Annotated in this window: 228 protein-coding genes, 3 tRNA genes and 8 pseudogenes (2 of these 239 only partly in view); 90 read left to right on the top strand and 149 right to left on the bottom strand. The window is 65.5% G+C overall.

Annotated features, from left to right (window positions below):
- The 6 genes and pseudogenes from ACWPWT_RS06590 to ACWPWT_RS06565 all read right to left on the bottom strand — a co-directional run.
- On the bottom strand, window positions 1-296 hold the start of the coding sequence (locus tag ACWPWT_RS06590; protein WP_454279034.1) for a phage major capsid protein. 700 nt of this gene lie to the left of the window's left edge; the window shows 296 of its 996 coding nt (coding positions 1-296); its start codon is at window positions 294-296; its stop codon lies beyond the left edge, outside the window.
- 1 nt (window position 297) lies between these two features.
- On the bottom strand, window positions 298-678 hold the full coding sequence (locus ACWPWT_RS06585; RefSeq protein WP_454279033.1) for an HK97 family phage prohead protease: 381 nt from the start codon (window positions 676-678) through the stop codon (window positions 298-300).
- Entirely contained in the window at window positions 675-980 is a 306-nt protein-coding gene (locus ACWPWT_RS06580) for a DUF6127 family protein (RefSeq protein ID WP_312489446.1), read from the bottom strand. Before ACWPWT_RS06580 ends, ACWPWT_RS06585 begins: the two co-directional genes overlap by 4 nt.
- Window positions 977-2095 carry a phage portal protein gene (locus ACWPWT_RS06575; protein WP_454279032.1) on the bottom strand — a complete coding sequence of 373 codons (1119 nt, stop codon included), beginning with the start codon at window positions 2093-2095 and terminating at the stop codon, window positions 977-979. The genes ACWPWT_RS06580 and ACWPWT_RS06575 overlap by 4 nt, the downstream gene beginning before the upstream one ends.
- 150 nt (window positions 2096-2245) lie before the next feature.
- Window positions 2246-3555, bottom strand: a pseudogene (locus tag ACWPWT_RS06570) (DNA-packaging protein).
- Entirely contained in the window at window positions 3555-4064 is a 510-nt protein-coding gene (locus ACWPWT_RS06565; protein ID WP_454279030.1) for a hypothetical protein, read from the bottom strand. Before ACWPWT_RS06565 ends, ACWPWT_RS06570 begins: the two are co-directional and overlap by 1 nt.
- Before the next feature lie 167 nt (window positions 4065-4231).
- Here ACWPWT_RS06565 and ACWPWT_RS06560 point away from each other — a divergent pair.
- Both ACWPWT_RS06560 and ACWPWT_RS06555 read left to right on the top strand, forming a co-directional pair.
- A tRNA-Val gene (locus tag ACWPWT_RS06560) sits at window positions 4232-4307 on the top strand.
- Between the two features lie 192 nt (window positions 4308-4499).
- Complete coding sequence (locus ACWPWT_RS06555) at window positions 4500-4769, top strand: CHC2 zinc finger domain-containing protein (protein WP_454279029.1); 270 nt, start codon at window positions 4500-4502, stop codon at window positions 4767-4769.
- 101 nt (window positions 4770-4870) lie between these two features.
- Here the strand turns inward: ACWPWT_RS06555 and ACWPWT_RS06550 are convergent, their stop codons facing one another.
- The 4 genes from ACWPWT_RS06550 to ACWPWT_RS06535 form a co-directional block, all read right to left on the bottom strand.
- Complete coding sequence (locus ACWPWT_RS06550; RefSeq protein WP_454279028.1) at window positions 4871-5650, bottom strand: hypothetical protein; 780 nt, start codon at window positions 5648-5650, stop codon at window positions 4871-4873.
- Window positions 5647-6459, bottom strand: coding sequence for a hypothetical protein (locus tag ACWPWT_RS06545; protein ID WP_454279027.1), 813 nt, complete (start codon window positions 6457-6459; stop codon window positions 5647-5649). The genes ACWPWT_RS06550 and ACWPWT_RS06545 overlap by 4 nt, the downstream gene beginning before the upstream one ends.
- A 181-nt stretch (window positions 6460-6640) precedes the next feature.
- The gene (locus tag ACWPWT_RS06540) at window positions 6641-7522 is read right to left on the bottom strand and encodes a 3'-5' exonuclease (protein WP_454279025.1); all 882 of its coding nucleotides are present in this window, start codon (window positions 7520-7522) and stop codon (window positions 6641-6643) included.
- 49 nt (window positions 7523-7571) lie between these two features.
- Entirely contained in the window at window positions 7572-8303 is a 732-nt protein-coding gene (locus ACWPWT_RS06535; RefSeq protein WP_454279024.1) for a hypothetical protein, read from the bottom strand.
- A 189-nt stretch (window positions 8304-8492) separates the two neighbouring features.
- Here ACWPWT_RS06535 and ACWPWT_RS06530 point away from each other — a divergent pair, with 189 nt between their 5' ends.
- From ACWPWT_RS06530 to ACWPWT_RS06510, 5 genes are all read left to right on the top strand, one after another.
- A complete protein-coding gene (locus tag ACWPWT_RS06530) occupies window positions 8493-8840 on the top strand; it encodes an ArsR/SmtB family transcription factor (protein WP_454279023.1) in 348 nt (115 codons plus the stop codon).
- 602 nt (window positions 8841-9442) lie between these two features.
- The gene (locus ACWPWT_RS06525) at window positions 9443-11089 is read left to right on the top strand and encodes an anti-phage dCTP deaminase (protein ID WP_454279022.1); all 1647 of its coding nucleotides are present in this window, start codon (window positions 9443-9445) and stop codon (window positions 11087-11089) included.
- Window positions 11086-11607 carry a hypothetical protein gene (locus tag ACWPWT_RS06520; protein ID WP_454279021.1) on the top strand — a complete coding sequence of 174 codons (522 nt, stop codon included), beginning with the start codon at window positions 11086-11088 and terminating at the stop codon, window positions 11605-11607. Before ACWPWT_RS06525 ends, ACWPWT_RS06520 begins: the two co-directional genes overlap by 4 nt.
- Window positions 11608-11905: 298 nt before the next feature.
- Complete coding sequence (locus ACWPWT_RS06515) at window positions 11906-13210, top strand: sensor histidine kinase (protein WP_294235259.1); 1305 nt, start codon at window positions 11906-11908, stop codon at window positions 13208-13210.
- Window position 13211: 1 nt separating this feature from the next.
- Window positions 13212-13583, top strand: coding sequence for a response regulator (locus tag ACWPWT_RS06510; RefSeq protein WP_454279020.1), 372 nt, complete (start codon window positions 13212-13214; stop codon window positions 13581-13583).
- Between the two features lie 57 nt (window positions 13584-13640).
- Here ACWPWT_RS06510 and ACWPWT_RS06505 read toward each other — a convergent pair whose 3' ends face one another.
- Window positions 13641-16079, bottom strand: a complete 2439-nt coding sequence (locus ACWPWT_RS06505) for a PAS domain S-box protein (protein WP_454279019.1) — start codon at window positions 16077-16079, stop codon at window positions 13641-13643.
- Window positions 16080-16136: 57 nt separating this feature from the next.
- On the opposite strand from ACWPWT_RS06505, the gene ACWPWT_RS06500 reads away from it, so the two are divergent.
- Window positions 16137-16748 (top strand): hypothetical protein, encoded by a 612-nt coding sequence (locus ACWPWT_RS06500; RefSeq protein ID WP_454279018.1) that lies wholly within the window; start codon window positions 16137-16139, stop codon window positions 16746-16748.
- Window positions 16749-16772: 24 nt separating this feature from the next.
- On the opposite strand, the gene ACWPWT_RS06495 is transcribed toward ACWPWT_RS06500, so the two are convergent.
- Entirely contained in the window at window positions 16773-16937 is a 165-nt protein-coding gene (locus ACWPWT_RS06495; protein ID WP_294235138.1) for a hypothetical protein, read from the bottom strand.
- Between the two features lie 248 nt (window positions 16938-17185).
- Between ACWPWT_RS06495 and ACWPWT_RS06490 the strand changes: the two genes are divergently transcribed.
- Together ACWPWT_RS06490 and ACWPWT_RS06485 are read left to right on the top strand one after the other, a co-directional pair.
- Window positions 17186-17545, top strand: a complete 360-nt coding sequence (locus ACWPWT_RS06490) for a response regulator (protein WP_294235140.1) — start codon at window positions 17186-17188, stop codon at window positions 17543-17545.
- A gap of 100 nt (window positions 17546-17645) precedes the next feature.
- Window positions 17646-20756, top strand: coding sequence for a PAS domain-containing protein (locus tag ACWPWT_RS06485; protein ID WP_454279017.1), 3111 nt, complete (start codon window positions 17646-17648; stop codon window positions 20754-20756).
- A gap of 73 nt (window positions 20757-20829) precedes the next feature.
- Here the strand turns inward: ACWPWT_RS06485 and ACWPWT_RS06480 are convergent, their stop codons facing one another.
- From ACWPWT_RS06480 to ACWPWT_RS06470, 3 genes are all read right to left on the bottom strand, one after another.
- Window positions 20830-22878, bottom strand: a complete 2049-nt coding sequence (locus ACWPWT_RS06480) for a putative bifunctional diguanylate cyclase/phosphodiesterase (protein WP_454279016.1) — start codon at window positions 22876-22878, stop codon at window positions 20830-20832.
- Window positions 22879-23112: 234 nt separating this feature from the next.
- Window positions 23113-23775 (bottom strand): hypothetical protein, encoded by a 663-nt coding sequence (locus ACWPWT_RS06475; protein WP_454279015.1) that lies wholly within the window; start codon window positions 23773-23775, stop codon window positions 23113-23115.
- Window positions 23776-23786: 11 nt separating this feature from the next.
- Window positions 23787-24068 carry a hypothetical protein gene (locus ACWPWT_RS06470; RefSeq protein ID WP_454279014.1) on the bottom strand — a complete coding sequence of 94 codons (282 nt, stop codon included), beginning with the start codon at window positions 24066-24068 and terminating at the stop codon, window positions 23787-23789.
- A gap of 471 nt (window positions 24069-24539) precedes the next feature.
- Here ACWPWT_RS06470 and ACWPWT_RS06465 point away from each other — a divergent pair, with 471 nt between their 5' ends.
- Together ACWPWT_RS06465 and ACWPWT_RS06460 are read left to right on the top strand one after the other, a co-directional pair.
- Window positions 24540-24737, top strand: coding sequence for a diguanylate cyclase domain-containing protein (locus ACWPWT_RS06465; protein WP_454279892.1), 198 nt, complete (start codon window positions 24540-24542; stop codon window positions 24735-24737).
- A 319-nt stretch (window positions 24738-25056) separates the two neighbouring features.
- Entirely contained in the window at window positions 25057-25614 is a 558-nt protein-coding gene (locus tag ACWPWT_RS06460; protein ID WP_454279013.1) for a hypothetical protein, read from the top strand.
- A 450-nt stretch (window positions 25615-26064) separates the two neighbouring features.
- Here the strand turns inward: ACWPWT_RS06460 and ACWPWT_RS06455 are convergent.
- Window positions 26065-26403 (bottom strand): annotated as a pseudogene (locus tag ACWPWT_RS06455) (integrase core domain-containing protein); the annotation flags it as partial.
- Between the two features lie 154 nt (window positions 26404-26557).
- Here ACWPWT_RS06455 and ACWPWT_RS06450 point away from each other — a divergent pair.
- Window positions 26558-27854 (top strand): annotated as a pseudogene (locus ACWPWT_RS06450) (IS110 family transposase).
- Window positions 27855-27987: 133 nt separating this feature from the next.
- On the opposite strand, the pseudogene ACWPWT_RS06445 reads toward ACWPWT_RS06450, so the two are convergent.
- Both ACWPWT_RS06445 and ACWPWT_RS06440 read right to left on the bottom strand, forming a co-directional pair.
- Window positions 27988-28901: pseudogene (locus ACWPWT_RS06445) on the bottom strand (IS3 family transposase).
- A 203-nt stretch (window positions 28902-29104) separates the two neighbouring features.
- Entirely contained in the window at window positions 29105-29800 is a 696-nt protein-coding gene (locus ACWPWT_RS06440; protein ID WP_454279012.1) for an AAA family ATPase, read from the bottom strand.
- 9 nt (window positions 29801-29809) lie between these two features.
- On the opposite strand from ACWPWT_RS06440, the gene ACWPWT_RS06435 reads away from it, so the two are divergent.
- The gene (locus ACWPWT_RS06435) at window positions 29810-30154 is read left to right on the top strand and encodes a hypothetical protein (RefSeq protein ID WP_454279011.1); all 345 of its coding nucleotides are present in this window, start codon (window positions 29810-29812) and stop codon (window positions 30152-30154) included.
- 5 nt (window positions 30155-30159) lie between these two features.
- Here the strand turns inward: ACWPWT_RS06435 and ACWPWT_RS06430 are convergent, their stop codons facing one another.
- Window positions 30160-30537 carry a hypothetical protein gene (locus ACWPWT_RS06430; RefSeq protein WP_454279010.1) on the bottom strand — a complete coding sequence of 126 codons (378 nt, stop codon included), beginning with the start codon at window positions 30535-30537 and terminating at the stop codon, window positions 30160-30162.
- A gap of 274 nt (window positions 30538-30811) precedes the next feature.
- Here ACWPWT_RS06430 and ACWPWT_RS06425 point away from each other — a divergent pair, with 274 nt between their 5' ends.
- Window positions 30812-31726, top strand: coding sequence for a hypothetical protein (locus tag ACWPWT_RS06425; RefSeq protein WP_454279009.1), 915 nt, complete (start codon window positions 30812-30814; stop codon window positions 31724-31726).
- On the opposite strand, the gene ACWPWT_RS06420 is transcribed toward ACWPWT_RS06425, so the two are convergent.
- Entirely contained in the window at window positions 31716-32891 is a 1176-nt protein-coding gene (locus tag ACWPWT_RS06420; protein WP_454279008.1) for a hypothetical protein, read from the bottom strand. The two genes, ACWPWT_RS06425 and ACWPWT_RS06420, sit on opposite strands and share 11 nt — an antisense overlap.
- A gap of 389 nt (window positions 32892-33280) precedes the next feature.
- Here ACWPWT_RS06420 and ACWPWT_RS06415 point away from each other — a divergent pair, with 389 nt between their 5' ends.
- The 5 genes from ACWPWT_RS06415 to ACWPWT_RS06395 all read left to right on the top strand — a co-directional run bounded on the left by ACWPWT_RS06415 (window position 33281) and on the right by ACWPWT_RS06395 (window position 40089).
- Entirely contained in the window at window positions 33281-33577 is a 297-nt protein-coding gene (locus ACWPWT_RS06415; protein WP_454279007.1) for a hypothetical protein, read from the top strand.
- A gap of 371 nt (window positions 33578-33948) precedes the next feature.
- Entirely contained in the window at window positions 33949-34848 is a 900-nt protein-coding gene (locus tag ACWPWT_RS06410; RefSeq protein WP_454279006.1) for a hypothetical protein, read from the top strand.
- Window positions 34849-34858: 10 nt separating this feature from the next.
- On the top strand, window positions 34859-37057 hold the full coding sequence (locus tag ACWPWT_RS06405; protein WP_454279005.1) for a hypothetical protein: 2199 nt from the start codon (window positions 34859-34861) through the stop codon (window positions 37055-37057).
- A 1-nt stretch (window position 37058) separates the two neighbouring features.
- Window positions 37059-38189, top strand: coding sequence for a TniB family NTP-binding protein (locus ACWPWT_RS06400; protein WP_454279004.1), 1131 nt, complete (start codon window positions 37059-37061; stop codon window positions 38187-38189).
- Window positions 38179-40089 (top strand): hypothetical protein, encoded by a 1911-nt coding sequence (locus ACWPWT_RS06395; RefSeq protein WP_454279003.1) that lies wholly within the window; start codon window positions 38179-38181, stop codon window positions 40087-40089. The genes ACWPWT_RS06400 and ACWPWT_RS06395 overlap by 11 nt, the downstream gene beginning before the upstream one ends.
- Before the next feature lie 484 nt (window positions 40090-40573).
- On the opposite strand, the gene ACWPWT_RS06390 is transcribed toward ACWPWT_RS06395, so the two are convergent.
- Together ACWPWT_RS06390 and ACWPWT_RS06385 are read right to left on the bottom strand one after the other, a co-directional pair.
- Window positions 40574-42355 carry a beta-L-arabinofuranosidase domain-containing protein gene (locus ACWPWT_RS06390; RefSeq protein ID WP_454279891.1) on the bottom strand — a complete coding sequence of 594 codons (1782 nt, stop codon included), beginning with the start codon at window positions 42353-42355 and terminating at the stop codon, window positions 40574-40576.
- 362 nt (window positions 42356-42717) lie between these two features.
- Window positions 42718-43764, bottom strand: coding sequence for a substrate-binding domain-containing protein (locus ACWPWT_RS06385; protein WP_261268697.1), 1047 nt, complete (start codon window positions 43762-43764; stop codon window positions 42718-42720).
- 118 nt (window positions 43765-43882) lie between these two features.
- Between ACWPWT_RS06385 and ACWPWT_RS06380 the strand changes: the two genes are divergently transcribed.
- From ACWPWT_RS06380 to ACWPWT_RS06370, 3 genes are all read left to right on the top strand, one after another.
- A complete protein-coding gene (locus tag ACWPWT_RS06380; protein WP_454279002.1) occupies window positions 43883-45940 on the top strand; it encodes a glycoside hydrolase family 31 protein in 2058 nt (685 codons plus the stop codon).
- Between the two features lie 62 nt (window positions 45941-46002).
- Window positions 46003-47397 carry an MFS transporter gene (locus ACWPWT_RS06375; protein ID WP_454279001.1) on the top strand — a complete coding sequence of 465 codons (1395 nt, stop codon included), beginning with the start codon at window positions 46003-46005 and terminating at the stop codon, window positions 47395-47397.
- Window positions 47398-47420: 23 nt separating this feature from the next.
- Window positions 47421-50045 (top strand): cellulosome protein, encoded by a 2625-nt coding sequence (locus ACWPWT_RS06370; RefSeq protein ID WP_454278999.1) that lies wholly within the window; start codon window positions 47421-47423, stop codon window positions 50043-50045.
- A gap of 39 nt (window positions 50046-50084) precedes the next feature.
- On the opposite strand, the gene ACWPWT_RS06365 is transcribed toward ACWPWT_RS06370, so the two are convergent.
- The 14 genes and pseudogenes from ACWPWT_RS06365 to ACWPWT_RS06300 all read right to left on the bottom strand — a co-directional run bounded on the left by ACWPWT_RS06365 (window position 50085) and on the right by ACWPWT_RS06300 (window position 63799).
- Window positions 50085-51821, bottom strand: a complete 1737-nt coding sequence (locus ACWPWT_RS06365; protein WP_454278998.1) for a hypothetical protein — start codon at window positions 51819-51821, stop codon at window positions 50085-50087.
- A gap of 20 nt (window positions 51822-51841) precedes the next feature.
- Complete coding sequence (locus ACWPWT_RS06360) at window positions 51842-52918, bottom strand: protein-glutamate methylesterase/protein-glutamine glutaminase (RefSeq protein ID WP_261268692.1); 1077 nt, start codon at window positions 52916-52918, stop codon at window positions 51842-51844.
- Between the two features lie 5 nt (window positions 52919-52923).
- On the bottom strand, window positions 52924-53775 hold the full coding sequence (locus ACWPWT_RS06355) for a CheR family methyltransferase (RefSeq protein ID WP_454278997.1): 852 nt from the start codon (window positions 53773-53775) through the stop codon (window positions 52924-52926).
- Between the two features lie 61 nt (window positions 53776-53836).
- A complete protein-coding gene (locus ACWPWT_RS06350) occupies window positions 53837-54325 on the bottom strand; it encodes a chemotaxis protein CheW (protein ID WP_454278996.1) in 489 nt (162 codons plus the stop codon).
- Window positions 54322-55395, bottom strand: a pseudogene (locus tag ACWPWT_RS06345) (methyl-accepting chemotaxis protein); the annotation flags it as partial. The pseudogene ACWPWT_RS06345 and the gene ACWPWT_RS06350, both read right to left, overlap by 4 nt.
- Window positions 55396-55488: 93 nt before the next feature.
- Window positions 55489-56019 (bottom strand): annotated as a pseudogene (locus tag ACWPWT_RS06340) (MCP four helix bundle domain-containing protein); the annotation flags it as partial.
- 162 nt (window positions 56020-56181) lie between these two features.
- Window positions 56182-56667, bottom strand: coding sequence for a chemotaxis protein CheW (locus ACWPWT_RS06335; RefSeq protein WP_454278995.1), 486 nt, complete (start codon window positions 56665-56667; stop codon window positions 56182-56184).
- Window positions 56664-58469: a methyl-accepting chemotaxis protein gene (locus ACWPWT_RS06330; RefSeq protein ID WP_454278994.1), complete on the bottom strand. Its 1806-nt coding sequence runs from the start codon at window positions 58467-58469 to the stop codon at window positions 56664-56666. The genes ACWPWT_RS06335 and ACWPWT_RS06330 overlap by 4 nt, the downstream gene beginning before the upstream one ends.
- A 28-nt stretch (window positions 58470-58497) precedes the next feature.
- Entirely contained in the window at window positions 58498-59001 is a 504-nt protein-coding gene (locus tag ACWPWT_RS06325; RefSeq protein WP_454278993.1) for a chemotaxis protein CheW, read from the bottom strand.
- 4 nt (window positions 59002-59005) lie between these two features.
- Complete coding sequence (locus ACWPWT_RS06320; RefSeq protein ID WP_454278992.1) at window positions 59006-60982, bottom strand: chemotaxis protein CheA; 1977 nt, start codon at window positions 60980-60982, stop codon at window positions 59006-59008.
- Entirely contained in the window at window positions 60979-61347 is a 369-nt protein-coding gene (locus ACWPWT_RS06315) for a response regulator (RefSeq protein WP_261268684.1), read from the bottom strand. Before ACWPWT_RS06315 ends, ACWPWT_RS06320 begins: the two co-directional genes overlap by 4 nt.
- Window positions 61344-61658, bottom strand: a complete 315-nt coding sequence (locus tag ACWPWT_RS06310) for an STAS domain-containing protein (protein WP_454278990.1) — start codon at window positions 61656-61658, stop codon at window positions 61344-61346. The genes ACWPWT_RS06315 and ACWPWT_RS06310 overlap by 4 nt, the downstream gene beginning before the upstream one ends.
- 165 nt (window positions 61659-61823) lie before the next feature.
- Window positions 61824-62581 (bottom strand): IS5 family transposase gene (locus tag ACWPWT_RS06305; RefSeq protein WP_454278138.1). Its coding sequence is split into 2 segments (ribosomal slippage): window positions 61824-62248 and window positions 62248-62581, totalling 759 coding nucleotides; the frame shifts between segments, so codons are not numbered across the junction.
- A 399-nt stretch (window positions 62582-62980) separates the two neighbouring features.
- Window positions 62981-63799 carry an arylamine N-acetyltransferase family protein gene (locus ACWPWT_RS06300; protein ID WP_454278989.1) on the bottom strand — a complete coding sequence of 273 codons (819 nt, stop codon included), beginning with the start codon at window positions 63797-63799 and terminating at the stop codon, window positions 62981-62983.
- 96 nt (window positions 63800-63895) lie between these two features.
- Between ACWPWT_RS06300 and ACWPWT_RS06295 the strand changes: the two genes are divergently transcribed.
- A complete protein-coding gene (locus ACWPWT_RS06295; protein ID WP_454278987.1) occupies window positions 63896-64831 on the top strand; it encodes an L-threonylcarbamoyladenylate synthase in 936 nt (311 codons plus the stop codon).
- Between the two features lie 128 nt (window positions 64832-64959).
- On the opposite strand, the gene msrA is transcribed toward ACWPWT_RS06295, so the two are convergent.
- Window positions 64960-65499, bottom strand: coding sequence for a peptide-methionine (S)-S-oxide reductase MsrA (gene msrA / locus ACWPWT_RS06290; RefSeq protein WP_261268680.1), 540 nt, complete (start codon window positions 65497-65499; stop codon window positions 64960-64962).
- Between the two features lie 78 nt (window positions 65500-65577).
- Here msrA and galE point away from each other — a divergent pair, with 78 nt between their 5' ends.
- A complete protein-coding gene (gene galE / locus ACWPWT_RS06285; RefSeq protein WP_454278986.1) occupies window positions 65578-66582 on the top strand; it encodes a UDP-glucose 4-epimerase GalE in 1005 nt (334 codons plus the stop codon).
- A gap of 5 nt (window positions 66583-66587) precedes the next feature.
- A complete protein-coding gene (locus ACWPWT_RS06280) occupies window positions 66588-67427 on the top strand; it encodes an HpcH/HpaI aldolase/citrate lyase family protein (RefSeq protein ID WP_454278984.1) in 840 nt (279 codons plus the stop codon).
- A gap of 4 nt (window positions 67428-67431) precedes the next feature.
- Here ACWPWT_RS06280 and ACWPWT_RS06275 read toward each other — a convergent pair whose 3' ends face one another.
- On the bottom strand, window positions 67432-68106 hold the full coding sequence (locus tag ACWPWT_RS06275; RefSeq protein WP_454278983.1) for a phosphatase PAP2 family protein: 675 nt from the start codon (window positions 68104-68106) through the stop codon (window positions 67432-67434).
- Between the two features lie 260 nt (window positions 68107-68366).
- Between ACWPWT_RS06275 and ACWPWT_RS06270 the strand changes: the two genes are divergently transcribed.
- Complete coding sequence (locus tag ACWPWT_RS06270) at window positions 68367-68492, top strand: hypothetical protein (protein WP_261268676.1); 126 nt, start codon at window positions 68367-68369, stop codon at window positions 68490-68492.
- An 86-nt stretch (window positions 68493-68578) separates the two neighbouring features.
- Here the strand turns inward: ACWPWT_RS06270 and ACWPWT_RS06265 are convergent, their stop codons facing one another.
- Both ACWPWT_RS06265 and ACWPWT_RS06260 read right to left on the bottom strand, forming a co-directional pair.
- Window positions 68579-69661: a glycosyltransferase family 2 protein gene (locus ACWPWT_RS06265; protein WP_454278982.1), complete on the bottom strand. Its 1083-nt coding sequence runs from the start codon at window positions 69659-69661 to the stop codon at window positions 68579-68581.
- On the bottom strand, window positions 69658-72150 hold the full coding sequence (locus ACWPWT_RS06260) for a DegT/DnrJ/EryC1/StrS family aminotransferase (RefSeq protein WP_454278981.1): 2493 nt from the start codon (window positions 72148-72150) through the stop codon (window positions 69658-69660). The genes ACWPWT_RS06265 and ACWPWT_RS06260 overlap by 4 nt, the downstream gene beginning before the upstream one ends.
- A 509-nt stretch (window positions 72151-72659) precedes the next feature.
- On the opposite strand from ACWPWT_RS06260, the gene ACWPWT_RS06255 reads away from it, so the two are divergent.
- Window positions 72660-74504 carry a HAMP domain-containing methyl-accepting chemotaxis protein gene (locus tag ACWPWT_RS06255; RefSeq protein ID WP_454278980.1) on the top strand — a complete coding sequence of 615 codons (1845 nt, stop codon included), beginning with the start codon at window positions 72660-72662 and terminating at the stop codon, window positions 74502-74504.
- Between the two features lie 1217 nt (window positions 74505-75721).
- Here the strand turns inward: ACWPWT_RS06255 and ACWPWT_RS06250 are convergent.
- The 52 genes from ACWPWT_RS06250 to ACWPWT_RS05995 form a co-directional block, all read right to left on the bottom strand.
- Entirely contained in the window at window positions 75722-77542 is a 1821-nt protein-coding gene (locus ACWPWT_RS06250) for a hypothetical protein (RefSeq protein ID WP_454278979.1), read from the bottom strand.
- 3 nt (window positions 77543-77545) lie between these two features.
- Window positions 77546-78043: a hypothetical protein gene (locus ACWPWT_RS06245; protein WP_454278978.1), complete on the bottom strand. Its 498-nt coding sequence runs from the start codon at window positions 78041-78043 to the stop codon at window positions 77546-77548.
- 2 nt (window positions 78044-78045) lie between these two features.
- Window positions 78046-78813 carry a hypothetical protein gene (locus ACWPWT_RS06240; protein ID WP_454278977.1) on the bottom strand — a complete coding sequence of 256 codons (768 nt, stop codon included), beginning with the start codon at window positions 78811-78813 and terminating at the stop codon, window positions 78046-78048.
- Window positions 78810-79190 (bottom strand): hypothetical protein, encoded by a 381-nt coding sequence (locus ACWPWT_RS06235; RefSeq protein ID WP_454278976.1) that lies wholly within the window; start codon window positions 79188-79190, stop codon window positions 78810-78812. The genes ACWPWT_RS06240 and ACWPWT_RS06235 overlap by 4 nt, the downstream gene beginning before the upstream one ends.
- Complete coding sequence (locus ACWPWT_RS06230; RefSeq protein ID WP_454278974.1) at window positions 79187-81835, bottom strand: hypothetical protein; 2649 nt, start codon at window positions 81833-81835, stop codon at window positions 79187-79189. Before ACWPWT_RS06230 ends, ACWPWT_RS06235 begins: the two co-directional genes overlap by 4 nt.
- Window positions 81832-82413 carry a hypothetical protein gene (locus ACWPWT_RS06225; RefSeq protein WP_454278973.1) on the bottom strand — a complete coding sequence of 194 codons (582 nt, stop codon included), beginning with the start codon at window positions 82411-82413 and terminating at the stop codon, window positions 81832-81834. The genes ACWPWT_RS06230 and ACWPWT_RS06225 overlap by 4 nt, the downstream gene beginning before the upstream one ends.
- The gene (locus ACWPWT_RS06220) at window positions 82413-84548 is read right to left on the bottom strand and encodes a hypothetical protein (protein WP_454278972.1); all 2136 of its coding nucleotides are present in this window, start codon (window positions 84546-84548) and stop codon (window positions 82413-82415) included. Before ACWPWT_RS06220 ends, ACWPWT_RS06225 begins: the two co-directional genes overlap by 1 nt.
- Window positions 84549-84694: 146 nt before the next feature.
- Window positions 84695-88681, bottom strand: coding sequence for a TIGR02594 family protein (locus ACWPWT_RS06215; protein WP_454278971.1), 3987 nt, complete (start codon window positions 88679-88681; stop codon window positions 84695-84697).
- A gap of 12 nt (window positions 88682-88693) precedes the next feature.
- Entirely contained in the window at window positions 88694-89023 is a 330-nt protein-coding gene (locus tag ACWPWT_RS06210; RefSeq protein ID WP_454278970.1) for a DUF1799 domain-containing protein, read from the bottom strand.
- Between the two features lie 23 nt (window positions 89024-89046).
- On the bottom strand, window positions 89047-89373 hold the full coding sequence (locus ACWPWT_RS06205; RefSeq protein WP_454278969.1) for a hypothetical protein: 327 nt from the start codon (window positions 89371-89373) through the stop codon (window positions 89047-89049).
- 14 nt (window positions 89374-89387) lie between these two features.
- Window positions 89388-90326, bottom strand: coding sequence for a phage tail tube protein (locus ACWPWT_RS06200; protein WP_454278968.1), 939 nt, complete (start codon window positions 90324-90326; stop codon window positions 89388-89390).
- Window position 90327: 1 nt separating this feature from the next.
- Window positions 90328-90537: a hypothetical protein gene (locus ACWPWT_RS06195; RefSeq protein ID WP_454278967.1), complete on the bottom strand. Its 210-nt coding sequence runs from the start codon at window positions 90535-90537 to the stop codon at window positions 90328-90330.
- Window positions 90534-90983, bottom strand: a complete 450-nt coding sequence (locus ACWPWT_RS06190; RefSeq protein WP_454278966.1) for a phage tail terminator protein — start codon at window positions 90981-90983, stop codon at window positions 90534-90536. The genes ACWPWT_RS06195 and ACWPWT_RS06190 overlap by 4 nt, the downstream gene beginning before the upstream one ends.
- Window positions 90983-91405, bottom strand: coding sequence for a gp436 family protein (locus ACWPWT_RS06185; protein WP_454278965.1), 423 nt, complete (start codon window positions 91403-91405; stop codon window positions 90983-90985). Before ACWPWT_RS06185 ends, ACWPWT_RS06190 begins: the two co-directional genes overlap by 1 nt.
- Window positions 91402-91674 carry a hypothetical protein gene (locus ACWPWT_RS06180; protein ID WP_454278964.1) on the bottom strand — a complete coding sequence of 91 codons (273 nt, stop codon included), beginning with the start codon at window positions 91672-91674 and terminating at the stop codon, window positions 91402-91404. Before ACWPWT_RS06180 ends, ACWPWT_RS06185 begins: the two co-directional genes overlap by 4 nt.
- Window positions 91674-92387 (bottom strand): hypothetical protein, encoded by a 714-nt coding sequence (locus ACWPWT_RS06175; protein WP_454278963.1) that lies wholly within the window; start codon window positions 92385-92387, stop codon window positions 91674-91676. The genes ACWPWT_RS06180 and ACWPWT_RS06175 overlap by 1 nt, the downstream gene beginning before the upstream one ends.
- Window positions 92375-93268, bottom strand: a complete 894-nt coding sequence (locus ACWPWT_RS06170; RefSeq protein ID WP_454278962.1) for a Mu-like prophage major head subunit gpT family protein — start codon at window positions 93266-93268, stop codon at window positions 92375-92377. The genes ACWPWT_RS06175 and ACWPWT_RS06170 overlap by 13 nt, the downstream gene beginning before the upstream one ends.
- 14 nt (window positions 93269-93282) lie before the next feature.
- Window positions 93283-93687: a hypothetical protein gene (locus ACWPWT_RS06165; RefSeq protein WP_454278961.1), complete on the bottom strand. Its 405-nt coding sequence runs from the start codon at window positions 93685-93687 to the stop codon at window positions 93283-93285.
- Window positions 93687-94742: a phage protease gene (locus ACWPWT_RS06160; protein WP_454278960.1), complete on the bottom strand. Its 1056-nt coding sequence runs from the start codon at window positions 94740-94742 to the stop codon at window positions 93687-93689. The genes ACWPWT_RS06165 and ACWPWT_RS06160 overlap by 1 nt, the downstream gene beginning before the upstream one ends.
- A 122-nt stretch (window positions 94743-94864) precedes the next feature.
- Window positions 94865-95356: a phage virion morphogenesis protein gene (locus ACWPWT_RS06155; protein WP_454278959.1), complete on the bottom strand. Its 492-nt coding sequence runs from the start codon at window positions 95354-95356 to the stop codon at window positions 94865-94867.
- A gap of 82 nt (window positions 95357-95438) precedes the next feature.
- Window positions 95439-96698: a PBECR3 domain-containing polyvalent protein gene (locus ACWPWT_RS06150; protein ID WP_454278958.1), complete on the bottom strand. Its 1260-nt coding sequence runs from the start codon at window positions 96696-96698 to the stop codon at window positions 95439-95441.
- Window positions 96691-98247 (bottom strand): DUF935 domain-containing protein, encoded by a 1557-nt coding sequence (locus ACWPWT_RS06145; RefSeq protein ID WP_454278957.1) that lies wholly within the window; start codon window positions 98245-98247, stop codon window positions 96691-96693. The genes ACWPWT_RS06150 and ACWPWT_RS06145 overlap by 8 nt, the downstream gene beginning before the upstream one ends.
- A 105-nt stretch (window positions 98248-98352) precedes the next feature.
- Entirely contained in the window at window positions 98353-99993 is a 1641-nt protein-coding gene (locus ACWPWT_RS06140; RefSeq protein ID WP_454278956.1) for a hypothetical protein, read from the bottom strand.
- Window positions 99990-100565, bottom strand: a complete 576-nt coding sequence (locus tag ACWPWT_RS06135; RefSeq protein ID WP_454278955.1) for a phage protein Gp27 family protein — start codon at window positions 100563-100565, stop codon at window positions 99990-99992. The genes ACWPWT_RS06140 and ACWPWT_RS06135 overlap by 4 nt, the downstream gene beginning before the upstream one ends.
- Window positions 100562-100735 carry a hypothetical protein gene (locus tag ACWPWT_RS06130; protein WP_454278954.1) on the bottom strand — a complete coding sequence of 58 codons (174 nt, stop codon included), beginning with the start codon at window positions 100733-100735 and terminating at the stop codon, window positions 100562-100564. Before ACWPWT_RS06130 ends, ACWPWT_RS06135 begins: the two co-directional genes overlap by 4 nt.
- Complete coding sequence (locus ACWPWT_RS06125) at window positions 100732-100905, bottom strand: conjugal transfer protein TraR (RefSeq protein ID WP_454278953.1); 174 nt, start codon at window positions 100903-100905, stop codon at window positions 100732-100734. Before ACWPWT_RS06125 ends, ACWPWT_RS06130 begins: the two co-directional genes overlap by 4 nt.
- Window positions 100902-101186, bottom strand: a complete 285-nt coding sequence (locus ACWPWT_RS06120) for a hypothetical protein (protein ID WP_454278952.1) — start codon at window positions 101184-101186, stop codon at window positions 100902-100904. Before ACWPWT_RS06120 ends, ACWPWT_RS06125 begins: the two co-directional genes overlap by 4 nt.
- A gap of 3 nt (window positions 101187-101189) precedes the next feature.
- Window positions 101190-101495: a VpaChn25_0724 family phage protein gene (locus ACWPWT_RS06115; protein WP_454278951.1), complete on the bottom strand. Its 306-nt coding sequence runs from the start codon at window positions 101493-101495 to the stop codon at window positions 101190-101192.
- Window positions 101492-101839 (bottom strand): hypothetical protein, encoded by a 348-nt coding sequence (locus ACWPWT_RS06110; RefSeq protein WP_454278950.1) that lies wholly within the window; start codon window positions 101837-101839, stop codon window positions 101492-101494. Before ACWPWT_RS06110 ends, ACWPWT_RS06115 begins: the two co-directional genes overlap by 4 nt.
- Complete coding sequence (locus ACWPWT_RS06105) at window positions 101836-102057, bottom strand: hypothetical protein (RefSeq protein ID WP_454278949.1); 222 nt, start codon at window positions 102055-102057, stop codon at window positions 101836-101838. The genes ACWPWT_RS06110 and ACWPWT_RS06105 overlap by 4 nt, the downstream gene beginning before the upstream one ends.
- Window positions 102054-102425, bottom strand: coding sequence for a hypothetical protein (locus ACWPWT_RS06100; RefSeq protein WP_454278948.1), 372 nt, complete (start codon window positions 102423-102425; stop codon window positions 102054-102056). Before ACWPWT_RS06100 ends, ACWPWT_RS06105 begins: the two co-directional genes overlap by 4 nt.
- Before the next feature lie 7 nt (window positions 102426-102432).
- Window positions 102433-102720 (bottom strand): hypothetical protein, encoded by a 288-nt coding sequence (locus ACWPWT_RS06095; RefSeq protein ID WP_454278947.1) that lies wholly within the window; start codon window positions 102718-102720, stop codon window positions 102433-102435.
- Window positions 102717-103304 carry a glycoside hydrolase family 108 protein gene (locus ACWPWT_RS06090; protein ID WP_454278946.1) on the bottom strand — a complete coding sequence of 196 codons (588 nt, stop codon included), beginning with the start codon at window positions 103302-103304 and terminating at the stop codon, window positions 102717-102719. Before ACWPWT_RS06090 ends, ACWPWT_RS06095 begins: the two co-directional genes overlap by 4 nt.
- Window positions 103305-103369: 65 nt before the next feature.
- A complete protein-coding gene (locus ACWPWT_RS06085; protein WP_454278945.1) occupies window positions 103370-103699 on the bottom strand; it encodes a hypothetical protein in 330 nt (109 codons plus the stop codon).
- A gap of 26 nt (window positions 103700-103725) precedes the next feature.
- Window positions 103726-104001, bottom strand: a complete 276-nt coding sequence (locus ACWPWT_RS06080) for a hypothetical protein (protein ID WP_454278944.1) — start codon at window positions 103999-104001, stop codon at window positions 103726-103728.
- Window positions 103998-104690: a regulatory protein GemA gene (locus ACWPWT_RS06075; RefSeq protein ID WP_454278943.1), complete on the bottom strand. Its 693-nt coding sequence runs from the start codon at window positions 104688-104690 to the stop codon at window positions 103998-104000. Before ACWPWT_RS06075 ends, ACWPWT_RS06080 begins: the two co-directional genes overlap by 4 nt.
- Window positions 104687-104863 carry a hypothetical protein gene (locus tag ACWPWT_RS06070; RefSeq protein WP_454278942.1) on the bottom strand — a complete coding sequence of 59 codons (177 nt, stop codon included), beginning with the start codon at window positions 104861-104863 and terminating at the stop codon, window positions 104687-104689. The genes ACWPWT_RS06075 and ACWPWT_RS06070 overlap by 4 nt, the downstream gene beginning before the upstream one ends.
- A complete protein-coding gene (locus ACWPWT_RS06065) occupies window positions 104860-104991 on the bottom strand; it encodes a hypothetical protein (protein ID WP_454278941.1) in 132 nt (43 codons plus the stop codon). Before ACWPWT_RS06065 ends, ACWPWT_RS06070 begins: the two co-directional genes overlap by 4 nt.
- 4 nt (window positions 104992-104995) lie before the next feature.
- Entirely contained in the window at window positions 104996-105961 is a 966-nt protein-coding gene (locus ACWPWT_RS06060) for an AAA family ATPase (RefSeq protein WP_454278940.1), read from the bottom strand.
- Between the two features lie 83 nt (window positions 105962-106044).
- On the bottom strand, window positions 106045-106329 hold the full coding sequence (locus ACWPWT_RS06055) for a hypothetical protein (RefSeq protein ID WP_454278939.1): 285 nt from the start codon (window positions 106327-106329) through the stop codon (window positions 106045-106047).
- Window positions 106330-106342: 13 nt separating this feature from the next.
- Window positions 106343-106525, bottom strand: a complete 183-nt coding sequence (locus tag ACWPWT_RS06050) for a hypothetical protein (RefSeq protein WP_454278938.1) — start codon at window positions 106523-106525, stop codon at window positions 106343-106345.
- Between the two features lie 38 nt (window positions 106526-106563).
- Window positions 106564-108498 carry a transposase domain-containing protein gene (locus ACWPWT_RS06045; protein WP_454278937.1) on the bottom strand — a complete coding sequence of 645 codons (1935 nt, stop codon included), beginning with the start codon at window positions 108496-108498 and terminating at the stop codon, window positions 106564-106566.
- Window positions 108495-108959 (bottom strand): hypothetical protein, encoded by a 465-nt coding sequence (locus ACWPWT_RS06040; protein ID WP_454278048.1) that lies wholly within the window; start codon window positions 108957-108959, stop codon window positions 108495-108497. Before ACWPWT_RS06040 ends, ACWPWT_RS06045 begins: the two co-directional genes overlap by 4 nt.
- Window positions 108956-109252 carry a hypothetical protein gene (locus ACWPWT_RS06035; RefSeq protein WP_454278936.1) on the bottom strand — a complete coding sequence of 99 codons (297 nt, stop codon included), beginning with the start codon at window positions 109250-109252 and terminating at the stop codon, window positions 108956-108958. Before ACWPWT_RS06035 ends, ACWPWT_RS06040 begins: the two co-directional genes overlap by 4 nt.
- A complete protein-coding gene (locus tag ACWPWT_RS06030) occupies window positions 109245-109427 on the bottom strand; it encodes a hypothetical protein (protein WP_454278935.1) in 183 nt (60 codons plus the stop codon). Before ACWPWT_RS06030 ends, ACWPWT_RS06035 begins: the two co-directional genes overlap by 8 nt.
- Entirely contained in the window at window positions 109424-109696 is a 273-nt protein-coding gene (locus ACWPWT_RS06025) for a hypothetical protein (RefSeq protein WP_454278934.1), read from the bottom strand. Before ACWPWT_RS06025 ends, ACWPWT_RS06030 begins: the two co-directional genes overlap by 4 nt.
- Entirely contained in the window at window positions 109696-110430 is a 735-nt protein-coding gene (locus ACWPWT_RS06020) for a hypothetical protein (protein WP_454278933.1), read from the bottom strand. The genes ACWPWT_RS06025 and ACWPWT_RS06020 overlap by 1 nt, the downstream gene beginning before the upstream one ends.
- Window positions 110431-110441: 11 nt before the next feature.
- A complete protein-coding gene (locus tag ACWPWT_RS06015) occupies window positions 110442-110714 on the bottom strand; it encodes a hypothetical protein (RefSeq protein ID WP_454278053.1) in 273 nt (90 codons plus the stop codon).
- Complete coding sequence (locus ACWPWT_RS06010; protein WP_454278054.1) at window positions 110704-110979, bottom strand: hypothetical protein; 276 nt, start codon at window positions 110977-110979, stop codon at window positions 110704-110706. The genes ACWPWT_RS06015 and ACWPWT_RS06010 overlap by 11 nt, the downstream gene beginning before the upstream one ends.
- Window positions 110976-111479 (bottom strand): MarR family transcriptional regulator, encoded by a 504-nt coding sequence (locus ACWPWT_RS06005; RefSeq protein WP_454278055.1) that lies wholly within the window; start codon window positions 111477-111479, stop codon window positions 110976-110978. Before ACWPWT_RS06005 ends, ACWPWT_RS06010 begins: the two co-directional genes overlap by 4 nt.
- Window positions 111476-112414, bottom strand: coding sequence for a hypothetical protein (locus ACWPWT_RS06000; RefSeq protein WP_454278932.1), 939 nt, complete (start codon window positions 112412-112414; stop codon window positions 111476-111478). Before ACWPWT_RS06000 ends, ACWPWT_RS06005 begins: the two co-directional genes overlap by 4 nt.
- A gap of 2 nt (window positions 112415-112416) precedes the next feature.
- Complete coding sequence (locus tag ACWPWT_RS05995) at window positions 112417-112677, bottom strand: helix-turn-helix domain-containing protein (protein ID WP_197939230.1); 261 nt, start codon at window positions 112675-112677, stop codon at window positions 112417-112419.
- 65 nt (window positions 112678-112742) lie between these two features.
- Between ACWPWT_RS05995 and ACWPWT_RS05990 the strand changes: the two genes are divergently transcribed.
- Window positions 112743-113432: an XRE family transcriptional regulator gene (locus ACWPWT_RS05990; protein WP_454278931.1), complete on the top strand. Its 690-nt coding sequence runs from the start codon at window positions 112743-112745 to the stop codon at window positions 113430-113432.
- A 1003-nt stretch (window positions 113433-114435) separates the two neighbouring features.
- Here ACWPWT_RS05990 and ACWPWT_RS05985 read toward each other — a convergent pair.
- Both ACWPWT_RS05985 and folK read right to left on the bottom strand, forming a co-directional pair.
- Window positions 114436-114511 (bottom strand) — tRNA-Lys (locus tag ACWPWT_RS05985).
- A gap of 20 nt (window positions 114512-114531) precedes the next feature.
- Complete coding sequence (gene folK / locus ACWPWT_RS05980) at window positions 114532-115008, bottom strand: 2-amino-4-hydroxy-6-hydroxymethyldihydropteridine diphosphokinase (RefSeq protein WP_454278930.1); 477 nt, start codon at window positions 115006-115008, stop codon at window positions 114532-114534.
- A 22-nt stretch (window positions 115009-115030) separates the two neighbouring features.
- On the opposite strand from folK, the gene ACWPWT_RS05975 reads away from it, so the two are divergent.
- Window positions 115031-115705, top strand: coding sequence for a uracil-DNA glycosylase (locus ACWPWT_RS05975; protein WP_454278929.1), 675 nt, complete (start codon window positions 115031-115033; stop codon window positions 115703-115705).
- A 12-nt stretch (window positions 115706-115717) separates the two neighbouring features.
- Here the strand turns inward: ACWPWT_RS05975 and ACWPWT_RS05970 are convergent, their stop codons facing one another.
- The 5 genes from ACWPWT_RS05970 to ACWPWT_RS05950 all read right to left on the bottom strand — a co-directional run bounded on the left by ACWPWT_RS05970 (window position 115718) and on the right by ACWPWT_RS05950 (window position 120877).
- A complete protein-coding gene (locus ACWPWT_RS05970; protein WP_454278928.1) occupies window positions 115718-116152 on the bottom strand; it encodes a hypothetical protein in 435 nt (144 codons plus the stop codon).
- On the bottom strand, window positions 116152-117000 hold the full coding sequence (aguB, locus tag ACWPWT_RS05965) for an N-carbamoylputrescine amidase (RefSeq protein WP_454278927.1): 849 nt from the start codon (window positions 116998-117000) through the stop codon (window positions 116152-116154). The genes ACWPWT_RS05970 and aguB overlap by 1 nt, the downstream gene beginning before the upstream one ends.
- Before the next feature lie 19 nt (window positions 117001-117019).
- Window positions 117020-118039, bottom strand: coding sequence for a hypothetical protein (locus tag ACWPWT_RS05960; protein ID WP_454278926.1), 1020 nt, complete (start codon window positions 118037-118039; stop codon window positions 117020-117022).
- Window positions 118040-118241: 202 nt separating this feature from the next.
- Window positions 118242-119243, bottom strand: a complete 1002-nt coding sequence (locus tag ACWPWT_RS05955) for an agmatine deiminase family protein (protein ID WP_454278925.1) — start codon at window positions 119241-119243, stop codon at window positions 118242-118244.
- Window positions 119240-120877 (bottom strand): M28 family metallopeptidase, encoded by a 1638-nt coding sequence (locus tag ACWPWT_RS05950; protein WP_454278924.1) that lies wholly within the window; start codon window positions 120875-120877, stop codon window positions 119240-119242. Before ACWPWT_RS05950 ends, ACWPWT_RS05955 begins: the two co-directional genes overlap by 4 nt.
- 363 nt (window positions 120878-121240) lie before the next feature.
- On the opposite strand from ACWPWT_RS05950, the gene ACWPWT_RS05945 reads away from it, so the two are divergent.
- On the top strand, window positions 121241-121834 hold the full coding sequence (locus ACWPWT_RS05945; RefSeq protein ID WP_454278923.1) for a hypothetical protein: 594 nt from the start codon (window positions 121241-121243) through the stop codon (window positions 121832-121834).
- Between the two features lie 55 nt (window positions 121835-121889).
- Window positions 121890-122291 carry a hypothetical protein gene (locus ACWPWT_RS05940; protein WP_454278922.1) on the top strand — a complete coding sequence of 134 codons (402 nt, stop codon included), beginning with the start codon at window positions 121890-121892 and terminating at the stop codon, window positions 122289-122291.
- A gap of 65 nt (window positions 122292-122356) precedes the next feature.
- Here the strand turns inward: ACWPWT_RS05940 and rpsD are convergent, their stop codons facing one another.
- Both rpsD and ACWPWT_RS05930 read right to left on the bottom strand, forming a co-directional pair.
- On the bottom strand, window positions 122357-122971 hold the full coding sequence (gene rpsD, locus ACWPWT_RS05935) for a 30S ribosomal protein S4 (protein WP_454278921.1): 615 nt from the start codon (window positions 122969-122971) through the stop codon (window positions 122357-122359).
- 158 nt (window positions 122972-123129) lie between these two features.
- A complete protein-coding gene (locus tag ACWPWT_RS05930; protein WP_454278920.1) occupies window positions 123130-123360 on the bottom strand; it encodes a hypothetical protein in 231 nt (76 codons plus the stop codon).
- A 106-nt stretch (window positions 123361-123466) separates the two neighbouring features.
- On the opposite strand from ACWPWT_RS05930, the gene ACWPWT_RS05925 reads away from it, so the two are divergent.
- Window positions 123467-123775 carry a chorismate mutase gene (locus ACWPWT_RS05925; protein ID WP_454278919.1) on the top strand — a complete coding sequence of 103 codons (309 nt, stop codon included), beginning with the start codon at window positions 123467-123469 and terminating at the stop codon, window positions 123773-123775.
- 126 nt (window positions 123776-123901) lie between these two features.
- Here ACWPWT_RS05925 and ACWPWT_RS05920 read toward each other — a convergent pair.
- The 5 genes and pseudogenes from ACWPWT_RS05920 to rpiB all read right to left on the bottom strand — a co-directional run bounded on the left by ACWPWT_RS05920 (window position 123902) and on the right by rpiB (window position 127568).
- A pseudogene (locus ACWPWT_RS05920) lies at window positions 123902-124950 on the bottom strand (TrmH family RNA methyltransferase).
- Between the two features lie 184 nt (window positions 124951-125134).
- Entirely contained in the window at window positions 125135-125602 is a 468-nt protein-coding gene (nrdR, locus tag ACWPWT_RS05915; RefSeq protein ID WP_454278918.1) for a transcriptional regulator NrdR, read from the bottom strand.
- A complete protein-coding gene (locus tag ACWPWT_RS05910; protein ID WP_261271063.1) occupies window positions 125603-125794 on the bottom strand; it encodes a hypothetical protein in 192 nt (63 codons plus the stop codon).
- A gap of 12 nt (window positions 125795-125806) precedes the next feature.
- Window positions 125807-127105: a serine hydroxymethyltransferase gene (glyA, locus tag ACWPWT_RS05905; RefSeq protein ID WP_261271064.1), complete on the bottom strand. Its 1299-nt coding sequence runs from the start codon at window positions 127103-127105 to the stop codon at window positions 125807-125809.
- Between the two features lie 19 nt (window positions 127106-127124).
- On the bottom strand, window positions 127125-127568 hold the full coding sequence (gene rpiB, locus ACWPWT_RS05900; RefSeq protein ID WP_454278917.1) for a ribose 5-phosphate isomerase B: 444 nt from the start codon (window positions 127566-127568) through the stop codon (window positions 127125-127127).
- A gap of 129 nt (window positions 127569-127697) precedes the next feature.
- On the opposite strand from rpiB, the gene ACWPWT_RS05895 reads away from it, so the two are divergent.
- Window positions 127698-128135, top strand: a complete 438-nt coding sequence (locus ACWPWT_RS05895) for a hypothetical protein (protein WP_454278916.1) — start codon at window positions 127698-127700, stop codon at window positions 128133-128135.
- 247 nt (window positions 128136-128382) lie between these two features.
- Here ACWPWT_RS05895 and hemA read toward each other — a convergent pair whose 3' ends face one another.
- Together hemA and murI are read right to left on the bottom strand one after the other, a co-directional pair.
- On the bottom strand, window positions 128383-129624 hold the full coding sequence (gene hemA / locus ACWPWT_RS05890; protein ID WP_454278915.1) for a 5-aminolevulinate synthase: 1242 nt from the start codon (window positions 129622-129624) through the stop codon (window positions 128383-128385).
- 187 nt (window positions 129625-129811) lie between these two features.
- Complete coding sequence (murI, locus tag ACWPWT_RS05885; RefSeq protein WP_454278914.1) at window positions 129812-130609, bottom strand: glutamate racemase; 798 nt, start codon at window positions 130607-130609, stop codon at window positions 129812-129814.
- Window positions 130610-130711: 102 nt separating this feature from the next.
- Here murI and plsY point away from each other — a divergent pair, with 102 nt between their 5' ends.
- The 3 genes from plsY to ACWPWT_RS05870 are packed head-to-tail and all read left to right on the top strand — an operon-like array spanning window position 130712 to window position 132913.
- Window positions 130712-131317: a glycerol-3-phosphate 1-O-acyltransferase PlsY gene (gene plsY, locus ACWPWT_RS05880; RefSeq protein WP_454278913.1), complete on the top strand. Its 606-nt coding sequence runs from the start codon at window positions 130712-130714 to the stop codon at window positions 131315-131317.
- A complete protein-coding gene (gene dprA / locus ACWPWT_RS05875; protein WP_454278912.1) occupies window positions 131310-132389 on the top strand; it encodes a DNA-processing protein DprA in 1080 nt (359 codons plus the stop codon). Before plsY ends, dprA begins: the two co-directional genes overlap by 8 nt.
- Window positions 132386-132913: a GNAT family N-acetyltransferase gene (locus ACWPWT_RS05870; protein ID WP_454278911.1), complete on the top strand. Its 528-nt coding sequence runs from the start codon at window positions 132386-132388 to the stop codon at window positions 132911-132913. The genes dprA and ACWPWT_RS05870 overlap by 4 nt, the downstream gene beginning before the upstream one ends.
- A 6-nt stretch (window positions 132914-132919) precedes the next feature.
- Here ACWPWT_RS05870 and ACWPWT_RS05865 read toward each other — a convergent pair whose 3' ends face one another.
- The gene (locus ACWPWT_RS05865) at window positions 132920-133441 is read right to left on the bottom strand and encodes a hypothetical protein (protein ID WP_454278910.1); all 522 of its coding nucleotides are present in this window, start codon (window positions 133439-133441) and stop codon (window positions 132920-132922) included.
- Window positions 133442-133584: 143 nt separating this feature from the next.
- On the opposite strand from ACWPWT_RS05865, the gene topA reads away from it, so the two are divergent.
- Window positions 133585-136161: a type I DNA topoisomerase gene (gene topA, locus ACWPWT_RS05860; RefSeq protein ID WP_454278909.1), complete on the top strand. Its 2577-nt coding sequence runs from the start codon at window positions 133585-133587 to the stop codon at window positions 136159-136161.
- Window positions 136162-136252: 91 nt separating this feature from the next.
- On the opposite strand, the gene ACWPWT_RS05855 is transcribed toward topA, so the two are convergent.
- The 3 genes from ACWPWT_RS05855 to panC form a co-directional block, all read right to left on the bottom strand.
- The gene (locus ACWPWT_RS05855) at window positions 136253-136513 is read right to left on the bottom strand and encodes a hypothetical protein (protein ID WP_454278908.1); all 261 of its coding nucleotides are present in this window, start codon (window positions 136511-136513) and stop codon (window positions 136253-136255) included.
- A gap of 42 nt (window positions 136514-136555) precedes the next feature.
- Entirely contained in the window at window positions 136556-136861 is a 306-nt protein-coding gene (locus ACWPWT_RS05850; RefSeq protein ID WP_261271074.1) for a hypothetical protein, read from the bottom strand.
- 75 nt (window positions 136862-136936) lie between these two features.
- Window positions 136937-137779, bottom strand: a complete 843-nt coding sequence (panC, locus tag ACWPWT_RS05845) for a pantoate--beta-alanine ligase (protein ID WP_454278907.1) — start codon at window positions 137777-137779, stop codon at window positions 136937-136939.
- A 75-nt stretch (window positions 137780-137854) separates the two neighbouring features.
- Here panC and ACWPWT_RS05840 point away from each other — a divergent pair, with 75 nt between their 5' ends.
- Genes ACWPWT_RS05840 through pgmG form a run of 3 tightly spaced genes read left to right on the top strand, consistent with a single transcriptional unit; the run spans window position 137855 to window position 140352 of the window.
- The gene (locus ACWPWT_RS05840) at window positions 137855-138688 is read left to right on the top strand and encodes a division plane positioning ATPase MipZ (protein WP_261271076.1); all 834 of its coding nucleotides are present in this window, start codon (window positions 137855-137857) and stop codon (window positions 138686-138688) included.
- Between the two features lie 28 nt (window positions 138689-138716).
- Complete coding sequence (locus ACWPWT_RS05835) at window positions 138717-138986, top strand: DnaJ domain-containing protein (RefSeq protein WP_261271077.1); 270 nt, start codon at window positions 138717-138719, stop codon at window positions 138984-138986.
- A complete protein-coding gene (pgmG, locus tag ACWPWT_RS05830) occupies window positions 138979-140352 on the top strand; it encodes a phosphoglucomutase/phosphomannomutase PgmG (RefSeq protein WP_454278906.1) in 1374 nt (457 codons plus the stop codon). The genes ACWPWT_RS05835 and pgmG overlap by 8 nt, the downstream gene beginning before the upstream one ends.
- An 88-nt stretch (window positions 140353-140440) precedes the next feature.
- On the opposite strand, the gene ACWPWT_RS05825 is transcribed toward pgmG, so the two are convergent.
- Together ACWPWT_RS05825 and ACWPWT_RS05820 are read right to left on the bottom strand one after the other, a co-directional pair.
- Window positions 140441-141547: a M14 family metallopeptidase gene (locus ACWPWT_RS05825; RefSeq protein ID WP_454278905.1), complete on the bottom strand. Its 1107-nt coding sequence runs from the start codon at window positions 141545-141547 to the stop codon at window positions 140441-140443.
- 4 nt (window positions 141548-141551) lie between these two features.
- A complete protein-coding gene (locus tag ACWPWT_RS05820) occupies window positions 141552-142172 on the bottom strand; it encodes a DUF4136 domain-containing protein (RefSeq protein WP_454278904.1) in 621 nt (206 codons plus the stop codon).
- Window positions 142173-142380: 208 nt separating this feature from the next.
- Between ACWPWT_RS05820 and ykgO the strand changes: the two genes are divergently transcribed.
- Together ykgO and ACWPWT_RS05810 are read left to right on the top strand one after the other, a co-directional pair.
- A complete protein-coding gene (gene ykgO, locus ACWPWT_RS05815) occupies window positions 142381-142506 on the top strand; it encodes a type B 50S ribosomal protein L36 (protein WP_003046794.1) in 126 nt (41 codons plus the stop codon).
- A gap of 12 nt (window positions 142507-142518) precedes the next feature.
- The gene (locus ACWPWT_RS05810; protein WP_454279890.1) at window positions 142519-143175 is read left to right on the top strand and encodes an HAD family hydrolase; all 657 of its coding nucleotides are present in this window, start codon (window positions 142519-142521) and stop codon (window positions 143173-143175) included.
- A gap of 60 nt (window positions 143176-143235) precedes the next feature.
- On the opposite strand, the gene ACWPWT_RS05805 is transcribed toward ACWPWT_RS05810, so the two are convergent.
- Window positions 143236-143841: a L,D-transpeptidase family protein gene (locus ACWPWT_RS05805; protein ID WP_261271081.1), complete on the bottom strand. Its 606-nt coding sequence runs from the start codon at window positions 143839-143841 to the stop codon at window positions 143236-143238.
- A 198-nt stretch (window positions 143842-144039) separates the two neighbouring features.
- On the opposite strand from ACWPWT_RS05805, the gene ACWPWT_RS05800 reads away from it, so the two are divergent.
- The 12 genes from ACWPWT_RS05800 (at window position 144040) to ACWPWT_RS05745 (ending at window position 153120) form a co-directional block, all read left to right on the top strand.
- Window positions 144040-144759 (top strand): murein L,D-transpeptidase catalytic domain family protein, encoded by a 720-nt coding sequence (locus ACWPWT_RS05800; RefSeq protein WP_454278903.1) that lies wholly within the window; start codon window positions 144040-144042, stop codon window positions 144757-144759.
- 181 nt (window positions 144760-144940) lie between these two features.
- Complete coding sequence (gene hisG, locus ACWPWT_RS05795; RefSeq protein WP_454278902.1) at window positions 144941-145603, top strand: ATP phosphoribosyltransferase; 663 nt, start codon at window positions 144941-144943, stop codon at window positions 145601-145603.
- On the top strand, window positions 145600-146895 hold the full coding sequence (gene hisD, locus ACWPWT_RS05790; RefSeq protein ID WP_454278901.1) for a histidinol dehydrogenase: 1296 nt from the start codon (window positions 145600-145602) through the stop codon (window positions 146893-146895). Before hisG ends, hisD begins: the two co-directional genes overlap by 4 nt.
- Window positions 146892-147308 carry an aminoglycoside 6'-N-acetyltransferase gene (aac(6'), locus tag ACWPWT_RS05785; RefSeq protein WP_454278900.1) on the top strand — a complete coding sequence of 139 codons (417 nt, stop codon included), beginning with the start codon at window positions 146892-146894 and terminating at the stop codon, window positions 147306-147308. Before hisD ends, aac(6') begins: the two co-directional genes overlap by 4 nt.
- A 175-nt stretch (window positions 147309-147483) precedes the next feature.
- The gene (gene nusB / locus ACWPWT_RS05780; RefSeq protein WP_454278899.1) at window positions 147484-147939 is read left to right on the top strand and encodes a transcription antitermination factor NusB; all 456 of its coding nucleotides are present in this window, start codon (window positions 147484-147486) and stop codon (window positions 147937-147939) included.
- A gap of 28 nt (window positions 147940-147967) precedes the next feature.
- Window positions 147968-148873 (top strand): thiamine-phosphate kinase, encoded by a 906-nt coding sequence (thiL, locus tag ACWPWT_RS05775; RefSeq protein ID WP_454278898.1) that lies wholly within the window; start codon window positions 147968-147970, stop codon window positions 148871-148873.
- A 78-nt stretch (window positions 148874-148951) separates the two neighbouring features.
- Window positions 148952-150925, top strand: coding sequence for an alpha/beta hydrolase family protein (locus ACWPWT_RS05770; RefSeq protein WP_261271088.1), 1974 nt, complete (start codon window positions 148952-148954; stop codon window positions 150923-150925).
- Between the two features lie 175 nt (window positions 150926-151100).
- Window positions 151101-151319: a translation initiation factor IF-1 gene (gene infA / locus ACWPWT_RS05765; RefSeq protein WP_007403889.1), complete on the top strand. Its 219-nt coding sequence runs from the start codon at window positions 151101-151103 to the stop codon at window positions 151317-151319.
- A gap of 14 nt (window positions 151320-151333) precedes the next feature.
- Complete coding sequence (locus ACWPWT_RS05760) at window positions 151334-151903, top strand: Maf family protein (RefSeq protein WP_261271119.1); 570 nt, start codon at window positions 151334-151336, stop codon at window positions 151901-151903.
- Entirely contained in the window at window positions 151896-152849 is a 954-nt protein-coding gene (locus ACWPWT_RS05755) for a ribonuclease (RefSeq protein ID WP_454278897.1), read from the top strand. Before ACWPWT_RS05760 ends, ACWPWT_RS05755 begins: the two co-directional genes overlap by 8 nt.
- Window positions 152846-153013 (top strand): DNA gyrase inhibitor YacG, encoded by a 168-nt coding sequence (locus ACWPWT_RS05750; protein ID WP_261271090.1) that lies wholly within the window; start codon window positions 152846-152848, stop codon window positions 153011-153013. Before ACWPWT_RS05755 ends, ACWPWT_RS05750 begins: the two co-directional genes overlap by 4 nt.
- A gap of 31 nt (window positions 153014-153044) precedes the next feature.
- Window positions 153045-153120, top strand: a tRNA-Phe gene (locus ACWPWT_RS05745).
- A gap of 159 nt (window positions 153121-153279) precedes the next feature.
- Here the strand turns inward: ACWPWT_RS05745 and ACWPWT_RS05740 are convergent.
- The 4 genes from ACWPWT_RS05740 to ACWPWT_RS05725 are packed head-to-tail and all read right to left on the bottom strand — an operon-like array spanning window position 153280 to window position 155596.
- Window positions 153280-154179: a pirin family protein gene (locus tag ACWPWT_RS05740; protein WP_261268641.1), complete on the bottom strand. Its 900-nt coding sequence runs from the start codon at window positions 154177-154179 to the stop codon at window positions 153280-153282.
- A complete protein-coding gene (locus ACWPWT_RS05735; protein WP_261268640.1) occupies window positions 154172-154618 on the bottom strand; it encodes an NUDIX hydrolase in 447 nt (148 codons plus the stop codon). Before ACWPWT_RS05735 ends, ACWPWT_RS05740 begins: the two co-directional genes overlap by 8 nt.
- On the bottom strand, window positions 154615-155307 hold the full coding sequence (locus ACWPWT_RS05730; RefSeq protein WP_261268639.1) for a glutathione S-transferase: 693 nt from the start codon (window positions 155305-155307) through the stop codon (window positions 154615-154617). Before ACWPWT_RS05730 ends, ACWPWT_RS05735 begins: the two co-directional genes overlap by 4 nt.
- A gap of 4 nt (window positions 155308-155311) precedes the next feature.
- Window positions 155312-155596: a BolA family protein gene (locus ACWPWT_RS05725; RefSeq protein WP_261268638.1), complete on the bottom strand. Its 285-nt coding sequence runs from the start codon at window positions 155594-155596 to the stop codon at window positions 155312-155314.
- Window positions 155597-155636: 40 nt separating this feature from the next.
- On the opposite strand from ACWPWT_RS05725, the gene ACWPWT_RS05720 reads away from it, so the two are divergent.
- On the top strand, window positions 155637-156266 hold the full coding sequence (locus ACWPWT_RS05720; RefSeq protein ID WP_454278896.1) for a J domain-containing protein: 630 nt from the start codon (window positions 155637-155639) through the stop codon (window positions 156264-156266).
- Window positions 156267-156399: 133 nt separating this feature from the next.
- Here ACWPWT_RS05720 and ACWPWT_RS05715 read toward each other — a convergent pair whose 3' ends face one another.
- Window positions 156400-157164 carry a VOC family protein gene (locus tag ACWPWT_RS05715; protein ID WP_454278895.1) on the bottom strand — a complete coding sequence of 255 codons (765 nt, stop codon included), beginning with the start codon at window positions 157162-157164 and terminating at the stop codon, window positions 156400-156402.
- Between the two features lie 204 nt (window positions 157165-157368).
- Here ACWPWT_RS05715 and cobS point away from each other — a divergent pair, with 204 nt between their 5' ends.
- The 4 genes from cobS (at window position 157369) to ACWPWT_RS05695 (ending at window position 161698) form a co-directional block, all read left to right on the top strand.
- Window positions 157369-158373: a cobaltochelatase subunit CobS gene (gene cobS, locus ACWPWT_RS05710; protein ID WP_454278894.1), complete on the top strand. Its 1005-nt coding sequence runs from the start codon at window positions 157369-157371 to the stop codon at window positions 158371-158373.
- Window positions 158374-158378: 5 nt separating this feature from the next.
- On the top strand, window positions 158379-160202 hold the full coding sequence (cobT, locus tag ACWPWT_RS05705; protein WP_454278893.1) for a cobaltochelatase subunit CobT: 1824 nt from the start codon (window positions 158379-158381) through the stop codon (window positions 160200-160202).
- Window positions 160199-160444: a ribbon-helix-helix domain-containing protein gene (locus ACWPWT_RS05700; RefSeq protein WP_261268633.1), complete on the top strand. Its 246-nt coding sequence runs from the start codon at window positions 160199-160201 to the stop codon at window positions 160442-160444. Before cobT ends, ACWPWT_RS05700 begins: the two co-directional genes overlap by 4 nt.
- Window positions 160445-160621: 177 nt before the next feature.
- On the top strand, window positions 160622-161698 hold the full coding sequence (locus ACWPWT_RS05695) for a PepSY-associated TM helix domain-containing protein (RefSeq protein WP_454278892.1): 1077 nt from the start codon (window positions 160622-160624) through the stop codon (window positions 161696-161698).
- Here the strand turns inward: ACWPWT_RS05695 and ACWPWT_RS05690 are convergent.
- Together ACWPWT_RS05690 and ACWPWT_RS05685 are read right to left on the bottom strand one after the other, a co-directional pair.
- Window positions 161641-161997 (bottom strand): GntR family transcriptional regulator, encoded by a 357-nt coding sequence (locus ACWPWT_RS05690; RefSeq protein ID WP_261268631.1) that lies wholly within the window; start codon window positions 161995-161997, stop codon window positions 161641-161643. The two genes, ACWPWT_RS05695 and ACWPWT_RS05690, sit on opposite strands and share 58 nt — an antisense overlap.
- Before the next feature lie 73 nt (window positions 161998-162070).
- Window positions 162071-162670, bottom strand: a complete 600-nt coding sequence (locus ACWPWT_RS05685; protein ID WP_454278891.1) for a nitroreductase family protein — start codon at window positions 162668-162670, stop codon at window positions 162071-162073.
- A 128-nt stretch (window positions 162671-162798) separates the two neighbouring features.
- On the opposite strand from ACWPWT_RS05685, the gene ACWPWT_RS05680 reads away from it, so the two are divergent.
- Complete coding sequence (locus ACWPWT_RS05680; protein ID WP_454278890.1) at window positions 162799-164385, top strand: peptide MFS transporter; 1587 nt, start codon at window positions 162799-162801, stop codon at window positions 164383-164385.
- 162 nt (window positions 164386-164547) lie between these two features.
- On the opposite strand, the gene ACWPWT_RS05675 is transcribed toward ACWPWT_RS05680, so the two are convergent.
- A complete protein-coding gene (locus ACWPWT_RS05675) occupies window positions 164548-165540 on the bottom strand; it encodes an aldo/keto reductase (protein WP_454278889.1) in 993 nt (330 codons plus the stop codon).
- Window positions 165537-166781, bottom strand: a complete 1245-nt coding sequence (locus ACWPWT_RS05670; RefSeq protein ID WP_454278888.1) for a dicarboxylate/amino acid:cation symporter — start codon at window positions 166779-166781, stop codon at window positions 165537-165539. Before ACWPWT_RS05670 ends, ACWPWT_RS05675 begins: the two co-directional genes overlap by 4 nt.
- Before the next feature lie 95 nt (window positions 166782-166876).
- Here ACWPWT_RS05670 and glmM point away from each other — a divergent pair, with 95 nt between their 5' ends.
- The 5 genes from glmM to ACWPWT_RS05645 all read left to right on the top strand — a co-directional run bounded on the left by glmM (window position 166877) and on the right by ACWPWT_RS05645 (window position 171187).
- A complete protein-coding gene (glmM, locus tag ACWPWT_RS05665; RefSeq protein WP_454278887.1) occupies window positions 166877-168217 on the top strand; it encodes a phosphoglucosamine mutase in 1341 nt (446 codons plus the stop codon).
- Entirely contained in the window at window positions 168217-168441 is a 225-nt protein-coding gene (locus ACWPWT_RS05660; protein WP_261268625.1) for a DUF1272 domain-containing protein, read from the top strand. The genes glmM and ACWPWT_RS05660 overlap by 1 nt, the downstream gene beginning before the upstream one ends.
- A gap of 66 nt (window positions 168442-168507) precedes the next feature.
- The gene (gene gpmA / locus ACWPWT_RS05655) at window positions 168508-169194 is read left to right on the top strand and encodes a 2,3-diphosphoglycerate-dependent phosphoglycerate mutase (RefSeq protein ID WP_261268624.1); all 687 of its coding nucleotides are present in this window, start codon (window positions 168508-168510) and stop codon (window positions 169192-169194) included.
- Between the two features lie 453 nt (window positions 169195-169647).
- Window positions 169648-170127, top strand: a complete 480-nt coding sequence (gene purE, locus ACWPWT_RS05650) for a 5-(carboxyamino)imidazole ribonucleotide mutase (RefSeq protein ID WP_454278886.1) — start codon at window positions 169648-169650, stop codon at window positions 170125-170127.
- A 4-nt stretch (window positions 170128-170131) separates the two neighbouring features.
- The gene (locus ACWPWT_RS05645; RefSeq protein WP_454278885.1) at window positions 170132-171187 is read left to right on the top strand and encodes a 5-(carboxyamino)imidazole ribonucleotide synthase; all 1056 of its coding nucleotides are present in this window, start codon (window positions 170132-170134) and stop codon (window positions 171185-171187) included.
- A gap of 10 nt (window positions 171188-171197) precedes the next feature.
- Here ACWPWT_RS05645 and ACWPWT_RS05640 read toward each other — a convergent pair whose 3' ends face one another.
- The 4 genes from ACWPWT_RS05640 to ACWPWT_RS05625 form a co-directional block, all read right to left on the bottom strand.
- The gene (locus ACWPWT_RS05640; RefSeq protein ID WP_454278884.1) at window positions 171198-172010 is read right to left on the bottom strand and encodes an energy transducer TonB; all 813 of its coding nucleotides are present in this window, start codon (window positions 172008-172010) and stop codon (window positions 171198-171200) included.
- Between the two features lie 46 nt (window positions 172011-172056).
- Complete coding sequence (locus tag ACWPWT_RS05635; protein ID WP_454278883.1) at window positions 172057-173862, bottom strand: DUF885 domain-containing protein; 1806 nt, start codon at window positions 173860-173862, stop codon at window positions 172057-172059.
- A gap of 240 nt (window positions 173863-174102) precedes the next feature.
- The gene (locus ACWPWT_RS05630; protein ID WP_261268619.1) at window positions 174103-174402 is read right to left on the bottom strand and encodes a hypothetical protein; all 300 of its coding nucleotides are present in this window, start codon (window positions 174400-174402) and stop codon (window positions 174103-174105) included.
- 26 nt (window positions 174403-174428) lie between these two features.
- Window positions 174429-177269 (bottom strand): M16 family metallopeptidase, encoded by a 2841-nt coding sequence (locus ACWPWT_RS05625; protein ID WP_454278882.1) that lies wholly within the window; start codon window positions 177267-177269, stop codon window positions 174429-174431.
- Between the two features lie 210 nt (window positions 177270-177479).
- On the opposite strand from ACWPWT_RS05625, the gene clpB reads away from it, so the two are divergent.
- On the top strand, window positions 177480-180059 hold the full coding sequence (gene clpB / locus ACWPWT_RS05620) for an ATP-dependent chaperone ClpB (RefSeq protein ID WP_454278881.1): 2580 nt from the start codon (window positions 177480-177482) through the stop codon (window positions 180057-180059).
- Window positions 180060-180344: 285 nt separating this feature from the next.
- Here clpB and ACWPWT_RS05615 read toward each other — a convergent pair whose 3' ends face one another.
- The 5 genes from ACWPWT_RS05615 to ACWPWT_RS05595 all read right to left on the bottom strand — a co-directional run bounded on the left by ACWPWT_RS05615 (window position 180345) and on the right by ACWPWT_RS05595 (window position 192283).
- Window positions 180345-183617, bottom strand: a complete 3273-nt coding sequence (locus ACWPWT_RS05615) for a carboxypeptidase regulatory-like domain-containing protein (RefSeq protein WP_454278880.1) — start codon at window positions 183615-183617, stop codon at window positions 180345-180347.
- A 415-nt stretch (window positions 183618-184032) separates the two neighbouring features.
- Entirely contained in the window at window positions 184033-187104 is a 3072-nt protein-coding gene (locus ACWPWT_RS05610) for a TonB-dependent receptor domain-containing protein (protein WP_454278879.1), read from the bottom strand.
- 525 nt (window positions 187105-187629) lie between these two features.
- The gene (locus ACWPWT_RS05605) at window positions 187630-188925 is read right to left on the bottom strand and encodes an aspartyl/asparaginyl beta-hydroxylase domain-containing protein (protein WP_454278878.1); all 1296 of its coding nucleotides are present in this window, start codon (window positions 188923-188925) and stop codon (window positions 187630-187632) included.
- Between the two features lie 110 nt (window positions 188926-189035).
- On the bottom strand, window positions 189036-189191 hold the full coding sequence (locus ACWPWT_RS05600) for a hypothetical protein (protein WP_454278877.1): 156 nt from the start codon (window positions 189189-189191) through the stop codon (window positions 189036-189038).
- A 146-nt stretch (window positions 189192-189337) separates the two neighbouring features.
- A complete protein-coding gene (locus tag ACWPWT_RS05595) occupies window positions 189338-192283 on the bottom strand; it encodes a TonB-dependent receptor domain-containing protein (RefSeq protein ID WP_454278876.1) in 2946 nt (981 codons plus the stop codon).
- Between the two features lie 222 nt (window positions 192284-192505).
- Between ACWPWT_RS05595 and ACWPWT_RS05590 the strand changes: the two genes are divergently transcribed.
- Window positions 192506-193018 (top strand): hypothetical protein, encoded by a 513-nt coding sequence (locus ACWPWT_RS05590; protein WP_454278875.1) that lies wholly within the window; start codon window positions 192506-192508, stop codon window positions 193016-193018.
- Window positions 193019-193035: 17 nt separating this feature from the next.
- Here ACWPWT_RS05590 and ACWPWT_RS05585 read toward each other — a convergent pair whose 3' ends face one another.
- From ACWPWT_RS05585 to xseA, 3 genes are read right to left on the bottom strand one after another with little or no spacing between them, the layout of a single operon-like run.
- Window positions 193036-193944, bottom strand: a complete 909-nt coding sequence (locus ACWPWT_RS05585; RefSeq protein ID WP_261268610.1) for a M23 family metallopeptidase — start codon at window positions 193942-193944, stop codon at window positions 193036-193038.
- On the bottom strand, window positions 193941-194141 hold the full coding sequence (locus ACWPWT_RS05580) for a DUF2093 domain-containing protein (RefSeq protein ID WP_261268609.1): 201 nt from the start codon (window positions 194139-194141) through the stop codon (window positions 193941-193943). Before ACWPWT_RS05580 ends, ACWPWT_RS05585 begins: the two co-directional genes overlap by 4 nt.
- 19 nt (window positions 194142-194160) lie before the next feature.
- Complete coding sequence (xseA, locus tag ACWPWT_RS05575; protein WP_454278874.1) at window positions 194161-195609, bottom strand: exodeoxyribonuclease VII large subunit; 1449 nt, start codon at window positions 195607-195609, stop codon at window positions 194161-194163.
- Between xseA and purD the strand changes: the two genes are divergently transcribed.
- From purD to ACWPWT_RS05560, 3 genes are read left to right on the top strand one after another with little or no spacing between them, the layout of a single operon-like run.
- The gene (gene purD, locus ACWPWT_RS05570; RefSeq protein WP_454278873.1) at window positions 195608-196891 is read left to right on the top strand and encodes a phosphoribosylamine--glycine ligase; all 1284 of its coding nucleotides are present in this window, start codon (window positions 195608-195610) and stop codon (window positions 196889-196891) included. The genes xseA and purD overlap by 2 nt on opposite strands.
- A 50-nt stretch (window positions 196892-196941) precedes the next feature.
- A complete protein-coding gene (locus ACWPWT_RS05565) occupies window positions 196942-197643 on the top strand; it encodes a hypothetical protein (protein ID WP_454278872.1) in 702 nt (233 codons plus the stop codon).
- A 35-nt stretch (window positions 197644-197678) separates the two neighbouring features.
- Window positions 197679-198239: a hydrolase gene (locus ACWPWT_RS05560; protein ID WP_454278871.1), complete on the top strand. Its 561-nt coding sequence runs from the start codon at window positions 197679-197681 to the stop codon at window positions 198237-198239.
- A gap of 87 nt (window positions 198240-198326) precedes the next feature.
- Here the strand turns inward: ACWPWT_RS05560 and ACWPWT_RS05555 are convergent, their stop codons facing one another.
- Window positions 198327-199037 (bottom strand): hypothetical protein, encoded by a 711-nt coding sequence (locus ACWPWT_RS05555; RefSeq protein WP_454278870.1) that lies wholly within the window; start codon window positions 199035-199037, stop codon window positions 198327-198329.
- Between the two features lie 520 nt (window positions 199038-199557).
- On the opposite strand from ACWPWT_RS05555, the gene ACWPWT_RS05550 reads away from it, so the two are divergent.
- On the top strand, window positions 199558-199743 hold the full coding sequence (locus ACWPWT_RS05550; protein WP_454278869.1) for a hypothetical protein: 186 nt from the start codon (window positions 199558-199560) through the stop codon (window positions 199741-199743).
- On the opposite strand, the gene ACWPWT_RS05545 is transcribed toward ACWPWT_RS05550, so the two are convergent.
- A complete protein-coding gene (locus ACWPWT_RS05545; RefSeq protein WP_261268602.1) occupies window positions 199730-201031 on the bottom strand; it encodes a hemolysin family protein in 1302 nt (433 codons plus the stop codon). The genes ACWPWT_RS05550 and ACWPWT_RS05545 overlap by 14 nt on opposite strands.
- Window positions 201032-201175: 144 nt before the next feature.
- Here ACWPWT_RS05545 and ACWPWT_RS05540 point away from each other — a divergent pair, with 144 nt between their 5' ends.
- Together ACWPWT_RS05540 and ACWPWT_RS05535 are read left to right on the top strand one after the other, a co-directional pair.
- Window positions 201176-201853, top strand: a complete 678-nt coding sequence (locus ACWPWT_RS05540; RefSeq protein ID WP_261268601.1) for an OmpA family protein — start codon at window positions 201176-201178, stop codon at window positions 201851-201853.
- A gap of 153 nt (window positions 201854-202006) precedes the next feature.
- The gene (locus ACWPWT_RS05535; protein ID WP_454278868.1) at window positions 202007-202219 is read left to right on the top strand and encodes a hypothetical protein; all 213 of its coding nucleotides are present in this window, start codon (window positions 202007-202009) and stop codon (window positions 202217-202219) included.
- A gap of 7 nt (window positions 202220-202226) precedes the next feature.
- On the opposite strand, the gene ACWPWT_RS05530 is transcribed toward ACWPWT_RS05535, so the two are convergent.
- Window positions 202227-202655, bottom strand: a complete 429-nt coding sequence (locus ACWPWT_RS05530; protein ID WP_454279889.1) for a nucleoside deaminase — start codon at window positions 202653-202655, stop codon at window positions 202227-202229.
- An 86-nt stretch (window positions 202656-202741) separates the two neighbouring features.
- Window positions 202742-202954 (bottom strand): hypothetical protein, encoded by a 213-nt coding sequence (locus tag ACWPWT_RS05525; protein ID WP_261268599.1) that lies wholly within the window; start codon window positions 202952-202954, stop codon window positions 202742-202744.
- A gap of 161 nt (window positions 202955-203115) precedes the next feature.
- On the opposite strand from ACWPWT_RS05525, the gene rpmB reads away from it, so the two are divergent.
- The gene (rpmB, locus tag ACWPWT_RS05520) at window positions 203116-203424 is read left to right on the top strand and encodes a 50S ribosomal protein L28 (RefSeq protein ID WP_056432158.1); all 309 of its coding nucleotides are present in this window, start codon (window positions 203116-203118) and stop codon (window positions 203422-203424) included.
- 183 nt (window positions 203425-203607) lie between these two features.
- On the opposite strand, the gene ACWPWT_RS05515 is transcribed toward rpmB, so the two are convergent.
- Window positions 203608-204621 carry an esterase-like activity of phytase family protein gene (locus tag ACWPWT_RS05515; RefSeq protein ID WP_454278867.1) on the bottom strand — a complete coding sequence of 338 codons (1014 nt, stop codon included), beginning with the start codon at window positions 204619-204621 and terminating at the stop codon, window positions 203608-203610.
- Between the two features lie 190 nt (window positions 204622-204811).
- On the opposite strand from ACWPWT_RS05515, the gene ACWPWT_RS05510 reads away from it, so the two are divergent.
- Window positions 204812-205150 carry a glycine zipper 2TM domain-containing protein gene (locus ACWPWT_RS05510; RefSeq protein WP_261268597.1) on the top strand — a complete coding sequence of 113 codons (339 nt, stop codon included), beginning with the start codon at window positions 204812-204814 and terminating at the stop codon, window positions 205148-205150.
- Between the two features lie 112 nt (window positions 205151-205262).
- On the opposite strand, the gene phbB is transcribed toward ACWPWT_RS05510, so the two are convergent.
- The 3 genes from phbB to ACWPWT_RS05495 form a co-directional block, all read right to left on the bottom strand.
- Window positions 205263-205985: an acetoacetyl-CoA reductase gene (gene phbB / locus ACWPWT_RS05505; protein WP_454278866.1), complete on the bottom strand. Its 723-nt coding sequence runs from the start codon at window positions 205983-205985 to the stop codon at window positions 205263-205265.
- 85 nt (window positions 205986-206070) lie between these two features.
- Entirely contained in the window at window positions 206071-207084 is a 1014-nt protein-coding gene (gene hemH, locus ACWPWT_RS05500; RefSeq protein ID WP_454278865.1) for a ferrochelatase, read from the bottom strand.
- Window positions 207084-209297, bottom strand: a complete 2214-nt coding sequence (locus tag ACWPWT_RS05495; protein ID WP_454278864.1) for a molybdopterin cofactor-binding domain-containing protein — start codon at window positions 209295-209297, stop codon at window positions 207084-207086. The genes hemH and ACWPWT_RS05495 overlap by 1 nt, the downstream gene beginning before the upstream one ends.
- Window positions 209298-209758: 461 nt before the next feature.
- Here ACWPWT_RS05495 and lgt point away from each other — a divergent pair, with 461 nt between their 5' ends.
- The 5 genes from lgt (at window position 209759) to ACWPWT_RS05470 (ending at window position 214442) form a co-directional block, all read left to right on the top strand.
- Window positions 209759-210640, top strand: a complete 882-nt coding sequence (gene lgt / locus ACWPWT_RS05490) for a prolipoprotein diacylglyceryl transferase (protein WP_454278863.1) — start codon at window positions 209759-209761, stop codon at window positions 210638-210640.
- Between the two features lie 40 nt (window positions 210641-210680).
- Window positions 210681-211763, top strand: a complete 1083-nt coding sequence (locus ACWPWT_RS05485) for a class I SAM-dependent methyltransferase (protein WP_454278862.1) — start codon at window positions 210681-210683, stop codon at window positions 211761-211763.
- Entirely contained in the window at window positions 211760-212269 is a 510-nt protein-coding gene (locus ACWPWT_RS05480; RefSeq protein ID WP_261268592.1) for a GNAT family N-acetyltransferase, read from the top strand. Before ACWPWT_RS05485 ends, ACWPWT_RS05480 begins: the two co-directional genes overlap by 4 nt.
- A complete protein-coding gene (pgeF, locus tag ACWPWT_RS05475; RefSeq protein ID WP_454278861.1) occupies window positions 212266-213030 on the top strand; it encodes a peptidoglycan editing factor PgeF in 765 nt (254 codons plus the stop codon). The genes ACWPWT_RS05480 and pgeF overlap by 4 nt, the downstream gene beginning before the upstream one ends.
- Window positions 213031-213110: 80 nt before the next feature.
- Window positions 213111-214442 (top strand): cystathionine gamma-synthase family protein, encoded by a 1332-nt coding sequence (locus ACWPWT_RS05470; protein WP_454278860.1) that lies wholly within the window; start codon window positions 213111-213113, stop codon window positions 214440-214442.
- A 34-nt stretch (window positions 214443-214476) separates the two neighbouring features.
- Here the strand turns inward: ACWPWT_RS05470 and ACWPWT_RS05465 are convergent, their stop codons facing one another.
- From ACWPWT_RS05465 to ACWPWT_RS05455, 3 genes and pseudogenes are all read right to left on the bottom strand, one after another.
- On the bottom strand, window positions 214477-214647 hold the full coding sequence (locus ACWPWT_RS05465; protein ID WP_454279935.1) for a hypothetical protein: 171 nt from the start codon (window positions 214645-214647) through the stop codon (window positions 214477-214479).
- 292 nt (window positions 214648-214939) lie between these two features.
- A pseudogene (locus tag ACWPWT_RS05460) lies at window positions 214940-215044 on the bottom strand (TetR/AcrR family transcriptional regulator); the annotation flags it as partial.
- An 11-nt stretch (window positions 215045-215055) separates the two neighbouring features.
- Window positions 215056-215517, bottom strand: a complete 462-nt coding sequence (locus tag ACWPWT_RS05455; protein WP_454278859.1) for a nuclear transport factor 2 family protein — start codon at window positions 215515-215517, stop codon at window positions 215056-215058.
- A gap of 248 nt (window positions 215518-215765) precedes the next feature.
- On the opposite strand from ACWPWT_RS05455, the gene ACWPWT_RS05450 reads away from it, so the two are divergent.
- Together ACWPWT_RS05450 and ACWPWT_RS05445 are read left to right on the top strand one after the other, a co-directional pair.
- Window positions 215766-216188: a globin family protein gene (locus ACWPWT_RS05450; protein ID WP_454278858.1), complete on the top strand. Its 423-nt coding sequence runs from the start codon at window positions 215766-215768 to the stop codon at window positions 216186-216188.
- Window positions 216189-216316: 128 nt separating this feature from the next.
- Window positions 216317-216985 (top strand): methyl-accepting chemotaxis protein, encoded by a 669-nt coding sequence (locus tag ACWPWT_RS05445; RefSeq protein WP_454278857.1) that lies wholly within the window; start codon window positions 216317-216319, stop codon window positions 216983-216985.
- Window positions 216986-217465: 480 nt separating this feature from the next.
- Here ACWPWT_RS05445 and ACWPWT_RS05440 read toward each other — a convergent pair whose 3' ends face one another.
- The gene (locus ACWPWT_RS05440) at window positions 217466-218335 is read right to left on the bottom strand and encodes a cold-shock protein (protein ID WP_454278856.1); all 870 of its coding nucleotides are present in this window, start codon (window positions 218333-218335) and stop codon (window positions 217466-217468) included.
- Window positions 218336-218633: 298 nt separating this feature from the next.
- On the opposite strand from ACWPWT_RS05440, the gene ACWPWT_RS05435 reads away from it, so the two are divergent.
- The 7 genes from ACWPWT_RS05435 (at window position 218634) to ACWPWT_RS05405 (ending at window position 224498) form a co-directional block, all read left to right on the top strand.
- Window positions 218634-219254 carry a ribonuclease D gene (locus ACWPWT_RS05435; RefSeq protein WP_454278855.1) on the top strand — a complete coding sequence of 207 codons (621 nt, stop codon included), beginning with the start codon at window positions 218634-218636 and terminating at the stop codon, window positions 219252-219254.
- A gap of 28 nt (window positions 219255-219282) precedes the next feature.
- Window positions 219283-219909, top strand: coding sequence for an LPS export ABC transporter periplasmic protein LptC (gene lptC / locus ACWPWT_RS05430; protein ID WP_261268584.1), 627 nt, complete (start codon window positions 219283-219285; stop codon window positions 219907-219909).
- An 18-nt stretch (window positions 219910-219927) separates the two neighbouring features.
- Entirely contained in the window at window positions 219928-220470 is a 543-nt protein-coding gene (locus tag ACWPWT_RS05425) for an LptA/OstA family protein (protein WP_261268583.1), read from the top strand.
- A gap of 60 nt (window positions 220471-220530) precedes the next feature.
- Window positions 220531-221331 (top strand): LPS export ABC transporter ATP-binding protein, encoded by an 801-nt coding sequence (lptB, locus tag ACWPWT_RS05420; RefSeq protein ID WP_261268582.1) that lies wholly within the window; start codon window positions 220531-220533, stop codon window positions 221329-221331.
- Window positions 221332-221397: 66 nt separating this feature from the next.
- On the top strand, window positions 221398-222882 hold the full coding sequence (rpoN, locus tag ACWPWT_RS05415; RefSeq protein ID WP_454278854.1) for an RNA polymerase factor sigma-54: 1485 nt from the start codon (window positions 221398-221400) through the stop codon (window positions 222880-222882).
- Between the two features lie 71 nt (window positions 222883-222953).
- Entirely contained in the window at window positions 222954-223319 is a 366-nt protein-coding gene (locus ACWPWT_RS05410; RefSeq protein WP_454278853.1) for a hypothetical protein, read from the top strand.
- Between the two features lie 684 nt (window positions 223320-224003).
- Entirely contained in the window at window positions 224004-224498 is a 495-nt protein-coding gene (locus ACWPWT_RS05405; RefSeq protein ID WP_454278852.1) for a MucR family transcriptional regulator, read from the top strand.
- A gap of 279 nt (window positions 224499-224777) precedes the next feature.
- On the opposite strand, the gene ACWPWT_RS05400 is transcribed toward ACWPWT_RS05405, so the two are convergent.
- Window positions 224778-224780, bottom strand: the end of a protein-coding gene (locus tag ACWPWT_RS05400) for a flagellar motor protein MotB (protein ID WP_454278851.1). 888 nt of this gene lie beyond the right edge of the window; the window shows 3 of its 891 coding nt (coding positions 889-891); the start codon falls outside the window, past its right edge; the stop codon is at window positions 224778-224780.

Here is a 224780-nt window from a genome sequence, read left to right as displayed (position 1 = left end):
GGCCGCGCCGCCGTCTCGCTCGCCCAGCCCGAAGGCGTGCCGCCGGTCGTCACCAGCTTGCGATAGCCCGCCGACCCCACGCTCACGACGTTGGCGATGCCGCGGATCGGCGAGATGCTCTTCAACACCGAGGCGATCGCCGCATCGATCTCACGCGGGACGGCAAAGCCGCCGCTGTCACCGGTGGTGCCGGTAAAGGCCTTCAGCTCGACGGTGGTACCGCTGCGCACATAGCCGTCAAAGGCACCGCCGCTCTTGCGCGCACCATCCAGCACGGGTCGTTCGATCACGTCCATATCAATCCCCCTTGGTCAAAATGTGATTCACGCGGGCGAGCGGCTGCATCGGCACCGTCACCAGGCTGATTTCGAGCAGCTCGGCCGACAGGATCGCGCGGGCGGCCCCCTGATGGACGACGCGCGGCCGGTATCCGACCGACAGCCCCGCCACCGCCCCCGAGCGGACCAGCGCCGCCAGTGCCGGGTCGTCGACCACCCCGTCGACCGACAGGCCGATATCGTCCTCCGCCAGCGCGGCGATGCGCCCCATCGGCTCCCCCCGATGCTGCCAGAGCAGCGGCACAGGCTCCGCGCCCGCAAAGGCGCCCCGCCGCATCACGTCGCCCGCTCTGTCCATCCGGTCCCAGATCGCGGCATAGCCGGTGAAGGTCAGGCTCATTTCAGCCAGTCCTCCATCCCCAACCGCATCGCGATCCCCGCCAGCAGCAGCGCGCCCAGCAGCCGGGTCAGCCAACCGACCGCGCTTTTCCACACCGACGACTTGGCCTCCCGCCACGCCGACAGCAGTTCGCGCAATTCGGCGACATCCTCCGCCGCGTCGGCGTCCGAAAGACCCAACCGGGTCAGCGCCCGCGTCGCGCCCAGTTCGCCCGCTTCCTCGGCGACCGCGCGCAGAGTCACCAGGTCCGCCCCGCTATCCGCCGCCTGCGCCAGCAGCCGCGCCAGAACATCGCCGCTCATGACAGGCCGACCCCGGACAGACCTACCATGGCGCGCTTTTCCACCGGATCGAGGAAGTCCGCGCTCGCCGCCATTTGCCACAGCATCTGGCGCTCCTCGGCCAGCGCGGTGACGCGATTCACATCGACCGACAGGCTCGCCCCCTCGAACCAGCCCGCTAGCCCCTGCGACAACCCGCTCAGGATCGCCCCCGCCAGCGGCAGGATCGCCTGGCGCCACAGCGCACGGTTCGCCTCGCGGTAATTGGTATAGGTGTTGTCGCCGGGCAGCCCGAGCAGCATCGGCGGCACCCCGAAGGCCAAAGCGATCTCGCGCGCCGCCGACGACTTGGCGGCGATGAAGTCCAGCTCCGCCGGGGTCAGGCTCATCGCCTGCCATTTCAGCCCGCCTTCGAGCAGCAGCGGCCGCCCCGCATTGCCGCTGCCCGCAAAGCCCTCCATTTCGGCGCGCAGCCGCTCGAACTGGTCGGGGGTCAGGGTCGACCCGTCGCCCGGATCATAGACCAGTGCCCCCGACGGCCGCGCTGCATTGTCGAGCAACGCGCGATTCCACGCCGCCGCCGCATTGTGGATCGCGATCGCCCCCGCCGCCGCGCCCAGGCAGCCCAGCCCATAATGATCGTCGAGCGGGTGGCAGCTTTTCAGATGCACCACGGACGGACGGACCGGATCGACCGGCAGCGTCGTCACCCGCCCCCCGGCACGGTAGAGATAGGCGGCGGGCCAGCCGCTCGCGTCCAGCTCCATCGTCACCCGCTCGGGGCGCAGTGCGAACAGCTCGGCGACCTCCCCCTCGACGTCGCGCAGCACTTGCACATAGGCATTGCCGTGCAGCAGCATATGGGTCGCCACCGTCTCCAGCAGCGCCTGCCCCTCGCTGCGCGCCGCGACCAAGCCGACCAGTTCGGGATGCGAGGCGGTCAGCGGCGCATCGGCCAGCCCGCCCGCGACCATCCGCACCGCGCGCTGCGCCACCGGATTGCGCAGATAGCCTTCGCGTACCTGCGTTTCATAGGATGGCGCCGCCCCCGTCAGCGGCACCCCCGACCGGGCCAAGCCCAGCCCGAGCAAAGGACGCGCGGCCCCCCGCCCGGTCTTGCAACCGAACATCCTCATCGTCGAATCTCCTTTGGCTCCTCCCCGGCACGGGGAGGTGGCAGCGCACAGCGCTGACGGAGGGGGACTTCCCCACGGGACGCCCCCGAGTGGCGATCCCCCTCCACCAGCTTCGCTGGTCCCCCTCCCCGTACCGGGGAGGATCAAGAGCTATAAATTCCGTATCCCCGGCGCACCCCGCCCCGACAGCATCAGCTCGGTCAGCGCCCAGACCAGCGCATCGGCGCGATCCGGCGAGCGGCCCGGCCCGTCATAGGCCCCCGCCACGCCCAGCCCGCACAACTCGTCCTCCAGCGCGGGGAAACCGCGCGAATGCCAGACCCGCCCCTGCGCATAGAGGAACGACACCGGCTCCGCCCGCGCGGCCTTCCCGATCGAGGCATAGACCAGATGCACCGGCAGGGTCGGATCGGCGAGCCGGAGCACGCTTTCGACCATGTCGCCGCCCTGGTTGCGCTCGGCCACCACCCGGTCCGCGCGGTTCCGCCGGGCGCAGCCCGCGACCCGCGCCGCCCAGCCCTCGGGCGACAGCCCCGCCTCGCTCGCGTCCTCGAGCACATAGCCATGCCCGTCGCGCCCCAGCCCGACCGCGACAATCCCGCAGGCGTCGCCGCTGCTGGTCGCGGGCGGATCGACGCCGACCACCACCCGGTCGAGCGCGGGCACCATCTTCGCCCGCTGCCGGTCGAGCAGCGCGCGGGTCCACAGGGCCCCCTCGCGGTCGTCGACCATCTCGCCGTCCAGTTCCTGCCGCCCCAGCCGCGTGTCGCCATATTGCGCCAGCATCGCGTCCTGGAAGCTGTCGGGCAGATGCGCATTGTCGCTGGTCCGCCCGATCGTCTCCACGCAATCGGGCAGCGCCATGACCTTGCGCATCAACGGCGTCGCGCGCGGCGTGGTCGTAACCAGCACGCGGGGACGTTCCCCCAGCCGGAGCGTCATCATCAGATTGTCCCATCCGGCCTCCCCTTCCACTTGCCCAGTTCGTCGCACCACGCCGCATGATGCTGCGGCCCGCGCAGAGCCTCGGGCGCGGCCGCTGAATAGGCGAAACCGATCGCGCCCGATGCGAAATGCACCTGCCCCAGACTGCCGATCCAGCGCGGCCTCTCACCCTTGCGCGCCACCGCCAACAGGCCGCTTTCGCCCCGCACCATCACCCGCTCGACATCGCGAAGGGTCGCCCCCATCAGCGCGATCCGCGCACCCGGATTGTCGCGGGCGAGCGCACTCACCCACTCCGCCCCCGCCCGCGTCTTGCCGAAGCCGCGCCCCGCCCGGATCAGCCAGACCCGCCAGTCGCCCGGTGGCGCGACTTGTCCGTCATGCGCCCATAATTCCCATCGCTCGACCAGCTCGCGCTTCTGCGCCGGGGTCAGCGCCGCCAGCGCCTGCTCCCGCGCCTCCGGTTCCAGCATCGCCAGCGTGGCGAGCCGCGTCGCCGCATCCTCTCTCGCCATCACGCCATCCCCTTCAACCGCCGCCGCGCCAGCCCGTCGAGCGCGCGTTCCAGCGCCGCATCGGTTTCCGCCGCGCTTGCCCGTGCCGCCTCGCTTGCCCCGTCACCGGCATCGGCCAGCGCATCGCGGCGCGCGAGCAGCTTCAGATAAAGTTGCACCTCGGTCGCCAGGAGCGGCGGCGTGATGGAGAGGCCGGCGGTCCCCACACCGGCCTCTCCACCCCCCTCGCCATCCCCATCCTGGGCCCCGACCGCCAACAGGGCGAGCATCCGGCGCAGCAGCCCTTCCTCGACCAGCGCATGTGCCGCACCGATCGCCGCGTCCCAAGCCTCGCCAAAGGCCCGGTCACGCCGCCGGAGCGAACGTGCCGCCGCGAGCGTCTCTCCCACCGCCCGCGCCGCCACGCCCGCATCGGCACTGACCGCCAACGCCTCCAGGAATTGCCGTCGCCGCGCCTGCGTCCACCGCGCGCCCTCCCCGTTCCGGCCATCCCCGCTCCCCCGTAACACCGAGCGCGAACCCGACCGCTCCCTCGGTCGTATCCGCCCTCGATGTTCTCTTTATGTACCGTTTGCAGCGGGGTTTGTATCCAACAAACGAACCAGATGGGTTGGAGGCATAAAAGCGACTTGCCAGACGCGGAACGCATCGGCATTAGGCGTGGCTTCCCGAGAGGGGGCGATTAGCTCAGTTGGTAGAGCGTCTCGTTTACACCGAGAATGTCGGCGGTTCGAGCCCGTCATCGCCCACCATTCCAAACATCACACTGGCACAACCTGATTCTGGGATTGAGCCACGCTATGATGGGATTGGTCTCGGGGGCCTCTGGCGCTTATTCTGCGTGGGGAGGGGAAATAATCGACGTATTGGGAGCTTGACGGGGGCTGGCGATCGACGATGATTCCGTAATGTCAAATCTTGCAGACCTCAGGGCACGGGCACGAATGCAAAGCCCCCTCGTGAAGTTCGTGGAGGAAACCGTCGAACTGCAGGCGACGCAATCGGCCTGGCGTGGAGCATGCCCCTTCCACCCGGACTCCAGCCGTGGTCTCTACGTCATCGACAAACAATTCTTTTGTTTTTCTTGCGGCGCAGGCGGGGACGTGACCGACTGGTGGATGCGCCTCCATCGAGTCGATGAAGAGACCGCAGCAGCATATCTCACGCGAGGCGCATCCGGTGACGGCGCCGGTCGCGACAACGAGCCTTGCTGATCGGACCAGTTGGCCGCTCAGCAAGGCTTCGAATAATGGAAAATACTCTTGGCGTGTCTACAGTACGTCGACACTTCGTCGCCGCCTGGCACTAACGACGCCTAGGTCTGCGGTGACTTGGACGCTACGACCAGCCCAAGCAGGTGCTGCGTGAACGCATTCCCGCCCCGCCGATAGGCCATGCGCCCCCAGTAGTCCCAATGATCGACCCTGGCCGCGATCCAGGCGAACAGGCCATCCCGCACGATCTGGTCGTCGAACGCCAGGGACCAGGTCACCCGCCTCAACGGCATCCTGGCAGGACTTTCGCTCGCCATCGAGGTCAGGGTGATCGCATACGACTGCCCTACCGTCTCGCGCGCGAAGACGTGACGCCGCAAGCCAACCGCGCGCTCGAAATCCTGCAGCGCCTGCTCCCGGTCCCGATCGGATGGATCGCGGACGGCTGCTACCACTGCCGCCATGACGTCCGCGATGGGGCGATCCTCCCACTCCGGATCGCGGGTCGCCATCAGCATCATGAGCACCGACCGACCCTCGGGACTTAGATCGTCCGTCGACCCTCGCTGCAGTAAACCGACGGTACCGAGCCAGCACATGTAGAAAGTCCAGAGAATCATGTTGCCGCGGAAGAGTTCGAACCGCCGTTCGCTTTCACCGCAGTCCGCCACATCGACTGATAGCAGCACACGGAGCAGGAATTCGAGCTGCTCTCGGACGGTGTGGGTGTCGGGGAGGCCCAGCTCGCCCCGCCAGAAGGCGTCACGTACCGACGTCCACTTGTGCCCATCCTCGTCCTCAAAATAGGCGCCGTTGGCTCGCAGCCACCAGCCCCACGGCAGCTCGCCAGGCCGGTGCCGCTCCCGCGCCGTTGCCATCATCCGGCCCTCGGCTCGAGGCCGATGGGCGGGAGCGACGGCCCGTCGCGAGCCGGAATCGGAAGACCGTCGCGGATCGCGGCGAGCTGCGACGCCAGGTTGCGGATCTCGCGCACGACATAGCCGTCGTCACGATACCTGGCCTCGATCCCGGCGCCGATCAGGCTCTGGCGATCGCTCACCCGGCTCGGCGCGATGTCGAAGATGTGGTTGCAGTCGAAACCGAACCACCACTGGCCACCCGCAGCACGGTGATCGGTCGCATGCTGCAGTGGCACCTCGCCAACGACGACATGGCAGATGCGGCGCAATTCGGTGATCAGGCGCCGCTTCGGGTTCGGACCGTCGTCGCAGATGCGCGAGTAGGTCAGGCCACCATGCACGTCGACCCCGAGGCTCGCCGGCACCGCATCATGGTCCCAGCCGAAAAGCGGATGGGTGGACGGCACCCCGACGAAGCCCCGCAGGAAGCCCTCCGGATGTTCGCGCATCATGATGCAATCGAGGCCCGTCGCCTCGTCGACCCACGCGACCTTGTCTGCTTCGCCGAGCCATGGACCGTGGGAGCGTGGCATGGATCCCTTGGCGTAGAAGATCTCGGCTTCCGGCACCACTTCACCGCTCGTCGCGTAGCCGCGGCCGGTGATGCGGACCACGCCCTCCTGACTAACGAATTCGCCGCCCGCCCCGAGAACTTTCGCCAGTTCGACGCTCGGCCCAACCGCATCCGCCAACGCGCCTTCCCCTACCTTCGCGAGCGGCAGCGGTTTCTGCACCGCGATGGCCGTCGACCTGCTCTTCTTCGTGGCCATGATGTTCACCTTTCCTGCTGTGGTTCGATCGATCAGTTGGTCGAGGGGAAGCGCCGCCTCCCGGCGCCTCCGCCTATCGGGTCGTCCCTGGCCGCCCGCCCACAGCACCTCCGCAGCCTGCGGCTGGTCCTCCGCTGACGGTCGACGTGAAGCGCGCGCCTAGCGGCACCGACGAAGACGCTCACAGGAAACGGTCCGCCGCCGTGACCATCTCGAAGCGGGGCGCCATGGCTCTGGCACCGCGCCCCGCGGCGTAGACGGTCGTCGCCAGCCAGAATTCCTCTGCCATGCGCGCGTCATCCGCGATCTCGGTCCACCACGCCCGGCGGTCCGAATCCCATCGATAGCCCCGCGCCTTCAGCACGTCCTTGGCGTCGAAGCTGGCCCCGTCGGCGTACACCATCCAGCTGGGCGCCCTCATGCGGCCGAGCAGTTCCGCGAGTACGGTCGTGCCGTCGTCCGCGCGGTGACGGAGCAGCTGCACGAGGGCGTCGACGTCCGTGGCGGCCCGATGGGGCCGGAAGAAGTATCCGGCCTGCTGGAGCAGGTAGCCGAGGGCCCGGCCATCGAAGCCTCGCCCGCGCCAGTCGACCTGCTGGAAGGAGCAGGCCCAGTCTAGTCCGCGTACGTCCGGCAGACGACGCTCGACATAGGGGCGGTCGAATGCGGCGTGGTGCGCCACGATGCACGATGCCGAGCGGAGCAGACGCGTCGCCTCAGCCTCGTCGATCCGCTGACCGGCGACGTCCTCATTGGTCAGCCCGGTGATCGCGGTCGTCTCCGGCGTCAGCGGGTGGCCCGGATCCTCCGTCCACGAATAGATTGGGCCGATATCGGTGATGACGCCATCGGCATCGAAGCGAAACGGGCGGATCGCCAGTTCGATGATCGCGCCCAAGTGGACGACGGTGCCCGTCGTCTCGACATCGATCGCGACGCCGATGGCGGTGTCAAGATCGTCCCCGTCGCCGGTGGGACCTTCGCGCACGTCGAGCCTGTGCAGGACGCGCGTCTTCTCGTCGCCACCCGCGTTGACGCGGCCGGCCGATGCCTGCTTTTCCATGTCATTCTCCGGTGATCAGGTCGGGCGGTGCCCGGCGGTTACGCGAACCTCAGGCCTCGAGGCGCTGTTCGGTATCGTACGAAAAAGAGGCGTATCGCGGCTCGTCGCTCGCCAGCTCTACCGAACGCAGCAGTTCGGCGACCGCGCCCGGCACGAGAGCAATGGCTAGCGGCGAATAGGGGTGAAAACCTTCGCGAATCTCCGCCAAGTCGATCACATCCTCGCCGAATCTGGCGCGCAGGCGCTGCACGACCTCGGCCGGGTGGCGCGCCACCGAAGCGTGAAAAGCCTGCAGTACGACGCCGTCTCCCTCCCAGGCGATCGTCGCGCAGTAGAGCGACGGCCTCGCCGCCAGCCTGTGCTTTCCGCTGCGACCGCGCTTCGGCCGTGAGAGATGCGGACTGTCGCCGTCACTATCGGGGGCTACGAGCCGGTCGAGCGCGGCGGGATCGGCGTCCACCCCGAGCGAGAGGCCGTGCAGGACAATCGCGCGGACGAAGTGGTCCCGGTCGAGGCACGCCTCGATCGCTGGAGCCCCGTCGAAGATACGTCGGGGCGCAAGCATCCATCCCACCGGATCGATCGGGTTTGCCTCCCGCTGGAAACGGGCACCGGCCTCAGCGGCAACCGTCACGACGCGGCAGAGGGCTCGACGCGTCGTGACGATGGTCTCGTCGCCGGGCATATCGTCATCCAGCGGATCTTCGAAACTAAACTGCGGAACCGGCACCACGGTGCTCGGCACCTTCGACATTACGGTTGCATGCATGGTCATCTCCATGTCCCCCGAATCCTGATCACGTTCCCGTCGCTGTGTGATCTGTTCGGGAACGCGGTTAAGATTGGTGACACCGATTTATATGTCAATAAGTCTGGACATATTGAGATGATTTTGCTGATGAACGCCGCATTAACTATTTTTAGGACCTCAACCACTTGCGATGCAAAAAATGTCTATTAATCTAGAGATATGGACCAAATTTCTGCCATTCAGCTGATGAGTGCCTTGGCCCAACCTACGAGAATGGCGGTGTTTTTCACATTGGCAAAGCATGGGGTGGAAGGGCTACCGGTCGGCGAACTAGCGCGGCTTATGGATACTCCTCCAAACACGATGTCGACCCATCTTTCGATCCTTGCTCGTGCAGGTGCAGTCGTCGCCAACCGGGACGGGCGGGTGGTAAGCTACAAAGTGCTTCCAGCCGCTGTCCGCGACCTCGCGCTATTCCTTGTGATGGGCAGCTGTGGGGGCGCCGAAAACCTAAGCGACAGTTTCGAGACCGCGCTGGACGAAGCATTTGCTGCAAATAGCCACTAGGTGCCGAGAGCATCGGCGTGATAAGTCGGCACGAGCACTGGCGATCGTTACCCGTGGGTATCCACATGCGCGGGGAATGCAATGTATCGATTATGATCGATCGCAGCCTGTAGGTCTGTGCCGTCAATCGCCGACGTCTCAGTGGGAATGATGGGGGTCAGGGCTCGTTGATCTCAGCCAGAGGATGACGGTGGCAGCGAGAGCAACGACGAAAGAGACCGTGGGCCGCGACGATAGCGGGTGGCAACGCGGGACAAGTTTTTAGGCAGCCGAACATGAAGCGATGCGGCAACGACCCCTTCCGCGGCGCTTGTCGTGCCGGACGCTAGTGGCTTAGTTCTAGTGATTTGTCCCTCATGACACACCTGGAAAGTTTCGTCGGCGCATACGCGACGGTTCCGATCGCTCTTTGTCGCTGCATCGGCCGCGATACCTACAGGCCTATCGCTCACCGCTAAAATGAGGGTTATTCCGGTTCGATCGAGGGAATGTCGTAAAAACAAATGAAAGCTGATTTCCCCGAATTTCCTATCAGGAATTAATTTCCTAATACCATCTCGATTGCTAATCCGTATCGTTTCAAGGGGAGGATACATAAATCGATGGCGACGAACGTTCAGCAACTTCCACGAGGAGCCAACGATTCGGGAACAGAAAACGATGGCCGTGGCATCATCCAGGCCAATCGCTCGAGTGAAATCTTCTTTGCCGTCGTAGGGCCCGTCGGCGCCGGAGCTTCACGCGCCAGAGATTCGCTTGACCGGGCCTGTCGCGAAGCAGGCTATAAAGTGGAGACGGTCAAGGTCAGTTCGCTCATCGCACAATGGGGCGAGGCCAACCAATCCCCAGTTCCGGCGAATCTTTCACCGATCGACAAGGTTCGTCATCTGCAAGATCTAGGCGACCGGATGCGTGCCACAGACCCGACCAGGGTCGCTCGCGCAACGCTGGCCAAGATCGCCAGCCTGCGCGCCGCCCGGATCGGCAAGACGTTCACCCAAGGGGATGTCGTCAAGCCGGGGCCTGAGAAGGTAGCCTACATCATCGACTCGATCCGGCATCCGGCGGAGACGAGCCTGTTTCGTCGAACCTATGCCAACGCCTTCGCCCTGGTCGGGGTCGTCTGTGAGGAAAAGGAGAGAAAGAACCGCATTCTGGACAAACTCTTCACCGGCCCTCAACGGCGTGATGCCGACCTGATCGCCGCAGCAGAAGCCTTCATCAGCCGGGATGCTGAAGACGAAAACGCCTCCCATGGCCAGCACGTACGGGATGCATTCTTCGAGGCCGACTTCTTCGTCGACAATACGCTGCAGGACCAGATCGACGAGAAGCAGTTCCTCGACGACCCGCTGGCCCGTCTCGTCAGTATCATCTCCCATGACAAGATAGAGCGGCCGACGATCGAGGAGACCGCCATGCATCATGCGCATTCAGCGCGGGTCCGAAGCGCCTGCCTATCGCGACAGGTCGGCTCCGCACTCGTGGACCGTGATGGTACCGTCGTCGCAACGGGAACGAATGAAGTTCCCCGTGCGGGGGGTGGGGTCTATGGCGAACGACCGCTGCTAGCCGACGAGCCTGATCATCGCTGCGCCTTTCGCGAGACCGCCTTCTGCAGCAGCAACGTCCAGCAGAACAGGATCATCAACGAGCTGATCGATTCGATCGATGAACTCAAGGCCGTGGCCGACCGATCGGCGTTGGTCAGCAAGCTGCGCGGTACCGCAGTGGGGCAGCTCATCGAGTTCAGCCGGGCGGTTCACGCGGAGATGGATGCACTGCTCTCGGCAGGGCGTGAAGGCATATCGACCGTCGGAACACGTCTTTTCGTGACGACGTTTCCATGCCACTATTGCGCCCGTCACGTCGTCAGCGCGGGTGTTTACGAGGTGCAGTTCATCGAACCCTATCCTAAGAGCCTCGCCCTCGACCTCCACCAGGATGCGATCGCGATCGAGGAGCAGGACTGGCTACCGCCGGAGGAGATCGGGATGGCCGAAGCGAAGAGGCGTAAGACCGTGGCCGATCAGACGGAGCGTGCAGCGCCACGAACCGGTCGCGTGCTGTTCCGCCCCTTCGTGGGCGTTGCGCCCCGCCTCTATCTCAGGGCCTTCGAAAAGACGCGTAGATTGAAGGACAAGAATACGGGAGACATGAATATCCAGCCCCCCGAATGGGGAGACGAATGGTCGCCGTTCACCGCGGCCTACCCCGAACTTGAAGCCGTATTGACCAAATCGTTATGAACGTAAGCTATCTCGAGTTTCCCAACCACGTCTCGGACGTTCAGGCCAACATGGCTCATCACGTCGACCATCTCTCGCGCCACGACGACCCCCAGCTCGAACTCGATCTGGGGGATCGGGCCTGTCGCATCATGAAGATCGCAGCCACCGAATCGCTTCACGGTCAGACCCTGTCGGCTCTGATCGACCAGGTTTCCCCCGAATTCGTGCTCGACCTTCGAGACGTCCTGCGCTTCAATCTTCCCGGGCTATCACGGGACGTGTTCTTCCACATGCTTTCCGCTCGCGGCGTCCACTATGCGCGCGTTCCGATCGGTTGGCATAGCATCTCGCCCAAGGCGGTGACGGCGGGCGCTCCCCTGCCTGCGCGCCTTCAGCACGAGGCCATCGAGCGCTGGGGGGGCAATCTGGTCCTTCTGGTGTCGCGCAACGAACATGCCCTTCATACCCAGGCCATGCTGAACATGGCTCTGTCTTCCCATCGCTCCAGAGGGTGGCGGATCGAGCGGGTGTCCTGACGCCTGCCCTGGGGCAACTCGTATGTGTCGCTCCCCAATACGCTGAATTCGAATCTCGGGCATCGTGCACAGGCTAACCATTCGATAGACTGGGAAAAGTTCGAAACGGCCTCATCCGGCATGGTCCTGATGCGACGTTTCCGATAAGACTCTTTTTAGGGACAGGCCGGGGGGCCAAGGTCCGCTTTCGGATGGCGGAATGATCAGGACACGACCTAGCAGCATCTTCGACAGGATCGTCATCTGGTCTTTCGATCGGCCTTTGTCGGGTCTGACGCGATATACTGTCGCAGCCTTGGTGATAGTTCTGGTCGCGGCGGCACGCATCCTGTTCGTGCCCGACGAACTTCCATGGCTGCTGTTCATTCCTGCGGCGATTGGCGTTGCGCTGGTGCTTGGACAGGGAGCCGGGCTGTTTGCCGCCGCGCTGTCCACGGCTGCCGGTGCCCTTTCGATCGGAAGCGCCTCCAACGACTATTGGTTGCCGGAACCGCAGTGGGTGGCGGCAGGCCTCTTCGTCGTGATCCTGACGGGGATGGTCATGCTTGCCGGCGAACTGCGCGAATCCATGCGTCGGTCGGTCTCCCTAAATGCCGAGCTGGTCGAGCGGGAGCGTTCGTCAGCGGAACGCGAGGCCTTCCTGTCCAGCGTCCTTGCGGCGTCGACTGACTGCATCAAGGTCCTGGATCTGGACGGCAACCTGACCTTCATGAGCGAAGGCGGCATGAAGGTGATGGACATCAGCGACTTCAACGCGGTTCGTGGCTGCCCCTGGCCGGAATTCCTCAAGGACGCCGGCTCGGTCCAGGCGCGCGCGGCACTTGATGCGGCAGCCGAGGGGCGTTCGTCGCATTTCGAGGCGGCGGCGGACACCCATATCGGCATTCCCAAATGGTGGTCGGTGTCGGTGTCGCCGATCCCCGGCCCAGATGGTCACCCCGCCCGCGTCCTGTCGGTGTCGCGCGACCACACCGCGCTGCACGAAGCGCGCGAGCAGCAGCAGTTGCTGAACGGCGAACTGAGCCACCGGCTCAAGAATGTCCTGACCCTAGTCCAGTCCATCGCCAATCAGACGCTGCGCGGAGCGCATAGCGTCGAGGACGCTTCGGCCGCCTTCTCATCGAGACTGGCATCGCTCGGACGGGCTACCGACGTTTTGACCACCACCGCCTGGCAGCAGGCGGAGCTTCACGACGTCGTCGATGCCGGCCTGTCGGCCGTGTCCGGCATGAAGGACAGGATCACGATCGATGGCCCACGCATCCGATTGAACTCGCAGGTCGCTCTGGCGTTGACCCTGGCTCTTCACGAACTGGCGACGAACGCGACCAAGTATGGCGCGCTCAGCAAAGACACGGGATCGGTAGCTCTGCGATGGCAGGTGAATGGCAACAACGGAGCTTCCTGCTTCCATCTGATCTGGCAGGAACGGGATGGGCCGCCGGTCGTACGACCGACGCAGCGCGGCTTTGGCTCACGTATGATTGAGCGCTCGCTCGGGGCCTATTTCAGAGGCAGGACGGTACTGGATTTCCCGGCCGAAGGCGTCGTGTTCCGGATCGATGCGCCACTTGGCGACACCGGCGAACTGATCGACAGCTGACATGGGACAGGCCATTCCCCCACGCAGCATCCTCATCGTCGAGGACGAGCCGTTCATTCGCTACGATCTTGTGGACTTCTTCGAAGACCGTGGCTTCAAGGTGTTCGAAGCCGAGGATGCAGAAGAGGCGATCGAAGTGCTCGCCGCGAACGCTTCCGTTCGGATTGTCCTGACCGACGTGCAGATGCCAGGATCCATGGATGGCGTGAAACTCGCCCACTTCGTCCGTGACCGCTATCCGCCGACGATCCTCATCGTCGTTTCGGGCATGGCTAATCCATCTGCGGCCGACCTGCCCGACCGCGCAGTGATCGTGGGAAAGCCGTTCGACCCACGCCATGTCCTGCGCGTGATCGACCACCTTTCGACTTAATGGGTTGCCCCACCCGGCAACTGCCGACCTTCTAAATGCCACACCATCCCGCGAGCGTCAGCGTGGGCGTTCGCCAGACCGCGCGATACGACGCTGCAACGCGACCGACAGCTGGCCAGCCGAATAGGGCTTGCGGAGCAGATCGATGCCTTCGACACCTTCCTGTGCAAGGACATGGCTATAGCCGCTGGCGAGCACGACAGGCATGCCGGGCAGATCCCGCATAAGCCGCTTGGCCAGCTCGACACCGCCCATGCCGGGCATCACGACGTCCGAGAACACGATATCGAAGCCATCGCCGTTGGACCCGAGCCGTTCGAGGGCCTCCTCGGCGCTGGTTACCCACGCAGTCTGATAGCCCATGTCCTCAAGGAGCTGGGTCGCGAACTGGCCGACGCTGATATTGTCCTCGACCACGAGCACGCAGCGGCCCCCTCCGTCGATGTTCTCCTGCTGATCGGCGGACCTCTCTTCCGTGGCAATCGCCGGATCGGCCTGTGGCAGATAGAGGGTGAAGGTCGCCCCCTCTCCGACCAAGCTCGAGACGTCGACGTCGCCGCCGGACTGCTTGGCGAAGCCGAACACCTGGCTGAGGCCCAGGCCGGTGCCTTTCCCCACATCCTTGGTCGTGAAAAAGGGCTCGAAGATGCGCTCCAGGTCCTCGGGTGAAATGCCCGTCCCGGTATCTGTGAGTGATATGGCGACGAAGTGGCCCGTCCCAGGGCCATGACCGCGTATTGAGGGCATCTGCGCATCGCATCGCAGGCGGATCGTGACTGTGCCCTCGCCATTCATCGCATCGCGGGCGTTGACGGCGAGGTTGACCAAGGCCGTCTCGAACTGGCTGACGTCAGCACGCACGCGGCATATGCCGTCCGGGACCTCGAACCGGACGAGCACGCGGCTGCCGGTGATGCTGTCGAGCATGTCGGTGATGGCATCGAGCCGCTGCCCGACCTCGAACACTTCCGGCTCCAACGTCTGCCGGCGGGCGAAGGCGAGAAGCTGACCGGTCAGCTTGGCAGCTCGGTCGGCGGTGTCGCCGATCGCATCGAGATAGCGCTGGCGCTTCTCCGGTGCGACATTGTCCCGACGCAGCAGGTCGACCGAGCCGCGGATGACCGTCAACAGGTTGTTGAAGTCGTGCGCCACCCCGCCGGTGAGCTGGCCGATCGCTTCCATCTTTTGACTTTGACGCAGACGTTCTTCCGCCTCCATCAGTTCAGCCGTCCGATCGGCGACCCGCTGCTCTAGCGTCTCGGTAAGCGTGCGGAGGGCCGCGGTTGCACGGTCGCGGTCCGCTTCCACCGCGCGGCGTTCCTCGACGTCGATCAGCACGCCAGGGAAGCTCTGTGCATTGCCCTCTGGCCCCATATCGACCCGGCCATTCGCCTCGATCCAGTAATAGCGGCCATCGGTTCGACGCACGCGGTACTGGTGCGCATAGGGGCCGCCGCGGGCAATGACGGCTCCGATCGCTTCCGCGAGGCCAGCCTGGTCGTCCGGATGGACGGTGGCGACGATCTGCTCGAGCGGGATGCCCTCGCGACCCAATGCCGGATCCAGTCCGAAGGTATGGGCGAACGCCTCGTCGATCGTGAAGCGATCACCAGGAACATCCCAGTGCCAGGTCCCGATGATGGCACCGGCAGCCAGCGCCAGCTGCACCCGCTCGACATTCTGGCGAGCGATGGCCTCGCTTTCCTTCAGCTTTTCCTGCGCTTCGCGACGCGCGGTGACATCGTTGAACAGGATGGCGATCTGGCGATCGGCGGGGTCGCCGACGCGAACCGTGCGCACGTCGAACCAGCGTCCGAACGCCTCAGCATAGTTTTCGAAATTGGTCGGCTCGCCCGTCCTCGCAACGTGGCCATAGGTCTCGAACCAGAAACGCTCCAGGTCAGGTGCGAACTCAGTGACCCACTTGCCGCGAAGATCGACACCCGACTGCTCGGCGAATGCAGGGTTCGCCTCGAGGAAGCGATAGTCGATCGGCTTGTCGTCAGCGTCGAACTTGACCTCGACGATGGCAAAGGCCGCGTCGATCGTGTCGATGATCGTCTGGAACCGCTCCTGCGCATGTCGGAGGGCAACGCCGCTCAGATGCTCGTGCGTCCGGTCACGCAGCATTTTGACGAAGCCGAGATGTCGATCATCCGCATCGAACAATGGCAGCATCTCGCCCGACGCCCAGAAGCGCTCGCCGTCCTTACGCAGATGCCATCGCTCGTCGGTGGCACGACCGTTCCGGAGGGCCCCTGACATCTCGTATTCGATACGATCGCTTTCGCGGTCTTCCGGCGTGAAGAACCGTTCTGCATCCTGGCCCACCATTTCGTCGGCAGTCCAGCCGAGCACGGTCTGTGCGCCTGGATTCCAGTCGGTGATGATGCCTGACGGGTCGGTGACGATCATCGCAATGTCGATCGCATTTTCGAAAATCGCGCGCTGCCTGGCCTCGCTGGCAGCGAGCGCGATCTGGCTTTCGCGGAGCATGGCGACCAGTTCCCGAGAATCGTTCAGGTCCGCCAAGGCATCGGCAATGTGAAGTCTATGGGTTTTCGCCGCGGCCTGTTCGCGTTCCTGCGCCGCGATGGTTCGCCCATTGGCCTCGATCGTCTGCCTGCGGCTTACCGTCAGGTCGGTCAGGTGCCGATGTTCCTGTTCTATCTGTCGTTGGCCGAACTGGTCAGCCCGGATCTCAGCTTGCGCCAGCGCCGCGCGCAGATGCGCGACCTCCGCCTCGAGTTCCTCTCTGGTCATCGTATTCAAGGACGGTTCCGCTGCTGGCATCGCATGATTATTATCGCGATCCATATTAGCGGCGACGGCGGCACCGCAATCGAAAAAAATGTTACGGATCGGGGCATTAACCCGTGGTTGCCAGAGCAAATGCAACTGCAATTCGGCTTGTCCCGACACGTTGACCAATTCGCTAATCTGATTGATGGTGATCGTCAGGACGATAAGTCAGTTCTCCACGATGTACTGGTGGCTGGCCGCAATGAACGATGCATTCGATGCGGGACGGCGTGCCGGTGCCCCACCTCTGGGCTCGGCGGCCGATTGCCCGATCACCCATGCCGAACTCATGCTGCGCATGAGCTGGATGAACGGCTCCAGTTGGAGCCGGATCAATGGAATTTCTATGCGAGCGTGAGTTGATCCGACCATCCGGTTGCCTTTTCCTCAGCCGGATGTCTCTACCGTGTCGCGCGCCCGTTCCCCGGTTGCGGCGAAATAGGCGGCCCTATTTAAATGCCGCGCTTTCAGGGTCAGGTCGTCGACCGACTTGGCCAAGGCCAATTCCTCATTGGTGCGTCGTTCAAAGTATGCCGGGCAATCTTCACTCACGCATGTCTCCTTTCGCAAAGTGTTACCCGTTGCGAACGTTGTTCATGGCGGTCTGAAGGGCCATGGAGGGCGGCGTCGCGCATTTAGGCGACATCCCCCGTTTCGTGCCTAAACTGATCGTCTCGACTGCCATTATGTTCCTTCACGAGACAGAATGTTTCGAAACTGTATCAATCACATGGGTGGATTGTCCGGAACAAGATTGACCTCGGCATGCGTTATGAAGTGGTCGGGTCGGGAGCCGGATCATGTGTCATGTGCTGATTATCGAGGATGAACCATTCATCGCCATGAGCATCCAGGTGATGCTCGAGGAGGAAGGTGCGACGTCGTTCGACTTCGCCGTTACCGAGCAGGATGCGGTGGCGGCGGCGATGGCACATCGCCCGGAACTGATAACCTCCGACGTGAAGCTGATCGAGGGTACCGGCCCCATGGCGGTGGCCCAGATCCATGAACGGCTGGGAGCCCTGCCGGTCATCTTCATCAGCGCGACTCCCGGCGAATGTAAACCTTGCGACCCACCCGGAATCGTCCTGAGCAAGCCGCTTCGCGAGGGCGATCTGAAGGACGCCTTCCACAGGATCGGAATGTGCGAAAGCGGATAGGCCAGCGGTCGACGCAGCCGTTCGCAAAGATTGATTGCCCATCATTTCAAGGACCTGTGCCATCTATTGACACGAATGTGACGTACGCGCAGTGCGAGCCATGACCTCCCGACTTTCCTGCAATGTTTCGCTGACCCCTGAGCTGAAGAGCTTCATTGCGGACAGCATCGTCACGGGCGACTATGCCAATGTCAGCGAAGTCGTCCGGGCGGGTCTGCGTGCCCTGCGTGACGGACAGGGCGTCGTGGTCCGGCCGATGATTCAGGACTGGCCCGCCTCTGGTGGGGAATGTGGCGCACTCATTCGCAATCGGGATTGGAGCCGAACTTCACTCGGGACTCCGCAAGGATGGTCGCACGAGATGCGCGCGACCATCTCGAATCTCGTCAATTCACCGGTCGCCAAGGTGCTCATGTGGGGCCCCGACCACGTCATGTTCTACAATGACGCATATCGGGAAATCGCAGGCGACCGGCATCCGCTGGCGCTCGGAATGCCGGTCGCCGAGGCATTTCCGGAGGTCTGGGACTGGAATGGTCCGGTGCTGGCTGCCGTCCTGAAGGGTGAGGCTCAGTCCCATCTCGACCAGCCCATCGTATTCCAGCGGCCCGATGGCCCACAGACGCTGTTCCTCGGCCTATTCTACACGCCCGTCTACGATGCGGATGGCCAGCCGGGCGGCGTATTGTGCACGATCATCGACAACAGCGCGCGCATCGCAGCCGAGCAGAAGGTCGCGGCCAGCGAGGCGGAACTGCGTCGGATTACCGACGCCGTGCCGATGCTCGTTTCCTATGTCGATCGGGACCACGTCTACCGCTTCGCCAATGCCGACTATCAGACTTGGTTCGGCATAGCGCCCGACGCCATGGTCGGCAGGCATGTGCGAGACGTGATCGGCGACGTCGCCTATAGCGACCGCCGTGCAGACCTCGATGCCTCGCTAGCAGGGGCTTCGATCGTGGCGGAGACGGTGCTCCAGCATCGCGAGCTGGGCCCACGTCAGACCGAGATTCGCTATGTGCCGCATATCGGCGATGATGGTACCACGCACGGCGTCTACATACTTGGCATCGACGTCGGAGAACGAGCCGAACGGGAAGCACAGATCAGGGCCAGCAACAGCCGCTTCCGTACCGCCATGGAGGCAGTGCACGGCGTCCTGTGGACCAACAGCGCGGATGGGCGGATGATCGGGGAGCAGCCAGGCTGGGCTGCGCTCACCGGTCAGAGCACCGACGAGTATCAAGGCTTCGGCTGGTCCTCGGCGGTCCACCCCGACGATGCTGCCGGCAGCGTCATCGCATGGAACGAAGCGGTCGCCTCGCGCAGCATGTTCGTCCACGAACATCGCGTTCGTCGCCATGACGGCGAATGGCGGACCTTTGCCATCCGTGCGCTCCCTATACTCAACGACGCGGGCGAAATCACCGAATGGGTGGGCGTTCACACCGACATCTCGCATCAGCGCGCGGCCGAAATGGCGCTGCGTGAACACGCGGATAGCCTCTCACGCCAAGTGCGTCACCGCGAACGTGCCGAGGAACAGTTGCGTCAGCTGAACGAGACGCTGGAAAGTCGCGTCATCGCCGAGATCGGCGAACGGCGTCAGGCGGAGGCCAAGCTGGCGCAGGCGCAGAAGATGGAGACGGTGGGCAAGCTGACGGGCGGCGTTGCGCACGACTTCAACAATCTGCTGCAGGTCGTAGGCGGCAATCTGCAACTGCTGGCTCGGGACGTCGCGGGCAACGAGCGGGCCGAGCGGCGTGTGACGAACGCCATGGCAGGCGTCTCGCGCGGCGCTAAACTGGCCGCCCAGCTTCTCGCCTTCGGGCGCCGTCAGGCGCTCGAGCCGAAGGTCGTGAACGTCACCCGCTTCGTGCAGGGAATGGACGATATCCTGCGCCGCGCGATCGGCGAGGCGATCGAGGTCGAGACGGTCTTCTCCGGCGGTCTGTGGAACACCTTCATCGATCCCAACCAGATCGAGAATGCGCTGCTCAACCTCGCGATCAATGCCCGGGACGCCATGGAGGGCCGCGGCAAGCTGACCATCGAGCTTGCCAACGCCCATCTCGACGACGCCTATGCCCGTGCACACGAGGAGGTCACGCCCGGCCAGTACGTGATGATGGCGGTGACCGACACCGGTTCGGGCATGTCGCCCGAGATTGTCGCCAAGGTGTTCGAGCCCTTCTTCTCGACCAAGGCCGAGGGCAAGGGGTCGGGGCTGGGCCTCTCCATGGTCTACGGCTTCGTCAAGCAGTCGGGCGGCCATGTGAAGATCTACTCCGAGGTCGGCGAGGGCACGACGATTCGGCTGTATCTGCCGCGTGCCACGGAATCGGAAGATGTCGAGGTCCTGGTCGATACGGGACCGATCACGGGCGGAACGGAGACGGTCCTCGTCGTCGAGGACGACGAGGAAGTGCGCACGACCGTAGTCGAGATGCTGACCGATCTGGGCTACCGCGTCCTGAAGGCGCCCGATGCGACCAGCGCACTGGCGGTGGTCGAAAGCGGCGTGGCGATCGACATGCTCTTCACCGACGTGGTCATGCCCGGTACGCTCAAGAGCCCTGAACTGGCCCGCAAGGCCCGCGAGCGGCTGCCTAATATCGCGGTACTTTTCACTAGCGGATATACCGAAAACTCGATCGTTCATGGCGGTCGTCTCGACAAGGGCGTCGAGCTGCTGTCGAAGCCCTATACGCGCGATGCCCTCGCCCGGAAGTTCCGCCATGTGCTGGCCAACGAACAGCAGCGTCGACAGGCGTCCGCACCGGCGCCCGCGGTTCCTGAGACGGATTTCGTGTGCGCCGCTCCGATGGCCCCCAGTGCGACGATCCGACGGACAGCACTGCTCGTCGAGGATGACGACCTGATCCGGATGAACACGGGCGAAATGCTTGAAGAAGCCGGTTTCGTCGTCGTCGAGGCGGCCAGCGCGGAAGAAGCGCTGATGGCGCTTCAGACGACGCCGGTCGACGTGCTGGTCACCGATCTCAATCTTCCCGGTGCCTCGGGGCAGGAACTGGCCGCCAAGGCGCGGGCGCTACGGCCGGATGCATTGGTGGTGTTCGCGACCGGTGACCCAGGTGCGGTGGCGAAGGAGGACAACTGCGTCGTGCTGGCCAAGCCCTATGACGCACGCGCCCTCGCCCGCGCTTTGGATATGAAGGAAAGCCGGTCCGTTTTAACCGACGGTTGACCGGCCTTAGCGGATCAAGACGGAGGGAGGATCACAGTAATTGGTGCCTCCTGCCGCCTGCAAGCAACAAGGGTCACGCCGTCCAGCGCGCGGCGTGACCCTTTGCAGCCGAGACGATGGCCTCGATCTCCGTCGGGAGGACCGGGTAGCCAAAGTGCCATCCTTGCCCTTCGTGGCAGCCCTTCGCGCGCAGCCACCGGGCCTGCACGATCGTCTCGATCCCCTCGGCGATGACTTCCACGCCGAAGGCGCGTCCCAACGTCAGGATGCTGTCCACCACGGCGGATTGATCAGACCCCACAGCGATGTCGGCGACGAAGCTGCGGTCCACCTTGAGCCTGGTGATCGGAAAGTCTCGCAGCACGCTCAGCGAAGCAAAGCCGGTGCCGAAATCATCGAGTGCGATCCCGACGCCCAATGCCCGCAATGCGGTCAGCGTCTCCACCACGGCGCGTGTATTCCTGACCGCAATGTTCTCGGTCAACTCGAGTTCGATCATGTCGGCCGCCACGCCGTGCCGTTGCAACGTCTTCGCCACCTTTTCGGCGAGGGAGGTCGAACGGAACTGCGAGGCAAAGAGATTTATGCCCACGCGTAGCGGTATGCCTGCGGCCGCCCAGGCGGCTGCCTGCGCAACGGCTTCGTCCAGCACCCAGGCTCCAACGGCAGCGGCAAGCGGCATCAGTTCGAGGATGGGCAGGAAACGATCCGGGGTCAGAAGGCCATGTTCGGGATGCCGCCAGCGGAGAAGCGCCTCGACGCCCACCACGGTTTCGTCGGACAGGCGCACCTGTGGCTGATAATGGACTTCGAACTCGCCACGCTCGAAGGCTTCGCGAAGCTGATGCTGGATGTGCTGTCGGTCTTCGACCTGATGACGCAGGTGCGGCTCGTAGAAGGCGATGGAGCCGGCGCCGCGCTCCTTGGCGCGGTAGAGCGCGAGGTCGGCATGACAGATGAGCCGATCGATCTGGTCGCCATGATATGGCGCGATGGCGACCCCGATGCAGGTGTCGACCCGCAACTCCTGCTCATCCACGATAAAGCCCTCGTCGAAGCCTGAACGCAGCCGTTCCGCAATGACCAAGGCGGTGCGCGGGTCTGCGACGTCCGGCGCGATCACGACGAACTCGTCGCCACCCAGGCGCGCCAAGGTCTGCCCGTCCTCGAGCCGCGCCGATAGCCTGTGGCCAATGGCCGACAGCAACGCATCGCCCATCGCATGGCCGAACACGTCGTTGACGTCCTTGAAGCCGTCGAGGTCGAACAGGAGGACGGCCATTGGCCGGTCCGTGCTGAGGATGGCGCTGGCACGTTCGTGAAGGAGCGTCCGATTTGGCAGCCCGGTCAGGGGATCGTAATGGGCAAGGCGCGCGAGTTCGCGCTCCTGGCGCCGCATTTCGATGCGATCGACGACGACCTGACCAAGGCATCCGAGCAGGTGCCGATCGCGCTCGCTGAAGAGGCGAGGCGTCTCGTCGACCACGCAGAGCGTGCCGATCACCTGTCCGGATGCGACTCGAAGCGGTACGCCGGCATAGAAGCGCAGGCGGGGGCCATCGATAACGAGCGGATTGTTCATGAAGGCCGGATCCAGGGCCGCGTCCGCGATCACGAACGGACCCTCCTGATCGAGCGCATGGGCACAGAAAGCCACGTCCGTCGGGGCTGAGCAGACGTCGAGCCCCGTCCGCGCCTTGAAGTGGACCACGTCGCGGGTCACGATCGACACCATGGCGGCGGAAACCTGGAACAGCTCCCTCGTCAACGCGACGATGTGATCGAATTCGGCTTCGGCCTCGGAATCGCCCATGGCATAATCGGCAATAGCCGCTGCCCGCGCATCGTCGATGTGGAGCTTCTCCTGCAAGTCTGCGATCATACCATGCATTTCATCACCGCAGCTGCGGAATGCGCAACGGGAAGGTGCGCATGACACCTCAATCCTTAGTAAAGGATTGATTTGGCGGCATAGCTCATGGCAAATCTGGTGTTGCCGCACCCGATACAGGTTGCGAAGTACCGAATTTGCCGCGCGCTTTGCCGCGACGTCGACAGGTAGGGCAGCGTCGTCGTAAAAGCGGCGGTAGTCACAAGGCCCGCACGCTTCGGCCAAGATCACCAGCTTTCGCGCCCGATCATCCGCTTCGGCCCGACATCCGGCGTGCCACCTCCATCTGACCAGTCATACGATCGCTCGTATGACTGGTGATAGGACCGATAACTTCCTGTACCGCTCATGCTTTCGTCAGCGACGACGAGCACACCACTTCTAGGCACTCGACTGAGGCGGCCCCACGCAACGATCAGTGATATCCCGATGCCGTGCACAAGGGATATCGGTTTACATTCGGCGTCAGAGGGACGGCGTGCCGCCCGTGCCGCGCCTTGACGCTTCCCGCTCGATGAGGGTCATTGCCTTCTCCCCCGTTCCTTCCGGCTGAGACAGGGTGATCTGGCCACCTTGCAATCCTACGTCGGCAGCCAGCCGGAACACCCCTCCTTGTCCCAGACAGGCGGCCCGACCACACCACCTCGCGTGCAGCCCCTCGCCATCGATGCCGTCGCTGTCCCTGGATGGCGTGCCATACTTGCCGACCAGCATTGTCCGCCAAGCTGCGGGGTCAGTTCCCGATGGCGGCAGATATGCGACGCTACGCACACGGGCGCCATCCGGCCAGACGAACGTGCCGATCATCACCTTGCCGCCCTTGCCGTCGTCGAATTCGACACTGTCCAGGACGCTTCCGCCCTTCAACGGTAGCCGCCCACCTCGAAGATTGACCGCCTTGCGGACGCGATCCTCGAACGTGTCGGTCCGCGTCCGCCGCTTCACGATCATCCCGCGTTCCCTCATGACCCTTTCGACGTCCCCCTCGGTCATACCGAGCCGAAGTCCAGCGAGGTCGAAGGTGGCGGGAGCTCCTTTGACTGTCTGCGTCGCGGCGGCGTCCACGCCGATCTGACCAGCCGTCGCCGGCTGCGTCGCCACAAGGACGAGCGCCATCACATGCTTCATGATGCTTCCTTTCAGATGTCGATTTCGCCCGATCGCCGCAGCGAGCGGATACGCAACTGTGCTACACCGCCGATCACGATGTACGCGATCAGGTAGGGCAGGCCGTGCTTCGCCAGCCCGATCTTCATCGCGACGGCCGTCAGCGCGGCGACGATGAACGGCACGGTTCGCATCGAGCACAGTACGGCGAACAGCATCCAGGACGCTGTCGGGCGGATAAGCGCGGCGATGGCGGTCGCCATCACGACGGCGAAGCCAAGCGGATCGGAGTTGGTGAAGAGCGTCACGATCATGCCCGGGGCAATCAGGAAAAAGCCGCCGAGGATGAAGATCGGGACGAACGGAACGGTCTGTATAGGCATGGCTCAGCCCCCGAAGGCCAGCATCGATCCCATTGTCGTGGCCATCCCGGCCAGCATGTCCATGTACTCGGCTTGATTCCCAATCATCGTCGCCTCCCTACTCGAAGGACGCCACCCCAGTCGGCGGCATCCCGTGGAACGGGATGCCGGCCCCCTGAGCCGGGTGTTGGAAACCTGAATTGGAACAGGCGCGGAAACCTTTAACCGGGTGGTCTGGACATACGTCACCGCCACCCGGCCGAAGAGCTCTTCGACCGTCATTGGTCTTTCGACCGACCTCCAATTTCAGGGTTTCCACGCCCCGGCCCGGGAACCGCTTCCCGTGCACCGACAAATATAGGCCGCGATTTTCTGGATGGCGACGAGTTTTTAGGATGGATCAGGCGGTGACCATCCAAGCGCATCAGCGACCTGTTCGGACACGGAACCGGAGATGCCATGCTCAGGGCGTTCGCTAAAGCACTGCAGGCCACCGTGCCTCCCTCAGCCATCATTGCGCGCACTGGTGGCGAGGATTTCGCCATATTGCTCGATCGGACTACTATACGCGGTGCTGCCCTCGTCGCCGAAGCAATACAAAGGTCATCCAGCGGCCTTTGAGATCACCTTCCGAGGGGGCCGTCAGTGGGCGATCGCCGAAATGAAGGCGGAGGACTCGCTGACCTCGCTCCTTGATCGGGCAGACATGCGCGCGTACGACGCCAAGACGAATGTCCGTGATCAGATGTGTCCAAAGCTGGAAGGCCACGTTAGCGGAAATTGAGCTTTTTAGTTCAGGCAATTCGCCTGTGGCGAATGTCTGTCGTCGCGTTCAAGATCAGGGCCAGACTGGATCGCCGTGGGCGATCCTTCTCATGTCTGTCGCCGTAAACCATTATCGTTGACGGGACGTTCACGTCGCGGACCGATCATCCTCGAGATGACGCACTATGTATATATCGCCACAAGTCCCGACCTGCTCGACTGGTCCGGGAGCATTCATGGATGTCCTGCCGTGAAAGTCGGGGAGACATGGAACCCAGCCAATCGAGAAATCTGGCTGTCGGGACGCGATCCAGGAAGCGGATCGCTCGTACGCGCTTGTGCTGGTCACGACGACTGGAAGATCGTCGCTGAAAGGGAAGTCGCCTCCCTCGACGAGGCGCTGGAAATTGAGGCCATCTTCAAGACCGCCTTCCATCCGGCTCGTATCGATAGGGTCGGTGCGGGCGAGACCGACATCGTGCTGCTACCCGAACCGACGCTCTCCGATGAGAGCATCGCGCGCCTTCATCCCCTCATTCGCGATCTGTATAAGGCTGCGCGGTCGCGCATGCATATTCCCGCGCGCGAGCGCGACGTTCCCTACGTAACCGATCACGAGCGGGAGGTGCAGCGCGATATCGACCTTCACGAGTCGGACCGTGACCACGATCGCGGCGAGAACGAGAACAGATCGGAACGCCAGCAGGAAGACGGCTGGTATTATGAGGACTGACGTACCGCGATGATCGTCGTCATCTCATTAGTCGAGGCGTTCGTTCGTGGTTGCGTCTGTCCGCTACGACGCCTGACCATTGCCCATCTCAGTGATGTTAGCGAGACCATTGACGGCGGAAAAACGAAGTCGACTTGCTGACGCCAGAATAGCGTTATGAACCGCAATTGAGGCGGCCTTGCCAAGACCGGCTGTGTCCTTCTTCGGTCAACGTCAGCGTCGCCGAGGTTTCGACGTGCTCTGGCCCCCTGCCAACCTCTTTCCCACTGTTCTTTATCAAAATGTCCATGCCCCCGCCGACCCAATGATGAAAGGTATACGGGAACACCTCGCTGGCGTCGGCGGCGGGACGCAAACTGACGATACTGCCGTCACGCTTTACAGCCCCTCGGTCCTCCTTCATCGCGACCCGCCGCTGAGCAGCCCCCATCGGGTGGTCCGGGTTATTAGTTAGTGCATTGTCGTCTCCGCCGCCATTGCCGGTCGTAGGTGGAGCGAAGCGGAACCGGAGGGCGGCAATGGCGGCGTCGCCGCTTGTGGTGCGGGCGGCCGATAGCCCAGGCTGCTGTGCGGCCGGACGGTGTTGTAGTGACGGCGCCACGCCTCGATCAGTACTCTTGCTTCAGCGAGGCTGTAGAAGATCTCGCCGTTGAGCAGCTCATCGCGCAGCGAGCCGTTGAAGCTCTCGTTGTAGCCATTCTCCCACGGCGAACCCGGCACAATGTACAGCGTCTTCACGCCAACTTGCCCGAGCCATTTCTGAACCGCGGTAGCGATGAACTCGCTGCCGTAGCACATCGGGAAGCGCTGGAATGGGAGCCACTGTGGCCCTGATGAAGACAAGGCCGCGAAGCGGCCGCAGGCTTCATCAGGGCAAGCCATGGTCGGCCAGCAGGTATCTAAGGTGAAGTTGTCGAGACAACACTTTGGAGGCCGACCAACCATGACCAAGCTCACCTCTACGCCTGCCGGCGCCGTGCTGGTAGCCATCGACATGTCCAAGAGCCGGCAGGAGGTCCTTATAGAGCGACCGGAAGGCGGCCGGCGCCGGCGGATGACCGTCATGGCGACCAGGCAGGACTATGACGGCTTTGCCGAGCAACTCGCTGCCATCGGGCGCCCCATCATCGTCGGGTTCGAGGCGACGGGTAATTACCATCGCACGCTGGCACACCGGCTGCTGACGGCGGGGTTCGAGCTGCGCCTCATCTCGTCGGTCGCGCTCGCCCGAACGCGTGAGGCGCTGCACAACGGCTGGGACAAGAACGACCCCAAGGACGCGCAGGTCATCCTGCATATGCTGCGGATCGGCGCGACGCAGCGTTACGTCGACCCGCTGGTGGCCGGGATCAACGACCTGCAGGAGCTGTCGAAAACCCACGAGACGATCTCCAGGATGAAGACACAGACCTGGCACCGGATACTGACCCACTACCTGCCGCTGTACTTCCCTGAGATCGCCCGCTTCGCAGGCAACAGCCGGTCCGACTGGTTCCTCGCGCTCATCGAGCGGTTTCCGACACCGGCCACCATCACGGCGCTGGACCGCGAGGCATTCTCGGCTGCGGCATGGCCGCTCATCGGCCGCAAGGTCTCCAAGGCACGCCTCATCAACGACATCTATGAGACGGCGTCCGCCTCGACGGCGCTGCCGGTCCCGGAGGACTCGGCCGCCATCACCATGTTCCGTATGGTCATCGCGCAGGGCCGCAGCCTAATCCACCAGCGTGACGAGATCGAGCGGCTGGCCCATACGCGGCTCGCCGATGACGTTGATTACCAGCTGCTGCGCAACATTCCGGGCATTGGTCCGATCAATGCGCTGACCATCCTGGCCGAGGCCGGTGATCTGCGGCGTTTCAATCATCATCGTCAGTTCCTGAAGTTCTGCGGTCTCGATCTCGCAACGTGTCAGTCAGGCACGTTCCGTGGCCGCACCAAGCTGTCCAAGTACGGTAACGCGCGCCTACGCCGGACCTTCTGGATGGCTGCCCAGGTCGCCGCGCGTCAGCGCGACAACAGCTTCCGCGACAAGCTCGGACGATATGTCGCCGGGCACGCGGACGATGCCGACCGTCGCCGTAAGGCGATGACGGCGCTCACCGCCAAGATGGCGCGCGTGGCTCATGCCGTCGTCAAGACGGGGACAGAGTACCGGCCGTTTCTCGAACGGTCGGATGCCAGGTGGAAGGACCCCTCTCTGCAAGTGCCGTGAGGGCGCTCGTCGAGCGACCCTGTAGATAATGTTCGGGCCTTCCACCTGGGTGCGTATCTCGTTTTAAGGATGGTGAGGACCACGGCCGCCCCGGCGCCGCTGGATCCTGTGTTTGCTATGGCAGGGAGCGATCCCGTTGACGGTGGGAGCCATCTGGCTCAGAATGCATGCCGTGCCGATGGTTGTCGGCGCATGGATATCTGCTGGCAAAAACCCGCCGCTGCTTCCCGACATAGGACGTTATCCGATCTGATATGCGCGGGCGGACCCCTCGCGATGAACAGGTCGGCAAGCGCTGCCAGCACGTCTTCGTGTCGAAGCTGGCGCGCGACGACCAGTGCCAGGCATTCCCTGCTGGCCTCATCGATGATGGTCAGTATCCGGAACTTGCGCCCGTCATGCGTCCGCGCTTCGACGAAGTCATACGCCCACACATGCCCCGGATACTCCGGTCGCAGCCGGATGCACGAGCCGTCGTTCAACCATAGCCGGCCACGTTTAGGTTGCTTCTGCGGCACCTTGAGGCCTTCGCGCCGCCAGATCCGCTCCACCCGTTTATGGTTCACCGACCAGCCCGCCGCATGCAGCAGTGCGGTTACCCGGCGGTAGCCGTAGCGCCCGTACTGCTTGGCCAGCGCGACGATGTCGTCGGTCAGCACCTCTTCGCCATCTGCCCCGCACGGCACCTTGCGCTGTGTCGACCGGTGCTGCCCCAGCACGCGGCACACGCGCCGCTCGGATACGTACAGCACCTCTCGCACCTGGTCGATGCAGCGTCGGCGTCGCGCGGGGCTCAGAAGTTTCCCCGCGCCGCCTCCTGTAGAATCAACTTGTCCAGTGTCAGGTCGGAGATCGCACGCCGCAGCCGCAAGTTCTCCTTCTCCAGATCTTTCATCCGACGCGCCTGATCCGTCTTCAAGCCGCCGTACTCCTTGCGCCAGCGGTAGTAGGTCTGCTCGCTGACCGCGATCCGCCGGCATGCCTCAGCGGTCGTCCCGCCCTGGCCCAGCATGATCTCGACCTCACGCAGCTTCCCGATGATCTCCTCAGGCTTGTGCTTCTTGGCAGGCATGCGTCGTCCCTTCCTTGATCCAGACTGTCATAGTCGATGGACCACTCAGAAGGGGGCAGCTCATGATGTCGTCACGATCGAGGATATTCCTGAACGATCTTTCCATGGTGCCGCCGAGCCGCTCCACCTGCACGGCGGTGTCGACCTTCGGTCTGGGTCTCCGGTCGGCGTTTCCGGTGATCCGCTTGCCGACCTCCACTTCCCTAGCGAGCGGTATTATCCGATTGGTCGCCATCGCCTTCTAGCGTCACCCCTGTTGGCGGACCGAACCGCTTCTTCCATATCGCGAGTTGCTGTGCGACGATCGCCTTAGGCGTGCCCCCAGACAGGACGATCTTGCGCTTTACGTCCAGCAGAAATTCCTCCGCTTCGGCGTAGCTCCCGCCTTCCAGCACACGCGCCAGCGACGTCGGATCCATACCTAGTGCCTTTCGGTCGGCACCAACGTGATCAAGCCATTTGCGGAATTCGGCGCGTGTGGGCATCGGAAGCTCCAGTCGAAGCTGGAATCGCCGCCATACCGCGCGATCGAGCAACTCTGGGTGGTTCGAGGCGCAGACGATAACCGTGTAGGAGGGTAGATCGTCCATCTGGAGCAGCAGTGACGATACGACGCGCTTGATCTCGCCGGTCTCGTGCACGTCGCCCCGTTCCTTTCCGAGCGCGTCGAACTCGTCGAGGAAAAGTACGCAGGGGGTAGAGCGGGCGAACTCAAAGACGTTCTTCAGCCGCGTGGACGTCTCGCCCAGATAGCTGTCGATCACCGCGTCATAGCGCAGCGTCAGGAACGGAACGCCGAGCGCGAAAGCGATCGCCTCGGCAAGGGTCGTCTTCCCGTTGCCAGGGGGACCCGCGAGCATGACGCGATGCCGCGGTTCCAGGGAGTTGGCGCGGAGCACGTCAGCCCGGTGCTGCTCCTCAATCAGATCACGGACCTGCGTCTCGACCTCGCGCGGCAGCACAAGATCGTCGATGCTGCGACGCGCCGGTCGCTCGATGACGAGATCGCGGACCTTGTCGGGCAGGATCGTTCCTCCGACGGCACGAGGAGCCTGACGCGATGGTGGCGCGACGGCGCCGAGCGCTCGGCTAAGTCGATCGGCGAGCGTATTATGCTGCTTGGCGCGCGCCTCCGCAACCAGAGCCGCGACGGTACGCTCCAGCTTGGCATGGTCGTTCTGCGCGCCGGCCTCGGCCAGCTGGATGACAAGATCCGCTCTGCTCATTGGTTCACCGCCTCGACGGAAGCGTAAGCGCTTCAGCCGCGATCCTGTTCATCGACGATCACGTCGTTGGGATCAAGGCCAAGTACGAGCGAACCGTCCGGCTCGGTCCGGAATTGATGACGTGACTGATCGCGTTCCTTACCAAATCGCACATCGGCGATGGCAATCGTCGGCTCGCAGCTATCCTCTCCATCCGCACCTCGGATGTACGCGGGAAGCGTGACCCGCCTCGCGCGTCCGATCCATGCCAACGTGTACTCCGCCTTCGCCAATCCCCAGTCATCCGACCAGATGTCGTGCGTATCGTCGTAGTCGAGACAGCTCCAGTCCCATCCGCGCGCCTTCATCTCCGCATCGGCGTCGTCGACCCGCGAGATGCTAAAATCGGTATCGATGCGATAGGCGATCATCTTCTGCTCCACCTGCAAAGCTGCCCCAATATCCGGGGACCCTTGCCAGCTGGTGAAGCTGCTGGCGTCCAGCCAATTGACGCCGGATCAGAGTGAGCGCCGCATGCGGCGCAGGTGTCCGGGCGGCGCGACGAACGACGCCGCCGGGACGTCGCTGACGATGCCACCCCGCAGGTCCAATCGACCAGGCTCCAAAACCGGGCCTCGCTACCCAGCCCCATGTGATGCCCATCGGCAGGCGACGGTTCGCGCAGAATCAATCAGGAGGAAAATGATGGACGAGCTCGATCTGAGCGGCGTCGACGCCATGCGTCGGCCTGAAGTCCGACGGCGCGTCAACGTCGTGAGGGATTTCCTGAATATCGTCGCACCAACCGAAGCCGATAAGGTCGCAAGTGCGAAAAGCCTGGACTTAAGCGTAAATCAGTTCATGGCGCTGGTCCGGGCGTGGCTTGCCTACGGTTCCGCTGCAAAGCTGGCGGGGTCCGGCGCGCATCGCGGCGCTACACGTCGGCCAAGCCGGCTATCGGTTCCGGCGGAAGCCAAGCAGCAGGCGCTGGAGGTCATCGAGGAGGTCGGCGCGGATAGCCCCTTCGTCGACGTCCATCGCCTGGTTCGGGCGCGATGTGCCGAACTGAAACTCGCGCCCCCTTCCCGGAGCACGCTGTGGAACATGGTCATGGAATGCCGCAAGGGGCGGCGGGGTGACGACCGAAGCCTTGTCGTCGGCACCTGCTTCGTCCGTTTGCCAACCGTGGCGGGAGAAACAATCGAGCTACCGTCCCTGACCATGGCGGTACGCGCAGGGGACGGCGCCATCGTGGCGGCGGGCCTATCGAGGTCCGGCTGGACGACGTTCCTGATCAGCGTCGCGACGAGCGGAGCGTCACTGCAGGTGGATGAGAATCTTCTCGCAAGCGCCGAGCTGATACCGAGCGAAGTGGTCGTCCCGATTGCGGGAACGGCCGCCCGATCGTCCATGGCCCGCATTCTTGGGAGGGGGATCGACAACCTCCATCTCATATATCAGCCGAGCAGGGCGGTGCCGCCACAGCGACTGCTAAAGACCAAGGACGATCGACCGCTGTCTCTGCAGGACGCCCGCGAGATGGTGGACGCGGCGATAGCCCGCCACAATCACATCCGGGGTGCTGCCGCGGTCCTATGGGTCGACGGCTTCACGTCATAGCGAGGTTGTCGAGTAGTGCCATCAACCTCGCGGGCGGCTTCGTGTACCGCACCGGCCGGACGAAGTCGGTCACGAGAGCGTTGTGCACGTCGATCTCCAAGTTGAAGCGCGCGACATCCTCGCCGTTCGCCTTGGCGTAGGCGACGCCCTTCGTCCGACCGGGCGCGAACCTCACGCGACCGAGACGGTCGCCAAGGTAGCGGCGAACGTAGAGGCCGAACCGGCGCGCCGCCGTCGCGGGCTGAAGCTGCCCGGACAATCCCGCTTTGTTCATCCGCTGCACGTGATCGGACCAGAACGCGACGTCCCGCCCTATCACGATTTCCGAATGACCGAGTTCGGCCGACCAGCGCAGCGCGTTCAACGGTGGCGCGGCAAGCCGCCGCACCGCATCTCGCGCCGCCAAGCCATATCCCTTTCGGCTATGGTCCGGGTCAGCAAGAGCCCCGCCGAGCACCGCTCGCGTCGCCTTGTCGATAATGAGGAACGCCACGAATATATCCTCCGAATGGGGAAGATGGCAGGCGCAGCAATCGAAGCGGACGTCGCTACCGGGTTCGTCCGACCGCATGCGGCTTCGCAGTTCCGCCTCGGCGAATTTGCGGAGGGTATTGTAGCTGGGCCAGTCCGCCTCCGGCGCTCCGGTCTTCCTGCCATAGGCCTCGCCGAGGGCCAGCGCGAGCCTACGGACGCTTCCACCCGGGTCACCATCGACGACCGATGCAACCAGTTCCTTCAGATCGTCGTGATAGGACAATACCCTGGTCCTGGGGACGGCGGCGAACGTGCCCAGCGAAGCGAGCGAGCGGTTCTGTCGCCAGGCCGCGTGCATCTCGTACCACCGGTTCAGACTGACCCCGGCTGCGCTGGCTGCGTCGCTCATCGCGAGCGGCTTGCCGGAACCCTTAGGCCCCATCCCCATGGCACTCGCCCGTTCGGGATCGTCGAGCACGATCATCGCCCTCAAGCGTCGGATCGCGTTCGCGCGCTGATCCAGCGACATGGCCGACCACATCGCCGATTCGGCCGCCGGCATGGGTGAACCGAACGCCGCCTCGAGAATCTGAGTTGAATCCGCCCGGCGAGGGCGTGGCTTTCCCATCGGCTTCGCCGTCGCGACGATTTTTTTTGGCTCATCGATCATCGTTAAGCCGTAGCGCGCCATCGCATCGTAGTCGACGCTTAGCTGTACATTACGATGGTTAACGGACTGCATTTCAAATGCAAGATTAAGGAACCGTTAACCATCGTAGCGCCAATATCCAACTAGCTATCGATTGACGTATAAGAATATCCAACTAAGTTGCGGGCACATCCCAGCCATAGGAGGATATGATCGATGCACGACCACCAGAATCCGAACAGCTTGAAGAAGCCCTTCATCCACACGAAGTCCGACGGTCGTCATCGGCCGCGTTCGCGCACGTCGACGTTCCGCCCGACGTACCGTCCGGGGAAGGGAGTGCTCGCTTGAGCTCCGCGGCCGAGCGACGGTCGAAGAACGGCCGGGGCGAAACGCGTCCGACCACGTCGGCGGACCAGCGGCGATCAAGGTTGGTCCGCACGTTCCATCGTGTCACCGTTCACCGCCGCGGCGAAGGCCCGGTCGAGCGCGGTACGGTCTTGGAGATCTGCGGCGAGCGGATGGAGGTCAGCGTGCGCCTTGAATCCACGGCGGTCGATAGCGGCCGCGACGTCGTGCTGGTCCGCAGCTGCGAACGCCCCGGCAGGATGCGGACCTCATTCGTTCGGGCGCTGCAGGTAAGGCAGCTGTGGCCCGTGACTTCCAGGGTCGCGGCGGAAGAATCGGTATCGCTGGCCGCCGATGTCGGAGGCGACGATGAAGCGTAACTTCAAGCTCGCTCGGGGAGCCATGACCTTCAGGGAGCCGAAGGATAGGTTCTCGCCGCAGCACATCCACTACCGAAATGCGCGTTCGTGCACATCGTCGAAGGCGATCGCGAAGCCGTGGAAGCCACTGGTGGAGCTCTCGGTCTTGCCGGCCCTGTGCATCCCGAGGACCGCACCTTTCATTCCGACACCTTCGCGCGGGTCGTCGAAGGCCTAAGAAAACGACCTGTCCGCCGACCGGAGGCGGCGGACAGGTCGTCGCGAAGACTCAGCAGTATGGCTTTCCCGCTGGCAGTCGCCCCCTGGTGATCGAGGCCATCCGGCGATCGTCGAAATGCGCACACGCGCCCCATTCCAGGAGTAGAGGTTCGATGAATTGCGCCAACTACGAGGCGGAACTGCCGGCGGACGGGGCGGAACCCTGGTCGGTGAGGATCAGGCATCCCCTGGAGTGCCGTCCCTTCCGCCCGGAACAGCGCCCCTGCTGGTCGCCGAAGCGGCGAGATCGTCGCGACGCCGGTCGGCCGATCGCAGCAGATCGCGCCACCTGGACGAAGCCGCGTCTCGTAACGGACAAGCGGCTCGGAGCCGTCCGGGTCAACTTCCGGTACGCGGCGTACCAGTCCATGACAGCGGCTCATAGCGAGAAGGCCGGTCGCGATCAGTACTTCGAAGGGCCGCACGAGACGTACGGCTTCCGGAAGCACGAGATCGGTCCCTTTTATCTCGATCTGCAGTATCAGGGCGGGCGTCTCGAATGGAAGACGGCCTCCGGCAATCAGTTCCACATGACCTTCGACTGGATCGTGGAGACGCAGGATCATGGCGTCGTCGTGGGCGAGGACAAGGCCAGCGACGAGTTCTTCAAGGATCCAGACCTCGAAGAACGCCTCGACTTTGCCGAGGCGTATCTCGAAACCATTGGAGCGACGCTCGAGCGCCGTGTCGCGGGCGGGCTTCCGACCCGCCTCGAGCGACGCATCGTCAAGGACATCTTCGACGCTCGCCGTACCCGTTTCACCGACACCGCCGCCGCCAGCGTACGGGAAATGATCGAGGCGAGCGGCGGTACCGCCACGCTGGCCAGGGTCATCGAGACGATCGGCGGGCACCCCGTGCTCGCCCTCGATATCGCCAGGGCGATGATGCATCGGCGGGTCCTGGAGATGCCGCTTTCCACGCCACCGATGCCGGACACTCCTGTGACCTCCCCGCCCCACAGGAAGAAGAGCGCGCTGCGCGAATTCCTCGCTCAGCACATCCCGGCTTGAGGACCAGAAGATGCACATCCCGTTCTGGCTGCCCGAGGGGCACATCCTGAAATACGGCGAGCGCAAGATGCGCTTCGAAGAGGCCGTCGGTGACGGCATTCTACGCTTCCGCTACATCGATGGTCAGGAAGAGATCGTACTTGTCCCGATCGGCAAGGGCGGGGAACCGGGCATGCCGACGGTCTTCTGGATCATCCAGCAGTTCCGCGCGGGCATCGTCGTCGACGACGACTACAACCTGCACGTAACCGGCCGCAACGAGAAGATCCTCCATCTCGACCGCGCGGCCTGCGAGACCATTGACCCCCTGACCGGCTGGAGGTTCGACTGGGCCGACGCCGCAATCCGCGATAAGATCAAGAAGACCCACCTCGACGCGCGGGAATGGATCGACGCCAACGATCTTGGCGGACGTAAGCCTTCGTCGGGTTCGCTTCTGCGCTGGATGCAGAAGCTCAAGCAGCATGGGGGGCGCGTCGGCGCGCTCGTGAGCACGGCGGGGAGGCAAAAGGGACAGAGCCAGCTGCCGGACGTCGAGGATCGGCTCGTCCACAAGTGGGCCGTCCTGTACTGGCGGCCCAGCACGCTCAACGGGTACCTCGCGCATAAGGAGGATGCTGCTGCGATGGTGGTCCGGGAGTGGGATCGCCTGCGCGAACTCGGCGTGCCGTATCTCAGCAAGGATGCGCCATCGGCCGAGGCGGTACGCCGCCGGATCAACAGCTTGGAATGCTACACGACGCATGCAACCCGCTATGGGCGCCCCTCGGCTGACCGAAAGTACGTGCCCAGCGGCGAGCCCGTACCTGTCGAGAAGCCCTTCGAGCGCATCTTCATGGACGGCGTCGAGTGGGAGCACAGCGTCTATTACTCCGACGAGCTCAGGATTCCGGCCGCCAAGATGAGGTCGGTGATCTGCATGGACGCCTTCTCGAGCTGGATTGCGCCGCATCCCACCTTCGCCGGCGAATATCGACCGCAATGGGGTCTGCGTGCGCTGCGCGGCATCCTCATGCCGCCCGACATGACCGACGATGAGGTCAAGACGGATCCTGAAATGGCCATGTTCTACGGCATCCCCTCGGACGTCATGTACGATCGCGACCGCACGATGATCTCGCCGCGGATGGTGCCCGGTGCGATCAAGGTCTTCTCAACCGTCGAGCTCGCCGAGGCGTATCATCACGACGCCAAGGGCAAGCTCGAGAACTACCACAATTTCGTCAAGGCCAGTCTGAGACATATCCCTGGTCGTATCTTGGGAGCACGTGAGAAACACGACATCGGGTACAATCCTCTCAAGAATACCGAGGTCACACGCGCCCAATACGTGGACATGATCGAGCAATGCCGACGCCGGTGGAACAGCACGGCAAAGGATTCCCTCGGCAAGAGATCCCCCGACGACATCATGCGGGCGTTTATCCGCATGGGAGCAGCGCGTCTTGCAGATCCTGGAGAAGTTAAGCGCACTTTCGCAAGCATTCCCGAAAAGCTGCAGACTCTCACCAACAATGGCCTCATTTACGACAATGTCCACTATCGATTCAATGTCGATGGAACGAAGAAAGCGCTAAGCTCAAACCAGCATAGAATGCCATTCGCAAAGCGGCTGCAGGGAACGGCCAAGATTGAGGTCAGCATTCGAGTCTGGGACGACGACATCGACATGATCGAAGTCTTCGATCGCGAAAACAAAGAGTACGTCCCGATGTGGTCGACCGACCCCGGCTATACCGGCGGGCTGAACCGCTGGGAGCACCATGCCTATCAGAAGGCGCTGCGAAGCCAGAAGACAGGCTCTCGTCGGGGGCGCCTGCGCACTCGCGGAGAATACCTGGAAGCGCGGCAGAAAACGCTGAGCGGGAAGGCGTTCCGCGAGAGGCTCGAGGACGTCGAACTGCTCGAAGCCGAGGAGCGTCGGCTATCCGGCGTACGGGGGAGCAATCCCGCGTGCGCCATGGTTCCCGAGCTTCACGTGGCCACGGTTATCGATGGCGGCGACCGGGAAGATATTCCGTTCCCGCCTCCCCAGGACGACCAACGCAACTCTGACACGGCCGCGAAACCACCCGCTGACGAGGGTGATGAGGACATCCGGTCTGATCCTAAAATCGCGATCCACGACGAGCTGTTCGACGCTGATAAATGGGACTTCAGCGGCCCGCAAACCGAGGATGAAGATCCAGACGAAGGTGAGGAGGACTGAGATGGCGACCTTCAAGAAGCCGCGCCAGGAAACCGGCCGTGCCGTGCCCGATCCCAATGACGCTATTGCGCTGGCGAAGGCCGAGCGCGCACGAGAGGCGCTCCTTGATATCTGGGTGGATACGCCGCGGCAGCGCGTGATCCTCAACAATCTCCGCTCGTACATGCGCGTCTGCAGCAACCGGCGGCCAGGCGCTCCCATCAACGGTCGTCGCCTCAGTCAGTTCAGCCAGGCCGGCAAGAGCGCAATCGTGGAGCGTCTGATCGCGGAGGTGGCTGCGGAGGAAGTCGCTGGAGGCCGCGAGCCCAATCCCTTCCGGATCATCCATCTGACGATCGACAAGCGGATCACGATCAAGATGCTCTACCAGGATATTCTAAACCGCCTCGGTGACGACTTCGAGGACGTCACCGGCCATGTCGGCGTACGCCTGACCCCCGAACAGAAGAAGACTATCAAGGGAAATTCGTCCGAGAACATCGTCGTCAAGCAACAGAGAATTGCCGAATGGGTCCGTAAGTTGGGCGTCGAGCTTATTGTAGTCGATGAAATTCAGCGGCTAGTTACCAAGGCAAAAACTGAGCGGATCGATGACGTCGACCCGGCGGTGTTTCTAACCCCCGATGCCGAAGAAGTTTCCTCGAGGCTACAAACGTTTCTGGATAGGGGGATAGCGCCCATCGCCTTCATTGGGGATGAGACTTCGGAGGCATTCTTCGATCTGAACCGGCAATTCCGTCCACGCCTCGAAAAGCCTCTCGAACTTACCCCGCTCAATCCGAAGCTGAAATCGGATCGAAGGCACTTTAAGGAGTTTTGCATTGGCTACGACTCGCAACTACAAATGCTGGATATCGTACCCATCAGGACATGTCTGTCGGATCATGACGTTCTAGCGGCTCTCATCACCGCGTCGGGCGGTCACATCGGACGGGCAGCCAGGATCATCGAGATGGCGCTTCCGGCCGCGCTCGAGCGTGGTGCCGCTACCTTGGAGCGCTACGACCTCAGCAACGCGGTCCGCGACTTCGCCATCGGCAACGACTGGGTCGATCATGATCCATTCTCCCTTCGGCCGGTCGAGCCGCAGATTCCGCTTGCAGACTTGTCGGACGATAACGATGCAGATTGATCTCCTCAGTGGTCGTCGTCTGCGCTTCGAACTGCAACTGAAGGACGCCGAGAGCATCCCGGGTGCGATTGCGCGGGGCGTCCGGGGGCATGTGCTAGTTCGAACGGCGCCGGTGCTTGACGCCGCAGGCGTGCGAATGAGACATGCGGGATATTCTCAGCTGGCGTCGTTCGAGGAAGTCGAGCGACTGGCCTATGTGATCAGGTGTGATCCCGAGACGCTCGCGATGCACATCGGAGAACGGATCAAACCTCTCGACGGAAGCAGGTCCAGCGAAGTGCGCTTCGGTGATCGGGTCACTCCCCGCATTTTCATTGAACTGCATCGCAGACGGATCGGACCGCAATCTTTGATCGCTGACGACTATCATCGCCTCGATTGGTTGAACGTTGTCCTGCCTTATTGCCCCGAAAGCCTCGAGCGTCTTGTGGATCGCTGCTCTCACTGCGGATCCGCCTTAGGCTGGCATTACTCTTGGGGAATAGGTGTATGCGAATACTGCCGTCGCGACGTCCTGCCGTCCAGCGAGCCGCAACTACCTGCTTCGCTTGCGGAAGATTATCGGCTTTTCGCCAAGATGACTTCTCCGATGTCGTGTAGGAACTTGGAGGCCTATGCACAGCTGCCGCCTTCATTGCAGGACGTTCGGCTGGACGATCTCGTTCGAATGGCGCAGCTATTTGGTGGACTAGTACAGGAATCGCCGGTTGGAGCCGCCAACAGACGTGAATTCGTCGCTCTACCCGCTTCCATTCGCGCCTCAGTCGCGGCGCGCGGAGCTGCCATCCTTCGTTCATGGCCGGAAGGGTTTCAGAAGTGGCTGAGCAGCCGCTGGGACGAGCTTCAGGGTGATCAAGACGGCGTTCAGCGACTTCGTCAGCTCATCATCCGATCAGTCGACAGGAACCAGGAATCGACAGCACTCGTGGATATCGTAGAGCAGGCACTGCCGCATATCAGAAAGCATGCCGCCCATGGTCTCGTCGGAGATCGCAGGTATTACCTCTATGCGGAAGTGCAGAAGAAGCTATTTCTAAATACACGGCATATGGATAAGCTGCGCCACTGGGAAAAAATCAAGTATCGTCGCCTAAACAACTCAGCTCACGTGAAAGGGCAGTTTGACGCTGATCAAATCGAGGAGCTGGAGCCGTTCTTTCAGAGCGCCGTGAAGGCGGCCTCCTGCGCATTCGAACTGAAGCTCCCGCATTACGCTATCGAGCAGCTCGTCTGCTGTGGAGAGCTTGCCATTGAGGATCATCCCGCCTTCGTCTTCGTGAAGGCGGCAGATCGGCTGCGAGGTTGCAGCAAGGTCGAGCTTGTTCAAAGGTTGCGCAAGAAGCGACATGATGGCGACATTCCAGAAGAGGCGGTGTCGCTTTCAGTCGCCAGCAAGAGGATCGGCGGACGGCTGAAACCCTGGGGATCAATTTTCAAGGCGATGACTTCCGGGCATCTCGGATTCTGGATGAAGGGCGATGATCCGACGATGCGTTCGATCTTCGTGCTCCCGCGCGACATGGCGATCTTCGATCGGGTCGTCGATGGGCCCAGGCCCGACTCAGCGGCGACGGCCACCATCAACCAGGCGGACGCTGCTGAAATCTTAAACGTCAAAACAAAGCCGCTTGTCGCCATGGCCGCCGGACTTGGGATCGTATTTGAAAAGGATGGCTTCGCTTTAGCGGCCGTAAGAAGTTCGGTGCTCGAAGCCGCGGCTGGCGTGGCTTTCGACACGGAGATTTCGTGGCACCTCGGGGTCAGGCACGGAATGGTCGAAGGCATTCTGGTCAGCCATGGGCTCGCTCGACGTAAGGATGGGTGGTGCCGAAGCCAGCTTATTGAGGCGGGCTTCCTTCCCCCCATCCCTTTGATGGCGATGCCTGCGGCCAACCCGTGAAACTCGGGAGGCTGCATCCGGTCGCAGCTCATGGGTGATCGAGCGCGGAAGTTATTGGAGACCGGCCGCGGATGGTTGCCTTACAGCAGGTGGCTGATCGGGTAACTTTGGCCGTCGTTCGACTCCACCCTCCCGGTCCGATTGGCGTCAATCCCGTTCTTAGGGTGTGCCAGTGCATCATCGAATAGCCTCACCCCAGCGAAGGCCGGGGTCTAGATGCTATGCGTTCGGCGGAGCGCCGATGCGTCGAAAGAGATTTTGTTCGCGCGGAGGCGCGGAGAACGCGGAGGTGTCTCGCTTGTGGCATCTTCATGCCTCCCTCCGCTTGGTGATGAAGCCGGGCCGCAGCCAATCGGACGACCCCTCTGCGTCCTCCGCGCCTCCGCGCCTCCGCGCGAACAAATTGTCTGGGATGAAGCGCTGTAAAAAGCGAACTGGACCCCGGCCTTCGCCGGGGTGGTTCCAGTCCGCAAAGGGCCCGCGATCAGGCTAGCTTCCAGTAGGTCGCGTAGCGCTCATGCGCGATGCGGTGATAGGGAATCAGCCGCACCGGCTGGCCGTCCGCCGCCGGGATGGTGAACTCCAACGGCTTGCCCGTGGCGCTGATCTTCTTCGCCAATGCATCAGGCTCGCCCGACAGCGTCGGTGCCTGGAAGGGCGTGGCGTTATAATCACCGTATTTGCGTTCGTTGACGATGATGTCCGCGCCCGGTTCCAGTCCCTCGCGGCCCAACGCGCCTGCCAGGACCAGCGGACCATAGATGAAGGCGACGATCTCCGGCGCGGCGGGGGCGCTTTCGACGGCGGGCTCCATGACCAGCCGCCATTCGACCGTGTCGCCGGTCTTCCACGTCCGCGTCAATTCGGCATAACTGCCCGGCTTGTCCGAACGCGACACCTCCGCCCCGTTGACCAGCAGGGTCGCGGTGCGGCTCCATTTCGGGTGGCGCAGCTTCAACGTCAGTTCGGTCGGCTGGCGCAATTTCCAGCGGAACTGGCTATTCGCCGCCTCGGGGAAGCGGGTGGACTGGGTCAGTTCCGCCCCCTTGTCGGCCCAGCGCACCGTCGAGGGAATGAACAGGTTCACGTACAGCGCGCGGTCGTCATGGAAGTAGATCGAGTCGCGATACTTCACATGGTTTTCCATCCCCGTGCCGGTGCAGCACCAGAAGCTGTCCTCCGGGGTATGATAGAGCTTCATGTAACCAGGCCGCGCGCCCTGGAAATAGGTCGCCATGCCCGAATCTGGATCCTGCGAGGCGAGGATGCCATTGTAGAGCGTGCGCTCATAATAATCGGCATATTCGGCGCGCGGGTCGTGCAGGAACAGCGCGCGGGTCAGCTTGAGCATATTGTGCTGGCAACAGGTCTCCGATCCCTTGGCCGAGAAAACATGCTTGTCGAAATCGGCCATGGCGAAGAAATGCTCGCCATCGCCGTGCCCGCCGGTCGCAAAGGCACGGGTATGCGCGACCGTCCGCCAGAAAAAGGCGGCGGCGTCGCGATATTTGCCGTCGCCGGTCGCCTCGAACACACGCTGGAACCCGATGATCTTGGGTATCTGCGTATTGGCATGCATCCCGTCGAGATGATCCTGTCCCTTGACCAGCGGATTCATCACCGCCTTTTGCGAGAAGCGCTGGGACAGCGACCGATAATCCTCGTTACCGGTCATGAAATACAGATCGGCATAGACCTCGTTCATGCCGCCATATTCGGTTTCCAGCATCGTCTCGAACTGCGCGTCGGACAGCGGCTTGGTCGCCACGACACCCCAGTCGGCCAGCCGGATCAGCACGGCCCGCGCCGGCTCGCTACCCGCGAGCAGCGCCGCATCGCGCAGCCCCGCATAGACCTTGTGCAGCGTGTACCAGGGCACGCCGGTAATCGGCTCGCCGCGCAAATGGGCCGCGACCAGCGCAGGCCCCTTGGGGAAGGCGCAGACCAGGCCGGTCCCCGCCGCCTGCTGGCACGCGGCCAGTTCGTTCGCGATATAGTCGATCCGCTGGCGATACCTCTTGTCCTTGGTCGCACGGTACGCCAGCGCGCAGGCGGAGAGATAATGGCCCAGCGTATGGCCGTGGCAGTTGATCTCCTCCCACATCGGCTCCGATTCCCAACCGCCATAGACCGGCGCCTTGGGCTTGAGCCCCGCATTGGTGCGAAAATTGGCGAGCATCCGATCGGGCTGCAGCCGCATCAGATACGCCTCGGTCATCTTCTGCGCATGGAGGAAGGGCCCGTCATCCAGCGAGACGTCGGCCATGTCGAAGGGCTGGACGAGGGTGGCGGGGACGGGACCGCGGCTCTTGGCCTGCGCCCAGGCGGTTGCGGGGATCACTGCCCCCCATCCGGTCGCCAGCGCCCCGATGCTGGCAGTGGACAGAACGTCGCGACGCGACGGGGCATGGCAGCATGGGCGCAACGATCTTCTCCGACTATTTATGTTTTCCCTATGGGTAGACAGGCTGCCCCCGACAGCGCAACCGCTTTTTCCAAACGCCTGGAAGAGGTTTTAATACGAAAGACATATGGCTAATGCCGGAGCCGCAAGACCGCGAACGGCCACGCGGCGACCTGTCAGCGCGCATTGTAGCCGCAAATATTTGTCCGACAGAATAGGACCGGTCAGGCGACTGGCCTGATCACCTCGCCCCGAATGCGGTGGCTCTCCCCCAGCCGAAGCGTCATGGTCCACAGCCGCTGGACCAAGGGGCTGTCCGCGCGTTGATGGCCCGGCAACATCGCGACCAATGCCTGCGCCAGGGCCAGCCCCAGATCGTCGAGCGCGAGCGAGAAAGAGGTCAGGTCAGGCGACAGCGCCCGGCAGGCGGGATTGTCGCGCAGCCCGATCACCGCCACGTCGCGCCCCGGCTCCAGCCCCAGCCGCCGCAGCGCGCGATACGCGCCCACCGGTGCCGTCTCGCCCATCAGCAGCAGCGCGGTCGGGCGGTCGGCCAACGCCATCAGCTCGCGCGCCGTCGTCTCGCCATCGCTCTCGTCGGTTTCGCCATGATGGACCAGCACGGGGTCGAAGGCGATCCCCGCCTGCTCCAGCGCGGCGCGATAACGTTGGACGACGATATGGCTGTTGTTGATCGTCGCCGGCGGCGCAACCAGCCCGATGCGGCGGTGCCCCGCCCCGATCAGCAGCGCCATCGCCTCCGCCACCACGCTTTCGAAATCCAGGTCGATCCATGCATAGTCGCGCGGCGTCTCGGTGCGCCCCAGCGCGACGAAGGGAATCGTCTGGTCGAGCAGGAAGGTGATGCGGGGATCGTCATGCTGCGTCCCGGACAGGACCCAGCCGTCGACGGTGCGCCGCGACACGTGCCGCCGCAAAAAGGTCAGCCCATCCTCCCCCTTGCGGGCCAGCAGCACGACGAGATCGAGGTCATGCTCGCCCAGTCCGTTCTGCAAACCCTCCAGCAAAGCCATGAAGAACGGATCGCCATGAATCGCGCTGTCATGCTCCAGCGTCAGCATGAAGCCGACCGTCCCCGTCCGCCCACTGCGCAGGGTCCGCCCCGACTGGTTGGGGATATAGCCGAAACGCTCGGCTGCCGTGACGACCCTCTGCCGCGTGACCGGACTGACATCCTTGCGGTCGTTCAGCGCGCGCGACACCGTGCCGATCGACAGGCCCAGATGATTGGCGAGCTCGCGTATATCCATTGGACTTTGATCGCGGCGCGGCGCGGTCCGCACAAGGGGCATTGACAGGGTGGCTTGTCGGCATGATGATCCGTAAACGTTTACGGCTGTCGAAGAATGGCGTTGGGAGGATTCGGGTTTGGACACGCTCGTCCTGGAAGCGCACGCCATCGGCTGGGCCTATGACGGCCATTGGTTGCGGATCGAGGCGCATGGCCCGGACGGCCTGCGGCTGCGGGCGTCCTGCTTTCCCGATCGCGGCGCACGGGCCGGGGCGTTGCGCGATGACGCATCGGAGGCAAGGCAGACGGAACCGGTCGTCACTCGCACCGGCGGCACCGCCCGGATCACCCATGGCCGCCTGACCGCCGAGGTCGATCTTCAGGGCCGGGTCCGTTTTCGGAATGCCCAGGGCGAGGTGCTGCTGGAGGAGAAATGGCGGCAGCGCGACACGATCAGCAAATATTGGACGGTCGGCACCGACGAAGTGCGCACGATCAGCGCGCTGGGCCTGTCGGGGCGCGAATTCAAGCCACTGACCGGCGACGTCGCGCGCCTCGCCATACGGTTCGAGGCCAAGCCGGGCGAGCGCCTTTATGGCATGGGCCAGTATCAGCAACCCAATCTAGATCTGGCGGGCTGCACGCTCGAACTGGCCCAGCGCAATTCGCAGGCGAGCGTTCCCTTCCTGGTGTCCAGCCACGGCTATGGCTTCCTCTGGAACATCCCGGCGGTGGGCGAGGTACATTTCGCCGCCAATGGCGCGACCTGGACCGCGTATGCCGCGCGCGAAGTGGATTACTGGATCACCGCGGCCGACAGCCCGGCGGAAATCCTGCGCAACTATGCGACCGTCACCGGCACCGTACCGATGATGCCCGATTATGCGCTGGGCCTGTGGCAGAGCAAGCTGCGCTATCGGACGCAAGAGGAACTGCTGGCGGTCGCGCGCGACTATCATGCGCGTGGCATTCCCTTGGCGGTGATCGTCGCCGACTTCTTCCACTGGCCGGTACAAGGCGACTGGCGCTTCGACCCGCGCGAATGGCCCGACCCCGCCGCGATGACTGCCGAGTTGAAGGCGATGGGCACCGAACTCCTCGTCTCGGTCTGGCCGACCGTCGACCACCGCTCGGAAAACTATGCCGAGATGGCCGAAAAAGGCTATCTGGTCCGCGCCACGCGCGGGCTGGACGTACAGCAGGAATTTCTGGGCAACACCCGCTTCATCGACGTCACCCATCCCGGCGCGCGGGAATTCCTGTGGAAGACGGCCAAGCGCCATTACCGGGACAAGGGGGTCGCGCTGTTCTGGCTGGACGAGGCCGAACCCGAATATAGCGCCTATGATTTCGACAATTACCGCTATCACGCCGGCAGCGTGCTGGAGGTCGGCAACGCCTATCCGCTCCATTATGCCCAGGCCTTTCATGACGGGCTCCGGGCGGCGGGCGAGACCGAGATCGTCAGCCTGGTCCGCTGCGCCTGGGCGGGAAGCCAGCGCTATGGCGCGCTGGTCTGGTCGGGCGACATCCATTCCTCGTTCGAGGCGATGCGCAACCAGCTGAGCGCGGGGCTTAACATGGGCATGGCGGGCATTCCCTGGTGGACCACCGACATTGGCGGATTCCACGGCGGGCATGTCGAGGACCCGGCCTTTCACGAACTGATGATCCGCTGGTTCCAATGGGCGGTGTTCACGCCGATCCTGCGGATGCACGGCCACCGCGACCCGATCACCCCACCCGCCGAGCCGTTTCGCGACGGCGTCGCACAATGCGATACGGGCGCGGGCAACGAACTCTGGAGCTTCGGTGAGCCGGTCTTCGCCATCTTGCGCGACTATGCCGCCTTGCGCGAGCGACTGCGCCCCTATGTCGCGTCGCTGATGCGCGCCGCGCATGAAAGCGGCGATCCGCTGATGCGGCCGATGTTCTACGACTATCCCGACGATCCGCGCTGCTGGAAGCTGGATAGCCAGTACATGTTCGGCCCCGACATTCTGGTTGCGCCGGTGACGGCGGCGGGTGTGACCGATCGCTGCGTCTATCTGCCGGGCGGCATATGGCGCGATGCCTGGACCGGCGAATGGATCGAGGGCGGGGGCGATGTGTGCTGTAACGCCCCGATCGAACGGATTCCCATTTTCGTTCGCGATCACGCGGCGGTGGCCGAGGCTTTCGTTCGACGCGGTTGAGATCGAGACCGATAGACAAGCGGGACCATCAAGAGGCGGACCGCAAGCAGGGAAGAGGCAGGATGGCAGCAACGATGGCCGAGGGGGCCACAGGGACGATCGATCCGCCGCCGACCGATGGTCAGGCGACACACATCCCGTTCGTCGAAAAGCTCTGTTACGGGCTGGGCGATGCGGGCGGGACGATCGTGACCGGCCTGATCGCCAATTTCCTGACCTTCTATTACACCGACGTCTTCGGCCTGGCGCCGGGGATCGTCGGCATCCTGTTCCTGTCGCTGCGGATCTTCGACGCGGTGTCCGACCCGCTGATCGGCATCATGGCCGACCGCACCTCGACCCGCTGGGGCCGGTTCCGCCCCTATCTGCTGTGGACCGCGATTCCCGTGGGGCTGGCCTGTTTCCTGACCTTCCAGTCGCCCGACCTCGGCCATGACGGCAAGGTCGCCTATGCGGCGGTGACCTATTTCCTGCTCGCCTTCTCCTATTCGCTCAACAACGTGCCCTATTGCGCGCTCATCACCCGGATGACCGACAGCGCGCGCGAGGGGGTGTCGTGCCAGTCGGTGCGTTTCGCGCTGGTCGCCATCGCGTCCTTCTGTGTCTCGGTCGGCCTGCCGATCATGGTCCGCCATCTGGGCGGTACCGACATTGCGCGCGGCTACCGCGACGGGGTGGCGATCCTCAGCCTGGCCGCCGTGGTGATGTTTCTGATCTGCTTCCTGTTCGTGCGGGAGCGGGTGGTCGCCGTCGACAGCGCCAAGGTGCCGCTGAAGGTCGCCATCGCCACCACGCTGAAGAACGACCAGTTGCGGCTGACCTTCGTCATGACGCTGCTGCTGATCGGCATCTTCAATACCAAGGGCGGGGCGGCGCTGTATTTCATCACCTATGTGCTGGGCGGCGACACCACCTATCAGGCGCTGTTCTTCGGCACCGCGACGGCGGGCGGGTTCCTGGGATCGGTGATCGTGCCCTTTTTCACCCGGCGGTTCGACGTAAAGACCGTCTATGTCGGGGTGAACCTGATCCTGGTCGGCGGACATTTCGCCGCCTTCTTCGTGCCGGGCGGCTATCCGATGCTGTGGCTGGTGCTGGTCGGGCTGTGCTGCGTCGTGCTGGGCTGCACCCTGCCGCTGCACTTCACCCTGATCCAGCTCGCCGACCAATATGGCGAGTGGAAGCTGGGGATGCGTTCCTCGGGCATGAGCTTCGCCTTCAACCAGTTCTTCGTGAAACTGGCCTGGGCGCTGGCGGGCGTGCTGATCAGCGGCGTTCTGGTGATCGTGTCGTACAATGCGGGCGCGGGCAATCAGACACCGCTGTCGCTGACCGGCATCCGCGCGCTGTCGACCATCATCCCCGGCCTGATGCATCTGGCACTCGCCGCCGCGGCCGCCCGCCTGATCCTCAACCGCGCGACGATCGATCGCATGACCACCGAGCGCTCCGCATGACCGTCCAGCCGAAAGCCCGCCTTATGTCCTCGCCCCTTCGCCTGATCCTCGCCACGCTGCTCGGCTCGACCGCCATCGCCGTCTCCGCGCAGGAAAGGCTGACCGTCGACCTGTCGAGCGATACCGGCGCCTTTCACGGCGGCGCGTCGGGGACGCTTTACGGGCTGTACGACGCGCGCCTGCCGCATCCCAATCTGGTCGAAGGCATCGGGCTTCGCACCGTCTCCACCAAGGCGCAGGACGGGCCGCAGCATCCCGGCGCCGACGCACTGGAGGTCTCGACGCTGCTGACCGATGCGTCGGGCGGCGACACCTATATCTACATGACCGACATCAACCGCGAGTTTCCGTACAATTGGAAGACCGGCGACTGTGCGCAATCGGTCGCCAACTATATCGAAAAGCTGCGGGCACAGGTCCGCCAGGTCAAGGGCATGGAGAAGCGCTATCGCGACCGCATCGTCTTCGTCCCCTATAACGAACCCGACGGGAACATGTTCGCCGAAGGCCCCAAAAGCTGCAACGACGTGCGGTGGCAGAAGGACCCGACCGCCTTCAACGACGCCTGGGACCGTGCGGTGCGGATGATCCGCCAGGAACTGCCAGGTGCACGGATCGCGGGGCCCAATACCAGCATCCTGTTCCCGGAAGTGGAGGGCTTCATGCGCCACGCCATCGCGGCGGACACGGTACCCGATGTCGTGACCTGGCACGAACTTAGCAACCCGGCGGCGGTGCGCACCAGCGTGCGCCGATATCGCGAATGGGAGGACAGGCTGTTCGCCGGAACCAGGTGGCAGGGCCGCCATCTGCCCATCAACATCAACGAATATGCCTATAACTACCATACCTCGGTCCCCGGCCAGATGGTGCAGTGGGTCGCCGCGATCGAGGATTCCAAGGTCGATGCCGACATCGCCTATTGGAATATCGACGGCAATCTGAGCGATTCCGCCGTCCAGGCCAATCGCGGCAACGGGCAATGGTGGTTGCTCAACGCCTATGCCACGATGAGCGGCCACACCCTGGCGGTCACCCCGCCGCATCCCGACCAGAGCTATACGTTGCAGGGACTGGCGACACTCGACCCGGCCCGGCGGCAGGCACGGCTGCTGTTCGGCGGCAAGAGCGGCGAAGCGGTGGTCGCGCTCGACCATATCCCCGCCGATTTCGGCCCCAAGCTGCGGGTTCGCGTCCGCGAGATCGGCTGGACCGGCCAGCTCGGCGACTCCGCCCCGCCCGTCACCATCGGGGAGCGGGTGATGCCCGTGAGGGACGGCCGCATCGCCCTGACCTTCGGCGAGGATGGCTGGCCCGGCTTGCGCGAGGAAGCCGCCTATGAATTGCTGCTGACACCGGCGCAGGACACGCGCGCCGCCGCCGTCACCCTGCCCTGGCGACAGGATTATGAGGCGGAGAAGGCGACGCGGCGCGGACAAGGCCTGGCGGTGCGCGGACCGGAAGGGTCGCCCGATCATGTCGACCGCTTCCACACCTCGGGCGGCTATTCGGTGGAGGGGTTCAGGACCGGGGCCGACGCCGCGCTGGACTTCGCCGTGGAGGTGCCGCGCACCGGCCGCTACGACCTTCGCGTGCTCGCCAGCACGTTCAACAAGGACCCGCTCGTCACGGCCCAGGGGGCGACCAACGTCTATCTGAGGATCGACGGACCGAAGGCGGGCGAAACCGAGCTGTTCCTGCCACTGGGCTATAAGCCGTCGGTGCTGGACCATGTCGATACGGTCGTGAATCTGACGCGCGGCAAGCATGTGCTGACGCTCGCGACACGCAGCCTGGACGGCACGCGGCGGACCGAGGGCCATGCGCTGGTCGACCGGATCACCCTGACCGCCGCCGATCCGGCCTCCACCACCGTCACCTATGACGTGCGCGACGCGATGGTGACGGGACGCGCCGCAACGAAGGGCGACGCTGTCGATCTGGCGACGGGCGCCAGCGCCACCTTCTGGGTGTACGCCGTGCAGGACGAACCGGCGGCACTCTCCGCGGAGGCGAGCGGGCCGGTGCGGATCAGCGTCAACGGCCGGCCGCTGACCGGCGGCAAGGCGTTTCTGCTGGGCGGAATCAACAAGGTGGTGGTGACGGGTGCGACGCGTCTGCGCAGCCTGCGCGTCACCGGCGTGACCGCACCCAGCGCCTCGCGCCGTTACGAAGCCGAGGCCGCGCAGGTCGCCGGCACCGCCCGGACCGGCGCGGCGTCACGGGCGAGCGGCGGGCGCGCGGTGTTCGACATCGGCGGCGCGCCGGGCAATGGCAACACCCTGACCTTCCCCGACGTCATCGCCGACAAGGCGGGCACCTATGCGCTGACCGTCTGCTTCTCCAACGACGAACAGTCCAAGGCGACGCATTACAATCCCGACCCGCTCGCCCGGATCGCGCGCATCTCGGTCAACGGGGCCAAGGCAATCCTGGCGACCTTCCCCAACAGCTTCCACGCCAACAACTGGTGGGAGATGACGGTGCCCGTCACCTTGCGCGCCGGGACCAACACCATCCGCATCGCGGGCGAGGAACAGCCCGACTGGGACGGGCGGACCTATGCGTCCCAGGCGTGGCCGGGTGTCCTGCTGCGATCGCGCTACGCCCCCAATATCGATCGGATCACCGTTACGCCCATGCACTGAACGACCGAATGCGGGCCGCTCGCACGGCCCGCCTCCGGATCAGAAGAGCCCGTCGTCGTCGTCGTCGAACGTCACCGCGATCACCGGCGGCGCGGCGGCGGCCATGCCGGGCAGCAGATAGGCCGCATGGATCGTGCGTTCCGCCGCCATGGTATAGAGCCCCGCCGCCCAGGGAAGCAGTTCGGCGAGCGCGGCATGATCGGCCTCGTTCAGTTCGCTGCCATCCGCCTGTTCGGGTGCGGCCTGAGCGGCGTAGAGCGACAGCCTTTCCGCCGCCACGTTCAGCGTTTCGGCAAAGCCCAGTTCCCGATTCAGGTCCGCCGCACTCGACTCCAGCGAGGATACGACGCGCAGGGCATCGCCACCGCCCTTGGTCATCGCGGCGGCGGAGCCTTCACAGGCACGGCGGACCACCGCCAGCGCCTCGGTCAGCGCGCCGCGCGTATGGTCGGGGCCCTCCTTTCCACCATCCTGCACCAGATCGATCGCCCCCAGCACGGCGATGAGACGTCCGACCGACAGGCTGAGCTGATCGAGACGGCTGGCGCAGGGCGCGACCTCCTTGGCGATCACCGCAACCGCGCGGCCCAGCGTGCCATGGCGGCGGCACAGAAGCTGGGTGTTGGTCGAGATGTCCTGCACATTGACCGCGATATTGCGGATGCGACCCAGCCCCTCGGTCAGGTCGGTCAGCGTGCGGCCGACAAAGCCGGTCAGCTCGGCCAGATGCCCGTCGGCGTCGCAAAGCTGGTCGGTCACATTGCCCAACGACGCGATCCCATGTTCCAGGCGGAACAGCAGCTGCCCGTCATCGCCGCCCTGCGATCCCAGCAATTCGCGCAGGTGATCGGCCAGCGGGCCCAGCCGTTCGAGCGCGGCAACGATGGCCGCCACCTCGCGACCGAAATCATCGGCCATGGCATCCATCTGTGCCGCCACCAGCCGCGCCATATGCGCGGATGCGCCGATGGGCAGCGGAGCCCCCTGCCCTTCGTTCGCATCGGGGACGAGCCGCCGCAGCATGGCGATGCAATGTTCGGCGCGCTGGCGGACGCTGTCGCCGATCTGAATCGCGCCCAGGATGCGGGCGACTTCGCCCTGCACGGTGCGCATGATGCCGCCGACTTCGTCGGTCATGCGCATCACCGCCTCGATATGATCCTGAAGCGCGTTGGCATTGGCGGTCAATTCGGCGGGCACGCCGGCCCCGGCGCGCGAACATTCGGTAGCCAGCAGCCGATCGGCCTGCTGCACGTCGCCGACCACCCGGCCGAACTGTTCGAGTTGCCGTTCGATATGGTGCAGTTCCCGGCGACCGCTGGACAGCTTCTCGTCCATGCCGACCACGAAGTTGAAGAACGCCGCCTCCCCCGACGAAGCGATCTTGATGTTCATCCCATAGATGCCGAGCAGCTTCAGGATGGTACCGACCTCGTTCAGCAGCCCGCGCAGTTCGCGGGTACGCCCGGTCAGCGTCTCCACCTCGATTGCGCGGCGGCGCTGGATCACCGGCAGGGTGATCAGGCGATAGGCGACGTCGCGCAGCTTGGCGACCGCGACGCCCGCGCTGTTGGGCGACAGCGTCTGGCGGATCGCGGCCAGCCCCTCGGCCATGCCGTCGATCGTGCCGATCGCCGTGGCCAGCGTCTCGCCCGTGTCGCGAAACGCGTCCTCCAGCCCGCCCATCCGGGCCTGCAACCGGTCGGCCAGCGCCGCGAAGTGAACGCCGCCCTCATCGTCCAGCGGTTGGGAGGTGCCCGTGTCAATCTTCGTCATCAACATTGCGATTGTCCTTCTCAACGGGCCGTGGCTTGCAGCAGTTCGCGCGCGACGCTGCTGAGCGGGATGATCTTGTCATGCGCGCCGCGCGCAATCGCTTCCTTGGGCATGCCGAACACGACCGAGCTCGCCTCGTCCTGGGCGAAGGTGCGGGCGCCCGCCTGCTTCATCTCCAGCAGGCCGCGCGCGCCGTCATCGCCCATGCCGGTCAGGATGATGCCGACCGCATTGGCCCCGGCATTGCGCGCCGCCGAGCGGAACAGCACGTCGACCGAGGGGCGATGACGCGAGACCAGCGGCCCTTCGCGAACCGACACGACATAGCGTGCGCCCTGGCGCTCCAGCATGGTGTGGCGCAGGCCGCCCGGCGCGATCAGCACCCGGCCGCGCATCACCGTGTCGCCATCCTCGGCTTCCTTGACGTCGACCTGGCACAGCCCGTCGAGCCGCTTGGCGAAGGCGCGGGTGAAGCTTTCGGGCATATGCTGGACGATGACGATGCCCGGCGAATTGGCGGGCAGCGCCTCCAGCACCTCGCGCAGCGCCTCGGTCCCGCCGGTCGAGGCGCCGATGCACACCACCATCTCGGTCGTGCGGCTCATCGCGCGGCCGGTGGGCGGCGGCAGGACCGCGTCGGCGGTCAGCTTCTTGGCGGGCGCGGTGCTTCGCGGCGCAGGACGGCGCGCACCGATCCGCGCATTGGCCGCCCCCTTCACCGTCTCGCGGATCATCGCATGCGCCTCGACCAGATGATCGGCAACGCCGACACGCGGCTTCAGGATGACATCCACCGCTCCAGCCTCCAGCGCCTGGAGCAGCGTCTCCGACCCCTCCTCGACCAGAGAGGAGCACATGACGACCGGAATCGGATGCTGCGACATCAGCTTGCGGAGGAAGGTGATGCCGTCCATCCGCGGCATTTCGACGTCCAGCGTGATGACGTCGGGCACCTCTTCCTGGATGTGACGCGCGGCGGCGAAGGGATCGGCGGCGGCGGCGATCACCTCGATCTGGGGGTCGGCGGACAGGATCGCGGTCATCGCCTGGCGGACGCTGGCACTGTCGTCGATCACCAGGACGCGGGTTTTCTTCATGAGGCTCAGATCCGCTGGAACACGGTGTTGGACACCGTGGTGAGGGGGAGGTCGAAACCGGTGATCGATTCCGAATGGCCCAGGAACAGCAGGCCGCCAGGGGCCAGGCATTCGGTCAGGCGGCGCACGACCTTCTCCTGCGTCGGCTTGTCGAAATAGATCAGCACGTTGCGGCAGAAGATGATGTCCATCGGATCACCCACCGGATAGCGCGCGTCCATCAGGTTCATCTGCGCAAAGCCGATCGCCGAACGCAGCGCGGGCACGATCCGCATTTCGTCGCGCTTGGGATCGCTCGCCTTCATGGCATAACGGCCGCGCAGATTCGCAGGAACCGGGTCGAGCATCGCCGCGGGATAGATGCCGCGTCGGGCGGTGCGCAGCACTTCGCTATCCAGATCGGTGGCGAGAATGCCGAAGTCGGGTCCACCCTGGTCCTGTGCGAAGGCGTCGAGCAGCATGGCCAGGGTATAGGGTTCCGCGCCGGTCGAGCAGGCCGCGCTCCAGACGCGCAGGCGCCGCTTCCCCATGTCGCGCAGGCGCGGCATCACCTTGTCCATCAGATAGTCGAAATGCTTGGGCTCGCGGAAAAAGTCGGTCTTGTTGGTGGTGACCGCATTCAACAGATGCTCACGCTCGCCCTCCAGGTGATCACCCTCGAACAGCCAGCTGCAATAGCCGCTGAGGCTGGACAGGCCAGTCGCGCGCACCCGGCGCCGCAACCGCCCCTCGATCATGGTCAGCTTGGCAGGCGGCAGGCGGATGCCGCACTCCTTGTAGACATAGGTGGAGATGCGATCGAAATCGCGCGGTTGCAGCGCATCGGTGGAAACCGCCGCGCGGGCCAGACTGCTCAAGGGACGGCTCCTGCGAAAACTAGATGGGAGAAGGGCGGCCGCCGCTGCGGGCGGCCGAAATTCACGCGGCGAGGCCGAGGCGGGCCAGCGCCATGGCGTCGCCATCGGCGCCGAACAGGCGCGCGGGATCGAGCAGCGCCACGAAGCCCGATCCCCGCCGGAGGATCGCCTCGATCTGCTCCGACCGCCAGCGCCCGCCCAGATCGGGCGACGCCTCGACCGCATCCGCCGCGAAGGTGCTGACATCGAGCACCCGGTCGACCACCAGCCCCAGTGAAAGCGGCTGCCCTTCCGTGCCAGAGATGTCGACGACCAGGATGCGCGTGGTCAAGGTCGCCTCGACCGGCTCAAGGCCGAGGCGGATGCGCAAGTCCACCATCGGTACCGAGGCACCGCGCACATCGGTCAGCCCCAGGAACCATTCGGGCGCGCCGGGCACCCGGTAAGCGGTCCGATGGTCCAGGATCTCGCGCACCGTGGTCACGGGGAGGGCGAATTCCTCCGCCCCCAGCCCGAAGACCACGACCTGCATGTCGCCGTCCGCGCTCATGCGGCGCGTCCGAATTCGGCATCCTCGCGGTCCGGGCCGCCATTGGTCAGGTCGAGTGCGAAGCCGCGCACGCGGGCCTGCTGGTCCGCAACCGAACCGGCGCGCGACTTGGGGGCGGTGGCACCCTTCGCCTTGTTCCCCACGGGATTCCGGGCGGGCGCCGGGCGGCGCACGGCGGCGCGGACCGGGGCGCCATGCCCCTGATCGGTGATCCTGAAATAGGCAATGCTTTCCTGCAATTCCTCGGCCTGGCTGGCCAGCTCTTCCGAGGTGGACGAAATCTGCTCGGAGGCCGAAGCGTTCTGCTGGGTCACCTTGTCGAGCTGCTGGATCGCCTCGTTGATCTGGACCGCACCAATGTCCTGTTCGCGGCAGGCCGCGCTGATCTCGGCGACCAGCTCGGCGGTGCGACGGATGTCGGGCACCAGCCTGGTCAGCATCTCGCCCGCCTGGGTGGCGGCGGTGACGGTATCGGACGACATGCCGCTGATCTCGGCCGCTGCCGACTGGCTGCGCTCGGCCAGCTTGCGGACCTCGGCGGCGACCACCGCGAAGCCGCGACCATGTTCGCCGGCACGCGCTGCTTCGACCGCCGCGTTGAGCGCCAGCAGATCGGTCTGCCGCGCGATTTCCTGCACGATGCCGATCTTCTCCGCGATGGTGCGCATCGCGACGACCGCCTTATCGACCGCCTGGCCGCTGATCTCGGCATCCTGCGACGACTGACGCGCGATCTTCTCGGTCTGGCTTGCGTTGTCGGCATTCTGTTTGATGTTCGCGGCCATCTGCTCCATCGACGCCGAAGCTTCTTCCGCCGCAGCGGCCTGCTCGGTGGCGCCCTGGCTCACCTGCTCCGACGAAGACGATAGTTGCTGGCTGCCCGCCGCGACATTCTGCGCCGCCTGGGTGGTCTGGCCGATGGTTTCACGAAGGCGCACGGTCATGCGGTTGACGGTGTCGACCAAATCCTTGATCTCGTCGTTGGACGCAACCGTCACCTCGGTGGTCAGGTCGCCATCGGCGACGGCGGACACCGCTTCATCGATCTTGCGCAGCCCCTTGGACACGATCATCGCGATCCACAGCCCGCCGCCGATCGCGATCAGCAGGGCGAAGACGGCCGTGATCGTCAGCGTGGTGCGCGCCGAGGCATAAAGGGCGGCGGAGTCGGCTTTCGCCTTGACCATCTGCCCTTGGGTAATTTCGGCCAGCTTGCCCAGCGTATCACTGAGCCGCATCGCGACCGCGCGTCCCTCGTTCATCGAGATCTCGGCACCCTCGGCGTTGCGATTCTGCATGGCCAGGCCGCGCGCGCGATTGCTCAATTCCTTATAGCTGCGCCATTCCTCCAGCGCCTTGATCCAGACCGGCCGCCCCTGTTCGGTGGCGATCTTCAGGCCGCTGTTCAGGCTGTCCTGAACCTTGGCGTCATATTGAGCGAAGCTGCCATCCAAGATACGCTTTTGCGCCGGGTCCTGGGACATCAGCATGTTCTTTTCGGCGCGGATCGCCCGGCCGACATCGCCATCGGCGATCAGCGAAAGCTTGATGCGCTGCGCCGGTCCGTCGATAATCTGTCCGATCATCACGTTCAGCGAATTGATCTTGGAAACCCCCACCCCGACCACGACGGCCAACAACAACAAGACTATAGCGAACGTACTCGCCAATTTGACCTTGATCGTCGCACGCATCATACACCCCCGCTTGAATTCAATTCTTGGAAATTATGGAATTCGCTCTTCGAATTTCACCGAGAGCATAGTTTGAATTACTGAATTATTGGTTCAGGACGACCGCGAAGCCGCGCGTCCGCGCCTGCCGATCGGCGATTGATCCGGACCGCGCCGGAGGAGTTACGCCGCCGCCGCGATGGACAGGCCGGCGTCTAGGTCACCGGCGGCGAACAGCCGCGCCGGATCGAGCAGCGCGACGAATCCTGCGCCGCGCCGAAGGATCGCGACGATCTGGTCCGACCGCCAGCGCCCGCCAAGATCGGGCGCCCCTTCGACCGCGTCGGCGCCAAAGGTGCTGACATCGAGCACCCGGTCGACCATCAACCCCAGCGAAAGCGGCTGCCCATCGGTACCGGCCATGTCGACCACCAGAACCCGGGTGGTCAGCGTCGCCTCGACCGGCGGGAGGCCCAGCCGGACGCGCAGGTCGACCATCGGGACCGAGCTTCCGCGCACATCGGTCAGCCCCAGGAACCAGTCGGGCGCATGCGGCACCCGGTACGCCGTCCGGTGATCCAGGATCTCGCGCACCGTGGTCACGGGGAGGGCGAATTCCTCCGCCCCCAGTCCGAAGACCACGACCTGCATGTCGCCCCCCGCGCTCACGCGGCGCGTCCGAACTCGGCATCCTCGCCGTCCGGGCCGCCATTCGTCAGGTCGAGTGCGAAACCGCGCACCCGGGCCTGCTGGTCGGCGACCGAACCGGCACCTGGCGCAGCCTTGACCTTGGCCTTGGCAACCGCCGGGCGAGCGGCGGGCTTCCGTGCCACCGCCGAACGTGCCGGAGCCGCATGCCGAGCCTTCTCGACCCGGAAATAGGCGATGCTCTCCTGCAATTCCTCGGCCTGGCTGGCCAGCTCTTCCGAGGTGGACGAGATCTGCTCGGAGGCCGAGGCGTTCTGCTGCGTCACCTTGTCGAGCTGTTGGATCGCCTCGTTGATCTGGACCGCACCAATGTCCTGTTCGCGGCACGCGGCGCTGATCTCGGCGACCAGTTCCGCGGTGCGACGGATGTCGGGCACCAGCTTGGTCAGCATCTCGCCCGCCTGGGTCGCGGCGGTGACGGTATCGGACGACATGCCGCTGATCTCGGCCGCCGCCGACTGGCTGCGCTCGGCCAGCTTGCGGACCTCGGCGGCGACCACCGCAAAGCCGCGACCATGTTCGCCTGCACGCGCTGCTTCGACCGCCGCGTTGAGCGCCAGCAGATCGGTCTGGCGGGCGATCTCCTGCACGATGCCGATCTTCTCGGCGATAGTGCGCATCGCGATGACCGCCTTGTCGACCGCCTGGCCGCTGATCTCGGCGTCCTGCGACGACTGGCGCGCGATCTTCTCGGTCTGAGTCGCGTTGTCGGCGTTCTGCTTGATGTTGGCGGCCATCTGCTCCATCGAGGCAGAGGCTTCCTCGGCGGCGGCGGCCTGTTCGGTCGCGCCCTGGCTCACCTGCTCCGACGAAGACGATAGCTGCTGGCTGCCCGCCGCGACATTCTGCGCCGCCTGGGTGGCATCGCCGACGACGCCGCGCAGACGCTCGACCATGGCGACCAGCGCATGGCCCAGCGTATCCTTGTCCGACAGCGGCGTGTGGTTGACGGTCAGGTCACCGCTGGCGATCGTATCGGCCAACTGCGCGCTTTCCCGCAGTGCCCCGGTCATCCGGTTCACCGTATCGACCAGATCCTTGATCTCGTCGTTCGAGGTGACGGCGACGTCCTGGCTGAGGTCACCAATGGCCACTGCGTCCAGCGCAATGGATACCTTGTTGAGGCCCTGCGAAATCAGCCGCGAAATCCAGAACGCTCCCCCGAGGGCGACGAGCAGCGCCAAGACAGCCGTGCTGATCAGGACGTTGCGTGCCTGGGCATATTCGGCATTCGTCTCGGCATCGGCCTGCTTCATGCCGTCCTGCGCAACGCCGACGAGCTGGTCGAGCTGATCGGACATGGCCCCTGCGATCTCGCGCGACTTGGTGATCGAAATCTGCCCGGCTTCTGCATTCTTGTTGAGCAGGGCGAGACGACGGACCTCGTCGTTGATAGGCACATATTGGTCGAACAGCGCCTGAACCTGCATCCAGCGCGGCTTGCCTTCGGTCGTCGCGATGCTGATTCCCTGCGCGATCAGCGCACGGGTCTCGTTACGGACCTTCAGGTCCTCGCTGTCGAACTTCTGGGTCAGCGCGATGTCTTCGGTCAGCGCCATGTTCTTTTCGACGCGCAGTGTCCTGTTCATCCGCTCATTGACGTTGAGCGCGATTTCCAGACGCTTCGCCGGACCGGCGATGACCTCGCTGATCGCCGTGTTGAGCGCACTGAGCTTGACTACTCCGACGCCGACCACAGCCAGCATCAGCGCGATGATGACGGCATAGCTCACCGCCAATTTTACTTTGATCGTTGCTCGCATGTCTGGGTTCCCCCCGAAAAGTTGAAGATCAGTGGACGCTAACTGCTTCGACTGCGTGCGCGGTGAGCCGCGCGAAAAGTGCTGGCAGGTCGGGCAGCACGACGACGTCGCCTTCCCGCCGCACTAGGCAGCGGACATGGTCCCGCGGCCAGCGCATGCCGATGACGGGTGCCTCCTCGGCATCGCCAGCGTGCAGAACCGTGACCTCGTTGACGCGGTCGGCAGCCAGCCCGATCAGGATCGGGTTGCCGTCTATGTCCAGTTCGATCACGATGATCCGGCTGTCGGCGGTGGTGGCGTGCGCCTCCATCCCGAACGAACCGCGCAGATCGGCCAGCGGTACGATGCGGCCGCGAAAGTTGATGACCGCCGCGGCCAGCGCATCGGCGCCGGGCACCTTGGTCACGGGCATCATGTCCAGGATTTCGCGGACGATGCCTGCTTCCAGCGCGAAGGTTTCGCCGCCCAGGCCGAAGGTCAGGACCTCCAGGCCGTTCTCGGGCGTCCAATGGGGTACTTTGTGATAGGGCATGGGCTTATCCAGCGGCGAGACGCCGCTCCTCCCGGGGCTGGCTCAGCGCGATGAGCTGGGCGATGTCGAGGATCAGGGCGACCGAACCGTCGCCGAGGATGGTCGCGCCAGCAAAGGCGGCGACGTTGCGGTGAAGCGGCGACATCGCCTTGATCACCGTCTGGTGGTTGCCGATGATCTGGTCGACGACCAGACCGACCCGCTCCGCCCCGGTGCCGACCACGACGATCTTCTGATAGGTGTCGGGCCTGGTCCCGGTGTCGAACAGGTCGCGCAGCCGCAGGAAGGGCACGAGGCGTTCGCGCAGCGTGATGATGCTGCGCCCGCGGGAGCGCAGATCCTCCTCCAGCGACAGCTCCAGGCATTCCTCGACCGCCGCGAGCGGGATGACGTAGCGCCCCTCGCCCACCCGGACGAGCAGCCCCTCGATGATTGCCAGCGTCAGCGGGATGCGCAACGTGATCGTCGAACCCTGGCCGGGCACGCTCTTCACGTCGATCGAACCGCGCAGGCTTTCGATCGTGCGCTTGACCACGTCCATGCCGACGCCGCGCCCGGACAGGTTGGTCACCTGCGCCGCCGTCGAGAAGCCGGGATGGAAGATCAGGCCGAGCAGTTCGTCCTCGCTGACCACCTGCCCCGGCTGGATCAGGCCATTGGCCTCCGCCTTGACGCGGACCCGATCGCGGTCGATGCCGCGCCCGTCGTCTGTGATGGTGATGAGGACCTCGCCGCCCGCCTGATGCGCGCTGAGGCGGATGAGGCCGCTGGCCGGTTTGCCCGCCGCGACACGGTCCTCGGCCTTTTCCAGGCCATGATCGCAACTGTTGCGGATGATGTGGACCAGCGGATCGAACAGCCGCTCGATGACGGTCTTGTCGACTTCGGTCGCCTCGCCCTCGGTAACCAGCTCGATCGCCTTGCCGGTCTCGTTCGCCAGATCGTGGATCAGGCGACGGAAACGACCGAACAGCGTCGAGACCGGCACCATGCGCAGGATCATCATCGTGTCGCGCATCTCGCCCGCCAGCCGTTCGATCTCTTCCGAGACCGAGCGCAGGCTGAGGTCCTGGCCATGCCCGGCAAGCTGCGACAACCGGCTCTGCGCGATGACGAGTTCGCCGACCCGGTCCATCAGCTCGTCCAGCCGTTCGGCGGGGACGCGGACATGTTCGCCCTGCCCGCGGTTCGCGGCGGAGGTCCGGGCCGGGGCGTCATTGGCGGCGACGGGCGGCGTCGGAACGGCGCTTTCCGCAACGGGTGCGACCTCTACGATCGCCTCCGGCTCGGGCTGTTCGACCGCGAGCGGGGTGATGGTGATCTCCATATCGTCCATGACGAACAGGAAGACGTCCTCGATCGCCTCGCGCGAAATGTCGCCGATCAGCGTGCAGTCCCAACCGATGACGCAATGCGCCGGGTCGAGGTCGTCGAGCGCGGGAATGTCGTCGATCCGCGCGACGATCTCTGCCTCGCCCAGATCGCGCAGCTCGTCCAGCAGCGCCAGTGGATTGGTGCCATTGGCCATTGCATCGGGCGGCAGGCGGAAGGACAGGGTCCAGCCCTGTTTCGCCGGGGCCGCCGCGACCGGGGCAGGTGCTCCGCCTCCCGCCGCCGCATCGACCGCCGCCGACAGCCGGGCCAGGATCGCCTGCCCCTCGTCTTCGGGCGCATCGCCCTCGACCAGCGCGCGCATATGATCGCCCGCCGACAGGATGACCGAGACCAAGTCCTGCGTTGCACGGACATCGCCCTTGCGCACCCGGTCGAACGCGGTTTCGCAATGATGGGTGAAGGCCGCCAGCTTGTCGAAGCCGAACATCGCGCCCGAACCCTTCAGGGTGTGGAGCCCCCGGAACACGGCGTTGACCAGACCCATATCGTCCAGCCGATGCCCCAGATCGAGCAGACCCTGTTCGACCTGCTCTAGAAGCTCGCCCGCCTCGATCCGGAAGGCGGCCGTCGGATCCTCGCCGCTCACCGGGCCAGGACCTTCTGCGCGACGCGGATCAGTTGTTCGGGCTGGAACGGCTTGACCAGCCAGCCGGTCGCGCCCGCCGCCTTGGCCTGTGCCTTCATCGCGTCATCCGACTCGGTGGTCAGGAAGATGATCGGCACGCCCGCCTGCGATGGCTGCTGGCGCAGCGCGCGGATCATCTCCAGTCCGTCCATATTGGGCATGTTGAGATCGGTGACGATCAGGTCGAAGCGGGTGGCGCTCGCCTTGGCCAGCCCCTCGGCGCCGTCGGCGGCCTCGGTCACGGCATAGCCCGCGCCGGTCAGGGCGATGCGGATCGCCATGCGCAGGCTGGCGCTGTCGTCGACGGTAAGGATGGAAGCGCTCATTGAACGGTGTCTCCGTGGAACCAGAAAGGAAGGTGATCGGGGGTGGTGCCGGGCAGGAATCCCGCCCGCTCGAGAAGCGCGCGGAAGGTCTCGCCCACCGGGGCGGCCAGCGCGAAGTCGCAATCCGCCCGCGCGGCGCTGACCTGCGCGGCCTGCACCAGCTGGATCACGCTCAGATCGGGGGCGGTAACGGCGGACAGGTCCAGTCGGACCGTCGCAGCCGGCGCGATCGCAGTGCGCAGCTCTTCGGCAAGCGTGCCAATATTCGGCAGGCACAAATTCTCGCTTGCCATCACCACAGTGATCGACATGATGTTTTTTCCTCGCAAAAGGTCTGGCACCGCAGGACATGCCTGTGGCGGGGATCAGATACTTAAAAAGACAGGGTGTTACCCGATGGAGATCTTGTCGCCCCGCAGCTTAGCATCGGCACCGCGCCGTAATCCGCCGCTTGATCTAGGGTCAGGACTCGTTGATCACAGCCAGAAGATGACGGTGGCAGCGAGGGTGACGGCGGCAAAGAAGGCAGTGGGGCAGCGATCGTAGCGGGTAGCGACCCGACGCCAGTCTTTGAGGCGGCCGAACATGATCTCGATGCGGCTGCGGCGCCGGTAGCGGCGCTTGTCGTATTTGACCGGCTCGTTGCGTGATCGCCGGCCCGGGATGCAGGGCTGGATGCCTTTGGCCTGGAGGGCGTCCCTGAACCAGTCGGCGTCGTAGCCGCGGTCGCCGAGCAGCCACTGCGCCTTCGGCATGTCATCCAGCAGCGCTGCCGCGCCGGTGTAGTCGCTGACCTGGCCCGCGGTCATGAAAAAGCTTAAGGGGCGCCCGTTTGCATCGGCGACGGCATGTAGCTTGGTATTCATACCGCCTTTGGTGCGGCCGATCAGGCGGCCAAGATCCCCTTTTTTACCCGCAGGCTTGATGCCGTGCGGTGCGCCTTCAGATAGGTTGCGTCGATCATGACCGTCTGCGGCTCGGCGCCAGCTGCAGCCAGACCTTCCATCATTCGCGTGAACACGCCGGCCTCGCCCCAACGCTTCCACCGATTGTACAGCGTCTTGTGGGGGCCATACTCGCTAGGCGCATCTCGCCAGCGAAGCCCGTTGCGATTGACGAATACGATGCCGCTCAGCACCCGCCGGTCGTCCACCCTCGGCTTGCCATGGCTCTTGGGAAAGAAGGGCCGCAGCCGCTCCATCTGCTCGTCCGTCAGCCAAAACAGGTCACTCATCTCGGTCTCCTTGCGGAGCCTGAATCAGATCGCGACGCTCACATCAATGGGTCCTGACCCTAAAATTCCCCAAGCCCATTCAGGGGTATAGGGGCGGAAGGTAAATTCCGGCTTAAATGTAACCGTTTTGGTGGCGAAAATGGACAGACGGCCCATTCGACAGGGCACCACCCGGACATATTCTTGATATTTGAAAGGCTTACGCCGATTCTAGACAGGGTCGCCGCAACTCGGCTCCGGCGATTTCGCCGCAGAACCATGGCAATAGGATACAACCGGTCGATAAATCATCGCAGATTGTGCAAAGGATTTAATGCCGCTCGGAGGTTTCGAGCGCCGATCCGACTCGCCGTCATTTGGAAATAGCGAGTCGGGCCGGGGCATCACCAGCCGATTCAATCAGTTGGCGAACAGGCTCGCCGTCTCGTCGGCGGTGAGGTCGATCCCGAACATCAGGCTCATCCGCATCCGATAGACGCGCGGATCGCTCAGCGTCGCGCTCGTCTCGTCCTGGCCGACGCGGCGGCGATAATGGCGGTCGGTCAGCGAGGCGAAGCCGTGCGGCAGGATGATGCTGACGATATTGGCCTGCCGAAACCGGCTGTCCTCGGCAGTCGAGGTCCAGTGATTGCCCATCGATAGGTCGGCATCCCAGACATGATCGGTGGTGAAGCTATATTGCGGCTCCCACCCCTCACCCGTCGAACGGCCATCGGTGTGCCCCGGATGGCCGGCGCGCAGCAGCATCCAGCCATGCTGGGGATCGCCGACCAAGCGAAAGCGCGCGCCGTCCGGGGCGGTGGCCTCGGCCCCTTCGATCAGGGGCATGGGCGGCGAATAGCTGCCCCCGAAACCCGCATCGGCGATCCAGTCCTGTCCGTCGATATGCACCAGGCTGAATGTATGGGTGGTCGGCGGCACGTCGCTCGCGCGCAGCCAGACGCGCGCGAGCAGCGGTCGCGCGGCAAAGCCATGCGCGGCCAGCGCGTCGAGGAACAATCGGTTCTGCTCGAAGCAATATCCGCCACGCTTGGCCGTCACCAGCTTGGCGAAGACGCTGTCGCTGTCGATCGCGATCGCGCGGCCCAGACGCACATCGAGATTCTCGAACGGAATGGCCAGACGGTGCGCCCATTGCAACCGGGCCAGCCCCTCGGCATCGGCGGTGACACGCGACGGAAGGGCGATACGGGCGAGATAGGAATCGAGATCGAACATGATCCGCCAGATAGGATGCCGGATGCCGATTGTCGAAGGGGGAGGCTCCGTACCCCTTATCGTGTAGCCTTCGAACGGGTATAGCGCCGCGCGACCATGCACTTTCCCGACCACGACCCGACCCTGGCCTTCTCTCCTCCCGCGATCCGCGCCGCCGCCGATGCGATCGCGGCAGGGGGCATCGTCGCGGTTCCGACCGAGACGGTCTATGGCCTGGCCGCCGACGCCACCGATGCGGCGGCGGTCGCGCGCATCTATGCGGCGAAGGGGCGGCCCTCGTTCAATCCCCTGATCGTCCATGTGCCCGATCTGGCGGCGGCGCGGGCGCTGGCCGAATTCGATGCCGATGCGCTGGCGCTGGCCGAGGCATTCTGGCCCGGTCCGCTGACGCTGGTGCGCCCGCTGCGAAAAGACGCGGGCATCGCCTCGCTGGTGACGGCGGGGCTGGATACGGTGGCGATCCGCGTGCCGCGCCACCGCGCGATGCAGGCCCTGCTGGCGGCCAGCGGCCGACCGCTTGCCGCGCCCTCCGCCAATGCCAGCGGCGGGATCAGCCCGACCCGTGCCGCACATATCCGCGCCAGCCTGGGCCCCGCCGTTCCGATCCTCGACGATGGCGCGACCGAAGCCGGGCTGGAATCGACCATCGTGGCGGGTCGTACCATCCTGCGCCCCGGCCCCGTCACGGCGGCGATGCTGACCCAGGTGCTGGGCGATGTCGAGCAGGGCCCGGAGGCTCCCGCCATCCTAACCGCGCCGGGACAACTCGCCAGCCATTATGCTCCCCGCAAACCCCTAAGGCTGAATGCGACGCAGGCGGCGGCGGACGAATGGCTGATCGGATTTGGCGCGGTGGAGGGTCAGGATAGCCTGTCCGCCAGCGGCGATCCGGTGGAGGCGGCAGCGCGGCTGTTCGACGCGCTCCACCGCGCCGATGCCAGCGACCGGCCCAGGCTCGCCATCGCGCCGATCCCAATCGAGGGGATCGGGCACGCGATCAACGATCGTCTGCGGCGCGCGGCGACGCGGTAGGGGCTTTGGCTCGGCTATTCCCTTGGCCTTCGACTTCGCTCAGACCGAACGGAGGCCGGCTCTAGGCCAAAGCTCCGTTCGGCCTAAGCGAAGTCGAAGCGCACGCTCCGACCTTGACCCAGGCGCGATCAGGCGGTCACCGCCTTGGACCGCGCGGCGAAGCTCTTGCGCAGCTTTTGCAGCTTGGGCGGGATCACCGCCATGCAATAGGGGTTCGACCGCCCCGAGGTTTCCCAATAATCCTGATGGTAATCCTCCGCGGGATACCACTCAGCCATCGGCTCCAGGGTGGTGACGATCGGCTTGTCCGAGCCCGCCTGAGCCCGCTCCAGAGCGGCCTTCATCGCCGTCTCCTGTGCCTCGTCCGCCGGGAACATGGCCGAGCGATATTGCGTGCCGACATCGTTGCCCTGGCGATTGAGCTGCGTCGGATCATGCGTCGCGAAGAAGATGTCCAGCAGATCGCCGAGGTCGAGCCGTTCTGGATCGTAACCGATACGGATCGCCTCGGCATGGCCGGTATCGCCGCCGCATACCTGCTTATAGGTCGGGTTGGGGACCGTACCGCCGATATAGCCGCTTTCGACCGATTCGACGCCGATCACATCCTTGAACACCGCCTCGGTGCACCAGAAGCAACCGCCCGCCAGTGTCACATATTCCGTCACACGAAATCTCCTCGTCGTCTTGTATGCTTAGATAGGAAGGCGCTAGGCCACGGCAATCCAAGGGTTGAGGACAAAGTGATGGCGGCGATCGACGGCAAGGTGATGGTGACGGGCGGGGCGGGCTATATCGGCAGCCATGCCGTGCTCGCGTTGCTCGACGCAGGATATGACGTCGTCGTGCTCGACAATCTGGTCACCGGGTTCGACTGGGCGGTCGATCCGCGCGCGTCGCTGGTCGTGGCGAACGTCGCCGATGACGACAAGGTGCGCGCCGCCATCCGCGACCACCGCGTCCGCGCGATCATGCATTTCGCCGGATCGGTGGTGGTGCCCGAGTCGGTCAGCGATCCGCTCAAATATTATCGCAACAACACCGCCGCCAGCCGATCGCTGGTCGAGAGCGCGGTGGCGGAGGGGGTGCCCCATTTCATCTTCTCCTCGACCGCCGCAACCTATGGCACGCCCGAAAAGGTGCCGGTGGCGGAGGGCGATCCCAAGGCGCCGATCAACCCCTATGGCATGTCCAAGCTGATGACCGAGATCATGCTGAAGGACGTGGCCGCCGCGCATCCGATCAACTATTGCGCGCTGCGTTACTTCAACGTCGCGGGGGCGGACCCGCAGGGCCGCTCGGGCCAGTCGACGGTGGGGGCGACGCACCTCATCAAGATCGCGGTCGAAGCGGCGATCGGCAAGCGCGAGGCGGTGGGCGTCTATGGCACCGACTTTCCGACGCGCGACGGAACCGGCGTGCGCGATTACATCCATGTCTCCGATCTGGCCGCCGCGCATGTCGCCGCGCTGGAACTGCTGATCGCGCAGCCGGGCGAAAGCCACACGCTCAATTGCGGCTATGGCCGGGGCTTCTCGGTCCTCGAAGTGCTCGACGCCGTCGATCGCGTCACCAACCACAGCATCGAGCGCCGCCTGGAAGGTCGCCGTGCGGGCGATCCGGCGGAGCTGATCGCGGACAATAGCGCGATCCTGTCCACCCTGCCCTGGCGTCCCGAGCGCGACGATCTGGACGGCATCGTCCGCGATGCACTGGCCTGGGAGCGCAAGCTGGCCGAGATGGGGCGCTAACGCCCATGCGGCTGCGCTCGCTGCTGTTCGTGCCCGGCGATCGGCCGGACAGGATGGCGAAGGCGATGGGGCTGGGCGCGGATGCGCTGATCCTCGACCTGGAGGATGCGGTCGCACCCGACGCCAAGCCCCGAGCGCGTGAGGCAATCGCGGCATTCCTGGCGCAACCCCGCGAGGAGGGCGTCCGGCTATTCGTGCGGATCAACCCGATCGACGGGCCGCTGGCGGCGGACGATCTGGCGGCGATCCTGCCCGCCCGCCCCGACGGCCTCGTCCTGCCCAAGGCCGAAGGACTCATCAGCCTTCAAGCGCTGGCGGCGCGGGGGGTGGAGCATATCCCCATCCTGCCGATCGCGACCGAAACCCCGACCGCCCTGTTCCGGCTTAACGAATATGCCGGATCGAGCCTGCCGCTGGCGGGGCTGACCTGGGGCGCGGAGGATCTTCCCGCCGCGATCGGTGCCTCGACCGCGCGCGAGGCCGATGGCGGCTATACCGCACCCTACCAATTGGCGCGCTCGCTGACCCTGTTCGGGGCGCATGCCGCCGGGGTCGCCGCGATCGAGACGGTCTATCCCGATTTTCGCGATTCGGAAGGGCTGGCCGCCTATGCCGCGCGGGGACGGCGGGACGGCTTTACCGGCATGATGGCGATCCACCCCGCCCAGGTTCCGGTCATCAACGCCGCCTTCACCCCCTCGCCCGAGGAACTCGCGCGCGCCCAGGCAATCGTCGACCTGTTCGCGGCCAACTCCGGCGCAGGGGCGCTGCAGCTCGACGGGCGGATGGTCGATGCGCCGCATCTGAAGGCCGCACAGGCGCTGTTGGCGCGCGCGCAAAGCTGAGTCGCTACTCGCGCATTTGGGGCCATGAGGCGCGGATCGCCGCCGTCGCCCACCACCAGCCCAGCGCCCAGAGCGTTCCGAAACACCAGCCCGCCGCCACGTCGGACGGCCAATGGACACCCAGATAGACGCGGCTGACCCCGATCGCTCCGACCAGCAGCACCGCCATCGCCACGATCGCATGCCGCACCCGGCGATGCCGCGTCACCTGCGTCGCCAGCGCGGCCAGCGTCAGATAGACCATCGCACTGCCCGCCGCATGACCGCTGGGAAAGCTGGCATTGGACACATCGACCCAGTGCGGCACCAGATCGGGTCGGGCGCGCGCCACGCTCTGTTTGACCAGCGTGACGATCATACCCCCGGTGATTCCCGATGCCACCGTCACGCCCGCCATCAGCCACCATCCTCGCGCCGCCAGCAGGATGGCGGCCACGGCGACCATCAGCACCAGGACGGGCACGCTGCCCAGGGCGGTGATGTCCACCGCCGCCCGCATCAGCGCATGCGACTGCCCATGCGCCCGAAGCCCCATGAGAATCGCCCGGTCCCAATCGAACGGCCAATGATCGATCAGAAGCCCCGCGAGCAGCAGAATCGCCAGGGCCGCAGCCCCCGCCGCCGCGCCGCGTAAAGCCATGGGCATGGCGGAAAGGCGATCGGGGGGCCGATGGGTCAAAAAAATGTCATCCGTCTTGCGTGCGCCTTATCGACGATCCCGCACGGATCATCGTCGTCCCAAGCTTCTGGCAAAGCACAAGGATTTGGGCAACCGGTAGCCGCAAACCATGGCCGAACAGGCCCATTCGCACGGCAAATATCGCTCTGGCGAACATTATCGATCACCGTTATTCGAAAAACGGGTTTGCGTCTCGACGCATTTTATCGCAGATTTGCCCCATACCGGCACACAGACCGGTTGGAGAGGACTGCACGACCATGGACCAACACGTCATTTCGCCGCTTGATCGTATGCTCATCCTGACCTTCGGGGCGATGGCGAGCTGGGTCGCCGTGGGCGGTGTGGCTGTGGGCGCTTCCAAGCTGCTCCAGCATCTTCTCTGACATGCAAGCGGTGGCCTGTGGTGACGCAGGCCGATCGCCCAGGCGGGCCGACGGATCGGGCCGCCCGTAAGATCGTCGTTCGAAGATTAGGTTTGGTCCGACGGACGGCTCTCCGCCCCATGCCGCTTGCGACTAAGTTGTCGCGCCAGCCCGATCGCTCTCCATCCCAGCAGGTCTTCGACCCCGGCATAGCCCAGTCCCATATGCGGGGGCCGCGATGCCAGGACATCGCCCAGCGTCACGCAGCCGGATCGAAGCGCTGCCCGCGCCAGTTGCCGCCATCGACGCGCGGTTTCCCAGCGGATCAGCCTCAGGCTTTCGGTGTCGGGTTCCACCTTCGCTAGATACCCACCCTGCAAGGTCGCGATCGCCTGTCCCAGACGCCGAAGCGTGGCACCGTCGGGAACCGGCACGCCTCCCATATTATGCCGGACCAGAAGGCCCGCGATCTCGCCCGCGCCCTCGCCCAATAGCGGTGCATGCGCCTCCGTCAGCACGCGCGTCGCGCTGGCTCGCATCCGGTCGATGAATCGTTTGGACGCGCCGCCAGCATGTTGGCGATAGATCAGCAGCGGCTCGTCCAGCCGGGCAATCCGGCCAAAGGCGATGATGCGGTGATAAAGGTCGAAATCCTCCGCATAGAGAATTTCGGGCCGCGTGAACGGTTCGAGCCGTCTCGCCACATCGGCGCGCACCATCACGGTCGACCATGCCAGCGGATTCTCGATCCAGCTCAGCCAGTGGATCAGATGGGGCGTGCTGTGCGGCGCATAGTCCATGCGCAGCACCTTCCCCTCGACCAGTTGCTCGGTCTGCGTGCCCGCCAGGACGATCGCAGGATTCGCCTCCAGATAGGCGACCTGTCGGGCCAACCGTTCGGGCTGACACAGATCATCCTGGTCGAGCCCCGCCAGATAGCGCCCGCGCGCCGCCGCAACGCCGCGATTGCGCGTCGTCACCGGGCCGCCATTGACGGCATTCTCGATCAGGCGGACGCGCGGATCGGGCCAGCTTCGCACCAGTTCGCGGGTATGATCGGACGAACAATCGTCGACGACCAGCGCCTCCCAATCGGTCAGCGTCTGCGCCCCCAGGCTGGCCAATGTCTCGCCGATCAGCGTGGCGCCGTTATAAGCCGGAATGACGATGCTGACGACGGGATCGCTCATGCGGCGGCATGGTCCCGTTCGGGCAGAGCCCCTTCCAGCACCTGATCGACGATCATCTGGCCGACATGATTCTGCCAGAGCCACAAGCCATTGGCCTGTCCGCGAAAGCTCTTTTCCCCGCCCAACGGCCCCCAGGGCACGAAACCGGCGGACAGGCCGATGCCATAGGCGCCCGGCACCGGGCGATCCTGGGCATCGAGGATGCGGCAATGGCGGTCGACCATGGGCCGCCCCGCCATATGCGCCAGCGCGATCGGCGCTCCCTCCGCATCGAACAACGGCAAGGAGCGGGGGCGATAGCCGAGCGCGCCCACCACCAGATCGGCCGTGCCGATGATCGCCCGCGCCTGCGGATCGTCATCGCCCGCGATCCGATAAATCGTCAGGCGCGGATCGGGCGTACGCCCCCCCAGCGACAGCATCCGCATCACCAGTTCGCGCGACTCGAGTCGCAGCCCCGCCAGCCGCAGGACGAACCCGCTGACCGGGCAGACATCATCGGCCGTGAAGTCGGTGAACCCCTCTTGCTCCGCAGCGGCGATGGTCGGGAAGAACGGCTTTGGTGGGGTGCGGACCATCAGCGTCAGGGCCCCCGCCCCGAGCGGCAGGTCATGGCATTTGAGCAATCGCACCGCCGCTGCCAAGGCGCTGGTCGACGCACCGACAATGACGATACGCGGCGCCCGCACGGTGGCCAGCCGCTCGACGACCAAGCGCGCGCCCCCATGGCGGAGCAGGACATCGGACCGGATCAACCGATCCCCCGCCATGGCGCCCAGCGGTGCGCCCGCCACCGGTTCGGCCGCGATCTGCTCATCGCTCTGATAGCCGCCCGTTGCGACGACGATGCTGCGCGAGGTCAGGACGCGCTGCCCCTCGGCACCGGTCAGCGTCGTGTGCCAATAACCATCCGCGCTGCGCCGGGCCTGCACCGCTTCGGCCCCGGTCAGGACATGGCCGCCATGATCGGTAACGATGGTGCGCAGCCGCTGGGCGGTCGCCGCGAGCAACGGGGCGGTATCATGCAATGGCGCGCCCAGCGCCCCGCAATGCCGCGCCATCTGCCTCCCCGCGGGATGCGACTCCAACGCGGCGAGTTCGGGATGCGGATTGTCCTTCACCGCCGACAAAAACGTCTCGGCCGTGGTATCGGAGCGGATGGCATAGTCACCCAGCGCCCCCGGGCCGATCGAGGCCGATCGCTCCACCAGGGTCAAGCCTCCCTGCGCCAGAGGGACTAACGACCCGTTCTTGCTGGCGGCGGTCAGCACGGCGGTGCCGGCGGGCCCTCCCCCGATCACGACGCAGTTCGCCGGGCCGGCGGCTGGCGGCTTTCCCGGCACCGGATGCACCGGCACGGACACTCGTTCGATGGCCCGCCTCAACCGCGCGGCGACGATCGCGGCATCGCCCGGCTTCATCGCGTCGGTGATCGGCAGGCTGAGCATGCGCGCCGAAACGCGATCGGCAATCGGAGTCGGCTCGACCAGGGCGGTTTCGCGGAACAGCGGCTGCTCGCCCAGATGCGGGCTGAAATACTGGCCGGCCCCCACGCCGTCATCGGCCAGCGCCGCGATGATCTCGCCGCGGCGGGACGCCAATGGAGTCGGGAGCAGGAGCGGCATGAACTGGGTGGCCTGCCGCATCGTCGCTTCCCGCTGAAACGACCATTCGGGCAGGGCGTCGCGATATTCGCGGTCGAGTGCGGCCCGCGCATCGCAGATCGTGTCGATCTCCGCCAATTTGCATCGCGCCATCAGCGCCAGCACCTCGGGCATCTTGGCATTGATGCCGGGGAGTGTCGCGCTCCGCCCGCTCTCGAAGCCGAAATTCACCATCGCACGCAACTGATCGATGCGGTCACGGTCGCCGCTATAGATCAGCCCGCCCTCCCCCACCGAGAAGGTCTTGGTCGCGTGCATCGAATAGACCAGAACGAACGGCGCCCCCGTGCCGAACCCGTGCCCCGATCTGTCCAGCGTCCCCAGTGAAGCGGCCGCATCCACGACGATCCCCACCCCGTAACGCTCGGCCAGCCAGGCATAGCGTTCCAGATCGATGGCCGTGCCGAAGGTCGCATAGGGCACGATCACCCTGATCCGATCGCCATGCCGCGCGAGCATCCGCTCTTCCTGGTCCGGGTCGGCGGTCCAACTCTCCGGATCGACATCGACGATCAGCGGGGTCAGCCCGGCCCAGAGCGCCGCCTGCCCCGTCGCCGCAAAGGTCATGGCGGGCATCATCGCCAGATCGCCCAGCCGGGGGTTCAGTCCCGCCGCCTGCCGAATCGCGATCATCAGGCCCAGCGTGGCATTGCCGACCGCCAGCGCCGCCCCGCTGCCCCCGAAGAGTCGCGCGACCATCTCGTCCTCCAGCGCGCGCACCTCGGGCCCGCCATTGCTGAACTGGCCGGATTGCTCGATCCGCCTCAGCCCTTCGATCTGTTCGGAAAGCCTGGGCGGTCGGGGCGCGATGAGCGGAAAATCCATGGCGCGCTTTCCTTGGGACACATCCGTGGCTGTCCCATATTCCTCCCTAACAAGGGGTTAGCGCAAGGGGTGCGGCGTGGATGGACCGGGAAAACAGGCACTGCTCATGATCGCCAACAGGCGCGCGCCCTGAAACAACCCCATGGTGGGGCCGCCGCCTGCCATGATGAGGCGAAAAAAGACGGGTTCTCGTTCACCTTCTTCCCCTGGTGTCAGGCCCCTTTGATAGGAACGTCGTGACCTGATTCAGGCTGCATCAGAAGACCGGAACAAGCTCGCCTTGTCCCCCGGATCCAAGGATCGGTGTGGGCATGGTCGCTATTCCGTTCCACCCGGCAAGACAGGCTGGGAAATCCGCATTTGGGGGCGGACCCTTCGTCCTACGGCACCGCGATCGCCAAAAAACTCCCCCTGCAAAGCATTTCATTAATCCATATCAGATAAGGGCTTCGTCTTTGTACGGGCGTTGAGCCCGCCCGCGATCAGGCACGAAGCGTCAGGAGAATAATGTGAGAAACCTGCGGATCAGTTCGAAGCTGATAGCATGCTTTGCGATCTTGCTGATGGCCCTGCTGATTGTCGGCGGGCTTTCCATTCGCAATCAGAATGCACTGAGCGCGAACACCTCAGACATCGCTTCGCGCTTGGCCCGCTTGCAGAAGCTGACCCACAGCATCGATACCCAGACCTCGAACGCCCGCGCCGAGGAGATGACCCATATCGTCAGCACGTCGCCAGAGACCATGGCGGCGCACTACAGGGCGCTGGAGGCGGCCTTGGCCTCGATCAACCAGTCGCTTTCCAAAGTCAAAGCGATGGAGCAGGATCCCGTCGCCAAGGCCGCGATGGACGAATTCGAGCCGATCTGGCAGCGCTTTACCGACCATTTGCCGCAGACCATCGCCCTGTCGAACCGCAACGAGACCGATGCGGCGCAGGCGAGCGCCTTGCAGGAGGTCAAGGACTATGACGCCCAGAATGCGGCGCTGGGCCGGGCGGAGGAGGCCTATACGGCCGCCATGGACAAAGCCCGCGCGGAGGCCAAGGAAACGGCCGCTACGGGACGCCTGATCACCATAGGGATGATCCTGGCGGCGATCGCGCTGACCATCGCGCTTTTGACGCTGCTGATCCGCCAGATTGCCAAGCCCCTGAACATCATGACCGGCGCGATGGGCGAACTGGCCGCCGGCAATATGGATGTTCGCGTGCCCGAAGCCGATCGCCGCGACGAAGTCGGAGATCTGGCCAACGCCATGACCCAGTTCCGCGATCAGCTCGCCGCGGCCGAACGGGCGAAGGCGGAACAGACCACCATGATCGTCGACAGCGTCGGACAAGCTCTCTCAAATCTCGCGACGGGCGATCTGCTGACCCGCATCGACACCGAGCTTACCGGCCCGTTTGCCAAGCTCAAAACCGATTTCAACAAGGCGGCCGAAGCATTGCAGGATGCGCTGTCGCAGGTATCGACGGCGGTCGCCGGCATCAACGGCGGCGCGGGCGAAATCCGCACCGCCTCCGACGATCTTTCGATGCGCACCGAGCAGCAGGCGGCCAGCCTTGAGGAAACCGCCTCCGCGATGGAGGAGATCACCTCCACCATGCGCTCCGCCGCACAACGGACCGCGAGCGCCAACGAGGCAGCGCGAGACGCGCGCGCTTTGGCCGAACAGTCGGGCGACATCGTCCAGAAGGCCGTCGTAGCAATGGACGGTATCGAGCGCCGGTCGAACGAAATATCCGACATCATCGCCGTCATCGACGGCATCGCGTTCCAGACCAACCTGCTCGCTCTGAACGCCGGGGTAGAGGCCGCCCGCGCCGGCGATGCTGGCAAGGGCTTTGCCGTCGTCGCCTCCGAAGTCCGTGCGCTGGCGTTGCGTTCGGCGGATGCCGCCAAGGACGTCAAGAACCTGGTCACCGCGTCGTCCGAACAAGTGGCCGAAGGTGTGCGCCTCGTCGGTGAAACGGGACAGGCCCTGAACGGCATTATCGGGCGAATCGTCGAAGTCAGCGGACTGGTCGACGAGATTTCCAATGCGGCCCAGCAACAGGCTACCGGGCTGCAGGAAGTCAACACGGCCGTAGGCGAAATGGACGTGGTCACCCAACAAAATGCCGCGATGGTCGAGGAAGCGACGGCTGCGGCTCGCGGGCTCGCCACCGAAGCCGATAGCCTTGCGCGTCAGCTTTCGCGTTTCCAGATCGGGCAACCAGCCAGTGCGATGTCGACGAACGTCCACAAGCTCGAAACCCGCCCTGCCAAAGCCGCTCCGCGCCCGCGCGCCAAGCCGATTCCCATGACGCAGGGCAACGCCGTACCCGCCGAAGACGATTGGTCGTCATTCTAACCTGAGGGAAATGGCCTGTTCGGGGTGTCGGCAAATGCTTTGTCGACACCCCGAACAGGGCCAGCCTGCAATCGGCCTCCCGTTCGACCTGTCACCCATTCGGCGCGACCATATGCCAGTCGCTCCGTTGGAGCAGCGACACCGCAGCCTCCGACTCGCCAAGCAGGCAGGGCCATCGCTGCATCGAATCAACCGCACGGTCGAAAGCAGACCCCCACCGCCCAGCTGACTGCCGTCCTCGACCCTGCGTTCACCGCGAGCGTGATCTCGCAACGGCTGCCGCCCCGATCGAATAGGAAGTAATCGGGGCCGTCTTGCCCATGCCCGGCTGTCTACCGAACACCACGACCATGTTCGTAAGGCGCAGCACCTCAATGATTCAGGAGCGAACACCGACGATCGGCTTGCCGAGCGGTCGATGACGCCCTGCGCATAGGTCCCGACCGGCGCCCGGCGGGTCGTCGTGTCATCCACCATCGATCCGCCCGCCTCGTCGGCATTGACGACCAGTTCCTCGTGCGGGACACAGAGGTCGCGGGCGGACACCACAACGTCCTGCAACCCTGTCACGCTTGATATTGCGGACGAAACTACCCGGCGATCACTCGTCGCTCCCCGCCATCGAAATCGGCGGCGTGGTCGACGAACGGCGTATCGCTCGTGCCATGATCCCCGCGGCGGATGACTTGGCCGATTATCGCCCCGACGACAGCCGAACTGGCGAACCACGCCACACCAAGTGCGATAAAAACCCCCATCAACCCCTCCGCTTATTGTTGGGATATAATTATCGCGACACTCAATATCGCGCAAATAAAATTGATGCCGCTGGTGGAGGTGTTTTTTCGTTCACGGACCGATGTTCGCTCGATCACCGGCCCCGCATCTCGTGCGGGCCCTATATTCAGGGCGTGGCGCGATGGTGAACCCCTGCGAACGAGGCTGCGCGACCTGCCGCTGGTGACAGCGCATGGATGGTGGTCACGAACAGGTAGAGCCCGACCGAATCGGCGAACCTGTGATCCTGCTTCGCCCCTTGCCTTTTCGGCACGGCGTATCGGTCGGCGGCACGATGCCCCACTTTAAATTTCGGTGCCCCCACAGGGCATGACATACGGGGGCACGAGGTGAAAGACCTCGCGACTGAAGCGGGACAAGAGCTTCTGGAGTCTTTGACAAGACAACCTAGAGCATTCCAGTTTCAAAACGCCCTGCCGTCACGCCGCCAGAATAGCCTTTTGCGATTGCGGGATGGCGGCGACGATCGCGGCCACTGCCGAAGCATACGGATGCACGCCCTCGGGCGATACCTGCGGGCGCATCACGGTCCCAGCCGGAACCACGACGGTGCTCGAAGCGGTCGTCACGGTATATGGGCCGGTTCCGGTAACGGCCTGCACCTGCAAGGATGCGCCGCCACCGACCAAAACGTCACCGACGCGCGGTGCGGTCGTCGTCTGGAATGACGTGTAGGCGGTCGTTCCGTCCGTGCCCGCCTGTGCAGCCAGCGTGTAAGTTTCGGCCACGACAGGCCAGGTGCCGGGATAGGCGGCATCGTACCAGTAGGGCTTCGTGCTGATATACCCCGCCAAGCGACCGCCGCCGCCCGCCTCCTTGAAGGCTTCCAACTGCCATTTGAAGCCGTTGCCCCAACCGTTCGTAGTCGATGCCCACTCGTTATAAGCGGATGTGGTTTGACCGTCGCGAGTGGTCCACCCGTTGGTCGAGGTCGTGCGGGGAAGCACGCCAGTTGCGACCATCTTGATACCCGCATAGCGCTGCTTGAACCGATCAACAAAGCCCGTCCAATTGCCCTGCATCGTGGTGTAGGACGAGTTGCTATCATTCTGCCCGAGCTGGTTGAGTACGATCGTAAAGGGAAGCGCAGAGCTCGCGTTGAACGCTGCCGCCTGGTCGAGGATTTGCCAGCGAAGCGTGGCATTGGTGCCCAACTCGCGTGCCGACCCGGCCCCCGGCATACCCATCATCATGAAGGGCATCCGGCGGTACGTCTGATCGTCCCTATCGAGCCAGCGCCGCAGCCACCCGAGATTGCCGCGCGCATCAGCTTCAGCGGCATATTCCTGTCGGGCCTCGCCAATGCTGTCCACGACTCCCAACACCACCGCCCGGCCGTCCCAGCCCCGAGCAACGGTCATATCCGGCCCGTAATAGGAAGGCATGGCCTGACCAAAGCCCGTGTCGAGTGATGCGGTCGAAGCCGTTGCCGGCGCATTCAGCATCGGCGTCAGGGTGGCGGCATCCGTCGCGCCCCATACCCTTTCGCCGCGAGCGGACTGAATGCGATAAACCGGGATCTGCTTCTCGCCTGCCGCCGTATGGTACAGCGTGTAAATCGCCACGCTCGCTTCGCGCGGGATGGTGATCGTCGGCTCATCGGTCCAAGCGCCGATATTGCCGCTCGCGATCGAGACGCCTGCCTGCCCCCCGAACGTCAGCGCTACCGGGGCAGCCCCGTTGACGCTGATCCACACGCCATCAATGACCATGGCATTGCCCGGCAGCACGGTTTCCTGAGGACTGTTGCCGCCTTCGGTCGAGGCGAAGCCCGAAAAGTGGAAGCGCGGATTGGTGACGGCGTGGACCGTCGACGCCAGCACGATCCGGGTCATGACATACGGTGTTGCCGTCGCTGCCGTGACGAGCGCGCCCGACGGGAAGCGCGACCGGGTCGCCCAGAACATGAAACGCTGTGCATCGGTCACAGGCGATTCCAGCGGGTCGGCCACAGCGCTGAAGGTCAGCGGTTCCTCAACCGCCCGCTGGCCCTTCGTCGCCCGAATGACGATGGTGTATGCCTGCCCGACGGCCGGGGTGCCCATTCCGGCCACGATGCGCCCATCTGACGCCAGCGCCAATTGCGCAGGCGCACTGCCGACGACGGCATAGGTCGAGCCCGTGCCGAACGGGTCGGACAGCGAGGCAATCACCGCGCCTTGTGAGATGGTGGTGTAATAGCTGGTCTTGCTGGCCGACAGACCCGGCCCGCCGCCGCCGATGTTGAACTTGAAGCCCATTCGTCAGCCCTCCCGCGCATAGACGGGGGTCGAGGCGGCAGAGCAGATGATCGAAATCGCGCCGCTCGTGACGTGCGTGCTGCTTTCAAACAGCTGACCGCCGCCGGGCAGTAGCAGGCTGTTCTGGTCGGCCGTTGCTGCCGACAAGCCGCTGATGTAGCAGGTTGCACTGTTCTGGACCTGCACCTGGATGAAGCGGCGCGTCGGATTTGCAGGCATCAGTTGGGTGGCCGTCGTACCAAAAATGCCGCTGCGACTGATCGCAGTAACCTGCGGCAAAATAACCGTGACAGGCAGCGGATTGGTGGCGTCGATAGCCGTCCCTGTCTTGTCGATCTGAACGAATACGCCGGGCGTAATGTAGGTGCCGTTTGGCAGCGTCACGGGTAGCACGGCGGGCGAGTTGACCACTTCTCCAGCACGCTTCACTTGGGCGGCAGCGGGCCCCATCACGACGGCCGCAGCGATCCCCGCGACTGCCCAATTCTTCCACATACCCATGTTCACACCCATTGCTCGATTGAGATATCCCAGCGCGTCTGGGCACGGTTGCGGCGCTCGAACGGCTTCCATTTGCCGAACAAGCCGTAATGCATTCGGGCGATCAGCCCGGCGGATGGGGTCGCATCCTCGATCAGAAGGCCAGGCCGCACCGTCCCCAGGGCGGCGGCGATCCCCTCCAGTTGGAGCGTCTCGGCCTCTGAAAGGTCGCTGAAGGTACAGGTGAAGGCGCTCTTAATGACGCCTTCCACCGTGGCGAACCCACCGTCCGGGAGGGGCGTCGCATTGCCGGTGTCGATCGGCTGACGACCGCTTCCCCAGTCCTGGCCCAGCTCGGGGCTGAATGCCTTGCCGATGACCAGGAGGCCTGCACTCAGGCGGGTCGGACCGGGATGCGCCAGCGCGATTGCCAGATACCGCACTGTGCGGGCGGCACCCATCCAAAGCGCGTGCGTCACGGGAGCTAAGCGGCCGGGCACATCGGGCACCCGCAAGGCAGTCGCTGCCTGGATCACGGCCTGGTCGGCCGACACCAGGCCGCCAGTGATCGACCAGTTCGTTGCCGCGACGCTGCCCCGCACATACCCCAGCATGATGGTATCGATCTCGACGGCTGCGCCCAGGTCGATCGTGATGGTCACGGTGTTGCCGGTGGCGCTGTCCATCCAGACCTCTTTGGGACTGGGTGATCGCAGGTTTTCCGCGCCTGTCCCACGCGAGCCGGCGACGGCCGCGATCAGACGCGGTTCGACGATCACTAAGCGGCTCATGAGACACCTTTCAGAGGCCGCAGGACGGTGACGGCACTGATCCCCGTCGAGGCGTCGCTTTCGACGCCCAGGACAAAGACATCGACGCCGCCCTCATAGCCCAGTTCGTCATTGGAGATGGTTACGACCAGTCCGATCGACTCCAGCCAATCGGTGGACGCAAATTCATGAACATCGAGGGCGAACGGGCCGCGCCCCAGGAACGCCAACTGGCGCTCGGCCTCGGCCTGGGCGGCGGCTTTGGTGGCGATCGCCGTCGTCCTCGTCGACGTGACGGCAGTCGATGCCCAGCGCGCCAGGCTGGCCGCGTCCGTCACCACGACATGATCCGCTTGGCTCTGGAGCCATTGCGCAAAGAGCGGGTCGACAGCACTCATGCGGCCGCCGTCACAAAGGCTAGCACGGTGCGCAGCTCGGTCTCGCCGGGCGGCAATACGGTGGTGCGGATGTCGAGCGGCTGAGCGACGTTGCTGGCCCGGTTGCCTAGAATGCGCCCGCTCGTCGGCCGGTCGATGAACACCCCGACCGGGCAATCCTGAACGTCGTTGTCATTGACGGCGACGCGGCTGCGATACTGGAACCGGACAACTCGCCCTTCGAGCGTGAAGGTGCTGTTCCCATTCCCCGAGAAGGTCACGGCGCGATTGCAGCCGACGATGACGTTCCCGTAAATCGCCAGGTCGTAACAGTCGAAGTCCGATCCGACGCCGATTCCCCATGAGTACTTATAGAGGTTGGCTTCATAGCAATAATTCCACCGGACGATGGCGAAGGTCAGGGGGTTGAGCGAGATGCAGAAGTTATGCCCTCGGATGTGGTTGCCTTCGATCAGGCACGACTCTGAAAGGACGACGATTGCACCCTTGCCGCCGCCTGTGAACGCCGCAACGCGGTTATTCCGCACGATCGCGTGAGCCGGGTTCGCAACGTAGAAGCGATTGTTTCGGCCGATCTGAATGCAGTCGGCGGCCACGCCGCGCGGCGGCGGGATGAGATTGCCGATGACGAGGCATAAGCCGCCGACGCCTTCGATATACAGTGCGTCGCCTGCGGCTTTGCCGATATTGTCGTGGATATGGCAGCGCTCGATAAGCACGTCTTCGGCCAGCGCATTACCGGGTAGGGCGATTTCGCTGAACGGCTTCGCCCTGACCTTTACCTCATCGCCGACCGCGCCCGTGCCGGATAGGTTGAGCACGATACCGCCGCCGGAGAAGCGGGTGCCGCCCGTCAGGACACGGATCACCGTCCCATCGGTCTGCGCGATGGTGATTAGCGACCCGTCGGGGCGGAACACCTGCCACTGCATCCCCGCGCCCGTGCCCGCCTTGATGCACCGCGCGACGAATGTGCCGGTCAGGGCTGCCTCACTGGTCGAATATTCGGTCACGTTGACCGCCGCAGGCTTGGCCAGCAACTCCGACTCGGCGCGGCGCGTGTTGCCCCGGATCGCAATGCCAATGGCATTGTCATCGGTCAGCGAGCCGTTGCCGGATATCTCGCAATCCACGATCATGACGCCGCTCGCACCGTAGCAATTGACGCCCCGCGATTTTGCCCCGGTTATATGGATTTGCTGGAGGCGGAAGTCGTTGGCCGCGTTCTCGTCCAGCGCATAGGTCTGGCCCACCCCGATCTTGGGAAGCGCCCCGCTACCATAGGGCCGATAGGTGGCGCGGTTGGCCGTCAGAAGCGTTTCGGTCCAAGTGCCGCCGCGTTCCAAAAAGATATGGGTGCCGGGCCAGAATTGCGTGATGTCTGCCGCTTTCGCCAGCGTCTTCCATGCGGTGGCCGGGGTTCGCCCGTCCGCGCTGTCGTTTCCGTTCGGACTGACATAGCGGCGCGTCTCGGGCAGGAAGGCGTCGTTATCGTTCGCGACCAGCGTTTCCAGGTCATCGTCGCCGATCTCTCCGATGATCTCTATCGAGCGTATCCACCCCGACATCGGCAACGTGCCGTCCAGCCGCGCGCCAACCGATAGCCGGTCGAGCCGCTCGGGCGGGGGCAGGAACGGCGCATGGGCGCAAAGCCCGGCCGCCGCGATCGTCTGGCCCCGCGCGCCGATCCGATGCGCCATGCGGATCTTGCCCGGCCCATAAAGGCGAGGCACGCAAGGCCGCTTGTAGCTTTTCCAAAGCGTGCCGGTCAGCGCGTGGTCGGTGGTGCGCGCGACCGTCATGACCTCGCCGTTCGCATTGCCGAGCTGGATCATCGTGCGCTCGATATTGTTCTGCTGCGCGATTTCCGCCTCAAGGATGAGCGTGTGGGGCCGATCGAACAGGTTGCGGCCCCGCACCTCGAACAGGTCGCCGCCGCGCGCGACAGGCTGACCATAGGTGACGATCGGGCTCGTGATGCGCGCCGCTTCAGCCTGGGCGAGAATGACCAGCACCTCGGACTGCGGGCGAACGACGAGGCGGCCTTGCTGCCCGGCGGTGTGAAGGCGGCCGACGCGCTGCCAAGCCGCCCCGGTGAATATTGGCGTCTGGCCGCCGCCGCCCGTGACCGTGATGTATCCGCCGCCAGTCGGGCACCGGACATAGGCGCTGATCGCATAAGCACCGCCACCTGCGCCGAAAAACGGCACGGCAAATTCGGTGTCACTGCTCGGGTTGTAGAGCCGAACGACCTTGCCGTTCATCAGGCCCGCCGACAGCAGGTTGTCGAAGATGCCAGCCGCGCGCAGCGCCTGCATGTCATCAACCAGCGTGATGGTCGCGCCTTCAGGGCGGGCGGTGAGCAGCGCCCATCCTTCCGTCGAGGTCGGTGCAGCGTTGCGCATGAACAGCAGGTTCTTCGACGCGGGTTCGCGCAGGAACCCGACGCCTGGCACGATACGCGGCTGCCCGGCGGGGCTGACATACAGCTTGCCGTCCGGCCCCGCAGACACGCCGCCGGGGCCTGCGATTTCGATTTCCTTCATCGACATGATGGACGTGAAGGAGGCGTTGTTCGCCTGATAGTCGCCCGTCAGGAAGTTGGCGCGCAGCGGCACGCGCGGCTTTCGATTCTGAAGGATCATTCGTAATTCCCCTTCAGATAGACGACCAAGCCGCGCGCGCCGGAGCCCTCGGCCTCGACATCGATGCTGACCAGCGCGTCGTCGGGGATGCGCGGCGTCGAAATCGTCGGTTGCGGCGTGCCGTCCGCCTTGCTCGAAAGCTGGCCGGGCAGGATGCGGAGCGGCGCGGACAGGATCGAGGTGCCCGCCACCCGGACGTTGATCCTGATGCCATAGGTCTGCGCCGACGACATATCGGCCACAATGACCGAAGCCCGTATTTCGGACAGGATCAACACGCGCGGCGCGCGCAGCGGCGACAGGCCGGTGGCGACCCGGACCATCTCGCGCGGGCTGTAGCAATCGAACAGCCAGTCAAAGGGCTGCCCGGTCGGCACGAGCGTCGCAAGCTTGGCCGGGCACATGACCAGCACCACCTGACCACCCCGATTGGTCAGCGGGTAGCGACCGTCGCCGTTCGGCCCGCCGGTCGCGGTGCCCATCATCCACGCGTTGAACTGGTCGACAGAATTGCCCCACGCCTGCCAGACGGCAACGAAGTCGGCCACCTGCGCCGGGGTAAGTGCCTGGTCAGCCATCAGAGAAGCGGCCTTTTGATTTCGAGGACTTCCATGGCCGATCCCATTTTGACGATCAGCGCGATGTTATCGACTTCCTGATTGACCACCTTGAACACGAAGGTGTGGTCGCCCGCCGGAAGGTCGGTGATGTATACAAAGGGCGTAATGGTCGACTCCGCCTTGCTCTGCGTGCTGTCGAATACGTTGTTGATGCGCCCGGCCGGATAGGTTGTGGTTCCGTCGACCTCGACCGTACACGTCATCTGAATGTCGTCGTCAGACTGGAACATGCCGAAGAACATCACCTTCATGACGCTATCCGGCTCCTGCTTGGTCATGGACACGCTCACGACGTTTGCGCTGGCATTCCGAGCGATGGGAATATTACCGCTGACCGGAGCCAGTCGCGTCTGGCTGATCGAGGACGAAATGATATGCCGGGTGACGATCGTGTCGGCCTTGATCCGGGTCGCTTCGATCGAACCTAGCCGCCACACCTTGTCGGTGGTGTCGTAAGACAGGGCGACGATCGCGTTGCCGCCGCCATTGTCCACGAACAGGAAGCGTTCCGCGACGAAGCTAAGCTGGTTGATCCCGCCCCCGGCGAGTGCCTCCATGCCGACGATATGGCCGTCAGCGTTGGCGACGTTCACGAACTTGGCCGTGCCGGTGCTGCTATCCACCTCCTGCAATTTCGTGATGAACAGGGTGTGGCCTTCGTTCGTCACACCCAACTGTTCGACAACCTTCCGAACAGGCTTGCCATCCACGAAAATGATATCGTCGGTGCTCGCCCGCCAAGTGCCGTTCACGATCATCTCGTTGGCGACGTTGATGATGTTCTGATCTAGGTCGGCGATCACATCGACCGCCTTGCGGCCGGTCCATTTCTCATAGGCCTCGGGATTATCGGCGGTTTTATCTGCGCCAGGCTGGGCAGGCTTCAACGCCTCGACGGGCGTGCCGTCCTGATAAGCGACATCCTTGGCCAGCAAGATCGCCGCGAGGTCCCCTCGCGCCATAGGCGACCAGTTGCGGCGATATCCCAGCTTGCGGGTGCCGACCGGCTTGACGGTCGAACGCCTGGTGACGCGGTGACTACGTTCGACGCGGGTCGAGGCGGTCCATTCCCAGCGTCGGAAGCGCAGCTCTCCCCCAATCAGCAGCCAGGAGAGAGACACGTCGCCCAGCAACTCGCTGATCGCGTCGGCCGCCGTGGTCGTGTCATTGTCGATCCGCCAGCCGGTCGGCGCGGGGCGCCAGGCGACTGCGTCGGCAAGCGCACCGGCTGCGATCGGGACGGTGGAGCGGATCGCGACCAAGCGGGCGACGATCTCGGGCACCGTCTCGACATAGCCGCCCGCCGTCTCGCCCTCGATGTCGGCCTTCAGGTCGCCGGCGGCCTCGGACCACCACTTCACGCAAGCGATCGACGGACAGACCACACACCCGCCCTGGGGTGCGGCTGCCCCCTTCAGCGCTGCGAAGGTCGCCTCGGGCGTACCCTGCCACGCGAGCAACAGCACCGCCGTCGCCGCCACGCCCCGGTCGCGCACTTGGACGAACTTCTGCCAGGCGCGGCGCGGGTCGCCGAAACACCAGATGTTGTTCGCGCGGTCGATCAGCTGCCCCGGCACGTTGAAGCATCGGCCCCAGCTGCGCGACTTGATGATGTTCTCCAGCTCGACCGGGCCTTCGATCCCGCCGGTCCCTGCGAAGCGATCGGTCAGAAGCGGCTTCTTCAGCTCGGCCGCCGCGTCGGACAGCGCGATGCGCAGACTGCCGCCTTCCACCGCGCCGTCGAGGACAAGGCCGGACGCCGCGATCGGCGGCAGCGCTTCGCCCTCCGGGCCGATCCGCACCGTGATGGGGGCATCTGCCCAGTATAGCGCGGCAACCTCAGCCAGTGCCGCGCGGGTCGCGGGCGACCAACCAAGCTCCATGGCTTGGGGCACACCACCGCCGCCCAACTGCTCGCCGTCGAAATCAAGCGATGCGATGGTGCGCGGCAATCCGGCGATGCCGGCCTTCCAGTGCGCGTTGTCGTAGAAGTAAGGATAGACCCCGCCGCCTCCCGCCAGGCGAACAACGACGGCGGCCCCGTCACCGGCGCTACGCGGTCGCGCCTCCACCAATACGACGTTGGCGGCCATCAGACGGAAAGGGGCGGGTGATTGGACACCTCATGCGAGTGCCCCAGTGCCCGATCAAAAAATATGCCCGCCTAGGCGGGCATGAGGTCGTTGGCGAAGTGGCCGCCGGGAGACGGCTTAGCCGATCGCGCGTAACAGCGCCAGTATTAGACGACGGCCAGCTGCTTCAGGTTGCCATAATAAGGGCCGCCGCTGCCGCTGGCCAGCGACGCCAGCAACTCGTTGCTTCGCTCCAGTGCCGCGATCATGCGGGCATTCTGGTCGTTGTTTTCGTCAAGCGCCGAATTGGTCGCGGCGATCGCGGCGTTGGTGGTCTTGAGCGCCGGGTCGCTCGTGGTGTCGCCCGACGCCGCCACGATCCGCGCATTGGCCTTGGCGATCGCAGTCCGCGCCTCATCGAGCGTGGCGGCGCGATCGGCGGCATAGCCCGAGGTGGTGCCGTAGGCCTCCTTGGAAAGCGCCAGGCGCTGCTGGTAGAGCGAGGCGAGCGTGTCGCCCGCCCCCTCGACGCCCGCGTCTAGGTCGGCCTTGGCCTTCGCGATCGAGGTGTTGACCGCCGCGATCTTGTCCATCGCCGTACCTTCGGCCAGCGACCCGGTCGTCATTTCCTCGATCAGCTTTTGCAGGCTGCCGACCTGTTGCTTGGTCAACTGCTCGGCCAGCTTGGCCCGGTCCTCGGCGTTCTTCTTCTCGATCGCCACCACGTCGAAGCCGTAGGTCTGCGCGATCCGGACACGGTCCTTGGCCTGGCGCTCGAAGTCGGCAAACGCCTTGTCGATCTGGGCGGTGATGCCGCCCATCGTCAGTTCGAGGTCCTGGACCTTCACCGCCTCGGCCAACGCCTTGTCGATGTCCGGCGTCGATTGGATGGCACGCTGCACCCTTGGCGACAGCCCCGTCACCGCGCCGTCCGCAATCGCATTGGCGATCGCGATGGTGATGGCCTCCGCCTCATCCTTGCCGTTGTACAGAAGCCCCGAGCCCGGATGCTTGTCCGATACCCGCGTCGATCCGTTGCCATCGACGCGGTAGTAATCCTCGCGCTTGCCGATCGAGACGTTGAACGCGCCCACCCCGCCGCCCAGCTGGTCGGCGATCTTCTGGATGCCCGACTGGATCGACTTGGCGCTGCCCGACAGCGCGGCGGTGATCTCCTTGTTGCCCCCCAGTGTCGCGCCGGTATCTACCGAGGTGATGACCGCGCTGCCCGATTTCGGCTTGTTGAACAGGTTGCCGACGATCCCGCCCAGGATACCGCCGACGACCGAGCCGATCGGCCCGGCAAAGCCGCCCAGGTTGCCCAGCAAGGCACTGACCGCCTTGCCGCCGAGCGCACCGCCCAGTGCACCACCGATACCGTTGCCGCCGGTGACGCTGGCAGCGGTATAGCCATAGCCCGCGTTTTGCAGCAGCTGGGCCTTGCTCGTCTTGTCACCGAACAGCTTGTCGAGCCGGTCACCGACAGACTTGCCCGTCGTCTTGCCGATCTGGTCGGCGACCAGCTGGCCGGCAACGCCGGTGACACCGGACGCGGCGGGCGCGGTCGTGCCCTTGCCGCCAGCGCCGGGGGCCTTCAGCAGCGCCGCCAGCGGCCCGGTGCCGAACACGGTCGCCTCGATCGCGGCCGACGCGATGGTCTGCGCTAGGCGGTCGATCACGTCACCGGCCTTCTCGCCCCCGACGACGATTGCGTCGAAGGCGTCCAGCGCCAGGTCCTGGAACTGACGCTGGGCCTGCGCGGCCGCTCGCGTCGCCTCCTCGATCTCCTTATACGCCTCGACCTGGGCATAGCCGGCGCGCAGCTCGGCTTCCTTCTTGACCCGCGCTTCCCCGGACAGCTTGTTCAATTCGTCCTGGTGCTTGGCCATCGCCTTGGTGACCGGATCGAGCGCCTTGCGGGCGGTCAGTTCCTCGCCGAGCGATGAGATGACGCCGTCAATCGCCTTCTTGGCGTCCTCGGCGGCCTTCTGCTCGGGCGTGGTGTTGATCTCCTTCAGCCGCTTTTCATGCGAGGTCGCCAGCGCCTTTCGCGCCGCCTCGGCATCTTCGGCCGACAAACCACTATCGGCCTTCTTGGGATCGTAGGACTTGGCCAGCTTGTCGATCCGCGCCAGTTCGTCGGCGTACTTCTTCGCCTCGGCGGTCGCGGGTAGATACTGGGCGGTGACCTGTTCCAGGTCCTTCTGGAACTCCTTCAGCGCATCCTGCGCGCTCTTTTCGGCATCCTTGTACGCCTCGGCCGCCGTGGGCGCACGGCGGAAGCCCAGCACGTCCTTGCGCGCGATCGCCGAGGTGCCGACCTTGTCGCTGGTGTTGCCGCCCAGGACCAGGATGTTCCCCTTGGCGTCCGTGCCCTGGTAGAAGCCGACATGGCCCTGCGCTTCGTTCCTGCCGCGCCGGGAAACGACGATGTCGCCCTTGTTGGGATCGTCGGTGGACTGGCCGTAATTGAGGAACGACCGCGCCGACAAGTCGGCCGCGCCCTTGGCGGTCACCGTGCCCTGCAAGCCGTTGGCCGCCAGCACGCTGTTGACGAACGCCGCGCACCACGCCGTGATCTTGGGATCGATCGCGACATTGGCCTGCTTGAACAGGTCGTTCAGGACGTTGCGGTCACCGGCATTGTTCTCACTGCGCCCGGTATAGCGCTGCGCGTAGGCCAGCAGATTGGCCGACTGTTCGCGCTGGATCTGGTCGCCGAGCGAGACCTTCTCGGGTTTGCGGTTCGCCTCCCGCTGCCGTTCCCGCTCCTCTTCCAAATCGCGCTGACGCTTTTGCTCGTTGAGCTTCAGCGTTGACTGAAGACTATCCGTCAGCTTGTCGTTCCCGGCGGCGGCGGCACGAGCGGTTTGGGCGATCAGGTCATATTGACGATTGATCTTGGCAAGCGGATCAGCCGCCGCCTTGGCCTCGGCGCTGGCGAAGTCACCGATCAGATTGCGCCGCAACTGGCGTAAATCCTCAAGCGCCTTGTCCTGCGCCTTTGCATCGGCCTGAAGGCCAGCGAGATCGAGGTTGTTGAGGAACGTCGTGCCGACGCCAGGGGCGGAACCGCTAATGGCACGATTGGGATCACGACTGTCGGCGAGACGATCGGCGATCTTCGCTGCCGTTGCCTGACGCTTGGATTCGGCCTCTTTAATGTTGGCCGCCGCCTGATCGATCGTCGCCTGGGTCGTCAGCTGCTGCTGCTTGCGCGACTTTTCCTGCTGCTCGTTATAGGCCTTGATCGCCTCACGCGCGGCGTCGGTGGCGTATTTCTGCTTGTCGAGCGCATCGACCAGTTCCATCCCGCCCTTGGCGGCCTTCTCGGCGGCATCGTCCGCCTCGAACAGCTTGCCGACCAGCGGCGTCAGCACCGATACCGCCACCAGGATCCCGGCACCCCATGGCCCCGCCAGGAAGCCCGCGACCGCGCCGAACTTGGTGCCGGTGTTTTCGACCTTGTCGGCGACATCGACCACCGACTGCCCGAGGTCGGCGGCATCCTTGCCCGCATCCTCGCTGGCCTTGCCGACTTCGCCCAGGCTGGCCGCAGCGCCGCCACCGGCCTGCGACATCGCGCCCAACGCCGAGAAGATCTGACCGCCCTGCTGCGCGAAGATGCGCATCAGGCCTTCAGGCCCGGACACGGTGGACAGCTGCGCACCCACGTCCTGAATCTGGAACGACAGGTTCTGCATCGCGGCCTTGTGCGCGGCCGCGCCGTTCGCCGCCTCGACATGGCCCTTCTTCGAGCCGGCCAGCCGCTCTTCCAGCGTACCGATCCGCTCGCCCATCTGCGCCATAGACTGCGCGGCCGCCTCATTGGCGGTGATAAGCCGGGTGATCTCTTCCTGCTGATCGCGCAGCTGGCGGCTCAGCTCGTCCTGGGCGGTGGCCTGCGCCTGGGCAGCGGTGGTCGCGGCGCGCGTCGAGCCGGTCGAAGCGCCCACCGCCGATGCCGCACTGCCAGCCGCCTGGGCGACGCCGCGCGCGCTAGTCGCTGCCTGGCGCTGGGCAGCGTCGAGTTGCTGGATCGGTGCGGACGCGGCGCGAGCGGCGTTGCCCGCCTCGTCAACGCCGCCCTTCAGTTCCTCGACGGCCTGGACCGCGCCCTTGCTGTCACCGCCGATGACAATGCTGGTTTTCATCGTCACGTCAGGTCAGCCTCGTCGCCCATTTTGGATCGCTGCGGCGACCCGTTCCATCAATCGTAGTTTCGACCAGTCCTCGGGCGACAGGTCGATCGCCGCGCCGCTAAGCCCGGCCTGCACATCGGTGTAGCGCAGGCCGTGGTAGAGGACTTGGCCGGTCGGCAGCGCGGTGGTGTTCCACTGGGTGCAGACCACCAGCCAGGCATCGGCGACGCCCATGTTCTCGGGCCATATGCCGAAGTCCTCGGGCTCCTCGGCCGCCAGTTCGGCGGCCATGTCTGACAGACCCCATTCGTCGGCGTCGCGCGCCGCTTCCTCCAGGTCGGGCGCGCCACCCATTGCCCAGTAGCGCGCCGCCGCCTTCAGTTTCCCAACGCGGCCCCGACGATCGCGGTGAAGTAGGTGCGCAGCAGCGGCCCGCGCGTCCAGTCCTGCTGGATCAGCCAATCACGCGACTGTTCGCTATAGGGCACCGGCTTGTCGGCGGCGTCGGTCACCTCGCTGAAGCCGATGAAGACCTTTTGCAGGAATGCTGTCGTTCCATCCACCGTCGCCATGTCGAACGCCTTGCGCTCCTCGCTGCTCATCGCGACGAAGCGGGCCTTGAAGGTGAATTCGTCCGCCTCGTCGCCGGGCATCGCGCCCTTGATCGTGGCATCGAATTCCGGGTTCTGGATCATCTTGAACATTGTCGTGGCCCCCTTCAGGTCAGCTTGATCTTGAACTGGTCGTTGCCGGCGTTCGGCAACGGATTGAAGGCGAGCGGCCATTCCACGACGCCCTGCTGGTTCTGGACGCCCGAGGGCCGGCGCAGCGTCGAGGTGGGCGTGGTGATCGTGACGATCTTGCCCGCCGTCTTGCCGTGCTGGATCACGATCTCCTGGCGCAGGCCCTTGTTCGCCACGTCGTACGGGTTGAACTCGGCATAGGGCACCGCCTCGACCGTCGTGGTCAGCGATTCCGCGCGATCGACGATCAGGATGGACTCGTCGTTCGCCAGCATGCGCGGCTGCACATCGACGCCCAGGTTCAGTTCGTAGCTGCGCAGCTTGAACGTCTTGCCCCCGATCGTGAACACAGGCGTGTTGGCCTTGGTCACGACATCGGGACGCTGCCAGTCGGTCAGCGTCGGATTTGGCCGCACCGTGTCGGACGGCATCGTGAACAGCCCGGTCATGGTCATGCGACACACCGGGATGCCCTGCGCATTCATGGTGATCACGCCTGTGCTGCGCGAGCCCAGCAAGACATGGCGCGACGGCCCCAGGTGGAAGTAGGCTGCAAAGCTCTCATGGCCCTCGCTGATCGGCACATATTCGACCGAGGTGTCGGCGGTGACGATCTGGGCGACACCGCACGACCGCAGCAGCGGACCCCAGGCGGGGGCCTTGCCAGGGGTTCCCGAGCCCTGAAGCTCGAACGATCCCGTCAGGATACCGCGAAGGCCGACCGGCACCTGCTCCTGACCGCCCATATAGGGCTGCTCCAGATTGCGGCTGACATCCTCGCCTTCCATCGGCTGGAACTGCACGTCGGTCAGCAGCACCGCGTTGAGCGCCCCGGTCGGGTTCGGGTCCACGGCATAAGCCCCTTCGGGCTTCACGAGGATGGTCTTGGACTTCCAATAGATCGGACCGGGCATATCAGCCTTCCTTGGTCAGGGTGCCGTCCGCCTGGCGGACATAGGTGCCGCCGGTGGCGGGCCACTCGATGGCGGGATCGAACGCGGGGGCGGCGGGCTCGTCGACAGCATCGGCCGGCGTCGCCTGGACAGCCGCATCCTCGCCGGCCGGGGTGACGGTGCTGGCCTCGGGCGAGGTGTCCTGCGGCTGGTCAGCGGGGTCTTTCTTCATCGCGCAATCCTCAATTGGTCATCGATCGCAAAATCGAGTTGGTAGGTCAGGCACCCGGCCTGGAGGGAAAACAGCTCACCCTTCACCAGCCGCCAGACGCCTGGGCTGTCGGGCGGGTCGAGCCCGGCGATCGCCTCGATCGTCGCGTGGATCAGGGGGCGAAGCTGCTGAAGGCCGGCGGCCCCGGTCGCGTCGCCGGCGGAGCGCACGACCAGCACGACCCCTTCCAGCCAGACGACGGACTGGCGGTAGAGCCCGCTCGCCGCGTCCGGCTCACCGCCCATGACGCCGAGCCCCAACGTGTAGGCGGCAGGCGTCACCTGGGCGAGGCCACCGGTCCGCGCCATCTCCTCCAGCTTGGCCGCACCGTAGATGCGGCCCTGCAAGGCCGCGATCGTCTTCAGCGGCGCGACCAGCGGGCTAAGCGGCTCCGGGGCGGACGCCATCAGATAAAGCCCCGCATGGTCTCGGGCGTCAGCGGCCGCACCCGATCGGTGGCGATCACGCCGCCCGAGCCCGAGCCCTGCGGCTCGATGCCGGCGACATCGAGCTTGCGCGCGCCGCTGGCGATCCGGTCCAGGTCCTTCAGCGCCTGGTCGTGATCGTCCTTCACTTTCTGGTCCGGCGCAAAGACGTGCAGCTTATAGAGCGCGATCGACACGGCGATCTCGCTGACGATGGTCGGCACCACCGCCAGCGGCAGTCGGTAGCGAACCGCCAGTGCCGCATCGATCGTCGCATCCGCGCCCGCCAGGGCCCGCTCGACCGCCGCCATATCGATCGAACCGAAGCCCGAACGATCGGTGGCGCTGATCAGGTTGGCCTCGCCAAAAGCCCCCTTGAGCATGTCGAGCGTGGCATAGGTCATGCCGCGCGCGCCCGCCGGTGACGCCGACGCGTACGCCTCGACACGTACAGCCGGTTGGCGCGCATGCTACGCCGGTGGGGCGCGTTGCGGCTGCGACGGTAACGCGCGGGCGTGCTGGCCAGCGCGCGCCTGGCGCGACGGATGCTGCGCGCCGCCCGGCTGCTCGTGTCGGGGGCGATCGCGTGATGGATCGCGGACGATGCGGGGAGGCTCATCACCACCCCCATCATCATCGCGCCCGCCAGCCCCAGGTTGCGGATCATCCGCATCAGAGCATGCCCCAGCGGATCGCGCGGACCTCGTCCGATTCCTCGTTGAGCTCGCGCACGCCGACCGCCAGCATCGGATCGCCCTCGATCGCTTCAGCCTGTTCGGGCGTCAGCTGGGTCGAGAGGAAGTGGCGCGGCTCCGGCCCGAAGGCGAAGCCCGCCCGGCGGCGGCCTTGGACAGGGCCGACGACGGTCACGACCGTGACCTTGGCACTGGGGAACGCCGGGTCGCGATCGATGGCGGCGGCGGGCGGTGCCGCAGGTGGCGTGGCACCAGAGAGGGTAGCGGCGGCCGCGCTGTCGAGGAGCGACTGGCGCTGCGCTTCGTCAGCGCCGGCGTCGATCGCGATCATCGGCTGCGCCGCGACCGCTGGCTTCTCCTGCTCGACCGCGCCCGGCTCCAGCACCGATACTCCGGCTTCCGCGCCCTTCAGCACGTCCAGCACGGTCGCCTCGGCCGCGATCGGCGGCGAGGCGGTCACGACGGGCTGCGGCGTGCCCGGCTCCGCGACGATCGTAGGGTCCGGGAGCGCCGCGGCCTCGGTCGCGATCGTCGTGCCTCCCGTCGCCACTGGCAGAACGTCGCTGGGCGGCGGCGTGTCGCCCAGGGGCGCGGTGGCGGTCGCCGGGATTGCAGCGACCGTGTCACGGGCCACGGCCGCCTCGGGGCGGGGGCGGCGAATGCCGCGCGGGGTATCGTTTACGCCAGCCACGGGATCACCTCCACGGTTGCAGTGCCCTGGAACTCGTTGTCCTCGCCGTTCGGACCCTTCTCGTTCTTCAGGATCTTGTTGGCGGCGCGTTCCAGGCGCGGCGGCACCAGAAGCGTGTCCGGGCGGATGCCGAGCGGGCGGCCATAGTCGCCCTTCATCTCCATGAGGGCGACACGCGCCTTCTCATAGTTGTCGGGCGTCAGCGGCTGACGCGAACCCCAGGCGAACTGCCAGAAGCCGTAGCCGGCGTTCGCGCGGGCATCGGCACCGTACAGATACTCGTTGAGCCCGAAGACGTTGTCGTCGGTCTCGGCATCCTTCGAGACGAACTTGAAGTCCTTGCGCTGCTGGAGGATCACCGGCTTGATCGTGCGGCTGTTGTCGATCAGGAACCAGGCCGGGCCGTTACCGCCATCGGTGTTGGCGATCGACAGGACCGTGCCATCGGCGGCCAGCACGGGATGGTCGGTGTCGAAAAAGAACTGCCCGTCGTAGCACAGCAGCTCGAAGCCGAGCTTGTACATCGAGAAGACCAGTTCATCCCACTTCGCCCCGGTGGACTGGCCCATTTCCTCGAACATCGGCGAGTAGACGCCAATATTGTCGGTCTCGATGTCGTCGCGATCGACACCGATGGTCAGCTCCCACTTCTTTTCCTTGATCGCATAGTCCGACTGGCTGAGGTTCTGGACGACGCGCGCGCCGATCCACTCGCGCACGCTCGGGATTTTGCCGAGCCAGCCGTACTTCTGCTCCTTGGTGGTCGCGGGGACCACGGTGGCGAACTTCTTGTACTGCGACGACGTCTGCCCCAGCCCCTTCTTGAACAGGGTGCTGAAGCCGGTGCGCAGCGCGGCCAGGTTGGCGCCATTGATGATCATGGTTCTCGGTGCCCTTAAATGCGGACCCAGACGCCCTGGGCGTCCACGTCGCGAATGATCCCGGCCGCACTGCGCGTGCCGGCGTTGTCGGTCTTGGCCAGCGTCTGGTCATCGACGGCGTAGGCCGACTTGCCGATATCGGCCCGCGTGATGGCATCGCCGCCAGCGCTGTTGGCGAAGCGGAAGACGCCGCGCCGGGTGGTGACGATGGCATCGCCGTTGACCACGGCCCTAGCGGGTGCATCGGCCCGGCCGGCGACGGTCAGTCCTGCGACAGCGGCACCCGGCACGGCCCAGCCGGCGGCATCGAGCATCACCAGCGCGCCGGCGAAGATGTTGGCACCGCCCTTGACGGGGTGACCTTCGACATCGGGATTCTCACGCCGGGGCGTGTTGCGGTCTGCGGTCAGCGCAACCATCAGAAGCTCTCCTTGCTACCGGAGCTTGCCGCCAATTCCTTGGCGTACTCCGCGCGATCGATGCCCATCAGGGCGATGACGGCGGCATCGGCGTCGCCGATCCCGTCCTTGGCGGTGGCGGCCGGCTCGCCGGTGATGGTGGTGCCGGCCTTCAGGATCGGGAGTGCGCCGACCATCTTCTGCGCCCGTGCAGCATCTTCCATGTGCATGGAGATGTACTCGTCACGCAGCGGCTTGACGCCGACCCGGCCCGCCGCGATCGCGCCGTCCACGAACGTCTCGGCCGCTTTGCGCGACGCGGCCTCGACCGTGCTGTTGAGGAGCGTGGTGACGGTCGTCAGCTCCGACTGAAGCGCGGTGATGCGATCATCACCGCCCGAACGCAGCTGCTGGACGCCCGCCAGCACGGCGGCCGCGTCGGCGGTCGCCGCCAGGCCGGCCGCCTGGGCGATCGGGCCCAGCGCCGACTGGAGCGCGGTCTTCACCGCCGCGTCGTCAGGCTTGGCGTTCAACTTGTCCTTGATCGCCGCCGTGATCGCATCATCGGTGGCGTCGGCTGCGAGACCCAGGGCCTCGATCAGCCAGGCACGAAAATCCATGCTCTTTTCCTCACTGTGAAGGGACGTGAGTCCCTGGAAATTGGGGGTGTTGGTCAGGCTGGCGCGCGCGATCGCCAGGACGGTGCCGTCCTTGCGGTGCACGATGGCGGGCGAGATGCCGCGATAGCCAAGAACTAGGGACCGCCCCTCGGGCGTCCAGTCGACCTTGCCCCATACGCCGTCCGCGCGTGCCTGAAGCTCGACGATCCAGCCGCGCGCCGGTGCGGACTCACCGCGCGGGGCGGCAAGATCGGTCGCATGGCATTCGTCCAGGACCAGCTTGCCGCCCGCCATCGAGGCGGAGACAATCGAGGGGATGTCGTTGACACGGTAGGGACCGCGACCATCGGCGGTGCGTACGGGACCGGCGGGCAGCAGATGCACCCATTCGGGCACCTTGCCTTCGGTCGCGTCGATGTTGAGTGCCGCGCAGAGCGCGATGGCCGTCCCCGTCATGACCGGCGTTATGCGGATGGGGAGAGGGCAAAAACATGCCCGCGAAGGCGGGCATGAGAGGTGTCTGACAAGCGCCTCGGCGTCCTCTCACCTAAGCGATGGGGACGCGGATCGGCAAGGGGCTATTCGCCGATCGCCTCGGCCAGGTGTTCGTCCACGAGGTCGAGGATCGATCGCTCTTCGGTGTCGGAGATGCCGATGAAGACCCGCGCCGGGATATCGCCGAACGGAATGGGAAGGTTCGTCCTGGTATTCCCGAACGCACCCTTCTTCGCACCGCCCTGCATCACAGCCGAATATTCCAGCGCCGAGCCGATCTCGACCTGATCACGAGTGACCACCTGGTTGATTTCCTTCCCCAGACGACCCGTAGGTCCAATAAGCGGGCGGGTCTTATTGCCGTGTCGCTTGGCCTTGTAGTTGGCGATCGTAGCCGGCGTCTTCGGCCGCCATTTCGTCCCGTCAGGTGCAGTCCCACTGACAAACCGGGCCTTGGTCTGGCGAGTCATGTAGTCGCCGATGTCCTTATACACCGGTGTCATGTCGCCGAGCTTTGTCGCGGCAAGGCCCAGCCGCTGGGTCAACTCCTCGATATTGAACATGATGCGGATCATGCGTATCTCCTGTTCTCGCGCGCATCGCGGTCGCCGGGCCCATAACCCGGAGCCGTTCGGGACGTTCAGCTGCGGGGCGCGCCTACCCTTTGCGAATGTAGAACGTCTTCAGGCCCAGCGTCTTGCGACCGCGCCGGATCGCGAACACCGCCAGATACACCCTCCCGTCGATCGCCTTGATGAAGCGGACCAGCGGTTCGCCGGCATCGGACGTGCCGGCCTCCTCGACCGTATCGGGCGCACTGACGATGTCGGGCAGATACCGATAGTCGTCGAGCGTTACCGCGATCTGGCCGCGCGCCGCCTCGGTTGCTGTATCGCCGTGTGCGTTCTGGACGTGGAGGATATCCGACCGCGCGATCGAGAAATCCATGGCCCCCAACTTGGCATCGAGCCCCGGCAGAGCGTCCTCGATCGCGCGTACCTGGTCGCTGGTGACGCCGCCCAGCGTCCACACCGGCTGGATGACGGCGTCGCCGCCTTGGCCCAGGACACGCCTGGCATAGCGCCGGGCATCGTCGGCAACCGATGGGAGACGACGATAGGCGGCGGCCAGTGCGTCGCGGCTTGCCTGGGGAAGCTCCCCCATGAAGGCCTTGGCCACCTGATAGTCCCATTGGCGCACCTTGCCCGCGAACGCCTGGACCGTATCGGTGACACTCGCTCCCGGTGCATAGTCCCATCCCTTGCCGATGCCGATGGGCGCGCCGGTGCGCGGGTCGATCGTGTTCCAGTTGTCGGGGAGCTTTTTGTCCGGATCGCCGCCCAGGCGACGAATGCCGGCGGCCGTCCGCGCACCGATGACGTAGCAGCTGCACCCCCAGTCGGACGGCGGATAATGCGTCTCCCAAAACGGGTGATCCGGCGGCAGCGCGATCCCGTTCCATGCCAGATGCTCGGGCCGAGGGTCCTCCGACCCGCCGTGGAAGTAGACCCAATATTTGTAATTGCCGTCCTTCAATTGCGCCAGACGACCCGCTGCATAGCTGACCGCCGCGTTGGTCTTGTAGATCGTACGCACACGCCAGGCGCGCCCGGCCTTGGTGTCTTCGCCCGTCCAGCCGTGCCAGTCGTGGCGCTCGACGGCTGCATCGAAGTCTTTGCGGAACGCGTCCAGGCTCTTGCCTTCGGTGATCGCGCGATCGACGGCGGCCGCCAGGTCGGCCAGCAGGTCCGCCTTTTGCGCACCCGCCACCATGAAGGCGGTATCGTGCGCCTCGCGCTCCAGATCGTCCCAGCGCTGGGTCGGCACAAGATCGCCGAGCTTGCCCCGAAAATAGGCGACCTGTTCGGCAAACGGACGGCGCAGCACGCCCTCCACGACACTGGGTTGATCAGGCACTTTTTTGTCTGGCATCGCTCATCCCCGCTGCCCGCACCGCCAGCAGGCCACCCGACAGCTTATCGATCAGCCCTTCGGCGTCCAGCGCGGGATAAGCCGACAGGACCATCTCGCGCAGTTCGCCCATGCTGGAGGCGCGCTCCATCATCAGCGACAGCGTCGCGAGCATATCGCGCATGTCGTCTTCCGTCTCGGCCGCCAGTCGGTCGGTCGTGAGGCTCGCCGGGGTGGCGGCGGGCATCTGGCGCGATTGCAGCGACGGGGCGGTGATGCGCTCCGGAGCGCTCGGCGTCTGCGCGGGCGGCATCAGCACCTCGGCCCCGGCGGGCGGATCGGCGAAACCCATCTTGTCGCGCACGGCCGACTGTTCGACGCGCAAACCCAGCGGCACCAGGCGTTCCAGAGCCTCGGACATCTGCGACAGATCCTCGGGCTTGCGCTCCTGGATGACGGCGCGCGGATAGGCTTTCTGGGGGCCGCGCTCCAGATCGACCCAGGGCCGCACGATGTCGCGGTTGAAGGTGGCGGCAAGCGAGCGGCTGTCGGAATTCTTGATGTCCTCGGCGATCTCGCCGTGGACCTTGTTGCCGCCATCGCCCAGGCCGCCTTGCTTGCCGTCCGTGGTGCCGGTCTGGCCCGTCACCGCCTTCGACACCTGGCGATCGAGCCAGTCCGCCCGGTTTTCGAACAGGTCGGCACCGGCCCCGACATTCTTGGACTCGATGAACTCGATGTTCATCCCTTCGGGCACGATCGCGGCGCAGTCGCCGGCGATGTTGGCGACCGCGCGCCATAGTGTGGCCCGGTCGTCGGCGCTGGCGCTGCTGTTGTAGCGGCCCAGGCGGACAGGCTGGCCATAGGTCTGGACGAAGATCGCCCAGTCGCGCTGGGTGAACGCCTTGAACATCCATGCCCAAGTTACCGCACGCGCGATCCCCGACCGGACCGGCAACCCCGACTTGGCCTTCACCTTGTGGTAGATGAACTTGAACGGCGGCAGCGGCTCGTCCACGCCGTTGCCGCCCTCGCCACCGCGCAACAGCGGCGTGCGGCCGTCGCGGTCGAAGGTGAAGAACCGGGGGTCGCACCATTCGAGGCGCGCCGGACGATACTGGCCCTCGCTGATGTCCCACACGATTTCGGTGAAGCTGATACCCTTGCCGATCGCGTCCAGGATATCGAAGGTCTCGTCCGCCAGTTCGTCGCGAGCGATCCATTCCCGCACCATGTCGGCCATCGCCACGTCTTCGGCCGCATCGCTGGCGGCCTCCACCGTCACCTCGATCTGGGCGACCTTGCGCTTGCGGGTGCCCAGCACGCCCAGATAGTGTAGGTCGCGTTCCTCGATCTGTTCGGCCAGCTCGAAATAGGCCAGCGGATCGCCCTGGTCGGCCGCGCGCAACACGTTGGCCAGGCGGATCGGATTCATGCCATCGGCCGGGTAGCCCGCGATCGGCGAGCGAACCCCGGTCAGGGTCGGCGCGGCGATCTCACGCGTCAGCACCTCCCGGCGCATCGGCATCCCGCGATGATCGAGTATGACGCTCATGTACAAATCCACGGATAAGAGGTTTTAAGAGGGTCTAAGAGGCCTGTTTGGCCCGTCCGGGGCATCACCATGGCTCCCAAGGCCTCCACGGGGCTTGTCGGGCCGTTAAAATCCGGACCGTAGGCGCGCACCCGCCGGCGGTCGCCACCATGGCCGATCCAAGCCGCCATCGAGCCCGAAACCATCGGCGGTGCGGCCGACCGGCGTGTAGTCATATTCCGCCGCGTTCTGGCGCGAGGCATACCACCCCAGCATCCCTGCGATCGCCACGTCGCCGTGCCTCGTCTGGCCGTCCTCGCCCTTGTACCGCATATCGTCGGGCACCTTGATGACCCCGCCGACATAGGAGAGCGCCTGGTGATCGCGCGTCACGTCCTTGTCGGCCGCGATCAGGATGGTGCGATCGCCGAACGCCTCGACATAAGGCGCGCCGTTTATCCGGTACCATTCGACCGACAGCTTGATCTCGCTGATCCGCTCGCCCCAGCGCTGGCGACAGACCTCACCTAGGTACGCGCCGTTGCCGGTGGCGTCGAACGCGCCGTGCCCGAACCGGGGCAGGCGATCGCCGATGTAGAACGCGATATCGCGCTGCATCTCGAACGGCACGTTGCGCAGCTCGATCACCGCGCGCTGGCGACGGATGAGGTCACGGCCCAATTCGGTGATGACACACGCCGAGCCGTCGCCCGATCGCGCGAAGTCCCAGCCCAGGTCATGCCGCCGATCGACATCGAGCGCGTCGAGGACGGGCTTGAGCGTCTGTTCGCAGAATTGCTCGACGACCTTCAGGCGGGTCGCCGGGGGCGCGGACTTCACTTCGTCGGGCAGTGTCCAGCGCACGACGGGCACGCCCTGGACCGCGCAGGCCTCGATCGCGACGCTGGACAGCGCCGCGCCTTCGGCGTCGGCCGGGATCGCGTCCAGCTCCTGGCGCATCTGCGCGGTGCGAACGCCATACGCGCCGCGTATCTTGGCTTCCCACTCGTCCTGGGCTTCCTGGCTCCATTCCTTGCCGCGCAGCAGGCATACCCGCTTGTACAGTCCGTTCTCGACCGCCTTGCTGAAGGGGATGAAGTGCAGGCTGTAGGGGACCTTGCCCGCCTTGGCTTCGCGGATCAGCTCGTTGAACGGATTGAGGACGCCGTTGTGCGTCGAGATGATCCTGATCTTGCCGCCCCAGATCAGCAGCGCGTTGACCGCGTCCAGGACGGCGCGCACGTCCTTGTGGAACGCCGCCTCGTCGATGACGACGATACCCTGCAGACCACGAATGTTCTCCGGGCGGCTCGACAGGGCCTCGACCCGGAAGCCCGACGCGAAGCGGACCCGGTACGCCGATATCTGCGCCGAGCTGCCGTCCTCGCGCTGATCCTCGAACAGGAACTCCTCGATATGACCGAGTTGCTCGCCGATCTGTCGCGCGAAGTGGGCGACATAGCCGATGAACTCCCGGCCCTTGTCCTTGGTGTCGCCGATGTAGAAGACGTTGTCGCCGCCGGCATCGCGCGACGATGCGGCGATCAGGGTATCGTCCAGCGCCTCGGCATAGGTGACACCGGTCCGGCGTCCCTTTTCCGCCAGCTTCAGGTCCGACTTGTCTTCCAGCCATTCGGCCTGGTGACGCATCAGGATGCCGTCCGCTAGCGGATCACCCTCGGGCAACAGGTCCGAGCCGTTGGGCAGGACGGCTGGCAACTGATCCGGATCGCGCGGCATGATCGGAGCAAGTGGCTCACGGGTCACTTTGCGCGCACTCCCAAAACGTCATTGCGCAGCTGCGCCACCCGGTCGGCGCTTAGCCCGGCCTGGCGACCGGCGTCGGCCGCGCGATCGGCGGCCTGCTCGACCTGCGCCGTGACCTTCTCCTCCAGCTTGCGGCGATGCTCGGCCGATGTCTTCTGCGCGGCGACCGCCGAATTGAGCGCGCGGCTCAACGCCATGATCCCTTTGGGGTCGAGCGTGCCTTCCAGCGATTCGTAGATCGCAACCTTCAGCATCTCGGCGATCGTCACCGTCACGTCGTCGGCACCGTCCGCGCCCAGGCCGCTGACCACGTCCGTGGTGATCGCGCGGACCTCGTCCAGCCGGCGCAGCTGGATCGCCTTGCGGATCGACCAGCGGCTGAAGGCCGACTTCGATATCTTGGCGATGCCGCGATCGGCAAGGCGACCGTTGAACTCGTCCAGGATCGCGTTGGCGGGCATCTCCCGCTTGCGCAGCTCTTCGAGCGCCCAGACGATATCGGGCTCGGCATCCTCGGGAAGCTGATCGATCGACGACAGGCGCCCACGCCCCTGGCGCTGGATGACGGTCATTCGACTTTCACCTTGTTGAGCCGGACGGAATATATGACGCCGTCGATTGCGAAGTTCGCCTTGGCGACGGCGTTGGAGGGGACAAGATCAAGCTGATCGACCATGCGTTGAAGAAACTTGCCAAGCACGACCGCGCCTTCATCATCCGTCAGATTGCCATGGCTTCTCACAGCGTCCTCCCGTCGCGGCACGGTGCGCACCGGCCGCCCACCAGCCGCTTGGAATAGCGGCCGCAATCGTCACATTCGCCCTCGACACCCTCCGGCATCGGCCTGGTGGCGATCGGGCGCGTCATGGCGCGCTCCATGATCTCGCCTGCGAGGTCCGCCGGATCACTCACGATGCCACCTGCTGATCGGGCTTGCGTCCACCGCGCACCTGCATGCGGAGCGACTGGCTCATGCTGTAGGAGCCATCGGCGCGCAGGTTGACCACGCACGACCAGCCGTCCGGATAGTGCGCATGAATACGCCGCCAACGTCCGGTGTCGTCATGGCTGGCCGACACCCGGCACGGGTCCGCCGCTGCCCCGACAAAGCCCAGCTCTCGCAAGATCGGCCCGATCTGGGCGGGATCGGGCCGGATGGTCCGCCAGCGAGGGCGGCGTGCCTGGCGTGCCACGGCTCAATCGACCTCGGACGGGTGGGCGATCCCGTCGACGAACGCCCGACGTTCGACATGATGCCGCCCCGCCTGGCGCAACTGCGCCACCATGACCGTGCCGATCTCGGTCACCCGGATCACCTCCAGTTCGGCCATGCGGGTCAGCTGGGTCCTGATCCATTCGCGGGTGCGCGAAATGGCGAAGGCGTCCAGAACGTGCTGGATCGATACCTCGTTCAATCGACCGTCCGACTGCTGGCACAATTCCTTGAGGATGATCAGCCGCGCATCGGCCTTGACCCGGTCCTCATAGCTCACCCCGCTCACGCCTTTTCCTCCCGCATGTGATCCTCGATCCGCCGCATCGTCCGCGTCGCGGCCGCCACCTCGGTCTCCACGACCCGCATCTGCCCGATCATGGCGGTGATGCTGTTCTTTACGTCGTGAAGGTCATCCTTGGTCGGCACGTGGCGCATCTCGGACTCGATCAGCGCCACTCGGCGCGCCACCGCTTCACCTTCAGTGTCCAGGGACTGGCACCGCTTCAAAAGCTCTTCGATCGCCTTTTCACTCGGCTGGCGCATCTGGGCGAGCCACATCCAGATGAGGTTGGCGATGCCCAGTAGCGCGGACGCGATCGCGACCAGCTGCCACACGATAGTGATGTTCATTGTTCCCCCTGAAGCCCGGCCGCCTGGGCGAGCTTTTCCCGGCGACGCGCGCGGTCCGCATCGTTCTGCGCGCGCATCGCCACCAGCCGGTCGAGCAATTCCGACTGGCCGCCGGCCGCGAGCGTCTCGGCGATCGCTTCCCCTAAGTCCTGGACGATCTCGAAGGCGTCGGTCGCGCGCTCCATGGCCGCGAACAGTTCGTCGATATCGACCTTCATGGCCGCACCCCGACCAGGCTGCGCATCTCGGCGATCAGCGGCTTGGCACGGGCGATCGCGTCCGCCATCGAGGCGGCATTGAACGTGTCATAGGCAGCGCGCGCCCGCGCGACCCACATACCGGCCGCCGCGTCCAGGCGCTCGGCCCGCGCCGCCCGCTCGCCGACCAGGTCACCACGGTCCACCGCGCGCTCGATCGCGCGTCCGGCGACACGCCAGGACGCCTCGATCGCGATCGCGGCGCGTTCGTCCAGGACGGTCCGGTCGGCTACAAGGGCGGGACCAGGTACCGCGTGCAGAGCGGGCATGGGCGCGCAACCGGCCAGCAGCGTCAGCGCGCAGATGATGATGGGAAACAGCGTATGCATCGGCGTGCTATCCTCTCGGGGGAATGCGATCGACAGCGGCGTTGAGCCCCGACAGCAGCGCGCCCATCTGCTCGCGATCCTTCGCCGGATCGCGCAGGCCCACGGCAAAGCCGATATAGCCGGTGACGACGATCGCGGTCGAAATCGACTTGAAGAACTCGTCGCGCCGCAGCTCGGGGAACGCCGCGATCATGCCCAGGATCACGAGGGTCAGGGTGAACAGACCCACCGCGTACCAGCCGCGGGCGCTGGGGTAGCCGGGACCCAGGCGATGGAGGAATTCCCAGAAGGTCATCGCGCGATCACCTTCTTGGCCATCTCGACCATGCGGCCGAACCAGCCATAGGTGAACGCCTCGTTGGCGGGGCGCGCTTCGCTGATCTCGATATAGCGCGCGCCCTTCAGCGAGCGGATCGCAACCAGCAGCCGTTCGCCGCCTTCCTCGCCGCGCCGCTGACGGAACGCATCGAGCGCCAGCAGCGTAACCGGCCCCAGCCGGGCGTCCACGGTCAGGTCGGCATAATGCGCGCCGTTCTGGTTGAAGACGTTGAGGCAGCGCTGGAGGAAGGTGCACGCGACCGACACGCCTTGATTGACGGCGATGTCGAACAACTCGACGCCGACCGCCGGGTAGCGCGTCGCAACCTTGGCGATGCCGGGATCGAGCCAATAGGCATTCCGATAAGTGTCGATGGCGTTGCCGCGCGGATAGGCGCGCATGTCGCCGGTATAGCCATAGGCGCGGGCAACCTGTTCGGTCACGCCCCAGCGCGTTGCACCACCCTTGTCGGCGGGGTGGTTGCTATACCCGCCCTCGCGACCGATCAAATCGTCGATCATCGCCAGAACGGAGTCGGTGGTGTTGAGAATCGTCCCCATGGGGGAAGCCATGCCCGCTGATGCGGGCACGACCCATGCCTTCCCGAGAAGGCATCATGGTTAGTTTAGCGGAACATATCCAGCTGGGGGCTGCTCTTGGCATCGTCGGGGACGCGACGGAAGAGCTTTTCGACGCCGCCCTCTGTAATTTGCAGGGCCCTGGCAACGCGCGCGTTGCTCCAGCCACGGGCGCGATAGTGCTTCGCGCGGATTTCGCGCGCAAGCGGAACCTTGATCACGTCGGGAGCCAGGCGCTCGACCAGCAGGATCGCGGCGTCCTTGCCGACCGCCTGGACGATCTCATGATCGGGGTCCAGCTTGGTCGGGATATACAGGCGCGTGCCGCCGAAGGCTTCGGCGAGGCGGACGAACGCCGCCTCGCCGATCAGCTCCACCAGGTCGGGGGCATGGCGCGTGCGCATCAGCGGCGATGCCGGAGCGCGCGGGCGTTGTCGGCCGGGTGGGCGGTCGGCAGCACCGTCGTCACCACGCCGTCGCGCACGACATAGGTCAGACCGTCGATGACGATCAGCGCTTCGCCACCGCCCATCCTGGCGATCGCGCCGTGGGCGGTGGCGAGTTGCGCCGACAGCGAAGCGCGGACCGCCTCCACGTCCATCCCGGCCCGCTGGAGGAAGCGCAGCAGCGCGTGATCGCTGACGCGCGGGCCGATCGACAGGGTTTCGCGCGGCTTCACTTGCGCCCCGCCAGGACGGCACCCAGTGACCGGGCGACCAGGTCCAGCGTCTCGGCCGATGCGAAGATCAGCTGCACCTCGACACCGGCCAGCGAGAATGCAGCCGTGTCCACGTCCCAATGCTGGGGGATCAAGTCCGCCGCCTTGAGCTTGGCGAGGATCGCGATGCACAAACGGCGCTTCAGGTTGATCGCCACCGCATTGGACGGCAGGCCCGCGACCGACTGGTCCCAGCCGTGGCGCTCGGCGATCGCCTTGAGCCCCTCGACCAGCCGGTAGACCAGCGACTGGTTCGCCCATTGCAGTTTGTCACACCCCAGTTGGCGGCGCGCGAACGCCTCCAGTGCTCGTTCGCTCGGGTCCTCGATCGCCTTCAGGAGGTAGAGCGATATCCACATCGCGCGCGCCTTGCGGGCGGCGGGATGATCCGCCACCGCCGGGTTGCCGCGACGGCCGGACGCGCGGGCGGTCGCCTTGAAGCCCTTGGCCTCGAACGCGCGCACCAGCTTTTCGAGTTGCGCCTGGCTGCATTTGGCGGCGCTGTCGCATTTCACGATATCGATCAGGATGGCGACATAGTCGTCATCGCTCAGACGCAATTGCTTCTTGGCGATATGGACCTTGGCCAGCAGGGACCGGCGATGCTGGTCGCTGGCGTCGAAAGTCGCCTTGCGTGCGGTAGCGGTCATATAACGCGATCCTCCATGATGGCGCGGATTTCCGGGCGCGGGCGGCGGCAGCGATGGGCGATGATCGCGATCGAGTCGCCGTCCGCCTTCCACGCCGCGATCGAGATCATCACGGCGATCGTCGCGGGCGAACCGCGACGATCAAATTGCAGGTTGGGGTACATGCGCTTCACGACACGATGCCCCGGATCAGATCGAGGATGTCCGGCAGCGCCAGGCCGAGAGTCCCGCAGGCGCTCAACTCGACCAGGCGGTAGAACATCGGATTGGCGCGGCGCTCCGCCGCATAGGCCCGCCACATTGGATCAGGCCGCCAGCTGACGGGTGGAAAGCTGGCTCCACGCGTCCTGCATATGCGCCAGCTCGATCGCGGGGGCCCGGTCGGCGGACATCAACATGCCAGCCGTCTCCAGCATCATCGTGCACGTCCGCAGGCCGCCCGGCTGGCGCGCGATCTGGACGATGAAGGCGCGCATCGCCTCGTCCCCGATCCCCCAGGCATCCGCGAGCGCCAGCGCGTCGGACTCGCGCGGCCCGTCGAAGATCATGCGCTGGGCGATCCGGCTGGCAAGCCGCGCAAAGGCATGGGTGCGGTTGCCGAGCGTCAGGCGGGTCAGCACGTCGGTGTTGCCGACCAGCGCGATCCCGGCCCCCGTGCTGTCGTGCCAGCCCCGGATTTCCTCCAGCGCCTTCTCGCCCAGGTGCTGCGCTTCGTCCAGGATCAGCAGGCCGCTACGGTTCGCCATCAGCGCCTCGATCCGGCTGGTCAGCGCGATCGGCGTGCCTTTGCGCTTTTCCTCCTCGACGCCCAGCGCCTCCAGCACCTTGTACTGCATCGTGCTGATCCCGCCCGACGACGGCTTCATGGTGGCGATCCAGACGTTCGAGACAGCGGCCTGGTAGTTGCGGCAGGTCGAGGTCTTCGACGTGCCGGGGCCACCGGCGATCACGACCATGCGGCCCCGGTGCCCGATCGACAGGATCGTCTCCATCTGGCGGGTGGTGTCGGTGCGGAAGAACGATGGCGGCTCGGGCATCTCGACGGCGATCGCCGCCTGCGAGGTCAGCATCTGGCGATAGCGGAAGACGGCCTCGGCGATCTTCTTCAGGTCGCCCTTGTAGCCGCCGCTGGGGAACTGGCTGATCGTGCCGTACTTCACGCCGATCTTGGGCGCGAGTTCGGTCCAGCTCTGGCCGGTGGCCGTCTTATGCTCGATCAGCCACTTCTGCTGTTCCTCGATATCGATCGGTAGGTTCTGGGGGTCGTTCATGATAGTCGGCGCTTTCGCTTTGTGTGGGGTTCTTCGTGCAGAGCGGGTCGCGCGGGGGTGGCAGCCCCCGCGCGGCCATTCGGTCAGAGGTCGATGAACTGGAGCGGGACTTCGCGGATCAGGTCGATGTCGATGATCACCGGACGGAAATCCTCGTCGTTCGGCAGCGAACTGAGCGTGACAGGCTCGCCATCGAAATCGTCGAGACCCAAGGTCTCCTCATCGATCAGACCGAACGTCGGCCAGCCCTTCAACACGGCCTTTCCTTCAGGCGCGGTGATGACCGCCGCCCGGAGCTTGCCGTGCTTATCGACGTAAGTGGCGAGCCAGCGCTCGGCGTTCGTCGGCGGGGTGGTGGTATGCGTCATCATGTTCTCCTGGTCAGATCAGGTCGTGGTAGAGGCCGTTTTCGCAACAGGCGGTCGGATGGGTGTTGTGGTGATCCGGCGAGTGGATGACGCTGCACTTGATCGTGATGGCATCGCCGTTCGCGTCGAAGCCCCGGATGCGGATGTTCGCGCCCGACCGGGTCGCGCTCCAGTTCCTGATGGTCCTTTTCGTCATCGTCTTTTCTCCAGGCCCGGTAAGCGCCGGGCGTCGCGTCAGCCGACCAGTCGCAGGTGCGACAGGCGGTCGAGGACGGGGTTGAGAGGCGCTTGAACGGCCTCTGAAACGGGCTTGAGCGCCGCGGCCGTCTGGCCCCGGTGGCGGACCGGCCGCACCACCGACGGGGACGGCGCGTCCGCTTCGTCGGGATGCTCGGGCATCATCGCGGCCAGCTTGGCCGCCTCGATCAGGCCGGTCGCCTTCTCCACGTCGCGTACCTGGCGGCGCAGATCGGCTTCCTGGGCGCGGCGCTTGCCGGCGCTGGCCTTGTCGAAGAACCCGGTCTTCTCGATTGCGGGCGCGGTGCAGATGAACGCGCCCGAGCGCTCATAGACATGGACCTCGCCGTGCAGATTGTCCGGGTCGAAGCGGACGGTGACACGCTTGGCGCTATGGTCCGCCAGTTCGGGTGCCCAGTAGCGATTGCCCTCCAGCGTCAACTCGCCCGTCTTGCGATCGGTGAACCGGTCCTCGGCGGTCAGCAGCGCCAGGCGCTGTTGCTCGGGCGTAGCCTTGCCGATCGGGGCGACCGCATAGGACGCCATGAAGACATCGTCGAAGCTATGCCGCCCTTGCGCGGTTTCGGTCCGCCGATTTGGCTTGGCGTTGTGCGCGGCGATCCCGGCGTCCACCAGCGCGCGGAATTCCTCGATCGGGATCGCCCGCGACCCGTAATTCTCGGGCTTCGCATCAGGCTTGTTGCCAGTGTACGCGCCCGCCAGCGCCGGATGCTTGGCGATGGTATCGCAGAGATCGCGGAACGCGCGCTCGATCGGCTTGGACTGGCCGCGATAGGGGGTTGCCCAGTGGATTGCGATCCCCAGCGCCGTCAGGACGCCGGTCGGCTCCTCATCCTTGATCTTGAACCGGAACCGGGTCTTGGCGCCGCCCGTGATCGTCTTCGACGCGAACGCCCGGCCGTTGTCCATCAGACAGGCCTTGGGGATGCCCCAGGTAGTGAAAAGGTCGGCAAAGACCAGCCGGGTCGAAAGCGCGGACTCGCTCTCGTCCACGCGCCAGGCAAGGATCTTGCGGCTGTAGATGTCCTGGATCGTCACCATCATCGGGCGACCGATCCGACCGTCCGGCCAGCGGCAGAAAACGTCGAACTTGTGACCGTCGATATTGACGGCCTCCAGGGCGTGCAGCTCCATGACGGACCTTTCTTGGGAGGGAAGTGTCTGGCGCAGGGCCTCGCTGCCCTGGCGCTTGAGCGTGACCAGGCGTTGGTCGATCTCGCGATCGAACTTGCGCCGCAGGGTCCGCTCGGTCGGGAAGATGTGCCCCGGAAACGCCCGTGTCATGCGCCCGTAGCAGGCGCTGAAGGTCGGCTGTTCGAGACGCATGAAGTCCGAGATCAGGAACTGCCAGGCATCGAGCGGCACCGTCGCCTCGACACCACCGCCCTGGCGGCGCGGGGCCAGATGCGCGAGGCGATCGGCCAGCGCCACGCCATCGACCAGGCCCAGCCAGCTCCAGAGCGTCGATATGCCCACGCCCTGATCCTTGGCCGCCGCTGGCACCGCCGCCGACCGCGTCATGCCCGCCGCCACCAGCGTATCGACCAGCTGCACCACCGCCAGCCGGCGATGCGCCTCGCTCTGGACGCGCTCGCCCGCGCCCTCATACCAGCGCCACAGCTGCGAGGCCTGGACGGGCGGCTCATCAGACACGTTCGCGACCACCGCCACGCCCATGGCGGCCAGCGCGCTGCGCGTCGCTGGCGGCAGCAGCGTCAGGTGATATTCCAGGCCACCGCCGCGCGCCTGGCGCGGCCGGGCCAGCGGCATGCCCTTGGCATCGACCGCGATCGCCCAGCGTTCTTCCGCCGCACGCTCGTTGATCTTCCGCTTCGTGGTCGGCAGGCCGGCCAATGCCAGCTCGGCCAGTTCGGCCGCCGTGAACCACTCTTTTCCCCCGTGCAGTTTCACATCGCCTCCCGCGCGATCGGCTGCACCCTGGGGCGCAGCGCCTTGATTTCCTCATCCAGCCGGGCGCGCTGCGCCTTCAGGCTGCCCAGCCGCGCCGCCAAAATTTCCTCGCCGACCAGCAGCGCGCCGCCAATGCGTCGTACCAGGCTGTCCAGCAGGTCGTAGCGTTCGGTCACCGCGATCAGCGCCAGGAGGCGCGCCGCCGAGATGTTGTGTTCGGCCCGCGCCTCCGACGCATAGGCATCGAGCATGTCCTTGCTGACGCGCTCATCCAGCAGCGCCGACATCGCGCCCGCGATCTCATGGCGCGAGCGGTCATCGCCCTTCAGCATGATCGACACGCACCCCGACACCACCCGGTCGAGCCCCGCCAGATCGGCCTCGGCGCGCGCAGGCGCGGGCGGATCGAACGAAAAGCCCAGCTGGATCGTCTCGGAGGTGCGTATCTTGCGCTTGGTCACGCGACCGCCCCCTCCAGGCGAGCAACCGCCTTGGCCCACATCTCGTCGGCAACCCGGCCGTGCCGTGACATGGACAGCCGCGAACGGTCCTTGCCCGGCAGTGCGGCCCAATGGGCATCGCACACGCGCTGACCGACCCGCATCGCGACGTTGCAGTCTTTCACTTGGCAGAGGCGGTCCGTTACGGGTGCCGACTTCGTGCTTTCGAGTACGAAATCACCGCCAAGCCGGGCGGCGTCTTCGCGCGGCAGCAGCGCGGCCACCGCCGCATCGACGACGAAGCGATCAGCCATGATGCACCTCGACGATCGGTGCGAGCGGCAGCGCGGTCGCACACCGGGCGCATTCAGCGGATTGGCGACCGATATGCCAGCTGGTCGAGCCGCAAGCCGGGCAGACGCTGCCCGCCTGATACAGCGGTCGATACCCACGCAGCGCCGGGGCGGCGGGAAGAGCGGCCGCGATCACTGCACCATCCCCGAAGGCGCGCCGGACTCGAGTCGATGCAAGACCGCGATCCCCTTGGTGATGTCATCGATCAGCATCTGCGCCTGCCGCGCATCGAGCGCGCAGAGGAAAGCCCCCTTGGGGCAGACCGTCGTGACGGTAATGCGGTCGCCAAGCACCGATACCGGCTGCACATTGACCGCGATGCCCATATTGGGCTGCTTTTCAGAAGACACCGCGACCGACGCGACGATGACGGGCCCGCTGAAAACATTGGCAGCGCCTGCCATCACGACGCACTCCCGCCGATCGCAGCATGCACCATCGCCAGCCGTGCCTCCGCAGCCTCTCCGCGCGCCGTCATCGCAACCAGTTCCGCCGTCGATGCCGGCTGCGCCAGGCGCGCGCCGATTTCCTCCAGCAGGTCCGTGACGGGCAGTGCGGACAGGTCGAGGAGCGTCTGTTCGGCGCGGTCGCACAGGGCGTCCTCGATCAGGCTGGCGGCGGCCTTGTTGAGCGACAGATCGCGCTCATCGGCGCGCGCCATGATCGCCTTCAGCAGCGGTCCCCGTGCCAATATGGAGACATTGCGGAAATCGTCGGACGGTTTGGGGTTGGGCAACGCTTCCTCCTCTTGTGGAATGACGCTCGGCAGCGGCGTCGGGGCAGGCACCGCGACCGGTTCGGGGTCGCGGGCGATCGGTGATGGAGTCGGGGCGCGGCCACGGAAGGTCGGGCGGCGGCCATCGCGGCAGAAGCCGCACAGCCCGCCAACCAGACGCTCGAATTCGTCGCCGCAATTGTCGCACTCGCCCGCGACGCCCTTTGCCAGCGTCGGGTCGATCCGCGACAGGCTTGCCGCCAGATGCTGGTCCTGATTGGTGCTGGCGTCGTCGGCGATATCGGTCATGGAACGCCCCTTGGGCAGGCTGTTGAACAGGGTCGCGAGCTGGTCGGCCCCGCAGGGCAGCGTCGCATCGCGCAGGTTGGCGGGGGCCGGGCGGCGCGCCGGGAACGGGACCACCTCGGCACCCATCACGCATAGGCTCCGCCGGAAGCGGCAAGCGCCGCGCGGTACCGCGCATCGCTCGCCCGCGTCCGCCGGTCGAAGTCGTTCAGCATGCCCGTGGTGATGGTGTAGCGGCGCTCCATCGTCAGGACCGTGGACAAGCCGGTGCCGAAGCGCAGAGCGACCGACTCGGCACGCTCGCCCGCGTCCAGCGCATCCATGATCTGCTCTTCCTTGGCGGACAGGCCGAAATTCTCGCCGTCCGCACGACGCTGTTTCGTGGCGCGATCAACGGACACCGGCGACCTCCACCATGGCCGCGTACGCGGAGTAGGCGTCGGGGCAGGCGTCCGCCGCATCCACCATCTCGCGGGTCGCGATGGCGGGGACCAGCACGTAGCCACCCTCATCACCCGTACGGCTATCGAGAGCGGCGACAATATCGCGAGCTTCGATAATCCGGGCCTTGTCTGGACCCTTTGCAAAGTGGGGGTCTCGGCGCGCGTGCAAGCGGACAAAGCCGATCGCCCGTGCGACCGCGTCCCGCGTCTGTTCCTTCGTCATGCTTTCCTCCACCTTCCAGAATCGATCAGGTCGCGCGCCTCGGTCACCGCGCGCTCGAACGCGACGTTGTCCCGGCGGGCATTGCTGCGCGTGATCCGCTCCCGCAGCGCCGGGGGCAGCGCGAACCAGTGCTGGCGACACATCAGGTGCCCGCGCTCGACCGGCGTCGCGCAGCAATCCGCTGCGCAGGTGACGACCCGCCCCAGCGCGCGTGGCGCGTTCCGGTCCAGGCTCGCCAGCGTCACGCCGCGCCGCGCCAGCTCGGCGGTCAATTCGCCGGTCGCCACGCCGCGCAGGTCGATGGCATCGGGCAGGCGCAGGCCATGACCCGACTTTTCCTTGGCCAGAAGCCCGGCGTCGATCAGCGCCTTCACCGCATAGGTGGCAGTGCCGTAGGGCGTGCCGGTCAGCTTCGCGACATCCGCAATGGTTGGCGACAGACCGCCGACCGCGATCGCCTCGCGCACGTTGTCGAGGACACGGGCGTGAAGTGGGGTCATGCCGCGTCCTTCATCGGCCCGCGCCGCATCGGAGCCAGCAGGCGCTGGGCTTCTACGGGGATCGCATCATGGAATTGCGGGCTCTGGAACAGAGCCAGCCGTTCCGCCGCGCTCATCCGCGCCAGCGTGTCCAGGACGGTGTTGAACCGCTTTTGATCGGGGCGGGTCGCTTCGCGCGCGGGACTCGTTCGCTTGATCGCGTCCGCTACCGTCTTGCACGGTTCCTCGCCCGCGTCCCCGACCAGTGCGTTGAGCGTCTTGGCCTGTTCCGATGCCTCCATCTTGGCCAGCGTGCGCAGCTGCGTCGCGTTCTTCAGGATCGGATGCCGGGCTTCGCGTAGCCGGTCCACGACGGACGGGGCCAGGCGGCGATACAGCATTAGGTCGTTTTCGACCGTGCGCGAGGACAGCCCCAATTCCGAAGCCACCGCGTCTGTGAAGCCATATACAACCGCAATCGTTGCGGTTGTATCAAGTGCTTCATCTTTAATGGCTTTTTGCCAACGCGCGGTGATCGAGCCTATTCGACCATCCGCCGTGGGATCGATGCCAGCCCGTCGTTTATGGATCGCAACCGCTTCAGCGATGAAGGCAGCGCGATCTACCGGCGTCAGGTCAGACCGCCAAAGGTTTTCGCGCACCTCACGCAGTCGCCGGTCGTCACGGTCGGCGCTAACAACTTCCGCTTTCAGATATTCGATCGCGGCGGTCTTCGCGCCTTCCAGCCGGTGGGCACCAGCTACGAGGGTCCAGCGATTCTTACCTGGCAAGCGGCAGACTTGGATTGGAGTATCTTGGCCATCGCGAGCCATGACCTGCCCGAGGGCCTCGGCCCATATGGCGTCAACCGGCCGCAGGCGATCGACTGCGTCAATTTCGTCGGTGCGGATCAGAATAAAGCTGGCCAGCGCCTCTTCGTGTAGCGGGGCGCTCATGTTCAATTCACCGCCCCATTTTGACGGTGCAGAGTAACGTTCGTCGCGCTATCGACCGGAATTATGGATTCGGACGCAATCACCTGCTCGCGCAACACGCGCTCCACCGCCTTGGTGGTGCGGGCGCTTGGTCGCCCGCGCAGAATTTCCGAGACGGAGCCGACGCTAAGCCTTTCGGCCCGTTCAAATGCCGCCAACGACCCAAACCGCTTACGGATGGCCGCTTTCACGTCTTCAGGATGGCGGTTTCCCAATATTGCCATAACCAGATATCCGATAATTAATGCCCTGAAATCCGGTTATAACCGTAAATCTGGTCCATACAAGTATGGATGACCAGATTATTGATAATCTTATGGGCTTGGGTGCGCGCTTACGGCGGGCGAGGCAGGATGCCGGCCTCAACCAGAAGGACTTTGGCGCGATTGGCGGCGTCGGTCTCACCACCCAGCAGCAGTATGAGAGCGGGAAGACGCCCCCCAATGCCGAGTACTTTTACCGCCTGCACCAGTATGGGATTGATGTTGCAGAGCTGCTGATTGGGGGGACGCTCCACCCAACCCGCGGAGCTGATCGGCCGAATGCCGTTGACGTTCGCCAGCAGGAACTTGATGGGTTGGTGTCAGTAGAGGAAATCGACCTCGCCTACGGCATGGGCGCGGCATTCACTCATGACGCTGTTTCGGTACGGTCGCATCTATTTCCACTCGCGTTGCTGGAAACAATCACCAGCACGCCGCCATCTAAACTAACTATCGCACGCGGGATGGGCGACTCCATGATGCCGACATTGCACGATGGCGACATGGTCATCATTGATAGGTCACAGCGGACTGTACGCGATCAGGACGCAATCTGGGCGCTAACTGTAGGCGATATCGCTATGATTAAACGGCTGCGCGTAAAGTCTGACCGCGTGTTATTGCTATCTGATAACGAGCGAGTCCCGCCCGACGAAGCTACACATGACGAAATTAACATTGTAGGTAGAGTAATATTTATCGGACGACGTATCTAACAGGGGTATTGCATGCAAATTCGCCTCCCGCTTGCTGTAGTCTTGTCTGCATCGGTGCTATGCAGCTGCAATTCGGAAGTCCGACAAGCCGAGCAAGAGCTAGAAACGGTGCGCGATAGCCAACACAACTCGTCTGACTTCGCCGCGAATAACGACGAGATGTGCCGTGCATACCAGAAACTCGCCGATGCCTACCGCAAGGCGGGGGACAGCGAAAGGCTAAGGGGCACCCGTGTATTCGTCACTGGCTTCTGTAGGTGAAAGGATGAGGCGGTACAGCAACAGATCGCCGATCGAACGGATAGCGCGGGCGCTATGCACGGTGGATGGTCATCCACCCGACATACTGTTTGAGGGGCGGCCGATGTGGCAAAGCTATTTGTCCGCAGCGAACGTCACACTTGCCGCGATCGGCGAACCAAGCGCCGCCATGATCGACGCAGCGGGAAGCGTCGGCTTCGATCGGGACGCGGCCCGACGTTGCTGGTCGGCGATGCACTTGGCCGCAAAAATGGGTCCCACTTAAACGACGAACGAAATGCTGCATTGACGCGGGAGCAGATCAGAAAACCGCGTTAAATCAATGATTACCCACTTTAGGCGGCTTTGCGGGTAAGTGGGACCTATCGGGTCCCACTTCTTTGTGGACGCATTGGCGCCGACCATAACCTATTCACCGTCTAAGAGGGCTCTGAAAGCCCGCTTTTCCGCCAGTCAGAGGTTTCTAAGAGGTGCACACCGCCTCCGCGCCCGACTCCAGCCGCTCCTGTCAAAGACGTGTCAATTTGCCGATCGACTCTTGACAACCCACCGCCCGCCTCTCGCCGTCGATAATCGACGCAAAACCCCGGAAAACTGCCGTTGGGCCGCGAAATACCGGGTAATTCCGCATAGCCCCGTCAACTCCAGCCTGTCCTGTCACCTCACAGCGACGCTTTCGCACCTGAAGTTCCGTGGTTTAGCAAGGGCGTGAGACACGCTGTGACGCCCTGAAACAACCCCGTGGTGGGTCCGCCGGGACTCGAACCCGGGACCTCTCGATTAAAAGTCGCTTGCTCTACCAACTGAGCTACGGACCCTCCATCGGGGTGGAAGCGACCTAGGGGCGTGGACGCCTGCGGTCAACACCATGTCGCACATGACGCACGCGCCGACCATCGCGCGGGTCCCGCCAGTCTCCCGCGATTGCGGCCAATGGGTGCAGGACGAAGGTGCGGATCGCATAGGCGCCGTGCGGTACGGTCAATCCCGCCGAGCGCCACTGCCCACCCGACCACAGGATGATGTCGAGATCGATCACCCGCGCGCCCCAGCGCTGGCCTCGCCGTCGCCCAAAAGCTCGTTCGATCCTCTTCAGCGACGCCAGCATCTCGGGCGGGGTCAGCGCGCTGCGCACCAGTGCGGCGGCATTGGCGAAGGCGCGGATCGACGGACCGACCGGCGCGGTGGTGACGATCGGCGACACCGCATAGACACCGTCGAGCGCCGCCAGCGCCGCACGAATCTCGGCGCGCGGGCCTCCGTGCCGCCCGGGACGGTTGGAACCCAGCGCAATCGCATAGCTTGTCGTCGTCATGCCCCCCGACTACCGCAGCGCGATGCCCGATGCATCCTTTCCCACCATTCCCACGCCGTTGATCCCGGTCCAGCCGCCGCGCGACTGCCCGCTCTGCCCACGCCTCGCCGCGGTTCGCGCCGCGGTCGCCGCCGAATATCCCGGCTGGTGGAATGCGCCGGTCCCACCCTTCGGCGATGCCGATCCCTGGCTGGCGGTGATCGGCCTCGCCCCCGGCAAGCATGGCGCGCACCGGACGGGTCGTCCCTTTACCGGCGATGGCGCGGGGCCGCTTCTCTATGGCACGCTCGCCAAATTCGGGCTCGCCGAGGGGAATTTCGAGGCGCGGGTCGATGACGGCCTGACACTGACGGGTGCGGTCATCCTGAACGCGGTCAAATGCCTGCCGCCGGAGAACAAGCCGACGCCCGACGAAATCCGGACCTGCCGTTCGTTTCTGGAACAAGAGCTGGCGGCGCTGCCCCGGTTGAAGGTGGTCGTCGCGCTGGGCCAGATCGCGCACCAGTCGGTGGTCAAGGCGCTGGGCGGCCGCCTGCCCAAGGCACGGTTCGCGCATCTGGCCGAACACCGGATGCCGGGCGGCGGGCCGGTGGTGCTCGATAGCTATCACTGCTCGCGCTACAATCAGAATACCGGAAGACTGACACCCGATATGTTCGAGGCTGTCTTCGCCCACGCGGTGGCGTTGCGGGGCTGAACTGGTCGAGGGTCAGGCGGCCGATCTGCCACGCGGCAAAAGCTTATTCCAACTGGGCTTCAGCCGGCCGATCAGCGCCTGCTCCTCGATCGCACAGCGCGACACGCGTTGACCGAACACTTCTTCTTCAGGGGAGTGGCGGACCCAAACCCGCATTTCACCGTCCACCAGACATGGCCTGATCAACGTGGCCAGGGCGCCGCCCCGCCCCTGGCCCGTGAAGCCGCCACGATGCTGCCCCGCCCGCGCGGCCAGCGTACCGCCCGCCTTCCCGACATAGCAAATTTCCGTCGCCCGATCATCACGATCGGTCCACACCCAAGCATAGACGAAGCCTTCGCGGCGATCCGCCGGTCGAGCCTTGTAGGAGAAGCGCAGGCGATCCTGCTTCAACTCGATCTTGGCCCATGGCGCGAAACCGAGCGCTTCGAGTTCAGTTTCGATCATCAAATATCCTGCACCAGCCGCCCGTACAACTCGGGCCGCCGGTCGCGGAAGAAGCCGAAGGCGGCCCGGTGGCGCTTCACCCGGTCGAGGTCGAGGGTGGCGACGATCACGCCCTCTTCCTCGCGGCCCAGCTCGGCCAGTATGTCGCCGCGCTCGTCGCAGATGAAGCTGGTGCCGTAGAAGGTCTGGCCATGCTCGCAACCGATCCGGTTGGCGGCGACGATCGGTACGACGTTGGACACCGCATGACCAACCATCGCGCGCCGCCACAGCCGCGCGGTGTCGAGGCTGTCGTCATGCGGCTCGCTGCCGATCGCGGTCGGGTAGAACAGGACCTGCGCGCCCATCAGCATCATCGCGCGCGCCGTCTCGGGATACCATTGGTCCCAGCAGATGCCGACACCCAGCGTCGTCGCGGGACCGTCCCACACCTTGAACCCGGTATTGCCCGGGCGGAAATAGAATTTCTCCTCATATCCCGGACCGTCCGGGATATGGCTCTTGCGATAGACGCCCGCGACCTTGCCGTCCGGATTGATCATCGCCAGCGAGTTGTAATGATGCGGCCCATCCGCCTCGAAGAAGCTGGTGGGGATATGAACCTTCAACTCGGCCGCCAGTTCCTGCATCGCCAGCACCGCCTTGTGCTCGGCGGTCGGCTTGGCGTTTGCAAACAGCCCTTCATCCTCGACGCGGCAGAAATATTCGCCCTCGAACAATTCGGGCGGCAGGATCACCTGCGCACCCTGTGATGCCGCCTCCCGAACGAGGCGCGACACCTCGGCGATGTTGCGGTCGATATCGGCAGTGAAGGCCAGTTGCAGCGCGGCGACGGTGATCTGGGTCATGGCCACGCCCTTTAATGGCTCAAATTTCCTCCGTCACGCACCGAGTGGCCAGACGCGCATGCAATTCGTCGAGGAAGGGGCCTGGCTCATCGAGCCGTAGCGCCACGGCCCGCATCGGATCGCGCCGCCAGCACGACCGGGGCGGCAAAGGCGGGTGCAGCCGGAGGAGCAGATTGGGCCAGGCCAGCAGCGCGATGTTCCAACTGTCCGGCGCCCGCACCGTCGCGCCGTCGGGGTTCGCCTGTACGGCGGTGATGGCAGCATAGGGGATCATATGGTCGACCAGGATACCGGCGCGTATCCGCACCCCAGTATCGGTCAACAAAATGGGGGCCAGCCGCAGCGACTTGATGAGCCCGATCAGATAGAGAAGCGATACGTCGCTGACCACGAACAGGATCAGCGCCAGCGTCCGGTTCCGATGCGCGATCAGCAAATGGGTGACGCCGATCTCGACACAGGACAGCAGCAGCAGCGCGATCATCATCGGTTGAAGCTGCCGGTGATAACCAAAGCCGATCGCGCCCGGCGGAATGTCGGGCGCGGCCTTCCAGCGGAACAGCGCCAGATGGAGCAATCCCGCCTCCGCGACCGCGAGGCGGGCAAGCGGACGCGGCAGCATTTCGGCGAGCAGGTCGATCCAGCGATCCGCATCGCTGCGTCGCCAGTGCCGGACCCGCTCGGCGGCGCGCCACATTCCCCATCCGCCATGCAGGGCGATCGCCACGACCGGCACCGCCAACGCCCAGGGCATGGCGATCAGCGCCGCCCGAATCGGCGCGGGCGACAGGCTGAGCACCGCCATTCCCGCCGCCGCCATCGCCGCAATCCCTGCCCGCCAGCCGGGGCGACGGTCTCGCGCGATCAGGCCCAGCATCATCGCATCCGACGCGATCCACAGGAACAGCAATGCCGCCACATGCGGATGCGCCGAAGCGAGGGGCAAGCGGAGCAGCGCCGCCGCCCCGGCGATGACGATGGGCGGCACCAACCCGGAAAGCGTAAATCCACCTGTGTCGGTCGACCGGGCGATCATCATGGCGCGTCCCCCTGTAGATGCGGGGCGATCCTATCCCACCCTATGGGCGGCGTCACGCGGTTCGGCGCGCCCCCTCCTCCATTCCACCTGAACGCAGGGCAAGTTACGGGAAAGCCTGATCCCGTCCCTACCGACCATCACGAAAAGGGCCCACGCTTCCTATGGAAGCGCAGGCCCTTCGTCTTCCGACAGGCTCGGCGCGTCAGAGCGCCGGTATCTGCTGCGAAATGCAGTGGAAGCTGCCGCCGCCGGTCAGGATCGCATCGGCGCGCAGGCCCACAACTTCGCGGTCGGGGAAGATCGCCTGGATCGCCGCAACGCCCGCCGCGTCGTTCTCGCTGCCATAGAGCGGCACGACGACCGCCGCATTGCCGATATAGAAGTTCATATAGCTGGCGGGCACGATCTCCTCGTCGCGCAGCACCCGACCCGGCGAGGGGATGGTCACGACCTCCAGCCCCGCCGCCTCGGCGGTGCGCTTGGCGGCGGCATAGACCTGCCAATTGGGATCATTCTCCGCTGCTTCCGGCAAGGCGATCCGGTTCGGCCCGACGAAGCGCGCCAGATTGTCGACATGGCCATCGGTGTGATCGTTGAGCAGTCCGTCGCCCAGCCACACCACGCGGGTCAGCCCCAGATCCTGCGCCAGCCGTTCGGTGATCGCTTCCTCGGTCAGTTCGGGGTTGCGATTGGGGTTCAGCAGGCACTGGCGCGTGGTGACGACCAGGCCGGTGCCGTCGCCGTCGATCGCACCACCCTCCAGCACCCAGTCGCAGGGCGTGGCCGCGATACCGCGATCCTCGGCTAGCCGCGCGCCGACCGTGTCGTCGCCCGGCAGGTCATATTTCCCGCCCCAGCCATTGAACCGGAACAGGCGGGCCGAACCGTCGCCCGTGACGATCGGTCCGGTATCGCGCAACCAGATGTCGCCGAAAGGCTGCACCACCACATCGGCGAGATCACCCGCCATGTCGCGGGCGGCATCGGCGGCCTCGCCATCGGCGGCGACCAGGATCACCCGTTCGCCCCGGCCCTCGGCATGGACGGCGCGGGCAAAGGCCAGAACCTCCTCGCGCGCGGGTTCCAGATCGTCTTCCCACAGCTCGGGATGGCTGGGAAAGCCGATCCATACGGCCTCATGCCGGGCCCATTCGGGTGGCGGAGGCGTCGTCGCGGATGGCGTGGTCACCGATGACGTGGTCACTGGGCGTTCTTCCTGCTTTGATCGCGGATGCTGCGAAATTCGGCGGTGGGATACCAGTTGGGCCACAGGCCCGGCCGGTCCGCCAGCGTCCTGCCCAATTGATAATAGACCGTCAAATCCTCGACCGCGCCCGACCAATCCCAGTTGGGATCATATTCGTCGGCGGGCTTGTGATAGCGGTGGGCGACATAGTCCTCCGCCGCCGCCTTGCCCGCCGCGACGCCGCCCATCACCTTGTCCTGTCCCGACCCGCCATCGAGCATCGGCACGCCCAGCTTGGCGAAGGAGAAATGGTCGGACCGGTAATAGCTGCCCCGTTCCGGATTGGCTTCCTCGCCGATATAGCGGCCCTGCGCGCCGACCAGCCCCTTGGCGATGTCCTCGATCTCGGACTTGCCCTTGCCGATCAGCACGAAATCCTTGGACCGGCCGGTGACGTTCAGCCCGTCCATATTGACCCCGCCCACCGTGCGGGCGAGCGGAAAGACCGGGTGCTGCGCATAATAGCCCGAGCCGAGCAGCCCGCTTTCCTCCGCCGTCACCGCCAGGAACGCGATCGACCGCTTGGCCGGTCCCGCCTTGGCCTGCGCCTCTGCCAGCGCGACCAGTCCCGCCACGCCGCTCGCATTGTCGAGCGCGCCGTTGCAGATATCGTCGCCATCCACCGCGTCGCACCGTCCCAGATGGTCCCAATGCGCGGAATACAGGACATAATCCCCCGGCTCGGTGGTACCGGGCAGCAGGCCGACGACATTCTTCGACGCCTGGCGCCGGATCGTGTTGGTGAACCCGCCCGACAAAGTCAGGCCGAGCGGCACCGCCTTGAACCCCTTGGTCTGCGCCGCCTTGGTCAGGGTGGCGAGGTCCTTGCCCGCCGCCTTCAGGATGCGCTCCGCCACCGGCTGTTGCAGCCAGCCGATCACCTGGCTCTGGTCCATGTGATCGCCCGCCTCGTCCAGTTCGAGCTGCGGCCCGGTCCAGGAGGATTGCACCACCGCCCAAGGATAGGCGGCGGGTTCGGTCTGATGCACGATCAGCGCGGCTGCGGCCCCGTGCTTGGCGGCATTCTCGAACTTATAGGGCCAGCGACCATACCAAGTCATCGCCCGCCCCTCGAACGGCCCCTCGCGCCCCATGGTCTGCCAGTCGGCGTCGTTGACTAGGATGATCACCGTCTTGCCGCGCACATCGACCCCGGCATAATCGTCCCAGCCCTTTTCGGGCGCGGTGATGCCATAGCCGACGAAGACCATCTCGCTATTCGCCACATCGATCTTCGGTGTGACGCGATAGGTGCCGACCACCATATCGGTCCGATAGGCCAGTGAGATGGGTTGCCCCTTGCCCCTGACCGTAAAGGGCTGGACGTCGGTCGCGGTGATCTCGACCATGGGCACGTCCTGGGTCCAGCTTCCCTTGTTGCCGGGCTTCAGCCCCGCCTTCTGAAAGCGGTCGATGACGTAGGCGACCGTCTTGTCCTCGGCGGGCGTGGTGGGCGCGCGTCCTTCATATTCGTCGGACGACAGCGTCTGCGTGACGGTCTTCAGCGTATCGACCGAAATGGCGGGCCGCTCCTGCGCAAGGGCGGTACCGGACATGAGGGCGATCAGTGACAGGGCAAGACGACGCGACATAACAACCTCCCGAATGCGATGCGTGCATGTCTGACATGCACCCCCCACGACGCGCAAGCGAACAGCCCACAAGCGAAAATGTCGCCATATCCGATCTTCTTGCGATTGAGTTCATGCGATGCGGAGCGTCAGCATCGATGCGCCACTTCCAATTCCGGCCTGTCTGCGTCTCGTTCCGTTCTCGTCGAAAGGCATGATGATGACGATGCGCATTGTCGCAATGGCCCTCCTGCTATTGGCAGCAACAAGTTGTGGATCGGCCTCGACTGATCGCGACATTACAACGGAGTCGGCCTCGGTACCACCTCCCCCTCCTCTCCTCCGCCGCCTCCGCCTCCGCCGCCTGCCGAGGAGCCGATGGTAATGATACGGATGCCAAATTTCCCTTGGCCGCCGCCCGCCCCTTCCGCGCGCGCTACCATTTCGGCGGCGAGGTTCGGACGCGTCCAAACCCTGGGCGAAGCGGCGGATCGACTAAGCAGCGCTTTGGAAAGGTCAGGCTATACGGAGATCGGCTATTATGCCGCACCCGGCGGCTTCGCACTTGTCACGCGTATCGAACGCATGCGCGATGATGGTCGTCCATGGTCTCAGGTCGGGCGGTTCGACATCGAGTCACAAGCGTCGTTGCCGGACCCGTTCACGCTCTCGGACTATCTTACGGCATTACTACGTGCGCCACCCGGTCGATATCGATTGATCGCCTTCATCGTCAGCGATCATATCACCCCCAGCAACGGGCCATCGATAGGTTTCAACGATGTCGACCGCATTCTCGAAAATGGGAGCGACAGGCTCGACAACCAAACGAAAAGCCAGGCCTTCACGCCCAATCATAAGGTCATCGCCCTGATATACGAGTTCGTCCGGCGGCGCGGTGAGGCCGCGACACAGGCCAAACCCAGTCGACTGGAAGCCAGCCAACACCTCCGCGGCGCTCAACTTCTACAGTATTGATGAGACAATCGAAGGCAACAGGAGCGATCCGATGCAAAGTTATCGCACTATACTGATGACGACATGGCTGATCGGCGGCGGTATAATCATTTTGCTCTTCATCGTTCAGACCCAATTGGGTGCATTCAGTGGCGATGAAGCCAAGGCCTGGGAATGGCTTTCGCCGAACCTGTTTCCGACTTTGACACTCGTTTTGGGAGTTACCCAATTGACGAAACCGGGGTCGGCACACGTATCGAAACGACGCCCCCCGCTATTCCTGCCGTCATTGCTGACAAGCATCTTGTTTTTGGCTTCCCTTATCCTGTCTATTCTTCTTCAGCCATTTACGAACAAGAAACCGATTGAAGCTTTGTACCAAGCCAATGTCTGGCTTGGACCGCTGCAAGGGTTCGTCAGTTCGACGCTCGGCGTCTTCTTCGCGCGCGAAATTCCCAAAGGGGCCAGCAACTCCTGATACCCGAAACGAAAAAAAGGCGGCCCCGAAGGACCGCCTCTTCGTATTCGGTAAGACCCGAAAACTTAGCGCGAATAGAATTCGACGACCAGGTTCGGTTCCATCTTCACCGGATAGGGCACCTCGTCCAGCGTCGGCACGCGGGTCAGGGCGACCCTGGTGTTGCCGTCGGCGGTGACGTAATCGGGCACTTCACGCTCGGCGAGCTGCTGTGCCTCGAGGACCAGCGCCATTTCGGTCGCCTTCGAGCCCAGCGAGATCTCGTCGCCGACGAAGCAGCGGCGCGACGCGATGTTGCACTTCACGCCGTTGACGCGGATGTGGCCGTGGCTGACCAGCTGGCGCGCGGCGAAGATCGTCGGCGCGAACTTGGCGCGGTACACGATCATGTCCAGACGCTGCTCGAGCAGGCCGATCAGGTTCTGCGAGGTATCGCCCTTCATGCGGGCGGCTTCCTGGTAGCAGGCCTTGAACTGCTTCTCGGTCACGTCGCCATAATAGCCCTTCAGCTTCTGCTTGGCGCGCAGCTGCAGACCGAAGTCCGACATCTTGCCCTTGCGACGCTGACCGTGCTGGCCGGGGCCGTATTCACGCTTGTTGACCGGGCTCTTGGGACGACCCCAGATGTTCTCGCCCATACGGCGGTCGAGCTTGTACTTCGCGCTCTGACGCTTCGACATGTATATTCCTTAGCAACTACGAACGACGTTGTTCCCGGTATCGCACCATGCCAGTCTTTGTGGGACGAGCGCAGGCCCACCGCTTCACCGGGATGCGGGGGCAATTGCGAAGGGGCGCGCCTAACGGACGGGCGCGCCGGAGTCAAGCGAGGCGGCGCTCAGCTGCCCTGCACGGTGCCCAGCCGGCTCGCGGCGTCGTCCACATCCTTTCGCGCATCGGCGGCGATCATGTCCCATTCCTCACGCGTGTGGCAGACCTTGCGCCCACCCAGGCGCGATCCGGTGGGGGCCTCCGAACGACAGATCCTCTTCTCCTTCGGCTTGGGGGCCGGCGGTGTCGACTCGGCCTGTTGTCCGGCCAGGGTCAGCAGCAGCAAGGTGGTCAGCATCGTCCTCTTCTCCCATCGGAACAGCCGGGCGGGATGCTAACGCCATCCCTTCCCCCACCGCAAGCCGGGCTGGACAGCGCGCGCGCCGCCCGGCAGAGCCATGGCCATGACCCAGATACTCGCCGGCCCCGATTGCACGACCATGGCGGAGGTCCGCGCAGGCGTCGACCAGCTCGACCGCGAACTCGTGGCGCTGCTCGCGCGCCGCTTCGGCTATATGGACGCCGCCGCGCGGATCAAGCCGAGCCGCGACCACGTGCGTGACGAGGGTCGCAAGGCCCAGGTGATCGACCAGGCGCGCGTCGAGGCAAAGCGGCTGGGTGTGCCCGAGATGGTCGTGGCGGAGATGTGGGAAACGCTGGTCGAGGGGTCGATCGCCTATGAATTGGCGACCTTCGATCGGACGCGGGGGTAAGGCGCCCCCACCTCCGTTCAGGCTGAGCGTAGTCGAAGCCCACGCCGCAGGCTGCGCCACAAGCGCTGTTGGGCACAGCCAATCTCTTGGCCTTCGACTACGCTCAGCCTGAACGGAGGTAGTGCGTTACCGCTCGCGCGGGCGGGCCAGCGTCGACAGCACGCCGCGCAGGGTGCGGATTTCCTGGCTCGACCAGCCGGGCTTGGTCAGCAGGGTGCGCAGCGTCCGCTTGGTCGCGGGCGTCCGGTCGGGCGGGAAGAAATAGCCCGCACCATCAAGCATCTCCTCCAACTGGCCGATCATCCCGTCCAGCTCGAATTGCGGCGCGACCTCGGGCAGTTCGACCTCGGGCGGCTGGGCCAGCTCGACGCCCTTCGACCATTCATAGGCGATCAGGATCACCGCCTGGGCCAGGTTCAGGCTGCCAAATTCGGGATTGATAGGCACGGTGACGATCTTGCGCGCGATCGCCACGTCGTCGGTCTCCAGCCCCGATCGCTCGGGCCCGAAAAGGAAGGCCGCCCGGCCCACCGTGTCGGCATGGATTTCGCGCGCCGCCTCTTCCGGGGTCACCACCGGCTTGGTGACGCCGCGCTTGCGCACGGTGGTGGCATAGACCTGTGCACAGTCGGCGACCGCCTCGGCGACGCTCTCAAAGACCTTGGCCTGTTCCAGTACCGTGTCCGCGCCCGAGGCGGCAGGCCCCGCCTGCGGATTGGGCCAGCCGTCGCGCGGGGTGACGAGGCGCATCTCCACCAGCCCGAAATTGAGCATAGCACGCGCGGCCTTGCCGATATTCTCGCCCAGCTGCGGGCGGACCAAGACGATGACGGGGGGCTGGGATTTGTTCACGTTCACTCTTCCGTTCGCCCTGAGCGAAGTCGAAGGGCACGTTCCGCGCGCGGTATCGCGGCTTCTTTCAGGCGCGTCCAGTCCGATACGACCAAGGCGGTCTTCTTGGTGCGGGACCAGCCTTTGATCTGGCGTTCGGCGGTGAGGGCCTCGTGGCGGGTGGGGAAGTCCTGCGACCATGCCAGTTCGACCGGGCGGCGGCTGTGGGTGTAGCAGGGGATTTCGCCGGTCTGATGCTGGGCGATGCGATGTTCGAGATTGTCGGTGTGGCCGGTGTAATAGCTGCCGTCCGAGCAGCGGAGGATGTAGCAGTAGAAGGCCATTCACTTTCCCCGAAAGCGAGCACCGCAAGGCTATCGCTTTCGGGATTTGGGGCAAGGCAAATCCCTTGGGCTTCGACTTCGCTCAGCCTGAACGGCTGCCTTGTTAAAGCCAGATAACTCCTATCCTCCGTTCAGGCTGAGCGAAGTCGAAGCCCACGCCCCAACGCTCGCCGAAAGCCCGAACTCACTCCCCCTTCGGCGCCACTTCCTCCACCGTCCCGGCAAACGCCTCGAAATCCTTGGCCTCGCCGAACTCGCGATACACGCTGGCGAATCGGATATAGGCCACCGAATCCAGGCCCTTCAGCCCTTCCATCACCATCTCGCCGATCCGCTTGGACGACACCTCGCCCTCGCCGCTGGTCTCCAACTGACGCTGGATGCCGGACACGAGCTTTTCCACCCGCACCGGGTCGATCGGTCGCTTGCGCGTAGCGATGGCGATGGAGCGGAGCAACTTTTCGCGCTCGAACGGCTCGCGCCGGTCCTCGCTCTTCAGCACGAACAGCTCGCGCAACTGGATGCGCTCGAACGTGGTGAAGCGCGCACCGCAGCCTTCGCATTGGCGGCGGCGGCGGATGGCCGCCCCGTCTTCGGTGGGGCGGCTGTCCTTTACCTGACTGTCTTCATGGCCACAAAAGGGGCAGCGCATTCAGGCCTTCTTCTTTGCCTTGAAATAGGCGTAACCGGCCCCCGCCGCCGCGCCCAGGACCGGACCAACGAACGGCACCGGGATCGCGACCACGGCGCCGAGCGCGCCCCATTTCGCCATGCTCTTGCCGAGGCCGGGGGTCGACTTGATGTCGTTCTGCACCTCGGAAAATTTCTGGTCGAACTTGGCCATGCGTTTATGTCCTTATCCCTGATAGATCGGAAAGCGTGCGCAAAGCTCACGCACACGGGCACGAACGTTCGCCTCGACCTCGGGGTCCCCATGCTCGCCCTTGGCCTTCAGACCGTCGAGCACATCGGCGACCATATGGCCGATCTGCTCGAACTCCGCCGGGCCGAAACCGCGCGTGGTGCCCGCGGGCGAGCCGACGCGGATGCCGCTGGTCTTCATCGGGGGCAGCGGATCGTTGGGAATGCCGTTCTTGTTGCAGGTGATGCCCGCGCGCTCCAGCGCCTCGTCGGCGTCGCGGCCGGTGATGCCCAGCGGCGTCAGGTCGACCAGCGCCAGATGCGTGTCGGTGCCGCCCGCGACCAGGTTCGCGCCGCGCGCCTTCAGCGTCGCCGCCAGCGTGCGGGCATTCTCCACGACCGCCGCGATATAGGTCTTGAACTCGGGCTGCAGCGCCTCGCCGAACGCGACCGCCTTGGCGGCGATGACGTGCATCAGCGGGCCGCCCTGAAGGCCGGGGAAGACCGCCGAGTTGATCTTCTTCGCGATCGCCTCGTCATTCGTCATGATCATGCCGCCACGCGGACCGCGCAATGTCTTGTGCGTGGTGGTGGTCACGACATGCGCATGGCCGAACGGGGTCGGGTGCAGACCGCCCGCAACGATGCCCGCAAAATGCGCCATGTCGACCATGAAATACGCGCCGACCTCGTCCGCGATGGCGCGGAACTTGGCGAAGTCGATGACGCGGGGATAGGCCGATCCGCCCGCGATGATGATCTTGGGCTGGCACTCGCGCGCGATGCGGGCGACCTCGTCATAGTCGATCAGATGCGTCTCGGGGTCGACGCCATATTGGACCGCATTGAACCACTTGCCCGACAGCGCCGCCTTGGCGCCGTGGGTCAGATGGCCACCGGCGTCCAGCGACAGGCCCATGATCGTGTCGCCGGGCTTGGCCAGCGCCAGCATCACCGCGCCGTTCGCCTGCGCGCCCGAATGCGGCTGCACGTTGACGAAATCGCAGCCGAAGATCTGCTTGGCGCGGTCGATCGCCAGCTGCTCGACCTCGTCCGATGGCGCGCAGCCCTGATAGTAGCGCTTGCCCGGATAGCCCTCGGCGTACTTGTTCGTGAAGACCGAGCCTTGCGCTTCCATCACCGCCTTGGAGACGATGTTCTCGCTGGCGATCAACTCGATCTGGGTCTGCTCGCGTTCCAGCTCGTGCGACACACCGGCGAAGACGGCGGGGTCGGCATCGGCCAGGGTGCGGGTGAAGAAGCCGGCGGGCTGGACGTCGTTAAGCGTGCTCATTGCGGATATCCTTGGGCGTTCAATTCTGGGCGGGGGCAGCGGACAGCATGTCGACGCGGCGCTGATGACGTCCGCCCTCGAACGGGGTGGACAGGAAGGCGGTCAGGCAGGCCTTGGCCATTTCCTCGCCGATGACGCGTGCGCCCATGGCGATGGCGTTGGCGTCGTTATGCTGGCGGGCGAGCGCGGCGGACAGCGGCTCGGAGACAAGCGCGCAGCGGCAGGCGGGATGGCGGTTGGCGGCGATCGAGATGCCGATGCCGGAGCCGCACAGCGCCACGCCGCGCTCGGCACGACCATCGGCCAGGGCCTCGGCCACCGCATGGCCGAAATCGGGATAATCGACGCTGGCCGTGCCGTCGGTGCCCAGGTCGAGCACCTCATGCCCCTCGCCACGCAGCCAGTCCGCCAGCACGGTCTTCAACGAGACGGCGGCATGATCGGATGCGATCGCGATGCGCATGGGACGGGCGCTCCTGACGGGGTGGGAATGGAATGGGTGCGCCTTTACGCGCGCGCGGGGCGGATGGCTACCCCTTGGAGAGGGAACATGTGTCCGTCCCGGCCGGTTTTGCGCGGGATGAAGCCAATCATGATCCTCGCCGCCCTTCTGCCCCTTGCCGCCTGCTCGCGCGAAACGCCTGAGGTGGTGAACAACAGCGCCGCCGCCTCGATCGGTGGGCCGAGTGCCCCGGCCACGGCAGGCCCGGCCGGCGATGGCGCCACCTTCACCGGCATGCCCAAGGCCAAGGCCCCGGACTATGTCGGCCGTTGGATCGGGGTGGAGGGCATGGTCCTGAACGTGAAGCATGCCGCGACGCCCGGCCGCTACCGGCTGGAGATGCAATGGGACCTCGACAACAAGGGCGAGTTCAAGGGCGATGCGGTGGGCGACACGATCGTGTTCGAGCGCAACGGCGTGCGCGAGACGCTACGCCCGACAAATGGCGATGCGACCGGGCTGAAATATCTGGCGGGAAAGACGGAGTGCCTGACGGTGAAGACGGGCGAGGGTTACTGCCGGAAATAAGGCGCCGCCGGGCCGTCGATCACGGACCGACCTCCCCGCGAAATTGCGACGTCCGAAAGCCCTATCGCCCCCTGTTCCCCGGCGAAGGCCGGGGCCCAGTTGCCACGACCTTGAAGCGGACTGGTCAAGCGTAAGAGGCCAAAGCGATGCCTTGGCGCATGCCTCCCACGCACCGCTCTGCGTTCCATTGCCTTTGCCGCAACTGGGCCCCGGCCTTCGCCGGGGAACATGGAGTTACGGAGAGGCCTTACGCCGCCATCTTGAGGTCGAGCCGCTCCCAGATTTCAACCAGCGCCGAGACAAGTTCCGCCATCATCGCCTCGTCATGCGCGGGGCCGGGGGTGAAGCGCAGCCGTTCGGTGCCGCGCGGGACGGTCGGGTAATTGATCGGCTGGACGTAGACGCCATACTCGGCGAGCAGGATGTCGCTGATCTTCTTCGCCTTGACCGGGTCGCCGACCATGACGGGCACGATATGCGTCTCGCCCAGCATCACGGGCAGTCCTGCGTCACGCATCATCGCCTTCAGCCGGGCGGCAGCAGCCTGCTGGCCTTCACGCTCGACCGAGCTTTGCTTCAGGTGGCGCACGCTTGCCAGCACGCCCGCGACCAGCACCGGCGATAGCGAGGTGGTGAAGATGAAGCCGGGGGCATAGGAGCGGATCACGTCGACGATCATCCGATCGGCCGTGATATAACCGCCCATCACGCCGAACGCCTTGCCCAGCGTCCCCTCGATCACCGTCAGCCGATGGGCGACGCCATCCCGCTCCGAAATACCGCCGCCGCGTGCGCCGTACATGCCGACCGCATGGACCTCGTCGAGATAGGTCAGCGCATTATACTTGTCCGCCAGGTCGCAGATCGCCGCGATCGGGGCGACATCGCCCTCCATCGAATAGACGCTTTCGAAGGCGATCAGCTTGGGCAGGCTCGGGTCCGCTGCTGCCAGCAGTTCCTCGAGATGCGCGAGGTCGTTGTGGCGGAAGACCTGCTTCTCGCATCCCGAATTGCGAATCCCCGCGATCATCGAGGCATGGTTGAGTTCGTCCGAGAAGATCACGCAGCCGGGCAGGATCTTCGCCAGCGTCGCCAGCGTCGCCTCGTTGGAGACATAGCCACTGGTGAAGAGGAGCGCCGCTTCCTTGCCATGCAGGTCGGCCAGTTCGCCTTCCAGATCGACATGATAATGCGTGTTGCCGCCGATATTGCGCGTACCGCCCGAGCCCGCACCGACGTCATGGAGCGCTTCCTCCATCGCGGCGATGACCTTCGGATGCTGTCCCATCGCCAGATAGTCATTGGAGCACCAGACCGTGATCGGCTTGGGTCCGTTATGCCCGGCGAAGCAGCGCGCATTGGGGAACATGCCCTTGTTGCGCAAAATGTCGATGAAGACGCGGTAACGTCCCTCGGCGTGCAGGCGGTCGATCGCCTGGGTGAAGACGCGGGAATAATCCACGCGCGCGTCCGTACCGTCGATGCTCATGGGTTGGGAACGTACGACGATATGGCGGATGAATCGAGTCGATAACCGCGCTTACTGTGATCGATCATGGTGGACATATTGTCCCAACGCCGGAAGTGTTCCTGATGCGGGTGTTTCGCAAGGCCCGCGCGCCACTCCGCCCCTGCCCCATCGCCCCTGCCCCATCATCATTCCGGTCGAGCGAAGGTCAGAGCGCCTCGATCGTCGTGAAACCGCGCGCCGCCAGGCCCGGGGCCAGCGCGCGTTCGCGGTCGCCCAGACGGGTGAACACCGCGACGCCCTCCCCCGGATCGGCGGGCCAGTCCTGCCCATCCGTCAGATACGCGATCCGCCGCGCGATCCCCGGTCCGCCATCGACGAAACGCACCGCGTGAGGCGCGGCCGCCGCCAGCTCCGCCTCGACCAGCGGGAAATGGGTGCAGGCATTGACGATCACGTCGATCGCCTCGCCGCCTTCCTGCCCGAACAGACCGGCCAGCACCGCCGCGAAGGAATCGGAGGCCAGCGCCTCGCCGCGCAGCTTCGCCTCGGCCAGTTCGACCAGTTCGGCCGAGCCATGCCGGATCACCCGGCAATCCCCCGCGAACCGCGCCGCCAGATCGTCCACATAGGCCTGACGCACCGTCGCACGGGTGCCGAGCACGCCGATGGTGCGGGTCTGGCTCATCGTGGCGGCGGGCTTGATCGCAGGCACCGTGCCGACGACCGGCAGGTCCAGCGCCGCGCGCACGGCGGGCAGCGCGATGGTCGAGGCGGTGTTGCACGCGATCACGATCAGGCGTGGCCGATACCGCTCCGCCAGCCGCCCCAGCAGGGCGGGTACGCGGCCCGCAATCTCGGCCTCGGTCTTTTCGCCATAAGGGTAGCCGGCACTGTCCGCGACATAGACGAAAGGCGCGGTCGGCAAGGCGGCGCGCGCGGGCCCCGCGATCGACAACCCGCCGACGCCGGAATCAAAGAACAGGATCGGGCGCAAATCGCTCATTCCTGCCTCTTAAGGGGTTTGCGGATGCGAAACCAGCATGCCCCGGATTGGACAGGCCGGACCCGATGTTCTATGTCTGTCCCGGAGCACAGGGGAAGACTATTGCCGACCGAAATCATCTGGGGGCCGCCCACTCTGGCCTTGCTGATCGGCTATCTGCTGGGGTCGATTCCATTCGGCATCATCCTGACGCGCCTGGCCGGTGCGGGTGATCTGCGGAGCATCGGGTCGGGCAATATCGGCGCGACCAACGTCCTGCGTACGGGGCGCAAGGGGCTGGCCGCCGCGACTCTGATTCTCGACCTGCTGAAGGGGGTAGCTGCCGTCCTGCTGGTCCGCGACTGGATGCCCGGCGAAGAGGCGCTGGCGGCGGCGGCCGCATTTGTCGGCCACTGCTATCCTATCTGGTTGAAGTTTCGCGGCGGAAAGGGTGTCGCCACGCTGATGGGCGTGGTCGTCGCGCTCCATTGGCCGCTCGGCCTGGTCTATGCGGTCGTGTGGCTGGGGCTGCTCGCCACCATCCGCATTTCGGCGGTGGCGGGGATGGCGGCAGCGATCAGCGCCCCGCTGGCCGCCGCCATCATGGGGCGGTTCGACCTCGTCCTGCTGCTGATCGCGCTGGCGCTGATCGTGGTGTGGAAACACGGCTCCAACATCGAACGGCTGCTGGCGGGGACCGAGCCCCGCATCGGCAAGAAGCGTGACTGACGCCCGGTTCGCACAGCTTCGGCTGCTGCGGACGCATGGCATCGGCCCGGTCACCTGGCGACAGTTGATGGCGCGGTTCGGCGAGGCGGGGGCCGCGCTGGAGGCGGTGCCGATGCTGGCCCGGCGCGGCGGCGGCGATGCCCCGTGCGCCGCCGATCCCGCCCTGATCGCGCGCGAGATGGAGGCGGTGGCCCGGCTGGGCGCGCGCCACGTGATGCTGGGCGAGGCGGACTATCCACCGCTGCTGGCCGAATGCGACACCGCGCCACCCGCGCTGATCGTGCGCGGAGACATCAGGCTAGCGCATCGCGGCGGCGTGGCGCTGGTCGGTGCGCGCAATGCCTCGGCCGCGTCGTGCCGCTTCGCACGCGGGCTGGCGCAGGATCTGGCGAGCCATCGGGTGCCGGTCACCTCAGGACTGGCGCGCGGGATCGACACGGCGGCGCATATCGGTGCGCTCGACGGCGGCACGATCGGCGTCATCGCCTGCGGGATCGACATCGCGTTCCCGCCCGAAAATGCCCGGTTGCAGGAAGAGGTGGCGACACGCGGCCTGCTGATCGCCGAGCAGCCGCCGGGGACCCAGCCATTGGCGCGCCACTTCCCCTCGCGCAACCGGATCATCGCCGGGCTGGCACAGGGAACCGTGGTGGTGGAAGCCGCGCCACGTTCCGGCTCGCTCATCACCGCGCGACTGGCGGGGGAAGCGGGACGCGAGGTGATGGCGGTGCCCGGCCACCCCGCCGACCCCCGAGCGCAAGGCTGCAACATGCTGATTCGCGAAGGCGCGACGCTGATCCAGTCGGCGGGCGACATATTGGAGCAGATCCGGCCGATCGATCCGCGTATGGTCCGCGCGCCCGACCACCCCTATGCGCCACCGCCCCCACAAGAGGCGAACAGCGCCGACCGCGCCCGCGTCACCGACCTGCTCGGCCCGGTGGCGGTCAGCGTGGACGAAATCATCCGCCAAAGCGGCCGCCCGCCCGCCATCGTGCAGACGATCCTCTTGGAACTGGAACTGGCCGGGCGGCTGGAACGGCACGCCGGGGGGCGGGTGGCTTTGGCATGACGGATCCGCGCCTGCTCCACACCGAGCGTTTGATCCTGCGGCCCTATGAGGTTGCGGATTTCGACTCCTATGCCGCGATGGTGGCCGATCCCGTCGTGGTTCGTCATGCCGGTCAACCCATGACGGGCGAGGAAGCCTGGATGCGGCTACTGCGCTATATCGGCCATTGGTCGGCATTCGGGTATGGGCTGTTCGCGGTACTGGACCGGTCGAGCGGCCGCTATCTGGGCGAAACGGGCTTCATGGAATATCGCCGAGAGGTGACGCCCAGGCTGGCGGTGCCGCTGCCCGAGGCGGCCTGGGTCTTCACCAGCGCCGCGCATGGCAAGGGCTATGCATTCGAGGCTGCCGCCGCCGCGCACCGGTGGATGGGGGAAACACACGCCCCCACCGCGACCCAGTGCATCATTTCGCCCGCCAATCGGGAATCGATCCGATTGGCGAACCGGCTGGGCTATCGCCCGCACGACGAGCCGGAATATCGGGACCATAGGGTTTCCCGTCTGGTCCGCACCTGTCCCTGACGTCGATCAGCCCGCGCTACAAACCGCCCGGCTGTCCCCGGTGGCGCACAGCGTCGCCCCGGCGACCAGCGCCTCGACCCGGCCGATCGCCTGCGGCGTCGCGGGTCCCCGAATTGCGGCCTGGATGTTGTGAAGCTGTTCGCTCCCGGTGACGTAACGGCCGACGACCAGTTCGGCCAGGCCGGTCTGCGGGTTGCGCGGGCAGTCGATGCGTAACGTCACCGACTCATGCCCGGCCAGCGGCGTATCGCGCACTTCGCCGACCGTCGCACCGGGACAGGCGCGCTGCATCGACTGGGCCCAGACCATGGCATAGCGGCGTGGACCCATGCCTGGCTTCCAGCCGAGTTGAAGGATCGTCACCATCCGGGTCCAGCGTTGGACGGTCTCACCGCGCGGCACATATTCGCGGATCGGTGCGCCCCCCTGCCCGGCAAAGCCGAGGACGAAACCCGGCTCGGCGGGCGGCGCGATATGTTCGGCCACGGGGACGGCATCGGCCAGACCCATCAACAGCGCAAGAATCATAATCCCCCCCCTCCTTGTCATCCGCTGATCGCGAGTGCGCTTCGATCGTTACGCCGACAAGACAGCACAAGCCATGCGGCTTGACGACCCCCCGCCCCCTCCCCATCCTCGCGTACACACGTAAGGGACGTTCTTTACCACTCATGCAGCTTGTCATCGTCGAATCGCCCGCCAAGGCGAAGACCATCGAGAAATATCTGGGTTCGGACTATCGCGTCCTGGCGAGCTATGGCCACGTCCGCGACCTGCCGCCCAAGGACGGCTCGGTCGATCCCGACCAGAATTTCACGATGGAGTGGGAGAATTACGCGGACAAGGCGCGCCAGCTCAAGGCGATCGCCGACGAGGCCAAGAAGGCCGACCGCCTGATCCTCGCCACCGACCCTGATCGCGAGGGCGAGGCGATTTCCTGGCACGTGCAAGAGGTGCTGAAGAACCGCAAGGCGCTGCCCGACAAGGTCGAGCGGGTGACGTTCAACGCGATCACCAAGCCCGCCATCCTGCACGCGATGCAGAACCCGCGCGAGCTGGATACCGACCTGATCGACGCGTATCGCGCGCGCCGGGCGCTCGACTATCTGGTCGGCTTCACTTTGTCGCCGGTGCTGTGGCGCAAGCTGCCCGGCGCCAAGTCGGCGGGGCGCGTCCAGTCGGTGGCGCTGCGCCTGATCGTCGGGCGGGAGCGCGAGATCGAGGCGTTCAAGCCCCAGGAATATTGGTCGGTGACGGCCGATATGGAGCAGGACGGCACGCCCTTCGTCGCGCGGCTGGTCCAGTGGGAGGGCAAGAAGCTCGACCGCCTGTCGATCGGCAATGAGGGCGATGCCACCCGCGCCAAGGCGGATGTCGAGGCGGGCCGTTTCCAGGTCCAGTCGGTCGAGACCAAGCCCGCGACGCGCAATCCGCCGCCGCCCTTCACCACCTCCACGCTGCAACAGGAGGCCGCGCGCAAGCTGGGCTTCTCGGCCGATCACACCATGCGGATCGCGCAGCAGCTTTATGAGGACGGCGCGATCACGTACATGCGTACTGACGGCGTCCAGATGGACGGTTCGGCCATCTCGGCGGCGCGCAAGGCGGTGGCCGATCGCTATGACGCCTCCTATGTCCCCGACAAGCCGCGCATGTATCAGTCCAAGGCGAAGAACGCCCAGGAAGCGCACGAGGCGATCCGCCCGACCGACTTCTCGCGCGATCGTGCGGGTTCGGGCGATCATGGCCGCCTCTACGACCTGATCTGGAAGCGCGCGCTGGCGAGCCAGATGGCCTCGGCGCGGATGGAGCGCACAACCATCGACATGGCCGACGGCACCGGCCGCCATGTCCTGCGCGCGACCGGCCAGGTCGTGCTCTTCCCCGGCTATCTGGCGCTCTATGAGGAAGGCCAGGACGACAGCCAGGACGAGGAAGCCCGCCGCCTCCCCCGCCTGCGCGAGGGCGATGCGCCCGCGAAGAAGGAGGTCAAGGCCGAGCAGCACTTCACCCAGCCGCCGCCGCGCTTCTCCGAGGCGTCGCTGGTCAAGCGGATGGAAGAACTCGGCATCGGGCGTCCGTCCACCTATGCCTCGATCATCAAGACGCTGAAGGACCGCGCCTATGTCCGCGTCGAGAAGAATCGTTTCTTCGCCGAGGAGAGCGGGCGTCTGGTGACGGCGTTCCTCGAACGCTTCTTCGAAAAATATGTCGGCTATGACTATACCGCCGAGCTGGAAGAGGAACTGGACGACGTGTCCGGCGGCCGCGCCCAGTGGCAGGCGGTGCTCGACGCCTTCTGGCGCGACTTCAAGCCGCGCACGTCCGAAGTCATGGAGCAGCAGCCCTCGGCGATCACCGCCGAGCTCGACCAGTTCCTGGCGCCCTATCTCTTCCCCGAAAAGGCGGATGGATCGGACCCGCGCCTGTGCCCGAATTGCGGCGAAGGCAAGCTGGCGCTGCGCGGCGGCCGGTTCGGCGCGTTCATCGCCTGCTCCAATTATCCGGAGTGCAAATATACCCGCCGCTTCGCTCAAGGGGGCGAGGGTGCAGGCGAGGATACAGGGCCGGAAACGCTGGGCCAGGATCCCGAGACCGGGCTGCCGGTCGAGCGCAAGTCGGGGCGTTTCGGCCCCTATATCCAGCTGGGCGAGGGCAAGGACGCCAAGCGCGCCTCGATCCCCAAGGATGTCGATCTCGACCTGGAATGGGCGCTCAAGCTGCTCAGCCTGCCGCGCACCATCGGCAACCATCCCGAGACGGGCGAACCGATCACCGCGTCGATCGGGCGCTATGGGCCCTATCTGGCGCATAGCGGCAAATATGCGCGCCTGACCTCGACCGCCGAAGTGTTCGAGACGGGCATGAACGCCGCCGTGGTCAAGCTGGCCGAAGCGGCGGCGGGCGGCGGGCGCGCCGCGCGCGGCACGGCGTCGCGCGAACCGCTGAAGGTGCTGGGCAAGCATCCGCGCACCGAGGCGGAGATCAAGCTGATGGAGGGGCGCTATGGCGCTTACGTCACGGACGGGGAGACCAACGCGACCATCCCCAAGACGGTCGACAAGGACCAGCTGACGCTGGAAGAAGCCGCGCAGTTGATCGATGCGCGGGCGGCGGCGGCTCCGGCCCGCAAGAAACCCGCGAAGAAGGCCGCGGCCAAAACGGGGGCCAAGAAGGCGCCCGCCAAGGCATCGGCCGCGAAGAAGGCGCCTGCCAAAAAGGCGGCGACCAAAAAGACCGACGCCTGAATCCCACTCGCGTTGCGACGGCCATGAGCGCTCGGCGGGGTATCAGCCTGCCGAGCGGCTTACTGCGGCCGTGGCTTCAACAACGCGGCATTTATCGCTCGATCTTCAGCGGCAGCATGAAATCGAGCATTCGCCGGACCATCAGACCGACCGAGAGCGCGATGATCCAGACAAAGGATCGTCCTCTCGAATCTTTGACGATCATCCAATGGTCGAGATGAACATATCTCTTCACCATGTTCTCAACGGACATGGCGACGGCGATCGCGACCGCCAAGTGGATCACCAGTCGCCCAAAGCTGATAATCGTCGGGCCGTCATTTTCTTGTACCATCGCATTCTCTTGGTACATGACGGTATGGGCAAGTGACCAGCGCCCGGTCGTCGGGAAAGCTCAAGCCGCGCGCATCTGCTGCATTCCGCCCTGGAGGAAGGTCCGCGCCTGACGCTGCGCCTCGGCGATTTCGCGGGCGGTCATGTCTTCGGCGACTTCGGCCCGCGCGATCTGCCCGGGCAAAAAGCCTGCGACCGCCGCCAGGTTGAACCACTTATGCGCCTCGATCAGGTCGATGCGCGTGCCGCCCGACCCCGTCGAATAGGCGACCCCCAGATCGTACAAGGTCGCGCCATCATCGGTTGCGACCTGATCGGCATACCGGCTCTCCATCAGGAAAAGCGCGGACTTGCTGCTATTGGCCATGTCCTACCCCGTTTCCGGACATCCTGTGTCCGAGGATAGATCTATGACCAAAACGGTCACAAATTCGTTAACTCGTTAACCATCCGATATAGCGATATTGTCGATCAGTCTGGCCGACCCTATGCGCGCCGCGGCCAGCAGGCGACGGGGGCGATCGGCGGCGGGATCGGGGTCCAGCGTCTCGGCATCCGCCAATGCGACATAGTCCACCTCGAACCCGGCGGCGGTCAGCGTGGCCCGTGCGTCGGCAAGGACCGTCGCGACATCCTCACCCCGCCCGATCGCCCGCGCGGCGACACCCAGGGCGCGGGGCAGCGCCACCGCCTTGGCCCGCTGTTCCTCGTCCAGATAGATATTGCGCGACGACAGGGCGAGGCCGTCATCGTCGCGCTGGGTCGGCACGCCCACCACCTCGATCGGGAAATCGAGATCGAGGACCATCCGGCGGATCACCGCCAGTTGCTGAAAATCCTTTTCGCCGAAATAGGCCGCGTCGGGGCCCACCTGGTTGAACAGCTTGGCGACGACGGTGGCGACGCCGTCGAAGTGACCGGGGCGCGACTCGCCGTCAAATCCTTCGCTGACGCCCGCGACACTGATATTGGTCGCATGCCCCTCCGGATACATGGCCTCGACACCCGGCATCCACACCAGATCGCATCCCGCCTCGGTCAGCATCCGCAGGTCGGAGGCTTCGCGCCGGGGATAGCGGCCCAGATCCTCGCCCGCGCCAAACTGCTTGGGATTTACGAAGATGGACGCGACGACCTTGGTACCGGGGCGTTTCGCTGCCTCGATCAAGGCGATATGGCCGGCATGAAGCGCCCCCATAGTGGGCACCAGCGCCACGCGCGCCCCCTCGCCCCGCATCGTGGCAAGCGCCGCAGCCAAGGCTTCGCGATCCCGAATAACTTGCACTGATTTTACCCCTCGTTCCCCACGCCCGGGGCTTCTATGAAGGGTGGCAACGGGGATCAATAAGGAAGCGATGAGTTGCCGGAACGGCTATCTTCAACCCATGTGATCGTATTTGCCAATGAAAAGGGCGGAACGGGCAAATCGACGACGGCCGTCCATGTCGCCATTGCGCTGGCGGCAAAGGGCGCGCGCGTCGCGTGTCTTGATCTGGATCATAGGCAGCGTACCGTGGGGCGGTATCTCGACAATCGGGCGGAGACGATTCGTCGCACCGGCCATGCCCTGCCCATGCCCGTCCACGCCACCCATAGCAGCCAGACCGAGGACGGGTTCGAAGAACTCTGGTTTCGTCTGTCGCAGGATGCCGACTTCCTGATCGTCGACACGCCCGGCCGCGACGATCACTTCGCGCGTACCGCGGCGGCGCTGTCCAACACGCTGGTCACGCCGATGAACGACAGCTTCGTCGACTTCGACCTGATCGGCCAGGTCGATCCCGAAAGCTTCCAGGTCACCCGCCCCAGCTTCTATTCCGAACTGATCTGGGATGCGCGCAAACAGCGGGCGCGCGCGGACGGCACCACCATCGACTGGGTCGTGCTGCGCAACCGGCTTCAGCATATCGAGGCGCGCAACATGCGCCGCGTGTCGGATGCCCTGACCGACCTGTCGCGCCGGGTGGGCTTCCGGGTCATTCCGGGGCTGGGCGAACGCGTCATCTATCGCGAGATGTTCCCCAACGGCCTGACCATGATCGACGCCAAGGAATTCGGTGCGATGGGGCTGGGCCATGTCGCCGCGCGACAGGAACTGCGCGAGATGATGGCCGCGCTGCAACTGCCCGAGGCCTGGGCGGAGGACGCCGCCAAGCCGGGCGGCGACGGCAAGAAGACCCCGACCGCCGCATGAGCCCATCCGCGCCGGGAGCCCGTTTTACGTGAAATGGCTGATCGCCCTGGCGGTGATCTGGCTGGTGTGGCGCTATATGCCCCGCCCGACCAGGCCCGCCCCAAAGCCCCGCCTGCCCCGTGACGAGGCGGAGGCGCTGGCGATCCTGGACCTGCCGCCGCACGCCGATGCGGAGGCGATCCGGCAGGCGCATCGGCGGCTGGTGGCACAGGTTCATCCCGATCGCGGCGGCTCGGCGGATCTGACGCGGCGGGTGAATGCCGCGCGCGACCTGTTGCTGGAGCGCCGCCATGGCTGAGCGCCCCGCCGCCATCCACCCCGGCGCGTGCCGCGAATATGATGTGCGCGGCACGGTTCCCGAAACGCTCGACGAAGCGGCCGCCTATGCTGTCGGGCGGGGCTTCGCCACGCGGGTGCGGCGGGCGGGTGGCACGCGGGTCGCGGTCGGCCGCGACGGGCGGCTGAGTTCCCCCGCGCTGGAGGCGGCGCTGGTCGAGGGGCTGACCGACAGCGGCGTCGACGTCGTCCGCCTGGGCCTGGGCCCCACGCCGATGGTCTATTTCGCCGAGGCGACCCTGGAAGTGGACGGTGCCGTACAGGTAACCGGCAGCCATAATCCCCGTGACGACAATGGCTTCAAGATGGTGCTGCACCACCGCCCCTTTTTCGGCGAGGATGTGCAGGATCTGGCGCGGATGGCCGCCGCGCGCGACTGGACGCAAGGGGCGGGCCGGGTCGAATCCCACCACATTCTGGATGCCTATGTCGACCGGCTGATGGCGGGCTATGCCGGGGGTAGCTACCGCATCGGCTGGGACTGCGGCAGCGGCGCGGCGGGCCCCGTGATCGAAAAGCTGGTCCAGCGCCTGCCGGGTGAGCATCATACGCTGTTCACCGATGTGGACGGTCATTTCCCGCATCATCACCCCGATCCGACAGTCGAGAGTAATCTGGACGCGCTCAAGCAACTGGTCGCGGACAGGAAGCTTGATTTCGGATTCGCTTTCGATGGCGATGGCGACCGGATCGGCGCGGTCGATGGACAGGGGCGGGTGATCTGGGGCGACCAGATATTGATGCTGCTGGCGGCCCCTATGCTCGCCGAATATCCCGGTGCGCCGATCGTCGCGGATGTGAAGGCCAGCCAGGCGCTGTTCGATCATGTCGAGCGGCTGGGCGGGCAGGCGGTGATGTGGAAGACCGGCCACAGCCTGATGAAGACCAAGATGGTCGAAACCGGCGCGCCGCTGGGCGGCGAGATGTCGGGCCATATGTTCTTCGCGGGCGAATGGTACGGGTTCGACGATGCCCATTACGCCGCGATCCGCCTGATCCGCGCGGTGCATCTGGCGGGTCGCTCGATGACCGAGTTGCGCGGGGCGATGCCCGCCATGGTCGACATTCCCGAAACCCGAATCGTCGTGCCCGAATCGGACAAATTCGCCATCGTCGACCGGGTGGAGGCGGCGCTGCGGCGTGAAGGAGCCACGGTCGACGACACCGATGGCGTCCGGGTGCGAACAGCGGATGGCTGGTGGCTGCTCCGCGCCTCCAACACGCAGGCCGCGCTGACGGTGCGCGCCGAGTCGGGCGATGCGGCGGGGCTGGAGCGGGTGCTGGCCGAGCTGGACCGCTATCTGACGGCGGAGGGCGTGCGGCGATAGTGTCGGGCGTGCCCTTCGACTTCGATCAGGCTGAGCATAGTCGAAGGCCAAGGGAAGCCCTATCCCAGGGCCTCCCCCCACAGCCGGATCAGATTTCCCCGATCATCTCCGAAAGAACCTCCAGGCACGACACGCCCAGCTTCGCGGACCGTTCGCCCGACCAGCCATGCACTGCATCCGGGTTGGGATCATGGTCCTTGAACGGCATTTCCAGCGTCACCGACACCGCGCCGAAGCGCTCGGCGACCTGATTGGTCGACATGGCGAGATTGGCATTGCCCGCGCTCGCCTTTTCATAGCCCATCTGGGTCTGGAAGTCGGGCGTGTGCCCGGCCAGGCGACGGCCATATTCGTAGAATTTGGCGCCATGCTCTTCGGTCCAGCTCGGAATGCCCTCGAAGCCGGCGATGAAGTTGGCCGGAATCGCCTCGTCGCCATGCACGTCAATCGCGAAATCGACGCCCGTCTGGTCCATCCGGTTGCGTACGCACAGCACTTCGGGGCTGCGTTCGGGGGTGGGCGCGTGCCATTCGCGGTTGAGGTTCACGCCCACCGCATTGGTGCGCAAATGCCCGCGACGCGTGCCGTCCGGATTCATGTTGGGGACGACATGGACGGTCGCCTTGGCCAACAGCGGCTCGGCGGCCGGGCTGGTCAGCCAGTCGAGCGCGCCCTCCATCCACCATTCGGCCATCGACTCGCCCGGATGCTGCCGGGCATAGAGCCAGACCCGCCTCGGCCCCGAACCGATCCGGAAATAGTCGATCGCCTGACCGTCGAGCGTCTGACCCAGCTCTTCGTGATGCACGCCCCTGGCCGCGATCCGCGCGACCAGATCATGGTGACGCTCCATCGTATAGGGCTCGAAATAGGCGAACCAGACCAGGTCGCTGTCACCGCGCCATTGCCACTCGATCACACCATCGGCGTAGGCGGTCGGCGTCATCCGCCAATCCTGTCGATCGGTCGAGGCGCGGACGTGATAGCCGGGCCAGCCTTGTGGAAAAGCGGAACCCGCGCCGTTCAGGATGCGAAAGGTCAGATCGCGCCCCTTCGCCCCGCCGACGCGGAAATAGAACCACTGATAGAAGTCCGAGTCGGTGTCAGCCACGATCTCCAGATCGACCCGATCGCCCTCGACACGCACGACGCGGATATTGCCGCCGTCGAACGCCGCATTGATGGTCAGCGTCATGCCCTTACTTCACCTCGACCGTGCGGCCCGACTCGCCGGGGAATTTGGTGAACAGCGCATCGGCCAGCTTGGCGGCCTGAACCTGCGCATCGACGCGGGCCAGCGCCTCGACCGGCGCGATGTTGCGCGCGCTGCCTTCCCAGATCGGCGACTGGTCGACGCGACGCTTTATCTGGACCGAGAGTTCGGTGCCGATAATCTCTTGCGGGCGGCTCTTGTCGATGGGGAAGCTCAGGCCCCCGCCCAGGCCGACGCCGCCACCGCCGCGACCGCCCGAAAAGCCGCCCCCACCCAGGCCGATCGAGAAGGGCGACGGGCGCGGCGGGCCCAGTCGGTTGGCGCGAGTAAAGGCGACGGTGGCGATGAAGTCGGGCTGCGCATCGCCCTGCGGCAACGAATAGCCGTTGCGCAACAGCGCGGTTTCCACCGCCGCAGCATAGGTCTTGAACTCGATGCTGGCGGGCCCGGTGCTGGACAGCGGTTCGACCCGGACGGTTCCGCGCGCGATCGGCTCACCCAGATGATAGCGAATCACCTCGGTCGGGGGCAGCCGCCCGCCCGTGGTGGAACAGGCGGCCAGCGTTCCGGCGGCGGCCGCGAGGATCAGGAGCGAACGGGCTTTCATGGACAACAGCACCTTGGAGGATGTTACGGATGGGCAACGCATGACATATGGGGGTTGATCCTGCGGCGGAAGAGCCCGCGTGGATCGTGATGCCGAAGAACAGATGGATGTCATCCGCCGACCCGGCCAACCTTGACTTGCGCAGCCTTTGCCACTAGGCGGCGACGCTTTCCAGATCACCCTCCAGTTCAAAAGAAGCGAATCGATCATGAAGATCCGCAATTCCCTGAAGTCGCTCAAGGATCGTCACCGGGACAACCGCGTGATCCGCCGTCGCGGCCGCACCTATGTCATCAACAAGACCAACCGTCGTTTCAAGGCGCGCCAGGGCTAATCGCTCTTGGGGCTGATCGAACAGGACGAGGTCGGCGGCGTGTCCGTGGCCCGTTCCGATCGGCCGACTGCCGTCATCTTCGATGTCGGCCGTGTCCTGTACGACTGGGATCCCCGGATCCTGTATCGGCGCCTGATCGCGGACGATCGGGCGCTCGATGCGTTTGTGCGCGACGTCGTCACCACCGAATGGCATTTCCAGCATGATGCGGGCCGCGACTTCGCCGACACGTCGGCGGAGCTGATCGCGCTGCACCCGCAGCATCGCGACCTGATCGCCGCCTGGGGCCCGCGCTTCAACGACAGCATCGGCGATCCGATTCCGGGAATGCACGAACTGGTCGCCGAGCTCGATTCGGCGGGCGTGCCGCTCTTTGCGATCACCAATTTCAGCCACGAATTCTGGCCGCCCTTCCGCGCGCGGGAAGCGGCGCTGTTCGACCGGTTCCGCGACGTGGTGGTGTCGGGGACCGAGAAGCTGGTGAAGCCCGATCCCGCCATCTACCGCCTCGCGCTCGCCCGGTTCGGGCTGGAGCCTGCGCAGGCGGTATTCATCGACGACAATCTGGCCAATATCGACGCAGCGGCCGCCCTGGGCATCCATGCGCTGCACTTCACCGATGTGGCGGGCCTGCGGCCGCGATTGCGGGACTTGGGCTTGGTCGCTTAACGCACGAGCCAATCGCTCGGGACAATCCCAACGGCAAACACCGACGTCGAAGACTCCGCCTTACCGATCCAGCGACGCCAATTGCGTCTGGTTCGCCTGCGAAGTCTCGGTCGCCAGCAGCGCCGGATCGAAATGATCCCCGACCATTTCATCCGTTACGATCACCGTCGTGCCGACCGAGGTGATCGAAAACAGCTTTTTGGCAAAGGCGGTGGGTAGGCGGATGCAACCATGCGAGTCCGGAAAGCCCGGATTATTGCCCGCATGAAGCGCGACGCCATCCCAGGTCAGCCGTTGCATGAACGGCATCGGCGCGTCGTTGTACAGGTTGCTGCGATGCATCTCGCGCTTCTGCAGGATCGGAAAGATGCCGGTCGGCGTGTCCTTCCCGTCCTTGCCGGTCGACACGGAGGCGGCCGCGATCATCGCGTCGCCGCGATAGACATAGGCACGCTGCATCGGCAGGCTGATCACCACCGTCACCGGCTGTGCGACCGGATCGACCGCGGTCATCTGCGGGTCGGCCCAGACGAAGCGGTTGGGGGCCAGCGCGGCGGCGGCCTGCGCCACCGTGGCCGTTGCCGGACCGTCATCGGCCGCGATGGCGGGCGCCGCGAAACCCAGCGTCGTGGCACCCAACAGGGCGGCAAAAGCAAAAGCCTTCATATCCCTTTTCCTTGGCGAGTTCACAATTTGTTAAACCCGTCAATAGACAATTTGTGCCGATCAATATTTTTTGCAGTGGGACGGAACTTTCCGCCGAGTCGATGGAACCAAGCGATCAACCGAGCCGGGACGGGCAGAAAAATCGCCCCTTGTCTGCTACATCGGAGTCGCGGGATTTCTGGGGTTTGAAGGATCACGATGCTCGATAATCTGGACGCTGCGCCGGGTCGGCGCGCGCTGTTGAAGAACGCTCTGGTTCTGGCTGGAGCGCTCGCGGTACCGGGGGCGGCCAATGCCCGGGAACGTCTGACCGCCGGCGATTTGCGGCCGATGCGTCAGCCACCGCTTCCCCATCATCCGACGCTGCCCTCGCCGATCCCGGCACAGCCGATCCTCGCCTCGTCGCGGGTCGTCCGCCCCGCCTTGCTGCGGGCGGCGATGGCCTCGCTGCAACAGCATGGGTCGCGGGTCCGCCAGCGCGACCGGATGGCGATCGTCGACTTCGCGGTCGGCTCGTCCGAGCCCCGTCTGCATCTGGTCGATCTGGTCAGCGGCAAGAGCCAGTCGCTCCTCGTCTCGCATGGCAGCGGCTCGGACCCGTCGCATAGCGGATATCTCCAGCGCTTCTCCAACGCGTTCAACTCGAACGCCAGCAGCGAGGGCGCCTTCCTGACCGACGATTATTATGTCGGCAAGCATGGCCGGTCGCAGCGTCTGGTCGGGCTCGACCCGACCAACGACAATGCGCTGGGTCGCGCGATCGTGGTGCACTCGGCCTGGTACGCCAATCGCGACATGATCAAGACGCACGGCATGCTGGGGCGTAGCCAAGGCTGCTTCGCGGTCGGCGAAAACGACCTCGATCGGGTGTTCGCGAACCTGGGCCCCGGCCGGATGATCTACGCGGCGAAGGTGTAAATCCCAAATCCTCCCCGGCGCGGGGAGGTGGCAGGGCGAAGCCCTGACGGAGGGGGATTGCCACGCAGTACGTCCCTTGCGGCATGCCCCCTCCACCACCGCTGCGCGGTGGTCCCCCTCCCCTTTCTGGGGAGGATAAGAATTGCGATCCCCGGTGGCGGGGGTTAAGCCCCCGATCCTCATGGTCCAGCCGCTCATCATCGCCGTCCCCAAGGGACGTATCCTGGCCGAGGCGCTGCCGCTGCTCGCCGCCGCCGGCATCCAGCCCGAACCGGCCTTCACCGACAAGGACAGCCGCGCGCTGCGCTTCGCGACCGATGTCCCCGGCATCGAGCTGATCCGCGTCCGCGCCTTCGACGTCGCCACCTTCGTCGCGCATGGCGCGGCACAGCTGGGTATCGTCGGATCGGACGTGCTGTCCGAGTTCGGCTATTCCGAGCTGTATGCGCCCGTCGACCTGAAGATCGGCCATTGCCGCATCTCGGTCGCCGAGCCCGTCGCGATGGCGGAGGGCGACGATCCGCGCGGATGGAGCCATGTCCGCGTCGCGACCAAATATCCGCATATCACCAGCCGCCACTTCGCCGCGAGGGGCGTGCAGGCCGAGTGCGTCAAGCTGAACGGCGCGATGGAGCTGGCCCCGACGCTGGGCCTGGCGCCGCGCATAGTCGACCTGGTGTCGTCGGGCCGCACGCTGAAGGAAAACGGGCTGGTCGAGGTGGAGGTGATCGAGGAGGTCACCTCGCGGCTGGTCGTCAACCGCGCCGCGATGAAGACGCGCAGCGCCGTGGTGCCGCTGGTCGAGGCGTTCCGCCGCGCGGTGGCCGAGAGGGAAGCGGCATGATCCGGCTGAACACGCAAGAATCGGGCTTTGCCGCCGCGTTCGACGAACTGGTCGATGCCCGGCGCGAGAGCGATGCCGATGTCGCGCGCGACGTGCAGGTGATCCTGCGTGCGGTCCGTGACGATGGCGAGGCGGCGGTGGCGGCCTTCACCAAGCAGTTCGACGGGCACGATCTGGCCGAAACCGGCTGGCGGATCGAACCGGCCGACTGTCGCGCCGCCTATGACGCGCTGGAGCCCGAATTGCGGGCCGCGCTCGACCTCGCCGCCGCGCGCATCCGGGCCTATCACGAAAGGCAGAAGCCGACCGACACCGACTATGTCGATGCGCAGGGCGTGCGGCTGGGCGCCCGCTGGACGGCGGTGGACGCGGCCGGGATCTATGTCCCCGGCGGCCGCGCGGCCTATCCCTCCTCGCTGCTGATGAACGCGATCCCCGCCAAGGTGGCCGGGGTCGAGCGGCTGGTGATGGTCACGCCGACACCCAAGGGCGAGATCAACCATCTCGTCCTCGCCGCCGCGCATCTGGCTGGCGTGGACGAGGTATGGCGGGTCGGCGGCGCGCAGGCCGTAGGCGCGCTGGCTTATGGTGCGGGCCGCATCCAGAAGGTCGATGTCGTCACCGGCCCCGGCAATGCCTGGGTCGCGGAGGCCAAGCGCCAGGTGTACGGCATGGTCGGCATCGACATGGTCGCGGGCCCCTCCGAGATCGTCGTGGTGGCCGACGGCAAGAACGACCCCGACTGGATCGCCGCCGACCTGTTGAGCCAGGCCGAGCACGACACCGTCACCCAGTCGATCCTGTTCACCCACGATGCCGACTTTGCGACCCGCGTGGCCGAAGCCGTCGACCGGCAGATCCCCGAACTGGCGACCGCCAGCGTCGCGCGCACCGCTTGGGATGCGAATGGCGCGATCATCGTCGTCGATTCGCTGGAGGCAGCGATGCCGCTGGTCGACCGGCTCGCGCCCGAGCATCTGGAACTGGCGGTGGACGATCCACAGGCCCTGTTCGACCGGCTGCGCCATGCGGGCTCGGTGTTCCTGGGCCGCCATACCCCGGAAGCGATCGGCGATTATGTCGCCGGGCCGAACCATGTCCTGCCCACGGGGCGCCGCGCGCGCTTCGCCAGCGGGCTGTCGGTGCTCGACTTCATGAAGCGGACCAGCTTCCTGGGCCTGACCGAGACGGCACTGGCCGAGCTCGGCCCCGCGACGGTGGCGCTGGCCCATGCCGAGGGGCTTCCGGCCCACGCCAAGTCGGTGGCGCTGCGGTTGCGGCTCAACCGATGATCGTCGCGCCCGCCACGCCGGAGCATCGGGAAGGATGGCTGGCGTTGCGGGCGGCGCTTTGGGGCGAGGACGCGGGCGATCCGGCGGATTTGCCCGTGGGTGACGGGAATTTCGTTGCGCTGGCGGACGGCCGGGTGATCGGCTTGGCCGAGGCGGCGGTGCGGCGCGATTACGTCAATGGATGCGACGGCTCGCCGGTACTGTTTCTCGAAGGGCTCTATGTCGATCCGGGCCATCGCCGCCAAGGGGTGGCCGGGGCGCTGGTCGCGGCGGTGGCGGATTGGGGCCGGGCGCAGGGCTGTGCCGAGTTCGCTTCGGATGCCGAACTGGCCAATACCGACTCGCATGCGATGCACCGCGCGCTGGGGTTCGTCGAGACCGAGCGGGTGGTGTATTTCCGTCGGGATTTGTGAGGGTTTCGGCCCTTGGCCTTCGACTTCGCTCAGGCTGAACGGAGAGTGGGAAACGGGGCTGGATTCCAAACCCCGTTCAGCCTGAGCGAAGTCGAAGGCCACGCCCCGCACCACGTCCCACCCAGCCTCTCCCAAAATACGTGACGAATTGGCGACAGCCCGGTAAAGGCCCGCCATGACTCGTCCTCCTGCCCGTACCCAGGCGCGCGCCGCCGCGCGCCTTGCCGCCGTTCAGGCGCTTTACCAGCATGACATGGAACAGACGCCGCTCGCCGCGCTGCTGCACGAATTCCACAATCACCGGATCGGCGCGACGATCGAAGACGTCGAATATGCCGATGCCGATACCGATTTCTTCGACGACATCGTCAGGGGCGTCCATGCCCGTCTGGGCGAGATCGACCGGATGATCGAGGACAAGCTGGCCAAGGGCTGGACGCTGAACCGGCTGGACAAGCCGATGAAGGCGATCCTGCGCGCCGGCACTTACGAACTGCTCGCCCGTCACGACGTGCCGGTCGGCGCGGTGATCAGCGAATATGTCGATGTCGCCCACGCTTTCTACGAGAAGCGCGAATCGGGCTTCGTCAACGGCCTGCTCGACGCGATCGCCAAGGTCGCGCGGGCCTGATCTCCGGAGCCGCCACGGGCATCCCGCGATGAACGAGGCGGACTTCATTGCCGCGCTACGCCGGATGCCGTTGCACCCCGGCGCGCGCGGGCTGGTGGATGACGGTGCCGTGCTCGATGCCGCGCCGCTGGTCGTCACCACCGACACGCTGGTCGAAGGCGTGCATTTCCTGCCCCATGACCCGCCCGCCGATGTCGCGTGGAAACTGGTCGCGACCAACCTGTCCGATCTGGCGGCCAAGGGGGCATTGGTCGAGGGGGTGATGCTCAACTATCCGTTGGGCGACGCCGCGTGGGACCGGGCGTTTCTCGACGGGCTGGGCGCGGTCATGAACCGATTTCATGTCCGGCTGATCGGCGGCGATACGGTGTCGCTGCGTGGATGCCGGGTCCTGACCCTGACCGCGTTCGGACGGGACGCCCCCGCCCCGGCGCGCGACGGAGCAAGGCCCGGCGATGCCCTGTGGGTCACCGGCACGATCGGCGATGCCGGGCTGGGCCTGGCGATAGCGCGGGGCGGCTATGGCCCGATCGCGCTCCGCGACGCCTATCGCCGCCCGCTGCCCCGCCTGACCGAGGGGCGCGCGCTGGGACCGCTGGTCCATGCGATGATGGACGTGTCCGACGGGCTGCTGATCGATGCCGCGCGGATGGCGCTGGCGAGCGGATTGGCGGTGTCGATCGACCTGGATGCCGTGCCGCTGTCGTCGGAGGCGCGCGTCCATGGCGGCGAGGATCGCGCGGCGCGACTGGCTGCGGCGACGGCCGGCGACGATTATGAATTGCTGTTCGCGCTGCCCGCCGATGCGACCCCGCCGGTCGCCGCGACGCGGATCGGCGTCTTTGCCCCGGGCCAGGGTCTGTCGCTTTACGACGCAGGGGGCCCCGTCGCCCTGCCCCCACGCCTGGGCTTCGAGCACAGGCCCGATCGCTGAACCCCCTTCCGCCCACGCGTGGCCGTGATATTCTGGGCCGACCGGATCCTGGGGAGACGATCCGGCCAAGGGGGAATGATGAAGATTGGTGTGACGAGGATGCTGGGTGCGTCGGTGGCGGCGTTTGCCCTGATGGCGCTGACGGGCGTGACGCAGGAACCGGCGAAGCCCGCAGCGACCTCCGCGCCCGCTGCTCCGGTCAAGTCGGGCCCGCTACCGGTGGAGGCCTTTGCCGCGCTGCCCGAAATGGAAAAGCCCTCGCTGTCGCCCGACGGCACCCGGATCGCGGGCAAGCGCGCGCTGAACGGCCAGCAATATCTGATGGTCGTCCCCCTGGTCAAAGGACAGAGCAAGCCTGCGATCGTCCCGATCAACGAGAAGGTCGATGTCAACTGGTGGCGCTGGGTCAATGACGAGTGGCTGCTCGTCGGGCTCGGTGCGAAGCAGGTGATCGAGGGAGAGGAATATTATATCACCCGAATGCTCGGCATCCGCGCCGACATGACCAAGACCAATCGGATCGACTGGGAACGATCGGGCTTTCGCGCCGACGAGGTACTATGGGCCGCCAGGGACGGCAGCCCGCGCATCCTGTTCGCCAAGCAGACCGGCATCTATTCGATGGACGATGTCTATCCCTCGGTCTTCGAAGCCGATGTCTCGACCGGCAAGGTCAAGCGGATCGCCGCCGGGCAAACGGATGTGTGGGACTGGTATGCCGATGGCCAGGGCCAGTTGCGCATGGGCGTCCGCTATTCCGATTCGACGCGACAGAAGAGCCTTCTCTATCGTCAGTCCAACGCCGAATCCTTCCGCACGATCGCGCGCGCCGATGGCCGCAAGGACGAATCGGTACTGGTGCCCAGCATCTTCCGCGCGGACGGCACCGCCCTCGCGATCGATGACAGCGATGGCTATGATGCGCTGTACGAAGTCTCGCTGCCCGACCTGAAGCTGGGCCGCAAGCTCAGCACCGTTTCGGGTTACGACATAGACGGGATCATCGGGAACGAGACGGGCGACGATCTTTCGGCGATCCGCTACACCGACCAATATTATCACGATGCCTGGACCGACCCGCGCGTCAAGGAATTGCAGGCGCAGCTCGACAAGGCGGTGGCGCCGCGCCGGGCGGAGATCGTGTCGTGGAACCGCGCCCGGACCCGCTTCCTGATCGATGTCAGCGGACCGACGACGCCGGGCGCACTATATTATTGGGACACGGATTACGGGAACATGCAGTTCCTGGCCTGGAACAACCCGCAGTTGAAGGGCCAGCGGCTGTCCGCAGTGCGCACGTTGCGCTATCCCGCGCGCGACGGCACGCAGATCGAGGCGATCCTGACCCTGCCACGAGGTCGGGGGGACAAGAATCTGCCGCTGATCGTGCTTCCGCATGGCGGACCGTTCGCGCGCGATTCGGAAAGCTGGGACTGGTGGAGCCAGTATCTTGCCGAGCTCGGCTATGCGGTGATCCAACCCAATTATCGCGGCTCCTCCGGCTATGGCACCGCCTTCGCGCTGAAGGGCCAGGGCGAATGGGGCCTGAAGATGCAGGACGACCTGAACGACGCGGTGACCTGGCTCGCCAAGCAGGGGATCGCGGACCCCAAGCGAGTGTGCATGGTCGGCGCCTCCTATGGCGGGTATGCGGCGATGCGCGCGGCGCAGCGCGACGGGGCGCTGTACCGGTGCGCGGTATCCTATGCGGGCGTGTCCGATCTCCAGGCAATGAAGCGCTACGACTCGCGTTTCCTGTTCAGCAAGACGCGCGCCGACTGGCTGCACAAACAGGCCCCCGATTACCGTGCCGTCTCGCCCCGCTTCGGCGCGGCCGACATGACCATCCCGTTGCTGATCGTGCACGGCAAGGAGGACAAGCGCGTGCCGGTCAACCAGTCGCGGATGATGGTCTCGGCGCTGAAGGCCGCGGGCAAGCCGGTCAATTATATCGAGCAGCCGCTGGCGGACCACCATTTCACCCGCTCGGAGGATCGGCTGGAATTCCTCAAGGCGATGGCGGCGTTCCTGGCCGAGCATAACCCGGCGTAGAAGCCCCTCATTCCTCCCCTGAAAGGGGGAGGAATGGCAGGGCCAGTCATCTTGTCCAAACCCCGTTCCGACCCCATATCCGGAGTCGAACGACCGCGCCTTTCCTTTTCGAGCCTTTGCGGCTATGGCGGCGCCTCTTCGACATACCCTATAACACGACGAACCGAGGTATTTTTTGGCCAAGGAAGAACTGCTCGAGATGCGCGGCCGCGTGGTGGAACTGCTCCCCAATGCGATGTTCCGCGTCCAGCTCGAGAATGATCACGAGATCCTGGGGCACACGGCGGGCAAGATGCGCAAGAACCGCATCCGCGTGCTGGTCGGCGACGAAGTGCTCGTCGAGCTGACGCCGTATGACCTGACCAAGGGCCGGATCACCTACCGCTTCAAGTGAGCGACCGGCCTCTTATGCCGCTCGTCCTTGCATCCTCCTCGCCGCGCCGCCGCGATCTGCTGGCGCGACTGGGAGTCGTGCCCGAGCGCACCGCCTCGCCCGATATCGACGAAGCGCCCCGCGCCGCCGAGCTTCCCCGCGTCTATGCACTGCGCCTGGCGGTGGAAAAGGCCCAGGCGGTCACCCGTGCCGAAGGCGAGATCGTCGTCGCGGGCGACACCACCATCGCGGTCGGCCGCCGCATCCTGCCCCCCGCCGATACGCCAGACGTGCAGCGCAAGCTGCTGCGCCTGCTGTCCGGGCGACGCCATCATGCGCTATCGGCGGTGTGCGTGATCGACGCGGGCGGAAAGGTCCGTACCCGGCTGGCCGACACCATCGTCGCATTCAAGCCGCTCTCCGAGGACGAGATCGACGCCTATATCGCGTGCGGCGAAGGACTGGGCAAAGCCGGGGGCTATGCCATCCAGGGCCGTGCCGAGGCGTTCGTGCGCTTTCTGCAGGGCAGCCATTCGGGGGTGATCGGCCTGCCGCTGTTCGAAACTCGCGCCCTGTTGAAAGCCGCCGGACTGCCGCTTGTCTGAATGGCTCTATGAGGCCGGGATCGGCGAAGCGCGCGCCGCGCTGGTCGAGGATGGCCGGATCGTCCAGGCCGCGATCGAGCTGACCGGCACGCTGACCGTCGGCACGGTGGCGCAAGGACGGCTGGTGGAACTGCTTCCCGGTCGTCAGGGGCGGGTGACGCTGGCGCAGGGTGGCGATGTCTTGCTCGCGCCGGTGCCGAAGGGGATGACGCAGGGCGCCAGCCTGACCGTCTTGGTCACCCGCGAGGCGATCCCCGAACGTGGCCGCTCGAAGCTGCCCAAGGCAGTGATCGCTCCCGAAGACGCGACACCAGCGCCGGGCCCCGACCTCCACACGCGGATTTTGGCATCGGGCGTGCCGGTCCGCGAACTTCGTGCGCATCAGCCGGATGATCTGGAGGCGGCGGGCTGGTCCGAACTGCTTGACGAAGCGGTGACGGGGGAGATCGGCTTCGGCCCCGGCGTACTACGGATGACGCCGACCCCGGCGATGACGCTGTTCGACGTCGATGGCTGTCCGCCGCACGAACCATTGTCGATTGCGGCGGCGCGGGCGGTGGCGGAGGCGATCCTGCGCCACGGCATCGGCGGGTCGATCGGCATCGACTTCCCGACGCTGGAGGGCAAGGCCCCGCGTCAGGCGGTGGCGGAGGCGCTGGACGACGCCCTGCCCCTTCCCTTCGAACGCACGGCGGTCAACGGTTTCGGCTTTCTCCAGATCGTGCGGCCCCGCCCGCGTGCCTCGATTCCCGAGCGGCTAGGCATCGATCCGATCGGCGCGCGCGCCCGTGCGCTGCTGCGGCAATGGGAGCGCGAGCCGCCGGGCCCGGTTCCCGTGCACCGGCTCTCCGGCTCCCTATATGATCGATTGATGGCGAATCCCGACTGGCGCGACGACATCGCGCGCCGCACCGGTCGCCCGCTGAAACTGGAACGAGCGTCATGACCACCTGCCCCATCTGCGACAAACCCAGCGCCGCCGACCATGCTCCTTTTTGCTCGCGCGGGTGCAAGGATCGCGACCTGTTACAATGGCTGGGCGAAGGTTATCGCATTCCCGTCAAGGAAAGTGACGAAGAAGGGCTGGACATGGGCGAAAACCACCCCTAAAGGCACGCCTCCAATCGCAATCGCGGTGTGGGCCCAAGTAGCTCAGTTGGTAGAGCATGCGACTGAAAATCGCAGTGTCGGTGGTTCGATCCCGCCCTTGGGCACCATTTTCCTGACATGGATGGTGTATCGGTTCGCTAATTTGGCGAAGCGGTTTTCCGTGGCCTTCGACTTCACTCAGGCCGAACGGATGTTGGTATTTGAGGCTTGATCCCCCGCTCCGTTCAGCGCGAGCGAAGTCGAAGGCCAAGCCCCACCATCACCCATCACGGATAGCTGACGGTCTTCGGAATTTCCGGAATCTCGATCCGCTCCAGATCATCCCCCGGCACGGTCGGAAACTCGCGCGCCTTCCATGCCCGCTTGGCCTCCTCGATCCGTTCGCGGCGGGAGGAGACGAAATTCCACCAGACATGGCGGGGCGTCGTAAAGGCATCGCCGCCGCACAGCATCACCCGGCCGCCGCTCTCCGAGCACAGGGTCGCCGCGATCCCCGGCTTCAGGATATAGAGACGCTGCGGCTCCAGCGTCATCCCCTCCAGGCTCGCCTCGCCCAGCGCGCAATAGACGGCGCGTTCCTCGGCCGCCGCGTCGATGGGGATGCTGCCGCCCGGCTCCAGCGCGATGTCGGCATAGATGGTGCCCGCATAGGTCGTGGTCGGCGCACGCTGTCCCCACAGATCGCCCATGATGACACGCGCGGTCGCCCCCTGCCCCTGAATCTCGGGCAGCGCCTCGGCGGGGACATGTTCGAAGGCCGGGTCCATCTCTTCCTGCGCCTCGGGGAGCGCCAGCCAGGTCTGGATGCCCGACAGGACCGGTCCCTGCGGCCGCGCCTCGCTGGGCGAACGTTCCGAATGGACGATGCCATGCCCCGCGGTCATCAGGTTCACCGCACCCGGCTCGATCACCAGATCGCTGCCCAGCGAATCGCGGTGCCCGATCGCCCCGTCGAACAGATAGGTGACCGTCGCCAGGTTGATGTGCGGATGCGGCCGCACGTCGACCCCCGATCCGGGCAGCAATTGTGCCGGACCCATCTGGTCGAAGAACAGGAAGGGGCCGACCATCGTCCGCTCCTTGTTGGGGAGCGTGCGGTGGACCTTGAACCCGCCCAGATCATGGGTGGAGGGCTGCAACGTGCGCAGCAGGAAATCGTCAAACATGGGTGGGCTCCGTGGCGTCGAGCAGCTCGATCAGGTCGGTCGGAAAATAGGGTTCGGTGTGCGCGGCCAGTTCCTCGCGGGTGAACCAGCGCCAGCTTTGCATGACCCGCTGTTCGAGGACGGTATGGCCCGCGCCATTCACCTCATGCGCATCGACATCGACGCGGAAATAGCGTTCATCCGCCTCGACCTCGACACCCTCGATGGTGCGGAACTCGACCTGCCGCCGCGCGACCTGCGGCCCGCAATCGCGGTCTAGCCCGGTTTCCTCCCATAGCTCACGGCGCGCGGCATCCTCGTAGCTCTCGCCCGGATCGACCGCGCCGCCGGGGGTGCACCAGAAGGGCGGGCGGTCGTCGGGGGTGAAGCGGAACATCAGCGTCCGTCCACCCCCATCGACCAGCAGGATGCGCGCGGCGGGACGGGGTATGCGGATCATGCGGCATCAAGCTCCGGATAATGGCGGAAAATTCCGTCTTCATTGAACGCCTGTCGCCGCTCGCTGTCCAGATAGGCGGCGATGCCCGGCAGGCTTCTCACGCGGTCGTGAAGCGCGAGCAGGGCCGGATAATCGCGCTCGACCACCGCCATGCGCCGAGGAAACATGTAGCGCAGCCCCGCGACCAGTTGGAACAGCGAGGTGTCGACGGGCGACCAACGGTCCCCCGCCATCCAGTCGCGATCGCCCAGCGCCTGATCGAAATAGTCCAGGAATTTGGGAATACGTTCGTCGCGGAACTGCGCGGCGGCACGGGCGGCTTCAGGTTTCTGCTCGTGATAATAGGCCATCATCGCGACCGGGTGATGTACGTTATGCACTTCCGCCACCATGTCGCTGATCGTCAGTTGCAACTGGTGGAGCCACACGCGATCGGCCTCGGGCGCGAGATCGTGCCGCTCGGTCAGCCAGTGGAGGATGTTGGCGACCTGCGCGATCGCCTGTCCCCCCACGCGCAGATGAGGCGGAGCGAAGGGCCGGCGATCGCCCTTCTCCATATCGGCGAGCAGCGCCTCGGCGCCCTCCTCCACGCCCCGATCGCGATAGGGCAGACCTGCGGCCTCCAGCGTCAGCCGGACGAACTCGCCGCGTCCCGGCAGGCCGGGCCAGTACCACAGGTCATAGGACATAGGCTTATTCTCCGGGGGTTTTCGCGCTTATCGCCAGCGCATGGATGCGCTCCGACAACAGATCGGCGAGCGCGCGGTTCACCATGCGCTGGCGCGCGACGCGCGACTGGCCCGCGAAAAGCGGCGATTCGACGATCACCCGGAAATGGCTTTCGCCCGTGCCGTCATCGCCCAGATGGCCCCGATGCATCGCGCTTTCGTTGATGACGTCGAGATGGGTCGGCTGGAGCGCCTCGGTCAGACGGGCGTTGATCTGATCGGCGACAGGGGCGGTGGTGATATCGGTCATGGCCCCTATATAGACGGTTTTTCGGGACAAGCGGATAGAAGTGGCGCGTCGGTCGAGCAACGATACCTCCAGGGACAAACCCCCAAAGGACAAGCCGGGCGCCCGGTTTCACGGCCGGGTCGAGAATACCGGCCGCGTCTGCGACCATGCCGGTTGCGAACAGGCGGGCGAGTTCCGCGCGCCGCCGGCGGAAGGGACGCGCAGCGGCGACGGGCCGGGGCAGTTCCGCTGGTTCTGCCTGGAACATGTCCGCGCGTTCAACAGCCGCTATAATTTCTTCGACGGGATGAGCGCCGACGAGATTCACCGGGCGCAGCGCCCCTATTCCGGCTGGGAGCGCGAGACGCGTGCCTTTGCGCAGGGCGGCACCGATCCGGGGCCGCGCTGGGCCGATTTCTCCGATCCGCTGGACGCCATCGCCGCCCGCTATCGCCGCGAGACCGCACCGGAACGCAGCGACGGCAAGCCGCTGTCCGGGCAGGATCGCGAAAGCCTGAAAGTGCTGGGGCTGGAAGCGGATGCGGACCGGAGCGCGCTGCGGCGGCGCTATAGCGAGCTTGTCCGCCGCTATCATCCCGACCGCAATGGTGGCGACCGGACCCATGAAGGGCAGTTGCAAAAGGTGATCGCGGCCTATCAGCAATTGCGACAGGCACCAGCATTCGCGTGACCGATCCTCCCCGCTCGCGGGGAGGTGGCAGCGCATAGCGCTGACGGAGGGGGCGTGCCTCATGGTACGTCCTGTGTGGAGAACCCCCTCCACCATGCTTTGCATGGTCCCCCTCCCCGTGCCGGGGAGGATTCTACTTTCGTGGCCCGACCAGCCCGAAGCGTGCGCCCTGTGGATCGCGGGCGGAGAGCGAAAATTCCCCGCCGGGGATTTCCATCGGCCCCTGCTCGACCTGCCCGCCATGGTCGCGAATCCGCGTCGCCGCCGCGTCAATGTCGTCCACCGCAAAATAGAAGCGCCATCCCGGCTCCTCCCCCGGCGGCGTGGCCATCAGCGCGCCCAGGCACACCGGGCCATCGAACAGAAAGCGATATTCGCCCAATTCGCCCATCGGCATCCCGCCCTGCTGGACCCAGCCGAAATGCCGGCCGAAAAAGCCGAGCGCCCGTTCGGGATCGCTGGCGATCCGCTCGTTCCAGACGACATGACCGATCACCGCGCCGCTGCCATGCTCGACAAAGGCGCGGGACGGCCGCTCCTCCTCCGCCGCCATGATATAGAAGGGCGCGCCCAGTGGATCGGCCACCAGCGCCATGCGACCCACGCCCGCCATGGTCCATGCGGGCATCAGCACCGATCCGCCATCCTCCTGGATCGTACCCAGCGACTCGTCGACATCGACCACCGGCAGATAGCCGAACCAGACGGGCCTGCCCGGCGCGCCGTCCGGCCGCCGCATCAGTCCGGCGACCGCCTCGCCCTCCGGCGTCGCAAAAATTCGATAATCGAGATCGACGATACCGCTGTCGCCGACCTGCCAGCCGATCACCGCGCCGTAAAAAGCCTGGGCCGCGTCGACATCGTCGGTCAGCAGTTCGTACCAGGTAAAATTCGCCATATTGCCTGCCCCTCAGCAAGTTTTACGCGACCTATCAACATCTTGGACAGCAACCTTTGCCCGATTCGCAGACGCAAGGATGATCCCGAAGCCCGGTTCGCGCAATCGCCTTCCCCGCGTCCGACGGCCATCTTCGTGCGATGCTTGCCATTGAGTAGGGAGCCGCCATTGGCCTAAGGCGTTGAGCGACGAGACGAGGGCCTGATGACCAACATCCCGAATACGCTTCCCGACAGCCGCGATACGACGATTCTCGATGCACCCGACAAGATGGTGTCGGTGCGCGACCTGTTCGGCATCGACACCGACATGGAGGTGCCCGCCTTTTCGCAGGCCGATGAGCGCGTCCCCGATCTCGATCCCGCCTATGTGTTCGATCCCGACACGACGCTGGCGATCCTGGCGGGCTTTTCGCACAATCGCCGCGTGATGGTGCAGGGCTATCACGGCACCGGCAAGTCGAGCCATATCGAGCAGGTGGCGGCGCGCCTGAACTGGCCGTGCATCCGCATCAACCTGGACGCGCATATCAGCCGTATCGACCTGATCGGCCGCGACGCCATCGTCCTGAAGGACGGGCAGCAGGTGACCGAGTTCCGCGAAGGCCTGCTCCCCTGGGCGCTCCAGACGCCGACCGCGCTCGTCTTCGACGAATATGATGCGGGCCGTCCCGACGTGATGTTCGTGATCCAGCGCGTGCTGGAGACCGAGGGCAAGCTGACCCTGCTCGACCAGAATCGCGTCATCCGCCCCAACAAGTGGTTCCGCCTGTTCGCCACCGCCAACACGGTCGGCCTGGGCGACACCAGCGGGCTCTATCATGGCACGCAGCAGATCAACCAGGGCCAGATGGACCGCTGGAACATCGTGGTCACGCTCAACTATCTGCCCGCCGCGACCGAGGCGCAGATCGTGCTGGCCAAGTCGGGCGAATATGACAAGCCCGACGGCAAGCAGCTGGTCGAGAACATGGTCCGCGTCGCCGACATGACCCGCAAGGGCTTCATTAACGGCGACATCTCGACCGTGATGAGCCCGCGCACGGTCATCACCTGGGCGCAGAACACGCTGATCTTCAGCGATCCGGGCTTTGCCTTCCGCCTGTCCTTCCTCAACAAGTGCGACGAGAATGAGCGCGCGCTGGTCGCGGAATATTATCAGCGCGTGTTCGGCAAGGACCTGCCCGAAAGCGTCGTCGGCCGGGCCTGATTCGCGTGGCGAACGACACACCTCTCGACCGGTTCAAGGCGGTTCTCGGCGGCACAGCGCGCACCATCGCGCAGGAGCCGGAGGTGGAACTCGCCTTCACCGCCGATGCGCCGACGTCCTCGGGCAAGCATATCCGCGTGCCCATGCCCGGTCGTGCGCTGCCCGCCGATCAGGTGGCGGAGGCGCGCGGTTTCGCCGACGCCTTCGCACTCCGGCTGAAGCTGCACGACACCGCGCTCCATGCGAAGGCGGCACCGGTCGAAGCGGTGGCGCGTGCCGTGTACGACGCGGTCGAGACGGCGCGGATCGAGGCGCTGGGCGCGCGCGGCTATGCCGGGATCGGCGACAATCTCGCCCATGCGCTGGACGTCCGGTTGCGCTCCGACCCGATGACGCGGGCGCGCAACCGGGACGAGGTGCCGCTGTCGACGGCGCTGGGCCTCCTCCTGCGCGAGCGGATGACGGGACGTCCCTCGCCGGCCGAAACCGCGCCGGCGCTGGCGCTGGTGCGCGACTGGCTGGAGGGGGCGACTGATCTCGACGCGCTGGCGGGCGCGATGGACGACCAGAAGGCGTTCCAATCGCTGACCGCCCGGATGCTCGCCGACCTCGAACTCGCCGAGCCCCCCGCCGAACCCGAAGAGGCCGATGAAGGCGGCAATGAGGAAGAAGGCGAGGACGAGCAGCAGCAGGACGAGAGCGACGAGGATAACGACGAGCAGGGCCAGGGCGAAGGCGAGGTCGAGGCGCGCGCCGAAAAGCGCGACTCGGACAGCGAGGACGGCGAATCGCAGGAGCAGAGCCAGGACTCGCTCGACGATCTCGACGGTGAACCCGGCGAGGATGGCGACGAAGGCAGCCAGCCGACCCGCCCCAACCGCCCGCTGATCGATCCGTCGGCGCAGTTCGACTACAAGCCCTGGACCACCCAGTTCGACGAGGTGATCGCGGCCGGCGAGTTGTGCGACGCCGACGAACTGGCGAGGCTTCGCGGCTATCTCGACCAGCAACTCGCGCATCTGCAATCGGCCGTATCGAAGCTCGCCAACCGGCTGCAACGCCGGTTGATGGCGCAACAGTCGCGATCCTGGGATTTCGACCAGGAAGAGGGCATTCTGGACGCGGCGCGGCTGGCGCGCGTTGTGGTCAATCCCGGCCAGTCGCTGTCCTACAAGATCGAGCGGGACACCGATTTCCGCGATACCGTCGTCACTTTGCTGATCGACAATTCAGGATCGATGCGCGGGCGGCCGATCGGCATCGCCGCCATCTCCGCCGACATTCTCGCGCGGACGCTGGAGCGGTGCGGGGTGAAGACCGAGATCCTCGGCTTCACCACCCGCGCGTGGAAGGGCGGCCAAGCCCGCGAAACCTGGCTCGCCGCCGGACGCCCGCCGCAGCCGGGGCGGCTGAACGACATTCGCCATATCGTCTACAAACAGGCCGACGAGCCGTGGCGGCGTGCGCGCAACAATCTCGGCCTGATGATGCGCGAGGGGCTGCTCAAGGAAAATATCGACGGCGAGGCGCTGCTCTGGGCGCATAGCCGGCTGGTCGCGCGGCCCGAGGAGCGGCGCATCCTGATGGTCATCTCCGACGGCGCGCCGGTGGACGATTCGACCCTGTCGGTCAATTCGGGTAGCTATCTGGAGCGGCATCTGCGCCAGGTGATCGGCTGGATCGAGACCAAGAGCCCGGTCGAACTGGTCGCCATCGGCATCGGCCATGACGTGACCCGCTATTATGCGCGCGCGGTGACGATCATGGATGCCGAGCAGCTGGGCGGCACGATCATCGAGCAGCTGGCCAGCCTGTTCGACACCGAATGAGCCGGATCGCGGCCCCAGCGGAAGGGTTTGTCGGGCCGGTCAAACGTTCGATCACCATCGCCGGGCACCAGACCTCGATCAGCCTGGAGCCGGTCTTCTGGACGGCGCTGGAGGACGCGGCGGTAGCGCACGCTTTGCCGCTGTCGGCGCTGGTGGCGGAAATCGACGCGTTGCGGATCACGGCGGACGACCCGCCCAATCTGGCGAGCGCGATCCGGTCGTGGTTGTTCCTGCGACGTTGAAGCTGGCCCGCCGCAGCGCACATCCCATACACCCCCGCTCAGCCTGAACGGAGCAAGGGGAAGGGATGGGGCCAGGGGCACGGAGCGGTGGCCATGGTTTCGGCCATGGCGGATACTCCAGCCGATTGACGTCATCCGCCCGCTACGGCAGGTCGCGCCGACTGTTTCGGGGTAATCGTGGCCGGACTTTCGCTTTCTCGCATCGGATTGCGCCTCTACCGCTGGCTGGGTCTGGTGGCGGGGCTGATCGGCATGGCGATCGCGCTGTCCGGGGCGGTGCTGGTCTGGACGCCGGCGCTCGACCGGATCGCTGCGCCCGCTCGGTACCGGACGAGCGGCGAGACGCGTCTGGCGGCGCAGGCCTATGTCGCCGCTACGCAATCCGCGCTCAAGCCCGGCCAGCGGATCGCCGGTCTGTCGTTGGAGCGGGGGTCCTCGCCGGTTCTGGTCCGGCTCGACACTCCGCGCCACGATGCGCGCTACATGCTGTTCCTCGATCCCCCCACCGCGAGGATCCTCGCCAGCGGGGTGCGCGACGATGGGGCGAGCGGCTGGCTTCGCCGTCTGCATGACCGTCTGTTCCTGGGCGATGCGGGACGCCCGGTCGTCGGCGTCATGGGCGTGGCGCTGCTGCTGATCTGCCTGACCGGGCTGGCCCCCCGAGCCGCCGGACGATCGGTCAAGGCCGGGGGGCGGACGATAAGCTGGCACCGTCGGATCGGCTGGTGGTCGATCCTGCCGATCTCCGTCCTGACGCTGACCGGCACCGCGCTCGCCTTTCCGGACGCGTTCGCCGCGCTGACCGGAGACTCGGTGGCGTGGCATTCCGAGACCGGCGCACCGCCCGTCTCGCGCACCACCCTGTCGGTCGAGCGCGTCGTCGCCAGCGCACGGCGATGGTCGCGTAGTTCGCTGATCGCGATCGACTGGCCGACCGAGCGCTCGCCCGACTGGACGGTGCACCTCGCCGGACGTCCGCCAAAGGTCATCAAGGTCGCGGACGATAGCCGGTCCGCCGTCTCCAGCCCCGCCCGCGCGACACCGCTCGGCCGGTCATGGGTCCAGCGGCTTCACACCGGGCGGGAAATGCCCTGGATCTGGCGCGCCATCGCCTCGGCCGCCGGACTGGCGGCGGCGTTTCTGGCGGGGTCGGGGCTGATCGGCTGGGCGAGGACTAGCCGGGCCGGGCCCCGTCGTCAGACCCGCTCGACCCGCAACAGGTCGGTGGCGTCGAGGCCCAAAAGCTCGATGTGATCGCGGATGCGCGGCCATTGCACCGTCAGGAAACTCTGCCGCTCGGCCGCGCGCAGACGGTCGGCAGCACCGGGCATCACGAACATGCCCACCCCGCGCCGAACCTCGACATAGCCGTCGTCCTGAAAGCTCTGATACGCCTTGGCCACCGTCAGGGGATTGGCCCCCTGCTCCGCCGCCAGCGCCCGAACCGAAGGAAGCTGGTCCCCCGTCCGATAGGTGCCGTTCAGGATACCCGCCGCGATCGTCCCGCGCAGGCGGATATATACCGGGCTGTCGTCACCGCTAAGAGCTGTCATGCCGGATTAATACAGCATGGGCAGGACAAAGTCGAGAGGGCTATAGGATAACGTTTGCAGCGGCCTGCCCCCGTCATGCGGCCGGACCATGCCAGGTTGAGACGATCCGCGCCATGTCGGGACGCGGACGCTCGTCGAGCGGACGGCCGGGCGTGCCGATAAAGACGAATCCGACGATGCGTTCCGGCGCCGCCCCGAACGCGTCGCGCACCGCATCCGAAAAGGCGGGCCAACCGGTCAGCCACCCTGCGGCATAGCCCATGGCATGGGCGGCATGAAGCAGGTTCATGCACGCCGCGCCCGCGGACAATTCCTGTTCCCACATCGGAATATGGCTGTCGGTCCGCGGGCTGGATAGCATGACGACCAGCGAGGGCGCCTGATGCGGGAACTGCTCCAGCGCGGCGATCTCGGTCCCGCTCGCCTGTGGCCGCTCGGCACGATAGGCGGCGGTGATGACCTCGGCCAGTGCCGCCCGCGCGGCGCTGGGCACGATCACGAACCGCCATGGGGCCAGTTTGCCATGATCCGGGGTGCGCGCGGCAATGGCGAGCATGTCGGACAGTTCGGCCTCGTCCGGGCCGGGGGCGATCAGGTCGCGCGGCTTGCCCGAGCGGCGGGTGGCGAGCAGGGTCAGCGGGGTCGAACGGTCGTTGAAGGTCCTATCGGTCATGGGATCGATCCTTACGCCGTCGCGCATGATATTTACAGTCGCGGCTTTGGCGTTAGGTTACCGAACCATTACGCCCCCTCGCGTGCCCACGGTGCGCAGGGGGCGATCCCGATGGAGTAAACGCCGGCATGGCGACTGCGTATGAGGCCGCCGCGCGCGGCAAAACGGTTTTGGGGCATCCCCGAGGCCTGTTCCTGTTGTTCTTTACCGAGATGTGGGAGCGTTTTTCCTTCTACGGAATGCGCGCCATCCTGGTCTTCTACCTGACCAAGCACTTCCTGTTCACCGACGAACCGGCCTTCGGCATCTATGCCGCCTATATGTCGCTGGTCTATTTCACGCCGGTGATCGGCGGCTATCTGGCCGACCGCTATTTGGGGGCCAGGCGCGCCGTGCTGGCGGGCGGCGTCTTCATCGCCTTCGGCCATTTGCTGATCGCCGCGCTGGAAGGGCCACAGGGGGCGCAGGGCGTCTATCTGGAGGGCTTCTACCTGGCGCTGGCGGCAATCGTGATCGGCACCGGTTTCCTCAAGGCCAATATCTCGGTGCTGGTGGGACAGCTTTATGCGCGCGACGACATGCGGCGCGATCCCGCCTTCTCGATCTTCTACATGGGGATCAACGGCGGCGGCGCGCTGGGGCCGATCGTGTGCGGCGTGCTGGGCGAGACCGTGGGCTGGGCCTATGGCTTCGGCGCGGCGGGCATCGGCATGTTGCTGGGCTTGGTCGCCTTTATCGGGCTGAAGCGCGAACTCCACGGCGCGGGTGAAGCACCCTCACTGCCCGCGTTGCGCGCGCCGGTCGTGGCCGGTCTGTCGCGCGAATGGCTGATCTATCTGGGCGGGATCGCCGCGACGCTGGTGACGTGGCAGTTGATCCGGCATCAGGATGCGGTCGGTACGCTGCTGATCGTGTTCAGCGTGGGCACCGTGGGCTTCATTCTGTGGCGGGCGGTATTCACCCTGGCCAAGGTCGATCGCGACCGTATCCTCGCCGCGCTGTTCCTGATCGCGCTGTGCCCGCTCTTCTGGGCTTTGTTCGAACAGGCGGGCTCCTCGCTCAACGTCTATACCGACCGCTCGGTCGACCGTAGCCTGCTCGGCTGGACGATCCCGGCCTCGGCCTTCCAGTCGGTCAACTCGATCTTCATCATCCTGCTGGCGCCCGTCTTCGCCGCGCTCTGGACCCTGCTCGCCAAGCGCGGGTGGGAGCCGAGCGCGCCGTTCAAGTTCGGCATCGGCCTGGTCGGCGTCGGCGCGGGCTTTCTGGTCCTGGTGGCGGGTGCCGCGCTCTATGCCGGGGCGCCGACGCCGGTGATCTTCGTAATTCTCGTCTATCTGATCCACACCATGGCCGAACTCTGCTTCTCGCCGGTAGGGCTGTCGGCGATGACGCGACTGTCGCTGCCCAGCATGACCGGGCTGATGATGGGCACCTGGTTCCTGGCGACGGCGGCAGGCAATTTCATCGCCGGGCTGATCGCGCAGGCGACCGGCGGCGAGGGCGCCGGGCCGGACAAGGTGCTCGACGTCTATACGCGGATCGGCTGGTTCTCGATCGGGATCGGCGTCGTCGTGCTGATCATCTCGCCCTTCGTCGCCAGGCTGATGCATCTCGACCTGCTCAAGGCCGAGGGAGCGCTGGCGGGGGACAAGGAACTGGCCGAGCCGGCGGCGGCCGGGATCGATACCCGGCTGGAGCAAAAGCCGCTTTGATTACGTGCGGGGCGGTCGGGAAGATTCCCGATCGCCCCTAATGCCCAACCTCCGTTCAGGCTGAGCGAAGTCGAAGCCCACGCGCCCGCCTATTCGCGAGCGGAGTCCCGTGCATTTCGATTCGCTACGTGCGAACGGAAGTGAGGACTAGGGACGCACGGCTTACAGTCGCGTCATCGCCATCGCCCGCTCGCCATAGCGGGGCCCGGCGGTGCCGCCGCGCGGCGAGGCTTCGTCGAGCTTCGCCAGATCCTCGGCCGACAAGTTGATGTCCGCCGCCTTCATCGAATCCTCCAGCGTGGCACGCCGCTTGGAGCCTGGGATCGGCACGATCTCATCCCCTTGCGCCAGCAGCCAGGCGAGCGCCACCTGCGCCGCACTGGCGTCATGCGCGGCGGCGATCTGCTTCACCACCTCGACGACCTTCAGGTTCCGATCGAAATTCTCCGCCGAATAACGCGGGTCGTTGCGACGATAATCACCCTCCGGCAAATCCTCGCGTGTGGTGATCTGCCCGGTCAGGAAACCGCGCCCCAATGGGCTGTACGGTACGAAGCCGATCCCCAGTTCGCGCACGACCGGCAGGATGTCCGCCTCGACATCGCGTTCCCATAGCGAATATTCGGACTGGACCGCCGCGATCGGGTGGACGGCGGCGGCGCGGCGGATCGTCTCGGCCCCCGCCTCCGACAGGCCCAGCCGGCGCACCTTCCCCTGCTCGACCAACCGCCCCATCGCGCCGACCGTATCCTCGATGGGAACATGGGGATCGACCCGGTGCTGGTAGAAGAGATCGATCGTCTCGACGCCGAGCCGCCTGAGCGAGCCTTCGCAAGCGCGCTGGACATTGGTCGGCGTGGAATCCGCGCCGGTGATTCCGTTCTCGTCATAGCGAAAACCGAATTTGGTCGCGATCACCACCGCGTCGCGCTTGCCGCGAATGGCACGGCCGACCAGTTCCTCATTGACCAGCGGGCCATAGACCTCTGCGGTGTCGAACAGGGTCACGCCAAGTTCGATCGCACGGTGGATGGTGGCGATACTCTCCGCCTCGTCCGCCCGGCCATACATATTGGCCCCGATGCCCGCCATCGGCATGCAGCCCAGGCCCAGTGCGGAAACCTCGAATTCGGGGCCGAGCGTGCGGTATTTCATCGTGCGTCCTCATCGATGGTGCGACTCATCCGGGCAACGGTTGCGGTCGCGGCAAGGTCCATGCTGACATTGCCAAGCGTCCGGAAAATATCAGGAATCGTCTCGACTGCGATCAACAGCCCCAGGGGCGCGGCGGGCACCCCCAGCGCGACGCAGACCGGCGCGATCGAGGCGAAGAAGGTGATCTGCGCGGGCAGGCTGGCCGATCCCAGCGAACACAGGATCGCGACCACCCCCGCCGCGACGACCGCGGCCATGTTCGGCACGATCCCGAACCAGTCGGCGATATAGAGCGCGACCGCGACGTTCATCGCGGGCTGGGTCGCGCGGAACATCGCGACCGCCATGGGCAGCACCAGTCCGGCGGTGGCGGGGGCGATCCGCATCGCCTTCGCCCCCTCGATCATCGCCGGCAGGCTGGCGAGCGAGCTTTGGGTGGAGATGGCGACCGCCTGCGCCGGGGCCAGCCCGTGAACGAAGCGCCCCACGGGCACCCGCGCCGCCAGAGCCGCGACGCCATAGGCCATCAGGATGACGATGACGCCGATGCTCGCGATGATCGTGATGTAATGCGCCAGCGCGCGGAACGCCCCGCCCCCCGCCGTCGCCCCCACGACGAAGGCCAGCGCGAACACCCCCAGCGGCGCCAGCCATAGCACCCAGCCGATCAGCACCAGCATTGCGTCGCGGATCGCGGTGAACACGCGCAACAGCGTCTCGCGCCCCTCTCCCTCGATCCGGGTGATGGCGAAGGCGAAGGCCAGGGTGAACAGGATCAGCGAGAGCAGCGCATTGTTGGTCGCCGCCGCAAAGATGTTGGTCGGCACGATTCCGGTCACGAATTCGGCCATGGGCGGCGGCGCGGTGACCGGCTCGGCATGGCCCAGTGCCCCGCGCAGCGCCTCCGCCGCACCGCGCGGAATGGGCAGCAGGTGGAGAAGCAAAGGCGTCACCAACGCCGCCATGGTCGCGGTCAGCGTGACCAGCGTCAGGAAGGTCAGGATCGCCCGCGCCGCGATCCGCCCGGCCTGCGCCGCCTGCGCGGTGGCGGTGACTCCGGTGATCAGCAGCGTGACGACCAACGGGATGACCGTCATCTGCAACCCATTCAGCCACAAGGTCCCGACCGGTCGCGCGATCGTCACCGCGCCATCGGCCACACCCGGCGACCAGGCGCCCGCTCCCACCCCGACGAGCAGGCCTGCGGCAAGACACAGAAGGATCAGGGTGGCGCGCGACATGAGGCCTCTCGGTAGCTTTGAGCTTTTGGAAAGGTCACGCTAAACGGGTCGCAACCTCATAACGTTTCCTCTTTATTCGGCAGGGACCCGGCCGCATGACAAGAAAATATTTCGGCACCGATGGCATTCGCGGCGCGACCAATGGCGCGGTGATGACCGCCGAGATGGCGATGAAGGTCGGCATGGCCGCCGGCGCCTATTTCCAGCGCGGCGATCACCGCCACCGCGTGGTGATCGGCAAGGACACCCGCCTGTCGGGCTATATGCTCGAATCCGCCCTGGTCGCCGGGTTCACCAGCGTGGGCATGGACGTGGTGATGGTCGGCCCGCTGCCGACGCCCGCCGTGGCGATGCTGACCCATTCGATGCGCGCCGATATCGGCGTGATGATCTCGGCCAGCCACAATCCGTTCGCCGACAATGGCATCAAGCTGTTCGGTCCCGATGGCTATAAGCTGTCGGACGAGGCGGAAGAGGCGATCGAGACGCTGATCGAGGAGAAGGTGCCGCTGGCCCCCTCGGGGAAGATCGGTCGCGCCCGCCGGGTCGAGGACGCCGCCGGCCGCTATATCCACTTCGCCAAGTCGACCTTCCCGCAATCGCTGCGCCTCGACGGCCTGCGCGTGGTGATCGATTGCGCGAACGGCGCGGCGTACAAGGTCGCCCCCGCCGCCCTGTGGGAACTGGGTGCGGACGTGGTCGCGATCGGCGTGACGCCCAACGGCATCAACATCAATGACGGCGTCGGCTCGACCGCGCCGCAGACGCTGGCCGAGACGGTGGTGGCGAGCGGTGCGGACATCGGCATCGCGCTGGACGGCGATGCCGACCGCCTGATCATCGTCGACGAGACCGGCACCGTGATCGACGGCGACCAGCTGATGGCGACGATCGCCACCAGCTATGCCCGCGAAGGGCGGCTGGCGGGCGGCGGGCTGGTCGCCACGGTCATGTCCAATCTGGGGCTGGAGCGGCATCTGGCGGCGCAGGGGCTGGGGCTGGTCCGCACCAAGGTCGGCGACCGCCATGTCCTGGAGGCGATGCGCGCGCGCGGCTATAATGTCGGCGGCGAGCAGTCGGGCCATATCATCCTGTCCGACTATGCGACGACCGGCGACGGGCTGGTCGCGGCGCTTCAGGTGCTGGCCGAACTCAAGCGTGCCGGCGCCCCTGCCAGCGAGGTGCTGCACCGTTTCGATCCGCTGCCCCAGCTTCTCAAGAATGTCCGCTTCGGGGGCGGCAAGCCGCTCGAGCATGAAAAGGTGCAGGGCGTCATCGCCGCAGCCGAGGCCGAACTGACGGGGCGTGGTCGGCTGGTCATCCGCCCGTCCGGCACCGAACCGGTCATCCGCGTGATGGCCGAGGGAGAGGACAGGCGGCAGGTGGAAACGCTGGTCGATCGCATCTGCGACGTGGTGCGCGAGGTGGCCGCCTGATGCTGGAAATGCGCCCCGATTGCGAGCGCTGCGGCGCGGACCTGCCCCCGTCGCAGGGCGGCGCCTTCATCTGCTCGCTGGAATCGACCTTTTGCGCCGAATGCGCCGACGAACTGGACGAGGTCTGCCCCGATTGCGGCGGCGAACTGCTCGACCGGCCGACGCGGATGGGCCGCGTGCTGAAGGCCAATCCGGCCTCCACCCAGCGCCGCTCCGCCCATTGATCCCACCGGGGTTGGACCCGGCCACCCACCCGTTCTATGCGGGACCATCATCTTCAAGGAGTTTCCATGCCCCAGCTCGTCCTGATCCGCCACGGCCAGTCCGCCTGGAATCTGGAGAACCGCTTCACCGGCTGGTGGGACGTCGACGTCACCGCCCAGGGTGCCGCCGAAGCCCGCGCGGCGGGTGCGCTGATGGCCGAGAAGGGTCTCGACTTCGACCTGACCTTCACCAGCCTCCAGACCCGCGCGATCAAGACGCTGAACCTGGCGCTGGAGGTGATGGGTCGCCTGTGGCTGCCGACCGAAAAGCATTGGCGCCTGAACGAGCGGCATTATGGCGGGCTGACCGGGCTCGACAAGGCCGAGACGGCGGCCAAGCATGGCGACGAACAGGTGAAGATCTGGCGTCGCAGCTTCGACGTGCCCCCGCCCCCGGCCGATGCCGGCGGCGAATATGACGTGTCGGCCGACCGCCGCTATGCGGGCATCGACGTCCCCGAGACCGAGAGCCTGAAGGACACGATCGCGCGCGTCCTGCCCTATTGGGACGAACGCATCGCGCCCGCGCTGCGCGACGGCAATCGCGTGCTGATCTCGGCGCACGGCAACTCGCTGCGCGCCCTGGTCAAGCATCTGTCGAACATCCCGGACGACGAGATCACCGGTCTCGAAATCCCGACCGCGCAGCCGATCGTCTATGAACTGGCCGACGACCTGACCCCGACCGATCGTTACTATCTGTCGGAACGCTAAGCGATCGGGAGACGAGGGGCGGTCTGACGTGCGACCGCCTCGCGCGCCGACCTCTTCGCGGCTTCGCGTGACCATCTGATTTCACGCGAAGCCGCGAAGACACGAAGATTTTTGTTCGCGCGGAGGCGCGGAGGCGCGGAGGCGCGGAGACGCGGAGATTTAGTCCGCGCGGCAGGTCTATTGTTCCCATCGGAGCCTGCCATCGTCTTCCGTTCGACAGGGAGGGCTACGCGGCAGCCCAGACCGACACCTCCGCGCCTCCGCGTCTCCGCGCGAACCCGACTCCATCCTCCGTTCAGGCTGAGCGAAGGCGAAGCCCACGCCCCCCGCTCCGGCAAAAACGCCCGCCACCATGCCCGAACGCATACGGAAACTTGCCCCCCTCGCCTCGCCCCGCTAGGCAGCCCGCTTCCCCGGCAACGGGGCCAAAGGGGCTAAGGCGGAACAGCGGATATGACGTCGGTCGGGATCATCATGGGGTCCACTTCGGACTGGGAAACCATGCGGCATGCCGCCGAGACGCTGGAGGCGCTGGGCATCGCGCACGAGACCCGCGTCGTCTCCGCGCACCGCACACCGCAGCGTCTGTACGATTATGCCACTACCGCCGCCGATCGCGGGATCAAGGTCATCATCGCGGGGGCTGGCGGCGCGGCGCATTTGCCGGGCATGGCGGCGTCGATGACGCATCTGCCGGTGCTGGGCGTCCCGGTCGAATCCAAGGCGCTGAAGGGCATGGATAGCCTGCTCTCGATCGTCCAGATGCCGGGCGGCATTCCCGTCGGCACGCTGGCGATCGGCAAGGCGGGGGCGATCAATGCGGGTCTGCTCGCCGCCTCGATCCTGTCGCTGTCCGACGAAGTGCTGACCGAGCGATTGCAGGCCTGGCGCGAGCGCCAGACCGACAGCGTCGCCAACGATCCGCAAGGGTAAGCCAATGTTGAAGCCGGGCGCGACGATCGGAATCTTGGGTGGCGGCCAACTGGGCCGGATGCTGGCGGTGGCGGCCGCGCAACTGGGCTATCGCACCCATGTGCTCGCCCCCGATGAGGAAAGCGTCGCGGCGCAGACCGCCTCCTCGCTGACCCGCGCGGATTATCACAACAAGGTCGTGCTGGCCGATTTCGTCGCCGCCTGTGACGTCGTCACCTATGAATTCGAGAATGTCGACGTGACGCCGGTCGAATGGCTGGCCGAGCGGTTGCCCGTCCACCCCTCACCTGCCGCGCTTCGCGTCGCGCAGGACCGGATCGCCGAGAAGAGCTTCGTCGAGAAGGTCGGTGGCCGCCCCGCCCCCTGGGCAGAGGTGAATGGCGCCGCCGACCTGACCGCCGTGCTGGAGCGGATCGGCTGCCCCGCCATTCTGAAGACGACCCGCTTCGGCTATGACGGCAAGGGGCAGGTGCTGATCCGCGACCTGTCCGAGGCCGCCGCCGCATGGGAAGCGATCGGCGGCCCGGCGGTGCTGGAAGGGTTCATCCGCTTCACCCATGAATTCTCGATCCTGATCGCGCGTGGGGAAGACGGGAAGACGGTCCGTTACGATCCGCCGCACAATGTCCATCGCGACGCGATCCTGCGCACCTCGACCCTGCCCGCGCCGCCCGAAATCACCGCCCAGGCCGAGGAGGCGACCGCGCTCGCCATCCGTATCGCCGAAGAGCTGGGCTATGTCGGCGTACTGGCCTGCGAGTTCTTTGCGACCGAGAACGGCCCCGTCTTCAACGAGATGGCGCCGCGCGTGCACAATTCGGGGCACTGGACGATCGAGGGTGCCGAAACCTCGCAGTTCGAGAATCATATCCGCGCGATTTGCGGCCTACCCCTGGGCGATACGGCGCTGACCGGCACGCGGGTACAGATGGACAACCTGATCGGCGACGATGCGTGGGAAACCGCACTGACCGAAAAGGGTGCGCATTTGCACCTCTATGGCAAGGGCGAGGCGCGGCCGGGGCGCAAGATGGGGCATATCACGCGCGTCACGCGGTGAAGGCGACCCGCTATCGTCGGGCGTCGAAGGTCACCGGCACCAGCACCTTGGGCTGAATGACCTGATCCCCCTTCATGACCGGGCGGAGGCGGAATTGCGGATAGAGGCTGAGTGCCGCCGTCCCGAATCCGCGCCCCTTGGGTTTCTCGGCCGCGACCGAGCAGCTTTTGGGCCGACCGGGCGCCGGCACGACGCAGAGCAGAACCGCCACGCCGCTGATGCCGCCGCTTCGCGCCATCTTCGGAAAGGCCGCATCGATCACGGCCTGTGGCGGCTTTTCGATCCATTCGGCCAGCGCAAAGCGTAACCGTCCGTCGCCCGGTCCATCGCCGTCGCCACGCCCATTGCCGGTGCCTCGCCCTTCCCCACCGGTGCCCTGGCCGCTGGCAATGCCCGCCCCGCGTCCCTCCGACAATGCCGTCCCGATACGCAGCGACGGTTCGGCGCTAACCCCCGCGGCCGGGGCGGGCAGGTCGACCATATCGAAGTGCGCCGTCGCGACCGCGGCGGGGGCGGCTTGCGGCGCGGCGGGGGCAGGCGCAGGGCGAGGCGATCCGCCGCCGGCCGTCGGGCGCACCGCCGGGCTTTCGCGCTTGACCGGCGCGGGCTCGATCGGTGGCGGTGGCACGGATAGGGGTGGCGGCTCGGGCAAAGGCGGCACATCGAACAAGGCCAGCGACGACCACCGGGAATCGTCGATCCGCCGAATTCGCGATTGCCCCAGGATCAACAGCGCCACGATCGCGGCATGGACCGCCACCGTGGCGACGACAGCCGCCAGCCGCCGCCACTTGTCCTGCCGGATCCGAACGCCGCCCTGCATCGCGATAATCTCCCGGATGGGAGGATCACCATGATGCCGGCGCCGGTCAAGCCTTGGCCCACGCCTCCCCGATCCGGCGCAGCACGTCGAGCGGCACGCGGCCATGGCGCAGCACGGCGGTGTGGAACGCCTTCAGATCGAACGCCGCGCCCTTCTGCTTCTTCGCCAGGTCGCGAATGTCGACGAAGACCGAATGGCCAAGCTTGTAGCTCGCCGCCTGCCCGGGATTGACGCAATAGCGTTCCACCTCGCGCGTGGCGAAGCCCTCCGCCTCGCCCTCGGCCTCGACGAAATGGCGGATCGCCTGTTCGCGGGTCCAGCGCAGATGGTGAAGCCCGGTATCGACCACGCAGCGATTGGCGCGGAACAGCATGAACTTCAGATAGCCGAGCTGTCCCAGCGGATCGTCGTCGTACATGCCGATCTCGTCCGCCAATTGCTCGGCATAGAGCGCCCAGCCCTCGCCATAGCCCGAAAAGCCGTTGATCTTGCGGATCAGCGGCAGGCGCGTGTTGGACAGGGCAAGCCCGCCCTCCATCTGATGCCCCGGCAGCCCTTCGTGATAGACGGTCGTCGCCAGACAGAATTTGGGCCAGTCGGCGCTGTCCTTCAGGTTGAAATAGACCAGCCCCGGCCGCGAACCGTCGATCGCGGGGGATTGCGCGAAGGCCGCCGCCGCGCCCGCCTCGGTCTGTACGGGAACGCGACGCACCTCGAAGCCATATTGCGGCAGCCGTTCGAACACCTGCGGCAGGCGGGTGCGGATCGCGTCCAGCCGTTCGTTGCAATAGGCGATGGCGGCGCGCTTGCCCTCGTCGGTATTGGGATAAAGCTGGTCGGGATTCTTGTAGAGCGCGGCCATGCGCTGGCCGACCGTCCCCTTGGTAAAGCCCTGTTTCCGGAGCAGCGCGTCCAGCCGGGCGGACAGCATCGCCGCCTGGTCGCGGCCGAAGCGGTGGACCTCGTCAGGCGAATAGCTGGTCGTCGTGTTGGCTTTCAGCGCGACCGGATAATAGGCGGCCCCCTCGCGCAGCTTCCACACGCCCGCGTCATGGGTGGCCTTGGCGCGCAGGGACTTGGCATAGGCGATCTGCCGGTCGAGCGCGGGGAGGATTTCGGCCTCATGGATTTTCGCGGCGGCCTGCGCATAGCGGTCCCCCAACCCCTTCTCGGCGGCACGGCGGGCGAGCGACTGGACGACCAGCGCCTGGTCGGCGGGCTGGCGGGTCTTGCCCATCTGTTCGAGCGCGAGGTCCAGGATGAAGTCGGGCGGCACCACGCCCTGTCCCGCATCGTGGCGCATCCGATCGGTCTGCGCATCTATCTGGGTCGCGAAAGCCCGAAGCCGCATCAGATAGGCGTCGGCATCGCCCGCCGTCGCGATCTTGTGCTTGGTATCGAGGAAGTCGGGGACCGACTGATAGGCGCCCGACAGTTGCGACACGACATAGGGGCTGGGGCCATAGGAATAACCGCCAAAGTCGAACGCCTGCACCGCCTCCGCCGAGCGGCGGGTGTACAGGATCGATTCCAGATCGATCCGCTCCTCGGGCGACAGCGTCGCGGGATCGATCGCCTGAAGGCGGGTCAAATCGGCCTTGGTCGCCGCCTTGGCCGCCGCGATCCCGGCGGGCGACTGGTCGGACAGCTTGCTGCGCAGATCGGCATTGGCGCCGGTGTCGAGGCCGAGATTGGTGGCCCCCTCCGGACTGCGGCGAAGCTGTTCCTGGACCAGCGTGTCGAATAGCGCATTCAACCGGGTCGGCTCTGTCGTCTGGGCAAAAACTGCCTCGCTGTTCGCCGCCACGGCCAGCGCCGCCGTGCCTCCCAGGAAATATCGCCGGTCGATCATGCTTGTCCCCTTTTTGGTTATCGGGACAGCGTAACGGGATTTGCCGGGAATTGAACCGGTTATGTAGTGGGGTTCCGCCCTTGGGCTTCGACTTCGCTCAGCCTGAACGGCTGGTGGGAATGGGGTTGGATACCTCACCCCGGTCAGGCTGGGCGAAGTCGAGGTCCATGCCCCACCCAGCGAAAAGGGCGGCGCGTCCATCCCGACGCACCGCCCTTCCCCAAATCATGACGGCCAGGCTCAGCCCGCGCGGGTCCCCGACAGCGGGAAGCTGCCGAACGCGCCCGCGCCCACGGATCCGGTCAGTGTGTCGCCATCGGCGGTCGCTTCGCAATCCAGCGTCATCGGCATCGGGGAGCTGATCGACATCTTCCAGCTGATCGTGTTGCCAGACACATCACCCTCGATGTCCATCGCCCCCATCTGGCCGCCGCCCGAGCCAGTGAAACGATCGCCCTCGGTCCGGACGGTCAGGGTCATTTCCTGATCGCCCAGCGGCGACTTAACGGTGCAGTTCCAGGTGCCGTCGATCTCGGCCATTCCTACTCTCCCTTATGATCCGGCACTTATTGCCCGACGAGCGCGGACGCCTCGACCACCTCGACGGGCAGGCCCAGCGTATCGAGCTGGGGCTTCACCGCCTTGGCATCGCCTACCACGACCCAGACAAAGTCCTTGGGGTTCAACGCCGCCTGGATCGACTTGTTCAGCTCGGGCAGGGTCATCGCCTGATAGCGCTGCGTGATCGTGGCGTAATAGTCGTCGGGGCGACGATACAGGTCGTTGGCCTGCATCGCCGACAGCACCGCGTCGGACGTCTCGAAATTGCCCGACAGCGAGCGGATCGCGCCGGTGATGGCGCGGTCGGATTCCACCTGGTCCATCGGTTTGGTGGTCAGGAATTCGGTCACGTCGGTGCGCAGCGCGTCGATCGACGGGCCGGTCTTGTCCGCCTGAACCGGGGCCGACATGATATAGGGCGCCGCGAATTCCGAGGTCTGGAAGCCGCCCCGCACGCCATAGGACCAGTGCTTGTTCTCGCGGATGTCGGTGTTGATCCGGCTGAGGAAGCTGCCGCCCAGCGCGTCGTTGGCAGTATTCTGGATCAACAGATTGTCGATCCCCTTCAACGGCGTCGGCGCGCCCGCCAGGATCATCGACTGCGGGCTGTCGGGCCGGTTGATCAGCACGATCTTGGGTGCCGAAGGCTGTCCGGCGGTGAAGTTCTTCACGCCAGCCGTGCCGGTGCCGCGCCAGTCGCCGAACGCCCGGTCGAGCGCAGCCTTCACCTCGGCCAGCGGGCGGTCGGACGTGACGAAGATCTTCGCCTTGTCGGGACGCAGCCAGGCCTGCTGGAACGCGATCAGGTCGGCGCGGGTCATCGCCGCCACCGCACGCGGATCGCCCGCCCCCTGCGCCTTGGCATAGGGGCTGGTCGGTCCATAGACGAGCGGCGGCAGGACGCGGCTCGCCAGCCCCTGCGGGCTGGTCAGTTCCTGTTTGATCCCCGCCAGCGTCTGCGCCTTGACCCGCGCCAGTTCGGCATCGGGGAAGGCCGGGTTGCGGATGATGTCGGCATAGAGATCGAGCGCGGGCACCAGATTGGCACTCGGCACGTCCAGCCCCACGGTGGTGCGATCGTTCGACGCGCTCGACCCAATCGACGCGCCCAGCCGTTCCTGCGCCTCCGCGATGGCGATGGTGTTCAGGTGCGTCGTGCCCTCGTCGAGCATCGACTGCACCATCCGCTGCGTCCCCAGCTTGCCCGGCACGTCGGCCGCGATCCCGGCGTCGAACGACATGGCGATCTGGGTCACCGGTACGGCGGTGCGCTGCGCATAGATCAGCTCGATCCCGTTCGCCAGGCGGCTGCGTTCGACGGTCGGAAAGCTCAGCGGCTTGACCTGACCGACATCGGGCAGAGCCCCGCGCGTGCCCTTGACGGGCTGGTCCGGGGCGGCGGGCACGTCGGCGCGCGGCGGCACCTTGGCCTCTTCATAGGCGTCGCGTGCGCCCGGCACGACGGTCAGCGTATAGGCCGGACGTGACAGCCATTTGTCCGCCGCCGCCTTCACGGTCGCCGGGGTCTGCGCCGCGATCGCCATCAACTGCTTCTTATACTTGCCCGGATCGTTCGAGTAGAGCGCGCCCTCGGCCAGCGCCACCGCCTTGCCGCCGAAGCCGCCGACCGATTCCAGCCCCTGGACACGCCCCGAAACATAGCGGGTCACCGCACGCTGAACCTCGTCGGCGGTCGGGCCGTTCTTCAGGAAATCGTCGAGGATCTCGCCCATCCGCTTGTTGACCAGCGCCGGGTCGACACTGGGACGGACGATCGCCATCATGTTGAACATGCCGACCTGCGAGAAGACGCGGTCGCTGGCCGAGACCTGAACCGCCAGCTTCTCCTGCTTGACCAGGATATTGTCGAGCCGCGACGAGGCGAGCCCGCCCAGAATCGAAGCGGCGACGACCAGCGGCGCGCTTTCGGGATCGTTCAGCCCCGGCACCGCCCAGTTGCGGCTGATCATGACGGCGGCGACGCGGTCCTTCATCTCCTCGTTGACGGGCGCGGGCAGCGTCGGAATGGCGACGGTGGGCAGGACGCTCTTGGGGCCCGGCTTGATCGCGCCGAAATACTTCTCGACCAAAGGCTTGGCGGTCGCGACATCGATGTCGCCCGCCAGTACCAGCACCGCATTGTTCGGGCCGTAATGCTGCCGGAACCAGTCCTTGACCGTGTCGAGCGACGCGGCATCCAGATCCGCCATCGAACCGATGGTGCTGTGGGCATAGGGATGCCCGGCAGGGAACAGCCCCTCCAGCACCTTATATTGGGTCAGGCCATAAGGCTGGTTGTCGCCCTGGCGCTTCTCGTTCTGGACGACGCCGCGCTGCTCGTCGAGCACGCCTTGCGTCACCGCGCCGAGCAGATAGCCCATGCGATCCGATTCCAGGAACAGCGCGCGGTCGAGCGCGGCGGTCGGCACCGTCTCGAAATAATTGGTCCGGTCGAAATAGGTGGTGCCGTTGTAATCGGTCGCGCCCACCGACTTGAGCGGGGCGAAGAAATCGCCCGGCGCGTTTTCCGATCCGTTGAACATCAGATGCTCGAAGAGATGCGCGAATCCGGTCTTGCCCTTGGGCTCATGCTTCGATCCGACATCGTACCAGACGCTGACCGCGACCACGGGCGCCTTGCGATCGGTATGCACCACGACGCGCAAGCCGTTTTGCAGGGTGAAGCTCTGATAGGGGATGTCGACCGCCTTCACGAGCGTCGAAACGGGTGCGGCCTTTGCCGTGGCGGCCGATTTGGCGGGTGCCGCCTGGGCCAGCACGGCCTGGGTCGGCATGACGAACGCAAGGGTGGCGGCGCCGGTCAGCGCCACAAACTTGATACGCATTTCTCTTGAGTCTCCCCACTCATCTGTGAAGCGAACATAGCGGGCGGGCTGTGGACCGCAATCCCGGTAAGGCGAACCGATCAGGTCGAAATTTCGTCGACCCTTTCGCAATCGAAACGGCCATCCCATGTAGCGCAAGACAAATACCGCCAACCCCTTGTGTTGCCAAATTGCAACACCATCTGACCTGGAAAGCGACAGGAACCCCAGATGAACCTCGAAAAATTCACCGACCGCGCAAAAGGCTTTCTGCAAGCCGCGCAGACCGTGGCGATCCGCAACAACCATCAGCGGATCGCCCCCGAACACCTCCTCAAGGCGCTGATCGAGGACGATCAGGGCATGGCGTCCGGCCTGATTCAGGCGGCGGGCGGCGATCCCAAGCGCGTCGAGCGTGAGACCGATGCCGCGCTGGCAAAGATTCCCGCCGTCTCCGGCTCGGGTGCGCAAAGTTCGCCCGGCCTGGACAACGACTTGGTCCGCGTCCTCGATCAGGCCGAACAGGTTGCCCAGAAAGCAGGCGACAGTTTCGTCACCGTCGAGCGGATGCTGCTCGCGCTGGCCCTCGCCTCCACCACGGCGGCGGGCAAGGCCTTGGCGGCGGGCGGCGTGAACCCCCAAAGCCTGAACGGCGCGATCGAGCAATTGCGCCAGGGCCGCACCGCCGACACGGCGGGGGCGGAGGACCGGTACGACGCGCTCAAGAAATTCGCCCGCGACCTGACCCAGGTGGCGCGCGACGGCAAGCTCGACCCCGTGATCGGCCGCGACGAGGAAATCCGCCGCACCATCCAAATCCTGGCACGCCGGACCAAGAACAACCCCGCCCTGATCGGCGAACCCGGCGTCGGCAAGACCGCGATCGCCGAGGGCTTGGCGCTGCGCATCGCGAACGGCGACGTGCCCGACACGCTGAAGGACCGCAAGCTGATGGCACTCGACATGGGTGCCCTCATCGCTGGTGCCAAATATCGCGGCGAGTTCGAGGAGCGGCTGAAAGGCGTGCTCGACGAGGTGAAGGCTGCCGAGGGCGACATCATCCTGTTCATCGACGAGATGCACACGCTGATCGGCGCAGGGAAAGGCGACGGGGCGATGGACGCTTCCAACCTGCTCAAGCCCGCGCTTGCGCGCGGCGAGCTGCACTGCGTCGGCGCGACCACACTCGACGAATATCGCAAATATGTTGAGAAGGACCCCGCGCTCCAGCGGCGGTTCCAGCCCGTCTTCGTCGGCGAGCCCACGGTCGAGGACACCATCTCGATCCTGCGCGGCCTGAAGGAGAAATACGAACTCCATCACGGCGTCCGCATCACCGACGGCGCGCTGGTGGCGGCGGCGACCTTGTCCAACCGCTACATCACCGACCGCTTCCTGCCCGACAAGGCGATCGACCTGATGGACGAGGCCGCCAGCCGCATCCGCATGGAGGTGGAGTCCAAGCCCGAGGAGATCGAGACGCTCGACCGCCGCATCCTGCGCCTGAAGATCGAGCGCGAGGGGCTGCGCCGCGAAAGCGACGCCGCCAGCATCGACCGGCTCGGCCATCTGGAGGAGGAACTCGCCAATCTGGAGGAACAGTCGCACGCGCTGACCCAGCGCTGGCAAGCGGAGAAGGACAAGATCGCGGGCGAGGCGAAGCTGAAGGAACAGCTCGACCAGGCGCGGATCGAGCTCGAGCAGGCGCAACGGGCGGGCGACCTCGCGAAAGCCGGTGAACTCTCCTATGGCCGCATCCCGCAGCTGGAGAAGCAGCTTGCCGAGGCGCAGTCCGCGACCGAGGGCGCGATGCTGCGCGAGGAAGTCACCGCCGACGATATTGCGGGCGTGGTCAGCCGCTGGACCGGGGTGCCGGTCGACCGGATGATGCAGGGCGAACGCGAAAAGCTGCTCCGCATGGAGGAGGTGATCGGTGCGCGCGTGATCGGCCAGGAGGATGCGGTCCGCGCCGTCTCCACCGCCGTCCGCCGGGCACGCGCCGGGCTACAGGACCCCAACCGACCGCTGGGCAGCTTCCTGTTCCTGGGCCCGACGGGCGTCGGCAAGACCGAGCTGACCAAGGCGCTGGCCGAATTCCTGTTCGACGATCCCTCCGCGATGGTGCGCCTCGACATGAGCGAGTTTATGGAGAAGCACAGCGTCGCGCGGCTGATCGGCGCCCCTCCCGGCTATGTCGGCTATGAGGAAGGCGGCGTGCTGACCGAGGCGGTGCGGCGGCGGCCCTATCAGGTCGTGCTGTTCGACGAGGTGGAGAAGGCGCATGGCGACGTGTTCAACGTGCTGCTCCAGGTGCTGGACGACGGTCGCCTGACCGATGGCCAGGGGCGGACGGTCGATTTCTCGAACACGCTGATCATCCTGACCTCCAACCTGGGCAGCCAATATCTGGCCAATGTCGAGGACGGGCAGAGCGTCGAGAGCGTCGAGCCGCAGGTGATGGAGATCGTGCGCGGCCATTTCCGCCCCGAATTCCTCAACCGGCTGGACGAGATCATCCTGTTCCACCGGCTGGGCCAGAGCCATATGGGCCCGATCGTCGACATCCAGGTCGGCCGCGTCGCCAAGCTGCTGGCGGATCGCAAGATCAGCCTGCACCTGACCGATGCGGCGCGCGAATGGCTGGGCCGGGTGGGCTATGACCCGGTATACGGCGCGCGTCCCCTGCGCCGTGCGGTGCAACGGCACCTCCAGGACCCGCTGGCCGAAGAAATCCTGCGTGGGAATGTGAAGGACGGCGCAACCGTCACCGTCGACGAGGGCGACGGGAAACTGGCGCTGTCGGTCGGGTGATCAGATAAACAATAGGGTCGGAACCTGGCGTTCCGACCCTATTGTCCCTTCTAAACTCGCGCTGGAACCGCTCCCTTTCGCAACCAGCCGGTAATCGCCTAACGACGATAGGCCAAGCGCGCGTGACATCTGACACGGGGTACATGTGTGGTACCCAGGCATCCGCCGCCACCTTGCGGGAATATAGCAGCAATAAGCCGCGCGACCGCAATTCGGCATCGGCCATGAAAAAGGGGCGGCTCCCAAGGAAGCCGCCCCAGGCAGGGTTCGTAATGATCCCCAGGGTTAGAAGTTCACGCCGAACTGGATACGCGCCGAACGGCCGTCATTGTACGAAGTCGGCAGCGAATAGACAGGCTGCGGTGCCCCCGCCGAGGTCGTGCCCGTTTCCTGCACACGCAGCACAGGCCTCGAGTTAAAGACGTTGAACACCGACAACCGGATAAAGCCGTTGAAGGCGTCGGTCGGCACTGCGATCGTCGCATCCAAATTGAGCAGCGCGAGCCAGTCCGACTTCAGCTGCGACCCACGGTTCACGACCTGCAACGTGCTGGGTCGGACACCACCCACCCGATTGAACGGATCGTTGATCACGGTGAAGCCGCTGGGATTACGAACGACCGAACCGTTGGCGACGTTACAATAGGCACCACTGGTCGTGTAGTAGAGGCCGGTGATACCGCCCGGCGCCGTCGCGTCAAAGTCGGCGCTCGCCGGCGGACGACCGTAGCAGCCGAACTTGCGCGGCGCACTGACCGAGCCGTTGAAGCTGAGCGTCAGCCAATCCGCGAACTTGTAAGAGCCCCATGCCTTGAAATTGTGGCGGCGATCGTTGGGCAGATACCCGAAAGTGCCGTTGACCAGCACCGGAAGGTCGAAGGCCGTCGTCAGACCGGCGTCGGACTGCGCATTGTCCGATCGGACGCCGCCTTCGATGTTACCATAATTCTTGGAGTAGGTGTAGTTTGCGTTCAGCGACCACTTGCCGTCCCATTCCCGCTCGAACGTGAAGTTCACACCACGATAGGTACGCTGTGCCTGCGGATATTGCAGCGAGGCCGCCGACAACGTCACGGTACGAGGGGTCGTTTCGCCCGGCAGCGGATCGCTCAGGGTTACCGCGACGTCGCGGCCCGGATTGATCAGCGCGAACTGATGGACGCCGTTCCAGATTGAACGGCAGTCCGCCGCCGCCTTGCCCTGCGAGACGCAATAGGGAACGATCGCCTGATCGAGCGCGGCATCCTCCAGCGAGTTGTTCAGCTTCGTCTGGATGAAGTTGAAGCCCACCTTGATCCGGTTGCCGAGCCGGCGTTCCACACCAAAGACGATCTCGTCGACCGATTGCGGCTTCAGGTTGGACGCAACCACCGAAGCCGTACTCGGCACGGTTCCGTCATTGCGCAGGGTGCACGCCGTCCCCGCAGGCGAATTGTTCGGGCAGGTGGTAAAGCCAGCCCCGGTCGTAATCGGCGCACCGAGGATCGGCGTATTGTCCGCCATCAACCCGCCGAACTGGTAGTAGGCGTCATAGTCGAGTTCGCCGCCGGCCAGTCGGACATTGGTGTTCACCGCGACGGGGATGAAATAGCGGCTATAGGATCCGAAGAACTTGGTGCGGCCATCGCCCAGCGGATCGATGCTGGCACCCAGGCGTGGCGCCCACTGATTCTTGGCGAGGAAGAAGGTCTGCCCGTCGCCATTCTTGTTCTCGAATCGGTCGTTGCGAATGCCGAGGTTCAGATTCAGGCGATCATTGAGCAGGTGCCAGTCATCTTGAGCATAGAATGCCGTGTTACGAGTCGAGAACTGACCACCCGTGCGGAACACACGCCCCTTGATATAGCTCGTGCCGCCCGGCAGTCCGATGACCGGATCGATCGTCGTTGCCGCGCCCGAAGCCGTCAATAGCGTGTACTGCGCGCCACCATTGGCGACGCTGATCGAATTTTCGTCCAGATCTTCGCGGTCGTAGCCGCCACGAATGTGATGCGATCCCAGAAGTTCGAACCGGACATCGGCATCCGCGCGATAGAAGGTACGCTTGTCGAAATTGAGCGTCGCGTTGCTCAGCGTGTTGCCGATGCCGCTATTGGCCCCGTTCCGCTGGTCGGTCACCGACGGCAGATTGGGCAGGCTGGATTCGGTGGTATCCCGGTTCTTGTTGACCCCGTAAGCTGCCGACAGGGTCAGCCACTGGGTGAAGCTGCCCGTATAGCGGAAGACGTAGTTTTCACCGCCCGATTGGTAGACGTTGGTGGCGATGTAACCACCCGGATTGTTGGTATTCAGATTGTAGCGCAGCCCGCTCGCCAGCGTGTAGCGGCTGGTGCCGTAGACATTCTCGATCCGACGACCGGTGGTGTTCCAATAGGTCGCCTCAAGCCGCTGGCCGTCGACGATGACGGCGTCGATCTTGCCACCCCAGAACGGGCTGGTGTTGCGATTCTGGCTATAGGAGGTGCCGACGATCTGCTGGTTGAAGGTATTCAAATCACCGAAATTGGCACACAGCGCCGGGTTGCTGGCGCAACCATTGGCACCCGTGCCGGTCGCCGATGCGACTCCGGTATAGCCTTGGCCGTAGCGAATATCGCGAGCGTTGTAGAGACCGTAGAAGAACAGATGATCCTTGATGATCGGACCCGAGAGCTGTGCAATGAACTCGTGGCGATCCGAATAATATGAGTCATTGTCCGCCGCGTAGGTGTTGCGCGTATTCGACCTGAGGCTGTTCGGCTGCCAGTTGAACAGCACGCCGCCATGCCACTCGTTCGAGCCGGACTTGGTGGTGGCATTGATCATGCCGCCGGTGAAGCGACCGAACTCTGCCGGGATACCGCCGATCTTGGTCTGGACCGTCTGATAGAATTCGAACGGGACACCCGCCGCACCGAGCCCGTTGCGGAACTGCGTGACGTTCAGACCATTGATATAATACACATTTTCCGAGATCGACGCACCGTTGATCGATGGGAGCGCGGCGAAACGATTGTCGCCACCGACGGCGCCCGGCGCCAGCAGGACGACCGACGTCAGATCGCGGCTCACCGGAACGCGGGTCGCCAGGTCCGCCACGTCGACGGTCTGGCCGATGGTGTTGCTGCTGAAGTCGACGACCTGCACGCGGCCTGCGGTCACGACGATGTCACCGCCGGTCTCCGCGTTCACTGGCTGAAGATTGAACTGGTTCGCAGCACGGCCTTGGATCAGGCGCACGGCCGGATCGGTAAAGCTGTCAAAGCCGTCCGCAGTGATCGTGAAGCTATAGGTGCCCTGAGGCAGTGCGGAAATCACATAGGAACCATCAGGCTGGGTCGTCGCGCTGCGAGTGAAGCCCTGCGCCGCCGACGTCACCGTGACGGTCGCGCCGCCAATTGCCTTACCGTCGGTGCCGATCACGCGGCCCGTAGCGTTCACCTGCGTATAGTCCTGCGCAACGGCCGGCGCAGCGAGGGACACCATGGCCGCCCCGGCACCCAGCAGGGCGACGGCTTGGAGAGCCGCGCCATGACGCAGAAAAGTCTTCGAAAATAGCCCTTGCTTGGTCACTCTCATTCCCCCTCGAAAGACGCCTGAACGACGGCTTTTCGCCACCCTGAACGGGCGATGACCAACATATGTCAGGAAAATGACGCAACCACACAAAGGGTTTTCGACACTTTATACGTTTTTACGCCGAGAACGTGTGCAATTTGCAACACCTGGGACCAAAGGCAAGACGTTTTGAAACAAAATTGAGCAGATTTCCGTAGTCATGCCAAATGTTTGAACAATCGCGTATTGTAGTATTAGAGATATACTACAGCAGTACACTGTGTAACAATTGGTATTTGGCTTCCCTCTACGGACAGTTTCTTTGCGTTCGGCGTCTACCGAATCATGTCGGTCCTGATCCCTCGCTACCCATGAAAAAGGGGGCAACTCGTTGCCGAGTCGCCCCCTTCAGTTGGGTCCGCGAGCGGACCTGGGGTTAGAAGTTGAACTTGGCGCCCGCGCGGAACTGGCGGCCGAAGATGCCGTCGCCGCCCTGCACCGCGTTGTACAGATACGCGCCATACGTGACCGGATCGATCGGAGGCAGGCGGTTGAAGACGTTCAGCACGTTCACGTAGAAAGTGAACTTGTCGTTGACCTTGAACGACGCGTTCGCATCCGCGGTGATGTAGCTCTTCACACGGCAACCGTAATAGGCCGGGGCCTGACCGCAATCCTTGTACGCGTCGCCCTGGTCCATGGCCGACAGGTCATAGCCCGAGGTGTAGTTGACCGTACCCGACAGTGCGAAGTTGCCGAAGTCGAACGTATTGACCCAGTTGCCCTTCCATTCGAACGTGCCCGAACCGGCCGTCAGGTTGAAGTTGCCCAGCGTGTCGACATAGGTCTGGCGAACGCCGTCCACCGTCGTGCTCAGCTCTAGGATGAGGCTGGCGTTCAGGTTGGTGGTCCAACGGAACGACCCGAAGTCGTAGAAGCCGTTGACGCCGAAATCGATGCCTTCCGACTTGATCGTCTGGGCATTGATCAGCTGCGACCGGACGAAGGCGATCTTCGGAGTGGCGGTCGGGTTGTTGACGTCGACCGCATCCGGGATGACCTCGAACCCGGGCAGCGCCGCGCCGCCCGCATAATAGTTGGCGATCGCGGGCGACAGATCGGGGGTGGTGATCGCCCCGGTCTTGCGGATGTTGAAGTAATCGACGGTCAGCGACAGGCCGCGCACCGGATCGACCTTGATGCCGGCGGTGAAGCTGCGCGACTTTTCAGGTTCGAGATTCTGTGACGCCAGCGTGGTCTGCCCGATCGAATAGCTGGTGATGTAGGACGAGCAATATTGCGGGGTTGCCGCCGAGCAGATCTGATTGGCACCCGGATTGATGCTGTACTGGCGCAGGAACGCCGCCGGGATGCTGCTCAGCTGCTGGGTCACGTAACCCGTGGTGGGCAGCGCATTCGCCTCGCCGAACGAGGGGATACGGAAACCACGCGAGTAGGTGCCGCGCAACGACACCTGGCGGATCGGCTTGAAGATCGCGCCGAACTTGGGCGAGAAGGCGCTCTGACCGCTCGAATAATGGTCATAGCGACCCGAGGCGTTGAGCGTCAGCTGATCGACGACCGGTGCGTTGACTTCGTAGAAGGCCGACGAAACGGTACGGTTGCCCTTGGTGCCGAAGGCGTTCAGGCGGAAGTAACGCTGGGTCGGGCCGTTCTCGTCCGAATTGGCGCTGGGCGCGTCGATCGCTTCGTAGAAGATCGAGCCGCCGACCGCCAGGCGCAGGTCGCCGCCCGGCAGCGTCATGATCGCCTTGCCCAAAGTGAACTGGGCCTGCAGCAGATCCGAGCTGTCGTTGGTGATGTTGGTCGGCGTCAGATAGTCCATCGTCGCCTGGCTGTTCAGGCCCGGATTGACGAAGTTGTAGCTGCCGTCCTTGATCACATCGAGCAGGTGCTGGATGTAGACATAGCCGTTCTGCTCCAGGCGCAGATCGGTATGCATCGCCGTCGCGTCGAAGCGGTAATCGACATCGTCGAAGATCGTGCCGTTGATCCCGAAGGCAGCGCGATAGACGCGGCTGCGGGTCCGGGTCGATTCGAAGCTGTTCGGCAGCGTGCCGACCAGACGCGCAACCTGGCCTGCGGCGGCGAACGGATTGTTCGGGTTCAACGTGCCGTTGGTCGCATTGCAGGCGCCGACGGTCGAACGCGGGCAGACATAGACCGGCAGCGCGAGGATCGCCGAATTGGGATCGATCGCGGGCGTGGCGTTCTGCGACGTCGAATATTGCGGGAACAGGATACCGGCCGGGGCATTGGCGCGGATATAGCTGGGCACGCCGGTATAGCCGGTCGTCGCCTGCTGGAAGTTCACCTGCAGATACGCTTCCGACGTGTCACCGATCTTGGCGGTGAAGCGCGCCGATCCACCGACACGCTCGATGTCCGGCGTGATGTTGCCGTACAGACGCTGGGTGTCGACCTGGCAGACGGTGCCGGGGGCGGTGGCGTTGGCGGGCAGCGCCAGCTCGGCGGCCGTCGGGTTGTACGGATTGCCGGTCAGACAGCCCGCCGCCGGGTTCAGCAGCTGATAGCGGCCGAGCGCGGTGGTGTTGGTCGCATCCGCCGGACGAACGTAGAAGTTCGGCGTGTTGATCGCGAAGCCGTTGGTATACTGGCCATTCTGGTCCAGCCCGTTGGCGATGTTGTTCGGACCGCAGACCGTGGAGCCGGTGCGGTTGGAGCAGATGCCGCGCTCGTCGCTGCTGTTGAACGGTCCGGGGAGCTGACGCGCCCTCACGCCCTCGGAGCGATAGTAGAAGCCGCTGATATAGGCATTATAGCCCTGCTCATCGAGGTCGCCGGTGCCGGCGGTCAGCGACAGGCGCTGATTGGCATTATAGCCGCGCTCGGAGATACCGGCTTCGGCGCGGCCCATAATGCCCTTCACCGAACGCTTGGTGATGATGTTCACCACGCCCGCGATCGCGTCGGCGCCATAGCTCGACGATGCGCCGTCGCGCAGAACCTCGACACGGTCGACAATGTCGTCGGGGATGGTGTTCAGGTCGACGAAGTTGCGCGTGCCGTCGTCCGACAACGGATAATAGGCGGCGCGCAGGCCGTCGAACAGGACCAGGGTCGAGTTGGTCGACAGGCCGCGCAGCGACACCGACGACGCACCCGTCGCGAACGCGCCATTGGCGGTGAACGAGTTGGTCAGGGCCGGGCCGTTGTTCGACGCCAGCGCCTGGATACCCGCCTGCACGGTGTTGATACCGCGCGCGTCCAGATTTTCGGTGGTGATGGTCGACACGGGCGACGGGCCGACATCCGCACCACGGATGATCGAGCCGGTAACGACGATATCGCCGGTCGAACCGGCATTGGCCTGTTCGGCACCCTGCGCGACCTGCGCGTTGTTCTCGGCATTCTGGTTGGCGTCGGGCACGCTCTGCGCCCAAGCCGGCGAAACGAGCGCCATGGACAGCGGCGCGACCGTCGCAAGCAGGCCAAGCCTGCGCTGACCGATCCACGAATTGGTCATGTTCATTACCCCTTTTCTCACTTCCCTCCGACCTTTTGGCCGGGAGGGGCTCCGTCGGCGTGAAACAAAAATCTTGTTCGCTAACGGAATGTTGCTTGATTGAGACGAAGCATGGCTTCTGTAAAGCCCGGAAAAAGGGGGAAATCGTCACAACGCTGCGCCTGTCGCATAAATGACACAAGTGCTGACCGATCTGAAATAGTCGTCACGAGCCTGTCAGGATGACAGAATGATGACGCGGATATGTCATGCAATCGATGGCAGCATTACTGACATATGTTATGCAATCGAATGAGACAGTCTATGGTCGCCACCGGCCACAGCGTGACGCACGCCGAAGGCAATTCGCCTCCGCAGACGGACTTACATTGCGCTCATTGCGAAAATGGGCGGCCGGCCCATACGGCCCGACCCGGCAGTCCGCGTCATAACGCGGCGAAGCATGCCCGCTCGTATGACGGGGCGGTGACGTCCGCTACATCAACGGTCGCCAGACAGAATATGCAGGAAAGCCGCGCGTTCGACCTATTCGGCCAGGGCGGCAAGCGCCTTCGCGCCCTCGATCTTTCCAAGTGCGACGAACAGATTTTGCAGCATCGCCCGCTCTTCGTCGGTCAAATGCGGATTCCAGGCGTCGAGAATCAGGACCGCACGCAGTTCCGCACTGTCATTCCACGCTTCATGCTCGATCGTGTCGTCGAAGGCGAAAGCCTGCCCTTCGACCCAGGAGCGCGTCTCGCCACCGACTCGAAAGCCGCATCCATCGGGTACGATCAGCGGCAGATGGACGATCGCGCGAACGTTGCTGACCCCGGTATGCGCGGGCAGGCGCGTGCCGGGTTTCAGCACCGAGAAGAAGGCGGTCGGCCCCTTGCCGGGAATATGCGCCAGCGGCAGTCGATCGAGCAGTGCCATGGTCTTGGGACAGGCCGCCACCATCGCCTCGTCACGCACGCCGTAACGCCACAGATAGCGCGCGCTCCACGCTTCCGAATGATCGAGCGCGGTCCATTTATTCTCCGGCGTTCCGGCCTCCATCGCGACATAGGGCGTAAAACCGCTGTCGGGTAGCGCGAGAAGCGCCTCAAGCTCGGCACGGATCGCCGGCGTGGCGGCCTCCAGATCGGCGAACCAGGGGAAGCGATCGCGTTCGAAGAATTCGTCGGCGGGCAGGAAGGGAAAATGCACGCCGTGACAAGCATTGTGATAAATGGCGCGGCGTCCCAGCAGCGCATCGACGCAGCGATCGAAGCGTCGGCGTCGATCGGTGGGAATATCGCCCCATTGTGGCGTCAGGACCGCGTCGAGCCGATCCCCCAGCGCCTGCGCCCGCGCCGTGACACGTGCCTGCGCATGGGCCAGCAATTGCTCCAACCCCGGCGAACGCTCGGGTAGCGATTGCAGCACCGTCGCGACGCCATGCCAGCGGAACTGGGCTTGCGATTCCTCGCCCGCCCGGTCGTGCCATTCGGCCATGCGCACATTGGCCATGACGTGCCGCTGATCCCGGTGAAGCACTTGCATGAGGGCGTCGCGTTCGCCCGCCACATCGCCCTGATCGCGCCGCGCGGTGGCCAGGTTCATCCAAAGCGGCGGTGCATCGGCATCGCCCGCGATGGCACGCTCGAACCACGTCGCGGCTTTGGCGGGATCGCTCGCCAACAGGCTCATGCCCATCGCGTTGCAGAGAATGGGATGGTCGGCGTCCTGCGCCAGCGCCTGATCCAGCAACCGGCGCGAACCCAGCACATTCCCCGCTGCCTGAGCGGCTTGGGCCTGTTGAAGCAACGACATGGCGGGCGCGGAAAGCGGCTGGGTCATGTCACGCGTTATGCGGTCGGAACCGGCGCGGTTACAAGCATCGTCCGCCCGGACCGGCAATTTCGCCAACGCGCTGGCGAATCGTCCCCACGCGCTAGAACAGTCGAGATCTAGCGACCTGCCATGGCGCACAATCCAAAAACCAGCATCGTCACCGTATAGACAAAGGCGGTGCGGCGTAGGCTGACCGAATAGCCTGGCGCCAGAAACGCCCAAACTCCCAATAGCGGAATGGTCAGCATGACGAGGAGCAGCCAAACCGGCATACGTCTCGGCTGTCGCGGTGGTTCACAAGCCGGCAGCCCAAAAGCCACCTCGCCAGGCTGCGTCATCATCACACGACCTCAATAAAAATGGGCGGCCCTTGCGGACCGCCCTTTCCCATAAGCGACATCAGTCGCCAACATCCGACTTAGAAGTGGATGCGGCCGCCGATGCGGAAGCCACGACCCACCGCGTCATAGGTCGACGGATAGGTGTTGCCGCTGTTGTACGAGGTCGAACCGGCATTCGAACCGACGATCGGCGGCTGCTTGTCCAGCAGGTTGGTCACCAGGATCGTGAATTCGAAATTCTCGGCCGCGCGGATACGCGTGCCCAGGTCGAGATAGTTATAGGCCTTGATCCGGTTGAAGTTCCAGTTCTGGCCCGCGATCGACGTGTTGCCGGTGATGACGCCCGAGAAGAGCGGGGTCAGGCCCGGCTCGTAACGGACCGTATCAATATGACGCCACAGCAGCGACAGGTCGACATCACCAAAGGTCAGCGTGGTGCGCTGGTTCCAGGCGAACTTCGGCTGGATGGTCAGGCAGTTGGCGCTGTAATAGCCGACGCATTCACGCGCGACCGAGTTCGGCGAGGCCTGGAAGGTGTTGCTGTTCGTCCAGGTGCCCTGGAAGTTCAGGTTCAACTTCGCAAAGCCCAGGTCGCGGCGATAGTCGACGCCCAGATCGATACCGTCGGTCGCGATACGGCCCAGGTTGGTCAAAGGCTGCGGCAGACCCGCCACCGTCGCCGACGAACCGCTCAGGCGGCCCGTGGTGGTGCTGCGACGGATGCTGGTGCAGGCCGTCGAAGTCGCCGAAGCGGCGGTGATGTTGCCGAAGCAAGCGGCCAGAATGTCCGCCGGGGTCGCTTCGGTGATCGCCTGGTTGATCTTGATGTTGAAGTAATCGACGCTGATGGTCAGCCCTTCGACCAGCGTACGCGGGGTCAGGATCGCGCCGACGGTGAAGGTGTCGGCAACTTCCGGACGAATGTTCGGGTTACCGCCGCCGGTCGCGTTGGGCTGGCCCGAAGCCGGGTTCTGGATCGAGCCGATCACCGCCGCCGGAGCGCCCTGCGCCAAGCAGATCGCCGCCAGATTGGCGTTGCTGGACGGAGCCGTACCGGCGCACGGATCGACGGTCAGGTTGACCAGATAGGTCGAGACCGGCGCGAACAGTTCGCTGATGTTGGGCGCACGAACCGCACGCTGATAGTTGCCGCGCAGCTTGAAGTCGGCAATCGGTTCCCAGCTGCCACCGGCCTTCCAGGTGGTGGCATTGAAGCTGGGGTTACCGGTGGCGTCGATCTTGTAGCGCGACTGGCGGATACCGCCTTCGACGGTCAGGCTGCGGAAGAACGGCTTGTCCTCGACCAGCGGGGCGATGACCTCACCGAAGAACTCGGTGACGTTGAAGCCGCCATTGACCGGCAGGACCGGGCCGCCCGCACCGCCCAGTTCGCCGGGAACCAGGGCATAAGCGTCTGGAATGCGCTGAGCGCCGTAATCGCGATATTCCGCACCGGCCGCGAAGCTGATTGGGGTGGAGGCTGCGGGCGACGCGAAGCCGAAGTCGCCGTTCAGCAGCGCATGGACCTGCGACAGCTGGGTCTTGGTGGTGATCGTGCTCTGACCGTTCAGGAACGCGGCCTGTTCCGGCGAGATGCTGCCCGCCTGACCGAAGAGGTTCAACGGCACGCAGCCATTGGTGGTGACGGTGCAGGTCGTGGTGTTCGTCGCGTTCAGCGCCTGCTGCACGCGTGACTTCAGCACGTAACCCGACTGGGTCTGGGTGTTCTGGCTTTCGCCATAGGACCCGTACACGTCGAGGCTCATCGACTTGGTCAGGTTCAGGCGGACACCGGCGGTATAGTCGAACAGCGTCGTTTCATACTCGCTGATTCGCGGCCCGAGCTCGACGGTGCGGCGATACACTTCCGGCAACGGAATGGCGGTGCTGCTGTTGCAGGTGGCGCCCAGTGCGATCCCGGCGGCCGAGCAGAGCTGGTCGCGAATGCCGGCGGGCAGATACGGGTTGTTGCCCGGAATGGTCAGCGCTTCGCCGAAGATGCCCGACGGTGCGATGATGGTCGACACCCGGTTCTTCGAGAACAGGCCGCGCGTATAGACGGTGACGGTATCCGACACGTCGTAATGCGCCGAGCCGTACATGTTGTAACGCTTAAACGGCGTGAAGAAGATGTTGTACGGGCTGAAATTGAAGTCCTGATACGGCGTGACCAGCAGGTTGCTGCCGGGATTGACCTGCAACAGGCCCGACTGACCCGCGATGGCGAGCGAGGTCGGAACCGAAGTCGGCGAACCGCCGGCGGCGCGGCCGGTGGTCGAGCTGATCGTGCTCGACGAATAGGGGCGATCGCCCTGATAGATGGGGTCCGCTTCCTGATAGCCGACGCTGAAGACAGCGTTGCCGCGACCGTCGTCGAAATTCGCACCGATGGTCAGGTCAGCACGGAAATAATTGCCGTCGCCGCGCTGCGAAATCTGCTGGCTGGCCGAGGCATCGACGCCCGAAAAGTCCGAACGGGTCACGAAGTTGACGACACCCGACACCGCGTCCGCACCGTAGGAGGTCGACGCGCCGCCGGTCAGCACATCCATACGCTCGAGCAGGGCGAGCGGGATGTTGTTGAGGTCGGTCTGACCGCCCAGACCCGCAGTCGCGATACGCTTGCCGTCGATCAGTACGAGGTTGCGGTTCGAACCCAGGTTGCGCAGGTTGACGAACGACGCACCGCCATTGCCGTTGTTCACGGCGGTGCCGATGCTGGGCACCGCGCCGGGCAGCTGACGCAGCACTTCCTCGGCGGTGTTGGTCTGACGCAGGGTCAGTTCCTCGCGACCAACCACGGCGACCGGGCTGGACGATACGAGGTTCGGGTTGCGGATCAGAGTGCCGGTGATGACGATGTCGCCCTGGCTGGACTCGGCGGTAACGGGCGTGCCGTCGCTGTTCGTCTGTTCGACGGCCTGATCCTGCGCAATGACCTGCGCCTGACCGGGCGCGGCGACGAAGCCTGCACCCATCAGCAACGTGGACGCCAGCAGGCGCACGCGAGCATTTGTTTTCATATGCTTAACCCCTTTTGTCGGCCTTATGACCTGACGTTTTCGACCCGAATATATCCGAGTGCTGCCATTTTATTACAAAGGTGTCGGCGATGGTTGCAAACGCAAACCCATCTATTTCATGACGTTGAATTCAGGTTTGTCGCCGCTGTGACATTACCGTCACATAACGCGCATCATAATTTCATCGCGGCCGTCGAAATTGAATGAAGGATACCAAGGCATATGAAATGGCTTCTTTTTCTAGCGTCTTGCATACCTGCGGTCGCGGCGGCGCAGCAAATCGGTGATCGCGGCAAGGCGGTCGACGAGTTGACCGCATGTCGCGACGTTCGCGGCGACGCAGCGCGACTACGCTGTTACGATCGGGCCGCGGAGGCCCTGGCGGGGGCGCGGGCATCGGGCGACTTACTGGTGCTCGATCGAAAGACCGTTGTAGCGCGCAAGCAACAGCGATTCGGACTGGCGACCCCAACCGGCGAGATGTTCGGCGGCGGCGAGGCCGACAAGGCGACCGAAGTCCGCCAGCTCGACAGCCAGATCGTCGCGATCGCGCCCGCCAAGGCCTATGGCCGCTTCGACTTGCAATTGGCCAATGGATCGGTCTGGCAGACCCTGGAGGCTTTTTCCTTTCCGCCCAAGACGGGAGCCAAGGTAACGGTGAAGGAAGCCTCGTTCGGCGGGTATCGCCTATCGGTGTCGGGCGAGCGGTCCGTCCTTGCCAAGCGTATCCGGTAACCGCGCGGCGCGCATTCTCACGGCATCGGCCCTGTTACCAGCAACGGGTCGAGCTTTCGTCCCTTCCATTGCAGGCTCCAGTGCAGATGTGGTCCGGTGGCGCGCCCGGTGGCGCCCACCGCGCCGATGACCTGCCCCTGCCGCACATGATCGCCGATGCCGACGTCGATGCGCGACAGATGCAGGAACGCGCTGTTGAGACCCTGGCCGTGGTCGAGCATCAGCAAATGCCCCTCCAGCGTGAAGGGCTGCCGGGCGGCCAGGATCACCACGCCATCGGCGGGGGCACGGACGATCGTACCGGTCGGCACGGCGATGTCGGTGCCGGAATGATAGCTGCCCGGTTCGCCGCGATAGATTCGCTGCGCGCCGAACAGGCCGGAAATCCGCCCGGTCACCGGCCATTGCAGCGTCTGGCGCCAGCCCTCCGCGTTGGTCGTCTGCGCACGGGCGGCGCGGATCTGTTCGAGCTCGGCGGGGCGCAGCCGCTGGAATTCGGGATCGGGCACGGGATATTTGGGCAGCCTGTCCAGCCGCTCGATCCGCCAGGCGCGCGGCGCGATGGTCAGCGTCTGGTGCAGGTCCGCGCCAGTGATCCGCGACGTGATGCACAGGTCGGCGGTCGGCTTCGCATCGCGGTCGAAGCCGATCAGGAACGTACCATCCGCATCCGGCACGATCGGTTCGCCGTCCAGCGCGACCGTCGACGACGTGTCGGCAAGCCGTGCGCGGACGAGGCCGCCCTGGCTGAGTTGCCCCGTCCAGCGAATCGGCGTCAACGGCGTGGGCGAAGGGGATACAACCTGTCGAGCCGGCGGCGGCGCGTCCTGGCGCAACGGGGTCTGCGGCGGCGCGGCGTCGGACGGCGTGATGCAGGCAGACAACACCAGCAGGCCGAGCGCCAGCCCCCCGCCCCGTGCCGTCATTCCGGGCTCAGCACCTTGGCGGTCGCCTCCGCATCGGCATAGGCTTCCTGCCGCGCCGCGCTCCAATATTTCAGGTCTTCCAGCGGGATGCGCCGACCCGTGACCGCGCAGACGACATGGTCGCCGGGCGACAGGACGCGAAAGCCATTGGCCATATAGTGAAGCCGTGCGGGACGATCGGTGTTGGACATCAGCATTGGGGCACTTTCAAGAGCGTCAGAGGAGCGTCGGCTGATCCGGCTTGGCCTGTTTGGGCTGGGACTGGTCGGCCTTGGGCTCCCGCTTGGGCTTGTCATAGTTTTTGGGCGCGGGCCGCTCAACCCCGGCCCGCTCGCCCGCCTGATCCACCGCGACATCGACCGTCCCGTCGCGGAAACGCAGCGTCAGCGTGTCCGCCGCCCGTGCCGCCTCGGCCGAGGACAGCGTCTCGCCGCCGGGCCGCGCGGTGATCCGGGCATAGCCCCGCTCCAGGATCCGGTCGGGATTAAGCGACTGGACCAGCCGCCAGGTCGAGGCCAGCCGGTCGCGACCACGCTCGACCTGACGCTCCAGGATCGCCGGGCGGAGCGCCGCCCCCGCGCGGTCGAGCCCGCCACGCGCCAGCGTAACCCGCCGCTCCAGCCCGCGATCGAGCCGTGCGCCCGCTTCGTCGGCGCGTTGGCGCTGGGGGCCCAGCAACTGGTCGCGCTTGGGCAATAGCCGCGCCATGGCGTCCAGCCGCTCGCGCCCGCGCTCGACATAGCGGCGCGCACAGCGTTCGGTGCGCTGGCGGTGGCTGGCGATGGTCAGGCGCAGATCGGCGAGCACCGGTACCGCGATCTCCGCCGCCGCAGTGGGGGTCGGCGCGCGCAGGTCGGCGGCATAGTCGCAGAGCGTCGTATCGGTCTCATGCCCCACTGCCGAGATGATCGGAATCGCGCAGTCGGCGACCGCGCGGACGACGATCTCCTCGTTGAACGACCACAGATCCTCGATCGAGCCGCCGCCGCGCGCGACGATCACCAGGTCGGGACGCGGCACCGGTCCGCCGGGTGCGATCGCATCGAAGCCCCGGATGGCAGCGGCAACCTCCTCCGCAGAGCCCGCGCCCTGCACCTTGACCGGCCAGACGATGACATGGGTAGGACAGCGATCCTCCAGCCGGTGGAGAATGTCGCGGATCACCGCGCCGGTCGGCGAGGTGACGACGCCGATCACCGGCGGCATGAAGGGCAGCGGCTTTTTCCGCTCGCGCGCGAACAGCCCCTCGCCCGCCAGCTTGGCCTTAAGCTTTTCGAGCAGCGCCATCAGCGCACCCGCGCCCGCCAATTCCATCCGCTCGACGACGATCTGATATTTGGACCGGCCGGGGAAGGTGGTCAGGCGGCCGGTGGCGATCACTTCCACCCCGTCCTGCGGCTGGAAGGGCAGCGTGTTGGCCGCACCCTTCCACATCACTGCGTCGATGACCGCATTCTCGTCCTTCAGGCTCATATAGACATGGCCCGAGGTGGCGCGCTTATACCCCGAAATCTCGCCGCGCAGGCGGACATGGCCGAACTCGCCCTCCACCATCCGCTTCAGCTTGAGGCTGAGTTCGCCGACGGATAGCGCGAGCGCGTTGTCGCCGGCGATCTCCTCGGCTACCAGCCTCGAACTTTCGTCATAGGGATAAGGATCGGGCATGAACGTCCTGTTGCTGGGATCGGGTGGCCGCGAACACGCGCTGGCGTGGAAGCTGGCACAGTCGAACGGGTTAGATACGCTCTACGCCGCGCCCGGCAACCCCGGTATTGCCGCCCATGCGACCTGCGTCGCGCTGAACGCGACCGATCACGGTGCCTTGGTCGATTTCGCGCGCGCCAACGCCATCGGCCTGGTCGTGGTCGGGCCCGAAGCGCCGCTGGTCGACGGGCTGACCGATTCGCTGCGCGCTGCGGGTATTCCCGTCTTCGGCCCCAGCAAGGCCGCCGCGCAACTGGAAGGGTCCAAGGGCTTTACCAAGGATCTGTGCCGCCGCGCCGACATCCCGACGGCCGGTTATGTCCGCGTCGCGACGCTGGCCGAGGCACAGGCCGCGCTCGCCAGCACCTTCGGCCTGCCGGTGGTCATCAAGGCGGACGGGCTGGCCGCGGGCAAGGGCGTGACCGTCGCCTTCACCCGGGCTGAGGCGGATGCCGCGGTCACCGACCTGTTCTCGGTCCCGGGCGCGGAAGTGGTGATCGAGGAATTCCTCGATGGCGAGGAGGCCAGCCTCTTCGTCCTGACCGATGGCGAGGCCTTGCTCCCCTTCGGCTCGGCGCAGGATCACAAGCGGGTCGGCGACGGCGATACCGGCCCCAATACCGGCGGCATGGGCGCCTATAGCCCCGCGCGCGTCCTGACGCCCGAACTGGAGCAACAGGCGATCGACCGGATCGTCCGCCCGACCGTCGATACGCTGCGCGCCGAAGGGACGCCCTTTTCGGGTGTGCTCTATGCCGGGCTGATGCTGACCGAGCAGGGGCCCAAGCTGATCGAATATAATGCGCGGTTCGGCGACCCCGAATGCCAGGTGCTGATGCTGCGCTTCCAGGGCGATCTGCTGGCGGTGATGCTGGCGGTGGCCGAGGGGCGGCTGGCGGAAATCCCTGCGCCGAGCTTCTCGCCCGACCCGGCGCTGACCGTGGTGATGGCTGCGGCCGGCTATCCCGGCACGCCCAAGGCGGGTGGCAGCATCGCGGCGATCGACGCCGCCGAGGCGACCGGCGCGGTCGTGTTCCAGGCGGGAACCCGGATGGACGGCGAGACGCTGGTCGCCAGCGGCGGTCGCGTGCTGGCCGTCACCGCCAGCGCACGCTCCGTGGGCGAGGCGCAGGCCGCCGCATACCGCGCGGTCGATGCGATCCGCTTCCCCGATGGCTTTTGCCGCCGCGACATCGGCTGGCGCGAGGTCGCGCGCGAAGCGGATGCTGGAACCGGGGACTGACTCCGTCGATTGGGCTCGCGATTGCGGCTGTGGGACAATAGGGTAAGGCGATGAACGATACGACGGCAGCAACCGGGGCCGCACCGGCCGAGAGCCTGATCCCCGATGGCGTGGCGACCATCACCACCATCCATTTCGCCCTGATCGCGCTCGTCGCGCTGGCGGCGATCGCGGTGATCATCATCGGCATGCGTTTGAAGCGCCGCCGAACTCATGCCGCACGCCAGGTGCAGGAAAATGCCCAGGATGCGGGCATGATCGTCCGCGCCCCCGATACCGCGCCGTTGAGCGAAGCCTCGCTGACCCAGCCCAAGCCGGTGCCGACGCCTGCGCCGAACCCGGCTCCCACCCCCGCACCCGTCCCGCCGCCGGCCATGCCCGCCCCGACGGCGCCGGAAGAGCCGGTGGCCGCCCCGGAGCCGCTGAGCGACGAACCGGTCGCCGCCGCCGCGCCGCTGTCCGCCAGCCCGGCGGCGGAGGCGGCCCCCACCGCCGCCCCGCTCGACCGCCCCGAGGATCAGCCGATCACGCTGCTCAAGGGGCTGGGTCCCAAGCTGACCCAGAAGCTGGCCGAGCATGGCATCGCCACGGTCGGCGACATGGCTTCGCTCAGCGAGGCGCAGGCGCAGGCGCTGGATGCGCAACTGGGGCCGTTTTCGGGCCGTATGGGACGTGATCGCTGGCTGGAGCAGGCGCGCTTGCTGGCGGCAGGCGACCGGGCGGGGTTCGAGGCGGTGTTCGGCAGGCTCTGACGGAACGGCGAAGCGCCTTTGACGGTTCAGCGGCGATGACCACCCTGTCCCCCGCATCGACCGCCTTGATCCTGATCGACTTGCAGGATGGTATTCTTCCCTATGCCAAGGGACCGCGATCGGGCGACGAGGTGGTGCAGACCGCCAAGACGCTCGCCGACCGGTTCCGCGCGGCGGGCGCGCCGGTGGTGCTGGTCCATGTCGGCTTCACCCCCGACACCTTGCCCAGCCAGAATGTCGACCGCCCCGGCTTGCCCTCCGAAGGATCTCCCCCGGAATTCAGCAAACTGGTCGCCGGTCTGCGCCAGCCAAGCGACATTGTCGTGCTCAAACATCATTGGGGGGCATTCACCGGCACCGATCTGGACCTTCATCTCCGTCGGCGAGGCATCCGGACGGTGGTGATCGCGGGCATTTCCACCAATATGGGCGTCGAGTCGACGGCGCGTTCGGCCTGGGAATTGTCCTATGACGTGGTCATCGTCGAGGACGCCTGTGCGTCGCGCTCGGCGGAAATGCACGAATTTGCGGTCGCGAACATCCTGCCCATGATTTCGCGGGTGGTGGCGTCGGAGGCAATCGAACTGCAACGCTGACCCTGAGGCGGTCGATCCGACTATGCCTATGGCTTTGCGCGGGCCATGGCGATCATCCGATATGCCTGGGCCCATCGAGCGAGATGGTCAGGGTGTCGATGTCTTCGCCTCGGTAGCGGCCGCCTCGTCATAGGACTGGCGTTGTTGCTCCTGCTCCGCCAGCGGAGGCACGCGCAGCGCCCGCCGCATGGCGTCGGACGCCAGAGTCCGGTCATAGGGTTCCTGCGTCGCCTTGCCGCCACGCGGGACCCGATACTGCGTTCCTAACACCTGCGACTGGCCGATCGACTGGAGATACCGGTCGAGCGTGGCGGAGGCGATCCACACCGCCTGCGGCTTGCCCCGCGCCACGGCGATCATGGCGAGCAGATGCGCCTTCAGATGGTCGTTCGGCCCATCGCCATGCTGGAAGAGAAAGGCGGCGTGATAGAAATCATCCCCGCTCTGCAACGCCCCCGAATCGAGCAGTTGCTGCGTCCTCGCCCTGCGCTTCTTGTCGGCGGCACTCACCACGGTCCAGTCGATCGAGGGGGACATGCGATCCTTCTGATCCGCTTCAAAGATCGCAGTCATCTCGGCATTGGTCGGGCGCGAGGTGACGATCGGATAGGGGCGAGCGGCGTCCCACCGCCCCAATGTCGACCTATTGCCCGACGCCCGCGCCAGATGCAGTGGATCGGTTTGGAACAGAGCATAGGAGGCGGTCAGCGTCCCGTCCGTCTCGCAATGGACGCGAAACACATCCGGCTCGCTATTTGGTTCGGGATCGTCGAAGGTCAGTTCCAAATCTTCGCCCATCGGTCGGACCGATCGCGCGATGCGCCGGACCATGGGCCCGCGCACTTTGGTAATGTGTTCCCCATCCGATTCGAAATGTCGCGGCCGCTCCCAGCTCGCCCCCAGTCCTTTTGCCGAGGAATGGATACCGAACTGGAACAGTGTCGTTCCGCCCGACTGAAACATCCAGTCTCCATCGGCACAGGGCACGGCAGCAGCCGAAGCAGCGGCGAGCAATAATGGCAGCAGAATCGGCATGGCGCATCGTGACACCATTGCCGATAACCGACAACTGGTAAGACAATTATCGGCGCTCCCGCTTTTTAGCGATATTGCAGGCAGCCATGAACATCGATAGCCTGCCATGATGAGGTTACGGTCGATCACTATCGCTATGTCGGCCCTTGTGTTCGCCGGAACAGGCATGGCGACCGAACAAGAACCCAAAGATCTCGCTATCACTACGACTTACATACCACCTGACACTTGCCTCGTGCATTTTGAGGGAGAGTCCTTCATCCTGCCGAGGGACAGCGCGACCATGACGGCGAAGCTGCAAGATCTGCGCAAAAGCTGGGCGACGGCCTCGATCGTCGGTGGTCCCGCCCTTCCCTATCGCTGCATCGGGGGAGTCATCTATTTCGCCCAGAGGGCGGGGTTCGAGCGGATCGGCTTTACCGGAGAGTCGCACCGGGCTGGGAGTGGAGCCGCCCCTAAGCCTCGCTGACCAGCAATTTGTCGATCCGCCGCCCGTCGAGATCGACCACCTCGAAGCGCCAGCCCTGCTCGACGAAACTCTCGCCCTCGCCGGGAAGATGGCGGAATACGGCGAGCGCCAAACCGGCCACGGTCGCGTAATCGCGGTCGTCGGGCAGGTCGATGCCCAACCGGTCGGCCAGCGCATCCGCCGCCATCGTCCCCGCGACCAGCAGCGATCCGTCGTCACGCTCGACCACCGAGGGCGCGTCGCCCGGATCGGCGTCGGAGGCGAATTCGCCCGCGATCGCCGCCAGCAGATCGGACGGGGTCACGATCCCTTCGAAATGGCCATACTCGTCATGGATCAGCGCCATCGGCACCTCGGCCTGGCGCAGCGCCAGCAGCACGTCCATCGCGTCGATCCGGTCGATGACGACGGGCGCCTTGCGCATCAACTGCTTCAGGTCGAGCCGCTCGCCCCGGAACAGCGCCATGGCGATGTCGCGTGCCTGGACCACGCCGACCACCGCGTCGATCGACCCTTCGCCCACCGGCAGGCGGGTGCGCGGGCTTTCCAGCAGCTTGGCGCGGATCGCCTCGTCATCCAGGGTGCAGTCGAGCCAGTCGATCTCGGTACGCGGCGTCATCACTTCGCGCACCGGCCGGTCGGCCAGCCGCACCACGCCCGAGATGATCGAGCGCTCATGCTCCTCGATGACGCCGGACTTGGACGCCTCGGCAACGATCAGGTGCAGTTCCTCGGCCGTCACCTGATCCTCATTGTCGCGATTCAGGCCGAGCAGCTTGAAGATCACCCCGCTGGTCGAATCGAGCACCCAGACGATCGGCGCGGTGACGATCGCCAGCCAGCGCATCGGCACCGCGACGAAGGCGGCGATCGGCTCGGGCTTGCGCAGCGCGAATTGCTTGGGGACCAGTTCGCCCAGGATCAGCGAGGCATAGGTGGTTAGCCCGATGACCAGCGCGAAGCCCAGCGTCGCGGCGGTGGCGGCGGGCACGCCCCAGGCCTGCAGCCGCGCCGCCGTGGGCGTGCCCAGGCTCGCCCCGGAATAGGCGCCTGCGATGATCCCGGTCAGGGTGATCCCGATCTGAACGGTCGACAGGAACTTGCCCGGATCGGCGGCCAGGGTGAGCGCGGCCTGCGCACCCTTGCGCCCGCTTCGCGCCATCGCCTCCAGCCGGGCACGCCGGGCGGATACGATCGCCAGTTCGCTCATCGCGAACGCCCCGTTCAACGCGACAAGCGCGAGGATGATGAGGACGTCGATCCACGGAAAGGGGGGCAGCGTTGCCATCGTTGTAAGGTGCTCATAGCGGGCCGGACAGGGCTTCGACAACTCCTCTCGTCATGTTCCGTTCAGTTCACCTGCGGAACAAGGCGGTCCGACGCGGCGTTCCGGGGGTCGAGACGCCGTCCAAAACTAACAAGGATCATGTTTATGCGACTGCCCGCCAAGTTTCTGACTGCCGCTGCGCTGTCCGCCCTCGTCGCCACCTCGGCCTGCACCACCGATCCCGAAACCGGTCAACAGCGTCTCTCCAAGGCCGCGATCGGTGGCATCGGCGGCGCGGTGGGCGGTTATCTGCTGGGCGATCTGGTCGGCGGTCGGCGCGACCGGACCGAGAAGATCCTGGGCGCCGGCATTGGCGGCCTCGCCGGGGCGGGAATCGGCGCGTATATGGACAAGCAGGAACGCGACCTGCGCGCCCGCACCGCGGGCACCGATGTGCAGGTGGTTCGCCAGGGCGACGACCTGCTGCTGAACCTGCCCTCGGGCATTACCTTCGCCTATAACTCGTCGACGGTGCAGCCGCAGTTCCGCCAGACGCTGGACCAGGTCGCCGACATCCTGTCGCAATATAAGCAGACGTATATCGACGTGTACGGTCACACCGATTCGACCGGCAGCGATGCCTATAACCAGCGGCTGTCCGAACAGCGCGCGGTGTCGGTGGCGGACTATCTCGCCTCGCGCGGGGTGCAGCCCGCCCGAATCGGCACGCGCGGCTTCGGCAAGTCGCAGCCGATCGCCTCGAACGACACCGAGGAAGGCCGCGCCGCCAACCGCCGCGTCGAGATCAAGATCGTTCCGATCCGCGAGGGCGACCTGCGCTGATGATGAGGCGCTTGGACGCCGCGTGAAGAGGGGCCCGGACGGAATGCCGTCCGGGCCCTTTCCATTGGGCGGCCGCATGTCATGCCCTCGTCATGCCGATGTCACTCGCGATCTGGTTTGTCGGTCATGATCGGAAAGAGAGGGCGAACCGGTATGGCGGCGCGCGAAAAGGTCGGAGGATGGCTTGCCGCCCGCTGGGCTCCGGCGTTGTTGACCGGGGTTTTCGTGTTTGTGGCGCTGACGATCCTGGATCGCTGGAATATCGCACCTCATTCGCTCTGGCGCGCGGCGGTGGTCGGCGGAGCCTGTGGTTTCCTTGCGACGAGCCTTATCCACCGGTTCGCCGCCCACCCACCCCAGAAGTGATGTTCCCCTACCGTCGCGCCGCGAAGAAATCGCGCAACAGAGCCGCCGCCTCCCCTTCCCCGATGCCGGTATAGATTTCGGGCCGGTGATGGCATGTCGGTTGGGCGAAGAAACGGGGGCCATGCTCAACGGCCCCGCCCTTGGGGTCGCTGGCACCGTAATAGAGGCGGGCGATTCGCGCATGGGCGATCGCCCCCGCGCACATGGCGCAAGGCTCCAGCGTGACCCAGAGGTCGCAATCCTCCAGCCGGTCGCGCCCGAGCGACGCGGCGGCGGCGCGGATCGCCTGGATTTCGGCATGGGCGGTGGGGTCGTGCAGTCGGCGCGGCGCGTTGGCGGCGACCGCCACGATCTCGCCGTTCCGGACCACCACCGCGCCCACCGGCACTTCGCCCGCCGCCGCCGCCCGGACAGCGGCATCGAGCGCGGCGCGCATCGGGGCGGGAAGCGGGAACATCGTTTCTCCCTGCCCCACGCTGCCGAGCGGGACAAGGGGGCAGACGATATGCGACTCGCGGCTTCTTACTGGGCGTTGTCGGCGGGCTTCTCGACCGAGACGGTCGGCACCTCTACCGTCTTCTGGGTCGTACCGACCGACACCTTGGGCCCTTCGGCGCGGAAGGCCGGGGCCTGGACGACGGCGGGGCGGGTCTGGTCGATGCTGATCCAGCCCATGGCCATGGCACCTGCGGCCAGCAATAGGACGATGCCGATAAGGACGAGAAAGGCGCGCATGGCTCTGGCTCCAACAGGTTCGTGGCCGTAACAACGCGCCTGCCGACAGGGCGGTTGCACGACGATGTGATGGGCCGCGATGGGGAATCGGTTGACGTGCCTGTCGGGACGGGGTATCGGCGCGGCCTTTCCGGGCACTGCCTGAAACCAGGATAACGATCATGTCGCGCATTTGCGAGCTGACCGGCAAGGGCCGGCAGGTGGGCAACAATGTTTCCCACGCCAACAACAAGACCAAGCGGACGTTCCTGCCGAACCTGCAGAACGTGACGCTGATTTCCGATTCGCTGGAGAAGAGCGTGCGTCTGCGCGTCTCGACCCACGGCCTGCGTTCGGTTGAGCATAATGGCGGCCTGGACAACTGGCTGGTCAAGACCTCGGACGATCAGCTGTCGCTGCGCGTGCGTCGTCTGAAGCGCGACGTCGTCAAGAAGCTGGCCGCCGCCAAGACCGAAGCCGCCGCCGCGTAATTCGCGACAGGCCGGTTGACGGGTTGAAGCCCGCCGCTCCTGGGAGCGGCGGGTTTTCGTCGTTGGGGTCAAGATGTGGGTCGGGCATAATCTTTGGCTTCGGCACCGGGCATCGAATTTTATCCTGAGCGACTGGCTTGTCGTCCACTGGACGGCCCAGGCGAAACCCCAAGCCCCAACGAATCACCGCTCTGCGGGCCGCCGATCCAGTCGGAATTTCAATAGATAGGTGCGCTCCAACGGAAACTGGTTGTCATCCGACACCAGCCACAGGATCGTTGCCCCGGCTTCATGGGTCACCGCCACCCCCTCGAAATTGTCGTGGATCAGCGGCGCGTCGAGTTCCGCAAGCAGGCGCCCCCGCGCCACCCGCCCCGGCGCGACCTCGGCGGCGGGTACGTACATGATGCGATTCGAAAAGCGGAATGGCAGGCGGAATTGCCGCTCGACCACGATCAGCGCGCCATCGGGCAGCGCGGCCACGTCCGCGACATCGTGATTCGGCGAGACCATATAGGCGAAACGCCGGGGCCGGTGGCGCAGCGGATCGCCCGCGAAGATCAACCCTTGGCGACTCCACCGGCGCGCCTCCGCGCTGCCCCGCCAGCGCGGGCGGTCGATCCTCGCTTCTTCCGAGATGGTGACGAATCGCCCATCGGGCATCCGCGCAAGCGATTCGGGACCGCCATTGCCGGGCCAGTCCGCCATGGCGGGTGGCGCGACATAGCCCTCCGCACGGGCGAAGTCGGGGGCGTAGCGCCAGATCTGGTTGAAATTCTCGAACCCCACCCACAGCGTGCCCGTGGTCGGATCGACCGCCAGCGACTCGCTGTCCCGATCGGATTTGAGCCATCCGTTCGCAGGCCCCGAGGGAAGATTGTCGAAACGCAGGCCATGCGGCTTCCAGTCGGCCCCCATGGTGAAACGCGCGACATTGCCCCCATCGCTGAGCAGCATGAAATGCTCGCCAGAGACGGTCAGCGACGAGAACCCGCCAAAGGCCGGGGAGCGCCCGGTCAGTTCGACCCCGCCCAGATAGGTCAGCGCACCCAGCCGACGCCGCGACGAATCATGCGGGTCCAGCGCGACACGATGCGCATCCATCTGCGGTGCGCCTTCATAAAGGGACAGGCGATCACGCCCCGCCCATCCCGGCACCAAGGCCAGAATCAACAGGCAGGACAGGAGGATGCGCATGACGCCTCATACGCGCTGCGGCGCAGCACGACAGCCTTATTCGTTTTCGACGCGGCCCCGTCACCCGACGGGCGGATAGCTGAACGGCGGATAACCGCGGCATTCAGGAAGCGCTCAATCCGAATCGATCATTACGGCTTCAACGACGACGGACGGGACCGTCGATCGATGACGTTTCGGGAGTGAGACCATGATGAAGACCCTGACCCTGGCCGCGACCACGCTGGCGATGATCGGCGGCGCCGTCCTGCCCGCCACCGCGGCGGATGCGCACCGCTATCGTCGGGCCTATCATGCCGATCGCTATGATCGCGGCTATCGCGACGGCGCGGCGGCGGAATATCGCAGCCAGAAGTGCCGCCGTTCGGGCACGACGGGCACCATCGTGGGCGCCGTCGCGGGCGGCCTGCTGGGCCGGACCATCGACACGCAGGGCGACCGTACGCTGGGCACGCTGATCGGCGGCGGCGCGGGGGCGCTGGCGGGCCGGGCGATCGAGCGGTCGGGCCGTCCGGGCTATTGCGGTTAAACGAATAGGGCGGGCGGGCCCATTGGCCCACCCGCCCTTGCTCTCCTCGCGTAGCGTATCGAGGACGGAACGCCGATCTCCCTGACCGGGGAGGTCGGCGTTCTTGCATTCCTCAATACATATGCTGACCGCCATTGATGGACAGGGTCGAGCCGGTGACGAAGCCCGCCTCGTCCGAGCACAGGAAGGCCACGCCGCGCGCGATCTCATGCGCCTGGCCCAGGCGGCCGACCGGAATCTTGGCGACGATCTTTTCCAGCACGTCGGCAGGAACGGCGGCGACCATGTCGGTGTCGATATAGCCCGGCGCGATCGCGTTGACGGTGACGCCGAACCGCGCCCCTTCCTGCGCCAGTGCCTTGGTGAAGCCATGGATGCCCGACTTGGCGGCGGCATAGTTGACCTGACCATATTGGCCTGCCTGGCCGTTGATTGAACCGATATTGACGATACGGCCCCATTTGCGCTCGCGCATGCCGGGGAAGACCGCCTTGGCCATGTTGAAGCAGCCACCCAAATTGGTGTCCATGACCTCCTTCCACATCTGGTAGGTCATCTTGAGCAGCGTGCCGTCGCGGGTGATGCCCGCATTGTTGACCACGATGTCGACCGGGCCCAGTTCCTCGGCCACCTGCGCGACGCCGGCCTGCACCGCGTCATGGTCCGCGACGTCCCATTTATAGGCCTTGATGCCGGTCCGTTCGGAGAATTCGCGGGCGCGTTCGTCATTGCCCGCATAATTGGCGGCGACGGTGACCCCCGCCTCCTTCAAGACCAGGCTGATCGCCTCGCCAATACCGCGCGTACCACCCGTCACAATCGCGACCCGTGCCATCAAACCTCTCCCAATTGTCGATTGTGGCTTAAAAGGGGCACACGCCATCCGCAATGGCAAAGCCGGGACGAAACCTAATATAACGCTACGGCAACCAGCCTTGCAGTTCGCGTTCGATCAATCCGCGCAGCATCGTCACGCCGATCTCGCTATCGTTGAGGCACGGCAGATAGGCGAAGTGGGTGCCGCCCGCGCCCTCGAAACTTTCGCGCCCGCGAATCGCCAGCTCCTCCAGCGTCTCGATGCAATCCGCCGAAAAGCCCGGAGCCAGAATCGCCACCTTGCGAATCCCGCGCCCGGGCAAGGCCTCCAGCGTCACATCGGTCGCGGGTTCGAGCCATTTGGCGCGGCCAAAGCGCGACTGGAAGGCGACCAGCAACTCTCGGCCGTCCAGCGTGTCCTTCATCGCCTCGGCCAGCAGGCGCGCGGTCTTGCGGCAATGGCAATGATAGGGGTCGCCCAGTTCCAGCGTCCGTTGCGGCATGCCGTGGAAGCTGGCGACGATCGCCTCGGGCTCGAAATCCAGAACGGCAAGCTGCGCCTCCAACTGGGTCTTCAGCGCATTGATATAGAGAGGATCGTCATAATAAGGCGGCAGAGTGCGAATCGCCGGTTGCCAGCGCATCGTCGCCAGATGCGCGAACGCCTTGTCATTGGCGGTCGCCGTCGTCGCCGCGCAATATTGCGGGTAAAGCGGGGCGAGCAATATACGCTCGCACCCGGCATCCTTCATCGCCTGGACCCGCTCGGCGATGGCGGGGCGGCCATAGCGCATCGCCCAGTCGACCAGCACGCCGGGCCCGAACATATCCTTCACCGCCTCAGCCTGCGCCCGCGTGATCGCGGCCAGGGGCGAGCCGTCGTCGCGCCACACCAGAGAATAGGCATGGGCCGATTTCTTCGGTCGTGTGTTCAGGATGATGCCGCGCAGGATCGGCTGCCATAGCAGAGCCGGAATCTCGATCACCCGGCGATCCGACAGGAACTCGCCCAGATACCGCTTCACCGCCCGAGGCTCCGGCGCGTCGGGCGTGCCGAGGTTCATCAGGAGCACGCCGATCTTGGCGCGCGGGACGGGGGGATGGTCGGGGGGCAGCATCAGGCGGACAACTCCATGGGCAGGCTTCGTATCCTTGGGCTTCCGGGCAGGGTAGCCAGCGCATTGGCGATGGCGGGGGCAACCGGGGGCACGGCCAGTTCGCCGACACCGCCGGACGCGTCGTCGGAGGCGATCAGTTCGACCGTGATGTCGGGCGTGTCGGCCAGACGCGGCAGCCGCAGCGCCCCCAGCCGCGCGGGCTCGGCCAAGCCCCTGACAAATCCCATATCCGCACCGAACAGATTGGCGAGGCCGAAGATCAGCCCGCCCTCCACCTGCTGGCGCACGATGTCGGGGTTGACCACCCGCCCGCAATCGAGCGCGGCGACCAGCCGGTCGACCACCGGCCGGCCGTCCTCACCCCGATGCGCCTCGGCCAGCACCGCGATATAGCTGCCGCGAAAGGCGTGTACCGCCACCCCCTGCCCGCTGCCCGCCCCGCCGCCTTCCCAGCCCCCCAGCGAAGCGGCAGTGGACAGGCCCCGGGCGAGCCGGGGTTCGTCGCCCAGCATCCTGATCCGCCACGCCAGCGGATCGACCCCGGCATGTCCCGCCAGTTCGTCGATGAACGATTCGCTGGCAAACACATTGGCGACATGCGCCCCGCCCCGCACATGGCCGGTCGGAATCGGCAGGTCCGCGTCGTGATGATGCACCGCCAGCGCGGGAATTGCATAAGGCGGCACCGCGCCGCCCATGGCATAGGCATCCCCCCTGCCCTGCCCCCGCATCCCCCAGCGCGCCGGTCCGCCTGGCATGACCCGGTGCGCCAGTTCCGGCCCGGTCGACGGCGTCGCGATCCGGCTTCGCCAGCCGACAATCCGCCCTTTGGCGACCCGCGCGGTCAGCCTGGCCAGAGCGGGCGCGCGAAACGCGTCACGACGCAGGTCATCGGCGCGCGACCATTGCAGATTGACCGGACGCTTCAGCTTCGCGGCGATCGTCGCCGCCTGTATCGCCGCATCCGATTCCAGCGCGACACCGAACGAGCCGCCGATCGGCATGGGGTGGACGATCACCCGATCCGGGTTCAGCCCCACCGCGTCCGCCGCCAGCGCACGGACCTGTGCCGGAACCTGGGTGGGCACCCACAGCTCCAGCGCGTCGTCGCGCCATGCCGCCACCGCCGCGCGCGGCTCGATCGCGGCATGGACGCCGACACCGATCCGATAGCGTGCCTCGACCAGTCCTTCGCCTTCCAGGGCATCGGCGACATCGCCGCGCGTCATGACCGTTCGCCCATCCGCGCCCAACGCCTTGTCGAGTGCCTGCGCAATCCCCGCGCTGCTCGGCACCGGCCCGTCGGTCACCGCCCGCGGGGCCGCCGCGTCCAATCCCCGTTGGGCGATCCACCAGCTCGCGGCCGCGACCGCCACCCAGTCGCCGCCCTCGATCACATCGACCACGCCGGTGACCTTCATCGCGGCATCGCGATTCAGCCGGATGGCGCGGGTCCGCCCCAGCGGCGCATGGCGGATCGCAACATGCACCATGTCGGGCAAGCGGATGTCGGCGGTGAAATTGGCGGCCCCGTCGATCTTGGCGGGTGAATCGAGCCGGGGAAGGTCGCTCCCCGCCAGTCGCCCCGCGCCACCGCTCCCCAGCGGCAAGGGCGCGGGCACCGTCTCCCCCGCCGCCGCCTCGGCCAGTTCGGAGAAGCGCAGCCGCTTGCCGTCATGGATGATGAAGCCGTCCTTGGCCTCGCACGCGGTCCAGTCCACGCCCCAACGGCGCGCGGCGGCCTGCGCCATCAGCGCGCGGGCGGTCGCGGCGGCGGCGCGGGCGGGAGCCTCGAACATGCGGATCGAACTCGAGCCACCGGTCAGCATCACCATGTCGCGCCGCAGCCATTCGGCGCGCATCGCCCCGGACAGTCGATCGAAGGCGCCCTCGAACAGCGAATCGACGCCGACCGGATTGGCGTAGAGCGGATTGATCGGGGCGGGTTCCACCGCGACCGTCCGCCAGTCCGCACCCAATTCGTCGGCGACGATCTGGGCCAGCGTGGTCGTGATGCCCTGCCCATGTTCGGCCTGCGGCACCGCGACGGTGACGATGCCGTCACGCCCGATCTTCAGCCAGGCGCCAAAGGCCTGCTCGCCCGGATTGACGGTCAGATTGGGTGCATAGGCGCGCGGCCACAGGCTCCAGGCGACGAGCAACCCGACGCCTGCGCCGCCGCCGATGAGTATGTTGCGCCTGTTCACATCCATCGGGTCGAGCCTTAACGCGCAAGGGCAGTCAGGCAAGCCGGGGGTTTCGCTGTCTGATAGCGAGGGGATCGATCGTTCGCGCGAAAGCCCGAAGGTTTTTGCGCGCGGAGGCCCGGAGGACGCAGAGATGGATCGGCCACACCGCCATCCCGCCACCTAGATCGGCAGACCGGCCTTGCGGCCGGATCAAACACCTCCGCGCCCTCCGCGTCTCCGCGCGAACCAAAAATCTTCGCGACTTCGCGTGAATCTCATTTTGGCGACCGTCACGGCGTGGCCTTCGACTTCGCTCAGGCTGAACGGAGGTTGGGATGAAGGTTACCTACGTTCGCGCTGAGCGAAGTCGAAGCGCACGCCCCAATTCTGCCCATACGCCCCACTCGCACGGCACCCCCACCCATGGTCTTGGTGTTGTCGCGCGACCCTTCTATGGAAGCGGGTCAGAGATAAGGGAAACGCGCTTGATCCTGCCCATGCTCGCGGCCGCCACCGGCCATATCCGGTTCGAGGATCTGGGGTTGCACCCGGATGTCTTCTCGATCGGCTTCTTCACGCTGCGCTGGTACAGCCTGGCCTATATCACCGGCATCCTGTTCGGCTGGTGGTATCTGGGCAAAATGCTCGACCGGCCGGGCGCGCCCATGTCGCGCGCGCATGCCGACGACCTCGTCTTTTACGCCACGCTGGGCATCATCCTGGGCGGGCGGTTCGGCTATGTGATCTTCTATGCGCCGGAGATGTTCCTGCACCCCTTGCGCATCGTTCGGCTGTGGGATGGGGGCATGAGTTTCCATGGCGGCGCGGTGGGTACCGGGGTCGGCGTCATCCTGTTCGCGCGCAAGCACAAGCTCAACTGGCTGCGCATCCTCGACTATCTGGTCTGCGCCGCGCCGGTCGGACTGTTCCTGGGGCGCCTCGCCAATTTCGTGAACGGCGAATTATGGGGCAAGCCGTCGGACGTGCCCTGGGCGATCATCTTCCCGCGCACCGTGCCCTTCGGCCTGCCCGACCCGGCGCGCCACCCGAGCCAGCTTTACGAAGCGGGGCTGGAGGGACTGGTGCTGTTCGCGGTGATGAGCTTCGCCTTCTGGCGGACCCAGTCGCGCTACGATCCGGGCAAGCTGTCGGGCCTGTTCCTGCTGGGTTACGGCATCGCGCGCTTCATCGTGGAGTTCTTCCGCGAACCCGACCAGCAGCTCCGCGCCTTTGCGCAGGTGACCGGGCTGCACATGGGCCAGTGGCTATGCGTGCCGATGATCCTGGGCGGCCTGTATCTGATGAACAGCGCCAAGGGCCGCCGTGTCCGGGTCGAGCCGATCGCGGGGGCCGACAGCGTCGCCTGACGGTCTTGCGGTCCCCGGGTTCGGGGGGCAGAGCGGGGGCATGACGAACCCGTTGATCCCCCCCGCCGGTCACCAGCCCGCGCCAGAGGATGCATTGCCCGAACGGCTCGCCCGCGCCATTGCGCTGGCCGGGCCGATCCCGGTGGCGCAGTTCATGGCCGCCGCCAATGCGCATTATTACGGCACCCGCGATCCCCTGGGCGCGGGTGGCGACTTCACCACCAGCCCCGAGATCAGCCAGATGTTCGGCGAACTGATCGGTCTGTGGTGCGCCGATCTGTGGGACCGGGCGGGACGGCCCGCGATTCACTGGGTCGAACTGGGGCCGGGGCGCGGCACGCTGGCAGCGGATGCCCGGCGGGCCATGGCGAAGGCGGGGCTGACGCCGCCCATCCATTTCGTCGAGACCAGCGCCACCTTGCGCGCGGCGCAGGGCCAGCGGGTGGAGGACGCCCGGTGGCACGACAGCGTCGAGACGCTGCCCACCGATCGCCCGCTCATCGTCGTCGCCAATGAGTTCTTCGATGCGCTGCCGATCCGGCAACTGGTACGGCGCGGCGATGGCTGGCACGAGCGGCTGGTCGCGGCGCAGGACCTGCTGTTCCTGCCGATCGCGGGGCCACCCGTGCCTGCCGAGGTCATTCCCGAACCGTTGCGCGAGGCGGAGGCCGGTTCGGTCATCGAGGTCTCCCCCGCCAGCGTCGCGGTGATGCGGACCCTTGCCGCCCGGATCGCCGCGCAGGGCGGCGCCGCGCTGATCGTCGATTATGGCTATGAAGGCCCCGCCATCGCCGACACGTTGCAGGCGGTCCGGGGCCATGCCTATGCCAACCCCTTCGACCGGCCCGGCGAGCAGGATCTGAGCGCGCATGTAGACTTCACGACGCTCGCCGCCGCCGCGCAGTCCGTCGGTCTCTCCGCGTTCGGCCCGGTGACGCAGCGCGATCTGCTCGGCGCGCTCGGCATCGACCAGCGGGCTGCCAGCCTGGCTCGTGCGCATCCGGACCGTGCCGATGCGTTGCTCGCCGATCGCAACAGGCTGATGCAGGACATGGGTACGCTGTTCCGCGCGCTGGCGGTGACGCGCCCCGACTGGCCCGTCCCGGCGGGGTATGGCGAATGATCGTCTATCGCGACGCCGCGCCCGGCGATGGCGAGACGCTGGCCGCGATGGCGCGCGCCGCCTTCACCGACACCTTCGGGCATCTCTACCCGCCCGCCGATCTGAACGCCTTTCTCGACGAGGCTTTCGGGCCGGAGGGTTTGCCGAGCCAGATCGGCGACCCCGATTTCACCATCCGGCTGGCGGTCGAGGGGGATGCGATCATCGGCTTTGCCAAGATCGGCCCCGTGGGCTTTCCCGGCGAATGGCCGGCCGATGCGGTCGAACTCTATCAGTTGTACGTCGCGTCGAGCCATTTGGGGGCGGGCGTCGGCCCTGCGCTGATGGACTGGACGATCGCGACCGCACGGCAATGCGGGGCGAGCGCGCTGATCCTGTCGGTCTATGTCGACAACCACCGGGCCAAGGCCTTTTATGCACGCTACGGCTTTGTCGATATCGGCCGCTATGATTTCCCGGTGGGCGACACCATCGATGAGGACCGGATCATGAGATTGTCGCTATGAGCGTCGAAGCGCTGAACACCCCGCTGCTAGACGCGGTGCCGCACGCATTTCTCGGGCGGCGCGGCGGTGTGTCAGGGGGCATCCATAGCGGTCTGAACGTCGGTCTGGGATCCGAGGACGACGCGGACGCCGTAGCGGAAAACCGCCGCCGCGCGCGCGATGCGGTGCTTCCCGGTGGCCGCCTCATCACCTGCTATCAGATTCATTCGGCGGAAGCGGTGACGGTGCTGACCGCACCGGAGGACGATATCCGCCCGCATGGCGATGCGCTGGTGACCGATCGTCCGGGGCTGCTGCTCGGCATTCTGACCGCCGACTGTGCGCCGGTGCTGTTCGCCGACGCCCAGGCCGGGGTGATCGGCGCGGCGCATGCCGGATGGAAGGGGGCGTTTGGCGGCATCACCGATGCCACCCTGATCGCGATGGAAGCGCTCGGGGCGCAGCGCGACCGTATCGCGGCCGCCATCGGGCCGTGCATCGCGCGCGCCAGCTATGAGGTCGATACCGCCTTCCTGCGCCGCTTCGTCGAACAGGCGCCCGAGAATGAACGCTTCTTCGCCGATGGCACGCGGGCGGATCATTACCAGTTCGACCTCGAAGCCTATGTCGCCCACCGCCTCGCCGCCGCCGGGGTCGCACGCGTCGCCGCGCTGGGCGAGGACACCTATGCGCAGGAGGACCGATTCTTCAGCTTCCGCCGCGCCACCCATCGCGGCGAGCCCTCTTATGGTCGCCAGATTTCGCTGATCGGGCTGGCTTGAGCCTCGCCAAAGCCGTTTGCCACGCTATCCTTGGGGCATAGCCGCCGACAGAGCGGCCCTCTTGTCCCAAGGAGACCATCATGCCGACCGAATCCGATCTGACCGGCGTTCCGCCCCAGGGTCAGGCCCCGGCCGACCGCGCGAGCGATGCGACCAGCATCGGCGATCGCAAGCTGAAGCCATCGACGCTGATGATGGGTCATGGCTATGACCCGGTTCTGTCCGAAGGGTCGCTCAAGCCGCCGATCTTCCTGACCTCGACCTTCGTCTTCCCCAATGCGGCGGCGGGGAAGCGCCATTTCGAGGGCGTGACCGGCAAGCGTCCCGGCGGTGCCGATGGCCTGGTCTATTCGCGCTTCAACGGTCCGAACCAGGAGATTCTGGAGGATCGCCTCGCCATCTGGGACGAGGCGGAGGATGCGCTGACCTTCTCCAGCGGCATGGCGGCGATCGCGACCCTGTTCCTGTCGATGGTCCAGCCGGGCGACGTGATCGTCCATTCGGGCCCACTCTATGCCGCGACCGAGACGCTGATCGGCCGCATCCTGGGCCGGTTCGGGGTCAAGTGGCTCGACTTTCCCGCCGGGGCCACCCGCGAGGAAATCGACGGCGTGCTGGAAAAGGCCGCCTCGATCGGCCGGGTCGCGCTGATCTATCTGGAAAGCCCCGCCAATCCGACCAATGCGCTGGTCGATATCGAAGCAGTCTCGGCCGCGCGCGACGCGGCCTTCGCCGATGCCCCCGAAAAGCCCCCCATCGCGATCGACAACACGTTTCTCGGCCCGCTCTGGCAGCGTCCGCTCAAGCACGGGGCCGATCTCGTCGTCTATTCGCTGACCAAATATGCCGGCGGCCATTCCGATCTGGTCGCGGGCGGCGTGCTGGGGTCCAAGGCGCACATCGCCACCATCCGTTCGATGCGCAACACCATCGGCACCATCTGCGACCCCAATACCGCTTGGATGCTGCTCCGCTCGCTGGAGACGCTGGAATTGCGGATGAGCCGCGCGGGCGAGAATGCGGCCAAGGTCTGCGCTTACTTGCGCGATCACCCCAAGGTCGAGCGGGTCGGCTATCTGGGCTTTCTGGAGGGAACGCCGGGCCTGGAGCGGCAGGCGGATATCTATCGCCGCCACTGCACCGGCGGCGGATCGACCTTCTCGCTCTATCTCAAGGGCGGCGAGGCCGAGTCCTTCCGCTTCCTGGACGCGCTTCGCATCGCCAAGCTGGCGGTCAGCCTGGGCGGGACCGAAACGCTGGCCAGCCACCCGGCGGCGATGACGCATCTATCCGTGCCCGACGAGCGCAAGGCGGCGTTGGGGATCACCGACAATCTAGTCCGCATCTCGATCGGGGTCGAGGATGCCGATGACCTGATCGCCGATTGCGAACAGGCGCTGGCTGCGATCTGACCGATGCGAGGGGGGTGCGCTTCGGCCCGCCCCCTTATTCGGCTGCGGCGAGCGCGGTATAGAGCCGCGCGGTCAACCGCCCCAGCGTCGCGCGGAACAGCCCGGTGTCGCCCAGCGCGCGCGATAGCAGGATTGCACCCTGGATGCCGCTGACCACATCCTGCGCCAGCACCGTGGCATGCCCCTCCGCCACGCCGCCGCGCACCAGCCCCCCCCTGCAACGCGGCGATCCAGCGTTGGAAATAGCCCGTAATCGGCGCAGCAAAAGGCTCACGCGTCGCACCCAGTCCCCAGGCCCCGATCAGGCAGGCGCGCTGCCCCGATTCGAAATAGCGATCCACCGCGACCATCATCGCATCGATTCCCGCGCGCGGCTCCGCCGCCTGCGCGAGCGGGGTAAAGATCGACTCCTCGAACCAGCGCGCGATATCGTCCAGCACGGCGGCGGCCATCTCGCGCTTTCCACCGGGGAAGAAGTGATACAGGCTGCCCCGCCCCAGCCCCGTCGCGGTCCCGATCAGCGACAGGCTGGCCCCGGCATAGCCATATTCGCGAAATACCTCTGCCAGCCCCGGCAGCGCGTCCGCGCGCTCGGCGATCATCCGGGCCATGGCTACAGCCCCAGCTCGGTCAGCGACGGGTGTCCCTCAGGACGGGCCCCCAGCGGCCAGCGGAACAGGCGATCGGCCTCGCCGATGGGCAGGTCGTTGATCGAGGCGATCCGGCGCCGCATCCGGCCGTCCTCGGCAAAGTCCCAATTCTCATTGCCATAGGATCGAAACCACTGCCCATCCTCATCATGCCATTCATAGGCGAAGCGGACCGCGATCCGCGCCCCCTCCTGCGCCCATAATTCCTTGATGAGGCGATATTCCTGCTCCCGCGTCCATTTGTGGCGAAGAAAGGCGACGATCGCATCATGTCCGGTGATGAATTCGGCGCGGTTCCGCCACTGGCAGTCGGGCGTATAGGCCTGCACCACGCGCGCGGGGTCACGACTGTTCCAGGCATCTTCGGCCGCGCGGACCTTTTGCACGGCGGTGTCGGGCGTGAATGGTGGCAGCGGGGGACGCATATCCCTGACCCCTTTCGACATTGGCGACTGTGTATCGATCGGTACAGTGAGGATGGATCACGGGCAATGGGCATCTGTGCACGATGCCGGGAAAATATGGACGGCGATCGCCGCTGTCGGTCGCCGCGCGCTTCAAGGCCATGACATTGAAATCAATGGAACAGTGCAAATCGTTCCGCTTACTGTCACCGCTGACGATACATTAAATCATTAAGGTTTCTTTGGTACCCTTTCCTTAACCGCGCGCCATGCTTACCGCTCACCAGATCGACCTGATTCAGGACAGCTTCGCCGAAGTCCTTCCCATCACCGACGCGGCAGCCTCCGAATTCTATCGACGGCTTTTCCAACTCGCCCCCGAAACCCGGCCGCTGTTCCGCAAAGACATGGCGGAGCAGGGGCGCAAGCTGTTCCTGACCCTCGCCACGGTGGTGGACGCGTTGGACCGCCTGGATAGCATCATACCTGTGGCGCAGGAGCTCGCGCTCCGACATGTCGGCTATGGCGCCAAGCCGCACCATTATCAGGCGGTCGGATCGGCCTTGATCGAGACGTTGCGGGGCGGTCTTGGCCCCGCATTCGACCATGAGACCGAAGCCGCCTGGGCCGCCGCCTATACCATCCTGGCCGATACCATGCTGGCGGCGACGCGCTCGAACCAGGCGGGATGACGACCCCATCGCCGCCCGCCCGCGCGCCGAGCCTGGATTCGCATCTGAAAGGCATTGCGGGCCGACTGATCGATATTGCGGGCTGCGTCGCGTCGGAGGCGGAGGCGGCCACGGCGAGCGTCCGGGGCATGAGCAGCCAGGCCGCCCGCGTGGCGGCGCTGGCCGCCGATCTCGATTCGGCGGCGGGCTTGATGGCGGACGCGGTCCGGCAGCAAGGCGAGGCGCTGGCCATGGCCCGCAAGGCGTTGATCGCCAACAAGCCGATCGTCGGGGCGCTGGAACAGTCGGTCGACCGCGTCGCTTCGATCAGCGCCGCCATCGCAACGATCGCGCAGGAGAGCCGTATCCTGAGCCTGAACGCACGAATCGAGGCCGCCCGCGCCGGATCCGAGGGCAGCGCCTATGCCGTGGTGGCCGCCGAAATGTCGGTGCTGGCGACGCGCACGAAAGCGGCCACCGACGATATCGGCGCAAGCGCCCTGGCCATCGCCGATGACGTCGGTGCCACGGGGAAGGTCGTCGCCGCGTACGAAATGCTGGTGAGCGAGCAGGACGAACTGCTCGCCCGCTCGCTCAATCATGCGTCCGGTCAACGCAGCACCGCCCGCCAACTCGCGGCGATCACGGCGGAAGCGGCCGCCGCAACGGATCACGCCGCCTCCGCGATCGGCCGGGTGGGTGCCCATGCCGTGGCCGTCAAAGTGCTGGCGCGCCAGCTCGCCAAATTGGGCAGGAATGACGATCCCGCACGCGATACGCAGTCGGCCCAGGCTGCGGACAAGGCAATCGTGGTTTAGACCGAGTCGACATCCACGCAGAACGCTATCCCCCCGCCCCATGTAAACGGAAGCTACTCGTTTGGCAGATGGTTGGAGGTGTGCCCGGTGCTCCCTCTCTCCATCAAGCCTTCGGTCCGCCAGCGTCCCTATGAGGAGAAGGCATGGCGTGGAAGTCGATCGGCATGGAGCGTTTTGCGTCGCCGTGACCGCCTCGCGGACGTGGGTTCGCACGGCGCGGCGCTTTCGATCCCCGGCTACTTCGCGCGGCGGCCGCGATGCCCGGGCGTCGCTCTTCCTCGCACGTCGCCCCGAATCGCAATCACCCCTGCCGATGATTCAGACCTAGCGGGACACGCTCCAGACGCGGCGGCGCTCGGATGGTTCGGCGCGCCATCCCATGTGGTGCCCGACGCCTGACATACGAAAAGGCCCGGCGTCGCATTGCTGCAACGCCGGGCCCGGTCGCCCGAAAAGGGATGGCTTACTCAGACGAAGGGATCAGCCTTCGTTCTGCAGGTTTACGGCAGCGTACTTGCCGCGACGATCGACTTCGATCTCGAACTGCAGGCGGTCGCCTTCGTTCAGCGAACCCATGCCGGCACGCTCGACGGCCGAGATGTGGACGAACGCGTCAGGCTGGCCATCGTCGCGCTGAATGAAGCCGAAGCCCTTCATCGCGTTGAAGAACTTGACCGTGCCGGTCGCCTTCTCGCCGGTCAGCTGACGCTGGGGCGCGCCGCCGAAACCGCCGGCGCCTGCGCCGCCACGCGGACCACGATCGCGGTCGCCGCCAAAGCCGCCTTCACGCGGTTCGCGAGGCGCACGTTCCTGAACCGGGAGCGGCTCGCCCTCGATCTTCAGTTCGGTGGCCGAGATGCGACCGCCGCGATCGACCAGGGTGAAGCCGAGCGGCTGACCCTCGGCCAGACCGGTCAGGCCCGCCTGCTCGACGGCCGAGATGTGAACGAACACGTCTTCGCCGCCATCATCACGCACGACGAAGCCGAAACCCTTCTGCGCGTTGAAGAACTTGACGACACCGGTGCCTTCGCCAACGACCTGGGGGGGCATGCCGCCGCCGCCACGGCCGCCGCCGAAGCCGCCGCCACCGCCGCCACGGTAACCGCCGCCACCGCCGCCGCCGAAGCCGCCGCGGTCACCACCGCCGAAGCCACCACGGTCGCCGCCGAAGCCGCCGCCACCGAAACGGTCGCCGCCGCCGAAGCCGCCGCCACCGAAGCGGTCACCGCCACCGAAGCCGCCGCCACCGAAGCCGCCGCCACCGAAATCGTCGCTACCGCCGAAATTGTCCCGCTTGTCGCGACCACGCGTGCCGCGGTTGCCTCGGCTACCTCTATCGAAACCCATAAGCCCTGTTCGTCTTCCCGGTTCGCCCGCAAATGCTATCCTCAAGAACCGTGCGCCGGACGAAGAGCGCGGGTCTTTCGGCGCCAAACCTTTTGCGCCTAGTTGCCAGTCATAACGCAGATGCCGACACATCGCGAACGAAATCGTGCGAGCCCGTCTCGGTTTGGCGCGAACGAGGCAGATTGCGTCGGAATTGTGGCCGAAACTCCACAACATCGGTGAAACCCGGATGCACGACAGCCCCCAAGTCCGTCGATCGCGGTTGAGGCTTGGGGGATCGCCCGCTAGGGCAGAGCATATGACCGTTCATCTGCACGAAGAAGACATTCCCGCCGACCTGTTCGCGCCCGGAGCCTCGATCGCCGTCGATACCGAGACGATGGGCCTGATCACCCCGCGCGATCGGCTGTGCGTCGTCCAGTTGTCCGATGGCGGACCGGACGAGCATCTCGTCCGCTTCGGGCCCGACAGCGACTATGCCGCGCCCCATCTGCGCGCGCTGCTCGCCGATCCGGCCCGGTTGAAGCTCTATCATTTCGGGCGGTTCGATATTGCCGCGATTCGCCATTATCTCGGCGTCGTCGCCGGGCCTGTCTATTGCACCAAGATCGCCTCGCGCCTGATCCGCACCTATACGGACCGCCACGGCCTGAAGGAGCTGGTGCGCGAGTTGCTCGGCGTCGAGCTGTCCAAGGCGCAGCAATCCTCGGACTGGGGCGCGCCCGAACTGTCCGACGCGCAGCGCGAATATGCCGCATCCGACGTGCGCTATCTGCACCGGATGAAGGTGGAACTGGACAAGCGCCTCCTACGCGAAGGGCGGATGGAACTGGCCCAGGCCTGTTTCGATTTCCTCCCCGCGCGGGCCGAACTGGACCTCGCCGGCTGGCCCGAGGTCGATATCTTCGCCCACGCCTGATCCGCGGCTCGCAGGGAGAGGCACCAGCATGTCCGAAATCGCCGACCGCGTCCGCACCCAGCGCCAGCATTGGGCCGCGCCGGGCAGCCGCCACGACCGGTTCGTGACGCTGGCCCGCTGGATGCTGCCCAGCGCGATCGGCGTGCTGACCGCCTTCCTGGTGATGGCGCCGGTCTATTCGTCGAGCGAAGTGTCCTTCGTGCTCGACAAGAAGAAGGTCGAGGTCGCCAAGGAGCGGCTGAAGATCCAGGCGGCGCAGTATCGCGGTGTCGACGACAAGGGGCAGCCCTTCTCGCTCGATGCCGGTTCGGCGATCCAGCGCAGCTCGGCCGAGCCGGTGGTGCAGCTCAACAATCTGGCCGCCGCGATCCGGCTGTCCGATGGTCCCGCCACGGTCAGCGCCAATTCGGGCCGCTACGACATGCGTACCGAACAGGTGAAGCTGGACGGGCCGCTCGACTTCAAATCGGCGGGCGGATACGATCTTCAGACGCATGACGCGACCGTCGATCTTCAGCAGCGAACGCTGGAATCGGGCGGTGCGGTGACGGGCCGCGTGCCGCAAGGGACGTTCAGCGCGAACAAGCTGCGTGCCAATCTGGAGGATCGCACCGTCCGGCTGGAAGGCAACGCCCGCTTGCGCATCGTGCCGTAAAGACCGAAATAGCCGCCCATGCACAAGCTTTTCGCCGCGACGGCCCCGGCCCTACTCGTTCTCGCTGCCTCCGCCGCGGCGCAGACCCGGCATGACAGCCGTGCCCCCGTCGATTTCGGCGCGGACGTCATCGAGTTGCAGGACAAGGCGAATCGCGGCGTCCTGTCGGGCAATGTCGTGCTGCGCCAGGCGGAGATGACGCTGACGGCCGCGCGGATGGTCATCCATTATACGGGGCAGGTGATCGGCGGAAAGCCGCAGGTGTCGCGGTTCGAGGCGTCGGGCAATGTCGTCGTCAAGCGCCCCAACCAGACCGCACGCGCCAATTACGGCATCTATGACCTGAACCGCCGGGTCATCACCATGCTGGGCAATGTCACGCTGACCCAGGACGGCAACACCGTGAATGGCGGGCGCCTGACGCTGAACCTCGATACCGGTCGCGCGGTGATCGACGGATCGTCGGTGGCGGGTGGCGCATCGTCGGGCAATGGCGGTACGGTGAGCCGCGCTCCATCGGGCCGGGTCACGGGCACCTTCTCGGTTCCCGATCGCAACTGAGGCGTGACGCGCGGGGGCGGCCCGCGCTAACGTCGCATCAGGTAAGGAAAGAACGGGCCGATGGACATGGAAACCCCGATTCGCGAGGCAGATCAGCGCTCGGGCCATCGCACCAGCCCCGTGTCGGAGCCGCCGGTCTCCAACGGCCTGCAGGTCGTGTCCATCGCCAAGAGCTATGACAAGCGCACCGTCCTGACCGATGTGTCGGTGTCGGTCGGGCGCGGCGAGGTGATCGGCCTGCTCGGCCCCAATGGCGCGGGCAAGACGACCTGCTTCTATTCGGTCATGGGACTGGTGAAACCCGATTCGGGTCGCATCATGCTCGATGGCGAGGATATTACGGGGCTTCCCATGTATCGCCGCGCGATCCTGGGCCTGGGCTATCTGCCGCAGGAAACCTCGATCTTTCGCGGACTGTCGATCGAGAAGAATATCCTGACCGTGCTGGAACTGGCCGAACCCGATCCGGCCGAACGCGCGCGCAAGCTGGACAAGCTGCTGGAGGAATTCGGGCTGACCCGGCTGCGCACGGCACCGGCCATGGCGCTGTCGGGGGGCGAGCGTCGCCGGGCGGAGATCGCGCGCGCGCTGGCCGCCGATCCGTCGATCATGCTGCTCGACGAGCCCTTTGCGGGCATCGACCCGATCTCGATCGCCGACATTCGCGATCTGGTGAAGGATCTGAAGCGGCGTGACATCGGCGTTCTGATCACCGACCATAATGTCCGCGAGACGCTCGACATCGTCGATCGCGCTTACATCATCTATGACGGTCGCGTGCTGTTCTCGGGATCGCCCGAGGAACTGGTCGCCGACGCCAATGTCCGTCGCCTTTATCTGGGCGAGGGCTTTTCGCTCTGATCCGATGACCGCGCGCCGCCGATCCATTCCCCTCGATGGTCCCGGCGCGAACCGGCGGGCGGCGGTATGAGCCTGTCCCCCCGGCTGGACATTCGCCAGTCCCAATCGCTGGTGATGACGCCGCAGTTGCAGCAGGCGATCAAGCTGCTGGCGCTGTCCAATCTGGAGATCGAGGCGTTCATCGCGGAGGAGGTGGAGAAGAACCCCCTGCTCGACGCGACCGCCGTCCGAGAGGTGGCTACCCCCGAACGTCCCGAGCGCGACGCCCCGGCCGGCGCGGACGAGTTGGTCACCGGCACCGCCCCGCCCGAGGATCGCGGGCTCGACTTGGACTATGCGACCGAGAGCCATCAGCAAGACAGCGTCGCCGATGGCGGCACCGGCCGCGACGGCGCATTGTCGCTGAACGGCGGAACGGGCAGCGGTGGGCTTGGCGGCGAGGATGGCCCCGACTGGGACGCGCTGCCCGGCGACGCGCCCCATCTGGCCGAACATCTGGAGGCGCAGGTCGCGCTGATCCTGTCGGGGGTGGAACTGACCATCGCCGCGCACATCATCGATCAACTGGACGAGGCGGGCTATCTGACCGTGCCCCTGGCCGAGATCGCCGAGCGTCTGGGCGTGCCGCTGGACCAGGTTGAATCGGTCCTGACGGTCGTACAGAGCCTGGAGCCCACCGGCGTCGGTGCGCGCGATCTGGCCGAATGCCTGGCGCTCCAGGCCAAGGAGGTCGATCGCTACGACCCCTGCATGGCGCGGCTGATCGCCAATCTCGACCTGCTGGCACGCGGCGACCTCGCCCGGTTGAAGCGGCTGTGCGGCGTCGATGACGAGGATATGGCGGACATGATCCGCGAGCTTCGCGGTTATGATCCCAAGCCCGGCTGCCGCTATGGCGGAGAGCCGACCCAGGCGGTGGTGCCCGACCTGTTCGTCACGCGGATCAGGAATGGCTGGGGCATAGAGCTGAACACCGCCACCCTGCCCCGTGTGCTGGTCAACCGCCGCTATTATCAGGAGCTGCGCCACGGGCCGCAGGACAAGGGGTCGAAGGCGTGGCTGGCCGATTGCCTGGCCAGCGCCAACTGGCTGATGAAGGCGCTCGACCAGCGTCAACGGACGATCATCAGAGTCGCCACCGAAATCGTGAAGCAGCAGGAGGCATTCTTTCTCCACGGCGTCGCGCATCTGAAGCCGCTGACCCTGGCCCGGGTGGCGGAAGCGATCGGGATGCACGAATCGACGGTCAGCCGCGTGACGAGCAACAAATATCTCAGCTGCGCGCGCGGGCTGTACGAGTTGAAATATTTCTTCACGAGCGGAATTGCGGCGGCGGATGGTGGCGATGCGGTATCGGCGGAGGCGGTGAAGAGCGCGATCCGGGCATTGATCGCTGGCGAAGGCGCCAAGATCCTGTCCGACGACACGCTGGTCGAACTGCTTCAGGCCAAAGGCTTCGACATCGCGCGGCGGACCGTCGCCAAATATCGCGAGTCGCTGGGGATCGGCAGTTCGGTCCAGCGGCGTCGCGCGCGCGCACTGAACGGCTGACCGCGCCCGCATCTTGTCGCACGACCCCGGTGTATTATATCGAAGATACACCAGATCCGGAGTATCCCGCGATGGGCAAGAAGAAACACAAGAAGAAGCAGAAAAAGGCGGCGCAGGCCGAACAGGCCGCATCGGCTGCCCCCTCGCCGCTGCACCGCATGGGGCAGGCGTTGCTCGATCAGGCGCGTAGCCCGATGGGGCGACAGCTGATCGCCTCCGGCCTGGTCGTCGCCGCTGCGGCTCTGGCGCGAGAGACCACCCGATCGACACCGGACGACGCCGCACGGGCCGAGACGGAGGGTGAAACGAAAGACGGGCTGCCGCGCGATCCCGCCCGATCGCCCCCGGCAGCGTCCGAGGCGGCTGCGCTTGCCGGACTGGCGCTGTCCGCGCTCGACCAGTTCATTCGCCGCAAGACGCCCGAGGACAAGGCCTAGATCGATTGCCGAGCCGCCGCCATCCCCCCGGCCAACGGGGATGGCAGCAATGCGCGCTTGGAAAATTATCGACCGGCAAGAGAAGCGGCCAGCCGCGGTAAACGGGGGGAGCGACCCTATCGCTCAACCCCCGGCACCGACGCGCGATGCCGGTCTTTCCGGCGGCTTCCACTCCTGCTTATCTTATTATGATGCGCGGCGATGCGGCAGCCTAGGCCGACCCGCGCCAGAAGCATAGCAAAAAAAAGGCTGGTCCGAGGACCAGCCATGAAAGTTTTTAGGAGAGGATGCCTGAAAGGCCCGTCCTCTTTGGCCGAGAATCGCGATTAACACAAATGCAAGCTCATCAATTTTACTTGCAATTTATGCATTCGTATATGCCTCCTCTGGTTTCTTACGGCAGATCAATAATTTTCCGCCTTTGCAGGGTGCAGCGTGAAATGCCGTCCTTCGACCCGCTAACATAGAGCATGACTGACAAGAACATGTTGAAACACTGTGGCGTTTATAGCCTTCGAATGCCCAGGCTTTACTCCCGGTTGTGCAGCGCTCCCATCATGTGAAAATTCTTTCAGAACGAAAAACTACCGTTGATTATGACTGTTTTTGGACAAATGGAGCAATCTATAGGTTGACGTCCCGTTATTGACGGTTAGGTCAAGCTGAAAATAACAGGAGCGTATCATGGCCGACGAACCTATCGATGTGAATGCCGTAGAACTGGCGACCGAATTGACGATCGCGTGGCTCGGAAATCCGAATACCCGCACGTCTTCCGAAGAGGTTCCGGCGTTCCTGAACAAGATGCACGAAACCGTGTCTTCGCTTCTGGGCAGCGCGCCGCAGACGGCCGATGTCGAATCGCCCGCCGAATATGTTCCGGCGGTTTCGGTTCGCAAGTCGCTGGCGTCGAAGGATCACATCGTCTCGATGATCGACGGCAAGCCCTACAAGACCTTGCGTCGTCATCTCGCGACCCATGGCCTGACGCCGGAAGAGTATCGCGAACGTTATGGCCTGAAGCCCGATTATCCGATGGTCGCCGAAAGCTATTCGGAAAGCCGTCGCGCCATGGCCAAGAAAATCGGCCTGGGCCGCAAGCCCGGCGCTCGCAACGCCGCCGGTGCCGCGCCCGCGCGCAAGCCGCGCAAGGGTGAAAGCGCCGCCGACGCCGAATAAGATCGCCGCGATCCTCCCATCGCGCGGACGGCCCGTTCGATCGATGTCACTCGTCTCCCGGAGTGGCATCGGTCGGGCGGGCCGTTTTCGTTGAGCCGAAAGGCGCGGACGGCACGCCTCTTCCGCCTATGCTGCCCTTTGCGGCTATCGAGCGCGCAGGCTCCTGCCACCGAGCATCCCGTGTCATGGTCCTGAGTTTGCAACTCGGACGCCTGCACCCCGGTCCACGCGGATTCGGGTGCCCAATTCAGCGCCCGCCAGACGGCGGTGGAGCGCGCCTTA

The organism is Sphingomonas sp. Marseille-Q8236 (genome assembly GCF_965112005.1).
The sequence above is the reverse complement of the archived record's forward strand: the minus strand, read 5'-3'. Positions and strand labels throughout refer to the sequence as shown.

Coding starts and splice junctions, on each gene's coding strand:
- ACWPWT_RS06245 (WP_454278978.1), bottom strand. CDS start 78,043: ATGGGTATGTGGAAGAATTGGGCAGTCGCGGGGATCGCTGCGGCCGTC.
- ACWPWT_RS05535 (WP_454278868.1), top strand. CDS start 202,007: ATGGCGGCGCGCGAAAAGGTCGGAGGATGGCTTGCCGCCCGCTGGGCT.
- ACWPWT_RS05960 (WP_454278926.1), bottom strand. CDS start 118,039: ATGATGATCGCCCGGTCGACCGACACAGGTGGATTTACGCTTTCCGGG.
- ACWPWT_RS05820 (WP_454278904.1), bottom strand. CDS start 142,172: ATGAAAGCCCGTTCGCTCCTGATCCTCGCGGCCGCCGCCGGAACGCTG.
- ACWPWT_RS06325 (WP_454278993.1), bottom strand. CDS start 59,001: ATGCCCTATCACAAAGTACCCCATTGGACGCCCGAGAACGGCCTGGAG.
- ACWPWT_RS05670 (WP_454278888.1), bottom strand. CDS start 166,781: ATGTCGCGCGCCACCCTGATCCTTCTGTGTCTTGCCGCAGGCCTGCTC.
- ACWPWT_RS05560 (WP_454278871.1), top strand. CDS start 197,679: ATGACCACCCTGTCCCCCGCATCGACCGCCTTGATCCTGATCGACTTG.
- galE (WP_454278986.1), top strand. CDS start 65,578: ATGGCGGCGATCGACGGCAAGGTGATGGTGACGGGCGGGGCGGGCTAT.
- ACWPWT_RS05435 (WP_454278855.1), top strand. CDS start 218,634: ATGACCGTTCATCTGCACGAAGAAGACATTCCCGCCGACCTGTTCGCG.
- ACWPWT_RS06230 (WP_454278974.1), bottom strand. CDS start 81,835: ATGATCCTTCAGAATCGAAAGCCGCGCGTGCCGCTGCGCGCCAACTTC.
- ACWPWT_RS05555 (WP_454278870.1), bottom strand. CDS start 199,037: ATGGGCGAAGATTTGGAACTGACCTTCGACGATCCCGAACCAAATAGC.
- ACWPWT_RS06365 (WP_454278998.1), bottom strand. CDS start 51,821: ATGACGAAGATTGACACGGGCACCTCCCAACCGCTGGACGATGAGGGC.
- ACWPWT_RS06050 (WP_454278938.1), bottom strand. CDS start 106,525: ATGACGAAAAGGACCATCAGGAACTGGAGCGCGACCCGGTCGGGCGCG.
- ACWPWT_RS06225 (WP_454278973.1), bottom strand. CDS start 82,413: ATGGCTGACCAGGCACTTACCCCGGCGCAGGTGGCCGACTTCGTTGCC.
- ACWPWT_RS05545 (WP_261268602.1), bottom strand. CDS start 201,031: ATGGCAACGCTGCCCCCCTTTCCGTGGATCGACGTCCTCATCATCCTC.
- ACWPWT_RS06090 (WP_454278946.1), bottom strand. CDS start 103,304: ATGGGGACGATTCTCAACACCACCGACTCCGTTCTGGCGATGATCGAC.
- ACWPWT_RS06530 (WP_454279023.1), top strand. CDS start 8,493: ATGGACCAAATTTCTGCCATTCAGCTGATGAGTGCCTTGGCCCAACCT.
- ACWPWT_RS06205 (WP_454278969.1), bottom strand. CDS start 89,373: ATGTTCAAGATGATCCAGAACCCGGAATTCGATGCCACGATCAAGGGC.
- ACWPWT_RS05800 (WP_454278903.1), top strand. CDS start 144,040: ATGCTCGATAATCTGGACGCTGCGCCGGGTCGGCGCGCGCTGTTGAAG.
- ACWPWT_RS05405 (WP_454278852.1), top strand. CDS start 224,004: ATGGCCGACGAACCTATCGATGTGAATGCCGTAGAACTGGCGACCGAA.
- ACWPWT_RS05850 (WP_261271074.1), bottom strand. CDS start 136,861: ATGGCCAATAGCAGCAAGTCCGCGCTTTTCCTGATGGAGAGCCGGTAT.
- ACWPWT_RS05515 (WP_454278867.1), bottom strand. CDS start 204,621: ATGCGCATCCTCCTGTCCTGCCTGTTGATTCTGGCCTTGGTGCCGGGA.
- ACWPWT_RS06075 (WP_454278943.1), bottom strand. CDS start 104,690: ATGACCGCTACCGCACGCAAGGCGACTTTCGACGCCAGCGACCAGCAT.
- ACWPWT_RS06280 (WP_454278984.1), top strand. CDS start 66,588: ATGCGGCTGCGCTCGCTGCTGTTCGTGCCCGGCGATCGGCCGGACAGG.
- ACWPWT_RS05995 (WP_197939230.1), bottom strand. CDS start 112,677: ATGGCAATATTGGGAAACCGCCATCCTGAAGACGTGAAAGCGGCCATC.
- lptC (WP_261268584.1), top strand. CDS start 219,283: ATGTCCGAAATCGCCGACCGCGTCCGCACCCAGCGCCAGCATTGGGCC.
- ACWPWT_RS05425 (WP_261268583.1), top strand. CDS start 219,928: ATGCACAAGCTTTTCGCCGCGACGGCCCCGGCCCTACTCGTTCTCGCT.
- pgeF (WP_454278861.1), top strand. CDS start 212,266: ATGAGCGTCGAAGCGCTGAACACCCCGCTGCTAGACGCGGTGCCGCAC.
- ykgO (WP_003046794.1), top strand. CDS start 142,381: ATGAAGATCCGCAATTCCCTGAAGTCGCTCAAGGATCGTCACCGGGAC.
- hemA (WP_454278915.1), bottom strand. CDS start 129,624: ATGAGCATCGACGGTACGGACGCGCGCGTGGATTATTCCCGCGTCTTC.
- ACWPWT_RS05970 (WP_454278928.1), bottom strand. CDS start 116,152: ATGATCGAAACTGAACTCGAAGCGCTCGGTTTCGCGCCATGGGCCAAG.
- ACWPWT_RS05480 (WP_261268592.1), top strand. CDS start 211,760: ATGATCGTCTATCGCGACGCCGCGCCCGGCGATGGCGAGACGCTGGCC.
- ACWPWT_RS05585 (WP_261268610.1), bottom strand. CDS start 193,944: ATGACGGCACGGGGCGGGGGGCTGGCGCTCGGCCTGCTGGTGTTGTCT.
- ACWPWT_RS05450 (WP_454278858.1), top strand. CDS start 215,766: ATGCTTACCGCTCACCAGATCGACCTGATTCAGGACAGCTTCGCCGAA.
- murI (WP_454278914.1), bottom strand. CDS start 130,609: ATGAGCGATTTGCGCCCGATCCTGTTCTTTGATTCCGGCGTCGGCGGG.
- ACWPWT_RS06105 (WP_454278949.1), bottom strand. CDS start 102,057: ATGAAGGTCGATATCGACGAACTGTTCGCGGCCATGGAGCGCGCGACC.
- topA (WP_454278909.1), top strand. CDS start 133,585: ATGCAGCTTGTCATCGTCGAATCGCCCGCCAAGGCGAAGACCATCGAG.
- ACWPWT_RS05595 (WP_454278876.1), bottom strand. CDS start 192,283: ATGAAAACAAATGCTCGCGTGCGCCTGCTGGCGTCCACGTTGCTGATG.
- nrdR (WP_454278918.1), bottom strand. CDS start 125,602: ATGCGCTGCCCCTTTTGTGGCCATGAAGACAGTCAGGTAAAGGACAGC.
- ACWPWT_RS05950 (WP_454278924.1), bottom strand. CDS start 120,877: ATGTCGCGTCGTCTTGCCCTGTCACTGATCGCCCTCATGTCCGGTACC.
- ACWPWT_RS05805 (WP_261271081.1), bottom strand. CDS start 143,841: ATGAAGGCTTTTGCTTTTGCCGCCCTGTTGGGTGCCACGACGCTGGGT.
- ACWPWT_RS05610 (WP_454278879.1), bottom strand. CDS start 187,104: ATGACCAATTCGTGGATCGGTCAGCGCAGGCTTGGCCTGCTTGCGACG.
- glyA (WP_261271064.1), bottom strand. CDS start 127,105: ATGAGCACGCTTAACGACGTCCAGCCCGCCGGCTTCTTCACCCGCACC.
- ACWPWT_RS05470 (WP_454278860.1), top strand. CDS start 213,111: ATGCCGACCGAATCCGATCTGACCGGCGTTCCGCCCCAGGGTCAGGCC.
- ACWPWT_RS06055 (WP_454278939.1), bottom strand. CDS start 106,329: ATGACGCATACCACCACCCCGCCGACGAACGCCGAGCGCTGGCTCGCC.
- ACWPWT_RS05445 (WP_454278857.1), top strand. CDS start 216,317: ATGAGCAGCCAGGCCGCCCGCGTGGCGGCGCTGGCCGCCGATCTCGAT.
- ACWPWT_RS06180 (WP_454278964.1), bottom strand. CDS start 91,674: ATGCGGATGATCCGCAACCTGGGGCTGGCGGGCGCGATGATGATGGGG.
- ACWPWT_RS05690 (WP_261268631.1), bottom strand. CDS start 161,997: ATGACAGCTCTTAGCGGTGACGACAGCCCGGTATATATCCGCCTGCGC.
- ACWPWT_RS06160 (WP_454278960.1), bottom strand. CDS start 94,742: ATGACGGGGACGGCCATCGCGCTCTGCGCGGCACTCAACATCGACGCG.
- ACWPWT_RS06210 (WP_454278970.1), bottom strand. CDS start 89,023: ATGGGTGGCGCGCCCGACCTGGAGGAAGCGGCGCGCGACGCCGACGAA.
- ACWPWT_RS06000 (WP_454278932.1), bottom strand. CDS start 112,414: ATGAGCGCCCCGCTACACGAAGAGGCGCTGGCCAGCTTTATTCTGATC.
- ACWPWT_RS05630 (WP_261268619.1), bottom strand. CDS start 174,402: ATGGCCGAGATCGACGGCACCTGGAACTGCACCGTTAAGTCGCCGCTG.
- ACWPWT_RS05930 (WP_454278920.1), bottom strand. CDS start 123,360: ATGCTGACCACCTTGCTGCTGCTGACCCTGGCCGGACAACAGGCCGAG.
- ACWPWT_RS05645 (WP_454278885.1), top strand. CDS start 170,132: ATGTTGAAGCCGGGCGCGACGATCGGAATCTTGGGTGGCGGCCAACTG.
- xseA (WP_454278874.1), bottom strand. CDS start 195,609: ATGCCCGATCCTTATCCCTATGACGAAAGTTCGAGGCTGGTAGCCGAG.
- ACWPWT_RS06095 (WP_454278947.1), bottom strand. CDS start 102,720: ATGACCTTCTGGGAATTCCTCCATCGCCTGGGTCCCGGCTACCCCAGC.
- ACWPWT_RS06545 (WP_454279027.1), bottom strand. CDS start 6,459: ATGGCCACGAAGAAGAGCAGGTCGACGGCCATCGCGGTGCAGAAACCG.
- ACWPWT_RS05660 (WP_261268625.1), top strand. CDS start 168,217: ATGCTGGAAATGCGCCCCGATTGCGAGCGCTGCGGCGCGGACCTGCCC.
- purD (WP_454278873.1), top strand. CDS start 195,608: ATGAACGTCCTGTTGCTGGGATCGGGTGGCCGCGAACACGCGCTGGCG.
- ACWPWT_RS05760 (WP_261271119.1), top strand. CDS start 151,334: ATGCCGCTCGTCCTTGCATCCTCCTCGCCGCGCCGCCGCGATCTGCTG.
- ACWPWT_RS06005 (WP_454278055.1), bottom strand. CDS start 111,479: ATGACCCCACTTCACGCCCGTGTCCTCGACAACGTGCGCGAGGCGATC.
- ACWPWT_RS06295 (WP_454278987.1), top strand. CDS start 63,896: ATGCACTTTCCCGACCACGACCCGACCCTGGCCTTCTCTCCTCCCGCG.
- ACWPWT_RS05750 (WP_261271090.1), top strand. CDS start 152,846: ATGACCACCTGCCCCATCTGCGACAAACCCAGCGCCGCCGACCATGCT.
- ACWPWT_RS06555 (WP_454279029.1), top strand. CDS start 4,500: ATGCAAAGCCCCCTCGTGAAGTTCGTGGAGGAAACCGTCGAACTGCAG.
- ACWPWT_RS06165 (WP_454278961.1), bottom strand. CDS start 93,687: ATGGTTGCGCTGACCGCAGACCGCAACACGCCCCGGCGTGAGAATCCC.
- ACWPWT_RS06405 (WP_454279005.1), top strand. CDS start 34,859: ATGCACATCCCGTTCTGGCTGCCCGAGGGGCACATCCTGAAATACGGC.
- ACWPWT_RS05525 (WP_261268599.1), bottom strand. CDS start 202,954: ATGCGCGCCTTTCTCGTCCTTATCGGCATCGTCCTATTGCTGGCCGCA.
- purE (WP_454278886.1), top strand. CDS start 169,648: ATGACGTCGGTCGGGATCATCATGGGGTCCACTTCGGACTGGGAAACC.
- ACWPWT_RS06400 (WP_454279004.1), top strand. CDS start 37,059: ATGGCGACCTTCAAGAAGCCGCGCCAGGAAACCGGCCGTGCCGTGCCC.
- ACWPWT_RS05770 (WP_261271088.1), top strand. CDS start 148,952: ATGAAGATTGGTGTGACGAGGATGCTGGGTGCGTCGGTGGCGGCGTTT.
- ACWPWT_RS06330 (WP_454278994.1), bottom strand. CDS start 58,469: ATGCGAGCAACGATCAAAGTAAAATTGGCGGTGAGCTATGCCGTCATC.
- ACWPWT_RS06390 (WP_454279891.1), bottom strand. CDS start 42,355: ATGGCCGACGTCTCGCTGGATGACGGGCCCTTCCTCCATGCGCAGAAG.
- thiL (WP_454278898.1), top strand. CDS start 147,968: ATGAACGAGGCGGACTTCATTGCCGCGCTACGCCGGATGCCGTTGCAC.
- ACWPWT_RS05600 (WP_454278877.1), bottom strand. CDS start 189,191: ATGCCGGTTTGGCTGCTCCTCGTCATGCTGACCATTCCGCTATTGGGA.
- cobS (WP_454278894.1), top strand. CDS start 157,369: ATGACCAACATCCCGAATACGCTTCCCGACAGCCGCGATACGACGATT.
- ACWPWT_RS06540 (WP_454279025.1), bottom strand. CDS start 7,522: ATGGAAAAGCAGGCATCGGCCGGCCGCGTCAACGCGGGTGGCGACGAG.
- ACWPWT_RS06500 (WP_454279018.1), top strand. CDS start 16,137: ATGGGTTTTCGCCGCGGCCTGTTCGCGTTCCTGCGCCGCGATGGTTCG.
- pgmG (WP_454278906.1), top strand. CDS start 138,979: ATGGCTGAGCGCCCCGCCGCCATCCACCCCGGCGCGTGCCGCGAATAT.
- lptB (WP_261268582.1), top strand. CDS start 220,531: ATGGACATGGAAACCCCGATTCGCGAGGCAGATCAGCGCTCGGGCCAT.
- ACWPWT_RS06520 (WP_454279021.1), top strand. CDS start 11,086: ATGAACGTAAGCTATCTCGAGTTTCCCAACCACGTCTCGGACGTTCAG.
- ACWPWT_RS06410 (WP_454279006.1), top strand. CDS start 33,949: ATGAATTGCGCCAACTACGAGGCGGAACTGCCGGCGGACGGGGCGGAA.
- ACWPWT_RS05675 (WP_454278889.1), bottom strand. CDS start 165,540: ATGAAATACCGCACGCTCGGCCCCGAATTCGAGGTTTCCGCACTGGGC.
- ACWPWT_RS06310 (WP_454278990.1), bottom strand. CDS start 61,658: ATGTCGATCACTGTGGTGATGGCAAGCGAGAATTTGTGCCTGCCGAAT.
- ACWPWT_RS06395 (WP_454279003.1), top strand. CDS start 38,179: ATGCAGATTGATCTCCTCAGTGGTCGTCGTCTGCGCTTCGAACTGCAA.
- ACWPWT_RS06260 (WP_454278981.1), bottom strand. CDS start 72,150: ATGGATTTTCCGCTCATCGCGCCCCGACCGCCCAGGCTTTCCGAACAG.
- ACWPWT_RS06535 (WP_454279024.1), bottom strand. CDS start 8,303: ATGGAGATGACCATGCATGCAACCGTAATGTCGAAGGTGCCGAGCACC.
- ACWPWT_RS06270 (WP_261268676.1), top strand. CDS start 68,367: ATGGACCAACACGTCATTTCGCCGCTTGATCGTATGCTCATCCTGACC.
- ACWPWT_RS05540 (WP_261268601.1), top strand. CDS start 201,176: ATGCGACTGCCCGCCAAGTTTCTGACTGCCGCTGCGCTGTCCGCCCTC.
- ACWPWT_RS06190 (WP_454278966.1), bottom strand. CDS start 90,983: ATGGCGTCCGCCCCGGAGCCGCTTAGCCCGCTGGTCGCGCCGCTGAAG.
- ACWPWT_RS06110 (WP_454278950.1), bottom strand. CDS start 101,839: ATGAACATCACTATCGTGTGGCAGCTGGTCGCGATCGCGTCCGCGCTA.
- hisG (WP_454278902.1), top strand. CDS start 144,941: ATGGTCCAGCCGCTCATCATCGCCGTCCCCAAGGGACGTATCCTGGCC.
- ACWPWT_RS05870 (WP_454278911.1), top strand. CDS start 132,386: ATGACGGATCCGCGCCTGCTCCACACCGAGCGTTTGATCCTGCGGCCC.
- ACWPWT_RS05895 (WP_454278916.1), top strand. CDS start 127,698: ATGATCCTCGCCGCCCTTCTGCCCCTTGCCGCCTGCTCGCGCGAAACG.
- ACWPWT_RS06575 (WP_454279032.1), bottom strand. CDS start 2,095: ATGAGGATGTTCGGTTGCAAGACCGGGCGGGGGGCCGCGCGTCCTTTG.
- ACWPWT_RS05590 (WP_454278875.1), top strand. CDS start 192,506: ATGAAATGGCTTCTTTTTCTAGCGTCTTGCATACCTGCGGTCGCGGCG.
- ACWPWT_RS06010 (WP_454278054.1), bottom strand. CDS start 110,979: ATGACGAAGGAACAGACGCGGGACGCGGTCGCACGGGCGATCGGCTTT.
- phbB (WP_454278866.1), bottom strand. CDS start 205,985: ATGGCACGGGTCGCGATTGTGACGGGTGGTACGCGCGGTATTGGCGAG.
- ACWPWT_RS06490 (WP_294235140.1), top strand. CDS start 17,186: ATGTGTCATGTGCTGATTATCGAGGATGAACCATTCATCGCCATGAGC.
- ACWPWT_RS06170 (WP_454278962.1), bottom strand. CDS start 93,268: ATGATCATCAATGGCGCCAACCTGGCCGCGCTGCGCACCGGCTTCAGC.
- ACWPWT_RS06580 (WP_312489446.1), bottom strand. CDS start 980: ATGAGCGGCGATGTTCTGGCGCGGCTGCTGGCGCAGGCGGCGGATAGC.
- ACWPWT_RS05825 (WP_454278905.1), bottom strand. CDS start 141,547: ATGACGCTGACCATCAATGCGGCGTTCGACGGCGGCAATATCCGCGTC.
- ACWPWT_RS05925 (WP_454278919.1), top strand. CDS start 123,467: ATGACCCAGATACTCGCCGGCCCCGATTGCACGACCATGGCGGAGGTC.
- ACWPWT_RS06385 (WP_261268697.1), bottom strand. CDS start 43,764: ATGGATATACGCGAGCTCGCCAATCATCTGGGCCTGTCGATCGGCACG.
- ACWPWT_RS05455 (WP_454278859.1), bottom strand. CDS start 215,517: ATGCGTCCCCCGCTGCCACCATTCACGCCCGACACCGCCGTGCAAAAG.
- rpoN (WP_454278854.1), top strand. CDS start 221,398: ATGAGCCTGTCCCCCCGGCTGGACATTCGCCAGTCCCAATCGCTGGTG.
- ACWPWT_RS05530 (WP_454279889.1), bottom strand. CDS start 202,655: ATGCGCGCCGCGCTCGATGCCGCTGTCCGGGCGGCGGCGGCGGGCGAA.
- ACWPWT_RS06200 (WP_454278968.1), bottom strand. CDS start 90,326: ATGCCCGGTCCGATCTATTGGAAGTCCAAGACCATCCTCGTGAAGCCC.
- clpB (WP_454278881.1), top strand. CDS start 177,480: ATGAACCTCGAAAAATTCACCGACCGCGCAAAAGGCTTTCTGCAAGCC.
- ACWPWT_RS05725 (WP_261268638.1), bottom strand. CDS start 155,596: ATGACCGATATCACCACCGCCCCTGTCGCCGATCAGATCAACGCCCGT.
- ACWPWT_RS06475 (WP_454279015.1), bottom strand. CDS start 23,775: ATGAAGCATGTGATGGCGCTCGTCCTTGTGGCGACGCAGCCGGCGACG.
- ACWPWT_RS06240 (WP_454278977.1), bottom strand. CDS start 78,813: ATGAGCCGCTTAGTGATCGTCGAACCGCGTCTGATCGCGGCCGTCGCC.
- ACWPWT_RS06185 (WP_454278965.1), bottom strand. CDS start 91,405: ATGACCTATGCCACGCTCGACATGCTCAAGGGGGCTTTTGGCGAGGCC.
- ACWPWT_RS06375 (WP_454279001.1), top strand. CDS start 46,003: ATGGCAGCAACGATGGCCGAGGGGGCCACAGGGACGATCGATCCGCCG.
- ACWPWT_RS06065 (WP_454278941.1), bottom strand. CDS start 104,991: ATGTGGCGGGCCTATGCGGCGGAGCGCCGCGCCAATCCGATGTTCTAC.
- ACWPWT_RS06510 (WP_454279020.1), top strand. CDS start 13,212: ATGGGACAGGCCATTCCCCCACGCAGCATCCTCATCGTCGAGGACGAG.
- ACWPWT_RS05865 (WP_454278910.1), bottom strand. CDS start 133,441: ATGATTCTTGCGCTGTTGATGGGTCTGGCCGATGCCGTCCCCGTGGCC.
- rpiB (WP_454278917.1), bottom strand. CDS start 127,568: ATGCGCATCGCGATCGCATCCGATCATGCCGCCGTCTCGTTGAAGACC.
- ACWPWT_RS05855 (WP_454278908.1), bottom strand. CDS start 136,513: ATGTACCAAGAGAATGCGATGGTACAAGAAAATGACGGCCCGACGATT.
- rpmB (WP_056432158.1), top strand. CDS start 203,116: ATGTCGCGCATTTGCGAGCTGACCGGCAAGGGCCGGCAGGTGGGCAAC.
- ACWPWT_RS05440 (WP_454278856.1), bottom strand. CDS start 218,335: ATGGGTTTCGATAGAGGTAGCCGAGGCAACCGCGGCACGCGTGGTCGC.
- ACWPWT_RS05625 (WP_454278882.1), bottom strand. CDS start 177,269: ATGCGTATCAAGTTTGTGGCGCTGACCGGCGCCGCCACCCTTGCGTTC.
- ACWPWT_RS06215 (WP_454278971.1), bottom strand. CDS start 88,681: ATGAAAACCAGCATTGTCATCGGCGGTGACAGCAAGGGCGCGGTCCAG.
- glmM (WP_454278887.1), top strand. CDS start 166,877: ATGACAAGAAAATATTTCGGCACCGATGGCATTCGCGGCGCGACCAAT.
- ACWPWT_RS05940 (WP_454278922.1), top strand. CDS start 121,890: ATGACGACATGGCTGATCGGCGGCGGTATAATCATTTTGCTCTTCATC.
- ACWPWT_RS05485 (WP_454278862.1), top strand. CDS start 210,681: ATGACGAACCCGTTGATCCCCCCCGCCGGTCACCAGCCCGCGCCAGAG.
- ACWPWT_RS05495 (WP_454278864.1), bottom strand. CDS start 209,297: ATGGATGTGAACAGGCGCAACATACTCATCGGCGGCGGCGCAGGCGTC.
- nusB (WP_454278899.1), top strand. CDS start 147,484: ATGACTCGTCCTCCTGCCCGTACCCAGGCGCGCGCCGCCGCGCGCCTT.
- ACWPWT_RS06315 (WP_261268684.1), bottom strand. CDS start 61,347: ATGAGCGCTTCCATCCTTACCGTCGACGACAGCGCCAGCCTGCGCATG.
- hemH (WP_454278865.1), bottom strand. CDS start 207,084: ATGCTGCCCCCCGACCATCCCCCCGTCCCGCGCGCCAAGATCGGCGTG.
- ACWPWT_RS05990 (WP_454278931.1), top strand. CDS start 112,743: ATGGATGACCAGATTATTGATAATCTTATGGGCTTGGGTGCGCGCTTA.
- ACWPWT_RS06235 (WP_454278976.1), bottom strand. CDS start 79,190: ATGAGTGCTGTCGACCCGCTCTTTGCGCAATGGCTCCAGAGCCAAGCG.
- ACWPWT_RS06060 (WP_454278940.1), bottom strand. CDS start 105,961: ATGAACGACCCCCAGAACCTACCGATCGATATCGAGGAACAGCAGAAG.
- ACWPWT_RS06525 (WP_454279022.1), top strand. CDS start 9,443: ATGGCGACGAACGTTCAGCAACTTCCACGAGGAGCCAACGATTCGGGA.
- ACWPWT_RS06360 (WP_261268692.1), bottom strand. CDS start 52,918: ATGAAGAAAACCCGCGTCCTGGTGATCGACGACAGTGCCAGCGTCCGC.
- ACWPWT_RS06265 (WP_454278982.1), bottom strand. CDS start 69,661: ATGAGCGATCCCGTCGTCAGCATCGTCATTCCGGCTTATAACGGCGCC.
- ACWPWT_RS06505 (WP_454279019.1), bottom strand. CDS start 16,079: ATGCTCCGCGAAAGCCAGATCGCGCTCGCTGCCAGCGAGGCCAGGCAG.
- ACWPWT_RS05945 (WP_454278923.1), top strand. CDS start 121,241: ATGATACGGATGCCAAATTTCCCTTGGCCGCCGCCCGCCCCTTCCGCG.
- ACWPWT_RS05740 (WP_261268641.1), bottom strand. CDS start 154,179: ATGTTTGACGATTTCCTGCTGCGCACGTTGCAGCCCTCCACCCATGAT.
- ACWPWT_RS06300 (WP_454278989.1), bottom strand. CDS start 63,799: ATGTTCGATCTCGATTCCTATCTCGCCCGTATCGCCCTTCCGTCGCGT.
- ACWPWT_RS06155 (WP_454278959.1), bottom strand. CDS start 95,356: ATGATCCGCATCATGTTCAATATCGAGGAGTTGACCCAGCGGCTGGGC.
- ACWPWT_RS05615 (WP_454278880.1), bottom strand. CDS start 183,617: ATGAGAGTGACCAAGCAAGGGCTATTTTCGAAGACTTTTCTGCGTCAT.
- ACWPWT_RS06145 (WP_454278957.1), bottom strand. CDS start 98,247: ATGAGCGTCATACTCGATCATCGCGGGATGCCGATGCGCCGGGAGGTG.
- ACWPWT_RS06420 (WP_454279008.1), bottom strand. CDS start 32,891: ATGGCGCGCTACGGCTTAACGATGATCGATGAGCCAAAAAAAATCGTC.
- aguB (WP_454278927.1), bottom strand. CDS start 117,000: ATGACCCAGATCACCGTCGCCGCGCTGCAACTGGCCTTCACTGCCGAT.
- ACWPWT_RS05635 (WP_454278883.1), bottom strand. CDS start 173,862: ATGATCGACCGGCGATATTTCCTGGGAGGCACGGCGGCGCTGGCCGTG.
- ACWPWT_RS06460 (WP_454279013.1), top strand. CDS start 25,057: ATGACGCACTATGTATATATCGCCACAAGTCCCGACCTGCTCGACTGG.
- ACWPWT_RS06025 (WP_454278934.1), bottom strand. CDS start 109,696: ATGGCAGGCGCTGCCAATGTTTTCAGCGGGCCCGTCATCGTCGCGTCG.
- ACWPWT_RS05730 (WP_261268639.1), bottom strand. CDS start 155,307: ATGTCCTATGACCTGTGGTACTGGCCCGGCCTGCCGGGACGCGGCGAG.
- ACWPWT_RS05550 (WP_454278869.1), top strand. CDS start 199,558: ATGACGGCGAAGCTGCAAGATCTGCGCAAAAGCTGGGCGACGGCCTCG.
- ACWPWT_RS06585 (WP_454279033.1), bottom strand. CDS start 678: ATGAGCCTGACCTTCACCGGCTATGCCGCGATCTGGGACCGGATGGAC.
- ACWPWT_RS05565 (WP_454278872.1), top strand. CDS start 196,942: ATGAACGATACGACGGCAGCAACCGGGGCCGCACCGGCCGAGAGCCTG.
- ACWPWT_RS06430 (WP_454279010.1), bottom strand. CDS start 30,537: ATGATCGCCTATCGCATCGATACCGATTTTAGCATCTCGCGGGTCGAC.
- ACWPWT_RS06220 (WP_454278972.1), bottom strand. CDS start 84,548: ATGGCCGCCAACGTCGTATTGGTGGAGGCGCGACCGCGTAGCGCCGGT.
- ACWPWT_RS05715 (WP_454278895.1), bottom strand. CDS start 157,164: ATGGCGAATTTTACCTGGTACGAACTGCTGACCGACGATGTCGACGCG.
- ACWPWT_RS05975 (WP_454278929.1), top strand. CDS start 115,031: ATGCCCGATGCATCCTTTCCCACCATTCCCACGCCGTTGATCCCGGTC.
- ACWPWT_RS05735 (WP_261268640.1), bottom strand. CDS start 154,618: ATGATCCGCATACCCCGTCCCGCCGCGCGCATCCTGCTGGTCGATGGG.
- ACWPWT_RS06035 (WP_454278936.1), bottom strand. CDS start 109,252: ATGGCTGATCGCTTCGTCGTCGATGCGGCGGTGGCCGCGCTGCTGCCG.
- folK (WP_454278930.1), bottom strand. CDS start 115,008: ATGACGACGACAAGCTATGCGATTGCGCTGGGTTCCAACCGTCCCGGG.
- ACWPWT_RS06195 (WP_454278967.1), bottom strand. CDS start 90,537: ATGAAGAAAGACCCCGCTGACCAGCCGCAGGACACCTCGCCCGAGGCC.
- ACWPWT_RS05640 (WP_454278884.1), bottom strand. CDS start 172,010: ATGCAGGGCGGCGTTCGGATCCGGCAGGACAAGTGGCGGCGGCTGGCG.
- hisD (WP_454278901.1), top strand. CDS start 145,600: ATGATCCGGCTGAACACGCAAGAATCGGGCTTTGCCGCCGCGTTCGAC.
- ACWPWT_RS05580 (WP_261268609.1), bottom strand. CDS start 194,141: ATGCTGATGTCCAACACCGATCGTCCCGCACGGCTTCACTATATGGCC.
- ACWPWT_RS05605 (WP_454278878.1), bottom strand. CDS start 188,925: ATGACCCAGCCGCTTTCCGCGCCCGCCATGTCGTTGCTTCAACAGGCC.
- ACWPWT_RS06100 (WP_454278948.1), bottom strand. CDS start 102,425: ATGCATACGCTGTTTCCCATCATCATCTGCGCGCTGACGCTGCTGGCC.
- ACWPWT_RS05410 (WP_454278853.1), top strand. CDS start 222,954: ATGGGCAAGAAGAAACACAAGAAGAAGCAGAAAAAGGCGGCGCAGGCC.
- ACWPWT_RS06550 (WP_454279028.1), bottom strand. CDS start 5,650: ATGATGGCAACGGCGCGGGAGCGGCACCGGCCTGGCGAGCTGCCGTGG.
- ACWPWT_RS05910 (WP_261271063.1), bottom strand. CDS start 125,794: ATGGCCAAGTTCGACCAGAAATTTTCCGAGGTGCAGAACGACATCAAG.
- ACWPWT_RS06470 (WP_454279014.1), bottom strand. CDS start 24,068: ATGATCGTGACGCTCTTCACCAACTCCGATCCGCTTGGCTTCGCCGTC.
- ACWPWT_RS06370 (WP_454278999.1), top strand. CDS start 47,421: ATGTCCTCGCCCCTTCGCCTGATCCTCGCCACGCTGCTCGGCTCGACC.
- ACWPWT_RS06425 (WP_454279009.1), top strand. CDS start 30,812: ATGGACGAGCTCGATCTGAGCGGCGTCGACGCCATGCGTCGGCCTGAA.
- ACWPWT_RS05700 (WP_261268633.1), top strand. CDS start 160,199: ATGAGCCGGATCGCGGCCCCAGCGGAAGGGTTTGTCGGGCCGGTCAAA.
- ACWPWT_RS06350 (WP_454278996.1), bottom strand. CDS start 54,325: ATGAGCGCGGACGGCGACATGCAGGTCGTGGTCTTCGGGCTGGGGGCG.
- rpsD (WP_454278921.1), bottom strand. CDS start 122,971: ATGTCGAAGCGTCAGAGCGCGAAGTACAAGCTCGACCGCCGTATGGGC.
- ACWPWT_RS06250 (WP_454278979.1), bottom strand. CDS start 77,542: ATGGGCTTCAAGTTCAACATCGGCGGCGGCGGGCCGGGTCTGTCGGCC.
- gpmA (WP_261268624.1), top strand. CDS start 168,508: ATGCCCCAGCTCGTCCTGATCCGCCACGGCCAGTCCGCCTGGAATCTG.
- ACWPWT_RS05685 (WP_454278891.1), bottom strand. CDS start 162,670: ATGACCGATAGGACCTTCAACGACCGTTCGACCCCGCTGACCCTGCTC.
- ACWPWT_RS05510 (WP_261268597.1), top strand. CDS start 204,812: ATGATGAAGACCCTGACCCTGGCCGCGACCACGCTGGCGATGATCGGC.
- ACWPWT_RS05680 (WP_454278890.1), top strand. CDS start 162,799: ATGGCGACTGCGTATGAGGCCGCCGCGCGCGGCAAAACGGTTTTGGGG.
- ACWPWT_RS06135 (WP_454278955.1), bottom strand. CDS start 100,565: ATGACCGTCATCCAGCGCCAGGGGCGTGGGCGCCTGTCGTCGATCGAT.
- ACWPWT_RS06485 (WP_454279017.1), top strand. CDS start 17,646: ATGACCTCCCGACTTTCCTGCAATGTTTCGCTGACCCCTGAGCTGAAG.